This is a genomic window from Cellulosimicrobium sp. RS (genome assembly GCF_046159675.1).
Taxonomy (GTDB): Bacteria; Actinomycetota; Actinomycetes; order Actinomycetales; family Cellulomonadaceae; genus Cellulosimicrobium; species Cellulosimicrobium funkei.
On sequence record NZ_JBJXVU010000009.1, the window covers coordinates 1 to 220,010 of the forward strand.

Consider the following 220,010-nt stretch of genomic DNA (forward strand, 5'->3'; position numbering starts at 1 on the left):
CGGGCGGGCGGGCGGTGGAGTGTGGTCGGCGGGGGGCCGGTGGGTCGTCGGTGGGTGCGGCGGTGCGGGTGGGTGGTGCGGAGGGGTGGCGCGGACGCGTGGGTGGCCGCTGGTAGAACGGACGCAGACCGACGGACGGTCGGCGGCGACGGCCGTCGGCGGCCGTCCCGAACCGGAGGTGTGCGTGTTCCTCGTCGACGAGCCGGTGCTGCGGGCCGCGACCGTGGCCGACCGGGCCGGTGCCGGCGCGGCGCCACCCCGCGAGCAGGCGCTCGTGCTGTCCGCGAGCGACCTCGTCGTCGCCGCGGACTGCGAGTACCGGCTCCTGTGCTGGCTCGACGAGCAGCTCGGGCGGACGCCCCGCCGCGACGAGGGCGACGACGCGATGCTCGCCCGCACGGCCGAGCTCGGCGCCCGGCACGAGCGCGCGGTGCTCGCGGGCTACGAGGCCGAGCACGGCCCGTTCGACCCGGCGACCGGCCGCGGCGTCGTGCACGTCGAGCCGCCGCGCGGCACCTCGTGGGACGAGCTCGTCGCCGCGCAGGCGCGCACGCTCGCCGCGGTCGAGGCGGGGGCGGACGTCGTGCACCAGGCCGCCTTCTTCGACGGCGCGTTCCACGGCCGGGCCGACTTCCTCGTGCGCACCGGCACGGACGACGCGGGCGCGGCGCGCTACGCCGTCGTGGACGCCAAGCTCGCGCGCCGGGCCAAGGTCCCCGCCCTGCTCCAGCTCGCGGCCTACGGCGACCAGCTCCTCGCCGCGGGCGTCCCCGTGGACCCGGACGTCTCGCTCGTCCTCGGCACGCGCGAGCGCACGTCGCACCGCCTGGCCGACCTGCTGCCCGTCTACCGGGACCGGCGCGAGCGGCTCGTGCGCCTGACGACCGAGCACGTCGCGCGCGAGGGGCGTGCCCCCTGGGACGACCCGGCGGTCCGCGCGTGCGGGCGCTGCGCCGACTGCCGCGCCCAGGTGGAGGCGCGCCGGGACGTGCTCCTCGTCGGTGGCGTGTACGAGTCGCAGCGCGCGGCCCTGCACGCGGCGGGGATCCGGACGATCGACGAGCTCGCCGCCGCGACCGACGAGACGCCGGTCCCGGCCGGGATGAGTCGGTCGACCTTCGCGCGCGTGCGGCGCCAGGCCGGGCTCCAGCTCGGCACCGGCCCGTCCGACGGCACGGTCGTGTGGGCCGACGCGTCCGGGCCCCGCGAGCTGTCGTGGCGCATCGACGACCCGGCGCCCGTGCTCGCCCTGCCGGAGCCGAGCCCGGGCGACCTCTTCTTCGACTTCGAGGGCGACCCGCTGTGGACGGACGCCGGCGGCACGAGCTGGGGGATCGACTACCTGTTCGGGTGGGTCGAGCGCCCGGCGACGCCCGAGGACCGGCCGCCGTTCCACGCCCTGTGGGCGCACGACCTCGCGGCGGAGCGGGACGCGCTCGTCGCGTTCGTCGACCACGTCAACGCGCGCCGCCGCGTCCACCCCGACCTGCACGTCTACCACTACGCCGACTACGAGCGCGCGCACCTGCTCGCGATCGCCGCGCGGCACGGCGTCTACGAGGAGGAGGTCGACGACCTCCTGCGCGACGGCGTCCTCGTCGACCTGTACGCCGTCGTGCGGCAGGCGCTGCACGTGTCCGACCGCTCGCGGTCCATCAAGAAGCTCGAGCCGCTCTACATGGGCGACGAGCTGCGCACCGGCGACGTGACCACGGGCGCCGCGTCCGTCGTCGCGTACGCCGAGTACACCGCCCTGCGCGACGCGGGCCGCAGCGAGGAGGCGGCCGAGCTCCTGCAGGGGATCGCGGACTACAACCGGTACGACTGCGTGTCGACGCTGCGCCTCGCCGCGTGGCTGCGCGAGGCGGCCGCGGCGGTCGCCGGGACCGCGGGTCGCGACGCCGATGCCGCGGCCACGACGGCTGGCACGGCCACGACGACCGGCGTGGCGGCGGGCCCGGGCGCCGCGAGCGCCGCGGCTGCCACGACCGGTGCGCTCGCCGAGACCGAGACCGAGACCGAGACCGGGGCCGGGGAGCGCGAGCGGTCCTCCGCGGTGCTGCTGGAGGAGGAGATCCGGCAGGCCGTCGGCGAGGACCGCGCGCGGCGCACGGCGGACGAGCAGGCTCTCGCGATGTACGGGGCGGCGGCCGGGTACCACCGGCGCGAGGCCAAGCCGTTCTGGCACGAGCACTACTCCCGCCTCGCGCTCCCGCCCGACGAGTGGCTGGGGCGGCGGAACGCGTTCCTCGTCGAGCAGGCCGAGGTCGTCTCGGGGTGGGAGGTCGAGCCGGGGCGGCGCACGTGGTCCCGGCGCCTCGCGCTCGTCGGACGGCTGCCCGAGGGCAGCGACCTGCGCGTGGGCGTCGCCCCGTTCGTGCTCTACGACCCGCCCCTGCCGCCGTGCGCCCGCACGGCCGTCGACGGCGTGCGGGGCTGGCTCACCGGCGGGGTGATCCTCGACGCCGGGCGCCGCGCGACGCCGGCGGGCGAGCGCGACGTGCTGGTGGTGCGCGAGCAGCTCCCGACGAGCGCGGAACCGTTCGACGCGACCCCGGTCGCGCTCACCCCGTCGCCGGGGCTGGGCACGAAGCCGCTCGAGGCCGCGACCGAGGAGGCCGCGCGCCGCGCCCTCGCCACGTGGCGGGCCACGGGCTCGCTCCCGCAGGACGCCGCGACCGACCTGCTGCTGCGCCGGCCGCCGCGCCTCGTGCCCGCCGGTCCGGCCGCACCCGACGTCGCCCCGGGCGGAGCCGCCGCAGCCGACGGCGTCGGCAGCGTGACGGGCGGCGCGCTGCCGCCCGTCGCGGACGACGTCGTCGACGCGGTCACGGCGGCCGTCGAGCGGCTCGACGACTCGTACCTCGCGGTGCAGGGCCCGCCCGGGACGGGCAAGACGTACGTCGGTGCGCGGGTCGTGGCGCGGCTCGTCGCGCAGGGGTGGCGCGTCGGCGTCGTCGCGCAGTCCCACGCCGTGGTCGAGAACCTGCTGCGCGCGGTCGTGCTCGGCGCGGGGGTGCCGCGCGAGCTCGTCGCGAAGAAGCTCGCGACGGACGGGCCGTCGCCGCGCGCCGTGTACGCCGAGCTCGACGGCGCCCACCTCGCCGCGTTCGCGACCGAGCCGGGGCCGCGGGTCGTCGGCGGCACCGCGTGGGACTTCGCCGCCGAACGGCTGCCCGCGGGCACGCTCGACCTGCTCGTCGTCGACGAGGCGGGCCAGTTCTCGCTCGCGAGCACGGTCGCGGTCGCGCGGGCGGCCCGCCGCCTGCTCCTGCTCGGCGACCCGCAGCAGCTCCCGCAGGTCAGCAAGGGCCGCCACCCCGAGCCCGTCGACCGCTCGGCGCTCGCCTGGCTCGCCGACGGCCACGGCGTGCTGCCCCCCGAGCGCGGCTACTTCCTCGCCACCACGTGGCGCCTGCACCCGGACCTCGCCGCGGCGGTCTCGACGCTCTCCTACGAGGACCGGCTGCGCGCGCACCCGCTCGCCGCGGCCCGCCGCCTCGACGGCGTCGCGCCCGGCGTGCGGCAGGTGCTCGTGGAGCACGCGGGCAGCACCGTGCGCTCGACGGAGGAGGCGGCCGAGGTCGTGCGCCAGGTCGCGGACGTCCTCGGCCGGTCCTGGACGACGACGGTCGACGGCGTCGCGCACGAGCGTCCGCTCGGGCAGGGCGACGTGCTCGTCGTCGCCCCGTACAACGCGCAGGTGTGGGCGGTGCGTGGTGCCCTGCGCGACGCGGGCTACCCGGACGTCGAGGTCGGGACGGTCGACCGGTTCCAGGGCAAGGAGGCTCCGGTCGTCATCCTCACGCTCGCGGCGTCGTCCGGGCACGAGGCGTCGCGCGGGCTCGGGTTCCTGCTGTCCCGGAACCGCCTCAACGTCGCGGTGTCGCGCGCCCAGTGGAGCGCGGTCGTCGTGCGCTCGCCCGGGCTCACCGACACGCTGCCCCGCTCGGCCCGCGGTCTGGAGGAGCTCGGCGCCTTCCTGGCCCTCACGTCCTGACGGGCGGCGGTGCCCGGCCGCGGGGCCACCGGAACCGTGCACACCGGAAGCCCTCGCCGGAGCATCCGGCCGGAACCGTGCACACCGGAAGCACCCGCCGGAGCCTCCGGCCGGAACCGTCCGCACCGGAAGCACCCGCCGGAACCACGGGCCGGTGCGCGTCGTTGGTCGGGGAGTGAGCCGTACCCGGCCACGACCCCGGCGCGAGCGCACCGCTCGGCGCCCCCACCCCCGGAGGACGACCCATGGGATTCCTGGACCGGCTCCTCGGCCGCGAGCCGCGAGACGACGGCGGCGCGCCGCAGCACACGGGCCCCTACGGCGCCCAGCCCCCGACGCAGCCCGCGAACCCCTACCCGACGCAGTACCCGGCCCAGCAGCCCGCGTACGGCAGCGCCCCGCAGGACGCTCGGCCCGCGGCCGGGCAGCGTACGCCGGACCAGGTGGCGATCGACCGCTACCGCTACCTGCTGCGCACCGCCCCGCCGGACGCCGTCGAGCAGGCGCACGCCGAGGCCTTCGCGCGGCTCACGCCGGAGCAGCGCCGGCAGGTGCTCGCCGAGCTCGGTGAGCAGGTCCCGGCGGGCGAGCGGGCGACGTCGGACGCCCCGCAGGACCTCGCACGCATGGCGACGCGGGCCGAGATGCGGCAGCCCGGGACGCTGGAGCGCACGTTCGCGGGCCGGGGCCAGACGGGCCCCGGGTTCGGCGCGATGGTCGGGTCCAGCCTGCTGGGCACGATCGCGGGCGTCGTCATCGGGTCCGCCGTCGCGAACGCCCTGTTCGGGCCCGCGTTCGCCGACCCGAGCCAGCCCGTGGCCGAGGACGCGGCCGCCGGCGAGGACCCGGGCGCCGGCGAAGACCCGGGCGCCGCCGAGGGTGGCGCTGACGGCGGCGCCGTCGAGGCGTCGGGCGGGGACCCCGCGGGCGGTACCGACGGCGGCTTCGACGGCGGCGGCTTCGACGACTTCGGCGGCTTCGGCGAGTTCTGAGGCCCCCCGCCTCGCTGCCCGGAACGCACGAGTGCCCCCGACCGGAGGGTCGGGGGCACTCGAGGAACGATCGATCGGTGCGGCGAGCCGCTACCGAGGAGATCGGGTCAGACGGGGCGGATGTTCTCCGCCTGCGGGCCCTTCGGGCCCTGCGTCACGTCGAACTCGACGCGCTGGTTCTCCTCCAGCGTGCGGAAGCCCTGCGACTGGATCGCGGAGTAGTGCGCGAACACGTCGGCCGAGCCGTCCTCGGGGGCGATGAAGCCGTAGCCCTTCTCGCTGTTGAACCACTTCACGGTTCCGGTAGCCATTGTTACTCCTTCAAGAGTGTGGAAACACCCCCCGCGGGCGCAGGGGAGTACATCACGGTGTTCGTCGTCAACTCTTGGGTAACAAGGTCCGCCGGGCACCCGCCGGGTGGCGGTCACGTCGACGCGAGGACAAGCGAGGCACTGCAATCTCGGAGACAACCGTACATGGTAGGCCCCCTCTTGGCCATGGGTTGCCGCGAGCTGTTGTGCCGACCCCCGCGGCGTCCGCGGTGGCGGGTGCCGGGAGCGCGCGGGGAGGCGCCCGGAAGGTCCCCGGGCGCTCCCCGTGAGGTGCCCGGAGAGCGTCGCCGGGGAGCGCGTCGAGGGCTCAGAACGGGACGTTCGTACCGTTCACGGAACGAAACGAGACCCTTGCGTTACGAGTCGGTAACAACTCCCTGCGTCCCACGAAACCCGATCCGCCTACGTTCGCGTCACCCAGGAACGCGGAGGCGCCCCCTCCCGCGGATTCGTGGGTCCGGAGCCCTCCGAGATGCCGCGGAGGGCTCCGGACGGCGCGACCGCGGGGAGGTTTCGTCCCCGGGTGACCTGTGTCACTATTCAGCACGCAATTCAGTGTTGAATTCAGCGATCGACCGCGGAGAGAGGCGGCTTGGCTGCCTCCGCGGGGATCAGGACCACGGAGGTTGGCATGCATCGCACAGCACGACGGGCGAGCGGGGGTGCCGCCCTGCTCCTCGCGGCCACCCTCGTCCTCACCGCCTGCGGTCCCCAGTCCCAGGGCGGCGGCGACGAGACGACCGGGACGTCGACCGAGACCGACGACGGCGGCGGCTCGGCCGACCTGAGCATCGTCCCGTCGGTCCAGATCGACATCGACGGCGCCGAGGTCGAGGCCACCGCGGCCGGCAACCCGGCGGACCCCGCCGGTGACGGCAGCGCCGAGTGCGCCGAGGGCACCTCGATCGCGGTCGCCGGAGCTCTGACGGGCCCGAACGCCGCGCTCGGCCTCAACATCCAGTACGGCGCCCAGGTCGCCGTGGACGCGTTCAACGAGGCGAACCCGGGCTGCCAGGTCACGCTCAAGCCGTTCGACACCGAGGGCGACCCGCAGAAGGCGACCCAGGTCGCGCCGCAGATCGTCGGCGACGCGAGCGTGCTCGGTCTGCTCGGCCCCGCGTTCTCGGGCGAGACGGCCGCCACGGGCGACGTGTTCAACCAGGCGGGCCTGCTGTCGCTCACGGCGTCGGCGACCAACCCCGACCTCACGACGAACGGCTGGACGAACTTCTTCCGCGGTCTCGCCAACGACGCCGTCCAGGGCCCGTCGGTCGCGAAGTACCTCGTCAACACGAAGGACTTCGGCAGCGTCTGCGTCGTCTCCGACAACTCGGACTACGGCATCGGCCTCGCCCAGCAGATCACCGAGGGCCTGGGCGACGCCGCGAACGAGGACTGCGCCGCCGAGGTGAAGACCGGCGACAAGGACTTCTCGGCCGCCGTCCAGATCATCTCCGGCGCCGACGCGGACGCCGTCTTCTACGCCGGCTACTACGCGGAGGCCGCGCCGTTCGTGCAGGGCCTGCGCGACGGCGGCGTCGACATCCCGTTCGTCTCGGCGGACGGCACGAACGACCCGCAGTTCGTCTCGCAGGCGGGTGCCGCGTCGAAGGGCGCGATCCTCTCCTGCCCGTGCGGCCCGGCCCCGGAGGACTTCGCGGCCACCTACGAGGAGACGAACGGCCAGGCGCCGGGCGTGTACTCGGTCGAGGGCTACGACCTCGCGACGATCATGCTCACGGGCATCGCCTCGGGCGTGACCGACCGTGCGGGCCTGATCGACTACGTGGCGAACTACTCCGGTGAGGGCCTGGCCCGCGCCTACGAGTGGGACGACACGGGCGAGCTCGCCTCGGCGCTCATCTGGATCTACGAGGTCCAGTAGTCCGACGACGACGGGCGCCCCGCCCCGACGTCCCCGCCCCGCGCGGGGACCGGTCGGCGGGGCGCCCGTCGTGGACCACGACCTCGTACCCCAGAGAACGAACCAGGGAGCGTCATGCCCGCTCTTGCTGACGCGCTGATGCACAGCGCGACCGCCGGCCCCCTCGTCCACCAGTCCCTCATCGACTTCAACATCGCGGGCCTCGCCCGGAACTTCTGGGGCCTCACCATCGAAGGCCTCACCTACGGCGCGATCTACGCGCTCGTCGCCGTCGGCTACACGCTCGTCTACGGCGTGCTGCGGCTCATCAACTTCGCCCACTCCGAGGTCTTCATGCTCGGCATGTTCGGGCAGTACGCGACGCTCATGCTGCTCGGCTTCTACCCGAGCGGGAACGCGTACGACAAGGGCATCGCCCTGACGGTGCTCTACCTCGGCATCGCGATGCTCGGCGGGATGCTCGTCGCGGGCGGTGCCGCCGTCGGGCTGGAACGCGTGGCGTACCGGCCGCTGCGACGGCGCGGCGCACCGGCGCTCGTCTTCCTCATCACCGCGATCGGGATGTCGTTCATCATCCAGGAGTTCGTGCACTTCGTGCTGCCGAAGCTCACGGGCGGCACGCTCGGCGGCGTCAACGCGCAGCAGCCGATCCGGCTCGTCCAGCCCGAGGTGCAGTTCACGATCGGCGGCGCGCCGGTCACGAACATCACGCTCGTCATCATCCTGTCGGCGCTGGTCCTCGCGCTCGCGACGGACATGTTCATCAACCGGACGAAGTTCGGCCGCGGCATCCGCGCCGTCGCGCAGGACCCGGTGACCGCGACCCTAATGGGCGTCTCGCGCGAGCGCGTCATCATGCTGACGTTCCTCATCGGCGGCATCCTCGCCGGTGCGGCCGCGCTGCTCTACACGCTGCGCGTGCCGAACGGGATCATCTACTCCGGCGGCTTCATCCTCGGCATCAAGGCGTTCTGCGCCGCGGTGCTCGGCGGCATCGGCAACCTGCGCGGCGCGCTGCTCGGTGGCCTGCTGCTCGGCGTCATGGAGAACTACGGCCAGGTCGTGTTCGGCACGGAGTGGCGCGACGTGGTCGCGTTCGCGCTCCTCATCATCGTCCTGATGTTCCGCCCGACGGGCATCCTCGGGGAGTCGCTGGGGAGGGCCCGCGCATGAGCACCTCGACACCTGCACCCGGCCCCGCGCCCGACGGCGGTCGCCCCACCGCGATGCCGCCCGCCGGCCGCGTCGCGACGAAGGACCGGCCGCACAGCGGCGTCGGCGACCGGCTGCGCCTGTGGTGGGACGCCCAGGCCCGGCCCACGCAGTGGGCGATCGGCGTCCCGTTCCTGATCTTCCTGGCGCTCGTGCCGATCCTCAACATCCCGGTGCTCACCACGGTGGGCACCAACTTCGGCGGGGTGATGGCGCAGTTCGGCATGATCGCGCTCATCGCCATCGGCCTCAACGTCGTGGTGGGCCAGGCCGGCCTGCTCGACCTCGGCTACGTCGGCTTCTACGCCATCGGCGCGTACACGGTCGCGATCCTCACGAGCCCCGACAGCCCGTGGAACCAGACCGACGAGTGGCTGTCGAAGGACTGGGCGTGGCTCGCGGCGCTGCCGATCGCGGTCGCGATCACGTCGTTGTCCGGGCTGATCCTCGGCTCGCCGACGCTGCGCCTGCGCGGCGACTACCTCGCCATCGTCACGCTCGGCTTCGGCGAGATCGTCCGCCTCCTCGCAGACAACCTCGACGAGCTGACGGGCGGCGGCCAGGGCCTGCGCGGCGTCGCCTACCCCCGGGTGGGCGTCACGGAGGAGCTGCCCAACGGCGTCTTCTCCGCGGGGAACGCCGCGGGCACGCTCAACTCGGGCGTGTGGTGGTACTGGCTGAGCCTCGTGTTCATCGTCATCTCGCTGCTGCTCGTGGGGAACCTGGAGCGCTCGCGCGTCGGGCGCGCCTGGGTCGCGATCCGCGAGGACGAGGACGCGGCCGAGATCATGGGCGTCCCCACGTTCCGCTTCAAGCTGTGGGCGTTCGTCATCGGTGCGTCGATCGGCGGTGTCGCGGGCGCGCTCTACGCCGGGCAGGTCCAGTTCGTCATCCCGACGAACTTCAACGTCATCAACTCCGTGCTCTTCCTGTGCGCCGTCGTGCTCGGCGGCCAGGGGAACAAGCTCGGGGTGATCCTCGGCGCGTTCATCATCGTGTACCTGCCGAACTTCTTCCTCGGCCGCACGGAGCTGTTCGGCATCCCGATCAACGGCAACGAGATCGCGAGCTACCGGTACCTGTTCTTCGGGATCGCGCTGGTCGTGCTCATGATCTTCCGTCCGCAAGGGCTCCTCCCCGTCCGGCAGAAGCTCCTCGCCTACGGGCGCGAGCTCTACGTCGCCGCGCGACGCGCGGCGCAGGCCGTCACGCGGGGCGGGTCCGACGACGGCGCCCGCCCGGGCTCCCCGGCGGTCGCCACGGCGTCGGGCGGCTCCCGCGCGTCGCGCGCGACGGGCACGACGACCGGGACCGGCGCAGACGGCACCACGACCGGGGAGGAGACCCGATGAGCACCCACGACCCCGGCGGCATCGGCGCGGGCGGCGAGCACGGCGACGAGCACCTCGCGTCGTCGGGCCGCGCCGACTCCTCGCGTGCCGACCTGTACATGCCCGGAGCCGTCCTCGAGGAGCCGGCGGTCGTCGACGTCGCAGACGTGCGCCCCGAGCTCGCCAACCCCGAGCTCGTCGACGCGATGGTCGCGCCCGACCGCACGGTCCACGCGCGCGTCGGCGAGCCGCTGCTCCAGATGCAGAACGTCACGGTCCAGTTCGGCGGCCTCGTCGCGCTCGACGACGTGACGTTCGACATCCGGCGCGGCGAGATCCTCGGGCTCATCGGCCCGAACGGCGCGGGCAAGACGACCGCGTTCAACGCGATGACGGGCGTCTACCGGCCCACCCAGGGGCAGGTCGTCTTCGACGGCTCCCCGGTGGGCAAGCTCAAGCGCTACCGGATCACGCAGCGCGGCATCGCCCGCACGTTCCAGAACATCCGCCTGTTCAACGAGATGACGGCGCTGGAGAACGTCGTCGTCGGGTCGGACGCGCGGCACCGCACGTCGGTCCCCGGCGCGCTGCTGCGCACGCCGCGGCACCGGCGCGAGGAGCGGGACGCGATCGACCGGGCGCTCGCGCTGCTCGAGTTCGTGGGCGTCGGCGGGCGGGCGACGGAGAAGGCGCGCAACCTCTCGTACGGCGACCAGCGTCGGCTCGAGATCGCGCGGGCGCTGGCGACCGAGCCGAAGCTGCTGTGCCTCGACGAGCCGGCGGCCGGCTTCAACCCGGCGGAGAAGGAGTCCCTCATGGACCTCATCCGCCACATCCGCGACGACGGGTACACCGTGCTGCTCATCGAGCACGACATGCGCCTCGTGCGCGGGGTGACCGACCGGATCGTCGTGCTCGAGTTCGGGCGCGTCATCGCGGACGGCACGCCGGACGAGGTCACGAACGACCCCAAGGTCGTCGCGGCGTACCTCGGCGTGCCCGACGAGGAGCTGGCCGGCCCGGACGGCGTCGGGCCCGCGGCCCCCACCACCGAAGGAGGCAGCGGCCATGCCCCTGCTTGAGCTGCAGGACATGACGGTCGCCTACGGGCGCATCGAGGCCGTGCGCGGCATCTCGATCACCGTCGAGGAGGGCGAGCTCGTCACCCTCATCGGGGCCAACGGCGCCGGGAAGACCACGACGATGCGCGCCATCTCGGGCATCCGCCCGGTGGCGCGCGGCAAGGTGCTCTTCGACGGCAAGGACATCACGAAGATGAAGGCGCACCTGCGCGTGCTCGAGGGCATCGTGCAGGCGCCCGAGGGCCGCGGCATCTTCCCCGGGATGACGGTCGTCGAGAACCTGGAGATGGGCGCGTACGCGCGCACGTTCGCGTCGAAGGCCGAGCACGACGAGACGGTCGAGCGCGTCTTCGACCTCTTCCCCCGGCTCGCGGAGCGCAAGGAGCAGGTGGGCGGCACCATGTCGGGCGGCGAGCAGCAGATGCTCGCGATCGGGCGCGCGCTCATGGCCCGGCCGCGGCTGCTGCTCCTCGACGAGCCGTCGATGGGGCTCGCGCCCATGGTCATCCAGCAGATCTTCCGCATCGTGTCGGAGATCAACGCGCAGGGGACGACGGTGCTGCTCGTCGAGCAGAACGCGCAGCAGGCGCTGTCGCGCTCGCACCGCGCGTACGTGCTCGAGACGGGTGAGGTCGTGCGCAGCGGCGGCGGGCGCGAGCTGCTCGCGGACTCGAGCATCAAGGAGGCGTACCTCGGCGTCGCGTGACGGGCACGCCGTCCCGGCCGGACGCGCCTCCGGGCGGGTCCGCCCGGGTCGGGCGCGGCCGGGGGCGGTCCGGCCTGGTTAGGCGCGCCCAGGGGCGGGCCCGGCCGGGGGCGGGTCCGCCGCCGGGCGCGCTGCCCTAGGCTGGCCGCGTGCCGCTCCGACGACGTGACGCCCGGGACCGACTGACCTTCGAGCTGGTCGAGTCCGACGACGTCGACGCGGACGACGACGCCCTCGGCGGCCCGGGCCTGGCCTCGCCGGGCGGGCCGCGCGGCGTGCCGTCCGGCGCGACGGGGGGCACGACCTGGACGCCGGGCGCGACGGCGGGCGTCCGTGCCGCCCTCGGGGCGACGGACGGTCCCGCGGGACCCGACGGCCCGCCCGGGCGTGCGTCGGTCGACGACGACCCGGCCGAGAACGACCCGGCAGAGCGCGACCCGGCGGAGAGCGACCCGGCGGAGAGCGACCCGGCCGAGGGTGGACCGGCCGAGGGTGGACCGCCCCGGCGGGGACGGCTTGCGGCGGTCGTCGCGGGGGTCGCGGCGGGGGTTGCGCTCGTGCTCGGCGGCATGCTCGCGGTCGACGCGTGGCAGGGCCGTGCCGACGTGGAGCGGCTGCGGGCCGCGCCCGGCGGCCTGGAGCCGCTGCCCGACGCGCCCGTCGAGCGCTGGACGGCCGACGTCGAGGTCTCCAGCGGGCTCGCGCTCCTGCCCGGGGCGGTCGTGACGGTCGAGGACGGGACCGCCGTCGCCCGCTCGCTCGACGACGGGGGGGAGCGCTGGCGCGTCGACGTCGGCGCGTACGCGTCCTGCGGGGGACTGTTCTTCTGGTCGCTGCCCTTCGGCGAGCCAGCCTCGACGCTCGCCTGCGTGGCGCCGGTGTCGGACGCCGTCGGCCTCGGCGGCGAGACCGACCTGCAGTTCGATCCCGCGACCGGCCGCGTCCTCGCGTCGGACTGGGCGGTCACGGTGCTCGCCGCGGACGGCGAGGTGCTCGGGCGCCGCGACACGACGTCCGACGGCGGCACGCCCGCACCCGGGCCCGGCGGCACGATCCTCCGGGCCGAGCGCGTCGGCGAGGTGCCGGCGGGCGACGGCGCGGTCGTCGAGCAGGACCCGACCACCGGGGAGGTCGCCGACCTCCCGACCGGACGACCCGCCGTCGTCCGCGTCGAGGACGCGCTCACGGGTGACGTCCGGTGGGAGGCCGATGTGCCGTTCGTCGCGGGGGCCGGGCAGTGCGTCGAGTGGGCCGAGACCGAGGGCACGGAGACGGTCCGTGCGCAGCTCGAGAACCTGTGGGCGGCGTCCGAGACCCACCTCGTCCGTGTGGAGGGCTGCGGCGTCACGGCCTGGTTCACGCCCGGTGGCGAACGGCTCGACGAGGTCGGTGACCCGCTCGACGGTGTCGTGGCGCTCGCCGACGGCACGTACTACCGCGACCCGAGAGGCAACGGGAACGGCTGGGGCTTCACATCAGCGGGCGATCCGGGTGGTGCGAGGCACGCGATCCTCGGGGCGGACGGAGCCGTGCGCTGGGAGCCGCCCGGCCCGCTCCTCGTACCGCGCTCGACCGACGGCTCGGACGCCCCGCTGCTCGCCCGGTACGAGGGGGAGCTCGTCGCGTTCGACGGTGACGGCAGCGAGCTGTGGCGCTCGTCGGAGGTGGTGGCGCCCGAGGCGGTGCTCGTCGCCACGCACGACACGGTCGTCGTGTCCGGGGGTTCCAGCACGGGCTGGATGACCGGGCTCGACGCGACCTCGGGGACGGTGCGCTGGTCCCTCGACCGCGAGACGGTCGAGGCCGCGGCCGGCGGGAGCGTCAGCTGGATGGACACCGCCTACACGGACGGGCGGCGCGCGATCCTGCTCGCCTACCAGGACGACGGGCGGACGGAGCTCCTCGCGATCGACCTCGCCGACGGTCACGTCGCGTGGTCCGGTGGTGTCGGGCCGGAGGAGGGCTCCTGGCCCGTTCCCCTCCAGGGCCGGCTCCTGCGGATCGGGCAGTCGGAGATCGCCCGGCTCGGTTGACGACCGGCCTACGCTGAGGGGGTGCCGCTCCGACGGGGAGACGGCGGCGACGGCCGCCGGACGTTCGAGCTCGTCGACACGGCCGGGGTCGACGACGACCTCGACCTCCTCGACGCGCCGCACCCGGTGCTGCTCGGCGGACCGCACGCCGTGCCGCGCGGCACGACCCTTCCACCGCCTCCCGGAGCGTCGGCGCCCGAGGCGTCGGGTCCGGGGGCGCTTCCGCCAGGGGCTCCGCCCGGACCGCCAGGGGCGCCGCGCGTGCCCGGCCGCCGCCGCCGGGTCGTGGCCGCGGCGGTCGCGACCGGGGTGGTCGTGCTCGTCGTCGGCGGGATGCTCGTCGTCGACGCCGCGACGAGCCGGGACGCGCAGGAGCGGCTGGAGACGGCGCGCGGCGCGGTCCGCGCGCTCGACACCGCCCCGACGGAGCAGTGGCGCGCCCCCGCCGCGGCGGACCGCGGGACGGCCTTCCTCCCGGGCCTGCTCGTCACCGTGAACGGCGACGAGGCGGTCGCGCTCGACCTCGACACGGGCGCCGAGGCGTGGCGCGTGCCGGTCGGCGGCGACGAGGCCGTGTGCGGGTCGTGGAGCCCGTGGGAGCGGTCGGCCGTGCCGTCGCGCACGGTGGTGTGCGTCGCCGGGTCGGGGGTCGCGCCGTCCTGGTACGACGTCAGCCCGCCGCCCCGGCCGGGGGAGGGCACCGCGACCGTGACGGTGCTCGACGCCCGGGGGCGGGTCGTGGGGCAGCGGCAGGCGCAGACGGCGGGGGCGCTGCTGGTCCCCGGCCCGGACGGTGGCCTCGTGCGGGCCGAGCGCGTCGGCGAGCCGGGCGAGCCGAGCGGTGCCCCTGTCGCCGTCGACCCCGGTGCGGGCGAGTCCGTCGACGGCGTCGCGGGGCGGGACGTCGTCGTGACGCTCGAGGACGCCGCCACGGGCGCGGTGCGCTGGCGGCGCGAGCTGCCGTTCCAGGACGTCCCGTGGTCGTGCACGTCGTGGGACGCCGAGACCGGCGGGGAGGACGTCGACCCGGAGCGGCTGCTGCTCGTCGCGACGGAGACCCTGGTCGACGTGGGCGGGTGCGGCGTCGCGGCGTCGTTCCTGCCGGACGGCGAGCGGCTCGACGACCCGGACGCCCCGACCGACGGCGCGGTCCCGCTCGCGGGCGGGCGGTTCCTCGTCGACGCGGACCGGCAGGGGTCGGACGGCGCGCTGCGCGCCGACCGCGTGCTCGACCCGGACGGGACGCCGCTCCTCGACGTGCCGGGCGAGGTGCTGGACCCGCAGGCGACCGACGATCCCGCTCCGGGCGTGCTCCTCGTGCGCGACGGCATCGCCCTGCGCGCCTTCGACGAGCGGGGCGCGCGCCTGTGGACGTTCGACGGCGCCCGCGTGCCCGAGGCCGTGTACGTCGTCGCGGAGGGCACGGCCGTCGTCGGGACGGCGAGCACGGTCCTGGGGCTGGACGCGCTGTCGGGCGAGCAGACGTGGTCGCGGTTCGTCGACGACCTCGCGGGCGAGCGCGGTCACGGCGCCGTGGTGACGCAGGCGTTCACCGACGGGCGGTGCGCCTTCCTCGTGCTCGTCGACCCCGCGACGGGGGCGAGCTCGCGCGTCGTGGCCCTCGAGCTGTCGTCGGGGTCGGTCGTCTGGTCGGAGGACCTCGACGGCGGCTGGGGCGGGCTCCTCCCGGTGCAGGGACGGCTCCTGCGCTGGGACGGGCAGACGGTCGCCCTCCTCGGCTGAGGTGCACCGACGCTCACGCGCTGATGTCGTCGGGCTGCGGCACTACCCTGGCGAGATGCCCGACGACCTCACGCAGCCCGCCACGCCGTCTCCTCCCGAGCCCGAGGTGGCCGAGGCGCCCGAGACGCCGCAGGCGCCCGTCGCCCCCCGTCGTCCCGCACCGCGCACGCACCACGGCGAGACGGTCGACGACGACTACGAGTGGCTTCGGGACAAGGAGTCGCCCGAGGTCGTCGCGCACCTCGAGGCCGAGAACGCGTACACCGAGGCGCGCCTCGCGCACCTCGAGCCGCTGCGCGAGCGGATCTTCGAGGAGATCAAGGCCCGCACGCTCGAGACGGACATGTCCGTCCCGGTGCGCCAGGGCGCGCACTGGTACTACGCGCGCACGGTCGAGGGGTCGCAGTACCCGATCCGGGCCCGCGCCCCGATCGACGCGAGCCTCGGCAGCGACGCGCCGTCGGCCTGGGTGCCGCCCGTGCTGGAGCCGGGCGTGCCCGTGCCGGGCGAGCAGGTGCTCCTCGACGACAACGTCGAGGCCGAGGGCCACGAGTTCTTCTCGCTCGGGTCGTTCGACGTCTCGGCCGACGGGACGCGGCTCGCGTACGCGGTCGACGTCGTGGGCGACGAGCGCTACACGCTGCGGATCCGCGACCTGGAGTCGGGCACCGACCTCGTGGACGAGGTCCCGGGCACGTTCCCCGGCGCCGTCTTCTCCCCGGACGGGCGGTACGTGTTCTACCCGACGGTCGACGACGCGTGGCGGCCCTGGCGCGTGTGGCGCCACGAGGTGGGCACGCCCGCGACGCAGGACGTCGTCGTCTTCGAGGAGCCCGACGAGCGGTTCTGGGTCGGGGTGGGCGTCTCGCGCTCGCAGCGGTTCGTGCAGATCGACGTGGGCTCGAAGATCACGTCCGAGACGTGGCTGATCGACGCCGACGACCCGACGGGCGAGGCGCGAGTGGTCTGGCCGCGTCGCGAGGGCGTCGAGTACACGGTCGAGCACGCCGTCCTGCCGAGCACGTGGTTCCCGACCGCCGAGCACGCGGTCGGCGACCGTCCTGACGAGAATCCGGTCGCCGACCCCGTGCTCGGCGGGGCGGGGGAGCGGCGCGCGGGGGAGCGGCGCGCGGGGGAGGGGCGCGACGTGCTGCTCGTCCTGCACAACGACGGCGCGGAGAACTTCGAGCTCGTCGTCACCGGTGCCGCCGACGTCTCGGCCGGGCCGGGCGACGCGACCGTCGTCGTGCCGCACGACCCCGCGACCCGGCTCGAGGCCGTGGACGCGTTCGCCGGGCACCTCGTCGTCTCCTACCGGCGCGACGCGCTGTCGAGGGTCGGCGTGATCGACCTCGCGAGCCCCGAGCCGCCGCGGCCCGCGGGCCTGCCCACCCCGATCCGCACGGGCGACACCCCGGCGCCCGCGACCGACCTCTGGCACGTGCACGAGGTCGCGTTCGACGAGCCGCTGTACACCGCGGCGCTCGGTGCGAACCCCGAGTGGGACCAGCCGAACGTCCGGCTGAGCTACACGAGCTTCGTCACGCCGTCGACCGTGTACGACCTGCGGGTCGAGACCGACGAGCTCACGCTCCTCAAGCAGCAGCCCGTGCTCGGCGGCTACGACGCCGCGGACTACGTGCAGCGCCGCGAGTGGGCCACGGCCGAGGACGGCACGCAGGTGCCGGTGTCGCTCGTGTGGCGGCGCGACGCCGTCGGGCTGGACGCGACGGGCACGGGCGCCGAGCCGGCGCCGCTCCTGCTGTACGGCTACGGGTCGTACGAGATCAGCATCGACCCGGGGTTCTCGATCTCGCGGCTGTCGCTGCTCGACCGCGGGGTCGTGTTCGCCGTCGCGCACGTGCGGGGTGGCGGCGAGATGGGGCGCCGCTGGTACGACGAGGGCAAGACGCTCGCCAAGCGCACCACGTTCACGGACTTCGTCGCGGTCGCGCGGCACCTCGTCGACGCCGGCTGGACGAGCCCCGAGCGGCTCGTCGCGCAGGGCGGCTCGGCGGGCGGCCTGCTCATGGGCGCGGTGACGAACCTCGCGCCCGAGCTCTTCGCGGGCGTGCTCGCGCAGGTGCCGTTCGTCGACGCGCTCACCTCGATCCTCGACCCGTCGCTCCCGCTCACCGTCGTCGAGTGGGACGAGTGGGGCGACCCGCTGCACGACCCCGACGTCTACCGGTACATGCGCACGTACACGCCCTACGAGAACGTGCCCGACGACGCGTCGCACTACCCGCGGATCCTCGCCGTGACGTCGTTCCACGACACGCGCGTGCTGTACGTCGAGCCCGCGAAGTGGGTCGCGCGCCTGCGCGCCGCGGGGGCGCCCGCGCTGCTGAAGATCGAGATGCACGCCGGGCACGGCGGGGTCTCGGGCCGCTACGAGGGCTGGCGCGAGGTCGCGTACGAGGACGCGTGGGTGCTCGACGTGCTCGGGCTGGCCGACCGGTGACGTGCCCGCGGGCGTGAGGCCGCAGGCGGAGGGGGAGCGATGACCGACGAGACCGTGACGCCCGACCCGCGGACGGCGCGCGACGCGACGCCGCCCGGGAGGTCCGTGCTGCTCCTGCGCCCGGTCGGGTACCTCGCCGTCGGGCTCGTGGGGACGGCCGTCGGGCTCGCCCTCCTGGGCCTGTACCTCGCGCCCGCGGCGTACGGGCTGCTCGCGCCGCCGGCGGACCAGGAGCCCTGGGCCGAGCTCGTCGCGTCGCCCGGTGCCGTGCTCGGGCGGCTCGCGGTCGTCGCGCCGGTCGCCGTGGTGCTCGCCGGCCCGGTCGCGTGGTTCCTGGCGTGCGCCGTCTGGCCGCTCGCCGCGCTGGCGTCCGTGCACGCCGGGCGGGCGCTGCGGCCGTCCTCCCAGGGCGACCGGCTGTCGTTCACGAGCCGGGTCGCGCCCGGCACGACGCTCGGGCCGCCCGTGCCCGGGCCGCTCCCCGTGCCCCTCCAGCCGCAGCGGCGCTCGCCGCTCACGGACACCCTCGTGCGCTTCGCCGTCTGCGGCTGGCACCCCGACCGCCGCGAGGCCGGGGCCGCGGTCCCGGCCGGTGTCGCGTGGGTGCTCGCGAGCGCGGGGGCGTCGACGGCGCTGCCGCCCGGCTGGCGGGTCGCGCTGCTGGTTGCCGCGGTGCCGTTCGCCGCGTGGTCCGTGGTGGCCCTGCGGCGCCGATGGGACTGGCGGTTCCACCGCGAGCGCGTGCGCGCGGCGCGGCGCGAGCGGTGGCTCGAGCGGCACGCCGACGGGTACGTGATGCGCGACGGCCCGCGCGTCGTCCGGTCTCGCCCGCAGTCGGCCGAGCACCGGGCGCGCGTCGAGGCGGAGCGCGCCGAGGCGCGCGCCGCGCAGGACCGCCTCACGAGCCTGACGAGCGACGCGATCGGCGAGCGCCGCGAGGCGGTGCTCCGCGCCCGCCGCCGGCGCGAGCAAGACCAGAACGACCCCCGACACGGAGACTGACCCCGTACCAGGCCGCGAGCATGGGGTGACTGCCCGTCCGAGGTCCCGGACGGGCGGTGGCCGCATGCTCGGCGGCTGGGGGTCAGACGGTCTGGGGGCTGCCGCACTCCGCGCAGAAGCGCGCGCCCGCGGCGTTCGAGGTGCCGCACTCGCGGCACGCGGTGACCTGCGCCAGGCGCTCGCCGCACTCGGGGCAGAACTTGCCGCCGTCGACCTTCGCGGCGCACGACGGGCACCGCGTCACGGCGGCCGTCCGGAGGTCCGCGCCGCCGACGAGGTCGGTCGTGCGGAGCTGCTCCTGGACCTGGTACCGGCGGGCCTCGGCCTGGAGCTGGGCGAGCTCCTCCACCTGCTTGGGCGAGCAACGCACGCACTGCCCCACGGCCTCATTCCAGCAGACCTCGTGGCACATCCAGTCGCCGCACCCGTGGCACTGGCGGAACGCGTCGCGCACCTCGCCGACGGCGGCGTCGAGCGCCTTGTCCTTCGCCGACGAGTTGGTCTGGCGGTCCGCGGCCCACGACCCCGCCGCGTAGGAGAGGTCGGCGACCTTGCCCCCGAAGAACCGGCCCGCCGCCTGGACGAGGCTGCTGCCCTTCGCGACGACGTCCGTCCGGTAGGCGGAGCGGTAGCCGTTGCCGCAGCGCTCGCACCGGAACTCGAACTGGTAGCCCCCGGCGTTCGACAGGTCGCGGACGTTGTCGGTGAAGGCGATGGGCGTGCTCATGGCGGGACCTCGGTGGGCTCGTGGGGTCGGCGTCCCCGCAGGCCAGCCCGCGGGAGGGGGGAGTCATGGGGATCCCGTGACCGCTGCGATGCTACCCACCGACCCTCGCCGTCCCGACGGATCACCCGGGTGAAATCGGGTCGACCGGCGGGCGCCTCGGCCGGGGGTCAGGGGCGGACGAGGCGGAGCGGGGCGTCGGCGGTGCGGACCGTCACGGTCTGGCCCCACGAGGCGACGAGGCGGTCGTCCTCCACGCCGTCGCCGAACACGACGAGCCGGTCCGAGGCGACGGTGAGCGCGACGTCGGCCCCCTCCTCGACGACGCCCTCGGTGAGCGAGACACCCGTCGCGGGTGACGGCCACGCCTCGCGGACGAACCAGCCGAGCCGGTGCTCGGTGCGCCCCGGGGCACGCCGCCCGCCGCGGTCGTGCGCGAGCGACGCCCACCAGCCCGTCGCGCCCGTGCCCGTCGCGACGAGCACGCCCGACGACGACTGGCGCTCCTCGCCCGCCCCGCAGCGCAGCGTGTAGCGCGCGCTCTGGTGGCTGGGGTGCCCGACGAACACCTCGTTGAGCGCGGTGAGGTGCTGGCCGTCGTCGAGGTCGGCGCGGACCATGGTCAGGGCGTCGACGGGCAGCACCGCCACCCGGTCGGGCGCGCCGCCCGGCGCCTCGGCGTCGCTCCCGAGCCCGCGCAGGAGGGTCGTCGCCGCCGCGACCTGGTGCCGCACGAGCACGCCCGCGTTCACGCCGGGCTCCGGGTCGACGCCGAGGACCGGCTGGCCGTGCAGGTACTTCGCGACGTTCGCGACGAGGCCGTCCTGCCCCACGACCACCACCACGTCCTCGGGCGCGACGAGGAACCGCGACAGGTCCGCGCGCTCGACGTCGGCGCGCGCCCAGCCTGCGGGCAGCGCGGCCACGACGGCGTCGCGCGCGGCGGTGAGGGCGTCGTGCCGCGCCTGCACCTCGGCCAGCGACCGGCCGCGCGACCGGAGGAAGAACTCCGCCTGGCCGCGCGTCCCGTGCCGGTCCAGCAGGTCGTCGAGCTCGGTGCGCCGGTGCACGACGACGGCACGTCGCCGGAGCATCGTCAGGCCGCCTTCCCGGGCGCCGCGGCGGGCGACCCGCCGTCGGGGCCGAGCCCGCGGGCCAGGGTCGACAGCACCCCGGTGAGCAGGTCGGGCGTGATGGTGAGGTTCTGCACGTCGGGCAACGACCCGGCTGCCTCGCGCAGCGCGAGCGCGAGGAGCGTGCCCTGCCCGGCGCTCGCGTACACGTCCATGCGAGCCTGCTCGGCGGCGGCCTCGGCCGCGCCGACGACGCGCACCTGCTCCGCCTTGGCGTCGGTCGCGAGCTGGGCGCGCTCGGCGGTCGCCCGGGCGTCGACGAGGGCCGCAGCCGCCTTCTCCTCGGCCTCGCGCCGCGCGTTCGCGCCCTCCTGGGCGACGAGGCGCTCGCGCCGGGTCGCGAGCTCGATCTTGCTCGCGAGCTCGTTCTCCGCGATCGCCCGCTCGCGCTCGACGGCGAGGGCCCGGCGCTCGTAGGTCGCGCGGTCGGCCTCGGCCTGCACGTGCTCGCGCGCGGGCGTCTGGAGCGCGCGCTCGACGTCCTTCTCCGGCCGCACGGCGAGCACCTGGACGCCGATGACGACGATGCCCGTCGTGGTGAGGCGCGGATCGGTGGTCAGCGCCTCGGCGAGGACGTCGCGCACGCGCGGCACGCCGATCGTCAGGGCGTCGGCGAGGGGCATCGCGGCGAGCGCGTCGGTGGCCCGGCTCTGCGCGAGGCGCCCGACGATGCTCGTCACCTGGTCGCGCCCGGCGGTGCTCGTCTCGCCGCTGCCCGGGTCGACCGCGAAGTCGAGGCGCTGCGAGACGGTCACCGGGTCGGCGAACCGGTATGTCACGCCGGCCTGCACCGTGACGTCCTGGTGGTCGGCGGTCACGGCATGGAAGAAGACGGGGAGCTCCTGGTCGTCGACGGGGACCTCGGAGAGGACCGACGTCGTGGGTCGGAACCAGAACGCCTGGCCGACGCCCTCGTGGGCGACGCGCCCACGGCGCAGGTGCACGACGTGCCCGGTGGGGCTCCCGAGGAAGTGCCGCGTCCAGGGGTAGGTGCGGATGGTGGCCATGGTCGTCTCCGATCTATTTTCGTCAACCTGACGAAAACGAGCGTAGGCGCGCGTGCGGGTTCTCGTCAACCTGACCCGAATATGCGACGATGGGCCCATGGCCCCTCCCGCTGCCCAAGCACCGGACGTCCCGCCCGGCGCGGCCCTGCTGCCCGTCACGGTCGATGTCGTCGCGCTCACCGTGCGCGACGACGCGCTGCACGTGCTCCTCGTCGAGCGCGGCGTCGAGCCGTACCGCGGCGCGCTCGCGCTCCCCGGCGGGTTCGTGCTGCCGGGCGAGCGGCTCGCCCGCGCGGCGCGCCGCGAGCTCGCCGAGGAGACGGGCGTCCGGCCGCCCGGGCACCTGGAGCAGCTCCGTACCTACGGCCCGCTCGACCGCGACCCGCGCGGCCCGGTCCTCTCGGTCGCGTACCTCCTGCTCGCGCCCGAGTTCGGCGTCGTGCACGCCGGGTCCGACGCCGGGGGAGCGGCCTGGCACCCCGTCGAGCCCCTGCTCGGGGACGGGCCGGGGGCCGGCCTCGCGTTCGACCACGCGCGGATCCTCGCCGACGGCGTCGAGCGGGCCCGCGCCAAGCTCGAGTACTCCGCGCTCGCGACGGCGTTCTGCCCGCCCGAGTTCACCGTCGCCGACCTGCGGCGCGTCTACGAGGCCGTCTGGGGCGTGCGGCTGGACCCGCGGAACTTCTCCCGCAAGGCCACGACGACCGCGGGCTTCCTCGAGGACACGGGCCGCACGACGTCGGGCGGGGCCGGGCGGCCCGCGGCGCTCTACCGGGCCGCGCGCCCGGCGCCGGGCCCGCAGCCGGGCGCCGGACCCGACGCCGCCGCGGTCGACGCCGCCGCGGTCGACGTCGCGGCATCCGACGCCGCCGCGGTCGACCCGGACGACGCCCCCGCGAGCGTGCCGGCGGTGCTCGACCCGCCCCTCATGCGCCCGCGCCGCTGACCGCGCGGCCGGGCCCCGGCCTCCGCGCCCCGCACCGACGGCCCACGCCAGGGGAGTTCTCCCCCTCGACAGCGCCGCGCCGCTGAGTACGCTCGCGCGCATGTCGACGTACAGCTCCTGGCGCAGCGACCAGGGCAACATGCGGGCCCTGTCCGACGAGCTCGCCGCCCAGGCCGCGATGGCGCGGTCCCGCGAGGCGTCGCTCCACCGCCGCCTGCGGTCGCTCGAGGGCGACCTGTCGAGCCGCGTCGAGGTGCTGACGCGCCTCGTCAACGCGCTCATCGAGCTCGGCGAGGTCCGTGAGGAGCTCGCGCTCTTCACGCCCGCGCGCCGCGCCCGCGACGCGGCGCGCGCCCTCACGCGGGCCGTCGTCACGGGGGAAGGCGACGTGTCCCACCTGCGGAGCTCCCCGGACCTCGTGGACGTGCCCGGCTACTGGCTCGTGCCCGCCGCGCTCGCGGTCGCCGAGCTCCCCGCCGGGCGGCTCGACCGGGAGGCCGCCGAGGAGGCCCTGCTGCGCGACCGCCGTCGTGCCGCGACGTACCTCGTCGCGGTGTGCGCGCTCGTCGGGCAGCCCGGTCTCGCGCGCGAGTGGGTGCCGGGGGTGCTCGACGCGCCCGTCCTGCCCGCCGCGCGCTGGGGGAGCGCCGACGGCGCCCCCGAGCCGTCGCCGGGCGCGGGCGAGGGGCCCGACGAGGTGGGCGTCACCGGGGCCGAGCGCGCGCTGTGGGTCGCGGCCGCGGCCGGTCACCTCGGCGGCGACGGGGTCGAGGTCGTGCGCCGCGCGCTCGCGGAGCGGGTCGCGCTGCTCGACGACGACGCGCGCGCCCGCTGGCGGGCCCGGCTCCTGGAGGCGGCGCCGTCGCTGCCCGAGCCGCCCGCCGACGGCGCGGCCTGGGGCAGCCCCGAGGCCGCAGGGAACGCGGCCGGGGCGCGCCGTCGGGCCGCCGCCCCCGACGCGCTCCCGCTCCTGCGGTCGTGGACGGCGTGGTCGCGCGCGCTCGTGGCGGGGGAGGTCGCGGTGCTCGCGCCGGCCCCCGGACCCCTCCCGACCGGCGCGCCGACGCCCGCCGTCGCACCCGTCGCTGTCGGCCCCGGTGCGTCCGCCGCCGGTGCGGCGGACTCGCCGGCCGTCGGGGGCGCCGACGACCCGGCCGGGACCCCCGGGGCGCCCGGCGCGGCGCTGCTCCACGTCGTCGCGTCGCTCGTGGACGAGGGGGCGCCCGTGGAGCGCGGGCTCCTGGACCGGGCGGCGCTGCTCGACGAGCGCGTCGGGCGAGCACCACGGGAGGACGGGCCCGGGTGGGACGCCCCGGCGGGGACGCTCGTCGACCTGCTCGTCGAGGATGCCCGCGGGACCGACCCCGGGCGCGCGGCGCTCGCGGGCCCGCTCGTCGCCGAGGAGCTCCGGGCCGCGACCCACGCGCGGGCCGCGGAGCTCGCGGCGGCGCCCGCGCCGTCGCGCGAGCTGCGCCTCGGGGGCCGCACCGTGACGGTCACGCCGACCGAGGACGGCGCCGCACCGGCCGCGACGGCCCGCGCGGAGCTCCTCGCGCAACCGGTGGACGGCGTGTCGTGGGGGGCCGTCGGCGGGACCGCCGCGGTCGCGGTGCTCGGCGTCGTGCTCGGCCTCGCCGCCTCGCCGGCGTGGTTCACGGTGGCCGTCGTCGCGGCCGGCCTCGCCGCGTGGCAGTGGTTCGCAGGGGAGCGCCGCGCGCGCGACCAGCGCGCCGAGGCGCAGGCCCGCGCGGACCGGTTCGACGCCGACCTCGCCGAGGCGCGCACCGCCGTGGCCGCGTCCGCGGAGCGCGCGCGGACCCAGCGCGAGGCCGTCGCGACCGTCGTCGCGGACCTCGACGACACCCTCGCCGAGCTCGCCGCCCGAACCCCGGCCTGACGCGGGCGGACGGCCGCGCCGGGCCCGCCCGATGCGGCCGCGCCAGGGGCCGTCCGCCCCCGCTCCCGGGCCGTCCGGCCCGGGAGCGGACGGGCCCCTCCGGCGTTCGAACGAGGGCTTCGAACGCCGGATGAACTGTCGGTGAACAGTGGCGGAAGAATCCACAGGATGGTCGAGCGCGCGGCGGTCGTGACCGCACCATGGACGACGTGACCGAGACGCTCCTGCTGGTGCTCGTCGTCGTGACCGCACTGGCCTTCGACTTCACCAACGGCTTCCACGACACGGGCAACGCGATGGCCACGTCCATCGCCACCAAGGCCCTCAAGCCCAAGACCGCCGTCGCCCTCTCCGCCGTCCTCAACATGGTCGGGGCGTTCCTCTCCCTGGCCGTCGCGGCGACCATCGCGAAGGGTCTGGTCGACGCCGACGTCATCACCCTCGAGGTCGTCCTCGCGGGACTCGTGGGCGGCATCACCTGGAACCTCCTGACCTGGTTGCTCGGCATCCCGTCGAGCTCGTCGCACGCCCTCATCGGCGGCGTCGTGGGCTCCGTGCTCGCGGCCGTCGGCACGCAGGGCGTCATCTGGAGCGGCGTCGCCGCCAAGGTGCTCATCCCCGCGCTGCTCGCCCCGCTCATCGCGGTCGGCGTCGCGAGCGTCGGCACGTGGGCCGTGGCCCGCCTCACGCGCGACGTCCCCGAGGACGTCTCCACGCGGGCGTTCCGCTGGGGCCAGGTCGGCTCCGCGTCGCTCGTCTCGCTCGCGCACGGCACCAACGACGCGCAGAAGTCGATGGGCATCATCCTGCTCGCGCTCATCGCGGCGGGCGCCGTCCCGGCCGACTCGAGCGTGCCGTTCTGGGTCATCCTGTCCTGCGCGTTCTTCATGGCCCTCGGCACGTACCTGGGCGGCTGGCGGATCATCCGCACGCTCGGCAAGGGTCTCGTCGAGATCGACACCCGCCAGGGCATGGCGGCCGAGACGTCGTCCGCCGCGGTCATCCTCATGTCGGGCCTGTTCGGCTACTCGCTCTCGACGACGCACGTCGCCACCGGCTCGATCCTCGGCTCGGGCGTCGGGATGCCCGGCGCGAAGGTCCGCTGGGGCGTCGCGGGCCGCATGCTCGCCGCGTGGGGCCTCACGCTCCCGGCCGCCGGCCTCGTCGGCGCGGCCTGCTACGGCATCCAGCACGGCATCGGGGGCGCCGCCGGGACCGTCGTCGTGTTCGCGATCCTCGTCGGGTCCTCGCTGGCCATCTGGATCGCCTCGCGCCGCAAGCCCGTCGACCACACGAACGTCAACGACGCCTGGGAGGAGGGCGCGGTGGACGCCGGGCTCGAGTCCGAGGTCGTCGAGGCGCGCGAGGCCGCGCTCGAGCGTCGCCTCGACGTCGCCGACCCGTTCACCGACGCCGCGCCAACCCCGGCGCCCGCCACCCCGACCACGCCCGCCTCGCGCCAGCGCGCGGGCGTCTGACCGGCAGCCCGGAGGAGAGAACCGTGTTCGTCGAGATCGACTCGCTGCTCAAGGTCGTCGTCGCCGGCCTCGTCGTCGGCGCGGGCCTGCCCGCCCTGTTCGCCCTGGGGGTCCGGCTCGCCGCCGGGCGTGCCATGCCCGTCGAGGTCGGCACCCCGGACGGCCGCTTCACGTCCGACGGCCGCACCGTGCGCGTCGAGCGCGCGACCCGCCCGCGCCAGGTCGGCGCGATCGTGTGCTTCGCCGTCGTGGTCGTCGCGATCGCGGCCGGCATCGCGTTCGTCGCGGGCGGAGGCCACTGACCCGGGACGACACGCTCCCGCTGAGTGCAGGAAAGAGTCGCGGTCGGACGTCCCGACCGCGACTTTTTCCTGCACTCAGCGGGTGGGGGTCAGGCGGAGTCGCGGACCACGAGGTGCGGCTCGAACAGGACCGAGCGCGCGTCGGTGTCCGGGTCGTCGATCGCGGCGAGCAGGAGCCGCGCCATCTCGGCCGCCATCTCCTCGACCGGCTGCCGGACCGTCGTGAGCGGCGGGTGCGCCTGGCGCGCGACCGTCGAGTCGTCGAAGCCGACGACGGCCACGTCCTGCGGGACGTGGCGGCCCGCCTCCTGCAGGACGAGGGACGCGCCGTCGGCCATGAGGTCGCTCGCGCCGAACACGCCGTCGACGTCCGGTCGCGCGGCGAGCAGCTCGCGCGCCGCGGCCTCCCCGCCCGCGCGCGTGAAGTCGCCCTCCACGACGAACGGCTCCGCGAGCCCGGCGGCCCGCACCGCCTCGAGGAAGCCGTCGCGGCGTCCCCGCGCGAACGGCACGTCCGACGGCCCGGCGACGGTCGCGAGGCGCGTGCGGCCGTCCGCGATCAGACGCTCGGCGGCGATCCGGCCGCCGGCGGCCTGGTCGAGGTCCACCCAGCTCACGCCGGCCGCCTCGTCGACCCCGTCGAGGTGCGTCGACAGCACGACCGGGACCGTGAGCGCGGCGAACCGTGCCGGCAGCGGGTCGCTCGCGCTCGACGTGATGAGCAGGACGCCGTCGACGTGCCCCTGCCGCACGTAGCGCACGACCTGGTCGTGCGCGGGCGGGTCCGCGGGCAGGATCGCGAGGTGGATGTCGCGCGGGCGCAGCACCAGCTGCGCGCCCGCCGTCACGCGCCCGATGTACGGGTCGGTGAACAGCCGCTCGAGGAACGGGCTCGGGGAGCGCTGCTCCGACGGCTCGGACACGACGAGCGCGACCGACCCCGTGCGCCGGGTCACGAGCGTCCGGGCGGCGAGGTTGGGGACGTAGCCCGTCTCGTCGATCGCCTGCTCGACGACCGCCACGATCGCCGGGTCCACCGTCGGCACGCCGTTGATCACGCGGGACACCGTGGCGCGGGAGACGCCTGCGACGGCCGCGACGGCCTCGAGCGTCGGGCGGGGAGCGGGGCGACGGGCAGCCATGCGGTCAGTTATACCGCCGGGCCGTGCGCTCAGCGCAGCCGCTCCTTCGCCGCGAGCACGCGCAGCACGGCCGCGTCGACCTGCGCGGCGAACGCGTCGTCGCTCGACGCCCGCTCGACGACGGCCGCCACCATGGGCTCGACGACGCTCGGGTCCGCGGACGCCAGCACCATGTCGCCGCCCGCGGCGATCGTCAGGACGGCGCGGTCCGCGGGCGACCAGGCCTGCACCTGCTGCGCGGCGGACACGTCGTCGGTGAGGACGACGCCGTCGAACCCCAGGTCGCCCCGCAGCATCCCGTCCACGACGACGGGCGAGAAGGCCGCGGGGAGCGTCCCGTCGATCTGCGGGTAGACGGCCGTGGAGGTCATGACGAACGCCGCGCCGGCCTCGATGCCCGACGCGAAGACGGCGACCGACGCGTCGTCGCGCGTCGTCACGTCGTCGGTGACCCCGGCGTCGGTGTCGGTGTTCTCGGTGACGCGGCCGAGCCCGGGGAAGTGCTTGATCGTCACGTCCACGCCCGACGCCTCCATCCCGGCGCTGAACGCGTTCGCGTGCGACGTGACCGAGTCCGGCGTGAACCCGTAGCTGCGCTGGAAGGCCCCGATCGGCGGGTTCTGCGCGGCCGTCCCCTCGGGCACGAGGTCCATCACGGGCGCGAGGTTGAGGTTCACGCCCGCCGCGGCGAGCTCGGCGCCCCACGTGGTCGCGTCGGCCTGGAGCGTCGCCGGGTCGAGGCGGGCCTGGTCGGTCGCCGCCGGGATCTGCGAGAACCCGGGCCCGCGCAGCACCTGGACCTTCCCGCCCTCCTGGTCGGTCGCGACGAACAGCGGGGTGCCGTTCGTCGTCTCCGGGGAGACGAGCGCCGTGAAGCCCGCGACGAGGTCCGCCGTCGGGCCGGTCCCGGCCTGCGAGCGGCCCGCGAGGAACACGTTGCCCACGTGCAGCCGCGAGACGGCGTCGTAGCTCACCTGCTGCGGGTCCCGCACGTCGACCCCGACCATGAAGAGCTGCCCCACCTTCTGCTCGAGCGTCCACCCGGCCAGGGGGTCCTCGGGCGGGGTGGACGGCGTCGGTGACGTGCCCGACGGCGTCGGGTCGGCCGGGGCGGACGGCGTGCCCGACGGCGGGGCCTGCGGCGCGGGGGCGGGCCGCGTGAGGTACCAGGCGACGGCCGCCACGGCGGCGAGCGCGGTCACGACGGCGACGACGATCCAGGTGGTCCGGGCACGAGCGGTCACAGGCGACACCTCCGACGCCACGGTAGCCCGACGGCCGCAGAGGGGGCCGTCCAGGACGATCCCGCCACCCCGGGGGGGTATGACCGGCGTCACCACCGGGTTCGCGTCATGATCGGCGTCCCGGCGCGTCTCCTGGGTGACATGGCGTCCTGGCCTCGCGGCCGCGGGGCGCACCCCCCGAACCTGGAGCCCGGCATGACCCCTCGCCCACCCTCCCTCCGCGTCGCACCCGGACGCCTGCGCAGAGCGGTCGCGGCGCTCGTCGCCGCCGTGCTCGCCCTGGCCGGCGCCGTCGTCCTCGTCTCGGGGCCGCAGGCGCGCCCGGCGTCCGCCGCGGTCGGGTCCTGCCCCGCGCCGGGGGACATGCCGAACGTCGGCCAGACGCCGCCGCTGTTCACGGACACGAACGTCACGGTGTGGACCGGGGGCGACTACCTCGCCACGGCGAGCGCCGCGGAGTCGGAGGGGCTGCTCGTCGTCACGGGGGAGGCGACGATCGACGCCCCCGGGAACTTCAGCATCGGCGCGGTCGGCGCGGGGTCGCAGATCACGCCGCCGGACGGCGCGGTGATGCTCGCCGTCGGGGGAGGCCTGGACATCGGGGCGGAGACGAGCGTCACCGTCGGCTCGACGCTGCCGACCGGCGGCGCGGTGGACGTGGGCGCCGCGGTCACGGGCGGCGGGTCGCTCTCGACCGCCGGGACGACGCCGGGCGCGGACGCCCCGGTCACGCAGGGCATGGGCGCGGCCGCTCTCGGCGAGTGGGCCGGCTACGGCGACGTCGTCGCGGAGGCGTCGGCGACGATCGCCGGGTGGCCGGCGACCGCGGCGGGCGTCGTCGCGGGGAACCGGGTGACCTTCACCGGCGTCGGCACCGCCGACCCGCAGGTGTTCACCGTCGACGCCGCGCAGCTCGCGGGCGTCAAGGAGATCGTCTTCGCGAACGTGCCGGACGACGTCGCGATCGCGATCAACGTGACCGGCGACGCCCCGGTGAGCCTGAGCCCCAACTACTGGGAGGGCAACGGCTCGCCGTTCATCAACGACTTCAACTCGAACCCCGGCTTCGGGAACTGGGCCGCGCGCACCCTGTGGAACTTCGCGTCCACGCCCGAGCTCTCGCTCGGCCGGGCCGACCAGTTCCTCGGCACGATCGTGGCGCCGGTCGCGGACGCGACGATCACGACGAGCACGAACGGCCGCGTCCTCGTGGGCGGCAACCTCACTTTCGGCGACCCGAGCGTGACCGGCGGGCTCGAGATGCACAGCTACCCGTGGATCGGGCCCGGGCCGTTCGACTGCACCGGGGGCGCGAGCTTCGCCGTGCAGAAGACCGTGACGGGCGAGGCGGCCGCGGACGTGCCCGCGGGCACGACGTTCCAGGTGGAGTACACCTACGAGCAGCCCGACGGCGTCACCGGGGGCGACACGCTCACGGTCCCGATCAGCGGGGCTCTGCTGAACGGGCCGACCCTGCCGGAGGGCACGGTCGTCACGGTCCGCGAGACGAACCTGCCGTCGGTGGCGGGGGTCGAGTGGGGCACGCCGGTGGTCCGCGTGGACGGCGAGCCGCTCGGTGACCCGGCGCAGTTCACCGTCGTCGCGGGCCGGACGGTCACGGTCACCGTGGTGAACACCGCGAACGCCGGTGGCGGGACCACCGCCGTGGGCGGCTTCACGGTGGCGAAGGTCCTCGCCGGGGACGCCCTCGGCCTCGTCCCGGCGGACACCGCGTTCCTCGTCGACTGGGAGGCCACGCTGCCGCAGGGCACGACGTACGACGGCGCGCTCACCGGCACCCTGACCGTGCGCGCGGACGGCGCCGTGGTGGCCGGGCCCGCCGACCTCCCGGTCGGCACGACGGTGACGTTCACCGAGCGGCTGCCGCTCCCGGTGGTCGACGGCGTCGCGTGGGGCGACCCGGCCGTGAGCCCGGCCGGGCCGGTGACGGTCGTCGAGGGCGCGACGGGTGTCGCGGTGACGGTCACCAACGTCGCGGACCCCGTCGTCGGCGGGTTCGCGGTCCGCAAGGCCGTCGAGGGCTCCGCCGCGGGCGACGTCCCGGCGAGCACCGCGTTCCTCGTCGACTGGCGCGCGACGGTCCCCGCGGGCATCGCCTACGACGGCCCGACCTCCGGCACGCTCACCGTGCGCGCCGACGGCACGCTCGCGAGCGGCCCCGCGGACCTCCCGGTCGGCACGGTCGTGACGCTCGCGGAGCAGCAGCCGCTGCCCGCGATCGAGGGCGTCGTGTGGGGCGTCCCGTCGTTCGACCCGGGGCCGTCGGTGACGGTGACCGAGGGTGCGGCCGTCGAGGTCACGCTGACGAACGCCGCGGAGGCGGTGCAGGAGGTCGGCGGGTTCGCCGTCCAGAAGACCGTCGCGGGCGGCGCGGCCGGCGCCGTCCCCGGCGGCACGGAGTTCCTCGTCGACTGGACGGCGGAGCTCCCCGAGGGCGCCGAGTACGCGGGGGACACGCAGGGCACGCTCACCGTCCGCGCCGACGGCACGGTCGACGCGGGGCCGCAGGACCTCCCGGCGGGCACCGTCGTGCGCTTCGCCGAGCGGCAGCCGCTGCCGACGGTCCCCGGGGTCGCGTGGGGCGAGCCGGTGTTCTCGCCCGCGACGGTGACCATCGGCGACGGCGACGCCGTCGCGGGCGTCGCGCTGACCAACCAGGCCGACGCGCTCGTCGGGGGCTTCTCCGTCGCGAAGACCGTCACGGGCGACCTCGCCGGGAGCGTGCCCCCGGGCACGGAGTTCTCGGTCGCGTGGTCCGCGGCGCTGCCCGCCGGGTTCACCCACGACGGCCCGCTCGCCGGGACGCTCACGGTGCGCGCCGACGGCACGGCCGTCGACGGCCCGCAGGACCTCCCGGTCGGGACGGTCGTGACGTTCACGGAGACCGACCTGCCCGAGGTGGGCGACGTCGTCTGGGGCGCGCCGGTGTTCTCGCCCGCGTCCGTCACGGTCGGTGACGGCGAGGACACGCTCGTCACGCTGACCAACACGACCCAGGACGTGGCCGCGGTCGGCGGGTTCTCCGTCGCGAAGGAGGTCGTGGGCGACCGCGCGGACCTCGTCCCCGCGGGGACGACGTTCACGGTCACGTACGCGTACGAGCTCGAGGGCACGCCCGTGGGCGGTTCCGTCGAGGTCCCGGCCGACGGCACGGTCGTCGCCGGGCCGCAGAACCTCCCGGCCGGGACGGTCGTGACGTTCGGCGAGACGGACCTGCCCGCGGTCGACGGCGTCGTGTGGGGCACGCCCGTGTTCAGCCCGCCGACGCTCGTCGTCGGCGAGGGGACGGACCCGCTGGTCACGGTGACGAACACGGCCGACCAGGCCGTGGGCGGGTTCTCCGTCGTGAAGGAGGTCGTGGGGGCCGCGGCGGGCTCCGTGCCGGCGAGCACCGAGTTCACCGTCCGCTACGCGTTCGACCGCGACGGCGAGCCCGTCACCGGCACGCTCACGGTGCGGGCCGACGGGCAGGTCGTCGACGGGCCGCAGGACCTTCCCGTGGGGACCGTCGTGCGCCTCACCGAGACCGACCTGCCGACGGTCCGCGGCGTCGACTGGGGCACGCCGGTGCTCACCGTCGGTGACGAGCGGGTGCCCGGGGTGACGGTCGGCGCGGGCGCGCCGGTCGTCGTGACGGTGACGAACACCGCGTCGTCGGCCGGTGGCCTCGCGATCACGGGTGCGGACGCCGTCGTCGTGACGACGCTCGCGCTGCTGCTCGTCGGGACGGGCGCCGCGCTCCTCGTGGTCCGCGCGCGCCGCCGCCGCACCGCCTGACGCGCGGGGCGTCGTCGGGCCGGTGCCGGACGGCCGACGGGCCGGTCACCTCCTCGCGGGGGTGACCGGCCCGTCGTCGTGCGGGGCGGTACGCGTCAGTCGTGGCCCGCGAGCGTCGCGAGCGCCTTCGTCCACAGGGCGTGCGCGCGCTCGGCGCGCTCGGCCGTCTCGATGTTGCGCTCGACGACGCGCACGAGCGTGCCCGAGTCGTCGGGCTCGAGCGTGATCGCGATGTCGTGGTAGCTCTCCGGCACGTCGGGCAGGCCCATGGTGGGCGAGAAGTGCGTGAAATGCAGCAGGCGCGGGCGCTCGACGGCCACGACGGTGCCCCAGTCCGCGAACTCGCGGCCCATGTAGTGGCCCTCGAACGTCACAGGGCTCCCGGGGCGGAAGTCGGTCTCGATGTTCATGCCCAGCATCCAGCGGGCGCTCGGGTGCATGAGCTCGGCCCAGACGACCTGCGGGGGTCGGGCGACGTGGGTCTCGACGGTCGTGCTGTGCTCGGTCAGGGTGCGGTCGTTCACGGGGGACTCCGGGGGGTGGGGGCTGGCTCCTGGGCCCGACGGTAGACCCTCCGGGCGGCACCGGCAGCCGGTAGGTTCGGCGCGTGACCCGACTCGTGCTCGTCCACGGCCGCGACAACCAGGGGCTCGACGCCGAGCAGCTCGACCGCACGTGGACCGAGGTCCTCGACGCGGGCCTCGCGGCGGCGGGCTCGGGCGTCGTCGTGCGCGACGCGGACACGGCGTTCGTCTACTACGGCGACACGCTCGCCGCCCTCGTCGGGGGTGCCACGACGCCGCCGCCGGTCACCGTGCACGCGGTCGGTGCGGCGCGCGACGGGGTCACAGCGGCGTCCGCGGCCGAGGCCACGGAAGAGGCCGCGGAGGAGGCCGCGTTCGTGGCGGCCGTCGCCGAGGAGGTGCTGCGCGCCGCGGGCGTGACGGTGCCGGCGCGCCCGGAGGGCGCCGGGCCGGGCGTCGTCGGGGGCGACGTCGGCGCGTGGCTCAACCTGCTGCTGTCCGCGCTCGACCGGTCCGTGCCGGGCCTGAGCGGCGCCGTCGTCGCGCTGCTCGCGCGCGACGTCTGGGCGTACCTGCACGACGACGCCGTCCGCACGACGATCGACGACGCGCTCGCCGCCGCGATCCCCACGGACGGGCCCGCCGTCGTCGTCGCGCACTCGCTCGGGTCGGTCCTCGCCTACGCCGTGCTGCGCGAGCACCCCGACGCCGCGCGCTGGGACGTGCCGCTCCTGCTCACGCTCGGGTCCCCGCTCGCCGTCCGCGCGATCCGGGACGTCCTCGCCGCGCGCGCCCCGCTGCGCGTGCCGGCCCCCGTGCGGCGGTGGGTCGCGGCGCGCGACCCCCGGGACGCGCTCGCGCTGCACGGCCTCGGGCCCGCGGCGTTCCCGCTCGACCCGGCGTCGCCGGAGATCGAGGAGCTCGTCGTCGCGAACGCCGCGCCGGGCCACCACGCGGCGGCCGTCCTGCTCGACGGCGGCCGGCCCGCCGGGTACCTGGCCGTCCCGGAGGTCGCGCGCACCGTCGCGCACGCGCTCGACGCCTGAGAGCGTCGTCCCGCGGGCGGGAGCGGCCCGGGTGCACGACGCCGGGCGGGCGGGCCCCGGTCAGGAGACGCCGTGCAGACGCGCGTGCAGCGCGCGGACCTCCACCTCGAGCTCGTACGCGGGACCGCGCACGGCGACGCCGGGCGCGACGTCGCCGATCGCGAGCGGGCGCACCGGGCCCGGCGCGACGCCCCACTCCTCCAGCCACCCGACGAGCTGCGTCGTGCTCGCGGCGTAGACGACCGGGCCGAGGCCGACCCACGCGTGCGCCGCGCTGCACATCGCGCAGTGCTCGCCGGACGTGTAGACGGTCGCGTCGCGCCGCTCCTCGGGCGTGAGGTGCGCGGCGGCCCAGCGGGCGATCTCGAGCTCGGGGTGCCGGGTCGCGTCGCCGTCCTTGACGCGGTTGCGGTCCTCGAACCGCACGACCCCGTCGCGGTCGACGAGGAGCGAGCCGAACGGCTCGTCGCCGTCGTCGAGCGCCTCGCGCGCCAGCTCGACGCAGCGGCGCAGGTGCACGAGGTCGTCGGCGGTCGGCAGGGGCATGCTCTGGTCGCTCATGGCGTCATCCTCGCCCGCTCACGGCGCGACCGCGAGGGCGGCCCGCACGTCCGCGACGAACCCGTCCACGTCGCCCGGGGTCGTGTCCCACGCGCACATCCACCGCACCTCGACGCGGTCGGGCGTCTCGCCCGACCCCCAGTCGTAGAACCGGTGCCGCTCGCGCAGGCGCGCGACCGCCGTGCGCGGGAGCGTCGCGAACACCGCGTTGACGAGCGTGGGCTGGGTGAAGGCGAGGCCCGACGCCGGGCCCGGGGCGGCGCCGTCGGGCCCGACGACGGCCGACACGACGGCGTCCGCGAGCCCCGCGCGCAGCCGCGCGGCCATCGCGTTCGCGTGCCGGGCGTTGCGCAGCCACAGCTCGTCGGCGTCGGCGACCTCGTCGACCTCGGCCACGACGTCGCCGACCGGCTCGAAGAGCGCGAGGAGCTGCGCGGAGACGTAGCGCATCTTCGACGCGAGCTGCATCGTCGACTTGCGCACGAACTCCACGCCGTCGACGGCGGACGGGTCGAGCACGACGACCGCCTCGCCGAGCGCGAGCCCGTTCTTGGTGCCGCCGAACGACAGCACGTCCACGCCCGCGTCGGTCGTCAGGGCGCGGAGCGGGACGCCGAGCGCCGCGGCGGCGTTCGCGAGGCGCGACCCGTCGAGGTGCACCCGCATGCCGCGCGCGTGCGCGGCGTCGGCCACGGCGCGGATCTCGTCCGCCGTGTAGAGCGTGCCGAGCTCGGTGGACTGCGTGAGCGACACGACGAGCGGCTGCGCGCGGTGCGGGTCGCCGAGGTCGCCCGCGAACCGCTCGACGGCGTCGGGCGTGAGCTTCCCGTCGGGCGCGGGCACCGTGAGCACCTTGACCCCGCCCACCCGCTCGGGGGCGCCGTTCTCGTCCGTGTTGAGGTGCGCGTGCTCCGACGCCACGACGGCCCCCCAGCGGGGGAGCGTCGCCATGAGCGCGACGACGTTCGCGCCCGTCCCCGTGAGCACGGGGTACGCGGTGGCGTCGGGCCCGAACCGCGCGCGCACCGCGTCCTGGAGGCGCGCGGTCCACGGGTCCTCGCCGTACGAGATCTCGTGCCCGGCGCTCGCGGCGGCGAGCGCGGCGAGGACGTCGGGGTGAGCGGGGGAGTAGTTGTCCGAGGCGAACGAGGTCACGTGCCCAGCGTAGGTCGGCGGGGCGGCCCGGCCGCGCGCGAGCGGGCCGGGGCGCGCCTAGCGTCGAGGGTGGACGCGGTGCGCGTCCTCAGGACCGCGCGCAGCGCGCGAAGCACGGAGGTGCAGCCATGACCACGAACCCCGACCAGCCCGGCACGGGTCCGGGCTCCCCGGCGGAGCCGACGGTGGAGCCGCCCAAGTCGCCCGGTCCGCCGCCCGACCCCTCGGAGCCGCCGCACGACCCGAGCCACGACGACCCGGTCCCCGGCGGGCCGGCCGACCCGTCGCCCGACGTCCCCGACCGGCCGTCGTCCCCGGGTCGGCCCGTCGGACCCGACGAGCCGACCCACGGCTGACGCTCCGGGTCCACGCCGGTCGGGTGCCGGTCGGCACCCGCCCCGCCCCGCGCACGCCCGGCCGCGCCGGCTCAGAGGAGCCGGCGCGACCCGGGCGGCGTGACGCGCAGCCAGCGGAACCCGTAGCCGTCGAGGCGCACCTCGGCGCTGCCGTCGGGCGCCGGCTCGACGTCGTCCGCGTCGAGGACGTCGACGAGCCGCGCCTCGTCGGGGAGGTCCCCCAGCGGCACCCGCACGACGACCGGGTCCGGCGACAGGTTGTGCAGCGTCACCATGGAGGCGTCCTGCCAGGTGGTGCGCAGCGCCAGCACGGACGGCTCGGGGGAGTCGAGCACCTGCGCGTCGCCCCAGCCCAGCTCGGGGCACTCGCGGTAGCGGTGCGCGAGCATCCGCACGAACGTGAGCAGCGACTCCGGGTCGCGGCGCTGGTCGGCGACGTTGACGTGATCGGGTGCGTAGCCGTCGCCCGGCAGCGGCGCCGCGAGCCGACGCGCCGGGGCACGGGAGAACCCGCCGTTCGGCCCGGACGTCCACTGCATGGGCGTCCGCACGGCGAGGCGCCCCGGCACGTCGAGGTTCTCGCCCATGCCGATCTCCTCGCCGTAGAACAGCACCGGCGTCCCCGGCAGCGAGAAGAGCAGCGAGTACACCATCCGCAGGTGACGTGGGTCGCCACCCAGCATCGGGGGCAGCCGCCGTCGCAGCCCGCGCCCGTAGAGCTGCATGTCCTCCTCGGGACCGAACGCCGCGAACACCTCGGCGCGCTCGTCGTCCGTGAGCTTGTCGAGCGTGAGCTCGTCGTGGTTGCGCACGAACGTGGCCCACTGGGTGTCGCGGGGGATGGGCGGGCGCGCGGCGAGCGACCCGGCGAGCGGGCGGGCGTCGTGCCGGGCGAGCGACAGGTACAGCGCCTGCATCGCGTTGAAGTCGAACTGCAGCGTCAGCTCGTTGCTCGTCACCCCGCCGGGGTCGCCGTCGGTCGGGTCGCCGTCCCCGAAGTACCGCGCCTGCTCCTCGTACGGCAGGTTGACCTCGCCCATGAGGATCGCGTCGCCCGACCGCCGCCCCACGAACGCGCGCAGCACGCGCAGCAGGTCGTGGGGGTCGTCGATCTCGTCGCCCGGGTTCGCGGCCACGTCGGTCAGCGCGTAGGGGACGGCATCGACGCGGAAGCCCGAGATGCCGAGCTCAAGCCAGAACCCGATCGTCTTGGCGATCGCGTCCCGCACGTGCGGGTTCGCGGTGTTGAGGTCGGGCTGGTGCCGGTAGAACCGGTGCCGGTACCACTCGCCCGAGGCCTCGTCGAGCGTCCAGATGCCCTCCTCCTGGTCGGGGAACACGACCTGGTCCTTGGTCGACGGCGGCTCGTCGGACCGCCACACGTAGTAGTCCCGGAACGGGGACGACGTCGACCGCCGCGCCGAGCGGAACCACGGGTGGCGGTCGGACGTGTGGTTGACGACGAGGTCCACGATCACGCGGATGCCCCGGTCGCGCGCGGTCCGCACGAGCTCGACCACGTCGCCCAGGTCGCCCAGGCGCGGGTCGACGCCGAGGAAGTCGGTGATGTCGTAGCCGTCGTCGCGGTCGGCCGTCGGGTAGAACGGCATGAGCCACAGGCACGTCACCCCGAGGTCGGCCAGGTGGTCGATCCGCTGGACCAGGCCGGGGAAGTCGCCGATCCCGTCGTCGTCCCAGTCCATGAAGGTCTCGACGTCGAGGCAGTAGACGACCGCGTTCTTCCACCACAGGTCACCGGTGTCGCGGATCCTCACGCCGCACCCCCGTCCGGCGTGGCGGCGGCGCACGCCTCGCGCAGCCGGGGCAGGAGGGTCTCGCCGGCCGCGTCGAGGAACGCGTCCTGCTGCTGCCCCACGTGGTGCAGGTACACCTCGTCGAACCCGCACGCGACCATCTCGGCGACGCGGTCCGCGAGCCGCTGGGGGTCGTGCTCGACGAGCACCGTGCCGCGCACCTCCTCCGGGCGCACGAGCTCCGCCACCGCGTCGTACTGCTCCGGGGTCTCGAGGTGCCAGTTGACGCTGGGCGGCAGGAGGTTCGACCGCCACTGGTCGTGCGCGACGGCGAACGCCGCCTCGTCGTCCGTGCCCCACGCGACGTGCACCTGGAGCGCGAGCGGCCCGCGGCCCCCGGCGTCGCGGTACTCGCCGACGACCTGGCGCAGCGACTCGACGGGCTGGTTCACGGTGACGAGGCCGTCGGCCCAGTCGGCGTGGCGGCGCGCCGTGGCGGGGGTGACGGCCGGACCGACGAGCCGCGGCGCGACGTCGGGCAGCGACCACACGCGTGCCCGGTCCACCGTGACGTGCCCATGGTGCGTGACCTCCTCGCCCGCGAGGAGGGCCCGGATGACGTCGACGCACTCGCGCAGCCGGGCGTCGCGCTCGGCCTTCGTGGGCCAGCGGTCGCCCGTGACGTGCTCGTTCATCGCCTCGCCCGAGCCGAGCGCGGCCCAGAACCGGCCCGGGAACATCGCGCCGAGCGTCGCGATCGCCTGCGCGACGATCGCCGGGTGGTAGCGCTGGCCGGGGGCGGTGACGACGCCGAACGGCAGCGCGGTCGTCGCGAGCGCGGCGCCGAGCCACGACCACGCGAACCCGGACTCGCCCTGGCGCTCGCTCCAGGGGGCCAGGTGGTCGGAGCACATGGCGGCGTCGAAGCCGACCTGCTCGGCGCGGCGGGCCGCGGCGAGGAGGGGGCCGGGCGGGATCTGCTCGTGGGAGGCGTGGAAGCCGACGGTGACCATGGCGCCCAGTGAACCGACCCTCGCCGTGCCACGCTCGGCGAGGAGGGGGAACGGTGGAGGCTCCGTGGCCGCGCCGCGGGGCCCGGCGCGCCCGGGACTCGCGCCCGTACGCTGACGGGATGCGCCTGCTGACCTGGACGTTCGCCGTCTATCTCGCCGCCGTCCTGGTCGTGACGCTCTGGCCGTCGCCGCAGTCCACCGACGCGCCCGGCTGGGCGACGTCCACGCTCGGCTTCCTCCAGGGCCTCGGGATCCCGATCACGCTGCCGGTGCTCGAGGCGCTCGCCAACGTCGTGATGTTCGGGCCGTTCGGCGTGCTCGGCGTGCCCCTCCTGCGGGGCGCGGCCGCCCGCCGGGGTCGCGCCGTCCCGGGCGTGTGGCGCGCCGTCGGGCTCGTGACGCTCGCGGGCTGCGCCCTCTCGGTCGCGATCGAGCTCACCCAGAACCTCCTGCCCGGCCGCGTCCCGACGGTCCAGGACGTCGTCCTGAACACGGCCGGCGCGCTCCTGGGCGCCGTGCTCGTGGCCGCGGTGCTCGCGGTCGGGGCGGCGCGCCGCACGGCCGCGCCCCGCCGCTGAGCGCTCCCGAGCACTCCTGTGCGCCGCGGCGGCGCCGTCAGGCGATCGTGCCGTCGACGTAGGACCAGCGGTCGCCCTCCCGGACGAACCGGCTGACCTCGTGGAGCCGGCCGCGGTCGGCCGGGTCGGTGCGCGAGCGGTGGTGCGCGACGAACTCGACGACCCCGGTCGTGTCGAACGGGCCGCCCGCCTCGGTGCGCACGACGTCGAGGCGACGCCACTCGACGTCGTCGTCGAGGTCGAGGTCGAGGTCGGCGGGCCGGGTGGAGGGGTGCCAGGTCGCGCGCAGGTAGTCGGCGTCGCCGACGGCGAACGCGCTGTAGCGCGAGCGCATGAGCGCCTCGGCGGTCGGTGCGTGCGGGCCCGGGGCGGCGCCGTCCGGGCCGGGGCGCAGCCCGGCGTGGTACCGGCCGCAGCACGACCCGTAGGTGTCGCCGGAGAGGCACGGGCAGCGTGCGTCGTCGTCGAGGGGGTTCCCGGTCATGCGGCCGCATCCTACGGGCGGGACGTGCGGAGGCGGGCCGCGCACGACGGCGCCCGCCCACCGACCGGTGAGCGGGCGCCGTCGTGCGCGTCAGTCCTGCGGGTCCCAGGGGCCCCAGCGGTCGCCGGGCGCCTGGTTCCGGGTCCACCACTTCGCGGTGTACGTCGTGCCCTCGTACGTCACGCTGTCGCCCTTGACGTAGACGCGGCTCGGCTTCCACGCGCCGACCCCGGCGGAGTCGACCCCCGCGATCTCCTCCCACGGGCCCCACGCGTCGGCACCGGGCGTCTGGCCCTTCGTCCACCACTGCGCGCGCCACACGGCGCCGCCGTAGGTGACCGTGGTGCCGCCCGCGTACGCGGTGCCCTTCGACCAGGCCGGCGGCTCGGTGTACGTCGGCTGGGCCTGCGGGTTGAACTCGTCCGTCACGACCGACTTCGCGGCGTTCGTCACCGGGTCGTCGAGCAGCAGGACGTCGAGGCCCTGCTGGATGTCGTTCGAGATGATCGCGCCGTTGTACCAGTACGCCGACCACGAGCCGCCGAGGATCAGCCGCTCCGCGGACAGCGGGCCACGGTCGAACCACGCGATCTCGACGGGGTTCGCCGAGTCCGTGAAGTCCCACACCGAGATGCCGCCCTGGTACCAGGCCTGGACCATGATGTCGCGGCCCGGGACGGGGATGAGCGAGCCGTTGTGCGCGACGCAGTTCTCCGTCGCGGCCTGCTCCCGCTCGATCTTGTAGTAGCTCTTGAACACGAGCTCGCCGCCCACGATGTCGTAGATGGCGTCCGCGCCCTTCTCCGGCCCGACGGTCGGGTTGCACGTCGGCGCCCCGCCGCCGCCCAGCTCGTCCGTGAAGACGACCTTCGTGCCGGCGTTGTTGAACGTCGCGGAGTGCCAGAACGCGAAGTTCGTCGTGTCCCGGACGACCTCGGTCACCACCGGGTGCGCGCGGTCGGAGATGTCGAGCAGGATGCCGTCGCCCATGCACGCGCCCGCCGCGAGGTCCTTCGACGGGTAGGTCGTGATGTCGTGGCAGCCCGACGTCGTGCTCGAGCCGTTGCCGCCCGGGTTGCCGCCGTCGGGGAAGAGGAGGGGCGTCGAGACGAGCTCCGCCGCGGCGGGGTCGTCGAGCGGGATCTGCACGACCGAGATGAGGTCGTGCGGGGGCTGGCAGTCGGGGAACGCCGCGTTCGGGCTGTACGACGAGACGTAGACGAACAGCTCCTCGCCGTCCTGCGACGGCGCGAGGGAGTGCGTGTGGGAGCCGCACTGCGTCTCGACGGACGCCACGTACTCGGGCGCCGTCGGCTCGGAGATGTCGAAGACCTTGATGCCCTCCCACGACTCCTTGATCGCGGCGCTCTGGGCGACGTTCTCGCACGAGTCGTTGCTGCGCGAGGAGTCGGTGCTGAGGACGAGCAGGTCGCCGTAGACGGAGATGTCGTTCTGGGACCCGGGGCAGACGACCTGGGCGACCTGCTGCGGGGCGGTCGGGTTCGCGACGTCGTACACGGTGAAGCCGCCGTAGTTCCCGGCGAACGCGTACCGGCCCTGGAACGCGAGGTCGGTGCTGTACTGGCCCTCGGGCGCGAAGCCGCCGTTCTTCGGGATGTTGGCGACGTGCGCGAGGTTGGGGCTGCCGGCCGTCTCCCCGGGCGCCAGGACGTCGGTGGCCTGGGCGAGGGGGGCGAGGCGCTGTGCGGGGAGGTCTGCGAGCGAGGCGGCGGCCTGGTCGGTGAGCGCCGCCACCGCCTCGGGGGAGCCGTCGGACGGCTCCGCGGCGGCGGTCGTGGCGACCGCGAGGGTCGAGACGGCGAGGGTCGCCGCCAGGGACGAGGCGAGCAGGACCCGGCTCCGGTGCCGGTGCGTCTGCCGGTGCGTTCTTCGATGCACGAGGGAAACACCTCCTTGGTAGGGTGCTGCAAATTCTGGCGGGCAAATGTGATCTGGACCACTCAAACCGGGCGGTTCGCGACGATCTTTTACACGGAGGGAACAGCGCGGGTGCAGATTTTTCCCAGCCGTAACACAGCGCGGCGCAGCGCCGCGCGTGCCCTGACCTGCGGCGTCACCGCGACCGGCCTCGCGCTCGGCGCCGCGCTCGGTCTCGCCGCGTGCACGCCCGACCCGCAGCCGACGTCGACGCCGTCGAGCGTCGTCGTGCAGCCCGGGCGGCCGGGGGAGGACGCGACGACCGTCGCCCCCGACGACTACGCGGGGGCGCCCGACGAGGGCTCGTGGAACCAGGCGGACGCCGCGTTCGTCACGGGCATGATCGAGCACCACCTCCAGGCGCTCGAGATCGCCGCGCTCGCACCCGACCGCGCCGGGTCCGACGCCGTGCGGTCGTTCGCGGAGCGCGTTACCGCCGCGCAGGGCCCCGAGGTGCACGCGCTCGCGTCGTGGCTGCGGGCCCGCGACCTCGCCGTGCCCGAGGGCGCGCAGGACGCGGGCGGGACCGGCCCGCGCGCGCCCGACGGTGGCCACGACCACGGCGACGGCACCGCCGGGATGCTCTCGGACGAGCAGCTCGCGGCGCTCGAGGCCGCGAGCGGGCCGGAGTTCGACCGCCTGTTCCTCGAGGGGATGATCCAGCACCACGAGGGCGCGCTCGCGATGGTCGACGTCGTGCTCGTCGAGGGGGAGGACCTCTTCGCGAACGAGATGGCGGCCGAGACGGCAGCCGGCCAGGGCGGCGAGATCGACCGCATGCGGGACCTCCTCGCCGCGCTCTGACCGCGGGCGCCCGGGTCGCGGCCCCCGAGCCGCCGCCGTACGGTCGGGACGTACGCGTGCTGCCACCCGACGGCGAGGAGGCCCCGTGGAGCGCTCCGACGGCACGACGGCGCCCGGAGAGAGCCCCGAGCGGAAGCAGTCACCGGCCCGTCCACGGGGCAGCCCGATGCTCATCGTGCTCATGATCATCGTGGTCCTCCCGTCGGTCCTCCTGGCCGACTCGTGGGGGGCGGGGGCGGTCGGGATCATCGGCGGCCTGACCGGGCTGTTCTCGCTCGTCGCGTTCATGGGCGGTCCGCTCCGGGCCGACCTGCGGGTCGTCGCCGTGCTGGGACCGCTGCTCGTGGTCGCCGCGGCGGTCCCGCGGCTCCTGGCGGAGACGTCGCGCCCCGCGGCGGTCGCGCTCGTCGTCGTGCTCGGGTTCGTGGCCGCGCTGTTCCCCCTGCTCGGCGAGCGCTACGCGACCGTCGGCCTCGGCCTGGGCATGACCACCGTCTTCGGCTACGGTTACGCCCCCCAGGGCGGGGCCGACCACCGGCAGGTCGTGCTGGCGGCCGTCGCCGGCGTGGTCGTGGCGGTGCTGCTGCGGGTCGTCATGGGCCTGCCCGACCCGTCGAAGACCACGCGGGAGCAGGTCGCCGCGGTGCTCGACGCCGCGGACCCCACCGCCGCGACGGCGACCGCGTTCCGCACCTGGCTCGGCGACGGTCGCAAGCGCTGGCTCGCCGGCGTGCTCGACGGGGCCTCGCGCTACCGGCTGGCGCGGCACACCGCCCGGCTGACCGGGGACGCGTCCCCGGACGACCTCGCCGCCCTGGAGCGGCGCGCCGAGGACCTGGCCGCGCGCGTGCGCGCCCGGCCGCGGCGCGCCGCGGGCCCGGCGCCTTCGCCGGCACCCGACCCCGCGTCGTCGACCGCCGTCGGCCCCGCCGGCGACGCGGCCCGTGCCCTGGACGCGGTCGAGCAGGCGCTGACACGCCACGACACGTCCGCGGTCCGGCTGGGGCGCGGCCCGCGCCACCAGTTCCTCGACGCCGTCCAGCACCCGTCCGGGCGGCTGCGGTCCGTGCAGGTCCGGCACGCGTTCCGCACCGCGCTCGCGCTGCTGGTGATGCTCCTCGTCACGTCCGGCCTGGAGCGGGGGGACCCGCTCGTCTCCACCGTGCTGCTGACCACCTTCAGCATCGTCCAGGCGAGCTGGCGCGACACCGTCACCAAGGCGCGGAACAAGATCCTCGGCCTCGTCTCGGGCTCGATCGGCGTCGCGGTGGTGCTGCTCGTCGTGCCGCAGCGGTACCTCACGCTCGTCGCCGTCGTCGCGCTGTGCCTGGGCCTGTGGTTCATCGCCGCGCGCCCGGCCCTGGGGGCCGCCTTCATGGTGGTCGTCAGCGTCGGCTTCAACTCCGTCACGCGCGATCTCGACCCGGTCGCCCTGCTCGCGCAGTACGTCGGCCTCACGGTGTGCGCGGTCGTGGTCGGGGTCGTCCTCGGGTTCGTCGTGGTCCCGAGCTTCCGCCCACCACCGTTGCGGCAGCGGGTCGAGACCGCGACGGCGGCCACCGCCGCCGCCCTCCGCGCCGGGGCGGTCGGCGTGGGGCCGGCGCCGCGTGCGGAGGACGTCGCGCTCGTCCGGGAGGCCGTGTACGAGCAGGACGAGCTGGTCCCCGACCGCGAGCACCTCGACGACCGGCAGGCCGAGGAGCTCGACGACCTGCGCGCCGCGCTGCGTGACGTGATCGTCCTCGCGAACGCGACGCAGATCGACGACGACGAGCGCGCCGCGGTCCTGCGGACGCTGAGCCCGGACGGGGCGACGCCGTCGGACGACGGCCCGACCCGGGGCGCGCCGAGCGCGGGGGACGGGCCCGACGCGGGGGAGGCGCCCGGTGCGGGGGCCTCGACACTGCTGGACCTCGCCCGCCGCGCGGCGTCGGCCGAGCGCTACCTGCTGACGACCCTCCCCGCCCCGTCCTGAGCGGTACCCACGACCCGCGAGCCGCTCCCCGGACGCGCGACGGCGGCCCGACCCCGGGAGGGGCGGGCCGCCGTCGGGCGTGCGGGACGGGTCAGCAGGACAGGTTGTTGCCCGTCGTCGTGCCGAGGATCTGGGCGAACCGCTGGAACGCGGCGATGCGCGACTGCACCTGCGCCGGGTTCCCGCCGTTGCACTCCATCGTGCCGTTGATCGAGCGGATGGACTCGCCGAAGCCGGCGCCCGACACGATCGCCTGGTGCCCGGACATCGAACCCGCGCCCGACTGCGTGTTCCAGAACCACAGGCCGGTCTTCCACGCGACGGCGGAGTTCTGCTCGACGAGGTACGGGTTGTTGAGCAGGTCGATGCCGAGCGCGTCGCCCGCGGCCTTGTAGTTGTAGTTCCAGCTCAGCTGGATCGGGCCCTTGCCGTAGTAGGCGGACTGGCCCGCCGGGCAGCCGTACGGCTTCGAGGTGTCGCAGTAGTGCGGGTAGTTCGCGGTGTTGATCTCCTTGACGTACACGAGGCCGCCGGTCTCGTGGTTGACGTTGGCGAGGAACGCCGCGGCCTCGCGCTTGGCGACCTCGGCGCCGCCCGTCGTCGCGAAGCCCGGGTAGGCGGACAGCGCGTCGACGAGGCCCTGGTACGTGTAGAACGGGTTCCGGTTGGGGAACATCTGGTTGAACTGCGCCTCGGAGACGACGAACCCGGTCGGGTTGCCGGGGTTCCCGGGGTTCCCGGGGTTGCCGGGGTTCGTGCCGCCGCCGCAGGCGCCCTGGCTGCGCCAGACGCCCCACTCGCCGGTGGTGCCGGGCGTGTCGCCCTGGGTCCACCAGCCGGCCTTCCAGTTCTGGCCGCCGTGGGAGACGACGGCGCCGCCCGTGTAGACGGCGCTCGCGCTCCAGGGGGCGGCGCACGTCGCGGCGTGCGCCTGCTGCGCCGGGCCTGCGACGGACCACGAGAGCGCTCCCGCGAGCGCGAGGACGAGGCTGAGGAGCAGGGCGAGAGGGCGGGAGGTCGGCCGGGCGGCGGCCGTCGTGGGCGCCGCGGGGGAGGACGACGCCGGGGCTCGCGTGTGCATCGGTGCACCTTTCGTCGGTGGTCGGGTCGCTTCGAGCCTGACCGCCGCGCGGCGTCGTGGACAACCCCCCTACGCGGAACCCCGTACCCGTGGGAGCCCGAGGTAGAGCCCCGGTCTGCCGAGGTAGAGCCGAGGTCCGGACCACGGCTCTACCTCGGCGGACCGGGGCTCTACCTCGCGGGACCAGGGCTCTACCTCGTGGTGGGGGACGAGCGTCGCGGGGGCGGCGGGGTTGACGTCCGGGTGGGGCGGGTGCGAGAGTGTCCGCCAACCCGGAAACGTTTCCAGGACTGTCGAGGTCGTCAGTCTGGAAACGTTTCCAGAACGACGGTCCTTCGACGACGAGGTGGACGACAGTGACGTCATCACGCGCCACGCTGATCCAGGTGGCACAGCGGGCCGGGGTCTCCCTGGCCTCGACCTCCCGTGCGCTGCACGGGACGGGCGCGAGCCCCGCGATGGTCGAGCGCGTGCGCGCCGCGGCCACCGAGCTGGGGTACAGCCCGGACGCCATCGGGCGCTCGCTGCGCCTCAAGAAGACGTTCCAGGTGGCGTTCGCCGTCGCGGACATCGGCAACCCCGTCTACGTCGAGATGATGACGGCGATCCACGAGGTGCTCGCTCCGCACGGCTACCGCGTCGTCGTCATGACGACGGGGGACACCACGCGGTCCACCGTCGAGCTCGTGCGCAGCCTGTCGAGCGGCTTCGTCGACGCCATGATCCTCAGCCCGCTGCGCACCGACGACGAGCTCGTCGAGGAGATCCGCGAGGCGCCGGTGCCCGTCGTCGTCATCGGCCGCACGCTCGCGGACCGCGGCATCGACTCGGTGTCCACGGACTCGGCAGGCGGGATCGGCGAGGCGGTGCGGCACCTGCTCGGCCTCGGCCGCCGCCGGATCGCGTTCCTCAACGGCCCCCTCGACACGACCCCCGGTGAGGCGCGCCAGCGCGGCTTCGACGCCGCGACGCGCGCCGCCGACTTCGACGCCGAGCGGGTCGAGGTCGCGCCCGCCCTCGACTTCACCGTCGCCGCGGGCCTCGCGACGACGCGCGCGCTGCTCGACGCCACGGACGACGACGCCCGCCCGGACGCGATCGTCGCGGCCAACGACCTCCTCGCCATCGGCGCCATCCGGGCCGTGCGCGAGCGCGGGCTCTCGGTCCCCGAGGACGTCGCGGTGACCGGCATGGACGACACGGAGATCGGCCGCGTGTTCCAGCCCTCCCTGACGAGCGTCTCGCTCGGCTCGACGGAGCGTGGGCGCGTCGCCGCGCAGCTCGTCGTGGACCTCGTCGACGGCGACGCGGAGCCCGGGCGGCACACCGCCGTCGGGCCGCGCCTCGTCGTGCGCGAGTCGACCGCCCCCGGGGGTGGTTCCCGGTGAGCGCACCGACCCTCGCGGGCGACCCCCGTCGCTCGGCCCTGCGCCCCGACCGCGGCCCGGTGCGCCGGACCGGCGGCATGGCCCGCGCCAAGCGGCGCGAGGCGATCGCGCTCGTCATGCCGTCGCTCCTGCCGATCCTCGTGCTCAGCGTCGCGCCGCTCGTCATGGGCGTCGCCCTCGCGTTCACCGACGCGCGGCTCGTGCGCCAGCCGGACTACCAGTTCGTCGGCGTCGACAACTTCGTGCGCCTCGCGGACAACTCGTTCTTCTGGGACTCGTTCCGCATCGGCATGATCTGGGCCGTCTCGGTGACGCTGCTCCAGCTCGTCGCGGCGATGGGCCTCGCGCTCCTGCTCAACTCGGGGCTCCGGCTCCAGGGCCTGACGCGCGTGCTCGCACTCATCCCGTGGGCCATGCCGCCGGTCGTCGTGGCGATCATGTGGCAGATGATCTACTCGCCCAACGCGGGGCCGCTCAACGCGTTCCTCGGCGCCCTGGGCCTGCCGGACGACATCAACTGGCTCGCGGACTTCTCGACCGCCCTGCCCGCGGTGATCGTCGTCGGGGTGTGGGTCGGCATGCCGCAGACCACCGTGACGCTGCTCGCGGGGCTCCAGCAGATCCCGGACGAGCTCCACGAGGCCGCCGCGATGGACGGCGCAGGCGCGTGGCGCCGCTTCACCGCGGTGACGCTCCCGAGCCTGCGCCCGATCATCACCTCGATCACGTCGCTGAACTTCATCTGGAACTTCAACTCGTTCTCGCTGGTCTACGTGCTCACCGAGGGCGGGCCGGGCGGCCGGACCATGCTCCCGATGCTCTTCACGTACCTCGAGGCGTTCAAGAACCGCAACATCGGCTACGCCGCCGCGATGGGCGTCGTCCTCGTCGTCGTGGTCGTCCTCCTGCTCGCGATCTACCTGCGGTCGCAGTTCCGCTCCGAGAAGGAGAGCTGACCCGTGCGCGCACTCGTCCGCCCCGCCCAGTACGCGGCCCTGGGGTTCTACATCCTGTTCCTCGGCTTCCCGCTGCTCTGGCTGATCTCCGCCTCGCTCAAGTCCTCGGGCGAGCTCAACTCGCTCACCGTGAGCCTGATCCCGCAGGACTGGCACTGGGAGAACTACTCCCAGGCGCTGGCGCGGCAGGGCCTCGTCCGCTCGGCCTGGAACAGCGCGATCGTCGCGGTCGTGTCCACGCTGCTCGTCATCGTCATCGCGCTGCCGGCGTCGTATGTGCTCGCCCGGCTGCGGGGCAAGATCCGCGCGGCGGGCGTCGGCTGGATCCTCGTGAGCCAGGTGTTCCCGGTGATCCTCATCATCCTGCCGCTGTTCCTCATCCTGCGGACCATCGGGCTCACGGACTCGCTCGTCGGCCTCACGCTCGTGCACACCACGTACACGCTGCCGTTCGCGCTGTGGATGATGCAGGGCTACGTCAGCGCCATCCCCGTGGACCTCGAGGAGGCGGGCTCCATGGACGGCGCGAGCCGGCTCACGGTCCTGCGCACCATCGTCTTCCCGCTGCTCATGCCCGGGATCGTCGCGACCGCGATGTTCAGCTTCGTGTCCTCGTGGAACGAGTTCTTCTTCGCGCTCGTGCTGCTGCAGTCGCCCGAGAACTACACGCTGCCCATCACGCTGAAGATGTTCATCGGCGGCGAGGGCAAGGTGGCGCTCGGCCCCCTCGCCGCGGGCTCCGTGCTCGCGGCCATCCCCAGCATCGTCTTCTTCTCGATCATGCAGAAGAAGCTCACCGGCGGCCTGCTCTCGGGCGCGGTGAAGGGCTGACCGTGACCCCCTCCGCGCCCGGTCCCGCCCCCAGGCTCTCCCGACCCCACCCCCACCCGAAAGGTAGAACCATGAAGACTCGTGGTGCGTCCATCGCCGCATGCCTCACGATCACGACCCTGCTCGTCGCGTCCTGCTCCAGCGGGGGCGGCAGCGGGGACGACGGCGCCGACGGCGGCACGGTGACGCTGAAGTTCCAGTCGCTGTCCGACCAGCCCGCCGCGATCGAGGCGACCGAGAAGATCGTCGCCGACTGGAACGAGGCGAACCCCGACGTCCAGGTCGAGATCGTGCCCGCCGGCTGGGACGGCATCTACGACAAGCTCATCACCCAGTTCAACGGCGGCGCCGCGCCGGACATCATCCACTACGAGGCCGCGAGCATCGTGCCGTTCGCGGTCGACGGGTACCTCGCGGACCTCTCGGAGTACATGTCCGACGAGCGCCGGGACGACATCCCCGAAGGCATCCTCGACGCCGTGACGGTCGACGACCAGGTCATCGCGTACCCGACCGAGCTGCAGTCCTACATGGTCTTCGCCAACAAGACGATGCTCGACGCGGCCGGCGTCGAGATCCCCACGGGCGAGACGATGACGTGGGACGAGCTGCGGCAGATCGCGCAGGCCACGACGAAGGACGGCGCGTACGGGCTCGGGTGGGGGCTCGCGAGCCCGACGGCCGCGTTCATGGCGATGGCCCCCGGCTTCGGCGGCGAGTACTTCGAGGGCACCGGCGCGGACGCGAGCATCACCATCGGCGAGGGCGAGATGGCCCTGCCGGAGCTCGTGGACACGATGGCGCACACCGACAGCACGGTGCTGCCGGTGACCCTCACGCAGTCCGGGTCGGAGACGCTCGCGTCGTTCTACGCCGGCGACGTCGCGATGACCATCCAGGGCTCGTTCCAGGCGGCGAACATCGCGAACGACGTGCCCGAGGGCTTCGACTGGGTCGTGCTGCCCCCGCTCGAGGGCCCCGACGGCGCCGAGCAGGCCGCGAACCCGCAGACGCTCTCGGTGAACATCGACTCCGAGCACGTCGAGGAGTCCGCGGAGTTCATCGAGTTCTTCACGCAGACGGAGAACCTCGCCGCGCTCAACGAGGCGGACGCGCTCATCCCCGCGACGACGTCGGCCCAGGAGGCCATGGCGGAGTCGCTCGGCGACGAGAACGGCTGGTCGACGATCCTCTCCTCCGGCCAGCACCTCACCTCGGCGCCGTACCTGTTCGTCGACGCGTACGCGCAGTGGAAGGACACCGTCGCGACGCCCGCGTACCAGAAGTTCCTCGCCCAGGAGATCGACGCCGACCAGCTCGCGACCGAGCTCGAGTCGGGCTGGGCCGAGATCACCAAGTAGCACTCTCGGTCGCTCGCCGCGGCACCGCGTCACGGGTCGCGGCGAGCACCGAGCAGCAGCGGCCGGGCGGCCGCGCACGCGACCGCCCAGCCGGGAACCGCGACCCGCACGGGTCGCACCGGCGCGAGGCGCCGAGACGGATCGACAGGGAGTGGATCGTGACCTGGCTGGACGACCGAGCGGTGGCAGTGATCACCGGAGCGGCGGTGGGGGACGCGCTGGGAGGCGCCACGGAGGGCTGGACGCCCGAGCAGATCGAGGAGCGCCACGGCGGCCGCGTGACGGGGATCGTGGAGCCCTGGTACCCGAACTGGCAGGACGCGCGTCCGATCGCGCCCTACCACAAGGGTGACGGGCACATCACGGACGACACCCTCATGACGCGCGCGCTCGTGGAGGTGTACGCGAAGCGCCGCGAGCACCTCGACGCGTACGCGATGGCCGAGGACCTCGTTCCCCTCATGATCGGCGAGCCGCGCTGGATCCCCGAGCTCGAGTCCACGGCCCTGCTGCTCCAGCGCGTGTTCCTCGCGGAGAAGTGGATCGTCGCGCGCCTGCACTACGGGCACGTCGACCCGCGCGAGGCCGGGGTGGGGAACGTCGTCAACTGCGGCGCCGCGATGTACGTCGCGCCCGTCGGGCTCGCGAACGCGGGCGACCCGCGCGGCGCGTACGCCGAGGCGATCGACCTGACCGGCGCGCACCAGTCGAGCTACGGCCGCGAGGCGGCGGGCGTGTTCGCGGCCATGGTCGCCGCGTCCGTCGCGCCGGGGGCCACGGTCGACGACGTCGTGCACGCCGCGCTCGACGTCGCGCACGACGGCACGGCCGCCGCGCTCCAGGCCGTCGTCGAGGCGTTCGACGGCTGGACGACGGCGCCCACCACCGACGAGGAGGAGCGCGCCCTCGCGCGGCTGATCCGCGACACGGTCGCGCCGTTCGACTCGGTCGGGCCCGCGTACCGGCAGATGTCGATGGACGCGCGGCGCCCGTCGCGCACCAAGTCCATCGAGGAGCTGCCCGCGGCGCTCGGCTTCGTGCTCGGGCACCGCGGCGACTTCCGCGGCGCGGTCCTCGGCGCCGTGAACTACGGCCGCGACGCCGACTCGATCGCCGTGATGGCCGGCGCGGTGTGCGCGGGCCTCGGCGGGACCGCCGTCGTGCCGGACGAGTGGCTCGACGCGATCGAGGAGGCGAGCCGCATGGACGTCCGGGAGACCGGGCGGCTCATGGCGTCCGCCGCGCAGGACATCCTGCGGGCCGACCGCGAGCGCGCGACCGCCCGCCTGCGCGCGCTCGCCGAGCTCGGCAACGCGCCCGTCGACGGCGGGGCCCTCGCCGCGCGGGCGGGTGACCCGGCGTGAGGCTGACCTGGGCCCAGCCCGAGGACCTGCTCGCGCACGAGCTCGTCCAGGCCGCGGCGGAGGGCAAGGACCCCGCGGCGCTCGCGGACGTGCGCGAGCGCTGGGCCGCCGCGGGCGGGGACCCCGTCCCCGCGGTGAGCGGGGCCGGTCCCGTCCCCGCGACCCCGGATCTGCGCGCGCTCGCGCGCGACCTGCTCGTGGAGCTCGACGCGCTGCCCGCGGCGCCCGCGCCGCACGAGCCCGACGACTGGGACGCGATCCTCACCACGCTCCCGGCGGCGCCCGGCCTGCCCACCCGCCCGGGCGCCGTCGGGTCCTCCGCCGGCACGGGGACCGGCGCCGCCGACGCCGCGTACGCGGACCGCGTGCTCGGCGCGTGGACCGGGCGCGCGGCGGGCTGCCTGCTCGGCAAGCCCGTGGAGAAGATCCCGCGCGCCGGGATCGAGGAGATCCTGCGCGCCACGGGCCGGTGGCCGCTGGACCGCTGGTTCACCGCCGTCGGGCTGCCCGACGACGTCGCCGCGCGCTGGCCGTGGAACCGGCGCAGCGCCCCGACGTCGCTCGAGGAGAACATCGACGGGATGCCCGAGGACGACGACCTCAACTACCCGATCCTCGCGCTCGCCCTGCTGGAGCGGCACGGTCGCGGCTTCACGACGGACGACGTCGCGCAGCTCTGGCTCGACGCGCTGCCCGCAGGCCGCGTGTTCACGGCCGAGCGCGCCGCGTACCGCAACATCCTGGACGCGCGGCCGGTGCCGGAGACGGCGACGCACCACAACCCGTTCCGGGAGTGGATCGGCGCGCTCATCCGCACGGACGTGCTCGGCTGGGTCTCGCCCGGCGACGTGCGCGAGGCCGCGCGCCTCGCGTGGACGGACGCGCGCCTGAGCCACACGCGCAACGGCGTGTACGGCGCGATGTGGGCGGCCGCGCTCGCGTCGGCGGCGATGGTCTGCGAGACGGTGGACGAGGTGCTCGACGCGGCGGACGCCGTCGTGCCGCCAGGCAGCCGCCTGGCCGCGGCGATCCGGCTCGGGCGGGACGCGGGCCGCGACGGCGACGCGTCCGAGGCGGGCGTGCGCGCCGGGCTCGACACGATCCACGCGGAGTACGGCGACCTGCACTGGGTGCACGTGCTCAACAACGCCGCGGTGATCGCCTACGCGCTCACCGCGGGTCGCGGCGCGGACGGCCGCGGCGACTTCGGCGCGAGCGTCGCGATCGCCGTCACCGCGGGCTGGGACACCGATTCCGCGGGGGCGACGGTCGGCGGCGTGGTGGGTGCGCTGCAGGGCGTCGAGGGCATCGGCCAGCGGTGGACGCGCCCGCTCGACGGCCACATCGCGACCTCGCTGCCCGGCGGGGAGCAGAGGATCGTGGACCTCGCGGCGCGGACGGTCGCGCTCGCGACGGTCCCGGTCGTGGTGGCCGGGGGAGCCGTGCAGGGTCCCACGGAGGAGGCGCAGGCATGAGCACGACGGCGGACGGGGAGCAGGGCGCCACGGTCCCGGGCGGGTCGGGACGGGTCGTGGTGGTGGGGTCGGCGAACGTCGACCTCGTCGTCGACGTGCCGCGGCACCCCGGCGGTGGTGAGACCATCCTCGGCGGCGAGCTGCGGCGCAACCCGGGCGGCAAGGGCGCGAACCAGGCGGTCGGCGCGGCGCGCGCGGGCGGTGCCGACACGACGTTCGTCGGCGCGCTCGGGCACGACGACGCGGCCGACCTGCTGCTCGCGTCGCTCGACCGCGGCGGCGTGCGGACCGACCTCGTCGAGCGCGTGGACGCCGCGACGGGCACCGCGCTCATCACCGTCTCGCCCGACGGCGAGAACGCGATCGTCGTCGCGCCCGGCGCGAACTCGCACGTGACGGTCGGCGCGGCGCAGGCCGAGCGGATCGCCGCGGCGGACGTCGTGCTCGCGCAGCTCGAGATCCCGCTCGACGTCGTGCGCGCCGCCGCCGCGGCGCGCCGCCCGGGCGCGCTGCTGGTCCTCAACGCGGCGCCGTCGCGCGAGCTGCCCGACGACGTGTGGGCCGCGCTCGACGTGCTCGTCGTCAACGAGCACGAGGCGGCGGACCTGGCGGGCGCCTCCGGCGACGCCGAACCGAGCGCGCTCGCGGGGCTGCTGCTGGAGCGCGTGCCGGCCGTCGTCGTGACGCTGGGCGGCCGGGGAAGCCTCGTGCTCGAACGCCTGCCCGGCGGCAAGCTGCTGACCCTCGTGCCTGCGGTCCCCGTCGAGGCGGTGGACACGACCGGCGCGGGCGACACGTTCTGCGGCGTCCTCGCCGCGGCGCTCGCGCGCGGCGCCGACCTGCCCGACGCCGCGCGGCTCGCCGCCGCCGCGGGCGCGCTCGCCGTGACCCGGCCCGGCGCGCAGGACGCCGTGCCCGACGCGGCGGACGTCGTCGCGCTCGCCGAGCGCGCCGCGAACCCCGACCGACCGACCTGAGCCCGTCCGCAGCACGTCCGAGCGCGGGCCCGGCCCGCCGAGGGAAAGGCACCATGACCTACACGTTCGACCCGCTGGTCCCGCGCCCGATCGACCTGCCGACCGAGGTCGCGCTCGACGGGCCGCTCACGCCCGAGCAGTCCCTCGCGCTCGACGAGGCGAAGATCTTCGTCGGCCCGGCCGACCCCGCCGACCGCCCGGCCTGGCGCGAGCGCCTCGCCGCGTGGCGCGACGACGCGCGCCGTCGCCACGGGTACACGGGCGCCGCGTACGACCGCCCGGACGCGGCGTGGGCCGCGGGGTGCTCGACGGTCGCGCAGGTGTGGCTCTGGGACGAGCTGCTGTACTCGTTCGAGGAGCACCGGTTCACGCCGGAGCGGTTCCTCGCCGACGCGCGCGAGCGGTTCGGCGGCCTCGACGCCGTGGTGCTGTGGCACGCGTACCCCGTCATCGGGATCGACGACCGCAACCAGTGGGACTTCTACCGCGACGTCCCGGGGATCGTCGACCTCGTACAGACGTTCCACGACGCGGGCCTGCACGTGTTCGTCGACTACAACCCGTGGGACGTCGGCACGCGCCGCGGCGACGACGACCTCACCGAGCTCGCCGCCGTCGTGCGCGAGCTCGGCGCCGACGGCGTCTTCCTCGACACGCTGAAGAAGGCCGAGCCGGAGCTCGTCGCGCGGCTCGAGGCCGCGCGCCCGGGCATCGTCCTGGAGGGCGAGTCCAAGCTCCCGGTCGAGCGCATCGAGGACCACTCGTCCTCGTGGGCGCAGTTCTTCGCAGACTCGCCCGTGCCCGGCGTGCTGCGCGCGCACTGGTACGAGCGCCGGCACATGCAGCACCACGTGCGCCGCTGGCACCGCGACCACTCCGAGGAGCTCCAGTCCGCGTGGCTCAACGGCGTGGGCGTCATGGTGTGGGAGGTCGTGTTCGGCGTGTGGGTCGGCTGGTCGCGGCGCGACGCCGCGACCGTGACGCGCCTGGTCACGGTCCAGCGCGCCGCGCGTCCGCTGCTGCTCGACGGCGAGTGGACGCCGCTGGCCGAGCTCGCGCCCGAGGCCGAGGCCGCCGGGGTGTACGCGTCGCGCTGGGAGCTCGACGGCGTGACCCTGTGGACGCTCGTCAACCGCGGCGAGACGGACCACGACGGCCCGCTGCTCCCGGACGGCACGCCCGGGCGCGTGCCCGGCCGCGGCATCGCCGTGGTGCTGCACGTGGCCGACGGCGCCGCCGAGCCCGCGTGGCTGCCGCACCTGCGCGACGTGGTCGCCTCGCTCGACGAGACCGCGCCGCACGACCCCGACGCGCGGTTCCCGCACCGGCTCGCGCGGCGCCTCGACGCCTCTGTCCCCACGTCCGCTCCGACCGGGGGGACGGACCCGGCCGGGCCGGGGGCCGTCGTCGGGCAGGACGCCGCCCGGGCGTCGGGCGCGCCCGGGGCGGGGGCCGTCGTCGTGCCTGCGGGGCCGTACGTGCTGACCATCCGGTACCGCGCGCGCGAGACCGGGATGTACCAGGGCGCGCCGTACGTGGACGAGTGGAAGCCGCTCCCGCCGCGCCTGCACGACGCGCGGACCCTCCAGCGCGACGGCGAGCTCGCCGCCCCGGTGGCGGTGGGCCGCGACGTGACGAACGCGGAGTTCGCGGAGTTCCTCACGGCCACCGGGTACGTGCCCGCCGTCGCGCACCGCTTCCTCGCGCACTGGGGCGACGGCCGTCCCGTGCCCGGCACGGAGGACGAGCCCGTGACGTTCGTCGATCTCGACGACGCGCGCGCGTTCTGCGCGTGGCGCGGCGGGCGCCTGCCTACCGAGGACGAGTGGCAGCTCGCGGCAGAGCAGCCCGGCTGGACGCGCGGCGAGCCCGCCGTGTGGAGCTGGACGGGCTCCGAGCACTCGGACGGCCGCACGCGGTTCGTCATGCTCAAGGGCGGCAGCGACCACCGCGCCGAGGGCTCCGACTGGTACGTCGAGGGCGGGCGCCACGCGGCCGACTACGCGGTCAAGCTCCTCGTCCCCGGCCTGGGGCTCGCGCGCGGCGCGACCGTCGGGTTCCGCTGCGCGTGGGACCTCGCCGACGACGCGACGGGGGTGACGGCATGACGGACGCACCGCGCGTCTCGCGCGACCCGGCCGCGGGCGCGCTCGCGGGCCTGCGCGTCGTCGACGCGTCGACGCTGTTCGCCGGGCCCATGGCGGCGATGCACCTCGGCGACCTGGGCGCCGACGTCGTCAAGGTCGAGCACCCCACGAAGCCCGACCCGTCGCGGACGCACGGCGCCGCGAAGGACGGCGTGAACCTGTGGTGGAAGACGCTCGGGCGCAACAAGCGCACCGTCACCGCGAACCTCGGGAGCGACGGCGGCCGCGAGGTGTTCCTCGCTCTCGCCGCCGAGGCGGACGTCGTCGTCGAGAACTTCCGGCCCGGCACGCTCGAGCGCTGGGGCCTCGGCTACGACGAGCTGTCCGCGCGCAACCCGCGGCTCGTGCTCGCGCGCGTGAGCGGGTTCGGGCAGGTCGGGCCGTACCGCACCCGCCCCGGGTTCGGCACGCTCGCCGAGGCGATGAGCGGGTTCGCCGCGATGACCGGCGAGCCCGACGGCCCGCCGACCCTCCCGCCGTTCGGGCTCGCCGACGGCGTCGCGTCGCTCGCGACCGCGTTCGCCGTCATGGTCGCGCTGTCCACGCGCGAGCGCACCGGGCACGGGCAGGTCGTCGACACGGCGATCATCGAGCCCATCCTCGCGATGCTCGGGCCGCAGATCACGCGCTGGGACCAGCTCCGCACCGTGCAGCCGCGCACCGGCAACCGGTCCGCGAACAACGCGCCGCGCAACACCTATCGCACGCGCGACGGGCAGTGGGTCGCGGTGTCGACGTCGGCGCAGTCCATCGCCGAGCGCGTCCTGCGCCTCGTCGGGCGCCCCGAGATCGTCGACGAGCCGTGGTTCGCGAGCGGCGTCGAGCGCGCGCAGCACGCCGACCTGCTCGACGAGGCCGTCGGCGGCTGGATCGCGCAGCGCACGCGCGACGAGGTCGTCGCCGCGTTCGAGGAGGCGCAGGCCGCCGTCGCGCCGATCTACGACGCCCAGGACATCGTCGACGACCCGCAGTTCCGCGCGCTCGGCACGATCCACGAGATCGAGGACCCCGAGCTCGGCCCGATGCTCATGCAGGGACCGCTGTTCCGGATGTCCGAGAACGACGGCGTCATCCGCTTCACCGGCCGCGCGCACGGGGCCGACACCGACGCCGTGCTCGGCGAGCTGGGCTTCTCGCCCGAGCGCGTCACCGAGCTCCGGGCCGAGGGGGCGGTGTGACGGGCCGGGGCGACCGGCCGGGCGCCGGGCCGCCGCTGACGCTGCTGTACGTGCCCGCGGACCGGCCCGACCGGGTGGCCAAGGCGCTCGGGTCCACGGCCGACGTCGTGCTCGTCGACCTCGAGGACGCCGTCGCGCCGGCGCGCAAGGACGAGGCGCGGGCGCACGCCGTCGCGCTGCTCGACGACGCGGCCGCCGCGCGCGGCGTCCAGGTGCGGATCAACCACCCCGCGACGCCGTGGCACGCCGCCGACGTCGCGGCCCTCGCGGGCATGCCGCTCGCCGTCGGGGCGCGCGCGCCGAAGGTCGAGTCCGCCGACGAGGTGCGCGCGCTCGCGGCGGCGCTCCCCGGGCGGGCGCTGCACCTGCTGGTCGAGTCGGCCCTCGGCGTCGAGCGTGCGTTCGAGCTCGCGACGGCGTCGCCGCAGGTCGCGTCCCTCGGGCTCGGCGAGGCCGACCTGCGCTCCGACCTGCGGGTCGACGACGAGGCCGGGCTCGCGTGGGCACGCAGCCGGGTCGTCGTCGCGGCCCGGGCGGCGGGGCTGCCGTCGCCCGCGATGTCCGCGTTCACGCACGTGCGCGACCTCGACGGGCTCGCGGCGTCGTGCCGCGCCGGGCGGTCCCTCGGGTTCTGCGGCCGCACCGCGATCCACCCCGCGCAGCTCGACACCATCCGCGACGCGTTCCTCCCGACCCCGGCCGAGGTGGACCGCGCGCGCGAGGTCGTCGAGCGCGTCGGCGACGCCGCGGCGTCGGGCACGGGCGTCGTGGCGCTCGCGGACGGCACGTTCCTCGACGTCGCGATGGTCGAGCGCGCGCGCACCGTGCTGGCCCTGGCGGACCGCCGCCCGCCCGGCTAACGCGACCGAGAACGACCCTCCTCCCGGTCGAGCACGACGTTGCTGTCGTCATCGGCGCGGTCACGACAGCAACGTCGTGCTCGGCGGGACGAGGGAGGGGGAGGGGGGAGGGGGCAGTCATCACCGGATCTCGACGAGGAGACACCATGGACGCAGCACGACGGCCCCACCGGCGGCCCGGGACGACGGCCGCGCTCGCCGCGCTGGCGGTGAGCGCGACGATCGGCGGGGCGGCGCTCGCGCTGCCCGCGACCGCCGCGGAGCAGGGCACGGTCGAGTCGGGACGGGTCGCGGACTCCGCGGCCGGCCCGATCGACTACACGGTCTACCTGCCGCCCGGCTACGACGACGCCGCGCAGGAGTACCCGACGCTCTACCTGCTGCACGGCCGCGGCGACACGCAGGCCGCGTGGCAGCAGGTCACGGGCGACCTCGACGAGCTCATCGGGGCGGGTGAGATCCAGCCGATGGTCGTCGTCATGCCCGACGCGCCGTGGAACGACCGCGGCTCCTGGTACACGGACTCCCTGTACACCGGGGACGCGACGGGCGCCGGGGCCGGCACCGCCGTCGAGACGGCGTTCACGCGCGACCTCGTCGCGCACGTCGACGCGACGTACCGCACGGTCGAGGACCGCGAGGCGCGCGCCGTCGGCGGCTACTCCATGGGGGGCGCGGGCGCGCTGCGGTTCACGCTCGCCCACCAGGACACGTTCTCCGCGGGCATCGTGCTGAGCCCCGCCGTCTACGTGCCGCAGCCGCCGGCCGACTCCTCGGCCCGCGACCACGGCGGCTACGGCGTCGGGACCGCGCCGTTCGACGCCGACCGGTACACGGAGCTGTCCTACCCGACGGCGCTCGCGGCGCTCGACCCGGCGCTCCCGGTGCACCTGTTCGTCGCCGTCGGCGACGACGAGTGGGCCAACCCCGACCCCGCCGAGGCCACGCACGACATCGACTTCGAGTCCGCGCGCCTCTACAACCAGGCGCGCCGCGTCCCGGGCGTGACGGCCGAGCTGCGCGTGCTCGACGGCGGCCACGACTGGGACGTCTGGCGGCCCGCGTTCCGCGAGGGGGTCGTCGACGTCTCGGCGCGCCTGCGCACCACGCCCGCCGCGCCGTGGGACGCCGAGCTCCTCGGCTCCGCGGGCGACGACCGCGCGGGCGGGGTCGCGGCCCTGCCCGACGGCGGGATCGCCGTCGCGCTGAACCTCGCCGGCGCGTGGGACGGGTACGAGCCCGCGGGCGGGCTCGACACGGTCGTCGTGCGGCGCGACGCCGACGGCGCCGAGGTCTGGCGGCACGCGGTCGCGACGGCCGCGGACGACCGCGCGTACGGCGTCGTGCCGGGCGCGGACGGCGGCGTGCTCGTCGCCGGGTACACGAAGGGGGACCTCGACGGCGCCCACGCGGGCACGACGCGCGACGACGGGTTCGTCGCGGCCGTCACCGCCGACGGCGAGCGCGCCTGGACGCTGCAGACCGGCGACCCCGGCGCGGCCGACCGCTTCTACGCCGTCGCGCCCGACGGCGCGGGCGGCGCCTACGTCGCCGGGTACACGAGCGGTGCCGTGGGCGACGCGCCGAGCGCCGGGGACAAGGACGCGCTGGTCGGGCGGGTCTCCGCGGCGGGCGAGCTGCTGTGGCTGCGCCAGGTGGGCGGGCCCGGCGAGGACAAGGCGCTCGCGGTGGCGGCCTCGCCCGACGGCGCGGTGTACGTGGGCGGGGTGTCGGGCGGCGGGATGCCCGGGGCCGAGCGTGCGGGCGCGAACGACGGCTGGGTCGCGCGCTACGGCGCGGACGGCGAGCAGGAGTGGCTGCGCGCCGTCGCGACGAGCGAGAACGACCAGGTCAACGGCCTCGTGGCGCGCTCGGACGGGTCGGTCGTCGCCGTCGGGCACACGCGCGGGGCGCTCGGTGACGGCGGCAACCTCGGGGACAACGACGTCGTCGTGCGTGCCCTCGACACCGCGGGCGAGGTCCTGTGGACGACGCAGGTCGGGACGTCGACCGACGACCGCGGCGTGATGGGCGTGCTCGGCGCCGACGACGCGGTGCTCGTCGTCGGCACGACGTACGGCGCGCTGGGCACGGCCGTCGGCGGGGTCGACGTCGTGACGTTCCCCGTCGCGGCCGACGGCACCCCGGGCGAGGCGACGCAGACCGGGTCGCGCGAGCGCGACGGCGCCGACGAGTGGGACGACGCGAACCTGTTCGCGGCCCCCGCACCCGCCGCCGACGGCCGCGACGGCGCCGCGCTGCTCACCGGGCTCACGTACGGCGCCCCCGCGGGCACGACGAACGCGGGCGCCGCCGACGTGTTCGTGGCCCGGACGCCGTGGGACGCCGTCGTGCCCGACGCCGGGGCCACCGGCCCGGCGCTCGACGTCACCGCCGAGGCGCGGTGCCTCGCGGGCAAGGCCTACGTCGCCGTGCGCGCGACGAGCACCGGCGACGCGCCTGTCGACGTCGAGCTCGCGACGCCGTACGGCACGCACGTCGTCGCGGACGTCGCCCCGGGCGCGTCGGCCTACCGGTCGTTCGCCGTCCGCGCCACGACCGTCCCCGCGGGCGAGGCGACCGCGACGGTGGACGGCCGCGCCGTCGTCGTCCCGTACGCCGCCCTCACCTGCCCCTGACCCCGACCCTTACGCTGCCGCCGCCCCCCGCACGCAGCCGAGCACGGGGTCGGCGACCGTTTCTTCGGGATTTCGGTCGTTGACCCCGTGCTCGGCGGGCGGTGGTGTCGGGGAGGCGCGGTCAGCAGGTGAGGTGGTCGCCCGTGGTCGTGCCGACGATCTCGACGTAGTGCCGGAAGAGGCGGACGCGGTTGTTCATCTGGCGGGGGTTGCCGCCCTCGCACTCGAGCGGGCCGTTGATCGAGCGGATGGTCTCGGCGAAGCCGTGCTCGCCGACGATCGCGTCGTGGCACGTCATCGAGGCCGTGCCGGGCTGGGTGTTCCAGTACCAGAGCGCCGTCTGCCACGCGACGGTCGGGTCCTGCTCGACGAGCCACGGGTCGGCGAGGAGGTCGATCCCCAGAGCCTCCCCGGCCGCCCGGTAGTTGAAGTTCCAGCTCAGCTGGAGCGGGCCGCGGCCGTAGTAGGCGTCCTGCCCGGCGGGGCACCCGTACGGCTGCGCGGGGTCGCAGTAGTGCGGGTAGTTCGCGGTGTTGACCTCGACGACGTGCTCCAGCCCGTGCGTCTCGTGGCTCACCTGCGCGAGGAACGCCGCGGCCTCGCGCCGGGCCACACGGTCGCCGCCCGACGTCGCGAACGCGGGGTACGCGACCGTCGCCGCGACGAGCCCGGCGTACGTGTAGAACGGGTTCCGCTCCGGGAACATCGCGTCGAACTGCTGCTCGGTCACCACGAACGTCGTCGGTGCGGTGGTGGTCGTCGGGTCGGTCACGGGGTCCCCCTTCGTCGGCGGCGGCCGCGACGCCGCGACCGCGCCCACCCTACGGGATTCGTGAGGACACCTGCGTAACCGGTGAACCAGCCCCTCGATCAAGCCACCGGGTCGCCCACCGAGACCCCCACGACGCTGCCGAGCACGGGGTCGGCGACCGGATGGGTGCGGATCCGGTCGCCGTCCCCGTGCTCGACGGGTGGGGGTCAGGGGATGTCAGCGGCAGGTCGTCTCCGGGTAGGCGGCGGTCGTCTCCGTCTGCACGGCCCGCCCGTCGACGTCCTTCGTCGCGACGAGCGTGATCTCGCCCGCGTCGAGCGTCTTGGCCTTCACGGCGAGCGTCTTCTCGGCCGACTCCCCGGCGGGGACCGCCGAGAAGGTGTGCTCGCCCGCGGGGGTCTGCACGGACACGTCGATCGGCACCGTGTCCTCGTTCGTCACGGACGCCGTCAGCCAGAGCTGCTTGCCCGCTGCCTTGCACGACGGCGTCGCGGTGCCGGAGAAGCGGACCGTCGTCGAGCCCGGCTCGGCGCCGACCGTGGCCGCCGTCGCGGACTGGTCGAACGACGCGTTGCCGAAGGTCGTGAACCAGCCCTGGGCGGTCGCGAAGTCGTCGGTGAAGGCCCGCGACAGGAGCAGCAGGAGCCGCGCCTTGACGGCCGTGAGGTCGCCGCCGGCGATGATGCCGTTGCCGCCCCCGTACGACGACCCCGACCCGGTGCGCGTCGTCGAGACGAACCAGACGCCCTTGTCGCGGACGGCGGCGGTGCGGGCCTGGCTCATCGCGGACGAGATGCCCCCCGCACCCGTCCCCGCGGTGACGATGCCCTGGACGCCCGCGTTCGCGAACGCCGTCACGGCCTCGCCGCCGGCCTGCTGGTAGGACATGAGGATCTCGACGCGCGGGAGCGTCTTCGCGTCGACCTTCGCGAGGTCGAACGGCGTGAACCACTCCTCGGTGTCGCACGCGAGCACGCGCGCCGGGGCGCGGCCGAGCGTGACGTTGTCGCCGTCGATCCAGCCGAGCACGCCGTACTCGCGCGTCTGGAACGTGTCGGTGCGGTACGAGTTCGACTTCGTGACCTCGCGGGCCGCCTGGATCTCGTCGTTGAGCATCAGCACCGTGCCGAAGCAGAACGTCTGCTGGGACGCGGCGACCTTGATCGCGTTGTAGAGGTTCGCGGGCGCGTCCGTGCCGAACACGAGGCTCGAGTCCGGCCCGGCGCCCGACCCCCACGGGCGCATCGAGCCGGACGTGACGACGGGCTTGCGCGACCGCACGGTGAGGTCGAGCCAGTACGCGAACTCCTCCTGCGTGTCCGTGCCGGTCGTGACGACGACGGCGTCCGCCGTCTCGAGCTGCTTCTCCACCTCGAGCGTGAGCGCGTGGAACTGCTCCATCGAGTAGCCGGACGAGCCGGCGTTGCCGAACTGGACGGCGGTGACGTCGGCGACCGCGTCGAGCTCGGGCCGCAGCGTGTTCAGCATGTCCTCCATGCGGTACGTGCCGGCGCGGTAGCTCGTGAACGTGTCGCGGCCGGTCGCCTTGCCGGCCATCGTGCCGCCGGTCGCGACGACGACGACCTTCGGCTTCTCCGCCGCGGCGGTCGCCGTCGCGGTCGCGTACTGCGCGGACGTGATGCCGAGCGGGTTGGCCGGTGCGGTACCGGCCGCGAGCACCGGTGCCGCGGCACCCTCGGCGCGCGCGGCGGCGGCCGACGCCCGGGAGTCGGCGACGGTGTACGCGACCGTCGCGGCGAGGGCGGCGCACGCGAGCACGAGCGCGACGACGGCCGCGACGGCGCGGCCGGACAGGGTCAGGGTGAACGTTCTCAACAGGGGGCCTTCCGTCGGGGGGAACATCTGGCCCGCCCGACGCTAGGGACCGCGTGTTGCCTGGGGATTGCCTGGGCGTAAGAAGTACGGACGTGCCGGTTGCCGCCGGAGCGGTTGACCCGCGCTCCCCACGGGTCCAGCCTGGCGGGAGGGCCGGCGTCGGTCCGGCCCGGTCAGGAGCGGTCATGGACGATCGCGACGCCGCCCTCCTACGGGCGCACGAGCACGCCGCCGCGTGGCTCGACTCCCTCGCGACGCGCCCGGTCCCGCCCCGGGCGGGCGTCGCCGACGTCGTCGCCGCGCTCGGCACGGACCTGCCGGACGGTCCCAGCCCGGCGGCCGACGTCGTCGACCTGCTCGCCACGGCGTGCGGGCCGGGCCTCACCGCGATGCCGTCGGGCCGCTTCTACGGCATGGTCATCGGCGGCAGCCACCCGGCGGCGCTCGCGGCCGACTGGCTCACGAGCGCGTGGGACCAGAACTCCGCGCTGCGCACGGTCACCCCGGCCCACACGGCCGTCGAGGACGTGACGAGCGCGTGGCTGCTCGAGCTGCTGGGCCTGCCCGCGTCGGGCGCGGTCGGGTTCGTCACCGGCGCCACGACCGCGAACTTCACGGCGCTCGCCGCCGCGCGCGGCGAGGTGCTGCGCCGCGCGGGGTGGGACGTGCGGCGCGACGGCCTCACGGGTGCGCCGCGCGTGCGCGTGCTCGTCGGTGCCGAGCGGCACGAGTCGGTCGACCTCGCGCTGTCGTACCTCGGGCTCGGGGCGCCCGAGGTCGTCGCCGCGGACGACCAGGGCCGGGTCTCGGTCGCCGCGCTCGAGGAGGCGCTGGCCGACCCGGCCTCTCCCTCGGACGACCGGGGCTCTACCTCGCGGGACCAGAGCTCTACCTCGCGGGACCTGGCCTCTACCTCGGGGGACCGTGGCTCTACGTCGGCGCCCACGATCGTGGTGCTGCAGGCGGGCAACGTGCACTCCGGGGCGTTCGACCCGTTCGGCCCGGCGGTCGAGGTCGCGCACCGGCACGGCGCGTGGGTGCACGTCGACGGCGCGTTCGGGCTCTTCGCCGCCGCGTCGCCGACGTACCGCCACCTCGTCGCGGGGTACGAGAGCGCCGACTCGTGGGCGACCGACGCGCACAAGACGCTCAACGTCCCGTACGACTGCGGGCTCGCGATCGTCGCGGACCCGGCGCCGCTGCGCGCCGCGATGGGCATGCACGGCGACTACCTCATCCAGAGCGAGGCGGGCGACCCGCTCGACAAGGTGCCCGAGCTCTCGCGTCGCGGTCGCGCGTTCCCCGTCTGGGCGGTGCTGCGGGCGCTCGGCCGCTCGGGCGTCGCCGACCTCGTGGACGGGTTCTGCCGCCACGCGGCGACGTTCGCCGACGCGGTGCGCGCGCTCGACGGCGAGGTGCTGCACGACGTCGTGTTCACCCAGGTGTGCGCGGCGTTCGGCGACGACGCGCGGACGCAGGACGTCGTGCGGCGCGTGCTCGACGACGGGACCGCGTGGATGTCCGGCTCGCGCTGGCACGACCGCGCCGTGCTCCGCGTCTCCGTGAGCTCCTGGGCGACGACGGACGCCGACGTCGCGGTGAGCGTCGACGCGCTCGGCCGGGCGGTCGCCGCGACCCGCGCCTGACGACCGGCCCCGGGCGTCGGTGCGACGCCCGGGGTCGGTGGTGCGTCAGCGCCCGCCGTGCCGGCCGAGGTCGATGCGCACGAGGTGCCCGTCGGGCGGCGTCGTCTCGTCCGCCGGGAGGGCGTTCGTCGTCGCGAGCAGGCCCTTGCCGTCCCACTCGAGGCCCGCGGGGAGCGGGACCTCGACGAGGGTGCTCGACCCGCGCTTGCCGACCTGCGAGATCTTCCCGCCGAACAGCTCGGCGACGTAGACCGTGCCGTCGCCGGACACGGCGAGGTTGGTCGCACCGAGGAACCCGGAGGAGAGCGGGCGCACCGAGCCGCGCCACGGGTCCACCGTGTAGACCGCCCCGCGCGCACCGAGGCTCGCGTCCTCGGGCCCGCCGGGGAGCGTCGTCACGTAGAGCACGCCGCGCGGCCCCACCTCGACGTCCGTGGGGACGGGCTCGAACCAGTACGTCTGCCCGACGACGCACGCGGGCCACCCGAGGCCCGCCGCCGCCTCGGCGGTGACGACCGCGGGCTGCGCGGGCAGCACGGCCACCGTCCGGACCCGGCCGCGGTCGCTCACCGACAGGATCGCGTTGGCGCCCGCGTCGGCGACGTACGTGGTGCCGTGGGACGACGTCGTCGCGTACGGGTGGGAGTCCGCGATCCCCGTGTACCGGGGCGGGACGGGCGACGCGGGGACCTGGGCGACGCACGCCGGGTCGGTGTCGCGCAGGCCGTACGTCACGCCGCCGTCGGGGTTGTTCGCCTGCTCGTACGCGAAGGTGTCCGCGAGCACGACGGGCGCGCCCGTCGGGTTGCCCCGCCGGTCGGTCCGCAGCGTCGACACCTCCGACGCGACCGGACCCTCCTCGCCGAGCTGCGTCTCGGTGAAGGTGATCCGACGGCCGTCGTAGGAGACGCCGCCCACCTCGCCGCCGTCGGGCGACGCGTAGAGGACGGTCGGGGTGCCGTCGCGGCCGACGGCCGTGAGCAGCCCGGGGAAGTTCTGGGTGACGTAGGTGGTGCCGCGCGGTCCGACCGCGAGGCTGAGCGGCGTGACGAGGCCGGTCGCGACGTCGGTCACGGTCGGCGGGCGCGGCGAGGGCTTGCCGCCGTGCGCGACGGCGGGCCCGGCGACGAGCACGAGGGCGGCGGTCGCGGCGGCGACGGCGGCGGGCAGGGCGGTGCGGAGTCTTCTCATGGGTGCTCCTGGTCCGGCGGTCCCGCGGGGGCGAGGGGAGCCGGCGCGCGCTGCTGTCGGCGCGGGCGTCGCCCCGGGGACGAGGGTGAGGTGGTCGTCGGGCCGGACGACGTGGCGCGCCGGGGGCGTGCCGTGCGACCGGCGAGGCGCCGGCCGGGAGTCTGCTGTGCGTCGGCGGTGAGCACAGACCTCCGAGTGTGCACCCGCGGGCGGCGCCGGTCCACCATCGTCGCCCCGGGCGACGAGCACCCGGGGCGACGTCGGACCGAGGGGTCAGTCGCGGACGGCCAGGTCCACCCAGACGAGCCGGTGGTCGCTGCTCGGGAACGGGAAGACGCCGGTGAGGCGCGAGAGCGGGTCGGCCTGGACGGGCCAGAACACGCCCGCGTCGCGGACCCGCAGGTCGCGCGACGGCAGGACGTAGTCCGCGCGCAGGTTCCCCGGAGAGGTGTCGGCGAAGTCGGCGGTGTCGAGCGCGGGGTCGCCCCGGTGGGTCACGTTCGCCCCGCCCTGGAGCGTGGCGGCCTCGACCGCGCCGGCGGACCGGGGCGCCGGGTCCTGGACGCGCCGGTGGTCGAGGAGCTGGTCGATCGCGGCGTCCACGGAGTCGCCGTCGAGCGGGTCGGCGTTCTGGTCGCCCAGGACGACGAAGCTCGCGCCCGGGCGCAGCCCGCCGCGCCGGCCCGCGTCGTCGTACACGTAGCGGGACGTCTTGCCGGGCGTCACGTAGTCCGCCCAGAACCGGATCTCGTCGTGGTTGCGGCGGCCGTTGCGGTCCTCGGGGCCGTCGAACGTGGGCGGGGTCGGGTGCGATGCGAGCACGTGGACGGTCTGCCGCCCCACGTGGACCGGGACGTCCCAGTGCGACTTGCTCGACAGCCGCACGACGTCGAGCTCCTCGGGCGTGAACCAGTCCGCGGGCGCGGGCGTCGCGGGGTCGTCCGGGAGGAGCGCTCCCGGCATGTCCTTCCACAGGAAGTGCTGGAACGTGCGGACGCCGCGCGTGTCGATCGGGTACCGCGACAGCACGACCATGCCGTACTGCCCCTCGAACGCGCCGAAGCCGAACGCGTCGTCCCCGCCGCCGACCACGCCGTCGTCGTTCAGGTCGAACCCGCTGGGCACTCCGGTGTTCGACGGCGCGACGTACGCGTAGCGGTACTCGATCGGCTCGGCGCCGCCCTGCGGGACCTCGAGGTAGTGGTCGCGGAACAGGTCGACGGCGCGCCCGCCGGGCACGAAGTCGAACTCGTTGAGCAGCACGACGTCGGGCCGCGTGCGCTGGAGCACCTCGGCGATAGTCGCGGCCTGCGGGTCGTCGGGGGTCGAGAGGTCGGCCTCGAGCTCGCCCGCGGCGGCGCGGTTGAGGCTCGCGTTGTACGTCGCGACGCGGAGCGTCCCGCGGTCGTGGCCGTGGCGGTCGCCGTGCGCGGCGGCGGGCGCGACGACGGCGCCGGCGCCCGCGACGGCGAGGGCCGCGGCGGACGCGAGGGCGGGGACGAGCGCGGGGCGCGGTCGGGTGCGGCGCTCGGTCGGGGTGGACGGTCTCGTGGACACGGTGGCTCCTCGTCGTCGGGGGGACGGTGGTCGTCGAGAGGTTCCCCGCCACCGTACGCACGGGTGCCCACGCCCGGAAGGTCGGGAAGGTGTCGCGCGGGCGAACACCCGGCGCCGGGCCGGGGCGACGATGTGGGTGCCCGGTGGGACCGTGAGACATGGACACCTCGCCGTCCCGACCCGTCCGCACCTACCCGCACGGCGTGCCCTGCTGGGTGGACACCGAGCAGCCCGACGTCGACGCCGCCCTCGCCTTCTACGGCGCCCTCTTCGGGTGGCAGTTCGAGGACCGGCTCCCGCCCGGCGCGGGGGAGCGGTACGTCGTCGCCTCGCTCGGCGGGCAGGACGTCGCGGCCGTCGCGACGGGCCGCGGCGAGCCCGGGTGGATCACGTACGTCGCGGTCGACGACGTGGACGCCTCCGCGCGCGGCGTCCCGGACCTCGGGGGCGAGGTCCTCGACGGCCCGACGACGGTCGGCCCGCCGGGGCGCATGGCGACCGTCCGCGACCCGCAGGGCGCGACGTTCCGGCTGTGGGAGCCCGGCGCGCGGCTCGGCGCGCAGCGCGTCAACGAGCCGGGCACGTGGAACTTCAGCGTGCTGCGCACGCCCGACGTCGCGCGGGCCCTGCACTTCTACGGCCCGCTGCTCGGCTGGGAGGTGAGCCCGGACCTCGGAGCCGGGATGGCGCGCGTCGAGGGCTACGGCGACCACCTCGCGCGGACCGTCAACCCGGAGATCGACGCGAACCAGGCGGGCGCGCCGCCCGGCTTCCGGGACGTCGTGGCGGGCGTCCTGGAGGAGCCCGGACCCGCACGCCACACCGTGACGTTCGCCGTCGCGGACCGGGACGCCGCGGCCGCGGCGGCCGAGCGCGCCGGTGCGGTGGTGCTGTCCTCGGCCGACACGGGGTGGACGCGCGAGGCGGAGGTCCGCGACCCGCAGGCTGCGGTGCTCACGCTCTCGCAGTTCACGCCGCCCGAGGGCTTCTGACCGGACGCTGACCGCCGGGTGGAGGCGGGTGCGGCATCATGACGCCGTGAACGTCGTCACGCGCAGCCCGCACGCCCAGGTCGTCGACCGTCTCCGCGCCGCGGACCTCGAGTACGGGCGCGTCGGCCCGACGGACGAGCGCGGCTGGACCTTCGCCGAGGTCGACACCGAGAACGGCACGGCGACCGACGCGGCGGACGCCCCGACGTCGGCTGCGGAGGCCCTCGCGCAGGTCGACGCGCTCGTGCCGGTCCCGTGGGTCGTGCAACTCGACGCGGGCTCGGACCTCCTGCCCGAGGGCGTGAGCGCGATCCTCGCCGCCCGCACGGACGCCGTCGCGCCGCCGGTCGTCGTCACCTGGGCCCCCGCGCAGCCCGGCTCGACGACCGACCACACGATGCGCCTCGACGGCGACCCGGGCGCCGTGCTCGCGGCCGTCGGCGCGCTCGTCGGGCTGCGGGACGCGACGACCGCCGCGGACCGGCTGCGCGCGCTCGAGCACCCCGACGACCTTCTCGAGGCGTTCGCGGCGGTCGCGGACCTGCCCGCGACGGACTCTGCGGCGCCCGACGCCGTCGTGCAGCTCGTCCGCGCCGACGCTGCGTTCGTCCGCGCCGCCGTGCGCCGGGCGGGCGCGGCGTGGGTGCGCGCGACCGACGAGCGCACCGTCGTCTGGACCGCCGCACGCCCCGAGGCGCCGAGGTTCGGTGCGTCGGACGAGGCGGAGCAGGAGGCGTTCCGGTCGGCCCTCTCGGGCGAGTTCCGCGCCCGGTCCACGATCGAGCGCGGCCTGCGCGCCGGGGAGGTCGTCGTCAGCCTGGAGCGGACCGGCGGCGGCGTCGCCTGGACGCTCAGCACGCCGGGGCGCCCGTGGATCTTCGGAAGCTGGAACGACACCTGGACGGACCTCTCGACGTCCGGTCCCGAGGGTGCGTACGAGGCCCTGGTCGAGGCGTTCGGCGCCCCGCGCGACCCGGGCCGGCTGCGCGCCCTGCTCGCCGCGTCGACCTGGCCCGGCGACCCGGTCGCCGACCTCGCCTACCTCCTCGGGCTGCCCGCCGCGCTCGTCGAGGCCGTCGAGGACCCGGCGCGGTTCCGGCACGGCGCCGAGCGCGTCCAGCCCCTCGGCCCGACGGCGCCGCTCACCGCGACCGAGAAGGCAGCTCTCGTCGCCCGCGCGCCCCGGCGCGGCGCGGGGAGCGCGGCGTGGGACGTCGTCCTGCTGGTGCTGGGCCTCGTGCTGCTCGGCCTCGGGGCGGCGATCCTCGCGACGGACGGCGCCGTCGTCGGGTCGGACGGACCGCCCGGGTGGGACGTCGTCCCGTGGGTCGCGGGCGGCGCCCTCGTCCTCACCGGCTGGGCGCGGGCCGGGTCCGCCCGCGGGGAGCGGCGGCGCTTCCTCGCCGACGCGTGAGCGCCCGTCCCCGGTCGGCTCCGACCGGGGACGGGCGACGTACCGGGCCGCTGCGCGCAGCAGCCCGGTCGATGTCAGGCGCCCCGTCAGGCTGCCCGGTCAGCGGCCGTCGAGGTGGTCGACCTCCTCGAGCAGACGCTCGCGCGTGGCCGTGTCGCGCACGAACTTCTTCACGACCTTCCGCACCGACGCCCACCGCCCGGCCTCGACGGCGTCGAGCGCCTTCGTCAGCTGGCCGGGCGGGAGGTCGAGCGCCGCGAGGCGCGAGCGCAGGCCCTCCGGCGTGACGGTCACGACGACGGTCGCCTCCGCGGTCGCCTCGCCGCCCGCGCCCCGCGCGGTCGCGGTCACCGTGTGCTCGCCGAGCGCGAGGTCCGCAGCCGGGACGACCGCCCCGTTGTCCATGGGCTCGCCGTCGAGCGTCACGACCACCTCGTCCGCGTCCGTTGTGCTCGCCGCGACGACGAGCGTGCCGCCCCGCTCGACCTCGGTGCCCTCAGCGGGGCTGACGATCGTGACCGTCGGCGCTCCGGGCGCGGGCGCCTCCTGCTCGCGCGCCTGCTTCCACCCGACGAACGCCCCCGCGCGGTCGGTGATGATGCCGTCGACCCCGATCTCGGTGAGGCGCGCCCAGTCGGCCGCGGAGTTCACCGTGTACGGCATGACGGCGACGCCCGCCGCGTTGAGGTCGGCGACGACGCCCGGACGCGCGAGCAGCGCGCTCGCCGACGGGTTGTACATGACCGCGCCGAGGTCCTGCGCCACGGCGACCGGGTCGGCGTCGAGCGCGCCGCGGAGCAGCCCGCGCGGGATCTGCGGGGCGTGCTCGCGCGCGGCGCGCAGCGCGTCGACGTCGAACGACTGGAGCACCACGCGGTCCTCGAGCCCGGCCTCGACGACCATGTCGACGACGCGCTCGACCTCCGCGGACGTCTCGGGCCCCTTGATCTCCAGGAGCAGCGTCGACGACCCGGTCTCCAGCAGGTCGAGCAGCTGCGCGAACGACGGCAGCCGCTGCCCGGCGAACGCGGGCGAGAACCAGGACCCGGCGTCGAGCGCGGTGACCTGCTCGCCCGCCAGGACGGCGACGTCGCCCGTGCCGTCGGTCGTGCGGTCGACCGTCTGGTCGTGCAGCACGACGGGGACGCCGTCGGCCGTGGTGTGCACGTCGACCTCGACGTACTCCGCCCCCGTGCGCATCCCGGCCGCGACGGCGGCGAGCGTGTTCTCGGGTGCCACCGAGGAGTAGCCGCGGTGCGCGACGGTGACGGGCAGCTCGCCGTCGCCGCCGACGTACGACGCGGGCTCGATCTCCGTGACGGTCACGTCGTCGACGCTCACGGTCGCCCCGGCGGTGACGAAGCCGAGCGCGCCGTCGCGGGACCGGTCGATCCGCCCCTCCAGCACGGTCCGCCCGTCGAGCGCGTACGTGACGGCCGCGCCCTGCACCTCGACGGACAGGTGCACGTCGCGCCCGGTCGCGGCGTCGGTCGGCGCCGAGCCGGTGTACGGGACGTTCCAGGCGTCCGCGGCGGTGCGCTGGGCGATCTCGACGCCGTTGGGCGCCGTCGTCGTGGTGCGCAGGACCGCCTGCCACCACGGGGTGGTGCCGTCGGGCGCGACGTCGAGGATCGCGCCCGCCCAGCGCGACGCGTTGTCCACGCTCTCGAACCGGAGCGTCGCGTCGAGCCGGTAGTTCTCCGCGGCGCGGCCGAACACGATCCGCGCGGGCGACGACCCGTCGGGTGCGTCGCCGACGAGCCGGCCGTCGCGCACCTGCCAGTCGCCGAGCACGGGCGTCCAGCCCTCGGGGAGGTCGTCGCCGTCGAACGACTCGGCGAGCAGCACGTCGCCGGGTGCGGCGGCGGCCGGGGCCGCGAACGGCGCGGTCGCGGTCGTGGCCGTGGCGGCGACGAGCGTCGTCGCGAGCAGGGTCCCCGCCAGTGCGGCGGCGGTGCCGCGCACGGCGCGGCGTCGGGTGGTCGTCATCGGGTCCTCCGAGCGTCGGGTCGGTTGCCCCGGCGACCCTAGGAACGCGGCGTTGCGCTCCGGTGGACGCCGGGCGACGCCTCGGGGACGGTCAGGTGTCGGGACGCCGCCGCCCCCTCGGCATCCCCCCGAGCCTCACCCGGACGGCTCCGTCGCGCCCGTCAGGAGCCGTGCGACGTCGGACCCCGCGGCGAGCAGCGCGGCGGTGCGGCGCGCGATCACGTCGAGCCGGGCGTCGAGGGCCGCGAGGGTCGGGGCGACGTCGTCGAGCCGGCGCAGCGCCGCGATCGTCTCGCGGACCGCCGGGACCGGGTAGCCGGCCGACCGCAGCGCCGCGGTGATCCGCGCCTCCCGGACGGCGGCGGGCGGGTAGGCGCGCGCGCCGTGGGTCCCGGCGCGCGTCGCGACGCGCTCGGGGGCGACGAGCCCCTCGCGCTCCCAGTGGCGCAGCGTCGAGGCCCGCACGCCGAGCGCCGCGGCGAGCCCGGTGATGGTGAGGACGTCGTCCTCGTCGCCGTCCGCGCCCGCGGGCGGGCCGCCCTCGTCGGGTCCGGCCTCGCCCGGGCCGACGGCGGGCTCACCCTCCGCGCGGATCGCGAGCAGCGCGCGGCGGGCGACGAGCGCCTCGTCCCGCTCGCGCGCGAGCGTCACGTGCAGCGCCCCCACGCGCGCTGCGGCGTCGGGCAGGGGGAGCGTGCGGATCTCGCGCAGCACCGCGCGCGCGACGACCGGGCCGACCGCCGTCGCCAGCCCCCGGTACGCGCGGAGCGCCAGCACGTGCTCGTCGCCGAACGTGCGGTAGCCGTTCGGCGACCGGCCCGCGGGCGGCAGGACGCCGAGCGCCTCGAGGTCGCGCACCTGCTGGACGGACCAGCCGGTCGCGCGCGCGACGTCGGACGTGCGCAGCACCCGGGGCGTGTCGGGACCGCCGCCCGCCCCCCGCGCTCGTGCACCCACGTCGCCCAACCCTCCGGAAGCACGTCAACCTCACACTGGAACCATGAGTATGGAGCAGATCCTCGCCACGGTCCGGTCGCTCGACGGCGCCCTCGTGCTCTCCCCGGGGCCGGGCAGCGCGTTCCCCGAGCTCGCGTGGGGCGACCACTTCTTCTACCACGCCCCCGACGGCGTCGTCCCGCCCGGGCAGCCGTACGGCACCGTCGTCACGAAGAACTACCCCGACGACACCGCGTCGCGCCTCGGTGCGGAGGGGCGCTGGAGGGTCAACGTGCACGTCGGGCGCGACCGGTTCCGGACGCTCCTCGGCACCGACCCGCGCGACGGCGCGGCGTCGGAGGTGGCGGAGACCGACGTCGTCGTGCCGCACCCGGTCTACGGCGCGCTCGGCTGGGTGGCGGTCGTGGTCCCGGGCGAGCGCACGACCGCGCTCGTCCTCGACCTGCTGCGCGCGGCCCACGACGACGCCCGCGCCCGCACCGCCCGCCGCACCACCCGATAGCGGGCCCGCCGTCGACCACGGGGTTGGTCCCCGCCGAGCACGGGGTTGGCGGCGTCTTTCGCCGGAAGAGCGACCACAACCCCGTGTTCGGCGGAGGTCTCTCTGCCGGGGGGGGGGGCACGCGGGATGGTGGTCAGGCGGGGAGTCGGAGTCGGGTGCTCGCGCGAGCGGGGGCGGGCGCGGGGCGCGCGGCGACGTGGCCGTGGCCGGCGACGTCGACCCCGACCGCCAGGAGGCGGGGGACGCCGTCGGTCACCTCGACGGTCGAGACGGACGCGTTGGGCAGTGCGACGAGGCCGGTGGGGGCGAGCGTCGCGAGCCACGCGCCGAGCGTGAGGCCGTGCCCGACGACGAGCACGTGCCGGTCGCGCGTCGCGCCCGGGCGGGACGCGTCGTCGTGCGCGGCGACGACGCGCGTGAACACCGCGCGCACGCGTGCCATGAAGTCCCGGCCCGGCTCGCCGCCGCCGACGCCCGGGTGGGTGCCCGCGAGCATGCGGGGCACGAGCTCGGCCCACGGCTCGACGGCGTCGAGCTGCGACTCCGGCCGTCGCTCGTAGGAGCCGAACGACAGCTCGCGCAGGTCGGGGTCGACCGTGAGCGGGAGGTCGGGGTGGTGCCGCAGGATCTCCATCGCCGTGAGGACCGCGCGGCCCTGCGGCGAGGAGTACGCGGCCGCGAAGTCGTGCCGCGCGAGGTGCTGCGCCGTGACGCGTACGCCCGCGCGTCCCGTGCGGGTGAGGGGGGAGTCGCACGCCCCCTGCAGGTGGCGTCGTGCGTTGAGGTAGGTCTGCCCGTGGCGTACGAGCGTGATCGTCAGGGTCATCGTCGCTGTGCCCTCTCCGGTGCGTCCCGGTCTGCTGGTCACGGCCGACGCTAGGGGAGCGGGGTGTCGGGACGACGACCGCCGGGTGACGCCGGGGTGGCGGGTGCCGGAACGCCGTCCCTCAGGAGCGCGCGGTGACCTCGTCGAGGTGCCGGGCGTCGTCGGGCCCGCGAGCGTCGTCGGCGTCGCGCGGACCCGTCTGCTCGGCGTCGGGCGCCCCCGCCTCCTCGGCGGCGCGGGCCTCCGGCTGCTCGGGCACGCGCTCCTCGGGCTGCTCGGGAGCGACGGGTGCGGGCCACGGCTCGTCGGCGACGGCCGACCCCGCGTGCGGTCGCGCGCCCGCGTGCCGGTGCACGACCACCGCGAGCGGCGCCACGAGCACCCCGCAGACCATCCCCCAGGAGAGGCCCGCCTCGAGCACGGGGAGGGTGCGGCCGGCGTCGGGCAGCACACCGCCCGCGGCGAGCGTGGAGGCGACGACGGGCACCGCCGCCGCGAGGGCCGCACCTCCGGCGCACGCGAGCCACACCGCGAGCAGCAGCGCCGCGCGGCCCTCGACCGGCGGCAGGCGTCGCGCGGCGAGCGCCGTGAGCAGCCCGACCGCGAGCCCGACGCCGACGGGCAGCAGCAGGTGCACGGGGTCGGCGAGGAGCGCCGCGCGGTCGACGGCGATCCGGGCGGAGGGCAGCAGCACGACGTCGCGCGCCACGCCCCACGGCGACTGCGGGTCCGCGGCGCCGGGGAGCGTCGTGCGCCCGACGCCCGCGGCCGCCCACAGCACGCCCGTCGCCGTGCCCGCGGCGAGCGCGGCGGGCCACGCGCGCACGCGCGTCGGCGTCCGGGTGTGCCGGGTGCCGGCGGGGTCGTCGTGGCGGTCGGTGAGGGCGCGCGCGACGGCGACCGTCACGGCGACGAGCGGGCCGTTGACGAACCCCCACCAGCCGCCGAGCGCGGTCGCGACGAACCGGGTGATCGTGTCCGCGCGCCAGGCGAGCGTGACGCCCGCGAACCAGGCCGCCGTCGCGGCGAGCGCGGACGCGAGCACGGCCGCGCCCCACACGGCGAGGAACGCGGCCCAGCGACCCTCTCCCGCGGGCAGGCGCCGCAGCACGAGGTGCGTGCCGAGGGCGACGAGCCCGCCCGCGAGGGCGGCCGTGAGCACGGTGCTGCCCGAGACCTGCTGACCGCCCGTGACGACGCCGGTCGGGTGGGGCAGGAGCGTCCGGACGAGCCCGGCGGGCAGGGCGTGCGCCGCCCCGGCGAGCCAGTCCGCGACCCGCCCGGTGACGACCCAGAGCACCGCGGTGAGCGTCCCCGCGGCGACGACGGCGGGCACGGTCCTCGATGACGGCATCCTGCGAGGGTAGTGGCAACGCGGGGCCGCGCGGACCGCTCAGTTCCGGCGACGGGTGCCGTCTCTACGCACGGGACCTGCCGCGACGCGCGGCGGGACGACGACACGGAGGACGCCATGAGCGAGACCACGACCCGCACCACGAGCCACACCCTGGACGTGCCGGGAGCCGTCCTGGCCTACGACGTCCGGACCCCCGCGGCACCGGGCGACCTGCCGCCGCTCGTCGTCATGGGGTCGCCCATGGCGGCGTCGGGGTTCGGGCAGCTCGTGGACCTGATCGACGACCGCGTGGTCGTCACGTACGACCCGCGCGGTACGGAGCGCAGCACGCTCGCCGCCGACGGCGAGGTGTCGGTCGAGCGGCACGCGGACGACCTGCACGAGGTCGTGGCCGCGCTCGGGCTCGGGCCGGTGGACGTGTTCGGGTCGAGCGGGGGCGGCGTCGTCGGGCTCTCGTGGATCGAGCGGCACCCGGAGGACGTGCGGACGTTCGTCGCGCACGAGCCGCCGATCACGCCGCTGCTGGAGGACGCCGAGACCGCGACCGCGGTGCAGGCGGACGTCGTGGAGACGTACCGGCGCGAGGGCTTCGGGCCCGCGATGGCGAAGTTCGTCGCGCTCGTCAGCCACGTGGGGCCGCTGCCCGCGGACTACCTCGACCGCCCGGCGCCCGACCCGGCGATGTTCGGCTTCCCGACGGAGGACGACGGGTCGCGCGACGACCTGCTCCTCGGCCGGAACCTGGCCACCATGCCGTCGTGGGCGCCCGACGGCGACGCCCTGCGCGCGGCGGCGACCCGCATCGTCCCCGCGGTGAGCGCCCAGGGCGAGGGCACGCTCGCGTGGCGCGGCGGTGCCGCCCTCGCCGCCCTCCTGGGCGTCGAGCCGGTGACGTTCCCGGGCGACCACGGCGGCTTCATGGTCAACGAGTGGTCGCCCGCGAACGACCCGGCGGCGTTCGCGACGACCCTGCGCGAGGCGCTCGCGGGCTGACGGCGCGTCCCGGACGCGCCCCGCGTCTCAGCGGAGGGCGGCGAGGGCGAGGCAGCCCAGGCCGAGAACGACGTCGAAGTACAGGCACGCCTCCGCCATCGGCCGGGGGACGACCTCGCCGCGCCGGTGGTGGACGACGTCCCACGCGGCGTGGCCGGCCAGGGTCAGCCCTGCCACGACGAGACCGATGCCCGGGTCGACGGCGAGCGCCACCACAGCGAGGGAACCGTAGCCGAGAAGTGCGGCCGCCTGGGGGAGCGTCGGTCGTGCTGCGCCGCGCGCGACGCCGATCCCGAGCAGCACGAGCGCGGTGAGCCCGATGCCGGCCCACCAGGGGATGCCCGCCACCTCGCTCGCGACCACGACGAGCGAGGCGCCGAGGATGCTCACCCAGGCGACCCAGGGGCGTCCGAGCGCTGCTGCGGCCACGTAGCAGAGCGCGGCCGCGCTCACGCCGATCGCCAGGGTGGTGCGGTCGGCCACGCCGATCGCGAGCAGCAGGACGGCGACGCCGAGGCCGAGCGCGGCGGGCCAGCGGGCCACGACGGCCCGGGCGGTGCTCGTCCCGGTGCTCGTCCCGGTGCTCGTCCCCGTGCTCGTCTGGGTGCTCGTCCCCCGCGCGGTTCCGGAGCGCGGTCCGGTGGTCTGCCGGGCGGTGCGTGGAGTGCTCATGACGTCCTCGTCTCTCGTGGCGGTCGCGGTCGGGCGACCGCGCTCTCCTGGGAGGAACAGTCTCACCCTGGGCCGCGGTACTCCCCGGGGGTATCGTGGACGGTGTCCGGATCTGTGGACCGGACGTCGGGAACCCGGGGGTGACGGCTCATGGCGGAGCGGTTGGTGGCGGTCGTCGGCTACGCCGGCGCGGAGCTCCTGGACATCGCGTGCGTGACCTCGACCCTCGTCCTCGCGAACCGTGTGGGCGCCGCGCCCCCCTACCGGGTGGTGCTGCTGACCCCGGGCGGGCGACCCGTCGCGTGCGACTCGGGCCTCACGCTCGCGAGCCACGGCTCCCTCCAGCGGTGGGTCGAGCCGGTCGACACGGTCGTCGTGACCGGAGGGCTCGGCCACGAGGAGGCCGGTGCCGACCCGCTCGTCGTCGCGCACGTGCGCCGGGTGGCCGCCCTGAGCCGCAGGGTCGCGTCGGTCTGCACGGGCGCGACCGTCCTCGCGGCGACGGGTCTCCTCGACGGGCGTCGTGCCACCACGCACTGGCGCTACGCCGACCGGCTCGCGCAGGAGTACCCCGCCGTCCGCGTCGACCCGGCGCCCATCTACGTGCGCGACGACAACGTCTACACGTCGGCGGGCGTGACGAGCGCGCTCGACCTCACGCTCGCGCTGGTCGAGGAGGACAACGGTCCGGAGCTCGCCCGCAGGGTGGCCCGCGCGCTCGTGACGTACCTCCAGCGTCCGGGGAACCAGGCCCAGATGAGCGTCTTCACGGCGGCCCCTCAGGTGCGGGACGCATGCGTCCGGGCCGTGGTCGACCTCGTCGCCGCGCGGCTCGACGGAGACCTCTCGCTCCCCGCCCTCGCCGCCCACGCCGGCGTGAGCCAGCGCCAGCTCACGCGCCTGTTCGTCCGGCACCTCGGCCGCACGCCGGCGCGGTACGTCCGGCGAGCCCGGACCGAGGCGGCGGCCCATCTGCTCGCGTCGACCGACCGCCCGGTCACCACCGTCGCCCGCGAGTGCGGGCTGAGGTCCGCGGAGGCGCTGCGGCAGGCGTTCGCCGCGGAGTACGGCCTCGCGCCCTCGCAGTACCGGGCCGCGCACCGGCGTGCCGGGCGCCTCGCCCCGCCTGGCGGGACCGGTCCGGGAGCCGCCGGGCTCCGCGGCGCGCGCGGCGAGCAGGAGCGGCTGCCGACGTAGGGGACCCGCGCACGGCCCACCGGGCCCGTCGCGGGTACGTCCACCTACGAGGTGGCGAAGAGCGGCGCGCGGCCGGGCGGCTGCGCGGGCGGCGGGTCCTGGATCCCGGCGAGCAGGGGCCGCTCGAAGACCGCGTGCTCGGGCGTGAGCTCGAACGGCTCGTCGCCGTGCACGACCCGCAGCCGGTCGCCGGACTCGAGGCGGTACGTGACGCCGTCGGCCCGGACCTCGACGCGCGCCCGGGCGCCGCCGTGGTGGACGGCGAGCGCGAGCCGCGTGAGCCGGGACGGGAGCCGGGGGGCGAGGCGGAGCCCGTCGTCGTCGTGCCGCAGCCCCACGATGCCCGTGACGACGGCGGTCCAGGCCCCCGCGAGCGACGCGACGTGCAGCCCGCCGTCGGTCGAGCCGCGCAGGTCGCACAGGTCGAGGAGCGCGCACTCGCGCGCGTAGTCGTACGCGAGGTCGACGTAGCCGATCTCCGCGGCGACGACCGCCTGCACGGGCGCCGAGAGCGACGAGTCGCGGACGGTCAGCGGCTCGTAGTAGTCGAAGTCGCGGCGCCGCTGCTCGGGCGTGAACTCCTCGGGCGCGGCGTGCAGGGCGAGCACGAGGTCGGCCTGCTTGACGACCTGCCGCCGGTACAGCTCGACGTAGTGCACGTGGTCGTCGAGCGGGAACCGCGCGGTGCCCCGCGACTCGAAGTCCCAGGGGGCGTGCCGCGTGAAGTCCTGCGACTGCTCCGTGACGCCGAGCTCCGCGTCGTACGGGACGACCATCCGGTCGGCCGCGCGCCGCCACCCCGCGCGCTCGTCGGCGGTGACGTCCAGCCGCGCCGCCTGCTCCGGGAACCGCTCGCACAGCTCGTCCGCCGCGCGCAGGTTCTTGCGGGCCATGAGGTTGGTGTACGTGTTGTTGTCGACGACGGCGGTGTACTCGTCGGGCCCGGTCACGCCGTCGATGCGGAAGCCGGAGGCCGTGTGGTGGCCGCGCCCGGCCCACAGCCGCGCGGTCTGCACCACGAGGTCGACGACGACGTCCCGGGCGAGCTCGTCGTCGTGCGTGGCGGCGACGTGCCGCACGGCGGCGAGCGCGACGGCCGACGAGACGTGGAACGCGGCGGTGCTCGCGGGCCAGTAGCCCGACGACTCCCGACCGCTGATCGTGCGCCACGGGAACGCCGCGCCGGGCAGGCCCAGCTCGGCGGCCCGCTCGCACGCGTGGGGGAGGGTGGCGTGTCGCCAGCGCAGGTGCGCGGCCGCGGCGTCGGGCAGCACGTGGTCCAGCACGGGGAGCACGAACGTGTCCGAGTCCCAGAAGGCGTGGCCCGCGTAGCCGGTGCCCGTGAGGCCCTTGGCGCGCACGCCCACGCCCTCGACGCGCGCCGACGCCTGGACCACCTGGAACAGGGCGTGCCGCAGCGCCTGCTGCATCTCGTCGTCCCCGTCGAGCTCGACGTCGCCCCGCTCCCAGACCACGGCGAGGGCGTCGGCCTGCTCGCGCTCGAGCGCGTCCCAGCCCGCGTCGACGGCCGCGGCGAGCACGGAGTGCGCGTGCGCGGGGAGCGCGTCGGCGTCGGCGCCGCCCGCGTAGGCGGCGAGGACGACGACCTCCAGCCACTCGTCGGTGCGCAGGTCGACGGTGAGGACGGCGGCGCCGCCGCGGTGGTGCCAGCGCGGGCGGACGCCGTCCGCCGCGTCGACGAGGTGCGCGGTCTCGACGGCGACGCCGCGCTCCGAGCGCACGGTGCGCTGCCGCACGGACGACCCCTCGGCGTCGTGCCGGCACGAGACGGTGACCAGCCCGGGCGCCTCGCGGCCGGGGTCCTGCCCGCCGTGGGCGCAGCCGGGCACCGGGCGCAGGGTGACGGTGACGTCGCCGTGCGCGTGCACGCGCCAGCGCGACGCGACGACCTCGCGCCGGGTGAGCGGGACGAGCCGCTCGTTGTGCAGGGTGACGCTCCCGCCCGACGGCGCGGTCCAGCGCAGCTCGCGCCGCAGCACGCCCCGGCGCAGGTCGAGCACGCGCTCGTGCGCCTCGACCGTCCCGTCGGGACCGGCGGGGTCGTCGGTCCGGACGTCGACCGGCTCGCCGTCGACGGACCAGCCGACCCGCCACGCGTCGACGACCGGCACGAGGCGCTCCTCGACCTCGGGGTAGGCGTACGCGCGTTCCGCGTACGTCTGCTCGAACTCCTCGTGCACGGAGGCGACGAGGGTCGAGGGGTCGTCGTCGGGGTCCGCCTCGTCGAGCGTGCCGCGGACGCCGACGTACCCGTTGGCGAGGGACAGGAGGGACGCGGCCGTGGCCGGGTCGTCGACGTCGAGGGCCGACTCCCGGACGGACCACGCGGGGAGGTCGCGAGTCACGCGGTCACTCCACCACGACGCCGTGTCGCACACCCGTCCGGGGCGTGCTCGAGCCCCGTCCAGGGCCGCTCCGGAGACAAGTGTCGATCGGCCGTGGACTTTTGCTTGTTGTCGACACAACTTTCGCCTACCTGTTGACATCCATGCACTGACTGCGGTGTCATGAACCTCGTTGCCCCTGGAACCGACCAGGGGGCCGGACGTCGGCGCAGGGGAGCCCGTCGTCCGGACCGACAGCCGAGCGGTACGCACCGACGCGCACCCCGGCGGGGCCACGACGGCCCCGGACCTCGCCCACGGCCGGTCTCCCACCGGCCCGGGTCGAGCCCCGCACGACCGAGCACCCTCTCGACCCTCTGCGACCGCGGGACACCCCCGCACCACCCAGTCCTGCTGCTCAGAGTCCCCCCGCACCACCTCGGGGAACCTCCGCGCGCCCGAGCGCGCCGGCACGCGGGGCGGCGACCGCCGTCCCGCCGGTCCGGCGCGCCACGGACCGCCCGGACGACCCCGTACGCCCGGAAGGAGTCCCCCATGCCCGACCCGACGACCGAGACGGCGCCGAGGCCGCTCTCGAGGCGGGCCCTGCTCGCCGGGGCCGGCGTCGTCGCTGCCAGCCCCGCCGCCGCGCTCCTGCTCGGAGCCGGCGGCAGCGTCGCCGCGGCGCCCCCCGCCGCCGCCGCGACGACCGTCACCGCAGCCACCGGCGTCCGCAAGATCACCATGTACGCCGAGCGGATCTCCGACACCCTCGTCGGCTACGGGCTCGAGCGCGGCAAGGCGACCGTCCCCGGGCCCATCCTCGAGATGTGGGAGGGCGAGACCCTCGAGATCACGCTCGTCAACACGACGGACAAGCGCCTGTCGATCCACCCGCACGGCGTGAACTACGACGTCAACAGCGACGGCAGCACGTTCAACAACTCGTTCAACGAGCCGGGCGAGACGCGGACATACACGTGGTCGACGGTCAAGATGGCGCGCGACCGCGGCATCTGGATGCCCGGCAGCGCGGGCTACTGGCACTACCACGACCACGCGTGGGGCGAGCACGGCACGCAGGGCCTCGCGGCGGGCCTCTACGGCGCGCTCGTCGTGCGCCGGGTCGGCGACGTGCTGCCGCAGAAGCAGTTCACGATGGTCTTCAACGACATGACCATCAACAACAAGGTCGCGCCGGACACGCCGATGTTCGAGGCGAAGCTCGGCGAGCGCGTCGAGTTCATCTGCATCGGCCACGGCAACCAGCTCCACACCTTCCACCTCCACGCGCACCGCTGGGCGAACAACCGCACCGGCCTGCTCGCGGACCAGTACGACCCGAGCCAGGTCGTCGACAACCGGGACCTCAACCCGGGCGACGCGTTCGGGTTCCAGGTCGTCGCCGGGCTCGGTGTCGGACCCGGTGCGTGGATGTACCACTGCCACGTCCAGTTCCACTCCGACGGCGGCATGGCGGGCATCTTCCTCGTGCGCAACGCCGACGGCTCGATGCCGCCGGGCGCCCAGGAGTCGATCGACCGCTTCCAGGGTCACGGCAGCCACACCATGTCGGCCCCGTCCGGGGCCGCGCCGTCCGGCGCCGCCGCGACGACGAGCGCCCCGGCCACCGCCCCCGGCGGTCCGGCCGCCGGTGGCTCCGGGCCGGCCGTCGTCGACCTCACGGGCCACGCCGGCCACTGACCGTCCGCCGGCGAGGTGGGGCGGGCCGCCGGCCCGTCCCGCACCCGGCAGGACCCGCTCCCGGCCCGTCCGGGAGCGTCGCACCGATGACGAAGGAGTTGGAGAGTGCTTTCCAGACGATCGACACCCCCCACGAGGGGGCGCTCCCGACCGGGGGCACTACGGGCCCTGACCGTCGGCCTGACGGGCGTCGCGCTCGTCGCGAGCGCCGCCGTCCTCCCGGCGGCGGCCCAGACCGGCGCCACCGCACCGACCACCGCGGTCAGCGCGGGCGGGTCCCTCGCGGCGGGGTCCGTCGCCGCCGCGCCGGCCGCCGCGGCCGCGCCCGTGCGCGTGCTCGTGTTCCACGGCGCGCCCGACGAGCAGACCGACCCCGTCGTCGACGCGACGGCGGCGCTCACCGAGATCGGGGCCGCCAACGGCTTCGAGGTCGAGGCGACGTCCGACCCGGAGATGATCAGCGCGGCGACGCTCGGCGAGTACCGCGGCGTCGTCATGCTCTCCGCGGAGGGCATCGAGCTGAGCGGCGAGCAGGAGGCCGCCCTCCAGGCGTACATCAACGGCGGCGGCGGCTTCCTCGGCGTGCGCGACGCCGCGCGCTCGCAGGAGGCCTCGAAGTGGTTCGAGGGCCTCGTCGGCGCCCGGATCAAGGGCGCCACGATGACGGCGGAGAAGGTCGCCGAGGCGACCGGCACCGGCCGCAGCCCGGCCGCAGAGACGCCGGCCAAGGCCGTCGACGGCGACCCCAACACCAAGTGGCTGACGTTCGCCCGCACGGGCCAGCTCACGCTGCGCATGGAGCAGCCCGTCGCGGTGGTGAAGTACGGCATCACGTCGGCGAACGACTCCGCGGGCCGCGACCCGAAGAACTGGAAGCTCCAGGGCTCGACCGACGGGCAGACGTGGGTCGACCTCGACACGCGCGCCGACGAGGACTTCCCGCAGCGCTTCCAGCCGCGCACGTTCGACGTCGCGAACGAGACCGCGTACGGCTGGTACCGGCTGGACGTCACCGCGAACTCCGGCGACGCCGAGGTCCAGCTCGCGGAGCTCTCGATCTACGGCCCCGACTCCGTCGAGCAGCCCGACCCGGAGATCCCGCTCGAGGAGCGCACGGTCGACCTGGTCGACCGCCAGCACCCCGCGACGGCGGACCTCCCGCTCACGTGGGACCGCGAGGACCGGTGGCTCGACTGGGCCGACGACCCGACCGGTGACGTGCACACGGTCGCGACGCTCGAGCCCGGCGCCGACGCCGGCCCGACGACCAACCCGTTCCAGCCCGTCTCGTGGTGCCGCGACTACGACGGCGGCCGGTCGTTCTTCACCGGCATGGGCGGCACGCCCGAGAGCTGGGCGGACGCGACGTTCCGCGAGCACCTGCTCGGTGCGCTCCAGTGGACGACGGGCGTGGTGCGCGGCGACTGCCAGGCGACCATCGCGTCGAACTACAAGGCCGAGCGCCTGTCCCAGGTGAACACGGCCGGCACGCTCGACCAGAACGGCGAGCAGCACGGTCTGACGATCGCGCCCGACGGCACGGTCTTCTACATCGGCCGCGGCGCCTGCCCGACCGGCCCGATCGTCCCGTGGAGCGACCCGAACGTGGGCCTCGGCTGCGGCACGATCCACCAGTGGGACCCGGAGACGGGTGAGGCGAAGCTGCTCACGACGCTCGACGTCATGGGCAACCGCGGCAGCGGCGACGAGCTGGTGAAGAACGAGGAGGGGCTGCTCGGCATCGTGCCCGACCCCGACTTCGCGACCAACCACTGGCTCTACGTGTACTGGATGCCGCACGAGAACATCGACCGCGAGCGTCGCGTCGGCTACCGGACCGTCTCGCGGTTCACCTACGACCCCGAGACGCCGACGATCGACCAGAGCACGCGCGTCGACCTGCTCGAGTGGGAGACGCAGATCCACAGCTGCTGCCACGCGGGCGGCGGCATGGCGTTCGACAGCGAGGGCAACCTCTACATCGGCTCGGGCGACAACAACTCGTCTGGCGGGTCGAACGGGTACTCCGGCAACAACTGGACGCAGGAGTTCGCGGGCATCAGCTTCCAGGACGCGCGCCGCACGTCGGGCAACACGAACGACCTCAACGGCAAGATCCTGCGGATCCACCCCGAGGACGACGGCACGTACACGATCCCCGACGACAACCTGTTCCCGGTGGGCGAGTACCCCGCGGACAAGACGCGCCCGGAGATCTACGTCATGGGCGTGCGCAACATCTCGCGCCTCCAGATCGACCCCGACACCGACTGGCTGACGGCGGCCTGGGTGGGCCCGGACGCCGGCAGCCCGAGCCCCGAGCTCGGCCCGGCGAAGTACGAGACCGCGACGATCATCACGTCCGCGGGCAACCAGGGCTGGCCCTACTGCATGGGCAACAAGCAGCCGTACCGCGACCGGAGCAACGAGGACGCGAGCGTCCTCACCGGCTGGTACGACTGCGACAACCCGAAGAACACGTCGCCCCGCAACACGGGCCTCGTGGACCTCCCGCCGGTACGGAACAACATGATCTGGTACTCGCCCTCGGGCGGCGGGCCGGTCTTCCCGGACCGCGGCAACGGCATCCCGACGTACGAGGACGACGAGGCGACCTACACCATCCCGTGGCTGCGGGGCGGCGGCCAGGCCGTCATGTCCGGTCCGACGTACCGCCAGTCGCAGGTCGACCCCGAGTCCGACGTCGCGTGGCCGTCGTACTGGGAGGGCAAGTGGTTCATCGGCGACCAGTCGAACTCGAACAACCGCGTCGCGGTGACGGTCGACCCGGAGAACCTGGACGCCCCCGTGTTCATGGAGGACCTCCGCCAGATCATCCCGGGCGGTCGTGGTGACGGGCTGCTCCAGAGCTGGATGGACGCGAAGTTCGGTCCGGACGGCGCGCTGTACCTGGTCGACTACGCGGGCGGCTTCTTCAGCCTCGACCCGAACCAGAAGCTCATGCGGATCACGTACCAGGGCGGGGCCCCGACCCCGGCCCCGGCCGCGTCCGCGACGAGCATCCAGGGCGACCCGCTCACGGTGCAGTTCACGGGTGCGCGGTCCGGCGGCGTCTCCTACCTGTGGGAGTTCGGCGACGGCAAGACCTCGCGCCAGGCCAACCCGAAGCACAAGTACCCCCGCATCGGGACCTACGAGGCCAAGCTCACCGTCACGTACGCGGACGGCTCGACGGCCACCGTCACGACCGACGGCTCGCCGTCGTGCACCCTGCCCGACGAGCGCGAGACCGTGTTCTTCGGCGACGTCGACTCCACGGTCGAGAACCTCGACCTCGGCGCCTGCACGATGAACGACCTGTTCCAGGACGAGAAGGAGTGGCGCACCCACGCCCGGTTCCTGGCGCACGTCGAGTCGGTCGCGAAGAGCCTGTACGACGACAGCCGCATCGACGAGCGCGAGCGTGCTCGCCTCGTCGACGCCGCGGCGCGGTCCCAGATCGGCGTGGACCCGGGCGGGTACCGCACGATCTTCGACGGCACGCAGGAGTCGCTGTACGACTGGTTCCAGGCACCGAGCGGCAAGTTCACGCTCGAGCCGGGCGGTTCGCTGAAGTCGAGCGGCGGTCTCGGGATGCTCTGGTACGCGGGCGAGGAGCTCGGGGACTTCTCCGTGAAGCTCCTGTACCGCGACGTCTCCGCGGGTGACCACCACGCCAACACGGGCGTGTTCACCCGGTTCCCGAACCCGAACGACCCGGGCGACGTGCCGTGCGCGGCCAACCAGTCGCCCGCGTGGGTCGCGATCTCGTGCGGTCACGAGATCCAGATCTACGACGGTCCGACGGGCGAGCCGCAGAAGACCGGCTCGGTCTACAACTTCGACCCGCTCGGCCTGAACACCGGCGGCGAGAAGCCGAAGGGCGAGTGGAACGAGTACGAGATCCGGGTGGTCGGCCAGCAGTACACGATCATCCGCAACGGCGTCGTCATCAACGAGTGGGAGAACACCCCGGGACAGCAGTCGTCCCGTGCCGGTGACCCGCCGACCGACCTGCGCCAGTTCGACAGCGGGTTCATCGGGCTCCAGAACCACGGGAACGCGGACCTCATCGAGTTCCGCGACATCCGGGTCGCGGACCTGTAGCACCGCCGGGCGGGGGCGGCCGGCCAGGCCGTCCCCGCCCGTACCCGCAGTCCGACCGAGCCCCCAGAACCACCCCCAGAACCTTCCCGAGACACCCCCCGAGGAGTGCACCCTCATGGAACGACGTACCAGTCCCGGCGGCGTCCGCCGCCGCGGCGCGCGGCGGTTCCTCGCCGCCACGGTCGCCGGGCTCACCGCGACGACGGTCCTCACCGTCGCCCCGGCGTCCGCGTCCCCCGCAGGGACGGCAGCGCCGTCGTCCGTCTTCTCCGTCGCCGACGCCACCGTCGCGGCCGAGCAGGTCCTCACGTGGACCGCGGACAACAGCGTGACCGACTACAAGGCCTTCCCCGCCACGGCCGAGGCGGGCCCCGCCACGATCGTGTTCGAGAACAGCATGGCGACCGGCAGCACGTTCGGCATGAGCCACACGCTCACGTTCGACACGTCGTCGCCCGGCTACAACCACGACGTGAACCTCAACATCCTCGCGAGCCCGTTCGACGCGAACGGCGGGCGGCACGAGGCGCAGGTCACCTTCACCCCGGGCAAGTACCGCTACTTCTGCGCCATCCCCGGGCACGGCGAGATGTGGGGCGAGCTCGTCGTCACCGACGGCGGCACCGGCGGCGAGGACACCACGGCCCCGTCCGTGACCGCGCTCGTCACCGGCGAGCAGGACGGCGACGGCGCCTACGTGGGCGGCGCGACCGTGACGCTCGAGGCGACCGACGACGACTCCGGCGTGGCCGGGGTCGAGTACGACCTCGACGGCGCGGGCTGGCAGGCCTACACGGAGCCGTTCGTCGTCGACGCCGTCGGCGCGCACACGCTCCAGTTCCGCGCGACCGACGCCGCGGGCAACACGTCCGAGGCGCAGACCGCGAGCTTCACCGTCGTCGAGGGCGACGTCGAGGAGGACACGACCGCCCCGGTCGTCGAGCCCATGGTCATGGGCCAGCAGGACGAGTCCGGTGCCTACGTCGGCACCGCCGCGTTCATGCTCCACGCCACGGACGAGGGCTCGGGTGTCGCGTCCGTCGAGTACCAGGTCGACGGCGGCGCGTGGCTCCCGTACACGACCACGGTGCCGTTCACCGAGGTCGGCGAGCACACCGTGTCCTTCCGGGCGACCGACGTCGCGGGCAACGTGTCCGAGGTCGGCTCCGTGACGTTCACCGTCGTCGCCGGCGGCGAGGACGACACGACCGCCCCGACCGTCACCGCCGAGGTCACCGGCACGCAGGACGGCAACGGCGCGTTCGTCGGGTCCGCCACGGCGACGCTCACCGCGACGGACGACGCGTCCGGCGTGGAGAGCGTCGAGTACGACCTCGACGGTGCCGGCTGGCAGCCGTACACCGAGCCGCTCGTCGTCGACGAGCCCGGCGAGCACACGCTCGTCTACCGGGCCACCGACGTCGCGGGCAACGTCTCCGAGGAGACCGTCACCGAGTTCGTCGTCGTCGCGGAGGCCGAGGAGGACACCACGGCCCCCGTCGTCGCGACCGAGCTCAGCGGCCAGCAGGACGAGGACGGCGCCTACGTCGGCTCCGCGTCCGTGCTGCTCACCGCCACGGACGACGGCTCGGGCGTCGCGACCGTCGAGTACGACCTCGACGGCGCGGGCTGGACCGAGTACACCGGGGCCGTCGTCGTCGACGAGCCCGGCCGCCACACGCTCGCCTACCGCGCGACCGACGTCGCGGGGAACGTCAGCGAGCCGGCGACCGTCACGTTCGACGTCGTCGCGGGCCAGGGCGGCGACACCGTCGCCCCGACCGTCGACCACCGCGTCATGGGCGGCGACAAGAACGAGGCCGGCGAGTACCTCGACAACGTGTTCGTGCGTCTCCTCGCGAAGGACGCCGACTCCGGCGTCGCGTCGGTCGAGTACCAGCTCGACGGCGGCGAGTGGACCCCGTACGCCAAGCAGATCTCCGTGCGGACCCCCGGGTCGCACACGGTGACCTACCGCGCGACGGACGTCGCGGGCAACGTGTCCGCCCCGAAGACGGTCACGTTCGTCATCGCGGGCGGCGAGGAGCCCGGCGGCGACACCGACGGCCCCGTCGTCACGGCGGGCGTCAGCGGCAGCCGCACGCGCGACGGCGACTTCGTCGCGAGCGCGCGCGTCACGCTCACAGCGGTCGACGAGGAATCGGGCGTGGACCGCATCGAGTTCCAGGCCAACGACGGCGCGTGGCAGCGCTACGCGGCCCCGGTCGCGTTCGCGGCCGACGGCCAGCACGTGGTCCGCTACCGCGCGGTCGACGGCGTCGGGAACGTCACGAGCGGCGAGGTGACCTTCACGGTCCTCAAGCTCGTGCGGGACCGCTGCGTCGGCTCGGACATCCGCCCGACGGTCATCATCGACGGCCACGACAGCACGGTGCAGAACTACGACGACGGCACCGGCTGCACGGTCAACGACCACGTCGCCGAGAACGACGAGTACGCGACGCACCGCGAGTTCGTCGACCACGTGAGCCTCGTGACCGAGGACCTCGTCCTCGACGGCGTCCTCGACGACGCCGAGCGGGACCTCGTCATCACGGCGGCGCAGCTGTCCGACATCGGTCGCCGCTGACAGCACCCGTCCCACCAGCAGTCCGACCGGCGAAGGTCCGGGCCCGCTCCCTCCAGGAGCGGGCCCGGGCCGTCGTCGTCCCGCGGGCGGTTCCCAGGCAGGGATCGCGGCGACCCTGTCGCCCGACGCCGCGCGGACCGGTCAGGCCGGCGGCTCGCCGTACACCGGGCGGACGAAGGCCAGGACGATCCCGAGCCCGCCGCGCTGGGCGAGGCGCGCGCGGTCCTCCGGGTGGTCGAGCAGGTGCCGCAGGACGCGCGCGACCGCCTCGGGATCCGTCACGACCACGGGGTCGGGGTCCGGTCCGTGCGCGGGCCGGCCCCGGAGCAGGTCCTCGCCCTCCGCGTGGCGCGCCCGCGCGCCGTCGTGCAGCTCGACCCGGAGCGACGGGCGTCCCTCGCCCGGGACGACGTGGACGCGCGCGACGTCGTCCCACCGCACGATGACCCGGACGACCTCCGCGCGGCCCACCGGCAGCTCGACCTCGTGCGGCCGCAGCACGACCGCGTGCTTCGACGGCCCGCGCACGTACGCCAGCAGCCCGCCGCCGAAGGCGAGGGCGACGATGCCGATCAGGGCGGCCGCGAACCCCTCGTCGCTCCGCAGGAGCCACACCGCGAACGCCACCGCGCCACCGCACAGCGCGAGCAGGATCAGCAGCACCGCGAGGTAGTCGACGACGGGCGTCAGGCGCTCGCGACCACGGACACCGCCGCGCACCGCGGTCCACACCATCGTCGGCCGGTACGGCTGCCGGGGTCGGCGGCTGCTGCTCACGGGGGACAGTCTGCCGGGTCGGCGCCGAGCACGACGTTGCTGTCGTTCTCACGGCGATACCGCCAGCAACCTCGTGCTCGGGGGCTCGGGGGCTCGGGGCTCGGGGGCTCCGGGGCTCGTCGGTTCAGGAGCCGCCGAGGAGCATCCGCTTGGCGGCGGTGAACTCGTCGTCGGTGAGGGAGCCGGCGGCGTGCAGGCTCGCGAGCTCGGCGAGCGCCGCGGTGACGCCGTGCTGCACGGTCACCTCGGGGGCGCCCGCGCCGCGGGTCATGCGGGTCGTCGTGTACGTCGTGGTGGTCGAGGACGACGAGCTCGTGGGCGAGCCCCACGCGGGGGCGTCCGCGTCGGTCGTCGGGTCGTCGGCGACCGGTGCGTCGGCGACGGCCGCGCCCGCGGCCCGGGCGGCGTCGTGCAGCGCGCGCGTGCGGTCGCGGCGGGCCTGCACCACGACCCGCTCCCCGGGCAGGCGCCAGACGACCACGGGGTCGCCGGGCTGCGGGACCTCCGACGGGAGCAGGTTCGTGACCGGGGCGAGGCGCGTGACCGTCGTCGTCAGCGCCCCGTGCCGCACGCGCACGGCGCAGTGCGCGACGCCGCCCGACTCCGTCCGGTCCGTGACCGACGCCGTGACGACCCCGGCCTCGCGCGTCGCCGCCAGGCGGTCGCGGTGGTACTGCGCGTAGAGCGGGGCGTCGTCGCGCGACCGGCGCAGCGACCGCGCGTAGCCCGCCCACATCGGGCCGAGGAAGACCCACGGGAAGATCGTCCACACGACGTTCCAGAACCACGGGAAGAAGCCGTCGTGGTCCCACGCGTTGACCGTCACGAGCCAGACGAACCCGCCCGACAGCAGCGCGAGCAGCACCCCGTTGCGAATCTTCGTCCCGACGCCCGACGGCGGCTCCATGAGCCCCTCGGGCGTGCGCGGCAGGTCGTCGACGGACTCGTCGTTGCCCACCAGCCGCAGGATGGCCTTCGGGTCCGCGGTCTTGCGCGCGAGCGCGGCGGACGGAGGCAGGGGCGATTCGTCATGAGGGGCGGACGGCGCCCCCGTCGTGTGGTCAGACATCACCCCGATCCTACGATCGCCCTGCCCCGCCGGAACCACCCGCCCGCCCCCCCGGTTGCCCACCCCTCTCCAGGCGAACACGGGGATGGCGACCTCTTGCGGCTGTTTCTGGTCGGCAACCCCGTGGTCGACGGGCGGTGGAGCCGTGTTGGTCAGCGGTTGGTGGTCACCGTCGTGCCGGTGGCGCGGGTCGCGGCCAGCAGTGAGTGGAGGCCGAACGCCTGGACCGGGCCTAGCGCTCCCGTCCCGTTCGTCTCGCCGGCCGCTGCTCGGGTCGCGCCCCACGCGAGGTAGCGGGCCGTGAGGTCGTACGCGTCGGGGCCGTCGAGTCGGGCCCGACGCAGCACCTCGCCCCCGGCGTCGCGTGCGACCGCGAGGACGTGCGTGCGCGACGCCGCGCGGGCTGCCTCGTCCGGCCCGCCGCTCGACCCGCTGCGCGACCGGGCGAGCCGCCGCAGGCCGTCGCCCAGCCCGGGGATGCGCAGCGCCGCCGTCGCGACCGCCGTCGCCACCGGCGCGAGCCGCACCGCGGGACCGGACACGCCCAGCGCCACCTCGATGTCGCGCAGCCCCGGCGCGAGGCCGGGGAGCGTGAACGGCTCGGTGCCGCCCGCGGTGACGCCCCGCACGCGTCGGCCGGGGCCGACGTCGAACGTGACGGCGCGCGCCGCGACACGCTCGGTCCGGAGACCGCCGTCGCGCCACGCGTACGACGGCTCGAGCGCCGTCTCCAGCGCGCTCACGCGCGTGCCGCCGCTCACGCCGCCGCCGGTGGGGAAGTAGCCGATCTCCAGGCGCACCGCGTCGGCGCCCTCGTCCTGGAGCGCGAGCGCCCCCGCGAGGTTGCCGGGCACCCAGTCGTGGCCGAACGCCGTGAGCAGCGCCGCACCCGTGCGCCGGGCGCGCGGGCCGAGCTCGTCGAACACGCGCCGGATGAACGCCGGCTCGCCCGTCGAGTCGAGGTACACCGCGCCCGCGTCGATCGCGGCCTCGACCGCCGGGTCGCCGTGCCGCCCGAACGGGCCGACCGTCGAGATCAGCACGTCGCCCGGCCCGACCAGCGCACGCACGGTCCGCGCGTCGTCGACGTCCGCGACCGCGGTCTCGAGCGGCGTGCGCGCCGAGGTGCCCGACGGCGGGCTCCCGGCCTCGGGCGAGCCCGCGGGCTCGGCGCGGTGGCGGGGCGCTGTGGATGGTGCCGTTGCGGACGGTGCCGCCGCGGTCCGTGCCGTCGCGGCGAGGTCCGCGGCGAGCGCGTCCAGGCGGTCCTGGGACCGACCCGCGAGCACGGGCCGAGCGCCGCGCGCCACGAGCTCGTGCGCGACGAGCGTGCCCGTGTAGCCCGTCGCGCCGAGGAGCACGATGCGGCCCGTCGCCGGGGGAGGGGTCGGGGCGTCGGTCATGAGGTCACCTTTCGCCGGAACCAGGGATCCCGCGAGACTACGGAGCGGTGCCGGGGCTCGCGCGTCGGCGGGGTCGCGACCGCTGCCTGCCGTGCTCACCCGAGATCGGCGTGGTGTCCTGGCGGTATGGACCGACAGCCCGACGACCCGCGGCGCGAGGACAGGCCGCCCGACGACGGTGGACGGCCCGACGGGCCCCGGCCTGGGCTCGTCGGGGTGCTGTGGTGCGTCGTCGTCATCGTGGCGGTGCTGGTGATCGGCGTCGCGATGGGACTGCTCGACGGTCGCTGACCGTACCGGCCCGCAGTGCCTCACGGCGTGCCCTCGGTGGGGTTCGCCGCGCGCTGGGTGGACGGCGGCGCGGGGTGGCTCGCGCCCGGAGGTCAGCAGCGCCCCGCCCCGCCGACGTCGATATCGACGTCACCCTCCATGACTTCGATACTGACGTCGTCTAGGATGACTTCACTATCGACGTCATCGGAGGCGGTATGGCGGTCCGCATCGAGATCACGAGTCCCGAGCTGCTCGGCTTCGCCTTGCAGCAGGGCCGGCTGCTGCGCGGGACGAGCCAGCGGCAGCTGGCCGACCAGCTCGGCATCGGGCAGAAGTGGGTCTGGGAGATGGAGAACGGCAAGCCCGGTCTTCTCATGGAGCGCCTCTTCGCCATGCTCGACGCGACGGGCGTCCGGCTGTGGGCGGAGATCGACGAACCGGTCGGCGACGACCTCTCCGGGGCAGGCGGGGACGACGTGGAGAAGCTCGATGGCTGACCTCCGCGTCGAGCTGTACGGCCGGCTCGTCGGTCATCTGGTGGGGACGAGCTCGCGCACGTTCGACTTCAGGACGGACCGGTCCGTGCTCGAGCACTGGGCACCGGGCAGCACCGTGCTGTCGGAGTCGGTACCGCTGAGTCTCGTGGAGAACCGCGCCCGCGCGGCTCGGCGACGCAACTACTTCGCCGAGCTCCTCCCGGAAGGCCGCGTCCTGAGCGACCTCGCCGCGCGGGCGCGGCTCAGGGAGGCCGATGTCGTCGGACTGCTGGCGCGCTACGGGCGCGACGTCGCGGGCGCCGTCGAGCTCTACGACCCGGACGCGCCGGGCGAGCCACGGACGCCGCGCGCGACGCCGCTCACCGACGAGCAGGTCGGCGCGCTCCTCCGTGACACCCGTGGCATGCCGCTCGGCAACTCCCCGTACTCCGGGAAGTCCTCCCTCGCCGGGGTGCAGGACAAGATCGTGCTCGCCCTCGTCGACGACGTGTGGCACCAGGTGCACGACGGATACCCGTCGACCCACATCCTCAAGCCTCACTCCACGGCGAACCCGACGATCGTCTACGACGAGGAGTACGCGACACGGATCGCCGCACGCCTGGGCCTCACGCACGGGACGCCACGGCTGCACGAGTTCGACGGCCGGACGGCGCTCGTCATCGAGCGCTTCGACCGGTCTCCCGACGCCCCGCGCGGACGCCTCCACCAGGAGGACATGAATCAGGCGCTCGGAGCACGCGGCGACGAGAAGTACCAGGAGATCGGCGGGAAGGTCAGCCTCGTCCGTATCGCGCAGGTCCTGCGGCGAGCCGCAGGTCCGACGGCGGTCGACCAGCTCCTGCGGTACGTCACCCTGGCCGTCGCGGTGGGCAACCTCGACATGCACGCGAAGAACGTCTCGATGCTCCACCTCCCGGACGGCTCGGCGCGGGTGGCGCCGATGTACGACGTCGTGCCGCTGCGGCACCAGCCGACCGACGGTCGGCTGGCTCTTGCGGTGAACGGCGTCTACGTCCACAGCGCCGTCACGGCCAGGGACCTCGTCAGCGAGGGCGAGGCATGGGGATCGAGAGCGGCGAGCGACGTCGTCCGCTCGACGCTCGACGACGTCGCCTCGGTCGTCGCGAGCGAGACGCCGGACTCGCGGGCGCAGCCAGGCTTGCGCGACGAGATCCTCGGCTTCACGCGGAATCTCCTGGCGGGGCGCCCGACGGGATAGGCGGATCAGGACAGCGAGAAGATCACGCGCTCCACCGTGGCGCGGGAGAGCGTGCCCGCAGGACGCACGGCCCAGGCGTCGAGCAGCTGGAGGTACTGGTGATACGCCCATGTCTTGTCGAGCCGGAGCTGGACGCCGGCGTTGGTCGCGATCCAGTCCCGTACGCGCATGTCGAGCACGGGTGCGGCGTCGTCGCTGTCCGGTCCTGCTGTGGCCGTCGTGAAGTACAACCACTTCGTGAAGAACGCCGGCCCGAGGTACGCCACGCGACCGGGCAGGTTCCTCATCGCGTAGAAGCCGGAGAGGGCGCCCTGTGTGCGAGCGGTCCGAGCCGCTGAGCGCAGACGCTCCAGGACCGTCGGGTCGACCGCGTCGGAACCACCCGTGAGGACGCGGGCCGTGCGGTAAGGACCATAGCCGGATGACCCGTAGCCCCAGATCATCGTGGCGACGAACGCCAGATCGGTACGGTCCGCAGCCTCAGACTTCCGCACGCTCTCGAGGACGGTGGCACGGTCAACTTGCCCAGGGAGCGAGGCGAGAAGGTCGTCGACGTCTGGCACGACCGACAGCCGGCGTGCCCACCGTTCGCGGTTCCACGGCATCCCCTTCTGTAGCGGTGGGGGTGCGGACCCGTCTCCGAGGGCCTCGGCCAGATTCTCTGGCGGGGTTGGGACGTCGTCGAGAGGGCGGAGAAGTGCGGCGTAGGGCGTCGTCGCCTCGGCGGACCTGTCGATCACCACGGGGTCACCGTAGAGGTGGTCGGTGACATCGCTCACCGAGCAGGGGGCGCCGCGCGTCGCGGACGCCGGATGCACTACGGCGAAAGGTCGATGTGCGCCCACGACAGGTCGGCGTCGCCGGCGAGCCGGAGCAGGTCCTCTTGCCGCGCCTGACCGATGACGCTGCGGTACGCCCTGACCGTCCGGCGCAGGCGTCGGTAGCGCGACACCTCCTTCGACAGGGGCAGCGCGGGGACGTAGCGCTCGATCGTGGCGCCCCCGGGCGCGGCGCACACCCACGAGGGGAAGATCTCCGTCGCTCCATCGGGGCGGTCCTGCGCGGCAGCCGCGAAGGCAGCGGCCCACGGGTCGACCTCGCCCGACGTGAACGCGGCGTCGCCATACCGTTGTGCGACGTTCTTGCGCACCGCGTGCCCCTTGTACCGGTGGACTCGTCCCTCGCGTTGCTCGAGGTCGACGGGGTTGCCGGGGAGATTCCAGTGCACGACGGCATGCGAGTACGTGTGGAAGTCCAGCCCTTCCTGGCCGACGGACGTGGACGCCAGCACGAACGGCCAGAACGGTGAGTTGAAGGCCGTGCGGACGTGCTCCTCACGGATCTCCGCGCCCTCGTCCGTGGTGCCGCGTCCGAACCGCGCGGCGAAGTGCGTGCGCACCCGCCGTTCCTCGACGTGGACCTGTCCGTCGACGACGCGGATGTCGTCGACGGACGATGTCGGCGTCCGCAGCTGCAATGCGCCGCGCAACACCTCCCCGATCCGTGCGGCGCGCTCGTACACCGTCTTGTCCACGAGGCCCTCGGATTCCACGAGGGTGTGGGCGTACTCGTCGAGCACGGCCTGGAGTCCACCGTCCGCGCAGTATTCCAGCACGGAGCGCCAGTACGCGGTGTCGTCGCGGGTGGCGTCGGCCCGTTCTGCGTCCACGAGCGCCTGCGTCTCGGGGCGGTTGAAGAGGGAACGGAACCCGCCCCCCACCCCGAAGGCGATCTCCCGAACGTCCGCGTCCGACGCCCACCAGCCGGCGGGGGTGGCATCCGAGGCGGAACCGACCGCCCGCCCGAGCGCGCGCAGCGCGCAGGTCCCAGGGGCGGCGAGCGCGGCGACGGTGAGCACGTCGACGAGGTCGTGGGGTCGCGCCCCGAGCTCGTCCGCACGGATCTCGCGGGCGGCCGCGACGTGCCGCTCGAACGTCCGTGCGTGCCCGGCGCCGTCCGGCTCATCAGCGTCCTCGTCGTGGCCGAGAACGTCGAAGAAGCCGTCCTGCTCGGCCCCGTCTGCGGCGTCGAGCAGGAGCGGCGCCGCCCAGTACCAGCGCTGATCGGCGCCGGGACGCAGCGAGGGGTCGCCGGGTGGCAGGATCGCGAGCATCGACTCCACCTCGGCGCGCACGGCCGCGTCGACCTCACCACGGGTCAGGCGACGTCCTGCGGCTCGCGCGTGCCGCAACGGGTCGCCCGCATCGGCGAGCGCGACGGACGGGTAGGAGAGGAGGAACGTCGGCATGCCGTCGAGCCGGCCCTCGGAGATCCGGTACTGCAGGCGCGGCGTGGGCGCCGGGTCGCCGTACCGGCGCCGGCCGCCGCTCGCCGCAGTGGTCGCACGACGCTCCGCCTCGTAGCTCACGACGACGGAGATCGCCTTGGGCGCGACGTTCCATGCCGAGAACGCGAGCCGCTTGGTGAAGCGCGCGAGCCCCGGGTCGGCGAACGGGCCCGCGGGCTCGTAGTAGGGGAGCGACGCCGGGAGCCAGGCCAGCCGCCATGCTTCGCGGTCGAGCACGTCGGTGACCAGGCCGCGCATCTTGGCGTTGCCCGGGTCGAGGCGCTCGTACGCGTCCACGACGTCGTACGGCAGCAGCCCGCGTGCGCTCGCGAGCGCCGAGGTGACGGCCGGCGCGTGTGCGGCGACGGCGTCGTCGAACAGCGTCTTCACCTTGTACGTGCGTCGGTCCATGAGGTTGAGCGTGTAAGGGGTCGAGCGCCAGAACTCGAGCATGTCCTGGCGCTGCGCGCCCGACGCCGCGTGCACGGTTCGGGCGACGTCGTCGAGCGACGCGTGGTCCAGGAGGTCGCCCGCGGTGATCTCGACCCCGGGGAGCACGACCTCGCGAAGCATCCCGTCCTTCTCGCGCGTCGCGGCGAGGCGTTCCGTCCTGCAGATCACGCGCCGCAGCTCGCGCTCGACGGTGTCCCGCGCAGCGACCGCCCGAGCGACGGCGGACTCGTCGGTCGAGGCGAGCATCCCCTCACGCATCGTCGCGAGCCCTGTCCGGACCGTCGCCGCGCGGTCGGCACCCGCGAGGAACTCGACCGTGCTGACGAAGTCGCGGTAGTGGTCCTCACCGTCGGGCTCGTCGGGCAGCGTGTACATCTTGTAGGGCGTCGCGGACAGCAGGAGGGTGCGCACGGCGGTGCCGTCCGCACCGGCGTAGCTGACAAGAGCATGCAGCAGCTCTGCCGCCTCGCTCTGGGCGTCGGCCCGCATGAGCTCGCTGAAGCGCTGGAACTCGTCCATGACCACGAGGTCGGGCTCGAGCCGCTCGATGGCGAGCCGTGCGACGGTGGCGCGCATCGCGCCGATGATCCTCGACCGTCGGCGCGAGAGGTCCTTCGCAGGGTTCCCGCGCAGGTAGTTGAACTCCTGGACGCACTCGACCAGCTCGTCGAGGAGCTTCCCGCCGCGCGGCCCCCGGTCGCGCGAGAGCTGCTTGGCGAACTCGGCAGCGAAGTCCAGGTCGAGCTCGTGCATCCGGTGGCGTCGGAAGCGCTCGACGTCCGCGGTGAAGTTCTTGAGGCTGGAGGAGTCGCGGAAGAACTGGAGCCAGCGTCGGGGCCGCACGTCGAGGTCCTGCGACCCGCGCGCGAGCATCCAGTACATGACGACGCGCTCGAGGGCTCGCCCGCCGCCGCTCGTCACCTGGAGCGACGTCCCGGGGGTGAACGAGACGAAATTGAGCTTCTTACCGGCGAGCTCGCCCGTGACGAGCGGCATGAGGGTGAGGCGCTCCGCGTGGAGCGGCTCGTGCCCGCGGAGGGTGAGGCGGGCGAGGTTCTGGCGGGCGATCTGCTGGTTGGAGCAGATGTACACGACGTCGATCCGGTCGACGGTGTCCCACAGCTGGTCGACGGCCTTGGCGATCACGCCCTTCGCAACCAGTGTCTTGCCGAGCCCCACCTCGTCGGCGACGAGAAAGCGGTGGCTCGGGTCGGCGTCGTCCCACAGTCGCGCGTGCACGTGGTCGACGGTGCGCCGCTGGAAGTCCTTGAGATGGCGCAGGACGTCGTCGACGTCGGGCCGCTCCTGCGGGTGGGGGTCAGCGGGCACGACGCGCCTCCTCGACGACGGTCCACAGCTCGGCGAATCCCTCGGGGACCAGGTCGTCGCCGTCGGGCATCTCTGCCAGCCGGTCGACGAGCTGTGCGACGCGGTCCAAAGCCTCGTCGCCGTGCGCGACCGCGCGCACGAGCGGCTCGAACAGGTCCGGCGTCGTGCTTCCCGACATGGCCCACGACGCCCCGGTCGAGTCGCCCGCAGGACTGGCCGCGAACACTGAGGCCGCCGCAGGGTCGGCGAGGAGCAGCGCGAGGTAGCGCGCGACGTCGTCCCGGCTCCGCAGTGCGTCCCGGACCGCGGCGTGCCGGCGCTCGGCGACGTCGCCGTCCAGTCTGAGCACAAGGACGCAGCGCCGGGTCGCACGCGCATCTCCCGTCCCGGCTGTCGTCTCCACGGCGAGGAACGGCGTGACGGCACGGAGGCTCAGGCTGTCCCACGCGACGTCGGAACCTTCGTGAAGCCCGCGTGCGTGCAGGTCGGAGGGCACAGTCACCGGCCACGCGACCGTGGTGGCGCCGAGGACCGGGTCGGGCAGGCCCTGCGTCCCGACGACGAGGCGTGCCGTGGGGTCTCCGCCGCCACGGTCCGAGTCATCGACGTCCACGGCCAGGGTGGCGCGCAGCCCGGATGCCGCGAGACGCCGGTGGAAGTCGTCGATGTCGAGGACGGTGGACTCGGCGGGGTCGACGACCGGCTCAGGCGAGCGCGGCGCGAACGCAGCCAGCACCTTTTCCAGGCCGGGGACGTCCTTCGTACCGTCGAGCGTCGTGCGCACGCCGACGTCGGCGGTGCGGCCGTGCAACGCGACCGCGAGCTCGACGTTCCCGCCCCACGCCGCCGTGGTGAGGTTCGCGCTCCCGGTGACCGTCGTGCTGTCGCGACCGGAGTCCACGACGACCGTCTTGGCATGCAGACCGTCGCGAATGCGATCCGTCTCACGGACAGGACCGGCGGTCGAACGAGGGTCGCCCGGAGAGTCGTCATTCTCGTCGGAGGACGGGTCCCGCTCGGCCGCTGACGAGAGGGTCCGGGTCGCCCAGCGGTCGAGCGGAACCGTGCCCAGGCGGTCGAACGTCTCCGCGCGGGAGACGAGCGTGCGGTCGTCCGCGTCGGGGAGCCTGCGGAGCAGCCCGGCGTCGAGGAAAGGGCTCACCGCGAGGACGCGGTCCGCGGCGTCGGGGAACGGCCAGGGCGCCGTGACGCCGTCGAGCCCGAGCGGCAGGACCTCGGCGGTCCGGAACGGTCCGGGCGGGGCGAGCCGCGCGTCCGCGACCGACGCGGCGACGGACTCCACCTGCGCGGCGCGGCCTTCGTCGAGCGGGGACGTCGCCAGCTGGGGCAGAGCGCGCAGGAAAGAGCTGATCGGGGCGGGGTCGACCGGCTCGGCGACCGACTCGTCCTCGTCCAGGACGAGCACGGTGTCCCAGGACAGGTCGAACGTCAGGTTGCGGCTGAGCACGACGAACCGGTGGCGGTACGCGCCGTCGTCGTCGACGAACCGCAAGGTCCACGACTTGGGATGGAACAACCGACCCCGTGCCGGGGCCATGACCTGGTGCACGGCCCCCTCGACGAAGGTGAGCACCGAGCGGTACGACGCCGGCACGCTGATCCCGCCGGCCTGGCAGAAGACCGTCGTGAGCTCGCTGTAGCGCTGGACGGCCTCGAGCAGACCGATCGGGTCCGTCGCGGTGAGGTCGTCGCCGTCGACCTGGGCGGTCGTGTCGAGCATCGCGAAGGTCACGGGAGCCAGGAGCAGGGCGGTGAGGTCGAGCGAGAACGTCGTGGCGATCGCCGCGTCGACGCGCAGGCCCGCGGGCGGGCGGAGCGCGTCGGTGAGCAGGACGCGGGTGTCCGGAGTGAGCATCAGGCGGTGGTCCTTGCAGTGAGGAGCGCGTCGGTCGGCTGCCCACGTCGAATGGTGCTCGGAGGGTCGGGCAGGGCGGACAGGAGGTCGTCGAGGAGCCGCCGTGTCACTATCCACCGATAGTCGAGCCGACCGGTTCCAGACTCGCCCTTCCACGCCTCGCGGGCCGATCTGTTCGTAAGGCGTGCGCGTTCGCCCTTGAGACGACGCTCCCGCTGGGTGACAAGGTCGCGTGCTCGCGACGAGTCCTCGACGCGGTCGCAGTCGAGCAGGAGGTCGAGCCACCCGTCGGTGAACAGGCGGGTCGGCAGAGGGATCTTGTCGTTGCGCGAGGTGAGGACGCTCCACAGCTCGCCGCGGTCCCAGCCGTCGAGGGTGCGCGTCTCGACGAGCTCCTCGTGCCAGTCGTCGAGGCGCTCGCGGTAGTGGTCGACGACGTCCGGGATGGCTGCCGCCTCGGCGACGAGCAGGTTGTAGAGGAGCGCGGCACCGTGCATCGCGAGGCTGAACCGCGTCGCGTGGTCGACGACCGTTCGAAGGCCGCGCGGCGCGCCGACCAGCGAGAGCTCCACGGCCGAGGCGGCGTCGAGATCGACGGCGTCACGGTGCTCGAGGAGCCATCCGAGCAGCGAGCCGCGGGTCGTCGTGCGCAGCCGTTCGAGGAGGACCTCGGCCTCCTCGGGGCGCAGGTCGAAGGTCGTCGACCGCAGTAGGTCCTCGGGAGGTTCGAGGCCGGCGAGGTCGAAGCCGGTGTCCCGCGACCCGTCACGGGCGCCGGGGTCATCCGCCTCGGTCCGGCCGTGGCTGGCGCTACGCAGGGCGGAGCCGCGGCGCAGGTGCCCGGCGATGCTCGTGTCCCACGTACGCAGCTGCCAGCGGCCGAGCGGTCCCCAGTAGACCTCGCTCGGCATGCGCTTCAGCTTCGCGCGGGCGGTCCGACCGAGGATGCCCTGGTTTCGGCCACGCCCCTCGTCGCGGTAGCCCGCGAGCAGCGACTCGATGAGCCGCACCTCGTCGGCGCGCAGGCGACGCACCGCGTCGTCCGCGGTCGAGGTGCTGCGGACGGCACGATCCACGAGCCACGGGACGAACAGCACGTACCGCAGTCGCGTGAGCAACGTCGACGTCCCGGGGAACAGCGCGTCGGAGAACGTGTCCCGGATCGAACCGATCCCCAGCTCGTCGACCGTGCCCTGCTCCTTGAACAGGTCGACGACCTCGAGCATGCGGCGGCGCTGCGCGTGGTCGGTGTCGAGCCAACCGAACGATGACGCCACGGTCTCCTCCATCTGATCTGCTCCTGGAAGGTTATGAACGGCGCGGTTCTTTCCCTAGGGCGGCTGCGGGTGAAGTTCGAGGCTGCGAGCTCACTGTGGGAGCATCGGGCCATGATCGACTTCGGCGTCGCCGCAGAAATCGTTGCCGCTGCGGCGACCGCAGCCGCAGCAGGGTTTGCCGGCTACCAGATCTGGGAACTGCGCCGAGATCGGCGTCAGGCCCGCCAGCTAGAGACCGACGGAGTTTCGCTCGCGTGGCGCAACCTGGAGGCGCCGAGCCAGGCGCAGGTAGAACCTCGTGTATGGAAGATCGAGTTTCTCCTGACGAATCCGGGAGCGATGCCCATCAGTGACGTCCGATGCGAAGTCCACTTCGGTGACCCAGTGCGCCGTCACTGTTACGACCGCTCGATCGAACTCCCTACGAAGACCATCGTGCTTCGCGCTGACGTCCTCCCGGGCGGAGGAACGAGAGCGTGGAATCGTCGACTTGAACCCGCCCCGGGAGGTGCGCCCCCCGACAGGTGCTGGGCGACCGTGTCCTTCGTCGGTGCAGATGGAGTTGCTCACCGCAACGTCTGGCCGATCTCTCACCGCGGAGAAGGCGTCACAGTGTGAGGCGAGCTGAGACACGTCTCTGATACCCGAATCGCACCTGGGCGGTCGCGCTGACCCCGTACGATGCGAGCGACCAGCGGTAGTCGACGAGCTTCCTCAAGTGGACATGCTCCCCGCCGCACGAATCCTCGTGCTGCCCAGGAGTTTGTCGTGTCCGGACCCGTCAGATACTCAGCCCGCATGCTGGCAGAGCTCGCCGCTTCCGATGTCTCTCTCGTGGAGAAGCATCTCGAAGAGCACTTCGTGCTTCAGGGACTCGGAGTTCCGAGCGAGTCCGAGCGGCGCTCGTGGCGTCGTTCGCTGCCGGTGCTGGCACGTGACCTAGCGGACGCCGGTCTTCAAGACGTCGAAGTGATCCTCGAGTACCGCCTCCCGCTCTCATCGAAGCGCGCGGACGTGGTGCTGGCAGGAACCGATCCACAAACCGGCGACGAGTCGTACGTGGTCGTGGAGCTCAAGCAGTGGTCAACCGCGCGACTCGATGACGACATCGAGTCGCTCGTCCGAGTCGAGGGTTCACCCCGCAAGCATCACCTGCACCCCAGCGTGCAGGTCGGAGGATACGTAGAGTTTCTTCGGGACTTCACAGCTGTTCTTCATGACGATCCGCGCCGGCTATCCGGGGCTGCGTACCTGCACAACGCTCAGGACGTGCGCGTCGCGGACCTGGCCGACGCTGCGGTGACGGCGACGTACCCGCTGTTCACCGCGTCCTCGCGGGGAGCCTGGCTTGACTATCTGGTGCGCAAGCTGGCCCCCTCGAGCGGGGCCGAGGCGGCGGACCGGCTCCTTGCGTCAACCGTCCGGCCGTCGAGGCAGCTGCTCAAGGTTGCGGCAGCCGAGATCCGCGAGCGAGAGCAGTTCACACTGATCGCCGAGCAGCGAGTCGCCTACGACCTCGTGATGAAGGCGGTTCAACGCGCCGCGCGAGACAACACGAAGACCGCTGTCGTGGTCTCGGGTGGACCGGGATCGGGGAAGAGCGTCATCGCGTTGTCCGTCATGGGGGAGCTGGCGCGTCGCGGCAAGACCGTCCTGCACGCCACGGGCTCGCAGAGCTTCACACAGACTTTGCGAAAGGTCGCCGGTAGGGGGTCGGCGGCCACGCAACGCATGTTCATGTACTTCAACAGCTTCATGGCCGCGGAGCAGAACAGTCTGGACGCACTGATCCTGGACGAGGCGCATCGGATCCGGGAGAAGTCCGTGAACCGCTATACGCCGAAGGCGATTCGCGAGCAGGCGCGCCCTCAGATCGACGAGCTGCTCGACGTGGCGCGCGTGCCGGTCTTCTTGCTGGACGAGCATCAAGTGGTGCGGCCTGGCGAGAGCGGTACGGTCGAGATCATCCGGCGTGCGGCCGAGGCGCGCGGTATCGGTGTCGAGTACGTCGACCTCTCCGACCAGTTCCGCGCTGGAGGGAGCCAGCTCTACGTCGAGTGGGTGCTCCGTCTGCTCGGCCTCATCGAAGGCGGGCCGATCCCATGGACGGGTGACGACCACTTCGAGCTGAGGACCGCGGGCTCGCCACGCGAGCTCGAAGTTGCTCTCGACGTACGTCGGGCACAGGGCCTCGGTGCGCGGATGACGGCAGGCTACGCCTGGCGGTGGAGCGACCCGACGGAGGACGGACGCCTGGTCCCCGACGTAGTCATCGGTGAGTGGTCGAAGCCATGGAACGTGAAGGGCGACAGAGCGGTCGGGGAAGCTCCTCCGGCGCCGCTGTGGGCGACGTCCCCTGGTGGTTTCGACCAGGTCGGCTGCGTCTATACCGCACAGGGTTTCGAGTACGACTGGAACGGAGTGATCCTGGGACCAGACCTCGTCTGGAGAAGGGACAGGTGGGTCGCGCGGAGAGACGAGAACCGGGACCCTGCCTTCCGTTCACGCGCGCAGGTGTCCGACGCCCAGTTCGACGAGCTCGTCCGCAACGTCTACAAGGTCCTGCTGACCCGCGGGATGGTGGGGACGATCATCTACTCGACCGACCCTGAGACCCAGGAGCTCCTGGAGCGGTTGGTCTCGGGGCACGATCGACGGTGACCATACGTCGCCCCGGAGGACGAGCAGTGCGCGCCCCTCGCTGCTGTTCCATCACTCTGCGAGTGCTTGGCGGATGCGACAATCGCGACGGTATCCAGGGACATGAGGGGCGGTGTGGGCGTGCGCTCGGTCAGGGCGATGACGTGCGATATCGGAGATGCCTCGATGATCGTCACGACGCTCACTCTCGGCACCGGGGTCACCCTGACCCCCAGCGGAAGATTCTCCTCAAGGACGAAGCGATGCGTGCGGTCGTAGAGCGCTTCCTCGACGCGCGGCACGACGAGTTCGAGGACCTCCGCCGCTTGACGGACGGCGACCCCGACCCGGGCTAACTGTGGGAGATGAGCCTGCTCGGCTCATCCGCGGTCCTTCGCCGGTGCGTATCAGTCTGTAGCCGTCGACGGGTCGATCCCGGGTTCGCCGGAGCCGATTCCCAACGGTGACGCGACTGGGCTTTTTCCGGAGCGCACGAGCAGGGCTCCGGGCTCGAAGACCCAGGAATTGAAGCAGCTCGTCGGAGAGGTCACGCGGTGGGCGCGGCGTGCTGAGGTGTTTTCTCGCTAAAGACGTGCCGCGGGCCGGCCGGTGCCCTCCATGCCGACCCTTTCAATCGGACGCACTTCACACGAGCTGGACGCTGCCCTGGTACTCGAAGTGGGTGCTCACCTGATCGGAGACGTCCACGTTCACGAGCTTGTGCGACGCGGGGGAGAACCCGGTCAGGCCGGCTGCGGTCTGGCCCGCCTGGGCTACCCTGTAGACGTACTTCAAGACGGCGTCGTTCGTCGAGTGGTAGCCGTACACGGCGTCTTCGACCGCGGCGGTCAGGGGGCCCCAGTTGCTCTTCGCACCGATGGCCGCGCCGAGCAGGTGCACTGCCTGGATGCGCGGCGGGCCGGATCGCGTGCCGAGCGTCTCGGTGGCCACGGCCATCACCCGGGCGCCGAGGCTGTGGCCGATGAGCACGTAGGCGTCCGCGTCGGTGCGGGCGAGGAGGTCGGCAACGATGACGCCGGTCTTGTCGGCGCGGTTCTTCGCGACGTGCCACGGATTCTTGGCGAGGTCGGAGGCGATGAACGCCGGGGTGAACGTGCTGCCGAAGAGCTTGGCTCCTGCCTTGTTGGCAGCGGCAGCGGCACCGCGCACTGCGGTGGAAGCACCGGCCCTCCCCGCGAGTCCGATACCCATCGCACCGAAGTCCTTGAGCTCCTTGGCTCCCCAGCGCACCCGGTACACGGGGGAGTCGGGATACCGGTCGTCGACGATCTTCTTCCAGCCGCCCCACTTCTCCTGATCGCCCTCGGTGAGGAACCCGTTGGCCACAAGGACCGGTACGCCTCCCTTGCCGGGGCGCAGGAGCTCGATGCGGAACGACTTGTCCTCGCGAACGTAGGCGTTCGACACGGACGCACCCAGGGTGCCCCCGACCGCGGCACCGACCGCAGTGACGACGGCGGTGCCGCCGGCCATGCCGAGTCCGCCGGCGGCCAGGGTGCCTCCGCCGAGAAGGGCCAAGCCGTGCGACGTCGCAGCGGCGCCCGAAAGTCCGCCGAACATGCCGAGCGAGCCGATGGCCCCGCCGATGGCCGGCGCCGCGAGGAGCGCCATCGGGGCGGCTGCGGCGACGCCGACAACGCTGACGGCAGCGATCTTGGAGGCCTTGCCCAGGTCGGGCTTCTCGTACTTCAGGAAGTCCTCGTAGTCGTGCAGCTCACCGAAGCTGCCTTGTGCCTTCTCGAAACCGGGGATGTCGTGCCGGTGCTCGGCGCAGTACTGGGGGACGCGGATCGCGCCACGCTCGCGGACGGCCATGTTCTCGCAGCCCGGCGCGACGCACGGTAGGGTCGGCGCCCCGCAGGACTGGCAGACGTACACGGGCATCTGGCCGTTGGGACGGTTCGACTTCCGGTGCTCGGTCTTCGTGAAGCAGGAAGAGCACCAGCCGAGCTTCGGCTGGTAGGGAGAGACGTCGTCGGCGACGTCGGCGATCCACTGCGCGACCTTCGCGTAGGCGTCGGCTCGCTTCTGCGCGGTCTTCTTGTTCTCCTCGGCCTGCTTGTGCGCGGCCTTCTGGCTCTCGCGATCGGGCGCGGCGAGCGCATCGGCGTATGACGTGGTGCGCGCCTCGTACCAGGATTTCGCGAAGGCCCACAGGTTGCTCACCAGTGCGGGGTTGTCCGCGAGGACGCCGCCGCTGTCGACCGTCGGCTCGACGTCGACGACGTCGCCCTCGAGCACAAGCCGCGCGCCCTGGTCTGAGACCACCTCAACCTTGAGGCGAGTTCCTCCGACGACGTGCGCGTGAATCGATCCTGGCATGGCCGGATGATGTCACGGCCGAACCCTGCGCAGAGGTCCCGAGCGGGTGAAATCGCCAGTGCAAGCGTCGACGATACGGTGAGTGCATCTGGGGATTACCGCGTCGTACATGGCGCGGCCGACGCCGACCGCGCTGGCTAGGAGGAGGTCGAGAGATTCGACCGCGGTGCGGTCGGGCCGCCGTCGACGGACTGCGACACCAGCACCGCGAGCTGCACGCGGTTCGTGACCCCGAGCTTCGCGCTCGCCGCGGAGAGGTGGGTCTTCACCGTCGCTTCGCTGACGTACAGCCGCTGCGCGATCTCGGGGTTGGACAGGCCCTGCGCGACGAGCCGTGCGACGTCGAGCTCGCGCTCGGTGAGGGTCGCGACCCGCTCGGCGGCCTCCCTGCGCCCCGCCGCGCCGGGCGCGGCGGTGACCTGCGCCATGACGACGCGTGCCGCACGGGGCGACAGCGCGCCGTCGCCGGCTGCGACGGCGCGGACGGCGGAGACGATCTCGTCGGGTGACGCGTCCTTGGCGAGGAACCCGGACGCCCCGGCGTGGACGGCGTCGAGGATGCTGGACTCGGTGTCGAACGAGGTCATGGCGATGACGCCGGGCGGGTCGGGGAGCGCCCGCACGGCGCGTGTCGCCGTCACGCCGTCGACGCGGGGCATGCGCAGGTCCAGGAGCACGACGTCGGGGTGGTGTGCTTGGACGGCCGTCACGACCTCGTCGCCGTCGGCGGCCTCGGCGACGACCTCGATGTCGTCGGGCCGCAGGATGGTCCGCAGCAGCCGTCGCACCATCGGGTCGTCGTCGACCACGAGCACCTTGATCACGCCCCGACCCTAGCGGCGCGCGCCCACGGCGCGTCCGCGGTGACCGCCGTCCTCGGCGCCGGGCGCAACGGCCGTGCCGCCCGTCGCGACCGCCGCACCGCCCGTCGCCGCGACCGCCGTCAGGCCGGCGCGCCGTCCTGGTGGCGCACCCACGTCTCGCGGACCTCGGTGAGGTGGTCGAGCATCGCGGCGCGGGCGCCGTCGGCGCGGTGCGCGTCGAGGTTGTCGACGATCGCGCGGTGCGCGCGCGTGACGACGTCGATGCGGCGCGGGTCGTAGGAGAACGTGGCGACGCGCGTCTCCATGAGGCCTTCGCCGAGCACGTCGTAGAGCATGACGAAGAAGTCGTTGCCGGTCGCGACGGCGAGCCCGCGGTGGAAGGCGTAGTCGTTCTTGGACGCGGCGACGATGTCGTCGGCGTGCCCGGGGAGCTGGTCGACGAGGTCGGCGAGGCCGGTGAGCGCGGCGTCGTCGATGCGTTCGGCGGCGATGCCGGCGACGGCGACCTCGAGCGTCGCGCGGACCTCGTGGAGCTGGAGGTAGGGCACGTTCGGGCCGTGGTGGAGGAACATCTGGAGCATCTGGCCGACGTCGTCGATGCTGGTGCGCCCGACGCTCAGGCCGGAGCCGGGCGTGGCGGTGACGATGCCCTTGGCGGTGAGGGCGCGCACGGCCTCGCGCACGACGGTGCGGGAGACGCCGTAGGACTCGCAGAGCTCGCGCTCGGAGGGCAGCCGGTCGCCGGGCTGGAGCTCGCGCGCGAGGATGTCGTCGCGGATCGCGTCGGCGACCTGGTCGGACAGTCGGCGCTGTCGCACGATGCCGCTCGTCGGCAGCGTCGCATCGGGCTCGGGCACCGTTCCTCCTCGGGGTGACGACCGCGCCATTCTGCCTCACGGGGGCCGCGACCTGCCCGGACGCGGTCCCTGCTCATGGTCGTGAGACGGGGTTGGCTCAACTGGTATGACAGGATACAGTCACTCAACCTGCTGAGCCGAGCGTCCGACGTCGGGCACCCGTTCCGGCAGGTCTCCCCTCACCCGCACGCAGAGCAACGCGGCTTCCCAGTCGCGGGGAAAGAGCTGTTCCACGATGCGCGCCATCAGATTCGAGACGTCCGGGACCGCCCACGTGGTCGACATCCCGCGCCCGGTCCCCGGCCCCGGCGAGGTCCTCCTCGCCGTCACCTCCACGGGGGTGTGCGGCTCCGACCTGGCCGCCCTCCGCGGCACCCACCCGTTCCGCGTCCCGCCGCTGATCTCCGGCCACGAGGCCGGTGGCCGCGTCGCCGAGGTCGGCCCGGACGTCGCCGACGTGGCCGTCGGCGACCGCGTCGTCGTCGACCCGCAGCGCCCGTGCGGCACGTGCGACCTGTGCACGACGGGCGGCTACCACCTGTGCGCGAGCAAGCAGATGCTCGGCGTCGCCGAGTGGGACGGCTCGTTCGCCGAGCACGTCGTCGTGCCCGCGTACACGCTGGTCCCCGCGCCCGACGGCGTCGCGGACGAGCACCTCGCGCTCGCCGAGCCGGTCGCGGTCGCGGCCCACGCCGTCGCGCAGCTGGGGGAGCGGCGCCGCGGGCGCGCGCTCGTGCTCGGCGGCGGCACGATCGGCGCGCTCGTCGCACGCGTCCTCGCCGACGGCGGCAGCACCGTGGTCGACGTCGTCGAGCCGCGGGAGCACGTCCACGAGGTGCTGCGCGCGGTCGGCGCGACGGGCGTCCACCTGCCCGACGCCGCGCTCGAGCCCGGCTCGTACGACGCCGTCTTCGTCGCCGCGGGCGTGCCCGCGCTCGTCGAGCGCGCGTTCGAGGCCGTCGCGCCCGGTGGGGCGATCGTCCAGGTCGCGGTGTTCAGCCAGCCCGTGCCGGTCCCGGTGGGACAGCTCCAGGTGCGCGAGATCGCCCTGCTCGGCACGGCCATGTACACGAAGGACGACTTCCGCACCGCGCTCGACGTCCTCGCGCGCCACCCCGGGCTCGCCGACGTGCTCGTGTCCCGCACGACCTCCCTGGAGGAGGGCGCCGCGATCACCACGACCATGGCCGCCGAGGGGCCCGGCGACATCGTCAAGCTGGTGATGGTCCCGTGAGCGCGGCCCGCGCCGTCCGCGGCGTCCTGTCCGGCGCCGAGCGGGCGCTGTTCGTGGTCTCGGGCGTCGCGATCGCGCTCGTGAGCGCCGTCCTCGTGCTCCAGGTCTTCATGCGGTACGTGCTCAACAGCCCGACCGTGTGGTCCGAGGAGTTCGCGACGCTCGCGTTCGTCTGGTGCGTCATGACGGCGATCCCCGTCGCGGTGCGCCGCAGCGAGCACATCGCGGTGACGCTGCTCCTCGACCGCCTACGCGGGAAGGTGCGCCGCGCGTTCGTCGCGCTCGGCTACGCGCTCTCCGCGGGCCTGTTCGGCCTCGTCGCCGTCTACGCCGCGATGATGCTGCCGACGGGCGCGCGCCAGCTCATGACCGGCCTGACCATCGCGACGGGCACGGACATCACGCTGCTCGCCATGTACGTCGTCGTGCCGATCGGCATGGGCTTCTCCTGCGTCTACGCGGTCGAGAAGCTCGTCGAGGCGCTCCGCGGCGACTTCGACACCCCCGACGACGCCGTGGAGGCGAACATCGCCGAGGCGGAGCAGCTCGTCGCGCCCACCTCCCAGGACAAGGACGTCTGACCCATGCCCCTCATCCTCGGAGGGCTCCTCCTCCTCATCCTCGTCATCGGCGCCCCGGTGGGCGTCGCCGTCGGCCTCGCCTCGTTCGCGAGCCTCGCCGCCGAGGGCGTGCCGCCCGAGGTCGGCGCCCAGCGGTTCGTCGCCGGGATGCGCTCCTTCCCGCTCCTCGCGATCCCGCTCTTCGTGCTCGCCGGCTCGCTCATGAACGCGGGCGGCGTGACCCAGCGCCTCATCGACTTCGCCTACGCGATCGTCGGCCGCATCCGCGGCGGGCTCTCGGCCGTCAACGTGCTCACCAACATCACGTTCGGCGGCATGTCCGGCTCGGCGGTCGCGGACGCGTCGTCGGTCGGCCGCCTCCTCATCCCGCAGATGCTGCGCCGCGGCTACGCGCCCGGCGACGCGGCGTCGGTCACCGCGACGGCGTCGATCGTCGCGCTCGTGCTCCCGCCGAGCATCACGATGATCATCTACGGCGTCGCCGCCGAGGTCTCGATCAGCGCGCTGTTCTTCCACGGCCTCTACATCGGCCTCGGGTTCGGCCTCGTGTACCTGGTCACGGGCTGGCTCGTCGCCCGCAAGAAGGGCTACCCCGCCGAGCGCGGCGTGGGCGCGCGCGAGCTCGTGCGCACCGCCGCCAAGGCGCTCCCGGCCCTGCTCATCCCGGTCGTCGTGCTGGGCGGCATCCGGCTCGGCGTCTTCACCGCGACGGAGGGCGGCGCGGTCGCGGTCCTCATCGCGGTGATCCTCGGCGTCCTCGTCTACCGCGAGCTGTCCTGGCAGCGGGTCGTCAAGGCGATGCGCGAGACGACGATGCTCGTCGCCGCGATCATGCTCATCATCGCGATGGCGCAGGCCTACTCGTGGGCGCTCGTAACCGGCGGCACGCCGCAGATCGTCGCCGACGCCGTGCTCGGGCTCACGGACAACGTGCTGCTCATCCTCTTCGTCGCCAACGTGATCCTGCTGCTCATCGGCACGGTCGTCGAGGGCAACGCGGCGATCATCATCTTCACGCCGATCCTCCTGCCGATCGTCACCGCCGCCGGCGTCGACCCGGTCCACTTCGGGCTGATCGTCGTCATCAACCTCGCGATCGGGCTCATCACGCCGCCCGTCGGGATCAACCTGCTCATCACGAGCCGGATCGCCGGGATCTCGGCGGAACGGGCGCTGCGCGACATGCTCCCGTGGCTCGGCGTCTCGGTCGCCCTGCTGTTCCTCGTCACGTACGTCCCCGTCCTCACCGGCATGTACTAGCCGGCGCGACGGTCGACACCCGCCACCGGCACCAGCACCCCGGCGGGCGAGGGCGCCCCTCGCCCTCGCCCGCCCCGCACACGAAGGAGCTTCCCGTGGGGAAGAGAACCACCGCGCCGCACCGTCGCGTCGCCGCCCTGGTCGTCGCGAGCGCGCTCGCCCTCGGCGGCTGCGCGGCCACGACGACGGACCCCGAGCCCGACCTGCTGCTCCGCCTCGGCCACTCGTACGGCGCCGGGAGCCTGCAGGACCGCGCCGCGAACCGGCTGTCCGAGCAGGTCGCCGACGCCTCCGACGGCCGCGTGACGATCGAGGTCTACCCCGCCTCCCAGCTCGGGAGCTGGGAGGACATGCAGGAGGGCCTGGAGTTCGGGGCCGTGGACATCGTCGTCGAGTCCGTCGGCTCGCTCGAGCGCTACACCGACCTCGCCGCGATCGAGGGCGTGCCGTTCCTCTACGAGGACGAGGACCAGTTCCTCGAGGTCTGGGACGGCCCGCTCGGCGACGAGATCATCGACGCCATCCGGGAGGACTCCGGGTTCCTGCTGCTCGGCCAGATGTACCGCGGCGGGCGCGTGCTCAACACGCAGCGTCCCGTCACCGAGCTCGCCGACGCGCGCGGCCTCAAGCTGCGCGTCCCGACCCAGCAGACCTACCTCGACACGTGGCACGCGCTCGGCGCGAGCCCCATGCCGCTCGCGCTCAGCGAGGTCTTCCCCGCGATCGAGCAGGGCGCGGTCGAGGGCCAGGAGAACCCGATCGACGTCGTGCGGTTCAACTCGTTCTACGAGGTCGCGCCGCACGTCACGCTCACCGAGCACGTGTTCGGCAACTTCCACTTCCAGGTCTGGGCCGACGCCTACGAGGGCTGGCCCGACGACCTCCGCGCGATCGTCGACGCCGAGATCGACGACGTCTCCTCCTGGTACCGCGAGACGTCGATCGCCGAGCGGCAGGAGAACGTCGACTTCCTGGTCGAGCGCGGCGTCGAGCTGCACGAGATCGACCGCGCCGAGTGGGCCGAGGCCTCGTCCGAGGTGCTCGACCACGTCGACCCCCAGGTCGTGGAGTGGGCCGAGCGCATCCGCTCGGGCGACGCGTGACGCCGTACCGCGGCCCCGAGCCGCGTCGGCGCGTCGACCGCGTCGACCGCGCCGGCCGCGCCGGCCGCGCCGCCCGCGACGACCGACGACCCGACCGACCAGAGGAGACACCGATGCGCGGCGCGATCGCCGACGACTTCACCGGGGCCACCGACCTCGCCGGCAACTGGAGGGCCCGTGGTCTGCGGACCGCCGTCGTGCTGGGCGTCCCGGGCCCGGACGACCTCGCGGACCTCGCCGACCACGATGCCGTCGTGGTCGCGCTGAAGATCCGCTCCGTGCCCGCACCCCAGGCCGTGGAGCAGGCGCGCGCGGCCTACCGCGCGCTCGCCGCGCTCGGCGTCACGCAGGTCTACGACAAGTACTGCTCGACGTTCGACTCCACGCCCGAGGGCAACATCGGGCCCGTCGCGGACGCGCTGCTGGAGGAGACCGGCGCGCGCAGCGCCGTCGTCGTCCCGGGCTTCCCGGACGCGGGCCGCACCGTGTTCCGCGGCCACCTGTTCGTGGGGGACGAGCCGCTCGACCGCAGCCCCATGAAGGACCACCCGCTCAACCCCATGTGGGACTCGCGCGTCGCGAACCTCCTCGCGGCGCAGACCGCGCACCCGGTCGCCGAGGTGCCGGTCGGCGTCGTGCGCGCCGGCGAGCAGGCGCTGCGGGGCGCGATCGTCGCGGCCGAGGCGCAGGGCGCGCGGTACGTCGTCGTCGACAGCATCGACAACGACGACCTCGCCGTCATCGCCCGCGCGACGTCCGACGCCCCGCTCGTCACGGGCGGCTCCGGGCTCGCGCTCGGCCTCGACCCGACGGGCGCGCCTCTCGGCGACATTGCCGCCGTCCCGGGCCGACGCGCGGTGCTCGCGGGCAGCGCGTCGCGCGCCACCCAGGCGCAGGTCCGGGCGGCCCTGCCGCACCTGCCGCACCAGAAGGTCGACGTCGCGGCGGCGCTCGCGGACCCGGGCGCGGAGGTCGAGCGGCTCCTCGCGTGGGCGCGCGAGCGCTGGGCGGAGCAGCCCGACCGGCCGGTGCTCGTGTACTCCGTGGGCGAGCCCGACGACGTCGCGCGCGGGCGTGCGGTGACCGCCGACGCCCCCGCCGTGGTCGAGCGGCTGTTCTCCGCGCTCGCGCCGCGGCTCGCGGAAGCGGGCGCGACGCAGCTCGTCGTCGCGGGCGGCGAGACGTCGGGGAGCGTCGTCCAGGGGCTCGGGGTGCACGTGCTCGAGGTCGGGCAGCTCCTGAGCCCGGGCGTGTCCTGGCTGCGCGGTCGCCGCCGCGGGGCCGACGACGTCAACCTCGTCCTCAAGTCGGGCAACTTCGGCACCGAGGACCTCTTCGTCACCGCGTGGGAGGAGCTCGCATGAGCGACCTGGTCGAGGAGCTGCTCGCCGCCGGGCGGGGTCTCGCCGCGAGCGGGATGTCGCCCGGGACGTCGGGCAACGTGTCCGTGCGCGTCGGCGACGAGGTGCGCATGAGCGCGAGCGGCACGTCCCTCGCGACCCTCACCGCCGAGCAGATGGCCCGCACGACGCTCGACGGCACCCCCGTCACCGAGGGCGACGGCCCGACGCCGCGCCCCACCAAGGAGTGGCCGCTGCACCTCGCGATGTACGCGCGCGACCCGGAGTACCGCTGCGTCGTGCACCTCCACTCGCCGAGCGCCGTCGCGGCGTCGTGCCTCGCTCCATGGCGCGAGCACACGGCGTTCGCGCCGGTCACGCCGTACGTCGTCATGCGCGTGGGCAACGTGCCCCTCGTGCGGTACGCCGCGCCGGGCGACCCGGCGCAGGCCGAGCGCGTCCGGGGCAGCGCGCTGCGCTTCCACGGCGCCCTGCTCCAGAACCACGGGTCGATCGCTGCCGGGCGCACGGTCGCGGAGGCCGTCGACCGCGCGGTCGAGATCGAGGAGGCGGCGCGCGTCCGGCTGCTGCTCGGGGACCGGCTCGACGCGCGGCTCCTCACCGACGACGAGGTGCGCGAGCTCGTCGAGGCGTACGGGCAGCCCTGGGGCTGACGTCCGGGCGAGGATGGTCCGGTGCCGACCGACCCGCCGTACGCGCGCCCGACCGCCGACGACCTCGCCGCCGCGCGCGGCCGTGAGATCGAGGACTGGCTGCGGCCGGGCCTCGACGTGCTGTTCTGCGGGATCAACCCCGGGCTGTACTCGGCGGCGGTCGGGCTGCCCTTCGCGAACCCGGGCACGCGGTTCTGGAAGGCGATGCACGAGGCGGGCTTCACGGACCGCGTGCTCGGGCCGTGGGAGCGCGACGCGTTCCTCGACGCCGGGCTGGGGATGACGAACGTCGTGCGACGGGCGACCGCGCGGGCGGACGAGCTGACGCCGGACGAGATCGTCGCGGGCGGACGCCGCCTCGTCGAGACGGCGGAGACGTACCGGCCGCGGTGGGTCGCGGTGCTCGGTCTCGGCGCGTACCGCACGGCCTTCGCGGACCGTCGCGCCGCGACCGGCCCGCTGGAGCGGCGCGTCGGCCCCGCGCGGGCGTGGCTGCTCCCGAACCCGAGCGGCCTCAACGCGCACCACACGGTCGCGACGCTCGGCGCGGCGTACGCGGAGCTGCGCGTCGCCGCGGGGCTGCCGGACCGCCGTCGGGCGTGAGCGCCGCGCAGGGCGAGCCGAGCTGTCGCCGCCCCCGCGTGCCTCGGCCGCGACATCTGCTTGTTGACTCTTGCGAGAAGTTGTTGACTTGTGTGAATCGGCCCGGGAGACTCGAGGTCCCGAGGTCGACGCCGTCCCGGGTTCTTGCCCCCTCACCGTCGAGGAGACACCCCATGAAGCTCTCCCTGTCCCGGGTGCGCACGCGTGCCACCGCTGTCACGGGTGCGCTCGTCGCGCTCGGGCTGGTGGTCTCGGGCGCCGCCGCCGCGACCGCCGTCCCGTCGGCGGCACCCGCTGCACCCGCTGCACCCGCCGCAGCCTCTGCCGCCGTCGCCCCGACGATCGCCCCGGTCGTCGACGCCAACTTCCCCGACCCGGACATCCTGCTCGTCGACGGCGTCTACCACGCCTACGCGACGAACGACCAGGGCCGGAACGTGCAGCACCGCACCTCGACGGACCTGGTCACGTGGAGCGCCCCGAACGACGTCGCCCCCGACCTGGGCGCCTGGGTCAGCGAGGCGTGCACCTTCTCGCCGGGCGGGGCCACCGACCGCTGCGTGTGGGCGCCCGAGGTCGCCGCGGTCGAGGGCGGGTACGCCCTCTACTACACGGCGCGCGACGCGACGTCGCCGCGCCAGTGCATCGGCCTCTCGCTCTCCGACTCGCCCGAGGGGCCGTTCGAGCCCGCCGGCGACGACCCGTTCGTCTGCCCCAACGGCGAGGACGGCACCGAGGACCTCGGGGGAGCGATCGACGCCGGGACGTTCGTCGACGGCGACCAGCTCTACCTGCTGTGGAAGGCCGACGGGAACTGCTGCACCGGCAAGACGGCGATCATCTTCGCCCAGCCGCTGTCGCCCGACGGCACCACCCTCACCGGGCCGGCCACCGAGCTGATCCGCGTCGACACGGCGTACGAGGGCCGCGTCGTCGAGGCGCCGACGGTCGTCGAGCGCGACGGCACCTACTACCTCTTCTACTCCGCGAACGACTTCTACGGCGGTGCCTACCGCACGTCGTACGCGACGGCGCCGAGCCTGGCCGGCCCGTGGACCAAGGCGACGACGGAGCTCATGACGAGCGACCGCTTCCAGGGCGACGTGCGCGGCCCGGGCGGCCAGGACGTCGTCACCGCGCCGGACGGCTCGGACGCGATCGTCTTCCACGGCTGGAACGCGGCGTTCACGTACCGCGCCATGTACGTCGCGGACCTCGAGTGGTCGGCCGACGGCGTCCCGTCCGTCCCGCAGGCGTCCGACCGCTACCAGGCCGAGGACGGCGTCGTGACGAACGCGCGCGTCGTGGCCGACGGCGGGGCGTCGGGCGGGGCGAAGGTCGGCGGCCTGGACTTCGCGGACTCCTCCGTGACGGTCGAGGTGCACGCCGACGCGGCGGGGCCGGCGCTGCTCGGCATCCGGTTCGCGAACGGCTCGCAGGACGGCTCGACGCGCGTCCCCTCCACCGGGACGCTCGCCGTGAACGGCGAGGTGACGGAGACCGTCGTCTTCCCGCACACCACGTGGGGCAACTGGCAGACGTCCGAGCACCTCGTCGACCTCGTCGCCGGCACCAACACGATCACGCTGACGCGCGCGACGTTCTTCACCGAGCTCGACGCGTTCGACGTCTACCCCGCGACGCGCGACCCGCGCCCGTCGGCGCCGCCCGTCATCCCGTCCGACGCGACGCGGTACGAGTTCGAGGACGGCGTCATCACGCGCGGCTCCGTCGGGAGCGCCGCCGGGGCGTCGGGCGGGCAGAAGGTCGGCGGGCTCGACTTCCTCGACAGCTCCGTCGCCCTCCAGGTCCACGCCGACGAGGCCGGGCCATACACGCTCGGCGTGCGGTTCGCGAACGGCTCCGAGCGCGGCGGGTACACGCTCGCCTCGACGAGCACCGTCACGGTGAACGGCGCCGACGCCGGGGTCGTCACCTTCCCGCACACCACGTGGGGCAACTGGCAGTCCGTCACGCACCAGGTCGAGCTCCAGCAGGGGTGGAACACCGTCACCCTGACCAAGCTCACCTGGTACACCGAGCTCGACGCGCTCGACGTCTTCCCGGCCGAGGTGCCGCCCGTCGACCCGCAGGTCACCGTCACTGCGCAGCCCCGCTGCCTCGGCGGCACGCCCTATCTCGCCGTCCGCGCCACGAACGACGGCGACGAGACCGTCGCCGTCGCCCTCACCACCCCGCACGGCGAGCGGGCGTTCGCCCAGGTGGCCCCGGGCAAGAGCGCGTACCAGTCGTTCAAGGTGCGCGGCGGGGCGCTCGAGGCGGGCGAGGCGCTCGTCGCGGTCACCGACGTCGCCGGCACGACGACGGAGGTGACGGCCGCGTACGACGCGCTCACCTGCGCGTAGCCGCCTCCTGACCCGCAGACCGCGGTGCCGCCCGGCCGATGGGCGGCACCGCGGTCGTGCGTCCGGGCCGGAGCGACAGGTCCGTGCGCCCAGGGCTGCGCCACAGGCCGAGGCGGGGGATCGTGCGGCGGTCAGGCGCGGGGGCGGTCCCACGGCAGGTGGGCCCGGACGACGAACCGGCCGTCCTCGACGCCCGCCGAGAACGTCCCGGCGAGCGCCTCGCAGCGCTCGCGCATCCCGACGATCCCAGTGCCGCTGCCGGGGACGCCCAGGGCGTCCGCGGTGAGCGCGTTGCGGACCGTGAGGTCGACGCCGTCGCCGGGCCGGGCGCGCACGTCGACGTCCGCGCGGGCGCCCGGGGCGTGCTTCATCACGTTCGTCAGCGCCTCCTGCACCACCCGGTACACCGCGCGCGTGAGCGCCGGCGGCGCGGAGTCCGCGTCCGTGACGAACACCGTCGCGGCGAGGTCGACGCCCGACGAGCGCGCCTCGTCGAGCAGCGCGGCGAGGTCGCCGAGCGCCGGGGCGGAGCCCGTGTACTGCTCCGCGCCGTCGCGCAGCGACGTGATGAGCGCCCGCATCTCCTCGAGCGCGCGGTGGGCGGACGAGCGCATGGTCCGGGCGGCGTCGGCCACCTCCGGGTCCTCGGTCGTCACCTCGAGCGCCGACGCCTGCAACGACATGACCGACAGGTTGTGCGCGACGGTGTCGTGCATCTCGCGCGCGATGAGCTCGCGCTCGTCCTGCCGCGACAGCTCGGTGCGCAGGTGGTCGGTCTGGCTGCGCAGGTCCTCCGCGTGCGTGCGCAGCGTCTCGGCGCGACGGGTCTCCACAGCGGCGGTCTGCTGGGCGACATGCGCCCGGCCCGCGTAGCGGCGGACCAGTCCCGCGCCCACCGAGAGCGCGACGAGCAACACCCCGATGACGACGTAGCCGGCAGGGGGAAGGTAGGTGGTCTCCCCGCCGGTGGCAGGCGTGAAGGAGAAGATCACCGAGTCGCCAGGTCGTGCGGCGTCGCGCCAGAACGACGCGGCCACGGCCGCCGCGGCGGCCGCCACCGACCCGAGGAGCGCCGGACGCCGGTCCTCGCGTGCGAGGACGAACGGCAGCGCGAGGAGCGGGGCGAGAGCGCCGACGGGTGTGAGGATGCCTGCCGCGGCGGTCCCGAGACAGACGGCGACGGGGTGGCGGATACGCCAGATCACAGCGGCGGAGACGCACGCGGCGAGGACAAGCCACAGGATCGAGAGCCCGAGCTGGCCCCCGCTCAGCTCCTGGCCGTGGCGTGCCGAGTCGAACGACAGGCCGACGATGCCGACGAAGAACGTCGCGGCGACCGCCACCGTGGTTCCTGCGCCGGACCAGAACCGCCGCGCCCGCCCGGGGGCGGGGGCCGCCGTCGGGCGCGCGCCGCCGACGGTGTGCGGCGGCAGGTGGCCGATGGGGGTGCCCGCGGCGGCCGGTCCGGTCGGCGCCGGCGGCCAGGTGGGCCCGGGATACCCGGGTGGCGGGGCACCCGGGTGGCCGGGCGCCGGGTAGCCCGGTGGAGGCGCGGCGCCCGGCGGCACCGCGGGGCCGCCCGGCTGCTGCGGCGGGGGGTACATGCGGCGAGCATACGCACGGGCGCCGACGCCCGGCCTCCGCCGACCGGCTCGCGCGACCGGCCCGGATCTCCTCCGGTCGGCCGGCCCGGACGAGCCGGTCGGGCGATCCGCCGGACGGTGCCGCGCGGCCACGATCGTCCTCGAACGCAGCGACCACGACGCACCGAGGAGACCACGATGTCCGCACCCCACGAGGGCCAGCGCCCCGACCAGCCGGGCGCGTACCCGGCCCAGCCTGGCCCGACGCCGCCCCCGGGCCAGCCCTACTCGTCGCCCCTGGGGCCGGGCGCCCCCGGAGGAGCCGGCCCGACGCCGCACGCCGCCCACCCCGGTCAGGCGGGCTGGGCCGGTCAGCCGGGTCAGCCGGGTCAGCCGGGTCAGCCAGGCATCCCCGGGCAGCCGGGCTTTCCGGGGCAGCCGGCGCAGCCGGGTGCGGCCGCGTTCGCGGGGCAGGCGCCGGGCGTCCCGCCGCGCAAGAGCTGGTTCGCGCGGCACAAGATCCTCACGGGCCTCGGGGTGGTCGTGATCCTCGCCGTGATCGGGGCCGCGCTCGGCGGCGGGGGAGGGGACGAGCCCGAGGCACCGGCCCCGGTCGCGGGGTCGAGCGCCCCGCAGGACCCCGCCGAACCCGCCCCCGAGGCGCCGGACGAGCCTGCCGAGGAGCCCGCTCCGGAACCCGCGGCGGCCGCGGTCGGCACGCCGGTGCGCGACGGCAAGTTCGAGTTCACCGTGACGTCCGTGGAGACGGGGGTCCCCACCGTCGGGGACGAGTTCCTCAACGCGCAGGCGCAGGGCCAGTTCGTGCTCGTGCACGTGACGGTGACGAACATCGGTGACCAGGCGCAGATGTTCGACGGCAGCAGCCAGAAGCTCGTCGATACCGCCGGGCGCGAGCACTCCGCCGACACCAGCGCGGCGATCTACCTCGGCGACGCGAACTCGTTCCTCACCGACATCAACCCGGGCAACAGCGTCGAGGGCACCGTCGTGTTCGACGTCCCCGCCGACGCAGTCCCCGCGAGCGTCACGCTGCACGACTCCTTCTTCTCCGGTGGGGTCGAGGTATCGCTCGGCTGAGCGCAAGGCGCCCCTGCCGGGCCGTCGCGACGTGCCGGAGCCACGGACGGACACGGTCCCGCGCTCGCTGCACTGCCGCGCACCCCGCACCCGGACTCCGGGGGCAGGTGCGCGGCGGTGCGCGTCAACCGCCCGCGAGGTCGTCGGTGACCAGGCGCGATCTGGCCTCGTAGACCTGGAGCGGGTCGGCTGCGGTCGTCGTCGTCGCGGTGCCCGTGACGTCGGTCCAGTCGGGAGTGCCGGTGATCCGGAACTGCCCGGACCACGTCGTGGTCAGCGTGATCGTCACCCGGTCCGCCGGCTGGCCGTACGTGTGCGCGACGGTGTGGTGCGGGTACGCGGCGCCCGGGTCGGTCGTCGTCACCGGACCGCTCCCGTCGCCGTAGTCCCAGGTGAACGACCGCGGGGTTGCCCGGATCTGGACAGGGATACCGAGCAACGTCGTGTCGAGCACCTGCTCCGCGGGCTCCGTGTAGGTGATCGTCGGCACGTTGACCACGGTCCAGCCGTCCGGCGGCTGCACGACGACGGGCGGCGGCGCGATGGTGAGCTGGCGGAACGCCGCCTCCGCCTCGGCGGCGAGATCTGCCGCGCCGACGCACGACCCGTCGTCGACGAACTCCCAGCCCGACACCGCGGTGCGTGACCCGTCCGCGGTGTTCGTCCACGTCTGGCGGAAGAGCGGGTCCATCGCGAACTCCTCCGGCGCACACTCCTGGGTGTGGTCGACCGGGGTCTGTCCGCCCGGGCACGCCTGCACCAGCCCCGGAAACGTCGTCGCGGTGTCGCCGTCGAAGCAGCGGTAGGCCGGACCTCGCCGAAACGCCTCTGTAGACGGGCTGTCGTCAGCGGAGCCAGGGGCGCGCTCTCCACTGTCTAGCGTGACATCGCGGCGCCCGTCCACCAGCACGTTGTCCTTCTGCGCATTACCGCGGAGCGTTGTTTCGCTTTCTTCGACCGCGCTTGCCGCCGCGGTGGCCGCGAACTGAGCGACTCCGAGGACGGCCAAGGTAGCGAGGATGCGCCTAGACCATCTCGCGCCCACCTTCAGTCCTCAACCGTCAGTGACAGGACCCGCCAACCTGCACCGTCATGCAGCATGTCGATTTGTAGTCGGCCGTCGCTCGGACCACTCTTCTCGACGATCGTTCCGGCACTATCGGTCCGGACGAGCGCGTCTTGCTTGAACTCGGCCGTGACCGGGTATCCGCCGATCAGTGTGTCGAGTTCGCCGACGTTGACGTTGCTGAGCGCGATTGCTGATCCTGCGTAGTCGTCTCCAGACGACGCGATCTCTGCTGCGTCAGCCGAGACGTTTGTGCAGAACTCGCATGTCTCGGTCCAGGACATCGAATCCCATTCGGTGGTGTCGCCAGTCATCAAGACGTCGTCGTAGAGCTCGAGGAAGTACTCCGCCGCCGCAGCAGCACCCTCGGCGTCGTCGCGCTCCATGGCTGCGGGTCGTTCGGGCTTCGGCGGGCCGGTCGTGGTCGGCTCGGGTTCGGGTGTCTCCGTGACAGACGGCTCGGCCGACGTCTCGACCGGAGGTGACGGTGCGGGTTCACCCCCGCCGGTGCAGCCGGCGACCAGGCACCCGGCCGTCACGACGACGCCCAGGGCGAGCGCTCGCCGTCGGGCGTTGCTCCTCGACCGGAGCGCTCGGGCGCTCCCCACCGTTCCTGCCGGTCGTCCTCCGACCGGCGCATGACGCGTACGACTCACCAGACCCCCTGCCCGCGAACCGGGCGGCGCGGCCCGGACCGGGCGGCACCGCACGAACGCCACGAACCTATCGAAACGTCGCGCGGCGCGGAACCGTCCGTCCCGCCCTGTGGACGACGCGTCACGAGGTGTCCACCACGTGACCGCTCCACAGGTGCGGGTGGCGTGGCGGGCACGGCTCGGTGAACGTTGCCCGACGCCCGTCCCCGCACCCACCCATTCCTGGGCAAAACCGGCGCCTTCGCTTCCTATGCTCCGAGTGGCCGCCCACCCGCAGGACGGGTGCCGCGCCGGCCGTGACCTGCACCCTCGGACGAGCGGACCTGTGCTGTGACCACCGTTCTCACCCCGGAGTCCCCGGGCTCCTCGGGCGCGCCCCGCGGCGCCGCGCCGGGCCCCACCTCCCCGGCCACCGGGCCGGGCACGACCCGCCCGGGCGCGCCGGGATCGCCTGCCGGCCCGACGTCGTCGGGCACCGACCGCGAGGTCCAGACGCTGCACCGCAGTCGCCTGGGCGCGCGCCGCCGTCGGCGGAACCTGCTGTGGGCGCTCCTGCTCGCGGGCCCGAACGTCCTGCTGCTGCTGGTGTTCGTCTACCGGCCGCTGCTCCAGAGCTTCTACCTCTCGACGCTCCAGTGGAACCTCGGGTCGCCGGTCGCGCGGCCGGTCGGGCTGGGCAACTACGTCGAGTGGTTCACCGCCCCGACGACGGGCCGCATCGTCACGACGACGCTCGTCTTCACGCTCGCGACCGTCGGCGGCGCGATGGTCCTCGGCCTCGGCTTGGCGCTGCTGCTCAACCGCCGCCTCAGGGGCCGCGGCGTCGCCCGGACCGTCGCGTTCGCGCCCTACGTGCTGTCGGGCTTCGCGGTCGGGATCCTGTGGCTGTTCATGTTCGACCCGCGCTACGGGCTGGTCCAGGAGCTGCTCGGCTGGGTCGGCGTCGCGTCGCCGCAGTGGTACACGCAGCGCCCGTGGCCGCTCGTGATGATCGTCGTCGTCTACCTGTGGAAGAACCTCGGGTACGTCGCCCTCATCTACCTGGCGGGCCTCCAGTCGGTGCCGCAGGACCTCAAGGACGCGGCCGCGCTCGACGGCGCGTCGTCGGCCCGGACGCTGCGCTCGATCGTCCTGCCGCTCCTCACCCCGACGACGTTCTTCCTCGTCGTGACGATGCTCCTCGCGTCGCTCCAGTCCTTCGACATCATCAAGGCGATGACGCAGGGCGGCCCGCTCGGCTCGACGACGACGCTCATGTACTCGATCTACGAGGAGAGCTTCGTCAACGGGCGCGCCGGGTACGCGTCGGCGGTCGCCACGGTCCTGTTCCTCGTGCTGCTCGCGGTGACCGCGGTGCAGATGCGGTTCGTCCAGCGGAAGGTCCACTACGCATGAGCGCCGTCGCGCCCGCCCGTCCCGAGACGGCGCCCGCCACGCCGGCCGCCCTCGCGCCCCGCCCGTCGGGCGCACCCCGTGCCCGACGCCGGGCCCTCCAGCCGGGCGGGTACCTCGCCCTGGTCCTCGCGACCGTCGTGCTCGGCGCGCCGCTGGTCTGGATGGTGCTCGCGAGCATGAAGACGCCCGCCGAGCTGTACACCGTCCCGCTGCAGTGGCTCCCGGGCAGCGTGAACCTCGACAACTACGCGCAGGCCGCGGACTCGATCCCGCTGGGGCGCCTGCTGCTCAACAGCGTCGGGATCACGGTCGTGGGCGCGGGCCTCAAGGTCGCGCTGGGCCTCACGTGCGCGTACGCGCTCGTGTTCCTCGACTTCCCGTTCAAGAAGGTCGTGTTCGGGCTCGTCATCGCGACGCTCATGATCCCGCCGCAGATCACGATCATCCCCAACTACACGCTCGTCGCGAGCCTCGGGTGGCTCAACACCTACCAGGGCATCCTCGTGCCGGGCCTGGCGAGCGCGTTCGGGACGTTCCTGTTCCGGCAGCACTTCCTCACGCTGCCGCGCTCGATCCTCGAGGCCGCCGAGCTCGACGGCGCGGGGCACTGGCGCAAGCTCTGGCGGTTCGTCGTGCCGATGAGCACACCGACGCTCGCGGCGGTCGCGCTCGTGTCCGTCGTGACGGAGTGGAACGACTACCTGTGGCCGTTCCTCGTCATCGACCGCCCGGACAAGATGACGCTCCCCGTCGGCCTCACGCTGCTGCAGAACACCGACGGCATGACGAACTGGGGCGTCCTGCTCGCCGCGACCGTGGTCGTGACGCTGCCGATCCTCGTCGTCTTCCTCGTCCTGCAGCGTCGCCTCGTCGCGGGCCTCACCGCGGGCGCCGTCACCGGCTGACGCGCACCCGTCCGACCACCGGACTCCCCGGCCCGCCCACAGCGGTCCGGGTTCCCCGAAGCGCACCGACACCCGGTGCACGACCTGAAGGAGCACCTGTGTCCCACCGCACCGCACCCGGCCGGCCCGCGCGCCGCCGTCGGGCCCGCGCCGCCGCCACCGCCCTCACGGCGGTCACCGCCCTCGCGCTCACCGCGTGCGCCGGCCCGAGCGTGGCCGGGGCCGACGGCGCCGGCACCGCGGGCGACGACGCGGCGGCCGAGGCCGTCGACTGGTCCGCCGTCGAGCCCGCGTCCGAGATCACGTGGTGGAGCAACCACCCCGGCACGTCCCAGGAGATCGAGCAGGAGCTCATCGACCGGTTCGAGGAGGAGTCCGGCATCACGGTCAACCTCGTGACCGCGGGCGCCAACTACGACGAGGTCGCGCAGCGCTTCCAGGCCGCCGCGCAGACCGACGAGCTGCCCGACGTCGTCATCGCGTCCGACGTGTGGTGGTTCCGCTACCACCTCAACGACCAGATCCTGCCGCTCGACGACGTGCTCGAGTTCGTCGACGCCGACGCGGACGACTTCCAGCCCGCGCTCTACGCGGACTACGAGTACGACGACCAGCACTGGGCCGTGCCCTACGCGCGCTCGACGCCGCTCTTCTACTACAACAAGGACCTGTGGACGGCGGCCGGTCTGCCCGACCGCGGGCCGGAGACCTGGGCGGAGCTCGAGGAGTGGGACGCGTCGCTCAAGCCGCTCGTCCCGTCGGGCGGCTCGACGCTCGGCCTGTCCACCGGGCCGTCGTGGGGCGCGTGGTGGTTCGAGAACATGATCTGGGGCCAGGGCGGCGCGTACTCCGACGGGTTCGACCTCACGCTCGACTCCGAGGAGTCGGTCGCGGGCGGCCAGTTCCTGCACGACCTCTTCCACGAGAAGGGCGTCGCGACGCTCTCCGCGGACGACGCGATGGTCGACTTCTCGTCGGGTCTCATCGCCTCGACCATCGGCTCGACGGGCTCGCTCAAGGGCGCGCTCGACGCGGCGTCGTTCGAGGTCGGCACGGCGTACCTGCCCGACGGCCCGGACGGCGGTGGCACCCCGACCGGCGGCACCGGGCTCGCCATCCCGGCGTCGAAGTCGCCCGAGCAGCAGCTCGCCGCGGCGATGTTCCTCGCGTTCCTCACGGACACGGAGAACACCGCGTACTTCTCGCAGAACACGGGCTACATGCCGGTGCGCACGTCGGCCGTCGAGTCCGACACCATGAAGGCCATCTACGAGGCGACGCCGCAGTTCCGCACGGCCGTCGACCAGCTCGCCGACAAGGCGCGCCCGCAGGACGACGCGCGCGTCTTCATCCCGGGCGCCGACGCGCTGCTCAACGAGGCGATCGAGCAGATCGTCATCGAGGGCGCCGACCCGGCGGCCGCGTTCGAGTCCGTCGCGCCGCGCATCGAGACGGCGTACAGCGAGAACGTGGAGCCGTACCTGTGACGGCGACCGCCCTCGCGCCCACGGGCGCGGTGCCGGAGCGGGCCGCGCGCCCGCGCGTGATCGCGCACCGCGGCAACAGCTCCGTCGCCCCGCAGAACACGCTCGCCGCGTTCGAGGCGGCGTGGCGGGCCGGCGCGCACAGCATCGAGATCGACGTGCAGCTCACGGCCGACGGCGAGCCCGTCGTCATCCACGACGACACCGTGGACGCGACGACGTCCGGCAGCGGCACGGTCGCACGGCTCGACCGCGCAGCGATCCGGGCGCTCGACGCCGGGTCGTGGTTCTCCCCGGCGTTCGGCGGCCAGCGCGTGCCGACGTTCGCCGAGGTCGTCGACCTCCTCGTGCGGCGGCCGGGCACCGACCTGCTGCTCGAGCTCAAGGGGTCGTGGACGGTCGAGCAGGTGCGGCGCGTCACCGGGCCGATCCGCTTCGCGGGCCTCGCCGACCGGGTCGTGGCGCAGAGCTTCTGGCCCGAGACGGTCGCGGCGCTGCGCGACGCCGACCCGGGCCTGCGCCGCGGGCTGCTCGTCGTGGCGCTCGACGACGACGTGCTCGCGCGGTGCGCCGAGCTCGACGTCGTGACGTGCAACCCCATGGGGGCGCTCCTCCTGGAGGACCCGGGCCTGGTGCAGCGCCTGCACGACGCCGGTCTCGAGGTCGCGGTCTGGACGCTCAACGAGCCCGCACACTGGGCCGCCGCGGTCGACCTCGGGGTGGACGCGATCATCACCGACCGTCCCGACCGGCTCGCAGGCTGGCTCGCGGCCCGCGGGGTCTGAGGCCCGGACCGGTCGCACCGGGGTCGCGCGCCGGACGCTCGTCGTCCGGCGCGCGGCCCCGGTCTCGCGTCCCGCCGCGGACGCCTCCCGGGGTCAGCGCACGACGATGGTCGTGACGACGTCGGTCACGCTCGGCCGGGGCGGGGTCGACCCGAAGCCGAACCGGACCGGCGGGACGACGTCGTGCAGGTCGCCCAGCGACGTCCCGTCCCAGCGCGTCTGCGCGGCGACGAGCGCGCGGACGTCGGTCGCGCCGTAGTGCTCCGTGCGCCCCGGCCCCGCGCTGCCCCGCGTCCGGACCCCGCGCAGCAGCGCGCGCGCGACGGGGTCGGTGAGCACGGTCGCGTGCCGCGACGTCGCGACGCGGTGCGGCACCGCGCGCAGCACATGACCCAGGACGGTGCGCGGCCCGACGGCGAGCCGCGCCTCGAGCGGCCCGGCCACCACGTGCCAGCCCGGCAGACGGCCGCGGCCCGGGCGCGCACGCGCCGCGTGGCCGCGCGCGGCAGCGGGCACGGGGTGGGCCGGCTCGTCCGTGACGACGACCGGCACCAGGACGACCCGGTCGAAGCGGTAGGTCGACGCGACGAGCTCCGCGACGGGGCGCGACGGCGCGAGGAGGAGGCGCTCGCCGTCGGGCCGCTCGACCATGACGTCGGCGAACGCGCCGAACGGCGACGCGTCCCAGCGCCCGACGACGACCCGCGTCCCCGACGCCGTGCCCCAGCCCGCGATGCGGCCGCGGAACCGCAGGACGCTCGACATCCCGGCAGCGTAGGCCGCGCCCGGCGCGCCCGCCCCCGTTCGGCGCGCGAGCCGTCGCCCGGGGCGGGACGCTCGGGGGAGGCGGCGACCGCCGTCGGGCAGCAGGAGGTGACCCGTGCCGAAGACGACGCGCGACGGCGACGCGAAGCAGTCCGAGATCCCCAGCACGCTGCAGCGCTCGGACGAGAAGGCGCAGCGCACGTTCGCGAAGGCCTACGACGCCGCGAGGGAGCAGTACGGCTCGGATGAGCGTGCGCGGCGCGTGGCGTTCGCCGCGCTCAAGCACACGCACGAGAAGATCGGCGACCACTGGGAGCCGAAGGACGAGCCCGGCCCGTCCGACGAGCGCGCCGAGGAGGGCGGGCTCGACTCGACCACGGACACCGCCGGGGGCGTCGACGCGAACGCGACCAAGGAGCACCTGCTCGACGTCGCCCGCCGGCTCGACGTCGACGGCCGGTCGACCATGACCAAGGACGAGCTCGTCGAGGCGATCCAGCGCGCCAACGACCGCGCGACCCGCCGCGCCCGCGGCGACTGACCCCCACCCCGCGCGACCACACCTCTACCTCGCGCGACCACGCCTCTACCTCGGCCTGCCACGCCTCTACCTGGGCCTACTCCGCCTCTACCTCGCCGAGGTAGAGCCCTGGTTCCGCGAGGTAGAGCTCCGGTTCCGCGGGGTAGAGCCCCAGTTCCGCGAGGTAGAGCCGTGGTCCTCGGGCGATCGGCTCGTCGGGGTCAGGCGGGCCGACGGCGGTGGGGGACCCGCACGCGGTCGAGGTCCTGCGCGACGGTGAGCTCGCCGTCGAACACCTCGCGGGCCTCGCGCCAGAACTCCGTCGGGTCGGGGTACCGCTGGGAGAAGTGCGTGAGGACGAGCGAGCGGACCCCCGCCTCGGCCGCGACCGTCGCGGCCTGCCGGGCCGTGAGGTGGCCCCAGCGCTCGGCCTGCTCACGGTCGCGGTCGAGGAACGTCGACTCGATGACGAGCAGGTCGACGCCGTCCGCGAGCCGGTGCACGGCGTCGCACAGGCGCGTGTCCATGACGAACGCGAACGACTGGCCGGGCCGGGGGCCGCTCACGTCGTCGAGGGTCACGGTCCGGCCGTCGGGCGTCGTGACGCGGCCCGCGCGCTGCAGCTCGCCCACGACCGGCCCCGCGAGCCCGTGGCGGGCGAGGAGCGCGGGGTCGAGCGAGCGGCCGTCGGGCTCGTCGAGGCGGTAGCCCACGGCCTCGATCGTGTGGTCGAGGCGCTCGGCGCGGAGCGTGAAGCCCGGCTCGGGGCGGCCGGGGACGGGCGGGACCACGCCGTCCGTCGTGACCGGCTGGAGCTCCAGGTGGCCACGGCGGTAGTGGGCGCTCGCGTCGAGCAGGTGGTTCACCCACCGCTGGCCCGACGCCGGGTAGGTCACCCCGATCGTGTGCCGCACCCCGTCGCCGCTGATGCGCTGGGAGACGCCCGCGAGCCCGAGGCTGTGGTCGCCGTGCAGGTGCGTGATCGCGATGCGGGTGAGGTCGGTCGCCGACACCCCGGCGAACGTCATCTGCCGCTGGGTGCCCTCGCCGGGGTCGAAGAGGATCGCCTCGTCGTCCCAGAGCAGGACGTACCCGTTGTGGTTGCGCGTGCGGGTCGGGACCATGCTGGCCGTCCCCAGGACGACGAGCTCGCGGCGGGACATGCGCCCAGCGTGCCACGCCGCGCTCGCTGCCGGGCTCGTAGGGTGGCAGGAGACCCCGCACCCGAGAACCGGAGAACCATGCGCCTGCTGCTCGTCCGTCACGGACAGACCCCGTCCAACGTCGCCGGCCTGCTCGACACCGCCCTGCCCGGGCCGGGCCTCACCGCCCTCGGGGCGCGCCAGGCGGCGGCGGTCCCGGACGCGCTCTCGGGCCGCGTGGTCGACGGCGTCGCGGTGTCCACGCTCGTGCGCACGCACCTCACCGCGGCCCCGCTCGTCGAGCGCCACGGTCTGGAGCCGCTCGAGCTCGACGGCCTGCGCGAGGTCGACGCGGGCGACCTGGAGATGTCCGCCGACCACGACGACCACGCCCTCTACCTCGAGACGGTCTTCGCGTGGGGCCGCGGCGAGCCCGACCGGCGGGTGCCCGGCGGCCCCGACGGCACCGAGTTCCTCGACCGGTACGACGACGCCCTCGCCGCCGTCGCGCGGATCGGGTGGGAGACCGCCGTCGTCGTGTCGCACGGTGCGGCGATCCGCGCGTGGGCGTGCGCCCGCGCCGCGGGCGTCGACGTCGACCGGCTCGCGTGGACCCCGCTCGCGAACACCGGGCTCGTCGAGGTCGAGGGGGACCCGGCGTCGGGCTGGCGGTTCGTCGGGGTGAGCGACGGGCCGCTGGGCGGCGCGTTCCTCGACGACCTCGTCGCGGAGGACCCGACGGGCGAGTCCGTCGACGAGGAGGAGCGCCGCGCCGCAGCGGACGACTGACCCCTACCACTCGGTCGGAATGACGCAATGATCAGATCATTGCGTCATTTCCTATGCATCGCACGGACCTGGCGGTCGTCACGTTCGTGACATACGCTCGACGGATGGCCGACGCACCGCTGCCCGCGCCGAACGAGCGCGCGCTCGAGTCCGACATCGTCACGGACCTGCGCGAGCAGATGACCTACGGGTCGTACCTGCACCTCGACACGCTGCTCGCCTCGCAGGAGCCCGTGAGCGACCCGGAGCACCACGACGAGATGCTGTTCATCGTGCAGCACCAGACGACGGAGCTCTGGCTCAAGCTCGTGCTGCACGAGCTGCTCTCCGCGCGCGACCTGCTCGCCGCCGACGAGCTGGGCGCCGCGCTCAAGCGCATCGCGCGCGTCAAGCACGTGCAACGGACGCTCACCGAGCAGTGGTCCGTCCTCGCGACGCTCACGCCGAGCGAGTACGCGCAGTTCCGCGGGTTCCTCGGGCACGCGTCCGGCTTCCAGTCGTGGCAGTACCGCGCGGTCGAGTTCCTGCTGGGCAACAAGAACGCGCGGATGCTCGACGTGTTCGACGCCGAGCCGGACGCGCGCGCCGAGCTCGCCCGCCTGCTCGCCGAGCCGAGCGTCTACGACGAGTTCCTGCGCCACCTCGCGCGGCACGGCCACGACGTCCCGCAGCGCGTCCTGGACCGCGACGTCACGGTCGCGCACACGCTCGACGACGACCTCGTCGAGGTCTTCCGGCGCATCTACGACGACCCGGAGACGTACTGGTCGGCGTACGAGACGTGCGAGGAGCTCGTCGACCTGGAGGACAACTTCCAGCTCTGGCGGTTCCGCCACATGAAGACGGTGCTGCGCATCATCGGCACCAAGCGCGGAACGGGCGGGTCGAGCGGCGTCGGCTTCCTCCAGCGCGCCCTCGACCTCACGTTCTTCCCCGAGCTGTTCGCCGTCCGCACCGAGATCGGGCGGTCGTGAGCCTCGGCCGGGCGGGCGACGGCGGCACCTGGCTCCCGCCGCTCGCGGACGCGCACGTGCACCTCGGCCTGGTCGACCCGGTCGCGGTGCGGCGCGGCGGGATCGCGGTCGTCCACGACCTCGGGTGGGTGCCCGACGCCGCGCGCACGTGGCCCGGGCGTCCCGGCTTCCCGGCGGTCGCGTTCGCGGGCGCGTTCCTCACCGCCCCCGGCGGCTACCCGTCGGACCGGTCGTGGGCGCCCGCCGCGTCCGTCGAGGAGGTCGGCTCGCCCGAGGCGGCCGTCGCCGCCGTCGACAGCCAGGTCGCCGCGGGCGCGTCGTTCCTCAAGGTCGCCCTGCACGCCGACGCCGGCCCCGTGCCCGACGACGCCACGCTCGCCGCGCTCGTCGGCCACGCCCACGCGCGGGGACGGGACGTCGTCGCGCACGTGGAGGGGCGCGGGATGGCGGCCCGCGCGTTCGAGGCGGGCGTCGACCGGCTGGCGCACGCCCCGTTCAGCGAGCGCCTGCCCGACGACCTCCTGGCGGCGATGGCCCGCCCCCGCTCCGCCGACCACGACCCTCCACGCGCTCGAGCACGGGGTGACGGGCGAGATGAGCCGGATGGCGACCGTAACCTCGTGCTCGGCGGAGCGGGGGTGAGCCGGGTGAGCTGGGTGAGCACGCTCGACGTGCACGGGTGGGGGAGCCCGACGGCCGAGCAGGACGTCGCGATCGACAACGTGCGGCGGTTCGTCGCGCTCGGCGGGACGGTCGTCTACGGCACCGACCTCGGCAACGGCCCGCTCCCGCCCGGCGTCAACGCCCGCGAGCTGCGGGCGCTCGCGGAGGCCGGCCTCGACGCGCGCGCCCTCCTGGGCGCGATCGCGCACGACGGCGCCGCGCCCGACCCGGACGGCGTCGCGACCTGGGTCCCCGGCGACCCGCCCGACCTCGACGACCCCGACGACGTGGCCGCGTGGTTCGCGCGCGCCGTCGTCGTGGCGCGACCCGAGCCCCACGGTGCGCCGCGCGCACCCCGCACCCCGGAGGACACGCGATGACCGACCGCACCGACGGCACGACCACCGACCACGCCGCGCGGTCGGCCGAGCTCGACGCGGCGGACCCGCTCGCGCGGTTCCGCGACGCGTTCGTCGCGTCCGACGAGGTGACCGCCTACCTCGACGGGAACTCGCTCGGCCGGCCGACGCGCGCGTCGGCGGAACGGCTCGCGCGGTTCGCGACCGACGTCTGGGGAGCGCGGCTCATCCGCGGCTGGGACGAGGAGTGGTACGAGCTCCCGCTGACGCTGGGCGATCGGATCGGCGCGGTGACGCTCGCCGCGGCGGCGGGTCAGACGTTCGTCGGGGACTCGACGACGGTGATCCTCTACAAGCTCGTGCGCGCCGCGCTCTCGGCGCCGCAGGTCGCGGGTCGCGACGAGATCGTGCTCGACGCCGGGAACTTCCCGACGGACCGGTACGTGCTGGAGGGCGTCGCGCGCGAGCACGGCGCGACGCTGCGGTGGATCACGCCCGACCACGACGGCGGCGTGACCCCGGAGCAGGTGGCGGAGGTCCTCTCCGACCGCACCGCGCTCCTGCTGCTCAGCCACGTGGCGTACCGGTCGGGGTACGTGAGCGACGCCGCCGCGATCACGACCCTCGCGCACGACGCCGGGGCGCTCGTCCTGTGGGACCTGTGCCACTCCGCGGGCGCGGTGCCGGTCGAGCTCGACGCGTGGGGCGTCGACCTCGCGGCGGGCTGCACGTACAAGTACCTCAACGGGGGTCCCGGCGCGCCCGCGTTCGGCTACGTGCGCGCCGACCTCCAGGGCGCGCTCACGCAGCCGATCCAGGGCTGGATGGGGAGCGCGGCGCCGTTCGAGATGGGTCCGGCGTACGCGCCGCACGACGGCGTCCGGCGCTTCCTCTCGGGGACGCCCGCGATCGTCGGGATGCTCGCGATGCAGGACATGCTCGACCTCGTCGACGCGGCCGGGATGGCGGCGGTCCGCGCCAAGTCCGTCGCCCTCACCGAGCACGCGACCGCCCTCGTGGACGACCTGCTGCTCCCGCTCGGCGCCCGGTACGCGTCGCCGCGCGATCCCGAGCGCCGAGGTAGCCACGTGACCGTCGACCACGACGCGTTCGAGGCGACGCTCCCGCTGCTCTGGGAGCGCGGCGTGATCCCCGACTTCCGCCGCCCGAACGGACTGCGCCTCGGCCTGTCCCCGCTCTCGACGAGCTTCGACGAGGTGCGCGTCGGCGTCGAGGCGGTGCGCGACGCCCTGGCCGAGGTCCTCGGCGGCCGGCCGAGCGGGCCGACGGTGCCGGGCGCGGCCGGGCCCGCGTGATCCTCGACGACCTCGACTCCCGGCCCGGGAGCACGACGTCGTTGCTGCGCACCGTCGTCGGGCTGTACGTCCGGGACCTGGGCGGTGCGGTCGCGGTGGCGGACCTGGTCGACCTGCTCGGCGCGCTCGGCGTGCCGCCCGCGGGGGCGCGCAGCGCGATCTCGCGCGTCAAGGCCAAGGGCCTGCTCGTGCCCGAGACGCTCGACGACGGCCGCGCGGGGTACCGGCTCGCGCCCGACGCCGGGCCGATGCTCGCGCGCGGCGACCGGCGCATCTTCGGCTACCGGCAGCAGAGCGACGACGACCCGTGGTGCCTCGTGTCGTACTCGTTGCCCGAGGAGCGGCGCGACGCGCGACACCAGCTGCGCCGGCACCTCGCGTGGATCGGTGCGGGGAGCGTCGCGGACGGGCTGTGGATCACGCCCGGTCACCTCGTGGACGAGGTCGAGGAGATCCTCGTGGCGCTGGAGGTCCGGGACGCCGCGACGGTGTTCCTCGCGGGGGCGCCGCGCGTCGCGGGGTCGTTCGCGGACGCGGCGGCGCGCTGGTGGGACCTCGACCGGGTCGCGGCGCTGCACCGCGCGTTCCTCGCCCGGCACGACGACGCGGGAGCCGACGGCGCCCCGTCCGCGCGAGCGGACGAGCCGCGCGACGCGTTCGCGCGCTGGGTGCGGGCGGTGGACGACTGGCGGCCGATCCCGTACGCCGACCCCGGGCTGCCGTCGGCCGCGCTGCCCGCAGACTGGCCCGGGACGGCGAGCGTCGCGCTCTTCGGCCGGCTCGGGCACGGGCTCGCGGACGCCGCGTCGCACCACGTCCGGGTCGTCGTCGGGCACCGAGGGGAGCACGGTGAGGGGATGAGCGACGTGACGCACGACCTTCCGGCCGCGGTGCGGACCCTCGTCGAGGCGACGAACGCAGGGACACCGCCCGGTTCCTGACCGCGTTCACCGAGGACGCCGTCCTCGACGACGGGGGCCGCCGCTTCCGCGGCCGCACCGAGCTCGCGAGCTGGGACCGGACGGACAACATCGGCAAGCGCTCGCACTTCGAGGTCTCCGGGCTGCGGCCGGGGGCGACACCCGACGAGGTGCTGCTCGACCTCACGGTCTCGGGGACGGGTACGACGGGCCGGGCACGTTCACCGTCCGCCTGCGCGACGGGCTGATCGCGAGCCTCGTCATCTCCTGACCTGGGGCCGTGCGCACGCGCAGCCTCTCGCGGATGGTTGGCAGCCCGACATGACCGACAGGTCCGGCCGCTCGTGCGCACGGTGAGGTGGGGTCGATCACACCGGAGCGACTTCACCCGCCACGCGTTCTGGACGCCCGTCCAGTCCGGCCTACGGTGAGAGGGACGGGCCGGTCCCGGTCCGTCGGGACCGACCCGTACCCCACCCGATGGAGCTGTCCGCTCGATGCTGCCCTCACGTCTGTTGCCGCAGTCAACCACTCGTTCCGGCCGACGCCGCACCGCTGCCGCAGCCGTCGTCGCGCTGGCCGGCGCCGCGCTCGTGCTGCCCGCGTCGGGCGCCGTCGCCGCCGACGCACCGGTGAACCCCTTCGACCTGGCCGGGGGGTTCAGCGTCTACGCCCGCGAGGACGCCCACCTCGGCAACCACGAGACGGAGGGCTCGGTCGCGGTCGGCGGCGAGCTGTCCGTCCGTGCAGACGGGGGCATGTACGCGATCCTCCACCAGGCGGCCGGGACTGCCGACTACACGATCCCCACCGTCGACGGCGACCCCACCCGTCTCCTCGTCGGTGGCTACGCGCCGACGTCGGGGACGGTCCAGATCACGAACGGCGGGGCGCCCGCGGACCGGGGTGCAGCGCTCCGGGGCTACCTCAAGGTCGTGGGTGACGACCCGGCGTTCGGCACGTACCAGCGCGCCGACTGGGTGCGGTACCGCACGTCGCTCGACGACTCGCCCGCCGTCGACGCCACGAACCAGAAGTGGCCCGACGGCGCCGCGACGGTGGCGACGGAGCGCGGCTCCGTGGCGGCGTACGTCGAGACGGGTGCCACGGGGGCCGCCGAGGTCCGCCGGTGCCTCGCCGACCTCGTGCCGAGCGGCGCAGCGCACGTGCTCTCCGTGACGGAGGACGTCGGCGACCGCGTCGTCCTCTCGGCGCTCGAGGCCGGGCGGCCGAACGTCGTCGACTACGCGGCGATCGCGGACGCGTACACCGTGCAGTTCGCCGACGGCGTGCTCCCGTCGGCCGACGCCCCGCTCATCGTCTCCGTCCCCGCCGGGACGACCGACCTGAAGGGCTCCGTGTTCGGCGAGGCAGGCAAGGCGGCCTCGTTCGTGATGTGGGACCTGTCGCGGCTCGACGGCCCGGTCACGCTCGGCGCCGGCGGGACGCGGCTGGACGGGTCGGTGTACGCGCCGACCGCCGACCTCACGGTCGAGGCGTCCCCGCTCGACGGGCAGGTCGTGGCGCGGGACCTCACCCTGCTCGGCGGGGAGGCGCACGCCTACCTGTTCGCCGGGTCGATCCCGTGCGGCACCGTGCCCGCCGAGAGCGGCAGCCTCACGGTGACCAAGCGGGTGCTGGGCGACGCCGCCCCGGTCGTCCCCGCGGGCACCGCGTTCACCGTCGCGTACTCCGTCGACGGGTCGGCGGGCGAGCTCACGCTCCCCGTGGACGGTACGGCGACCCTCGACGACCTCCCGCTCGGGGCCGAGGTGGTGCTGGGCGAGCCCGACTTCCCCACGGTCGAGGGCGTGGAGTGGGGCGCGCCGACGTGGCAGGTCGACGGTGGCACGGTCGAGCCGGGCGACGACGGCACGGTGCGGGTGGAGGTCGCCGCGGCCGCGGACGTCGCCGTGACGCTGACCAACACCGCCGACCGGCCGCTCGAGCCCACGCCCGCGCCGACTCCGACGACTCCGACGACCCCGACCGACCCCACGGACCCGACCGTGCCCACGGCGCCCGACGTGCCGGGCGCGCCCGACGCGCCGGGAGCACCGGCCGACGGTGGCACGGGTGGTCTCGCGACGACCGGCGTGCAGGCCGCCGGTGTCGCGATCGCCGCGCTCCTGCTCGTCGCGCTCGGCACGGGCGTCCTCGTCCTCCGGCGGCGCCGGGGCGCCTGAGCCGCCTTCCCCTCGTCGCAGGCCTCGACGCCGCGTCCCTTCCGGGGGGGGGGGGGGGGCGTCGTGCGTCTCCCGGGCCGGGCGGAGGACGGCCATCTGGCCGCCGCCGCGCGTTCACCGCGACGACGCGTGGGAGCCATCCCCGCTCCCTACTGTGACAGCGCTTCCCACCACGGGTCCGACGCCGCCACGGTGGTCCGACGGTCGTCGCCGCGCGGACCCCTGACCTGCGAAGGAATCCATGAACCCGCACGCCTCCCGGCTGCCCGGCGCGCTCGCGCGCGCGGCGGCGTCGGCGCTCGCCGTCTCGCTCGTCGGCACGGCGCTCGTCGCCGCGACCGCGACCTCGACGGCCGCCGCCGACGAGTCCCTGCTCTCGACGTCCGGCACGACCTGGCGCTACCTCGACGACAACACGAACCCGGCGGGATCCGCCGCGGACCAGCGCGTGTGGACGACCACCGCCTTCGACGACTCCGCGTGGAAGTCCGCGACGGGCGCGTTCGGCGCGAAGCGCGGCGCAGCGACGGGTATCGGCGCCGCCTTCCCGATCACGACGCTCCTCACCCAGTACATCGAGGGCACGACGACGGACGTCCCCACGTTCTTCTTCCGCACCGACGTGGAGCTCACCGCGGCCGACCTCGACGGCGTCCCGGCGTTCGAGGGCGAGATCGTCTACGACGACGCCGCGATCGTCTACGTGAACGGCGAGGAGGTCGTGCGCCTCGGCGACGACGACCGGAAGATCACCGAGAACCTCCAGTACCACGGCAACGGCCGCACGGACCCGGTGACGGGCACGTTCGTCGTCCCGGCCGACGCGTTCGAGCCCGGCGAGAACACGATCTCCGTCGCGCTCTACCAGGACGCGCCGACGAGCTCGGACATCTACCTCGACGTCCGCTCGCTCGTCCCGACGCACGGCGAGGTCCGCGACGTCGCCTTGAACGTCGGCGCGGACGAGACGCAGGCCAACGTCGCGTGGTTCTCGACGCTGCCCGGCGCGGGCGAGGTGCAGTGGGCCCGAGCCGACGAGACGGGCGGCGAGGTCGACTGGCGGACGGCCCCGACGTCGTCGTCCCGGAGTGGTGCGGCCGCGGACGGCGCGACGTACCACCACGCCACGATCACCGGGCTCGAGGAGGACGCGGCGTACGTGTACCGCGTGGGCAGCGCGGCGACCGGCTGGTCCGCGCCGTCGACCTTCACGACGGGCACGTTCGGGGACGAGTTCTCCGCGCTGTTCGTCGGCGACGCCCAGATCGGGGCGAGCGGCAACGCCGCGAACGACGCGGCGCGCTGGGCCGCCAACCTCGACACCATGACCGAGCGACACCCGGACACGGCGTTCCTCATCTCCGCGGGCGACCAGGTGGAGAACGCGGGCAGCAGCCAGCAGTACGCGGGCTTCCTCGCGCCGCGCCAGATGCGCGAGCTGCGCTTCGCCGTCCAGGACGGCAACCACGACACCGCGTCGGCGCTCTACGACCAGCACTACGCGATGCCGAACCTCTCGGCCGAGCAGCGCCGCGACTACTGGTACGCGTACAACAACGTGCTCGTCGTCGCGATCGACTCGAACGACTCGTCCACGACGCAGATCGCCGGCCACGAGGCGTTCCTGCGCGACGTGGTCGGCACGCACGGCGACGCGTACGACTGGGTCGTCGTGACGTTCCACCACTCGCTCTACAGCCAGGCGTTCCACTCGCGCGACACCGACGTGGTGCGCATGCGCGAGGCCCTGTCGCCCGTCTTCAGCGACCTGGGCGTCGACCTCGTCCTCGCGGGCCACGACCACATCTACACCCGCTCGTACCTCATGGAGGGCGCGACGCCGGTCGTCCCGGCCGCGGCGCCGGCCGAGGGCGACGTGCTCACCCCGGAGGAGGACCAGGTCCTCTACCTCACGGGCAACTCGTCGTCGGGCTCGAAGTTCTACGACTTCGACGGCGCCAAGCCGTGGACGGCGCGCTGGGAGCAGTCGCGCGAGGCCAGCTACTCCGACCTCGACGTCACGCCCACGTCGCTCACCGTCACCACGTACGCGACCGGGTCGCAGCGCGTGGTCGACCGGGTGACGCTCCAGCGCGAGGACGAGGCGGGCCCCGCGCTCGCCGTCGAGACCAGCGCCCGCTGCCTCGCGGGCACGGCGTACGTCGCGGTCCGCGCGACGAACACCGGTGACATCCCGGCCGACGTCACCCTCGCGACGCCGTTCGGCACGCGCACGGTCGCGGCGGTCGCGCCCGGCAAGGCCGCGTACCAGTCGTTCTCGACGCGGGCGGTCGCGGCCGACGCCGGGTCCGTCACCGTCACGGGCACCCTGCCCGACGGCGGCGCCTCCTCCGCCCAGGACGTCGCCTTCCCGGCGGTCTCCTGCGGCTGAGGCCGCTCGTCCTTCCGGTGGCGCGAACGCGCTGCCGGCTCAGGCGGGGTCGTCGAGCGGCTGCACGACGACCCCGCCGAACCGCGCCTCCTGCGCGCGGAGCGCGACGCCGTCGATCCAGACCCGCCCCGCGAGCACGTCGGCCGACGCGGGCGATCCGTCCGGGCGCTGCGCGGTGTACCCGCCCGTGATGGTCGCGTTCGCCAGCACGACGGGACGGCCCTCCTCGTCGGTGACGTCCTGCGCGCACCACCCGCACACGTGCCGCGGGTAGCGCGGGTTCTCGCGGAGCAGCGTCCCGCACAGCGGGCAGTGCTGCACGGGGCGCGCGTCGCCGTCGGGCAGGACGAGCGCCTCGGAGCGCACGAGGCCGTCCTGGGCGGTGCGGCGCGCCAGCGCCGTGAGCACGCGGCGGTCGATCCCGGGCCAGCCGTGGACGGCGGTCGCCCACTCGTCGGGCACCGCGCGGGCGCCGTACCGCGCGCCGAGCAGGCTCCCGGCGATCGCCGCGACGGTGTCGGTGTCGCCGCCGACGGCGACCGCGGCCTGGAGCGCCGCCGCCAGGTGGTCCCGGCCCGCGAACCGCGAGCGCTCGGGCGGGGACGTCGTCGCGATCGCGCGCCACGCCGCCTGGAGCGCGGTCACCGTGAAACCGTTCTGCCGGAGGTCGGCCTCGGGCCGGGCGGACTCCGCGTCCGCGATCCGCGCCGACCAGCGCGCCGCGGACTCCGGGTCGAGCAGGTCGAGACCGGCCCGCACGTCGAGCCGCTGCTCCGTCACCGCGACGCGTACCGCCTCGGACCACAGCACGCACGACTCGGCGGCGAGCGGGTCGGTGTGCGTGAGCGACGCGACGGCGCGCGCCGCGCGGGCGGTCGCGTCCCGGTCGCCGAGCGCGACGAGACCGACGACGCCCGTCCGCATCAGCGCGCCGTTCCCCGCCGTGCGGCCGGTCGCCGCGTGCAGCGCCGCGGACGCCTCGCGCAGCCGTGCGGCGGCGGGACCCCGGCGGGCGGCGGCGTCGCGCAGGACCGCGGCCGTCTGCGTCCCGACGTCGGACGCGCCCCCGGTGCGCCACGCCTCGAACGCGGCGGCGACGTCGTCGAGCGGCGTCGCCCCGAACGCGTCGGGCACGGGGGAGAGGACGTCGTGCGCCGCCGTCACGCGCGCGACGCACACCGACATCTGCGTGTCGTCGCTCCACTCGCCCGGCGCGTACGGTCCGAGCCCGCCCCCGCGCATGACCGCGACCTCGTCCCGGTGCCCGGGCCCGGGCGGCTGCGCGAACTCGTACGGCACACCGAGCGCGTCGCCCGCCGCCTGCGCGAGCAGCACGCCCGACGCGCGGTCGAGCAGGCCGTGGTCGAGCGGGTCGAGGGGTGCCGGGCGGGGAACGGGCGTCGTCGTCACGTCGCGATCGTGCCACGATGACCGCATGACGACGCCCGACGACCTCGCCGCCCTCGTCGCCTCCGTCGAGGCGGACGAGCGCGACCTCGTGCTCCGCACGTTCACGCACGACGACGCGTGGCGGCTCGGCTGCCTCCTCGTCGAACTCGCCGACGAGCGCGACCTGCCCGTGACGATCGACGTCCGCAAGGGGCCGCAGCAGGTGTTCCACGCCGCACGCGCGGGCACGACACCCGACAACGACACCTGGGTCGAGCGCAAGGTGCGGGTCGTCGAGCGGTTCGGGGCGTCGTCGTATCTCGTGGGCCTGCGGGCCCGGGCGACGGGGACGTCGTTCAACGAGAAGCACGACCTCCCGCTCCAGGAGTACGCCGCGCACGGCGGCGCGTTCCCCGTCCGCGTGGAGGGCGTCGGGATCGTCGGCGTCGTCACCGTGTCCGGGCTCGCCCAGGGCGACGACCACGCGCTCGTCACCGAGGCCCTGCGGTCGTTCCTCGGCCGCGCGGGCGCGGCCGAGGGTTGACCACCTACTCGCAGGCCACGCCGTCGCCGTCGCGGTCGAGCTTGGGGGCGTAGCCCGGCTCGCCGCGGAGCAGCGGGGCCGCGCCGGCGGCCCGCACCGCGTCGCAGTTCTGGTAGTACGTGGACGTGCTGCCGCCGGTGTCGGCGACGCCCGCCGGTGCGCTGGGACGGGTCTGCTGGGCCGAGCGGGCCGCCGCGGCGGTCGCCTCCGCCTGGGCGACAGCGGCCTCACGACCCTCGACGTCGGTCACCCGGGTCGCCAGCTCGGCCTCGACGGTCGCGACCGCGCCCTCGCGCGCCGTGACCTCGGCCTCCGACGACTGGAGCGCCGTCGCCCGCTCGTCCAGCTCGGCCTGGGTCGCCTGCGCGGCGACGGTCTGCTCCTCGAGCGCGGTCCGCTCGGCGTCCAGCTCGGCGCGCTCGCCCTCGACCGCGTCCTGGTCGTCCGCCGCTTGCGCGACGAGGGTCCTCGCCTCGTCGAGCGCCCGGCCGGAGTTGCCCTGCCCGACCAGCAGCCCGACGACGAACAGAGCGACGCCCGCTGCGGTCAGCAGGGCCGCCCGGCGCCCGCGTCGAGGCCGCGTGGCCCCGGACGACGGTGCGGTGGTGGTGTCCTCGACCCAGAACGTCCATCCCTCCGGCGCGGACGGCCAGGCAGGGTCCGGGGCCCAGCCCGGCTCGGGGCGCCAGTCTCCGGGGGCCACGGGCCAGCCGGGAGGGGCGTTGAATCTCAGGGCCATGCGTCGTCCTCGTCTCGCGGTCACCGCGTCGACGTCGACGGGCAGGACCGAACCCCGGGGGGCGTGAGGTGAACGCTAACGTGGTGTCAGCCGCCTCGGGGAGGGCCTGACGGGGTGAAAGGGACGTCAGTCCCAGCGGATCGGGACGTCCTCGAACGTCGGCCACGTCGGGACGACGTTCACGTACAGCGACTCGAGCGACGCGTCGAGCGGGCGCGGCAGGTACACCTCGTAGCCCACCGTGCGTCCGACGCTCGTCCGCGCGAACAGCGGCTCGGTCTCGAGCTCGCGTGCCCCGCTGCCGCGGACCGGTGCGTACGAGACCAGCGCGCGGGGGTCGACGGCCGACGGGTGCAGCTCTCCTGCACCCGTCATGGCGTACACGCTGATGCGTTCCTCGTCACCGTCCACAGGGCCGAGCGGCGTGAGCTGGAGGCGCAGGCGCATGAGAGATCCGCGGACCACGATCGGCTCGATGCCGACGCGGACCTCCTCCTGGCGGCCGTCCTCGTTCGGGACGACGACCGTCTTCTCGACGACGGGCTCGGTGTCCGTCACGGGCTCCACGCGCGGGCGGTCGCCCGGCACGAGCTCCGCGGTGACGGGATCGAGCTCGTGCTCCTCGACCTCGAGGCCGCGCTCGCCCGGGGTCGTCCCGGAGTAGCGGAGCTCGACACGGCGGTTCTGGGCACGGTCGTCCGCGACGTCGTCACCGCCCTCCTCGACCTTGAGGCGCGTCTCCCCGTACCCCTGCGCCTCGAACGTGACGTCGGGTCGTACCGTCGCGGCAGCGTCGACGACGGCCTGCGCGCGCCGCTGCGAGAGGTCCATGTTGTCCGCCTCCTCGCCCACCGAGTCGGTGTGCCCGGCGACGCTCGCCGTCACACCGTCGGGCAGCTCGGCGGCGATCTCCTGCACGCGCTCGACGGCGGCCTGGGAGAGCTCGGCCGAGCCGACGTCGAACAGGACGTCGGTCTCGAGCGTGACGACCACCTCGTCCGCCTCGACCTCGACGTACTCGAGCGACGTGACGGCACCGGCGAGCTCGAACGTCGTCGCGACCCCCGGGTCGAACCGGGTCGTCGCACGGTCGAGGTCCTCCCGGGCGGGCGCGCCGCCGAGGTCGTCGAGGGTGAGCGGGTCGACGCCCGGGTCGAAGCCCTGCTCGTCCTCGCTCGCCGCGGCCGGGGTGCCGGACAGCGGACCCAGCACGAGCGCGACCGCCAGGGCACCGGCCGCCGTCGCGTGACGGCGCCTCACTCCTCGCTCTCCCAGGTCACGGGCACGTCCTCGAAGGCGGGCCAGGCGTCGTGGAGACGGACGTCCACGGTGCGGGGCTCTCCCTCCGGGCGGGGGAACCATGCCTGGTAGAGCAGCGGCCTGCCGTTGACGGTGTCCGCGGTGACGGGGTCCGTCGAGAGCTTCTGCCCGGACGCGGAGACGACGTCGTACTGCGTCAGCGCACCGACGTCGACGATCCGCGGGTTGTGGTCCTTGCCGAGCATGTCGTACACCGAGTACGTCTCGGCGGAGTCGTCGCCCGCGAAGTGCGGGGTCATGAGGACGCGGAGCTCCACCGTCGAGCCGTCCGCGACGAGGGACACGAGGCCGAGCGTGACCTCGTCCTCCGCCGACCCCGGGACCGGCAGGCGCGTCTCGAGGATCGGCTCGTACTCGGCGGCACCCACCACGACAGGAGTCGGCCCGTCCTCGGCCTCTCCCGTGCACGCGCCCAGGCTGAGGGCGGCGGTGAGGCCGAGGGCGCCGACGAGGGCGCGGCGTCGCAGCGTCGACCACCGCGTGCGAGGCAGGGTCGAGCGCGGTCTCCGGAGGCTCGTCATGGCACGGAGGTTAGCCGAACACGCGGCTCCCGTCGGCCACCGGACAGGGGGAGAGGTCCCCATCCGGAGGTCGGACGGGGCCGGCACCACGAGGGTGCCGGCCCCGCCGTCCGACCGCGCAGGGGCGTGCGCGGCCGGGTAGGAGGGCCGGCGCGACGCCGGGCGTCGCGCCGGCGGTGCGGCGTCAGGCCGCGCGGGTGACCTCGATGCGCTGAGGAGCGCGGCCGGCGAACACGCCGGCGACAGTCACGGTGAGCACGCCCGCGTCGTAGGACGCGCGGACGGCGTCGGCCTCCGCCGTCTTCGGCAGGGTGACGGTGCGGCGGAACTCGCCGAACCGGACCTCGCGGACGCGGCGCGCGGCCGGGGCGACCTCGGCCGCCTCGTCGGTGCTCGTCGCGGGCTGCTCGCCCTCGGCCTGCTCGGCGTCGTCGGCCGCCTCGTCCGCCGGGGCCTCGACGACGCGCTGGTCACGACGCTCGCCGCGGACGACGAGCCGGCGACCCTCGAGCTCGACGGTGACGTCGCGCTCCGGGTCGACGCCCGGCAGGTCGAAGCGGGCGACGAGGTCGTCACCCTCGCGGTACACGTCGGCGGCGGGCGCGAAGCCCGTCGGGGCGACGCCCGCGCCGGACGGGCGCGTCCAGAGCTGGCGCACGAGCCGCTCGGTGGGGAGCGGACGGAACGGCGCCACGGTGTAGGTGCTGATCATGGTGGTCCTCCAGGTCGGTCGTGCCACGGGGGCCGTGGCGTCTGACCTGTGCAACCTTGAGCGTGCCCCGCTCAGTCCCGAGTTCGCGCACGACGAACGGGCTCAGCGGCGGCGCGCCGCCCGGCGGGCCTTGCGCGCGGACGCGGCGCGCTCCTCGGCGGCGTCGAGCCGCTCGTCGACCGCGCCGAGCGCCTCCCGCGCGGCGGACTCCGCGTCCCGCGCGTCGCTCAGGCGGGCGCGCAGCGCCTCGCGCTCGTCGGCGAGCCGCGCGAGCTCGTCCTCGACGCGGGCGAGCTCGTCCTCCACCTGCCCGACGGCGTCCCCCGCCTCGCGCGCGCGGGCGTCGGCGTCGTCGCGCTCGGCCTCCAGCCGGTCGACCTCGGCCGCGCTCTCCTCGACCTCGCGCTCGGCCGCGGCCTCGGCGTCCTCCTCGGCGCCGGCCGGGGGCTCCTCGTCGCCGTCGGTCGTCCCGCCGCTGTCCGCGTGCGCGCCCGTGCGCGCGCGCAGCTCGACGACGTCGGCCGGCTCGCCGCCCTCGTCGACGATCCCGAACCCGACGTGCTGGAGCGCCTGCGACAACCGGCCCGCCCGGACGAGCGCGCCCGCGTCCGGGTCCATGACCGCTGCCGTGAGGGTCTCCGCGAGCCGGTCGACCGCCGTCCCGGACACCGCCCGGCCCGCGATCTCGCCCGCGTCGCGGACCTCCCCGACGACGCGCTCCACCCGCTCGCGCCGCAGCCGGTCGAGCGTGCGCAGGCGGGTGCGGTCGCGGTCGGCCGTCGCGTCGCGCAGCTCGTCCCCGAGGCTCACGAGCGCGGCGACGTCGTCCGGCCGCTCGCGCGCCACCTGGTTCACGACCCACGCCGCCACCGTCGGCTTCGTGAGCCGGCCGACGCGCTCCGCACCGACCGCGTCGCCCGACGCCTTGATCCGCTTCGCGGCGGCCGTGCGCGCCACGACGAACTGCTCGAGCGGCAGCGCGAAGAGGTCGTCGACGAGCGCGTCGACGTCGACCGCGTCCTGGCCGGCCTCCTCGGTCGCGGCGCTCGTCGTCCTGCGCGTGCTCATGACGCCCAGCGTCGCACCCCGGGCTCGGGCGTGCGCCCGCTCGCGCCCTCGTGCGCGGCGAGCAGGCGCGCGAACGCCGCCTCGGTGACGACCGGGACGCCGTAGCGGCGCGCGGTGCGCGCCTTCGTCGAGAGGGAGTCGGGGTCGGCGGCGACGAGGAGCCGCGTGCGGCGTGTGACGTAGGGCCAGGGGGAGAGGCCCGCGGCGCGGACGTCGCGCTCCCAGGCCTCGCGCGTCCGCGACATGGAGCCGGTGAGCACGACCTCGTCGCCCGCGTCGAGCACGAACGCGGGCCGGGTCGGGACCGTGGCGCCCAGGACGGCGGCGCCCGGTGCTGCGGCACCCGGGGCCCCGACGTCCGCGACCGCGTCGACCAGGCGCGTCCCGAGCGCCGCCTCGACCGCTCCCGCGACGTCGTCGGCGTCGAGGCCGAGCTGCCCCGCGACCTCGTGCAGCGCCGGGTCGCCGCGCATCGCCGCGCCGTCGTCCCGGTCGCCCGCGGCGGTCGTCCCGTCGAGCGCGTCGAGCTCGGCGCGGGCCAGCGCGGCCAGGTAGTCGCGGTGCAGGGTCTCGATCGTCGCGCGGTCGAGCCCGGCGTGCCGGGCCTCCGCGAGCAGCGCGGCCCGCTCGGCGTGCGAGACGTAGCGGTCGAGGAGCGCGTCGTCGAGCAGGCGCAGGTACGTGCTCACGTCGCGCCGCGCCTCCGCTCCCGGGGCGCCGGGCGGGGACGGGTCCGGAAGGGCGGGACGGTCCGCGAGCGCCGCGAGCCAGTGCCCGCGGGCGCGGCTCGCGCCGCGCAGCACCGGCTCCGCGCCGGGCAGGGCGGCGGGCAGCGACCAGCGGACGCCGTCCGCCGCGGCGCGCGCGACGGCCCAGCACTCGTCGTCGGCCGCGACGTCGAGGTAGTACCCGAGCAGCCCCGCGGTCGCGCGCGCGTCGCCCAGGGCCGAGTGGACGCCGTCGTGCACGACGCCCACGGCCGCGCAGCACGCGGCCAGCGCCCGCGAGCCCGTGAGGTAGCGGCTCGCGAGCTGCTGCGTGCACAGGCACGCGACGGGGTCGATGGCCGCGGCGATCCCGGCGCGCCCGATCTCGGCGCGCAGGAAGCGCGTGTCGAACGCCGCGTTGTGGGCGACGAGCACGCGCCCGGAGAGCAGGCGCAGGAGCGCGGGCGCGACGCGGTCGAACGTCGGGGCGAGCGCGACGTCCGCCGCGGCGATCCCGTGCACGTGCTGCGGCCCGAGGTCCCGCTCGGGGTTGACCAGGGTGGACCACTCGTCCTCGACGCGACCGGTGTCGTCCACGAGGACGACCGCGACCTCGGCGACGCGGTCGCCGAGGCGGGGGGAGAACCCCGTGGTCTCGAGGTCGACGACGGCGAATCCGGGCACGGGCACAGTCTGCCCGACGTCGCCCACGGCCTGCCCCGGCGCCACGGCCGTTACGGTCGTGTGAACTCCTGACGCTCGTGCCGCCCGGGGGTTCCGCGCACGGCCCGGGAGGCATACGCTCGCGAGCACACGAGCCTCCGCAGCGTCGCGTCTCGTGTGCGACTCGGCCGCACCCCGACACGACCGGGGGTGGTCCGCGGGGGCCACTGTCGAGGAGGATGCGTGAGACCACGAACGATCGTCCCGTCCGCAGCGGTAGCGGGCCTCGTGCTCGCGGCGCTGACCGCAGTTCCCGTCGGCGCCGAGCCTCTCGGCGCCGCGTCCGGCACGGCCGCCGGCAGCCTGCGGGCCGCCGCGGCCCCGCCCCCGCTCGAGGACCTCGTCACCGGCGACGCGGTCATGCAGAGGCTCCAGGACCTCCAGGACATCGCGGACGCCAACGGCGGCAACCGCGCGCTGGAGACGCCCGGCTACGAGGCGAGCGCCGTCTACGTCGAGGACGCCCTGCGGGCCGCGGGCTACGAGCCCGAGCGCCAGTACTTCACGTTCGAGGACCTGGAGACCGACGAGCTGTCCCTCACGGCGGCCGGCGTCGAGGTGACGTCGGACGTCTACCCGGCCGAGTTCGCGCCCGACACCCCGGACGACGGCGTCACGGGCCCGATCGTGCAGCCCGCCGACGCGCTCGTCCAGGGCTGCACCCCGGACACGTGGGACGGGGTCGCCGTGAGCGGCGCGGTCGCGCTGATCAGCCGCGGCTCGTGCCCGTTCGCCGACAAGGCGCTGTACGCGGCGCAGGCCGGTGCGGCGGCCGTGATCCTGTACAACAACACCGACGGCGCGCTGAGCCCGACCCTCGGTGCCGAGAACGACGCCTGGGTCCCGACGGTGGGCATCACGCAGGCCGCGGGCCAGCAGATCCTCGCCGCGATCGCGGGCGGCGCGGAGCCGGTCGCGACCTACGACCTGCAGACCCACGTCGAGGAGTTCGAGACGTTCAACGTGCTCGCCCAGACCCCGGGCGGACGTGACCACAACGTCGTCATGGTCGGCGCGCACCTCGACGGCGTCGAGGACGGCCCGGGCATCAACGACAACGGCTCCGGCTCCGCCGCGATCCTCGAGGTCGCGGTCCAGCTCGCGGCCGCGACCGACGGTGGCCAGGACGTCGAGAACGCGGTCCGGTTCGCGTGGTGGGGCGCCGAGGAGGTCGGCCTGCGCGGCTCGACCCACTACGTGAGCGACCTCGCCGCGAACGACCCGGCGGCGCTCGACGACATCGCGACGTACCTCAACTTCGACATGGTCGGCTCGCCGAACTACATCATCGGGGTGTACGACGCGAACGAGTCGACCTACCCGGCCCCGGTCGAGGTCCCGCCGGGCTCGGCCGAGACGGAGGCGGTGTTCACCGACTACTTCGACGGCATCGACCAGCCGTGGGTCGACACCGAGTTCTCGGGCCGCTCCGACTACCAGGCGTTCATCGAGAACGGGGTCCCGGCGTCGGGCCTGTTCACCGGCGCGGACGGCTCGAAGACGGCCGAGGAGGTCGCGATGTTCGGCGGCACCGAGGGCATCTTCTACGACCCGAACTACCACTCGCCGGCGGACACGATCGACAACGTCGACGCGACCGCGCTCGACATCATGTCGCGCGCCATCGGGCACGCCGTCGCGGCGCTGTCCGAGGACACGTTCGCGATCAACGGCGTGGGCAACCCGCGCGTCGACGCCGTCGAGGCGGAGGCGCGGTGCCTCAACGGCACGGCGTACGTCGCCGTGCGCGGCGCCAACGGCGAGGACGCCCCCGCGGACGTCCGGCTCGTCACGCCGTTCGGCGAGAAGAAGTTCAGCGCCCTCGCGCCGGACAAGAACGCGTACCAGTCGTTCAGCACGCGTGCGTCGTCGGTCGCGGCGGGCACCGCGACGGTCGCGGCCTACCAGTGGCGCGGCGGCGACCCGGTGTACCAGCGGTACGACGTGTCGTACGACGCGATCGACTGCGGCTGACGCGCGGCACGCTGCGGCCGGCGCCCTGACCGGCCGGTGCACCCACGGGGCCGGGACCGTCCTCCTGCGAGGGCGGTCCCGGCCCCGTCGTGCGCGGTGCGCGGGCGGTCGGTCAGCGCTCGAGCGCCTCGAGCACCGGGGTGTCGCCCGCGGTGAAGCGGATGAACCGGCCCACGGTCGAGGGCGTGCGCAGCGCCTGGGCGACCACCATCGCGACGTCCGCGCGCGAGACGCGGGAGGCCGCGCCGTCGGGCACGTCGTCCGCGCCGTCGAGGCCGTCCGGGCCGTCGCCGACGACGCGGATCGCCCCGGTCGGGTCGTCGTCGGTGAGCGTGCCCGGCCCGAGGACGGTCCAGTCGAGGTCGGTGCCGCGCAGGTGGTCGTCGGCGGCGAGCTTCGCGTCGGCGTAGGCGAAGAAGCTCGAGTCGGGGTCGACGCCGTGGTCGGGCACCGACCCGATCCACGACACCATGACGTAGCGCGGCACCCCGGCCGCGACGGCCGCGTCCATGGTGCGACTGGCGGCGTCGCGGTCGACGGCGTAGGTGCGCTCCGGGTTCCCGCCGCCCGCCCCGGCGGACCATACGACGGCGTCGAACCCGTCGAGCGCGGCGGCGATCTCCTCGGTCGAGGCGTGCTCGACGTCGAGCAGGAGCGGCTCGCCGCCCAGCCGGCGGACGAGCGGGAGCTGTTCCTCGGCGCGCACGATCCCCGTGACGGTCGCGTCGTGGTCGACGAGGATCGGGACGAGCAGCCGGCCCACCTTGCCGTGGGCACCGACGAGGGCGATCTTCATGCGGCGGACTCCTGTCTGTGGAGAGTGGGAGTCCACCGTCCTCCGCCGCCGTCCGCGCCGCCACCCGGGGCGGCCCGGGCCCGGGTGCGCCGGGTCTCGGTCAGGAGCGCGTCACGGGCACTGCTTCGCGTTCGGGGCGGCGTTGAGCGTCACGGTCTGCGACGCGCGCACGAGGTCCCCGCCCTCCGGGTCCTGCGCGCACACCGTCCAGCCGTTGGCCGCACCGGGCAGGGCGCCGGCCCGTGCGTCGCGCGCGTCGACGACGACGACCGTCACCGCCCCGCGCTTCTCCAGGTCGGCACGCGCCTGCTTGAGCCGCGTCTCGACGAGGTTGGGCATGGAGAACGCCGGCTCGATCTCGACCGAGACCTCGACCCCGTCCGAGCTGCCCGGCTCACCGGGGCCGCCCGTCGGCTCCCCGGTCGGGTCCGGCGTCGGCTCGACGGTCGGCTCGGAGGTGGGGGTCGTCGTCGGCTGCGACGTGGGCGACGGCGACGGGCTCCCCGGGCCGCCCGGCAGCCCGTCCACGCGGCACCCGGCGAGCGCGGTCACGGCCACGACGGCGAGCACGACCGCCCGTGCGCGTCGCGGTGCTCCCACGACCCGCGGCCGCGCGGCGTCGCGCGTCCCGTCGTCGTGCTTCCTGGTGCTCGTCCGGTCCGTCATCGCCGACGGGTCCGTCATACGTCCTGCCACTGCACCGCCCCCGGTTGCCCCCTGAAACTGCTTGCGTGATCGAGGGTACGCGACGGGTGCCCGGTTGGCCCGCGCGCGGGCTGCCGTCGGGCGTCAGGGGCGCCCGGTGCCGGTGCGCTTCGGCGGCCGGACGGTCGGCACGTCGCCGACGATCGGGATGGGCCGACGGTGGAACGGGAAGCCGTAGCGCGTGACCAGACCGGCGAGCGTCGTGAGGCGGTTGCGCGGCCCGATGAGCCCCATGATGTGGACGAACAGCCACGCGAGCCACGCGACGCCGCGCGTGAGCCGCAGCCTCCCCACGACCTCGGCGATCGCCGCGCGCCGGCCGATGACCGCCATCGTGCCCTTGTCGAAGTACCGCAGGGACGTCGTCGGGCGCCCGGCGAGGAGCGCCTCGATGTTCCGCGCGACCTGCTCGCCCGACTGGATCGCGGGCTGCGCGAGCTGCGGCAGCCCGGCGGGCGAGATCGCGATGTCACCCGCCGCGAACACGCCCGGCAGGCCCTCGACCTGGAGGTCGTCGCCGACGACGACGCGCCCGCCCTCGCCGCGCGGCAGGCCCCAGTCGTCGACCTCCTCGTGGGGGTGGACCCCCGCCGACCACACCGTGAGGTCGGAGCGGATGCGCGTGCCGTCGGTGAGGACGACGGCGTCGGGCAGCACCTCCGCGACCCCGGCACCCAGGTGCAGGCCGACGCCGCGACGGCGCAGCTCCTCCGCCGCGTACCGGCGCAGCTTCGGGTGGAACGACTTGAGCACCTCGCCGCCGCGCTGGACGATCTTCACCTCGAACGCGTCGCCGTGGATCTCCGGGTAGGCGGGTCGCAGGCCCGCGGTGCGGAGCTCCGCGAGCGCCCCCGCGACCTCGACGCCCGTCGCGCCGCCGCCGACGACGACGACCCGCAGCCCCTCGTCCTTGCCGGGGTTCGCCGCGGCCTTCTCGAGGCGGATGAAGAGCGTGTCCCGGATCTTCATGGCCTGGGACCGCGAGTACATGGGGAACGAGTTCTCCTTGGCGCCCGGGGTGCCGAAGAAGTTGGCCGTGACGCCGTTGGCGACGACGAGGTAGTCGTAGTCGACCCACTCGTCGTTGAGGAGGCGGATGCGGCGCGCCTCGTGGTCGATGCCGACGAGGTGCTCGTGCACGACCCGCACGTTCTTCTGCTTGAGCCGCAGCCCGCGCAGGAAGTAGGTGACGTCGCCCGGGTTCAGGCCGCCCGTCGCGACCTGGTAGAGCAGCGGCTGGAACGTGTTGTAGACGCGGCGGTCCACGAGCGTCACGCGCACGGGCGCCTTCGCGAGCCCCTTGACGACGGCGAGCCCGGCGAACCCGGCGCCGACCACCACGACGTGCGGCAGGGGGGCGGCGGCTGCCGGTGCGGGGGCAGCGGTGACGGGCTCGGGCACGTGGCCTCCTCGGGGCGACGGGGTGGGAGAGCGCCGGTGCCCGCCCGACTGCGTCGCGGACGTCGCCGACGACGTGTGCCAGGTTACGGCGAACCCCGCCCCCACGCCGAACAGGCGCCCGGCCCCCGAGGGCGAGCCCCGGTCCCGCGAGGTAGACCCCTGGTCGCGCGAGGTAGAGGCGTGGTCGCGACCATGCCTCTACCTCGGCGGACCGGGGCTCTACCTCGCGCGTTCGGCGTGCGGGTGTGCGTCGCGGTCAGGAGCGGTGGTGCTCGACGTCGTCGCGGCCCAGGAGGTCCTCGCGGACGACACGGCGCAGCACCTTGCCGATCTGCGAGCGCGGCAGCTCCGGCACGACGGCGAGCGTGCGGGGCAGGGCGTAGCGGGCGAGGCGCTTCTCGCCCCACTCGCGCACGGCGGCGAGGTCGACGCGCGGGGGCGAGGCGGCGTCGTCCGCGTCGTCGAGCACGACGACGGCGGCGACGTGCTCGTCGGAGCCGGAGCCCGGCACGCCCACGACGGCGACGTCCCGCACGCCGGGCATCCCGCGCAGGTGCTCCTCGACCTGCGACGGGTACACCTTGAACCCGCCGGTGACGATCATCTCCTTGATGCGGTCGACGAGCGTGACGAGGCCGGCGTCGGGGCCGTCGAGGGCCACGCGCACGACGTCGCCCGTGCGCAGCCACCCGTCGTCGAGCAGCTGGTGGGCGGTCTCCTCGGGCCGGTTCCAGTAGCCGCGGAACACCTGCGGGCCGCGCACGAGCAGCTCGCCGCGCACGGTGCGGACGCCGTCGTCGGACGGCTCGGACGGCTCGGCGTCGCGCAGGTCGCCGACGTCGAGCGCGTCGGCGTCGACGACGCGGATCTCGGTGCTGGGGAACGGGAGCCCGAGGGTGCCGGGGCGACGGTCGTCGGAGCACGGGTTGCCGAGCGAGATCGGCGAGGTCTCGGTCATGCCGTAGCCCTCGATGAGCAGGCCGCCCGTCGCGTCCTCCCAGCGCTGCGCCGTCTCCGCGGTGATGGGCATCGCGCCGGCGAAGGCCAGGCGGATCGAGGTGAGGTCGGAGCCCGCGCCCGGGGCGTCGGCCGCGGCGGTGACGACGCGGTCGAACATGGGCGCGACGCCGGGCAGGAACGTCGCGGGCCGCCGTGCCTGGGCGGCGACGAACGCCTGCGGGTCGAACTTGGGGAACGCGACGAGGGTCGCGCCGACGCGCGCGGGCAGGGTGAGGCAGAACGTCAGGCCGAACGCGTGGAAGAAGGGCAGCACGCCGTAGACGGTCTCGGCGCCCTCCTCGAACGACGCCCACGCCTGGCCCTGGACCACGTTGGCGACGAGGTTGCGGTGCGTGAGGACCGCGCCCTTCGGGGTGCCGGTCGTGCCGCCCGTGTACTGCAGGAGGGCGACGTCGTCGGCGGCGGGGTGGGGCAGCGCCGGGGGGAGGGCCCGCGCGCGCCGGACGAGGTCGTGCCAGTCGGGCACGCCGGCCGGGAGCGGCGAACGCAGGGCCTCGCGCTGCGCGCGGGCCCGGGCGACGGGCAGGCGCAGCGCGAGACGGCTACCGCGCGGCAGGTCGCGCGCGATGTCGAGCCCGACGACGCGCCGCAGCCCGGGCACGTGGGCGCGCGCCTCGAGCACGGCCGGGACCGTCTTGGTCCACACGACCGCGACGCTCGCGCCGGAGTCGGCGAGCTGGTGGGCGAGCTCGTCGGCCGTGTACGTCGGGTTGTGCTCGACCACGACGCCGCCCAGCCGCTCGACGGCGTAGAACGCGACGACGTGCGACGTCGCGTTGGGCAGCACGAGCGCGACGCGGTCGCCGTGCCGGACGCCGAGGTCGTGCAGGGCGCTCGCGGCGCGCTCGACCTGCGCCACGAGCTGCGCGTACGTGGTGGTCGCGCCGAAGAAGTCGACCGCGACGCGGTCCGGCCAGCGCTCGGCCGCGCGGTAGAGGGCGGCCGTGACCGGCTCGTCGGGGACCTCGACGTCCGTCGGGACGCCGGGGGCGTAACGGTCGGTCCACGGCCTCGTCGCCAGAGTGTTCACTACGCCACCGTAACCTACGGTTGCGTAGGTTGTGTGCGGCAGCGGTGTTGTCATCGGTCCTTCGCGTAGGCGAACAGGTCTTTCTCGTGCGTCGTCGCCAGGGCGACGGCGACGCCTGTCGCGCTACCTGCCAGCACGGACAGGACCACGCGCGCACCGAGGACCGTGCCGACCAGCAGGTCACCGTCCCGGCCGAACCACGTGAGCGAGAACGCCGTCCCGACCGCTACCGCCGGAGCGGCCCACAGAGCCGACTCCAGCAGCACGATCGTCCACAGGTCACGTCGTCGCATCCCGTCGTGAAGGGCCGTGGCGAGCTCCACTCGGCGAGCGCGCACGGCGACGAAGGCGACGACGACGGCGACCAGCCCGACGAGGAGCCCGCCGAACCGGGTGGCGCGCTCGTGGAACAGCCCAAAGCCGTCGAGCCCCGAACCCAGCGTGGAGTTGAGCTGCTGCACCTGGGGGACGTCGTCGACGCCACCACCCGGCCGGAGCACGGTGAAGAGCAGCGGGTTCAGGTCCGTGGTCATCGGCCACGCCTCGACCCAGCACTCGTCGAACGGTGCGCGGTACCCGGTGACGCTCACCGCCAGATAGCCGTACCCGTCCCGCCGGCCGTCGCGGGGGTAGGTGTAGGTGCCCGCGAGGCGAGACGACCCGGTCGTCGCGGAGAGCCGGTCGCCGAGCCCGAGGCCGAGCGTCGCGGCGGCGTCGTCGGTCAGGATCAGACCCGGCCCCCCGTCGGTCGTGGCACCGACGACGGCAGGGAACCCCGGGCTCGCGTCCGCGGCAGGCATGGGGGCGCCGGTAAGGGCGACGGCGGCGACGGACTCGTCCGGTCGGACGGTGAGCGCACCCGCCGTGTGCACTCCGGGCAGATCGCGCAACGACTCGCACCGCGCGGCGTCGACCCGGCCCGGTGCCGAGATCGTGAGAATCGACGCACCAGCGGCGCGGAACTCCGTGGCCTGCCTCTCGGCCGCGGCCACGGTCGAGATCTCAGCTCCCAGCGTGGTGAGGACCAGGACCATCAGCACCAGTGCCAGCGTGCCGCAGCGTGCCGTACCTGTGGAAGCGTTGCGCCACGCCTCGCGGAGGACCGAGCGCAGTCTCATGCGGCGGCGTGCAGCGTCAGGTCGACGTGATTCGAGCACGCGTCACGGGTCGCGGCGTCGTGCGTCGCGACGACGATGATCGTCCCGGGTGAGCGCAGCGCATCGAGCGACTCGTTGACGGTGCGGGCGGTCGGCAGGTCGAGCTGGGCGGTCGGCTCGTCCACGAGGAGGAGTCCTGGTTCCGATGCGATCGCTCGCGCCAGCATCAGGCGCTGCGCCTCCCCACCCGAGAGGCGTCGGAACTGCTGCTGCGAGACACCACCGAGCCCGAACCTGCCGAGGAGGTCAGCGGCTCGCCGATCCGCCTCCCGGGGGTGCAGCCCCCGCACGAGCAGCGGGAGCGCGACGTGGTCGTGTGCTGAGCGCCGCGGCGTCCCGTGCGGGTTCTGGAACACCCACCCGGTGCGCCCGACGCCCTCTCGCGCGACAACGCCCTCGCTGGGCGCCTCCCACCCGGCGAGCAGGCCGAGGAGGGTGCTCTTGCCCGACCCCGACGGGCCGGTCAGCGCGTAGGCGTGTCCCGGCCGCAGGTCGAGGTCGAGCCCGCGGAATAGCCACGGTCGCCCGGGGAAGCGGTGCCCGAGGCCGGAGACGGTCACGCGCACGGGGTGTCCTGTCGGGGCGACGTCTCGACGACGGTCGGCGGGATGCCGTCGAACAGCACGAACGTCTGGCCGAGCTCGGATCCCACGACCCGCACCGCGTGCGGGACGGCGCCTGTGGTCACGCAGCTGGTCCCGTCCGGTGCGGTGATCACCGCTGACGGTGGGACGACCGACACGTCCACCGGTTCTGACAACCGCAGTTGGCCGACCGGGGCCTCGTCGCCCGTACCTCCTTGCTGGAGCGAGGGCGCAGCGTCGAGCCGTGCGAGCAGCGATGGGTCGGTGACGGGGGCCTGCGGCTCGACCGCGACGTCGATCCCGTCCACGCGGAGCGTGCGCGCGCCGGCGACGAGGTCGGACGGCGCACCGTCGCGCAGCGTGACTTCGGCCAGCGTGCCGGGCGTGACGGCGAGCTCTGCTCCGGCTTCGAGTCGGCTCCCTATCGTGGCCGAGCACTCCGAGAGGGTGACCGACGGTCCGGGGATCCACAGGATGCGGGATCGCGGGACGGAGGTGAGTGCCGAGGGGGCACCGAGGTCCTCGAGGAGCGTGTTGACCGCCCGGAGCGTCTTCCTGCCGAGCGTCCCGGTGATCTCCACGGGGTGCCCCAGGCGCGTCAGCTCCTCCTGCAGCGCCCGCACGTCGTTGCCCTCGGCGCCGACCGGAAGGTCCCGCCAGAGGGGGAGCGTCGTCGCGAGCGCGACGATCGGCGCGTCGTCGAGCCAGAGCGGCGCGGTCCCGGACTCGATGGCCGAGCCGGGACGGCAGTCGAAGCGTGTGACGAGACCGCTACCGGGCGATACCAGCCCTGAATCCTCGCCGCGGGCGACGGCGAGCCGCACGGAGCGGACGTCGTCGAACGTGGCTGCCTGGACGGTGAAGGTGGTGAGGGGAGCGGGCGGTCGCAGGGCCGAAGGGACGGCCGGGGAGGCCCACGCGGCACCGAGGGCGATCCCGACGGCGACGAGAGTCAGCCCCCCGAGCACCCACAGTCCGGCCTTCGCAGGGCTGCGCTCAGCCACCGGCCAGGCCCAGGGGGTCGTCCGAGCACGTCATCAGGGCGTCCCGGAGCTCGGTCGTGAGAGCAGCGAGGTCGGAGAAGCGGCCCTCCGTGTCCGTGACATAGTCGTCTGCGGAGTAGGCGGCAGGGACGACCCCCTTGCCGACGAGGCACTCCGCCATGATGGTCGGGACGTCGAGGTTGGCCGGGTTCGACGCCATGATGTCGTGCAGCGCCCCGACCGTGTCTGCCCCCGACTCGCGCTCGCACACCTTCACCACCTCGTAGGGATCGCCTCCGCCCGGCAGGTGTGAGGCCTCATACGAGCCGTCGGGCTCGAAGCCCGAGAACGTCACGCCCTCGCCGTCGAGGCACGTACGGAACTTCTCCTCCATCTCGGCGTACTCGGCGTCGGTGATCTCCTCGTCGGCGATCGCCTGGCGGGCGAACTCGGACTCAGCGTCGGCGTAGAACGCGGCGAACTCGGCGGCGTAGGGCCCGTCGAACAGGGGGACCTCCGCCCCCGCACCCTCGGCCGCGCTCGACCCCGCGGACTGCGAGGTGCCGCACGCGACGAGGAGGGGCGAGAACGCGGCGAGTGCTGCCGCGGCGAAGAGCCGCGGCGCCTTGCATCGAGACATGATTCTCCGGTGGCTGGGCGTTCGTCGGGATCGAGCGGACCCGCGCTCCGCCGGTCGTCGCGTCAGCGTGACGACCGGCAGCGCGCGAGCTGTTCTACTTGACGTCGTAGTACGCCTTGTTCCCGAACAAGCGGACCGCGTCCCACTGTCTCGCCCACAGTCCCGCGGCAACCCAGCCGCTGCTCCGGAGGCCGTTGTCCCCGTACGTCGAGGCCTTGTGGACCCTGGAGCCGTGGTGGTAGAGCGACCAGACGTCCTTGGCGTCGGCGCCGTGGTCCCACGTGCCGCCCACGGACGGGTAGCTGATCGCCGCGCTGGCAGGGCCAGCGGCTCCGAGCGCGACACCAGCGACGAGCGTGGCGGTGATGACCGCCGTCATGATCTTTCGCACGAGATTCCCCCTTGAAGCGATAACCGTCCGAGGAAGTATCGTGCGGATGGCAGGAGTGGTGAGATATGTCCGTTATATGGACGAGCCGAGGTGGTCACCACGGGAGGTCGCCATCTTGCCGAGCGTGCGGCGCGGCTCGCTCCGACCGAAGCCCTGTCACCTCCGGTGACGCGTCAGCCCGCCAGGACGCGGTCGAGCGCCGCGCGCCCCACGGGACCCCAGTGGGCCTTGCCGCCGGGCAGTCCGCGGTCGCCGTTCTGCCCCATGAGCAGGAGGAAGAAGGCTTTCAGCGCGGCCAGACCGCGGGCACGCCGGACCGTCGCGTCGTCGGCCGGCGCGTAGGCCTCGAAGAACCGCGCCGCGGTGCCGGCGGGCAGCAGCACCCAGGCGGCGGCGAGGTCCCAGGCCGGGTCGCCCGCGAACAGGTCGCCGAAGTCGACGACGCCCGCGAGCGTCCCGGCCGCGACGACGACGTTCGCGGGGTGCAGGTCCCCGTGCACCCACACGGGCGGACCCTCCCACGCAGGGGCCGCGACGGCGTCGGCCCAGACGGACCGGACGGCGGCGGAGTCCGCGGGGGCGACGGCGCGCAGAAACCCCTCGAAGCCGTCCGTGACGTCGCGGGGGTGAGCGCCCCGGTCCGTGGACGACGGCGCGTCGGCGGGTGCTGCGACGTGCAGCGCCCGGAGGAATCCCGCCAGCGCGTCGGCGGCGTGCTCGCCCCGGGTGATCGTCCCGTGGTCCAGCGGCTCGCCGGGGACCCAGGTCATGACCGTCCAGTGCCGCGGGAGACGCGCGGACGGCTCGCCGTGCCGCACCGGCGTCGGCACGGGGAGCGGCAGACGCGGCGCGAGCACGGGCAGCCACCGCCGTTCCTTGAGCTGGAGCTCCGGCGTCGGGTCCATGCGCTGCACCCGCACGGCCAGGTCGTCGCCGAGCCGCCACATCTGGTTCCCCCAGCCGCCCGCGACCTCGCGGAGCGACAGCCCGGCGAGGTCGGGGTGCTGCTCCGCGAGGGCCTCGCGGACGAGGTCGGCGGTGATCGCGGTCTCGGGGGCGCTCATGCGCGCCCACGGTACCGACGCGCCGTCGGCCGCTGCTCAGGCGGGGTGCCAGCGCGCTCCCCAGCGGCGGGTCAGGCGTCCGCCCGACGTCGCCGCGTGGGCCCGCACGCCCGCCTCCACGGCGTCCGCGACACCGTGCGCGGACGCGTCCGTGTCGGCGAGGAAGCGCACGGTGACGCGCGCCTCACCGCGGACGACGCCGACGTCGTACGCCTCGACGGTCGTGAGGGCGCGCGCCGCGGCGGCGGCCGCGGGCAGCACGGCCTCGGGGTCGGCGCCCGGGTGCAGGAGTCCGACGGCGAGGGTCACGCGGTAGGACGGCACGGCTCAGGCCACGCCCGGCCGGGGCGCCGCGTCGCTGAGCACGGCGACGAGGAAGTCGGCGTCCGGGGTCCAGGGGCGCAGGTCCCACGTGGCGAGCGCGAGGTCGAGGTGCAGGCCTGCCTCCGTGGCGTCAGCGAGGAACTGCTCGGGCGGGTACCCGCGACCGGTGCCGAAGCCCACGACGGCGCGGCCGCCGGGCGCGAGGTGGGCGCGGAAGCGGCGCAGCACCTCCACCTCGGTGCCCGGCGCGAGGAACGTCACGACGTTGCCCGCGCACACGATCAGGTCGAACGGCTCGGTGACGCCCTCTGCGGGCAGGTCGAGCTCCGCGAGGTCGCCCACGCGCCAGTCGGGGCCTGGGTGGTCGGTGCGCGCGGCGTCGATCAGGACGGGGTCCACGTCGACGCCCACGACGGCGTGCCCGCGCGCGAACAGCTCGGCGCCCACGCGCCCCGGCCCGCAGCCCGCGTCGAGGACCCGGGAGCCGCGCGGCAGCATGGCGTCGACCAGGCGGGCCTCGCCCGCGAGGTCGGCGCCCCGGGCGGCCATGGCCCGGAAGCGTTCGACGTACCAGGTGGAGTGCGAGGGGTCGGCGGCGGTCTTCTGCTCCCAGCGCGAGGGACGGGTGGCGCTCATGCCGCCGACGCTACCCGGGCGTGGGAGAGTCGGTCCCGTGACCTTGGTCCCCACCACCCTCGGCACCACCCTCGGCATCGACCTCGGGACGAGCGGGCTCAAGCTCGTCCTCCTCGGCCGGGACGGGTCGGTCGTCGCGGAGGCCGAGGCGGCGTACGACGTCGAGCACCCGCGCCCCGGCCGCTCCGAGTCGGCCCCGGCGACCTGGACGACGGCGCTCGGCACCGCCCTCGACGACCTCGCCGCCCGCGCGGCCGGGCTCGGCGAGGTCGCGGTGCGCGCGGTCGGCGTCGCCGGCCAGATGCACGCCGCGGTGCTCGTGGACGCGGCGGGGGACGCCGTCGTGCCGGCCGTCCTGTGGACGGACGCGCGCGCTGCCGACCGGCTCGACCGCTGGCGCGCGCTGCCCGACGCCGTGCGAGCCCCGCTCGCCAACCCCCTCGTGCCCGGGATGACCGGGCCCGTGCTCGACTGGTTCGCCGCGCACGACCCCGCGACGCTCGACCGCGCGGCGCACGTGCTGCTGCCCAAGGACGTCGTTCGCGCGTGGCTCGTCGACGACCCCGTCCTCCCCGTCGCCACGACCGACCGGTCCGACGCCGCGGGCACGCTCCTGTGGGACGTGCCCCGCGACGCCTGGGCGGCCGACGTCGTCGCGCACCTCGACCTGCCGGCCCGGCTCCTGCCGGGCGTGGCGCCGTCGGACGCCGTGGCCGGGACGACCGCCCGGCTCGCGCGGTGGTTCCCGGCGAGCGGGAGCGCGGTGCCCGTCGTGGTGGGCGGCGGGGACACCCCGGCCGCGCGGCTCGCCGTCGGGGCGCCCGGGCTGCACGTCAACCTCGGCACGGGGGCGCAGGTCATGGCCGCGCTCGACCGGCCCGAGCCCGTGCTCGACCCCCTCGTGCACACCTTCGCGGACGCCGGCGCCGGCCCCGCCGCGCGGTGGTACCGCCTCGCGGCGGTGCAGAACGCGGGTCTCGCGCTCGGCTGGGCGCTGCGGGTCCTCGGGCTGGGGTGGTCCGACGGCCTCGCGCTCGCGCGGACCGTGCCCGACGGCGCGGGCGGCGTGACGTTCCTGCCGTTCCTCACCGGGGAGCGCGGCGGGGTCGCCGGTCCCGGCGCACGCGGGGCGTGGACCGGGCTGCGCGAGGACACGGGGCGGCCCGAGCTCGTGCGCGCCGCCGTCGAGGGCATGGTGTTCGCGGTCGCGGCGGCGGTCGACCTGCTCGACCCGGCGCCCGCGGCCTCGGCCGTGGCGCCCGTCGCGGGACCGCCCGTGAGCCGTCCGGAGGGCGAGCCGGGTGCGGTGGTCGTGACGGGCGGCGGGTCGCGCGACCCGCTCGTGCGCCGGCTCCTCGCCGACGCGCTCGGCCGGCCCGTCCACCGCGTCGGGCTCCGCAGCGCGACCGCGGTCGGCGCGGCGCTGCTCGCCGCGCGCGGCACGGGCGACCCGGTCGAGCCGGTCGTCGCCGCGGACGAGCCGGAGCTCCCGGGCCCGGGCCGGGCGGACGTCGTCGACCACCTCGCGCGCTGGCGGGAGGCCGCCGCGGCCCTCGCGTGACGCACCCGGGGCCGACCCTGCGAGAATCGAGGGATGTCCACCGCAGCCGCCGTGACCACCGGGACCGCACCCGTCACGGACCTCGCCTCCAGCGCCCCCACGGGCGAGATCCTCGCGGTGTGCCGCGTGCACGCCCTGCTGCCGGACGCGGGGCCCGTCGGCGTCACGGCGATCGACAAGCGCCCCGTCACCGGACCGGTGAAGGTGCGCCGGCTCGGGCTCTACGCGGACCTGCAGGCGGACCGCGCGAACCACGGCGGCGAGGAGCAGGCGGTGTACGCGTACGGGCAGGACGACGCGGACTGGTGGGCCGGCGAGCTCGGTCGCGACGTCCCGCCGGGCCTGTTCGGCGAGAACCTGCGCGTGGAGGGCATCCCGGTCACGGAGGCCGTCGTCGGCGAGCGCTGGGCCGTGGGCACCGCGCTCCTCGAGGTCACCCAGCCGCGCACGCCCTGCTCGACGTTCGCGCGCCGCCTCGGCGAGGACCGGTGGGTCAAGCGGTTCACGGTCGCGAACCGCACCGGCGCGTACCTGCGCGTCGTGCAGCACGGCGAGCTGCGCGCGGGCGACGCGGTGACGGTCTGCTACCGGCCCGAGCACGGGGTGACGCTCGCCGACTGGTTCGGCGCCTGGAACGGGCGCGGCGCGGACCCCGAGCGCGCGGCCGGGCTCGCGCGCCGCCTCCTCGCCGCCCACCTCGAGGGCGACGTCACGCTCACGGACGAGCTGCGCGCCCGCGCCGAGATCGCGGCCGGACGCCGGATCGAGGACTGAGCGTCAGCGCTCCGCGCGGGGGATGCGCGGGCCGCGCCGGCCGCGGGGCGGCTCGTTCGGCGGCCACTCGCCGTCGTCGGAGCCGTCGTCGGCGGTGAAGAGCAGGTCGTGCAGGCGCACCTGGACGTTCTCGACGTCCGGCACGTCGTGGAGGTTCAGCCCGGGCTTGTCGGTCGCGTCCGAGATGACGAGGGTGCCGCAGCCGAAGATCCGGTCGATCGGACCCTTCTCGTAGTTGACGTCGTTGATCCGGTAGAGCGGGATGTCGCGGCCGGTGCGCGTGATGATCCCCGAGCGCATGGCGATGCGCTTGTTCGTCACCGTGTACTCCGTGGTGCGCCAGCGCAGCCACGGCACGAACACCCAGACCACCGCCGCGACCAGCGCGAGACCCGCCACGACCCACCGGACGACGTCGTTCGGGACGAGCAGGACCGTGACCACGACGGCGGCGACCAGCACGAGCAGCAGCACGAACGGCCAGAACAGCGCCTTGGCGTGCTCCTTGAGCTCCATGACGACGTGCTCGCCCTCGGTGAGGTGCTTCTCGCTCAGTCCCATGGGCAGCATCGTGCCACCCGCGCTACCCCTGCGCGGCCAGGTTCCAGCCCTCGACCGTGCGCAGCCCGTGCCCGTAGCCGAGGAGGCAGATCGCCGCGGTACCGAGCTCGAACCGCGCACCCAGGGTCGGGTCGAGCCCCAGCCAGACCGTCGCGAGGACGCGGAGCAGATGGCCGTGCGCGAACAGCACCACGTCGTCGCCGTCCTGGAGCGTCGGCTCGACGCGCCCGAGCACCCGGGCGGCCCGCGCCGCCACCTGGTCGAGCTCCTCGCCGCGGTGCCCGTCCGGCGCCGCGAGGACGTTCACGCCGTCGCGGAAGAGCAGCCACTCGCGCCCGAGCTGCTCGCCGACCGCGACCGACGTGCGCCCCTCGACGGGCCCGTAGTCCCACTCGGCGAGGTCGTCGTCGGTCGTGGCGGCGGGGAAGCCCGCGAGGTCGGCGGTCCGGCGCGCCCGCTCCCGGGGGCTCGTGAGCACGACGGCGGGCCGTCGCCCCCGGCGGTCGGCCCACCCCTGGAGCCACACGCCGGCCGCGACCGCCTGCTGCTCGCCGGCGACGGTGAGCGGGACGTCCGAGCGGCCCGTGTGGCGCCCGCTCGCGCTCCACTCCGTCTCGCCGTGGCGGACGAGGACGAGCTGCGGGTCGGGGGAGGGGGCGGTCGGGGTCACGGGGCGGCCTTCCTGCGCGGGGTTCCTCAGCAGGATCACCCCGGCGCGCGGACGGCGCGCGGCGACGGCCCTGCCGGGTGGTGCCGGGACCTCGGTCGACGGGCGCGGCCGGGGTCAGCCGGGGATGCCGTCGAGGCCGTTGACGGCGAGGAAGACGACGAGAGCGCCGAGCAGGACGACGGCGAACCCGGTCGCGACGAGCAGGACGGTACGGGGGCGGACGCGCACGAGGACTCCGGGCCTGGGGGACGGGCGGGCCTCCCCATTCTCGCGCAGCGCCGCGGCGGTGCGGTCCGTGGGTGCTGCGTGCCGGGGTGCGCCGGGGTGCGGCCGGCCGGGGTGGGCCAGGGTGCGGCCGTCGGGGTGCGGCCCGCGTTGACACGCCCCGCGAGGCCCGGCAGGGTGGCCGGACGCGTGGTCGGAAAGACCGCGCGGACGAGGACGTCGGCGACCGCGCCGCGGCGGGACGCCGACGTGCCGGTCCGGGGGAGGAACCGCGATGGTGCACGAGACGGCGGACGGGCAGACCGCGTACGGCAGCCCGGAGTTCGACTGGTCCATCCTCACGGTGCCGACGGCGCTCGCCGTCGTGCGGGGGCAGCTCGGCTTCTCGTGGCTCGAGCTGAGCGACCGGCTCGCGACGCTGACGCAGGCGGAGCTCGAGTGGGAGCCGGGCCCGGACGCGCTGCGGGTCGTGCGGCGGGGGTCGGAGCGCACGCCGCGCACGCTCGGCGCGGGCGAGTGGGTGATGGAGTGGCCGGAGGGCCCGGACTCGCCGCAGCCGCGCACGGTGGCGTGGCTCGTCGCGCACCTCACCGAGGCGTTCTTCGAGCGCTGGGAGTGGACGTTCGGGCCGCACGAGCGGCGCCGGGACGCGGTGACCTTCTCGGGGGAGGTCGGGCCCGCCGTCGACGGGCTGCGGCACGAGGTCGAGCGGTGGCGCGCGGGCGTCGACGGCCTGCCCGAGGACGGAGCATTCACGGTCGGGCTCAGCCAGGCGACGGAGATCGACGCGCAGGCGCCGTTCGCCCACCTCGTCGCGCACATGAACCGCGAGCTCGTGCACCACGGCGCCGAGATCATGGTGCTCCAGGACCTGTACCGCGCGGCGCACGGCACCCACTGACCGCCCGCCGCGGGAATCGCGCGGCCGCCCAGATGGTTGAAGCGTCACATGACCACGAACAGCCCGGCGCCGACGGACGCCGCCGCCCCTACGGTGAAGATCGACATCTGGTCCGGCGTCGCGTGCCCCTGGTGCTACGTCGGCAAGCGACGCCTCGAGACGGCGCTCGGCCGCCTCGCGGAGTCGGGTGACGGGCCGCAGGTCGACATCGAGTACCACTCGTTCGAGCTCGCGCCCGACACGCCCGTCGACTTCGACGGCACCGAGGTGGACTTCCTCGCCGGGCACAAGGGGATGCCGCGCGCTCAGGTCGAGCAGATGCTCGGGCAGATGACGCAGCTCGCCGCGGCCGAGGGGCTGCGCTACGACTTCGACGCGCTCCAGCACACCAAGACGCTCACGGCCCACGAGCTGCTGCACCACGCGAAGGCGCACGGCAAGCAGGTCGAGATGAAGGAGCGGCTGCTCAAGGCGTACTTCGAGGAGGGCCGTCACGTCGGCCGGGTCGCGGAGCTCGCGGACCTCGCGGCGGAGGTCGGGCTCGACCGCGCGGAGGTCGTCGCGGCGCTCGAGGACGGGCGCTGGGCCGACGACGTCCAGGCCGACATCGACCAGGCGCGCGCCTACGGGATCAACGGCGTGCCGTTCTTCGTGGTCGACGGGCGGTACGGCGTCTCGGGTGCGCAGGACCCGGCCGTGTTCGTCCAGGTGCTGCAGCAGGCCGTCGCGGAGCGTGACGCGGCCTGAGCCGCGGCGTCCCGGACGACATCGGGATGCGGCGTGGAAGCGACGCATCTCACACCCGGTGCGGTGGAACTGCGACTCGGTATCACCCAGACTGGACGCAGCCCGCACCGACGCCGGCCCACACGTGCACCGGCGCCCGTGAATCCCACGAGGAGGCCTCAGATGACGGACACGACCACGAACCTCTACCACTCGATCGCGAACCCGCGCCGCACGACGCTCATGACCGTGAGCGCCGCGGACGCCGCCGCCCCGCACCGTGAGCCCGCGCCGGGCCTCACGCTCGTGGGCGCCGACGACGCCGCGGTGTGCGTCGACGGGTCGTGCGCGCTCCCCGAGTAACCGTGAGTGCCTGAGAGAGCCGCCGGAACGCCTCGTTCCGGCGGCTCTTTCCTGCGCCCGGCGGGGGGCGGGGGCCGGTCAGTTGCGGCGGTGGTCCTGGATCGACAGGCGCGGGCCGCGCCGCGGGGCCTGCGCCCGGCCGGAGACCTCGAGGAGCCGCACCACGCGGTAGCGGTGCGGCGCGTACGGCGCGAGCAGCTCGAGCATGCGCTCGTCGTCGACGCGCTCGCCCACGAGCGCCCACCCGACCGCCTTGGCCAGGTGGTAGTCGCCCACGGACACGGCGTCCGGGTCGCCCAGCGCCCGCTGCGCGACCTCGGCCGCCGTCCACACGCCCACGCCGGGCACGGCCTGCAGCCGCGCCTGCGCGGCCGGCGCGCCCTGGACGTCGCGCAGGCGGTCGCACTCCTCGAGGCGCCGGGCGACGCGCGCCGCCGCGACGACCGTCCTCGCGCGGCCCGGGTCGACGTTCGCGCGGTGCCAGTCCCAGGTGGGGACGCGCGCCCAGGTGGCCGCGTCGGGCACGACGAGCATCCCGGCGTCGCCCGCGGGCCCCGGGGCGCGCTCGCCGTGCCGACGCAGGAGCCAGCTCCACGAGCGCCACGCCGCGACGGACTGCACGCGCTGCTCGAGGATCGCCGGCACGAGCGCCTCCAGCACGCGCCCCGTGCGCGGGATCCGCAGGCCGGGGCTGCGGCGGTGGGCGTCGCGCAGCACGGCGGGCGGGGCGAAGCCCGTGTCGTCGTCGTCCTCGCCGAGCAGGCGGGGCAGGCCGTCGAGCACCTCCGCGGCGCCCGGCCCCCACGCGTGCCCGACGACGTCGCACGGCCCGGTCTGCACCAGCCGGTAGGCGGCGGGCCCGCTCTCCGCGCGGGTCGTGCGCCACACGTCGCCGGACGGCGTGCGGCGGAACGTCGGGTCGTAGGGGCCCCGCGCGAGCCGGTCGAGCGTGAGGTGCAGGTCGAGCGGCCGCCCCGACCGGAAGCGACGCGCGAGCGGCGCGCCGGGCTGCGCCGTCGGCCCGGGCTGCGCGAGGTCGCCGACCGTGCGCTCGGCGGGCGGGCGGCCCGTGCTCGGCAGGACGGTCACCCGTCCATGGTCGCACCCGCCGCCGACGCCCCGACCCCGCCGCCCTCACCGCTCCTCACCGCCCGGCCGTCGAGCACGACGTTGCTGGCGGTATCGGCCCGTTCGCGACAGCAGGGTCGTGCTCGAACCGGAGCAGGATCGTGCTCGGCGGGAGGGGTCAGTCGAAGAGGGTGTCCATGTCCCACGCCGGCTCGGGCGCGGCCTGCCGGGCCGCGGGTGCACCCCGGTCGGCGGCGGCCGGTGCGGGCACGCGGCCCGGCGACCGGGTCGGGTCGCCGAGCTCGGGCACGAGCGTGCCGTCGAGGTCCCCGCGGCCCGCGGCCCAGTCCTGGGCGGCGAGGCCCGCGAGCTGGTCCGCGCGCTCGTTGAACGGGTCGCCCACGTGGCCGCGCACCCAGCGGAACCGGACGGGCCCCGCGCGCTCGGCGATGACCCGGTCGATCGCCTGGACGAGCTCGAGATTCTTCACGGGCTGGCCGCCCGCCGTCCGCCACCCCTTGCGCTTCCAGGCGACCACCCACTCGGACGCGCACTTGATCGCGTACTGCGAGTCGGACTCGATGAGCAGCGGCTCCGCGCCCGGGTGGGCGCGCACCGCCTGGAGCAGCGCGGTGAGCTCGGCGACCTGGTTGGTCCCGCTCACGGCGCCGCCGGAGTCGAACGTGCCGTCGTGGTTGATCCACGCCCACCCGATGGCTCCGCCCGGGTTGCTCAGGCACGAGCCGTCGGTGCTGACAGTGATCACAGCGCTCCTCGATCACGGACGATCCCGCCCGCCGGCTGCGGCGCGGGGAGGCGAATGCGTCGGCGCCATTGTCCCCCGCCCGGGAGGGTCGTGGTGCACGTGTCCGACGACGCCCCTCCGGGAGGCGCGCGGCCCACCCCCCGCGGGCCGTTCCGGGGCGTCCCGGGACGACGTCCGGGAACCCCGGCGGTCCCTGTCCTTCGTCGTCGCTCGGGGTCGCCTCAGGGGAGAACCGGGGGGATACCCCATGGTGCGGCGGGGCGGCGCCGTCGAGGCTGGGACGCATGGTCGCGTGGGTCGTGGAGCTGTGGGGACAGGTCGAGTCGTGGCTGCTCGCGCTCGTGGACTCGGCGTGGGCGCTCCCCGTGCTCTTCGCGACGACCGCCGGCGACGGGTTCTTCCCGCCGATCCCGGGCGAGACGGTGATCGTCATGCTCGCCGTCGCGGCCCAGTCGGGCGGCGGGGTCGCGTGGGGGATCGTGCTCGTGGTCGCCGCGCTCGGCGCCTGGTGCGGCGACCAGCTCGCCTACGCCCTGGGGCGCGCGCTCGGCACCCGTGCCCTGCCCGCCCTGCGGGGCGCGCGTGGGCGGCGCGCGGTCGAGTGGGCCACGCGGTCCCTCGACCGGCGTGGCGCGTCCGTCGTGCTCGGGGCGCGGTTCGTCCCCGTCGGGCGCACGGCCGTCAACGTGACCGCCGGCGCGGTCGGGTTCTCGCGGCGGCGGTTCATGGCGCTCTCCGCCGTCGCCTCTGCGACGTGGGCGACGTACTCCGTGGTCATCGGGACGCTCGCCGCCGCGTGGGTCGGCGACAGCCCGCTGCTCGCCGTCGTGGTGGGCGTCGTCGGGGGCATCCTGCTGGGCGTCCTCGTCGACACCGTCGTCCGGCTCCGCGCGGCGCGGCGCGAGCGGGCCCTCGCCCCGGCGACGGGACCGGTCCCCGTCCCGGCAGCCGTCGCGGCGCTCGCGGTGCCGGGCGGCGCGCCCGAGGAGACGGACCCCGCCCTCGTCCCGTGCCCCGGCGCCGGGAGCTAGGGCCCGCCAGACCCGCCCCGGGACGGCCGGGACGCACGAGGGCCCCGGCCGACGGCCGGGGCCCCCCGCTCGCTCTTGGACGCGTCGGTCAGGACACGCCGAGCAGGTCGATGACGAAGATCAGCGTCTTGCCGGACAGGCGGTGCCCGCCGCCCGCCGGGCCGTACGCGAGCTCCGGCGGCACGACGAGCTTGCGGCGCCCGCCGACCTTCATGCCCGGGATGCCCTGCTGCCAGCCCGCGATGAGGCTGCGCAGCGGGAAGTTGATCGACTCGCCGCGGTTCCACGACGCGTCGAACTCCTCGCCCGTCTCGTACTCGACGCCGAGGTAGTGCACGTTCACGGTCGCGCCGGGCGTGGCCTCGGGGCCGTCGCCCACGGTGATGTCCTCGACGACGAGCTCGGTGGGCGCGGGACCCTCCGGGGCGTCGACCTCGGGACGGGACAGTCCGTTCTCTCCAGTGGTCATGCTCCGATCCAACCACGGCGGCGGGCGCCCGGTCCGGCGTGCGGAGCCGGACGGCGCTCCGGCGCGGGGTCGAGGTTGGGGTCGTCCGCAACCCCGGTCGGGGGCGCCCCGCACGTCCCGTTCGGCGACGCGCAACACCGCGAGCCCGAAAATCGCCATCATGGAGGCATGCCCACCACACCTGAGCCGCCCTCCGGCGTGCCCGCCGACCCCGCGCGCCCGGGCGCACCCGAGGTGCCGCCGACGGCGGTGCCGCCGACCGCCGTCGGGCACCGGCCCTCCCCGCAGGAGGTGCGGCGGTGGCGCCGCTTCCTGGCCGACGAGCGCGCCGAGGCCGCGGTGTACCGGGACCTCGCGAGCCGCCGGACGGGCGAGGAGCGGGACATCCTGCTGGCGCTCGCGGAGGCGGAGCGCCGTCACGAGCAGCACTGGCTCGACCTGCTCGGCGAGGACACGGGACGGCCGCTGCGCGGCGACTGGCGCACCCGCACGCTCGGGTGGCTCGCGCGGCGCTTCGGCGGCGTGTTCGTGCTCGCGCTCGCCCAGCGGGCCGAGGCGCGCTCGACGTACGCGACCGACGCCGACGCGACGCCCCGGATGGCCGCCGACGAGCGGATCCACGAGGAGGTCGTGCGCGGCCTCGCGACGCGCGGGCGCAACCGCATGTCCGGGACGTTCCGCGCGGCGGTGTTCGGCGCGAACGACGGCCTCGTGTCGAACCTCGCGCTGATCCTCGGCATCGGCGCCTCGGGTGCGTCGAACAGCACGGTGCTGCTCTCGGGCCTCGCGGGCCTGCTCGCGGGGGCCCTCTCGATGGGCGCGGGGGAGTACGTGTCCGTGCGCTCGCAGCGCGAGCTCCTCGACGCGTCGACGCCGAGCCCGCAGGCGTCGGCGGCGCTGCCCGACCTCGACGTGGACGCGAACGAGCTCGCGCTCGTCTACCGGGCGCGCGGCATGGCCCCCGCCGAGGCCGAGGAGCACGCGGCCGACGTCCTCGCCACCTACACCCAGCAGACGGTGATCGCGCCGCCGCCCGGCATCGACGAGCACGAGACGCACGGGACCGCGATGGGGGCGGCGGTCTCGTCGTTCCTCTTCTTCGCGTCGGGTGCGCTCATCCCGGTCGTGCCGTACCTCCTCGGGATGACGGGCTTCCTCGCGGTCGGGGTCGCGGCGCTCCTCGTCGGGATCGCGCTGCTCGCGACCGGCGCGACCGTGGGCCTGCTCTCGGGGACGTCCCCGCTCACGCGGGCCCTGCGCCAGATCGCCATCGGGTTCGGCGCGGCCGCGGCCACGTACGCACTCGGCCTGGTGTTCGGGGCAACCGTCGGGTGAAATCCGGCGCGTCGAGTGGTGAGCCTCACACTCCCGTGCCTACCGTGACCTCGGACGGGCCCCACGGCCCGCCCCTTCGCTGCACCGACGACCCACGGGGCACACGATGGACGCGACTCACGACGCGCAGGGCAGGCGCGCACCGGCCGCCCGTCGCTGGCTCGTGCGCGCGCTCGTCGCCGGTGGCGGTCTCGGTGCCGGCCTCGCGTTCGCCGTCGCGACCGCGGGCGGCGCGTCCGCCGCGGACGACCCGCTCGGACTCGGCAAGGCCCTCTCGCCCGTGACGTCCACGGTGCAGACCGTCGTCGACCCGGTCGTCCAGGACGTGGTCAAGCCCGTCGTGCGCGACGTCGTCGCCCCCGTGGTCCAGCCCGTCGCCCCGGTCGTGGAGAAGGTCGTCACCCCCGCCGCCCCGGTGGTCGAGGAGGTCGCGCGGCCCGTCGCGCCGGTGGTCGAGCAGGTCGTCCAGCCGGTCGCCCCCGTGGTCGAGCAGGTCGTGGAGCCGGTGGCGCCCGTCGTGCAGCCGGTGACCGACGCCGTCGCGCCCGTGACGACGCCGGTGCTCGACGCCGTCGTGCCGGCCGCGACGCCCGTCGTCGAGGCGGTCGCCCCCGTGGTGAACCCCGTGCTCGAGACGGTCTCGCCCGCGCTCGACCCGGTGACCCCGGTCCTGGAGGCGCTGACGCCGGTCCTCGACGTCCTGGCCCCCGTGACCGACCCGGTGCTCGGCCCGATCACGAGCCCGCTCGCTCCGCTGGACCCGCTGACGCCGCTGCTCCCCGGGACCCCTGGCACGGGCACCCCCGGCGCGGACGACCCGCCGGTCGGCGTCCCGTCGACGCCGGGCACGGTCGACCCGGGCGGCGCCGTGGCCGCGCCGTCGGTGACCGCCGTCCCCTCGCTCCCGCCCGCCGCACCGGCGGCCGCCGAGCCCAGCGCCACCACGACGGGCCGCGACGGCCCCGAGGATGTCGCCGCGAGGGACGCGCGCGCCCGGACGGCGGCGGTCGACGTCGCACCGAACGGCGCGCCGCCGGGCGCGGCGCTGCCCTCCGACGGGCCGGCCGGCCCCGGGGGCGTCCCCTCCGACGGCGGCCCCGGCACCACTCCCTCGCCCTCCGGCAGCGCGCAGCGCGCCGGGGCGGGCGGCGAGCTCGCGGCGGTCGCCAGCGGTGCCGACGCCCCCGCGCTCTCCTCCTGGACCGCCGTCGTGGACGACGCGCGGTCGAAGCACCCCTCGACCTTCTTCGAGGTCCCCGTCTCTCCTGCCTGACGTGGCTCGCGTCGCGCCCCGAGCGCGGCAGACGCGACCCGGCGCCGTCGTGCGCCAGCCACTTCTGAGCAGGAAAGAGAAACGATCATGCACACCTTCGTCCGGCGCGCGCTGCGCACAGCGCTCGTCACAGGCGGCCTCGTGGTCGTCGGGGCCGGAGCGGCCCACGCAGCCGAGGGCGACCTCCTCGGCGATCTCGGACTGGACGTGTCGGTCGAGGCTCCGCTGAGCCAGGTGACCGAGGTCCTGCCCGACGTCGCGGTCGACGTGCCCGTGCACGTCCCCGTGACCGTGTCCGACGTCGCGGTGGGCGCCCTGGGCGACGCCGCCGTCACGTCCGCGCCGGAGCCCGCTCCGGCTCCCGCGCCCGCGCCCACGAGGGAGCCCGCCCCGGCGGCTCCCGCGGACGTGGACGTGGACGTACCCGTGACGATCCCGGTGGACGTGTCGGGTGTCGCTGCCGGTGTCCTCGGTGACGCCGCGGTGACCCAGGCACCGGCCGAGCCGGCGCCCGCGCCGGAGCCTGCTCCTGCCACGGGGGCGGACCCGGCGGACGTCGACCTCGACGTGCCGGTGACGGTTCCGGTGAACGTGTCGGGGGTCGCTGCCGGTGTCCTGGGGGACGCCACGGTGGCCCCGGCTCCGGCGGCGCAGCCGTCGGCTCCGGCGACCGGTGGTGGGGCCGAGGGCTCCACCGGCGAGGAGGCGTCCGGGGTGGACGTCGACGTGCCGGTGGCGGTCCCGGTGAACGTGTCGGGGGTCGCTGCCGGTGTCCTGGGCGACGCGGAGGTGACGCCGGCTCCGGCGCAGCCGTCGGCTCCCGCGGCCGGTGGTGGCGCCGACGGCTCGACCGGCGAGGAGGCGTCCGGCGTGGACCTCGACGTGCCGGTGACCGTCCCGGTGGACGTGTCGGGTGTCGCCGTCGGTGTGGGCGGTGACGCCACGGTCGGCGGCGGGACGGCCGGCGAGGGTTCGGGCGACGGGACCGGCTCGACCGGCACCGACGGCTCGGGCCTGCTCGACGGCGTCCTCGGCAAGGACGGCCTCGTCGACGACCTGCTGGGCGACGGGCTCCTCGGGGGCGGTCTGCTCGGTGAGGGCGACGACCTGCTGGACGGCGTGCTCGGCGAGGACGGTCTCGTGGACGACCTGCTCGGCGGCTCGTCGGGCGACGGTCTGCTCGACGGCGTGCTGGGCGAGGACGGGCTGCTGGGCGACGGCGGCGTGCTGGACGGCGTGCTCGGTGAGGACGGCGTCCTCGGGGCGCTGCCCGACCTGGACGTCGACCTGCCGGTGACCGTGCCCGTGACGGTCTGCGGCGTGGGTGTGGGCCTCCTGGGCGACGCCTCGGCGGGGTGCCCGACGTCCGCCGTCGTGCCGACGGACCCGACCGACCCGACGGACCCCACGGACCCGACCGACCCGACGGACCCCACGGACCCGACCGACCCGACGGACCCCACCGACCCCACCGACCCCACCGACCCCACGGGCCCCACGGGCCCGACCGGCCCGGCGGACCCGGGGACGACCGGCGGTTCGGTGACCCGGGTGCTCAACCCGGTGAGCACGGGGACGGGCACCTCGGCCGGTGCCGCGACCGGTGCGGTGACCGCCGCGTCCGGTGCCGTCACGGCGTCGGGCCCGACCGCCCTCGCCACGACGGGCGCGGGCGGTGACCTGGGTCTGCTCGTCATGGCCGGGCTGCTGACGCTGCTCGGTCTGTCGCTCCAGCGCTTCCGCCGGAAGTCCTGGGTCGCGGACCCGGACGCCTACACCCCGGTCTTCACCGACCGGAGCTGACGTCCAGAGACGGCAGGACCGCCCGGGCAGCTGCCCGGGCGGTCCTGGCCGCGCTCGTCGCGCGCTACGCGACGGCGAAGACGAGGGCCGCGATGGCGAACCCCATGACGCCGATGGCCGTCTCCATCACCGTCCACGTGCGGAGGGTCGTCTTGACGTCCATGTCGAAGAACCGGCCCACGAGCCAGAACCCGGAGTCGTTCACATGACTGAGCACCACCGAGCCCGCTGCGACGGCCACGACGACCGCGGCGAGCTCGATCGCGTTGAACCCGCCGGCCTCCACCGCCGGGGCGATGAGCCCTGCCGCGGTGGTCAGCGCGACGGTCGCGGAACCCTGCGCCACGCGGAGGATCGCCGCGATGAGGAACCCGGCCACGATGACGGGCAGGCCGAGGTCGCCGAGCACGTCGGCGAGCGCGTCGCCGATCCCGGTCGCGCGCAGGACGCCACCGAACATGCCGCCCGCGCCGGTGATGAGGATGACCGAGCACACCGGGCCGAGCGCCGAGTCGAGGGTCTTCTCCAGCACCGTCCCGGAGACGCCGCGGCGGCGACCCAGGACCCAGGCGGCGACGAGCACGGTGATGAGCAGCGCGACGGGCGTCGCGCCGATGGCGCGCAGCGTCTGCACGGCGGGGTTGTCCCCGTCGACGGCTCCGGCCGCGCGCAGCGCGTCGAGGCCCGTGTTGGCGAAGATGAGCACGAGCGGGAGCAGGAGGATCGCGACGACGGTGCCGAACTTCGGCGGGTTCTCGAGCTGGTCCTCGTCGGCCTCGCCGAGGATCGCGGGGATGGGTAGCTCGATGCGGCGTCCGGCGAAGCGGCCGAACAGGTAGCTCGTGACGTACCACGTCGGGATGGCGACGACGAGGCCGAGCAGGATGACGATGCCGATGTTCGCGCCGAGGAACTCGGTCGCGGCGACGGGGCCGGGGTGCGGCGGCACGTAGATGTGCATGACGGAGAACGCACCCGCGACGGGCAGGCCGTAGAGGAGGAGCGAGCCGCCCAGCCGACGCCCGACGGAGAAGACGATCGGCAGCATGACGACGAGACCGGCGTCGAAGAAGATGGGGAAGCCGAAGATGAGGGAGGCGAGGCCGAGCGCGAACGGTGCCCGCTTCTCCCCGAACTTCTCGATGAGGAAGTCGGCCATGACCTTGGCGCCGCCGCTCGTCTCGACGAGCCTGCCGAGCATGGCGCCGAGCCCGACGAGGAGCGCGACGGTCGCGAGCGTCGAGCCGAACCCGGCGGTGAGCACCGCGACGATCGACCCCGTCGGGATGCCGGCGATCACCGCGGTGAGCAGGCTGACGAGGATGAGCGCCACGAAGGCGTGCAGCTTGAGCTTGATGATGAGGAACAGCAGGATCGCGATCGCGCCGGCGGCGATGGCGAGCAGCGGTCCGGCGGTCAGGGTCTGTGTCCAGTCCTCGGGGGGCATGGTGTCTCCGTCGACGGTCGGGTCGGGTGCGTGGTGCGTGGTGCGTGGTGCAGGGGTGAGGGTCAGGGAGGGCGGCGCGGCTCAGCGCTCGCCCGAGGCGTCGCTCAGCGCGTGCCCGAGGCGTCGCTCAGGCGGGTCCGGGCGAGGATCTCCTCCACGACCTGCTCGGGCGTGGCGGAGACGTCGAGCGTGAAGCCGGGCTCGTCGTCGGCCAGGGGCTCGAGCGTGGCGAGCTGCGACGGCAGGAGCGACGTGGGCATGAAGTGTCCGCTGCGGTGCTGCATGCGCTCGGCGAGGAGCTCGGGGGTGCCGTCGAGGTGGACGAAGCACACCTCGCCGCGGGCCGTGCGCAGCAGGTCGCGGTAGGTGCGCTTGAGCGCGGAGCACGTGACGACGCCGGACCGGCCGGCCTCCGCCTCGCTGCTCAGCCAGTCGCGGATCGCCTCGAGCCAGGGCCACCGGTCGTCGTCGGTGAGCGGCGTCCCGGCGCTCATCTTGTCGATGTTGGCCTGCGGGTGGAAGCGGTCGGCCTCCGCGTACTCGGTGCCGAGGCGCTGCGCGAGCAGCGTCGCGACGGTGGTCTTGCCCGAGCCGGCGACGCCCATGACGACGAGGTGCTGGGGCAGGGGGCGGTGCCCGGTGTCGTCGGGCCGGTCGGTGGAGCTGACGTCGGTGTCCATGTGTCGACTTCCGTGTCGGGTGGGGGCGTCCGGTCGGGTCGGTGCCTGGGGCCCGGCCGTCCCGGTGGCGACCGTCGTGGTCGTCCTCGGCCTCTACTGTGGGCTATTGGTAGCACCTTTGGCAAGTGATTGATAGCACCATTTGCCGCCACTAGGCTGCGAGGCATGGCGACGACGGTCCTGCACACCACCGTGCTCGACTCCCTCGGACGTCGCATCACCAGCGGCGACGTCCCGGCGGGCACGCCGCTGACCCTGGAGTCGATCGGCTCCGAGTTCGGGGTGTCGCGCACCGTCGCGCGCGAGGTCATGCGGCTCCTCGAAGGGCTCGGCCTCGTCCGGTCGAGGCGCCGGGTCGGGATCGTCGTGCTCGGCATCGAGGACTGGAACGTGCTCGACCCGCGCGTCATCCGCTGGCGGCTCGAGGGCCCCGGCCGCGACCCGCAGCTCCGCACGCTCACCGAGCTGCGGCACGCCGTCGAGCCGCTCGCCGCCGCCGGGGCCGCGCTCCACGCCACGCCCGACGAGCGGGCCGAGCTCGTCGCCGCCGCCGGGCGCATGCGCCTGCTCGGGGAGGCGGGCGACCTCGAGGAGTTCCTCGCGCTCGACGTCCGGTTCCACGAGATCCTGCTCCGCGCGAGCGGCAACGAGATGTTCGGCGCGCTCGCGGGCGTGGTCGCGGCCGTCCTCAGCGGTCGGACGCACCTCGGCCTCATGCCCGCCTCGCCCGTCCCCGAGGCACTCGACCAGCACGAGGCCGTCGCGCGCGCCGTGGCGGACGGCGACCCGGAGGCCGCCGAGGCCGCGATGGCCGCGATCGTGGGCGAGGTCCGCACCGCGCTCGGCGGTGTCCCGCCCGCTCCCGCCTGAGCGGCACGCCCCCGGTCCCGTCGAGGGCTGGCGGGTCCCGCGGGCTCAGCGGGCGTGCACGCGGACCTCGGCCGCCTTGACGACGAACCAGACGCGCTCGCCCGGCACCAGGCCGAGCTCGGCGACCGCGCGCGGCGTGAGATCGGCGGCGAGGCGCGTCGCGTCGTGCCCGACGGCGGTCGTCGCCCCCGCGGTCGGGTCGCCCGGGTCGTCGTCCAGCGCGCGTCCCCACACGCGCAGGAGCGGCCCGTGCGGCTCGACGCTCGTCACGACGACCCGGTACGCGTTGCGCGGGCTGCCCTCGGGCGTCGTGCGGTGCACGGCGACCGCGCGCGGCTCGAACACCGCCACGGCGCCGCCCCCGACCGCGAGCGGCTCGTCCGCCGTCCCGTGCACGCGGACCTCCGCGCCGTCGACGGCGACGGTCACCTCGCGCGCGATGGTCTCCGCGCCCGGGGCGTCCGCTGCGACCTCGACCAGGTCCGTCCCGTCCGCGGTCCCGCCCGCTGTCTCCGACGCACCACCGCCCGCCGTCCGCGCCGGCTCCGGGACGGCGACGTGCGCGACGCTCCCCGCGAGCAGGTTGACGCCCGCGAGGCGCGCGGCGAACCGGGACCGCGGCCGTGTGAGCACCGCGTCGACCGGGCCGTCCTCGACGACGCGGCCGCCCCCCAGCACGACGACGCGGTCCGCGAGGAGCAGCACGTCGAGCAGATCGTGGGTCACGAGCAGGGTCGTGCGCGGGTGCTCGCGCTGCGCGTGGTGCAGCACGGTCCTGACGCGCTGCGCGACGCCGACGTCGAGCGACGCGAGCGGCTCGTCCAGCAGGAGCACGCGCGGGTCGGTCACGAGCGCCCGGGCGATCGCGACGCGCTGCGCCTGCCCGCCCGAGAGGTCGGTCGAGCGGCGCCGCGCGAGGTCCGCCGCGCCGACGCGCGCGAGCGCGTCGCGGGCCTCCCCGCGGGCACGGGCGCGGGGCACGCCCCGGGACCGAAGGCCGAACGCGACGTCGTCCTCGACCGACAGGTGCTCGAACAGCAGCGGGCGCTGGCTCAGCCACGCGAGGTGACGACGGCGCGGCGGGAGGCGCGAGACGTCGTCGTGCCCGACGGCGACGCGCGCACCCGGGGCCTCGCCGGGCGTGAGCAGGCCCGCGACGACCTGCACGAGCGTGGACTTGCCCGCCCCGTTCTCGCCGAGCACCGCCACGACCTCGCCCGGCGCGACGGTGAGGTCCACGTCGAGCCCGCGCTCCGGCACGACGGCGCGCACGGTCAGCGCGGCCGGGGGCGTCGGGGCCGCAGGCCCGGCGGGTGCCGGGGCCCGGTTGCCCGGCGGGTCGGCCTGAAGGCCAGGGGAGACGACGGCGCGGGGGCGCGGGCCGCCGTCGGGCAGGGAGCCCCGGACGCCTCGCCGCGGGCGCGGGGCCCCGAGCGCGCGCGGCCCGTGGACGACCGCGGTGATGAGGACCGCGACCACGACGAGCACGAACGACAGCGCGACCGCGCTGTCCGGGTCCGCGCTGCGCTGGAGGTAGATCTCGAGCGGCAGGGTCTGCGTGACGCCCTGGAGCGCGCCCGCGAACGTCAGGGTCGCCCCGAACTCACCGAGGGCGCGCGCGAACGCGAGCACGGCGCCGGACAGCAGCCCCGGCAGGACGCGGGGGAGCGTGACCCGGCGCAGGACGGTCGTGGGCCGCGCGCCGAGCGTCGCGGCGACGTCCTCGAGGCGCGTGTTCTGGCTGCGCAGCGCACCCTCCAGGCTGAGCACGAGGAACGGCAGCGCGACGAAGGTCTGCGCCAGCACGACGGCCGTCGTCGTGAACGCGACCTCGATCCCCAGCACCTCGAGGTGCCGGCCGATCAGGCCCCGCCGCCCGAACGTGTGCAGCAGCGCGATGCCGCCGACGACGGGCGGCAGCACGAGCGGCAGGAGCACGAGGGCGCGTGCGACGCGCTGCCCCGGGAACGTGGTGCGCGCGAGGACGAGAGCCATGGGCGCGCCGAGCACCACGCAGCACGCCGTCGCGGCGAGCGCCGTGCGCAGCGACAGGCCGAGCGCGTCGAGAGCCGCCGGAGAGGTCACGAGCGCCCAGAAGCCGCCGGTCCCGTCCGGCCCCGGCGTGAGCTCCACGCGCCCGACCATCGCCACCACGGGCACGACGACGAACAGCGCGCCCAGCAGCGCGGGGACGAGGACCCAGCGGGGCAGGCCGCGCATCAGGAGCCGCCGGGAGGCACGGGGGTCACGGTGCGTCGGGCGTGCCGAAGCCCGCGGCGGCGAGCGCGGCCTGCCCGGCGTCGCCGGTCACGAGGTCCACCCACGCCTGCGCGAGCGCGACCTGCTCCGGGCCGGCGTCCTCGGCCGCCGCGACGAGCGCGATCGGGTAGACGTTGAGCGCGGCGCTCGTCTCGGGCACGTCCACGACCTCGACGTCGTCGCCCGCGAGCGTCGCGTCGGTGACGTAGACGAGCCCCGCGTCGGCCTCGCCCGCCGTCACCTTGCCGAGCACGTCGGTGACGCTGGCCTCCTCGCTCACGCGGTGGAGGGTCACGCCCGCGGCCTCGGCGACGGTGTCGGTCGCGCTGCCGCACGGCACCTGCGGCGCGCACACGACGACCTTGACGTCGTCCCCCGCGAGGTCGGCGAACGTCTCGACACCCGCGGGGTTGCCGGGCGGCGTGACGATCGTCAGCGTGTTCGTCGCGAACGCGACGGGGTCGGCGGCGTCCCCCGCGTCCACGACGCGCGTCATGGAGCGCTCGTCCGCGGACGCGAAGACGTCGGCCGGCGCGCCGGCGAGGATCTGGTCGCCCAGGTCGGACGACCCGGCGAACGACAGGGCGACGGTCACGCCGTCGTGCTCGTCCTCGAAGTCCGTCGCGAGGTCGGTGAACACGTCGCGCAGCGAGGCCGCGGCGAGCACGGTGAGGGTGCGGTCCGCGGCCGTCGTGCGCGCGGCGTCCGGGGCGGCGCCGTCGTCGGTCCCCGCGTCCGTGGCGCACGCGGCGAGGCCGGCGACCAGGGCCGCCGCCCCGAGCGCCGCGAGAGGGCCCCCGGTGGCGCGGCGGGTGGTCGTGCGGGCGGGCGCGCTCACGCGGCTCCTCCGGGGGTCTCGACGATGACGGTCGTCGCCTTGACCACCGCGACGGCCAGGCTGCCGGGCTCGAGCCGCAGCTCGCGCACGGCCTCCGTGCTCATGAGGGACACGACGCGCTGGCCGCCGCAGAGCATCTCGACCTGGGACATGACGGTGTCGCTCACGACGTCCGTCACGATCCCCACGAACCGGTTGCGGGCCGAGCGGGCGACGCCCGACGGGTCGGGCGTCGGGTGCGACTGCGCGACGGCGAAGCGCGCGAGCTCCGCGCCGTCGACGACCTTGCGCCCGGCGTCGTCGGCGCTCGCGGCGAGGTCCCCGGCGTCGACCCAGCGGCGGACGGTGTCGTCGCTGACCCCGAGCAGGTTCGCGGCCTCGCGGATCCGAAAGTGCGGCATGAATGCAACCGTAGGCCCGCATCTGCGGACTGTCACCGGCGGGGATGCGCTGGGCTTCGCGGCCCGGCTGGCGAAGTGCAGTCTTCCCGCTTCCCCGAGCACGCCCCTGGCGTGCGGCTAGGCGACGTGCAGCTGGCACTCGGGGCACACGAGTACGGCCGAGGCCGCTTCGTCGCGAGTGATCGAGCAATGATGCGGGCACAGGATGCTGACTCGGTGCGGGACGCGGGAGCCGGGGATCGAGCCCCAGGCGATGATGTGCAGGACGCGGGCACGGGCTGGGCCACCGCAGCCCGGACAGTCCACGGCGATCCACTTCTCGATGACGCTCATGGCGGCTCACGTTCTCGGCGCAGTCTTCGCGACCCTGATGGTTGCAGTACGCCGTCGTGGCCCGGGAGGTCCGCCGGCAGCGGGCTGCTTCACGACCGGCATTCCCCGCGACACGTGGACGCGTCTCTCACGATGCGCCCTCCGTGGCCCGCTCGCCACACCGGGGCCAGAGCAGACGGGCGAGTCATCAGGTGCGCCAGGTGGGGTCGAAGTCCGGGTGCTCGGCGTAGGGCGTGGCGAGTGCTCGCAGGATGCGGTCACCGACGAAGGCGATGCCGCTCTGGGCGCGCTCGTCGGTGTCGCGCTCCAGGTCGGCGGTCATGTCGTACCCCGTGGCCTCGTAGGCGAGGGTGATGATGCGTCGTTTCATCGCGCACTCCGTCAGGATGCGTGAGCATGACCACGGCGCTGGAGGTCCTGGCCCGTCCTCGAGGGTCGCGCACGCTGCTTCGTCCTCGTCGATCCGAGCGAGGAGGAACTCCGTCAAGGCCATCTGCTCATCCTCCCACCGACGGCTGGACAGTCTCTCGTGGACACAGCGAGCAACCCGTCCAGGTGTAGTGTCGAAGTGTGGTTGATCGCCGGATCGGCCCACGCGACGCCGATCGAGAAGGCTCTCGGACGCCGGGCGAGATGGATGCCCCGGACGAGGACACCTCGGGCGCGCGGTGGGACGACGACGGGGGTTATGAACCCGACCTGGAGGACGCACCGATCTCCTTGAGTGGGGCGCCTGACGCCTCACCGACTGCCGCGACGGCAGCGGATGCGAGCCGGCCCGCCGGTTCCGAGCATCGGACGTCACCATGAGCACCACCACCCCTACTGCCACGTCCTTCGGCCGGGTGCAGGACACCGCACTGCAGCTGCGGGGCGTCCTGGACACTGCGCTGCCGCGCGAGCTCGGCACCGACGCGGAGCCCCCCCTCTACACCGTGACCGCCGTGTTCTCCCGCCGCGTGTCGGGCCCGGAGCAAGCGTTGCTCGAGCTGCCCGCCGTCACGACGTTGCTCGCCGATCACGGCTATGCGGGGGTCAGGCTGCGGGTGGAGGACCGGCGCCTGCTCATCGAGAACACGAACCTCGCCATGCTCTCCGGCGGGCTCGCCCACGAGATCGCGACGGTGATCCGGGACACCCAGGAGGCGATCGCGACGGAACGGACCAGGCGGGCGGACGAGCTCGAGGCCTGGCGCGCGGCCGAGGCCGTGCGTGCCGCGAGCGTGAAGGCCGAGGCCGACCGTGTCCGCTTCGAGTGAGACACCGCAGCCCCTGGCGTTGGCGGGCCGCGGGCTGCCTGCGGCGCGGGCGACGGCTCGGGACTACTCGGTGCTGGCGAAGATCGTGCGCGAGTCGGGGCTGCTGCGTCGGCGGTACGGCTACTACTGGACCCGGCTCGTCGTGACGGTCGCCGCGTTCGGTGCCGTCTGGGCCGGGATCGTCCTCGTGGGTGACTCCTGGTGGCAGCTCCTGCTGGCCGTGGTGCTCGCACTCGTTCTCGCCCAGCTCGCGTTCCTGGGCCACGACAGCTCCCACCGGCAGGTGTTCCGGTCGCGGGCCTGGAACGACTGGACCGCTCGCATCCTCGCGAACGCGCTCGTCGGGCTCAGCCACGCCTGGTGGACGATGAAGCACGACGCCCACCACGCAGCCCCGAACCAGGAGGGCCACGACCCTGACATCTCACCGGGCGTGATCGCGTTCACGCCCGCCGTCATCGCGAGCCGTCACGGCTGGCGAGGGTGGCTGGCACGTCGGCAGGGCTGGTACTTCTTCCCCCTGCTCGCCCTGGAGGGCCTCAACCTGCACGTCGCGAGCGTGCGCCGGGTGCTCGGCCGTCGGCCCGTGCCGCACCGTGGCGTGGAGGTCCCGGTCCTGCTCCTACGGCTCGCGCTCTACCTGGTGGTGCTCGGCTTCCTGCTTCCCCCGACCCTCGCGGCGGCGTTCCTCGCCGTGCAGCTCGCGGTCTTCGGCATCCTGCTCGGCGGCGCGTTCGCACCGAACCATAAGGGCATGCCGATCGTCCCGGCGACTGCGGACGTCGACTTCCTGCGCCGCCAGGTCCTCATGTCCCGCAACATCCGCGGCGGCCCGGTCGTCGACTTCTTCATGGGCGGCCTCAACCGCCAGGTGGAGCACCACCTGTTCCCGAGCATGCCCCGCCCGAACCTCAAGCGTGTCCAGACCCTCGTGCGCGAGTACTGCTCCCAGCTCGGCGTGACCTACACCGAGGTCGGGTTCTTTACCTCCTACCGGATCGTCGTCCAGTACCTCAACGACGTCCCCGGACGCGCCCGCGATCCGTTCTCCTGCCCCCTGGCCGCCAGCCTCGGCCGCTAGGGACACCGGGCCGCGCGTACAGCCGCTCCCAGGTTCGTTCCCAGGTTGAGGGCGTAGGGTCGGGCTATCCGCGGCGAACGTGCCCCATATGAGGTGCGCGGGCCCGGAACCGCAAGGAGGCCACCATGGCCACCACCCCGCTCAGCTCCGCGACGAACGGACAGCCCACCGCCGCCGTGTCAGGCAGCCGTCCCGACTCACGCGTGTCCCGCACGTCGGGCAACCCGACAAGAACTCCCCGAACCCGCACCGGAGCCACCTGGGTCGGCCTGTGCGTCGCCGCCCTCGTCCTGGTCGCACTCATCGTGTTCATGCTCCAGAACACCCAGCTCGTGATCGTCTCCTTCCTCGGCTGGCAAGGTTCCGTCCCGCTCGCCCTGGCCCTGCTCATCGCAGGCATCGGCGTCGGGATCGTCGCCCTCGTCGTCGGTACCCTGCGCATCCACCAGCTCCGCCGACGCCTCGCACGCCAGGTCTAGCACCGCGGTGTGCCGATGACCGACGACCGAGAGACCTCGATCCACCGACCCGTCGACCTCGTGGGCGAGATCGACGCCTCCCAGCGCGAGATGGAAGACGTCATCTCGGTCGTCGACCAGGGGGCGCCCGTCGAGCTCGTCCTCTACGTCGCCGCACGCGCGCGCCTCGACACGGCCGTCGCCGCATGGAACCAGCGCGTGGGAGCCACCCAGCCACCATCTCGGTGACCGCGAGCCTGACGCACCGCCTGGTGCTCGAGCTCCAGGTGGAGCACGTCGGTCGCGAAGGCGACAACCGGGGGAGCGCGCCCGACCGTCGGTCCTCGCAGCGCTGGGCGGTGCAGCGTGGGTGAGACCGCCGTCGTTCCTCGCGGTATCGAGCAGCGGGTCGTCGGGCGAAGGGCGATCACGGGACGTGCCGTCGTCAGGACTCACGGCTGGGCGACGCTGGTCGGGCGTGGCATGGTCGATCGGCTACGCGGAGGGTCGCGTGGTGCTCCACACGAAGAGGTCCGACGCTCCTGCGAGCTCGAGCACGTCTCGGGCGTAGTCGCTGCAGCCCAGGATGATCGGCCGCAGAGGGGCGCTGGCGGCGAGCAGGAGGAGGCTGACACCGGCGGAGTCCAGGAACGTGACGCGCGAGGCATCGATGTGCAGCGCCCCATGGGCCGGGCTCGGGCGAGGTTGCGCGGACTCGACGACGGCGTAGTCGATCTCGCCCCACAGCTCCCACGAGTCGGGGCTGGATCGCAGGCCTCCGTGCAACGGGACGGGGGGATAGGTGGCCGGGTCGCTCTCGTGAGCCATGCGGGTGCCTTTTTCCGTTGAGGCCGGCCGACGCGGGAACACTGTCGGCTTCCAACCTCTCACACTCGCCGCTTCGGCGGTGGTCGGTCACCAGGTCCAGCAGCCGTCGTCAGTGCGCGCCTCGGTTGCCCGATCGTGTTCCGACTCGAGGCACCGTGGCGGTGCGGGTACGCCCGACCCCATCGACGACGGCGAGCCCTCGAACGCCCGCGCCGCCGCCTCACGACGCGCGGCCCATGATCGCAGACGGCTCGCCAGCCACCACGAACCCGTCTCCCGCTCCGACGCCGCCCACGGCGCCCGACCCGGACGCGCGGAACGTCTCCTGCGCCGGGTGTGGCACGCTCGGCGCGTGAGCGAGACGACCACCCGGGACGACGTCCGCGTCGTCGTGGAGGACCCGACGACCCCCGACGTGCTGGCGCTGCTCCAGGAGCACCTGGACGACATGCACGCGACGTCGCCGCCCGAGAGCGTGCACGCGCTCGACGTCGAGCGCCTGCGTGCACCGGACATCACGTTCGTCACCGCGCGGTCCGCGGACGGCGGCCTCCTCGGGTGCGGCGCGCTCAAGCAGCACGACGCGACGCTCGGTGAGCTCAAGTCCATGCGCACGACGGCGGCCGCGCGAGGCCGGGGCGTCGCCGCCACGGTCCTCGCGCACCTGCTCGACGCCGCACGCGACCGCGGCCTGGACCGCGTGAGCCTGGAGACGGGCACCGAGGACTACTTCGCGGCGGCGCGACGGCTCTACGCGCGCCACGGGTTCGTGCCGTGCGAGCCGTTCGCCGACTACACCGACGACCCGAACAGCACCTACCTGACGCTCTCGCTCGCCTGACGCGGCCGCCCTGCACCGGGGTAGAACCTCCGATCGCGAGGTAGAGCCCGCCGCGCTCTACGTCACGACCGGGGGCTCTACCTCGCGACCGTGCGGTGGCGGGGGAGCGCCACGCCTCAAGCCTCGAGGCGCAGGCGCGCCCCGAGCGCGACGGCGGCGACGACGGCCGCGCCGGCCACGAGGACGAGGTCCTTGAGCACGTACTGGCCCATGAGGGTCATGCCGTGGCCGAACAGCTCGCCCGCGAACAGCACGATCGGCGAGAGGATCCCGGCCATCGCGACGGCGAGCGCGAGCAGCCCCGCGCGGAGCAGCCGACCGGTGAGGAGCGTCAGGCCGATGAACGTCTCCAGGACCGCGGTGAGCACCACGGCCGTGGTCCCGCCCACGAGGCCGAGCGTGAGCGTCTCGACGGTCCGGGCGGCGATCGTCTCCGCCGGGCTCGCGCCGGGGAAGAACTTGAGGACGCCGAAGCCGAGGAACACGAGGCCGAGGGCGACGCGCAGGGCGGGCACGGACCAGCGGGTGAGGACGCGCGCGGTCGCGGCGACGGCGGCGTCCGCCCGGCCCGCGAGACGTGCGGGCACGAGGGCGGCGCGACGGCGGCGGGCGGGCGTGGCGTCCGCCGCCGACGGCGCGGACGGGCGGGTGGCGCGGGGACGACCGGCGGTCGTCGGGGCGGTGGTGGACATGCGGGAACCTCTTCCGGAGACGGTCGCGGTCGGGGTGACCGCCCCGGGAGGGAGGGCGTCGCAGGGGGTCCTGGGGACGGCGTCGGGCCGAATTCACCCGCCGACGGGCGCCGACCCGGGCCAGCCGGACCGGCCGAACGGGACCCCGAAGGTCAGCGCGAGCGCGGGCGCTCCGAGGGGTCCCAGCCCGGGCGCGGGGCGCGCGCGGCGACCGACGCGTCGCGCGAGCGGTACACGACGTACGGGCGGAACAGGTACGGCACCGGGGCGGAGAACGCGTGCACGAGCCGCGTAAACGGCCAGAGGACGAACAGCAGGTTCGCCGCGACGATGTGGAGCTGGAACGCCGCCGGGACGCCCGCCATGAGCTCGGGCTGCGGCTGGAGGTACCAGAGCGAGCGGAACCACGGCGAGATGGTCTGGCGGTAGTCGTACCCGAGCCCGTCGGCGAGGAGCTGCGTCTGCACCGTGGCCCACGACCCGAGCAGGATCGACGCCGCGAGGAACACGTACATCGTCTTGTCCATGCGCGTCGTCGCGCGGAAGACGGGCCCGGACGTGCGGCGGCGGTAGATGAGGATGAGCAGGCCCGCGACGAGCACGACGGCCGCGACCGACCCCATGTACGTCGCGACGAAGTGGTACGCGACCTCCTGGATCCCCACCGCCTCCGTCCACGACTCCGGGACCACGAGCCCCATCAGGTGCCCGAGGATCACGAACAGCAGGCCGAAGTGGAAGAGCGGCGAGCCGAGGCGCAGCAGCCGCTTCTCGTAGAGCTCGCTCGATCGCGTCGTCCACCCGAACTTGTCGTACCGGTACCGCCAGACCGAGCCCACGACGAACACCGCGAACGTCACGTACGGGAACACGACCCACAGCAGGACCTCTCCGGTGCTCACCCCGCTCATCGCACCGCACCTCCCGTCCGGTCGGGCGCGCCCGTGCCGTACGGCTCGAGCGCGAAGGGCTCCATGCCCACGAGCTCGGCGGGCGGCCCCGCCGTCACGAGCTCGACGTACCGCTGCTGCGTGCGCTCGTCGAGCGGCGGCAGCGTGAGGCACACGGCCTCGACGACCCCGGTCCAAGGGCTGCGCGCGCTCTCGAGCGCCGTGCGCAGCACCTCGATGCCGTCGCGGTGGGACGCGAGCAGACCGGCCGCGATCGTCGCGTCGTCGCCCGTGGTCCGGGCCGAGAACTCGAGCACCGTCGGCAGGTAGTCGGGGAGCTCCGATCCCGTGACCTCCCACCCGGCCGCGCGGTACGCCTCGACGAACGCGACGAGCGCCGTCCCGCGCCGGCGGGTGTCGCCCGCCGCGTAGTACGAGAGGTACATCGAGCACTTCCGCTTGAGGTCGAACGTCGCGACGTACCGCGCCTGGAGCTCGCGCAGGCCCGGCCCGCCCGGCGTCGTGAGCACGTCGCAGAAGTCCTCCAGGCGCTCGCGGACGGGGCTGGGCAGGCTCGGGGCGGACGCGCGGACGGCGTCGACCGCGGCGAGCACGTCCTCGTCCGGGTAGGCCAGCAGCAGCGACGCGGCCATGTGGGCGGTGCGGCGCTGGGCGGCCGACGTCGCGACCGGGGCCAGGTGGTCGGGCTGCGGCCCCCGAGGTCGTGCCCCGGGCCGCAGCGCGGGGGTCGGGAGCAGGGAGCGCGCCCTCATCGGGTGCCCCCGTCAGGCTCGACGCCGGGACCACCCGCCGGACCACCCGCCCGACCGCCCGGCGCAGGTCCACCGGGCGGCGGGGGACCGGGGATCGTGTCGTGCCGCGCGTCCTGGCGCCCGCCCGGCAGCGAGCCCGGGCCGCCCGGCGTGACGCCGCCGGGTGCGCCCGACACGTCGCCCGGCTCGGGCCCCTCGCCCGGCGGGAAGAGGCCGGGCGGTCGGCCGTTCCCGTCCCAGTTGAGGAGGTTGACGCGGCCGGGGGTCGACGGCCCGTAGGGCGAGTCCGCCGTCTGCCGCGCCTGGAGCACGTGGAAGTTCTCGACCGCGACCGGCACCGGGCTCCCCGACGTCTCGCCGAACGGGCCGCCGCCCGTGAGGCCCATGCCGCCCATGCCGGGGCCGCCGTCGTAGTCGAGGGAACAGGACAGCTCGTCGAGCTCGCGCGCGATCTCGGTGTGCGCGGTCGGGATGACGTACCGGTCCTCGTACTTCGCGACGGCGAGCAGGCGGTACATCTCCTCGACCTGGGCACCGGTCATGCCGACCGCGGCCGCGGTCCGCTCGTCGGCCTCGCGGCCGAGGTTGATGTCGCGCATGTACGACCGCATGGCGGCCAGACGGCGCAGCACGCGCTCCACCGGGGCGGTGTCGCCCGCCGTGAACAGTCCGGCGAGGTACTCGAGCGGGATGCGCATCTTCGAGATCGCGGCGAACAGCGTGCGCCCGTCCTCGCCGTCGTTCCCGGAGGCGGCGACGACGTCGACGACGGGGGACAGCGGCGGGATGTACCAGACCATCGGCAGCGTGCGGTACTCGGGGTGCAGGGGCAGCGCGACCTCGTAGCGCGAGATGAGGTCCCAGATCGGCGAGCGCTGGGCGGCCGTGATCCAGTCGTCGGGGATGCCCTCGGCACGCGCGGCGGCCACGACCTCGGGGTCGTTCGGGTCGAGGAAGACGGCGCGCTGCGAGGCGAGGAGCTCGTGCTCGTCCTCGACGCTCGCGGCCTCGGTGACCTTGTCGGCGTCGTAGAGGACGAGGCCGAGGTAGCGCAGGCGTCCGACGCAGGTCTCGGAGCACACGGTCGGCAGGCCGACCTCGATGCGCGGGTAGCAGAGCGTGCACTTCTCGGCCTTGCCGGTCTTGTGGTTGAAGTAGACCTTCTTGTACGGGCACCCGGTGACGCACATGCGCCAGCCCCGGCACTGGTCCTGGTCGACCAGCACGATGCCGTCCTCGGCCCGCTTGTACATGGCGCCCGAGGGGCACGAGGCGACGCACGCCGGGTTGAGGCAGTGCTCGCAGATGCGCGGCAGGTAGAACATGAACGTCTTGTCGAGCTCGGTGGCGACGTGCTCCGACATGTGCTGGAGCACGGGGTCGTCCTGCATGGTCGCGGTCGAGCCGCCGAGGTCGTCGTCCCAGTTCGCGGACCACGAGATGTTGATGTCACCGCCCGTGAGCAGCGACTTCGGCCGGGCGACGGGCGTGTGCTGCCCCTGCGGCGACGAGAGCAGCATGTCGTACTCGTAGGTCCACGGCTCGTAGTAGTCGTGGATCGAGGGGAGCTTCGGGTTGGAGAAGATCGTCGCGAGCTTCTTCAGGCGGCCGCCGGCGCGGAGCTTGAGCCGGCCCTTCTTCGTCCGCACCCAGCCGCCCTGCCAGCGCTCCTGGTCCTGGTAGGTGCGCGGGTACCCGAGCCCGGGACGCGTCTCGACGTTGTTGAACCACACGTACTCCACGCCCGTGCGGTTCGTCCACGCCTGCTTGCACGTCACCGAGCACGTGTGGCACCCGATGCACTTGTCGAGGTTCATGACCATCGACATCTGCGCCATCACCCGCACGACGTCACCCCCTCCCGGCCGGCCGGCCCGAGGCCGCCTGCTGCGTCCGTCCGCGTCACGAGTACCGCACCTCCTGGCTCCGGCGCCGGACGACCGTCATCTCGTCGCGCTGGTTCCCGGTCGGCCCGAGGTAGTTGAACGCGTACGACAGCTGGGCGTACCCGCCCGCGAGGTGCGTCGGCTTGAGCAGGATGCGAGTGAGCGAGTTGTGGATCCCGCCGCGCAGGCCCGACGTCTCGGCGAGCGGGACGTCGATCGTGCGGTCGGTCGCGTGGAACATGTAGACCGTGCCCTCGGGCATCCGGTGGCTGACGATCGCGCGCGCCACCACGACGCCGTTGCGGTTGTAGGCCTCGATCCACTCGTTGTCCACGACGCCGATCTTGGCCGCGTCGGCCGGGCTCATCCAGATGCCCGGCCCGCCGCGCGAGAGCGACAGCATGAAGAGGTTGTCCTGGTACTCCGAGTGGATCGCCCACTTGTTGTGCGGGGTCAGGTACCGCACCGCGACCTCCGCGTGCCCGGCGGACCCCGGGTAGCCCGACGGCGAGGTGTCGCCCACGACGGGCGAGTCGCCGAACAGCCGGTGCATGTCGAGCGGCGGCCGGAAGACCGGCAGGTGCTCGCCGAGCTCGATCATCCAGTCGTGGTCGAGGTAGAAGTGCTGCCGACCCGTGAGGGTGTGCCACGGCTTGAGCCGCTCCACGTTGACGACGAACGCCGAGTACCGGCGCCCGCCGTGCTCCGAGCCCGACCACTCGGGCGAGGTGATGACCGGCGTCGGGCGGGACTGGACGTCCGGGAACGTCACGCGCTTGCCCTGCTCGCCCCGGGCGAGGTCCGCCAGGGGCGTTCCCGTGCGGCGCTCGACGTGCTCGAAGCCCTGCACGGCGAGGCGACCGTTCGTCGTGCCCGAGAGGGCGAGGATCATCTCGCACGCGTGCGTGTCGCGGTCGAGGCGCGGACGTCCGGCGGCGGGGCCGTCGGGCACGAGGCCGTTGCGCCGGCCGAGGTCCGCGACCTCCGGCCCGGGCGAGAACTGCACGCCCTTGGTCGCCATGCCCGCCTTCTCGGTGAGGGGGCCGAGCGCGGCCATGCGCGCGGCGAACGCCGGGTAGTCGCGCTCGACGACCACGAGCTTCGGCATCGTCACGCCCGGCACGAGCTCGCGCTCGGTCACGGGCTGCCCCGAGTCGGTGAGCGCGCCGTGCGGGACGGCCATCTCGTCCGGGGTGTCGTGCGCGAGCGGGGCGGCGACGAGGTCCTCCCGCACCCCGAGGTGCGTCACCGCGAGCTCGGAGACCTTCGCCGCGACGGTGTGGAAGATGTCGAAGTCCGTGCGCGTCTGCCACGGCGGGTCGATCGCCGGGTTGAACGAGTGCACGAACGGGTGCATGTCCGTCGAGGACAGGTCGTGCTTCTCGTACCAGGTCGCGGCGGGGAGCACGACGTCCGAGAACAGCGTCGTCGACGTCATCCGGAAGTCGAGCGTGACGAGCAGGTCGAGCTTGCCGCGCGGCGCCTCCTCGCGCCACGTCATCGACCGCGGGCGCCGCTCGGGGCCGGACTCCGCGGCGTTGACCGCGGCGTCCGTCCCCAGGAGGTGCTGGAGGAAGTACTCGTTGCCCTTGCCCGACGACCCGAGGATGTTCGCGCGCCACACCGTGACGACGCGCGGGAAGTTCGCCGGGTCGTCGGGGTCCTCGCACGCGAACCGGAGGTTCCCGGCCTTGAGCTCGTCGACGACGTGCTGCGCCGGCTCCTTGCCCGCCGCGCGGGCCTCGTCCACGAGGTCGAGCGGGTTGCGGTCGAACGTCGGGTAGCTCGGCATCCAGCCGCGCTGCGCGGACTCGACGAGCGTGTCCGCCGTCGTGCGCCCGGAGAACTGGCCCTGCGCGAGCGGCGACGCGAGCGCGTCCGCGGGCAGGCCGTCGTAGCGCCACTGGTCCGTCGCGAGGTACCAGAACGCGGTGCCGATCATCTGGCGCGGCGGTCGTGACCAGTCGAGGCCGCCCGCGTACTGGGCCCACCCCGTGACGGGACGGCACTTCTCCTGCCCCACGTAGTGCGCCCACCCGCCCCCGTTCACGCCCTGGCAGCCCGTGAGGGTGGTCAGCGCGAGCATCGCGCGGTAGATCGTGTCGGAGTGGAACCAGTGGTTGGTGCCCGCGCCCATGATGATCATCGAGCGCCCGCCCGAGTCGAGCGCGTTCTGCGCGAACTCCCGCCCGATGCGCGCGGCGGCCGCGGCCGGGACGCCCGTGAACCGTTCCTGCCACGCCGGGGTGGCGGGCGTCGCGTCGTCGTCGTAGCCGGCGGGCCACTCGCCCGGCAGGCCGAGCTCCGGCCGGTTCACGCCGTACTGCGCGAGCAGCAGGTCGAGCACCGTCGTGACGAGCCGCCCGCCGACGCGCCGCGCCGGCACGCCGCGCACGACGACGCCCGCACCGCCCAGGTGCGCGCCCGCGTCGTCGCCCGGGGCCGGGTCGAGGTCGAACCGCGGCAGCCCGACGGCGACCGTCTCGTACGAGAGCCCGACCGGGGTAGAGCCCTGGTCCGCCGGGGTAGAGCCCTGGTCTGCCGGGGTAGAGCCGCGGTCCGCCGGGGTAGAGCCCTGGTCGGGCGACAGCGGGCGCTCGGGGACGGTGTCGCGGCTGGGAGGCGTCTGGGGGGAGCCCCAGAAGACGCCGTGCGGGTCGGCGACCGAGAGCAGCGGGTCGATGTCGCCGAGGTCGAGGTTCCACCGCCCGGCGTCGGCCTCGCCGTAGCGGTGGCCGAGGCTGCCGTGCGGGACGCGCGGGGTGCCGTCCGCGTCGAGCACGACGGTCTTGAAGCGCGCGTTCGCCGAACCGGCGTCGTCGTCGCCGGGGCGCCCGACGCCGTCGGGCAGGTCCGCCGCGGTGAGGAACTTCCCGGGCACGTACGTCGTGCCCGAGCCGTCGTCGTGCTCCTCGAGCACGACGAGGTGGGGGAGGTCCGTGAAGCGGGCCGCGTACTGCGCGAACTGCGGGGTGCGGCGCTGCGCGTAGTGCTCCGTGAGGATCACGTGGCCCATGGCCTGGGCGAGCGCGCCGTCGGTGCCCGGGTGCGGGGCGAGCCACTCGTCGGCGAACTTCGTGTTGTCCGCGTAGTCGGGCGACACGACGATCACCTTCTGACCGCGGTAGCGCGCCTCGGTCATGAAGTGGGCGTCGGGCGTGCGGGTCACGGGGACGTTCGAGCCCCACATGATGCAGTACGTCGAGTTCCACCAGTCCGCGGACTCCGGGACGTCGGTCTGGTCGCCGAACACCTGCGGGGACGCGACGGGCAGGTCGGCGTACCAGTCGTAGAACGACAGCATGGTGCCGCCGAGCAGCTGGACGAACCGCGCACCGACCCCGTGGGAGACCATCGACATGGCCGGGATCGGCGAGAACCCCGCGATGCGGTCGGGCCCGTACGCCGCGATGGTGTGCACGTGCGCGGCGGCGACGATCTCCGCCGCCTCGTCCCACGTGGCGCGCACGAGGCCGCCCTTGCCGCGCGCCGCCTTGTAGGCGCGGGCGGTCTCCGGGTCGGTCGTGACCTTGCGCCACGCGAGCACCGGGTCGCCCGTCGCGGCCCGGGCCGCGCGGTAGGCGTCGAGCAGCGCGCCGCGCACGTAGGGGTAGCGCACGCGCGTGGGGGAGTAGGTGTACCAGGAGAACGCGGCGCCGCGCGGGCAGCCGCGCGGCTCGTACTCGGGCGAGTCCGGCCCCACGGAGGGGTAGTCGGTCTGCTGCGTCTCCCACGTGATGATGCCGTCCTTGACGTACACCTTCCACGAGCACGACCCGGTGCAGTTCACGCCGTGCGTCGAGCGCACGACCTTGTCGTGGGACCAGCGGTCGCGGTAGAACACGTCGCCCTGGCGACCGCCCGTGAGGAACACCTGCCGCAGGTCGTCGGACACCGTCCCGCGCTTGAGGTGCTTGCCGAGCCGCAGCAGCGCGTCCTCGACCGGTCCCTCCGACGTCGTCGTCATGCGGCGCTCCCGTCGCTCGGAGCGGCAGCGACCACCGGGCGCCACCCGGGGCGGCGCGCCGGCAGCGACGACGGCACGGACAGGTACGACATGAGGCCTCCTGGGCGAACAGGTGCGGCGGTCGGTCCACAGCCACTATGCCCAGACCGTCCGGATCGCGCGCGGCGAGCGCACGCCGCGGTCCCGCCCCGCCCGGCTCGCTACCGTGGCGCCATGACCGCACCCACCGGACGGCCCGCGGACGTGACCGTCGCCGTCGTCACCGTGTCCGACCGCTGCTCGCGCGGCGAGGCGGAGGACCGCTCGGGACCGCTCCTCGCGGGGCTGCTCGCGGCGGCAGGCTGGGCGGTCGTCACCGACCTCGTGCCCGACGGCGTCGCCCCCGTCCGCGACGCGGTCGCCCGGGCGGTCGCCGGGGGAGCGCGCGTCGTGCTCACGACCGGGGGGACCGGCGTCGGGCCGCGCGACCTCACGCCCGAGGGCACCCGCGAGGTGCTGGCGCAGGAGGTCCCGGGCATCGCGGAGGAGCTGCGCCGCCGGGGCGCGGAGCACGTCCCCGCGGCGGTGCTGTCGCGCGGCGTCGCGGGGGTCGCGCCCGGCCCGCACGGGCGCGCGCTCGTGGTCAACCTCCCCGGTTCCACGGGCGGGGTGCGCGACGGCTGGGCCGTCCTGGAGCCGCTCCTGCCGCACGTCCTCGCCCAGCTCGACGGCGGCGACCACTGACGACCAGGCCCTCCCGGCGGGCCGACCAGGCGGTCGTGGCGGGTCCTGGGGCCCTGACGAGCCAGGATCGCCTGCTCGGCACGGGGCGGGGCAGCGGGGTGGGTCAGTCAGCCGCCGGCGAATGGGGGGAGGACGTCGACCGTCTCGTCCTCGGCGATCCGGGTGTCGTCGTCCGCCGCGCGGACGCCTCCCACGAGGAGCGAGCAGCGCGGGAGCACGTCGGCGAGCGCCGCGTGCCGGGCGACGACTGCGGCGTGCAGCTCGCCGACCGTCGTCGCGTCGACGGTCTCGGACTCGGTGCCGGCGGCGTCGCGCGCGCCGGCGAAGTAGCGGACGGTGGCCATCTCTCAGTCCTGCGTCTCGGCCGGGGCCGCGGTGCCGGGCAGCTCGGGCTCGGGCGTCCACGCGAGCGCGAGCTCGGTCGCCCGGTCGAGCACGTCCTGCACGCTGCGGCCCGACCCGTCGTGCGCGGCGAGCCCGGCGACGTAGCCCGCGACGAACGTGGTGAGGGGCGCCGCGGGGCGCTCGATGCCGTGCGCGGCGTCGCGCGCGAGGTCGAGGACCGCGCCGATGTCGACGACCTCCGGGTCGAGGTCGAGGTCCTGCGCGAGCGCGTCGACCCAGCGTTCGAGGTTCGTCATCGTGGCCTCCGGCCGTCGTCGGGGGTGCCGGCGGGCGGGGCGCCGGGCACCGCGGGCGCGCCTGCGGCCAGGCGGCGCTCCTGCTCGCGGGCATCCTCCCACGTGTCCACGTCGTCGGTGGCACCCGTGTCGTCGGGGACGCCGATCGCGGGCAGGCCGGCGAGCAGGCGCCGCACCGACGCGCCGTGCACGGTCGGCAGCGCGGCGAGCGCGGCGTCGAGCGCCGCGCGCTCGTACAGGCCGACGAGCCACTGCTCCCGTCCGTCGCGCACCGCGTGCACGGCGACCTCGCCGCTCCGGCGGCGGGCGGCGGCGAGCAGCGCGGGCACCGCCTCCGCGGCCCGCGGGACGTCGCACGCGAGCACGAGCACCCAGGGGGCGCGGCCGTCGTCGGGTAGGGCGGCGAGCCCGGCCGCGATCCCGGCGACGGGTCCCCCGAACGGCGGGTCCTCGCGCGTGCGGACGTAGCGCCCCGGGGCGGCGAGCTCGTCCGGCCCGACGACGACCGTCCGCCCCGCGCCCGCCGTCGCCGCGAGCGCATGCTCCAGCAGCGGCCGACCCCCGACGACGAGCCCGGGCTTGGGCGTCCCGAGCCGCTCCGCCCGGCCCCCGGCCAGCACGACGGCGTCGAACGCGAGGGACGGTTCGGCACCCTGTGCGGGGATCGGCAGCTCGAGGTGCCGACCCGGCCCGTCGGGTGCCGACCCGTCGTCGGGGTGGGCCGTCACGGCTCGCGGTGCCAGTCGCCGGACTTGCCTCCGGTCTTGGCGACGAGGCGGACGTCCGTGAGCTCGACGGACTTGTCGAGGCCCTTGACCATGTCGACGACCGCGAGGCTCGCGACGGCGACGGCCGTCAGGGCCTCCATCTCGACGCCCGTGCGGTCCGCGGTCCGGACGGTCGCGGTGACGTCGACGCCGTGGTCGTCCACCACGAGGTCGACGACCGCCCCGTGGACCCCGATGACGTGCGCGAGCGGCAGGAGCTCGGCCGTCCGCTTGGCGGCCGCGATCCCGGCGACGCGCGCGACGGCGAGCACGTCGCCCTTGGGGACGGTCCCGTCGCGCAGCGCGGCGACGATGTCGGAGGAGCACCGCACGGTCCCGGTCGCCGTCGCGGAGCGGACGGTCGGCTGCTTGGCGGTGACGTCGACCATGCGCGCGTGCCCGCGCTCGTCGAGGTGCGTGAAACTCATGCCGCCACTCTCGCACGCGCCGCAGCGCGCGGTGCCGCACGCGGGGTCGGTCGCGGGCTCGGGTGCGCTCGCGGCCCGCGACCGCGAGGATCGACCCATGCGCAGCTCACTCCTCGACCACGCCGAGCGCTCCGTCGAGCCCGGCAGCTTCCAGCTCCAGAACGACCGCATGCTCAAGGTCGACCTCCGCGGCACGGGCGGGTTCTTCTTCGCGAAGCAGGGCTCGATGGTCGCCTACCAGGGCGACGTCGACTTCGCGTACGAGGGCAGCGGCGGGCTCGGCAAGATGTTCATGAAGGCGTTCACGGGCGAGGGCATGTCGCTCATGAAGGTCTCGGGCAGCGGCGACGTGTTCCTCGCGCAGGACGCGGACCAGGTCTTCGTGCTCCACCTGGAGGACGAGGGCGTGACGGTCAACGGCGCGAACGTGCTCGCGTTCGAGAGCTCGCTCGCGTGGGACATCAACCGGGTCGAGGGCGCGTCGATGCTCAGCGGCGGCCTGTTCAACACGACGTTCACCGGGACCGGGGCGCTGGCCGTCACCGCGTTCGGCACGCCCGTCGTGCTCGACGTCGACGTCCCCACCTTCGTCGACATGCAGGCCGCGGTGCTGTGGTCGACGTCGCTGCAGTCCTCGATCCGCAAGACGGCGAAGCTCGGGGCCGCGATCGGGCGCGGGTCCGGCGAGGCGTACCAGCTCGCGCTCTCGGGGCGCGGGTTCGTCGTCGTGCAGGCGTCGGAGGGCCACCCGCCGCCCCCGGCGAAGTGACCGAGGCCGGCCCGGGTTCAGAGCAGCAGCACCTGCACGGGGTCGCCCGGCGCCACGGCCGTGACGTCGGCCCCGACGACGGCGAGCGCGTCGGCGTGCGCGAGCGCGCTCAGGCGGTGCGAGCCGGAGCCGCGCGCCGTCGCGTCCTCCTCGGGGCGACGGCCCGTGGGGACGACGCGCGCGCCGTCGGGCTCGGTGTGGCGCACGAGGACGAGCTGCTCGCGCCCGGCCGGCGAGGACCACCCCGCGGCGGCGACACGCCGGACGAGCGCGCGACCCGGCCCGGGTACGCCGCGCAGCCGGTCGACCACCGGCCGCACGAACAGCTCGAACGACACGTACGCGCTCACCGGGTTCCCCGGGAGCGCGAGCCACGGCACGCCTCGCCAGCGCGCAAGGCCCTGCGGGCGGCCGGGCTGCATGCCGACCGCGACGAGCCGGGCGTCGGTGACCGCGTCCTGCCACGGCGTGCCCGCGCGCGTCGCCGGGTCGAGCACCTCGCGCACGACGTCGAACGCGCCCGCGCTCACCCCGCCGGTGCTGACGAGCAGGTCGGGCGGGGCGCCGTCGAACGCGTCGAGGAGCCCGTCCAACGTCGCGACGAGCGCGGCCGCGGAGTCGCCCACGGCCCCGCGCCGGACCACGCGCGCGCCCGCGGCCCGCGCGGACGCGGCGAGCAGGACCGAGTTGGAGTCCGGGATCCGCCCCGGCCCCGGCGTGGTGCCGGGGGCCACGAGCTCGCTGCCCGTGGAGAGCACCGCCACGCGCGGCGCGCGGTGCACGCGCACGGCCGCGTGCCCGGCGGACGCCGCGACCGAGACGTGCCGCGCGGTGAGCACGGTGCCCGCCGCGACGACGACGTCGCCTTGGCGCACGTCCTCCCCGCGGGGCCGCACGTGGGTGCGCGACGCGTCGTGGACCGCGACCGTCGTCGGCCCGCTCCCGGCCGCGCCCGGCGTGAAGCGACCGGTCGACGTGCGCTCGACGGGCACGACGGAGTCCGCCCCCGGCGGCACGGGCGCGCCCGTCATGATCCGGACCGCCTCGCCCGGTCCCAGGCCGGCGTCGAGCCCGGCCGGACCCGCGTCCCCGGCCGCGACGTCGCCCACGACGCGCAGCACCACGGGGGCCGACGGCGTCGCCCCCGCCACGTCCTGCGCGCGCACCGCGTACCCGTCCATCGCGGACGCGTCGAACGCGGGGGCGTCCAGGACGGACACGACGTCGGCGGCCAGGACGGCGCCCACGGCGTCCTCGAGCGGGGTGTCCGCAGGCGGCGTCGGGCGGACGAGCGCGAGCGCCTCCGCGGTGTGCTGGACGATCGTCCGACTCGGGTCGCGCGTCATGCCCGCACCGTAGCCGAGCCCGGGTGCCGACCTCGGGAGGGTGGGCTACGTTGGGCACCGGAGTCATGAAGCGGCCCGAAGCCCCCCGAACCTTGGGAGGACGACATGGCCTCGATCCCCGTGACCACCCTCAGCCCCGACCAGACGGCGCCCGTGCGCCCCGCAGCGCTTGCGGAGGTGCTCGCCGTGGGCACGCACCTCCTCGTGGGGCAGTACCGCGTCGAGCTCGGCACCGGGACGTGGTGGTGGTCGGACGAGGTGTACACCATGCACGGCTGGGCGCCGGGGGACGTCCAGCCCAGCCTCGACGCGCTGCGTTCGCGCAAGCACCCGGACGACCGCGCCCGTGTGGTGCGCGCCGCCACGGAGGCGATCCGTTCCGGTCGCCCGTTCTCGTGCGCCCACCGGATCGTCGACGGGCACGGCAAGGCCCGGTCCGTCGTCGTGACGGGACAGGGCCGACGGGACGCGCGCGGTCGCGTCGTCGAGATCGCGGGGTACGTCGTCGACGTCACCCCGACGCACAAGGAGGCGCTGGAGCGTGAGTCGCAGCGCGCCGTCACGCGCGCGTTCGTCGCGCAGGCCGCCGTCGAGCAGGTCAAGGGCGTGCTCATGGCCGTGCACGGCGTCGACGACGTCGCGGCGGGCCAGCTCCTCGCGGAGGCGGCCGGCGAGGCCGGCGTCCCCGTCCAGGAGACCGCCTCGCAGGTCATGCGCGCGCTGAGCAAGGCCGGCGGGGTCGGCCCGACGGCCGAGGCCACGGTCGCGGGCGCGTTCGCCGCCGTCCGTCCGGTCGCGCGACCCCGCGCCCACGAGGCGCAGCTCGCGCGTCGTCGGGAGCCGGCCCGCTCCTGAGCCGGACGGCCCCGCGCACGACGAGAACCCCACACGAGAAGGAGGAACGACATGACCGACGAGACCACCTTCCCGGCCCAGCAGCAGGAACCCCCGGGCCTCACCGGACGCATGGAACCGGTGCCCGACCACGGCGAGCAGTCCTACCGCGGCACCGGGCGGCTCGAGGGCCGTCGGGCGCTGATCACGGGCGGTGACTCGGGCATCGGTCGCGCCGTCGCCATCGCGTTCGCGCGCGAGGGCGCCGACGTCGCCATCGGCTACCTGCCCCAGGAGCAGGAGGACGCCGAGGAGACGGCGCGCTGGGTCCGCGAGGCGGGCCGCACGTGCGCCCTCCTGCCCGGCGACGTCACCGACGAGGCGACGGCACGGGCCCTGCCCGGACGCGCCGCGGACGAGCTCGGCGGGCTCGACGTGCTCGTCAACAACGCCGGCTTCCAGATGGCGCGGCGCGAGTCGATCGAGGACGTCACCACCGACGAGATCGACCGGGTGCTCAAGACGAACCTCTACGCGCTGCTGTGGATCACGCAGTCGGCGCTCGAGCACCTGGGCGAGGGCGCGGCGATCGTCAACAACTCGTCCATCCAGGCCTTCCAGCCGTCGACGTCCCTGCTCGACTACGCGTCGACGAAGGCGGCGATCAACAACCTCACGGTGAACCTCGCGGCCGAGCTCGGCCCGCGCGGCATCCGCGTGAACGCCGTCGCGCCGGGACCGATCTGGACGCCGCTCCAGCCGGCCACCCAGCCCGAGGAGAAGATCGAGCAGTTCGGGAAGGACACCCCGCTGGGGCGCGCGGGCCAGCCCGCGGAGGTCGCGCCGGCGTTCGTCTTCCTCGCCTCCCCGACGGACGCGAGCTACGTGTCCGGCACCGTCCTCGGTGTCACGGGAGGCAAGCCCGTGTTCTGACGGGCCCCTCCTCGCCGGGGGAGCCGCGGACGGTGAGACCGCGGCTCGCCCGGGAGGGTCGGAGGGTGGGCGTCCGCGCCCGCCCGGGGGCGGGACCGCCGCGAGAGCGACGGCGCCCGTGAGAGGGTCACAGCCGCCACGCCTTGTGCGGGCGAGACGGCCGCCGCCCCCGCCCCGCCCCGGTGACGCCCGGGCGGGGCCTCCGACGCCGTACGTGCTCCGGCTCGCCGCGACGTAGGCTTGCGGCGGAGACAAGGAGAGCACCATGAGCACCGATCGCGGAACGAGCGGCGAGCCGACCCCGGGAGGGTCCGGAGCACCGCTGACCGAGGTCCCCGTCGTCGACCTGATGGCGGAGGAGGCGACGGTGGCGGGCCTCGTGGCGGACGCCGCCCGCGCGCTCGCCGACGAGCCCACCCTCCAGCAGACGCTCGACCGGGTGGTCGAGCTCGCGGTGGCGATGGTCGACGGCTGCGACGAGGCCGGCATCTCGCTCGTGACCCGCCGCCGCATCGAGAGCGCGGCCGTGTCGGACCCGGTCGTGGCGCGCGGGGACGCGCTCCAGTACGAGCTCGACGAGGGCCCGTGCCTCGATGCCATCCGCGAGCACGCGCTCGTGGAGTCCGGGGACGTCGCTGCGGACCCGCGCTGGCCGCGGTGGGCGCCGCGCGCGGCGGGCGAGCTCGGCGTCGGCTCCATGCTGTGCGTCCAGCTCTACACGTCCGAGAACGCGCACGGCGCGCTCAACATGTACTCCGGCTCGCGCGACGCGTTCGGCCCGGACTCCCACCACCTCGCCTCGACGTTCGCGGCCGTCGCCGCCGCGGCCATCTCGGCCGCGCGGACCGAGGAGCAGCTGCAGTCCGCCGTCCAGACCCGCACGCTCATCGGGCAGGCGCAGGGCATCATCATGGAGCGGTACTCCCTGACGCCCGGCCGCGCGTTCGCCGTGATGAGCCGCGTGTCCCAGGACGCGAACATCAAGCTCGTCGACGTCGCCCGCGAGATCGTCGAGACCCGCCGCATCCCCGGCGTCGGCGCGCCCGCGGGGGACTGAGCCCCGGCGCTCAGCCGCCGGTGGCCGGCTCGTCGGCGCACGGCGCCTCGAGCAGCGCGTCGACCCGGCGTCGGACCGACTCGTCGAGCAGCGGCCCGGCCGGCTCGGCGCCGCCGACCACGCCCTCCACGAGGCGACGGGCGAGCTCGCGGACGGGGACGTTCACGTCGTTCGAGCGCCGGCGCAGCACCTCGAACGCGTCGTCGGGTCCCGTGCGCAGCGCCGCCATGAGCACGCCCTTCGCCTGCTCGATCACCGAGCGCGACGCGTCCGCGGCCCGGATCGACGCGGTCGCCTCGCGCCGCGCGGCCTCGGCGTGCGCCGTCGTCAGGTCGACGAAGTAGCCCACCACGTGCGCCCAGGGCAGCTCCGCGCCCGGGTTCTTCCCCTGCGCCGCGACGGCGAGCGTGCGAGTAGCGCCCGTCGCGTCCACGATGCGGTGCATGGACCCGAACGGCTCCCCGGTCCGCGCGGCCTGCGCGAGCTCGCTCGCGACGCGCTCGCGGTCCTCGGGGTGCTTGTGCGACAGGACGAGGGCGGTCGTCGGCACGACCTCGCCCGGCGCGAAACCGTGCATCTCGTACACCTCGTCGGACCACCACCACGAGTCGGTCGCGATGTCCACGCGGAAGCGGCCGACCGGCTGGGGGTCACCCGGGCCGAGGGCGGCGAGGAGGTCGGCGAGAGCGGGCGGGACGACGTCGTCGGGCTCGGTGGCGTCGGAGGGCAGGGCAGCGTCCATCGATGGGGGTCCCCGGAGATCGAGCAGGACGGAGCCGATTCCTGACCCCAGCAGACTGAAGATTATCCCAGCGTCGGCGCGAGGGAGGAAACCGTGACCACCCAGGTCAGCGACGGGCGGGACGAGTCGGCCGAGGAACGGTCCGACCGGAACTGGGCAGAGCTGCTCCAGGAGCTGCGCGTCATGCAGATGGGCGTGCAGATCCTCACGGGGTTCCTCCTCACGCTGCCGTTCCAGCAGCGCTTCGGGGACCTCGACACCTTCCAGACCGACGTCTACCTCGCGCTCGTCGCGCTGGCCGTGCTGTCGACCGGCCTGTTCGTGACGCCCGTGAGCCTCCACCGGACGCTCTTCCGCCGGCACCGCAAGACGACGCTCGTGACCCTGAGCGACCGGATCGCACGGTTCGGCGTGCTCGTCCTCGCGTTCGTCGTCACGGGGACCGTGCTGCTCGTGGTCGACGTCGTCGTGAACCGCACCGCCGCCCTGTGGTCGAGCGGCAGCGCGCTCGTGCTGCTCGTCGGCCTCTGGTTCGTCCTCCCGCGCCTCGTCGCCCGCGGCACCGCGGCGTCGGACTGACCTCGCGATCAAGACCTCTCGCCACACGAGGTAGCGAGGTAGAGCCGTGGTCACGCGAGGTAGAGCCGTGGTCATGCGAGGTAGAGCCGTGGCTCGCCGAGGTAGAGCTGTGGTCACGCGAAGTAGAGCCGTGGTCAATGGCGAAGACCATGGTGGAACCAGGCACCACCCTCCCCGGCCGCCCCGCGCCGGGCCGGAGGGTCGAGCGACACCCCCTGTCCACCATAGGCCGCGGCCTCCGGCGAGCAGGTGATTGTGGCCCGTCAGCCGACCACGACGAGCCCAGATCACCTGCTCGCCGCCGAGTTCCGGCGCGACCGCGGTGACCCGGTGGGCGGTGCGGTGCGAGCGCACCTGACCCCGCAGGCAGTCGCTCGGGCAGGGGAGACCCAGAGGTGAGACGACGCCGGGCGGGGTGAGTGGTGGTGCCGCGTCGTGGCGGGCCTGGCGGGAGCCGCGAGGAACGAGCGGCGGATGGTAGACGCGGCACCACCACCCACCCGCCCACCCAGGGCGACCACGCGCCGTCGGGCATGACCACGGCTCTACCTCGCGTGACCCCGGCTCTACCTCGCGTGACCACGGCTCTACCTCGCGAGCGCGGGGCTTCTCCCGGGAGGCTCAGGAGGACGCGGCGGCGCGGGCCTGGACACCGCGGCGGACGGGACCGAGGGTGAACAGCAGGGTCAGCAGGGCGGTGAGGGCGAGCAGGCCGAAGCCCAGGCCGTAGGTGCCCTCGAGCTGGTAGACGGCGCCCATGAGCAGCGGCGGTATGAACCCGCCGAGGCCGCCCGCCGCGCCGACGAGGCCCGTGACCGCGCCGACCTTCTCGACCGGCGCGACCTTCGAGACGAGGGCGAACGTGGCGCCCGACGACGCACCGAGCGCGGCGGCGAGGCCGAGGAACGCGATCGTCCCGACCGGCACGAGCGACGGCTGGAACGCGACGACGGCGGCGAGCGCCGTCACGACGGCGAAGCATGCGACGGACACGGGCACGCCGCCGAACCGGTCGGACAGCGCGCCGCCGACAGGCCGCATGACGACGGCGAGCACGACGAACCCGGCGGTGCGGGCCGCGGCGTCGGACGCGGTGAGGTCGTAGGCGTTGACGAGGAACGTCGGCAGGTAGACGGAGAACGCGACGAACCCGCCGAACCCGACGGCGTACAGCCAGGAGAGCTGCAGGGTGGCGGGGAGACGGAACGTCGCCCAGGTGCGGGACCAGAACCCACCGGCGGGGGCGGTCACCCGGCCGGGCGGGACGCGCAGCAGCAGCCACGACACGACGGCGAACACCGCGAGGACGGCGGCGACGAGGAGGAACGGGGCGGCGTCGCCCCACGCGTCGCGGATGCGGACGGTGGTGAACGCGGAGATCGCGGTGCCGCCCATGCCCATGCCGAAGATCCCGACGGCGGTGCCGCGCCGCGCGGGCGGGTACCACGCGTTGACGAACGGAACCCCGACGGCGAACGCGGTGCCGCCGAGACCGAGGAAGAACCCGCCGACGATCAGCCAGGCGAAGCTGTCCGCGACGAGCCCGACGAACAGCACGGGCAGGATCGTCAGCGCGCTGACCAGGGGGAACATGATGCGGGCGCCGTACCGGTCCGTGAGTGCCCCTACCGGGATGCGGCCGAGCGACCCGACGACGACCGGGACGGCCACCAGCACGGACACCTGCACGTCGGTGAGGTCGTACTGCTGCCCGTACGCCGCGCCGAGCGGGCTGATGAGCGCCCAAGCCCAGAAGTTCACCGCGAACCCGATGGTCGCGAGGACGAGCATGAGGGTCGGGGAGGTGGACGTCGTCGTCGTCGTCGCGGCGGGCCCGGCGGCCCTGCCCGCGTCCTGCTGCGCCATGGCGACTCCTGGGGGGAGGTGCCCGTCGTCGGGCACGGGGGGAGATCGTTGCGTCGAGCACCTCCACGCTAACGACGCTCCCCGCGCCGCGCGCGGGGAACCCCCCGTACCGTGGGGTCGTGCTCGACTGGCTCTTCGGGGGCGTGGCCCTGCTCAACGTGTACGCGCTCGCCCTCGTGGTGCTGCGCGCGCCGCTGTACCGCACGCGCGTGTACCGGCCGATGCTCCTCAACATCGGGCTCTCGATAGCGCCGGTGATCGTGCTCGGGCTCGTCGTCCTCGTCGACGCCGTGCTCATCGCGGGCGGCGCCCCGTCGTGGGCGGTCGTGACGTGCGCCGTCGTCGGGTTCGGCGTCTGGCTGCTGCTCCTGCCGAACGCGGGCTACCTCGTCACCGAGCTGAACTACAGCCACCGGCAGGAGGGCGAGGAGGTCCCGCTCTGGTACGACATCGTGGCCGTGCTCACGCTCGCCCTGTCCGGGGTGATGAACACGCTCGTCAACGTGTTCCTCGCGCAGGCGCTGCTCGCGATCGTGCTCTACCCGGACGACGACGCCCCGTTCCGCCGTCCCGTGTCGTGGGTCGTGGTGCTCGTCGTGCTGGCGCTCGTCTCCGTCGGGATCTACCTCGGCCGGTACGTGCGGTTCAACAGCTGGGACCTCGCCCACCCGGTCCAGTTCGTGCGCAAGCTCGTGCGCCACTTCCGGGCGCGCGGCGCCGTGCTGGACGCGCTGCTCTTCGTGCTCCTGCACACGCTGTTCTTCGCGGTCATGTACGCGATCGTCATGGGGCCGGTCACGACGCTCCTCGTGCGCGGGGCGTGACGGCCCGTGAGGTTCCGGCGACGGCCCGTGACGGCCCCGTAGGATGCGCGCCGTGACGTCGACCGCGCCGAAGGCCGCCCGGGGCGTGCCGCTGCTCCGCGCCGTCGTGGGCACGTGGCCGCGCCGCGTGGCGCTCGCCGTCGTCCTGGGGGCCGTCGTCGGCACGACGGCGGCCGGCGGCCTCGCCCGGCACGACGCCGCCGACGCGGGGCCGGCCCGGGCCGCCGCGGGGGAGCCGGTCGCCACGGGACCCTTCGACCTCACCGTGCGCTCGTGGTCCGTGACGGACGCCGTGCAGGTCTCGGCGCTCGAGGACTCCGGGGCGGACGCGTGGCTCGTCGTGGTCGTCGGCGCGCTCGACACGGACCGCGAGTCGCGCCGGCTCGACCGCACCGCGGTGACGCTCCCCGACGAGCTGCCCGGCGGCCTGGCGCTCGCGGGCGACGCGGAGCCGGACCGCCCGGACCCCACGCTCCTCGTGCGCGACGCGTCGTCGTACCCCGTGCTCTCGCCGGGCCTCGCCGACGACGTCGCGCTCCTGTGGCCCGTGTCGGTACCGGGGGAGGGCGGCGCGGTGAGCACCCCCGACGAGCCGCTGACCGTGACCGTCCCGACGTTCCGGTACCGCGACATGACGGTCGGCGGTGGCCGGCGGTGGGCCGAGACGGGCGCGGTCACGCTCGTGGACGTCCCGGCGGGGGCCGTCCCGCCCGAGATCGTCGACCCGCCCGAGACGGAGGACGGCTGGTGACCGAGGAAGCGACCGCCGTGGCGCCGGACGGGCCCGAGGCGCCGGACGGGCGCCCGCGGCGGACCGGCCGGGCCGTGACCGTGGTGCTGCTCGTCCTCGCCGTGGGGGCGGGGGCCGCGGTGTCGCGCGTCGACACGTGGTGGCCCACGCTCACGCCGACGACGTCGCGCGGCACCGTGGGCGAGGTCGTGACCGCCGGCCCGGTGCGCGTGCGGGTCGACGACGTCCGCACCGGAACGACGCTCGACGACGGGTCCGGCCCGCTGACGACCGACGGCGTCTGGGTCGTCGTGGACCTCGCGGTGTCCGGGACGACGGGCGAGGCGAGCGTCGAGGTGGTCGAGCTGCGCGACGCCGCCGGGCGGGACCACGAGGCGTCGCGCCGCGTGGGCAACCAGGTCCTCAGCACGTTCGCGGACCCGGACGTCCCGGAGGCGGGGACCGTCGCCGTCGAGGTGCCCGCGCGGGCGCTGGAGGGCGACCTCGTGCTGCGCGTGCTCACGGAGCACCAGGACGCGGACCTCGACCGTCCCCAGGCGATCGCCGAGGTCGACCTCGGCCGCGTCGCGCCGCCCGCCGCGGGGGACTCCCTGGAGACGGTGCGGCCCGCGCTCGTCCCGGGCGGGTGGGACGCGTGAGCGCCGGCTGGTGGCGGACCAACCGCTGGTGGCTGCCCGTGCTGGTCGTGGCGCTCGGCGCCCTGGGCTGGCTGACCTGGCGGTCGGACGACGTGCAGGCCTGGTGGTCGGGCGAACCGCGCGTCGCGCACGCGCCGGACGCCGACGGCTGGGCCCAGGTCGGTGACGTGCGGGCCCGGCTGCTGGGCGTCGAAGCGGTCGACGGGCTCGACGACGGGTACGGCGGCCGGATCGAGGTGCCCGACGGCTACACGCTCTGGGCGGCCGACGTGTCGTTCCGCTCCGACGCGCCGCCCGCCCCGGAGGGCGCGGAGAAGACCTTCTCGTCGTGCGCGGTGCTGCTCCGGGACACGGCCGGGCGGGAGTACGCGGCGGGGGCCTCGGCGCTCCCCGGGACGCCGTACCCCGAGGCGCCGGTCTGCACGGGCGCCGTCTCCAGCCGGAGCACGCAGCACTTCCTGACCCCGGACGACGCCGAGCCCGCCGAGGTGCGTCTCGTCGAGCCGAGCCTCCTGCCGGCGTACTGGTCGCTCCCCGTCGCGGACGTCGGCTGACCGCCGCCGTCTGCCTGCCGGTTGACATCTGGTCGTTTAATGAACATAGTTCATGATCAATAAACTTCGACGGAGGTGGTCGCCGTGGGCGTGGTGTCGTGGATGCTGGGGAACCCGTTGCCGTTGCCGGTCGCGCTCGGGGTGGACCTCGCCCTGCTCGCGCTCGTCGTCGCGGTGGGGCTGGTGTGGTCCGACGGCCGTCGGGCGGTGGTCACCGGCTCGGCGGGGCGTCGTGCCGTGCGGCACGCCGCCCTCACGAGCGCCGGCGCGGGTCTGGTCGTCGCCGCGGGGCTCCTGCTGCCCCCGGCCTACCTCGTGCTGGGCGTCGCGACGCTCGGCGCGCGCGGGACGGCGGTGCTGCCCCTCGTCGCGCTCCTCGGCGCCCTGGCCGTCCACGCGGTGGGCGAGCTGACGTGGCCTCGTCCACGGCACCGGCAGCGCGAGGCGCGCCTCGCCGTCCGGTCGGTCGCGGACGTCGCTCCCACCGTCACGCGCCGCCTCGCCTGGGCGTGGACGGCGCTGCTCGTGGTCGCCGCGGTCGCGTTCGGGCTCGTGGCGTCGGGGCCGCGCGCGGTCTCGCGCGTCGTCGGGCCGGCCGAGGCGTACACCGTCACCCCGTTCCCCGGCTGGCTGTGGACGGGGCCCGTGCTCGTCGTGGCCGCGGTGGCCCTGGTCGCTTCCGAAGCGGTGCTGCGCCTCGTCCGCTCGCGTCCCGCGGTGGAGGACGTCGGCGAGGAGTGGGACATGTGGCTGCGGCGGCGGGTCGCCCGCCGTGTCGAGCGTGCGACCCAGCTCGTGCTGGGTCTCACGCTGGGAGGGCTCGTCGCGTTCGCGGGCCTCTCGCTGCGCTGGCTCGGCCTGGGGAACGGGGACGGCGCCCGGCTCGGGCCCGGGCCGAGCGCAGGGGAGATCGTCGCCGGGAACGTCCTCCTCGCCGTCGCGGCGTGCCTCGTCCTCGTCGTCCTCGTGGCGTCGGTGTGGCCCGCGCGCGACCCGGCACCCGCCGCGCGGGCGCCGTTCGCTCCCGAGGCGGTCGCCGCGTGAGCCTCGCCGTCCGGATCGACCTCGACTCCACGACCCCGCACTACGAACAGCTCCGCGCGCAGCTCGCCGCGCTCGTCACGGCGGGCGACCTCGTGGACGGGCAGCGGCTCCCGACCGTCCGCGCGCTCGCCAACGACCTCGGCATCGCGCCGGGCACGGTCGCGCGCACCTACCGCGACCTCGAGGCCGCGGGCCTGGTCACCACCCGCCGCCGCGTCGGGACGCTCGTCACGGCGCCGCCTGCGACGCTCGACCGGGCCGCCGTCACGGAGGCGGCCGCGCGCTTCGTCCGGCTGGCGCGGGACCACGCGCTCACGGACGGGGAGATCCGCGACGTCGTCGCGGCAGCGCTGCTGGGGGACCGGCGCGAGGAGAAGGCGGGCGACGCCACCGCTCGGACCGAGGTCGAGCACCCCGTCACGTCAGGGAGCTGAGGCCGCGCCGACCGTGGTCGGCGTGCTCGGCGCCCCGGTGCCGGCGCCGGTGTCCGGCTCCCCGGCCCGCCGCGCCGCACGCCGCGTGCGCAGCGCGGACGGCAGGCCCAGGCTCGCGAGCAGCGCGTCGGCCGCGGCGGCGAGCAGGACGGTCGTGAGCACCTGCACGACGACGGTCGCGACCGTCTCCAGCGGGCCGACGATCGCACGCCACGCGACGATCCCCGGCTGGCCGACGACCGCCTGCGCGGCGGTGAGCACGACCTGCTCGGCGAGCGTGAGGAGCGCGAACGCGACGCAGAAGAGCAGCACCGCGCCCCAGCGACTGCGCCACAGCATCCCGAGGGCGCCGACGAGGCCGCCGAACCGCCGGCCCGGGTCGAGCATCAGCGCCCACGCCCGCTGGGCGCCGCTCTCGCCGAGCGTCCGGTTGAACCGGTCGACGGCGCGGGCTGTCCGGCCGGTCGCGCCGCCGTCGCCCGGCACCGCGTGGGCGGGGTCGACGACGTCGATCGCCTCCACGCCGTACACGATCGTCCCGAGCGTGAGCCACGCGAGCGGCACCACGAGCCCGGTGACGACGCCCGCGACGAGGAGGGACGTCGTCGGGCCCACGGCGTCGACGAGCGGCTTGAGCGCGTCCACGCGCGCGACCACGCCGTCCCACCAGGTCGTCACCTCGACGACGACGACGCGCGTCGACCACCACTCGCGCACGCGCCCGACGAGGGCCGTGACGGTGAACGCGCCGACGACGATCCAGACGACCTCGCAGTAGCCCGCGGCGATGCGCACCGCGGCGGAGCGGGCGCTGCGCCGGGCGTCGTCGTCGCGCGCGGAGGCGCTGCGGTCGAGGCGCCGCGCGAGGCGTTCCAGCAGGGTGCGGGCGAGCAGCGCGCCCGCGACGACGAGCACGACGGTGAGCCCGAAGCCCTCGGGGACGGGGTTGGCGGTCTCGAACCCCGCCCCCGCCGCGAACGCGTGGTCGAGCGCGGCGGAGTCGATGTACGCCTGCCAGTCGGACGACAGCCCGCCGTAGAACTCGTAGATGACGAGGTAGGGGACGAGGACCGAGGCGATCGAGCCGAGCAGCGCCCGGACCTCGAGCCGGTCCCGCTCCGTGCGCGGCTCCCGGCGCAGGACGTGCAGCATGACGACGATGCCGACGACCGTCGCGAGCGGCGAGAAGCACAGCACCAGCAGGCCGAGCACCCCGGACGACGGCGCGACGGCGAGCGCGGCCCGCAGGGCGAGCTCGTGCAGCACCTGCGCGAGGACGGCGACCGCGACGAGCGCGGGCCAGTGCCGGGCCAGGAGCCGGCCGGCGTCGGCGAGGACGCGCAGGCCGGCGCGCAGCATCGGGTCCTGAGGGGGCGTCGGGCTCGCCGGCGGGGCGGTCACGCGCGCCAGGCTACCGGGCGGTCCGACCTCCCTCGCGCGGAGGGAGGCCGGGCCGGGCGTCAGGCACGCGAGGCGAGGCGGGCGACGACGCGCTTCGCCTCCTTGCCCGCGAAGCGGCGGGCGAGGACGCCGACGCCCGCGGCGACGGCGGCGAAGGTCACGGCCTGGACGACACCGACCTCCTCGTCGTCGAGGTCCTTCGGGGCGTCGTGCCCGGTGACCTTGGCCCAGACGAACGTCACGAGCTTCTGCGCGGCCCAGCCCGCGGCGAAGGTCAGGGCGACGGTCCCGACCTTGAGGGCCAGGGTCTGCTCGTTCTCGTTCGTGTCGGCCACGAGGGGTTCCTCCGTCGGTCGGGGCGCCGGGCGGCGCCGGGCGTGCTCGCACGACCACCGTAGTGCGAAGTCGCCGCCCACGCGTCGCCCGGCGCGCGCACCCGGCTCAGTCGTGGCTCACCGCGTCCAGGACGGGCAGGCGCGCGGCGCGCACCGCGGGCCACACCGCGGCGACGACGCCCACGACGCCGGCGAGCACGAGCATGGCGCCGAGCTGGGCCCACGGCACGGCGAGGGTCGTGAAGCCCTGGTCCGCGAGCACCGACGGGAGCGCGGCGGCGAGGCCGGTCCCCACGGCGAGCCCGACGGCCGTGCCGAACACCGCGACGAGCACGGACTCGATGACGATCGTCGTCGCGAGCTGGGCCCGCCCGAGCCCGACGGCCCGCAGCAGCCCGATCTCGCGCGTCCGCTCCGCGACGGACAGCGCGAGCGTGTTGACGATGCCCAGCACGGCGACGAGGACGGAGAGCCCCAGCAGGGCGTAGACGATCGCGAGGACCGACTCGACCTGGCCGGCGACGTCCGCGGCGAACTCGTCGGCGTCGAGCACGGACGCCACGACGTACGGCGCGACGGCGTCGGTCACGCCCGCGCGGACGGCCGCGAGGTCCGCGCCGGGCTCGGTGTCGAGGAACAGCATCTCCGTCGTCGTCGCGCCGACCGCGGCCGCCACGTCGGGCGGCAGGAGCAGGTCGACGGAGAACGCGTGCGAGTCGACCACCGCGCCGATGCGCACCTCCCGGGCCGGGAGGTCGGGCCGTGCCGGGTCGGCGAGCGTCAGGACGTCGCCCAGGGCCCAGCCGTGCTCGTCGAGCGCGTCCGCCATGACGGCGGCCTCGCCCCGCGCGTACGCGTCGAGGTCGCCCTCGGTCGCGGTCGTGCGCACGGAGCGGCCGAAGCCCTCGGCGGGGAACCCGACGACGAGCTGCGGCTCGCCGTCGACGACGACCTGCCCGTACGTCGTGACGTCGACCGCCGCGACGCCGGGCACGGCGCGGACGTCGCCCGCGACCCCGTCGGGCAGGTACGGCATCGCCGAGCGGACGACGAGGTCGGCCGCGGTCTCCTGGTCGACGATGTCCTGCACGGAGACGCGGGTGGACAGCGCGAGGACGGACGTCGTCGAGACGAGCGCCATCCCGACGACGAGCGCGCCCGCGGTGGCCGCGGTCCGCCGCGGCTGGCGCGTGACGTTGCCGCGCGCGAGGCCGCCGAGCGGGCGGACCAGCGCGACGAACGGTGCGGCGAGGACGGTCAGCACCGGGCCGACCGCGAGCGGCGCGAGGAGGAGCACCCCCGCGACGACGCCGGCCGCGCCGAGGCCGAGGAGGGGCGCGCCCCCGCTGCCGACCGCGGCCGCCGCGACGACGAGCCCCACGCCCGCGAGCAGCGCGACGGTCCCGGCGACGGCACGGGCCCGCCCGGCTCCGGTGGGCCGGACGACGTCGGCGCGCATGGTCTCCACCGGGCGCACGAGCGCGGCGTGCCGCGCGGGCAGGGCGGCGGCGAGCACCGACACGACGACGCCGACCACGAGCGGGACGGCGACCCCCGTGGCCGTGACGGGCAGCGAGCCGGAGAGCTCCATGCCGACGGCGCCGAGCCCGCTGCGGGCGAGCTCCGCGAGGCCGAACCCGGCCCCGACGCCGAGCAGCGCGCCCACGGCCCCGACGACCGCCGCCTGCCCCACCACCGAGCCGAACACCTGCCCGGGCGACGCGCCCACCGCGCGCAGGAGCGCGAGCTCGCGCGTGCGGCGTCGGACGTGCATCGAGAACGTGGTGGTGATGATGAACGTGCCGACGAACAGCGCGAGCGCGGCGAACACCAGCAGGAACGTCGAGACGAACCCGAGCTGGTCGGTGATCGCCTCGCTCGTCTCGGCGCGCAGCTCCGCGCCCGTCAGCGCCTCGGCGCCCGCGGGGAGCGCGGTCGCGACGGCGTCCCGCAGCGCCTCGGGGGAGACGCCGTCGGCCGCGTACAGCGCGACCGACGGGACGAGGCCGTCGGGCGCGTACGTCGCGGCGGCGGTCCCGGCGTCGAGCAGGACGATCGTCGCGCCCGCCATCGGCGCGGACAGCGAGACCTCGCCGACCACGCGCACGGGCCGCACGGCGTCGCCCAGCACGACGTCGGTCGTGCCGCCCACCGCGAGGCCCGACGCCGCGAGCGTCGCCGACTCGAGCGCGACCTCGCCGCCGTCGCGGGGTGCGCGGCCGTCGACCACCTGGGGACCGGGGTCGCGGGGGTCGTAGGCGACGCCGATGCTCGGCGCCTGGCTGCCGAGGACCGCGGTCCCGTCCGCGCCCACGAGCACCGCGGGACCGCTCACCTCCGGGAGCGCGAGCGCGACGTCGTCGCGCGCGCCGAGGTCGCGCGCCAGGTCCGCCGGGACGAGGCTGCGCGCACCGCCCACCTGGGCCGACGTCGACATCAGCGCGTCCCCGGCCGACGACGCGCCGCGCACGTACGCGTCCGCCTGGACCGACGAGGCGACGATGCCGTCGAACGTGGTCGCGAGCATCGCGCGCAGCGCGAACGTGCCGGTCACGAACGCGACGCCGATCGTCACGGCGAGGACCGAGAGGACGAGCTGCGCGCCGTGCGCGCGCACGCCGCGCAGCGCGATCCGGCCCATCATCGGGCGGCCGCCGTCGTCGGTGCCGGGGTGGCGTGCGCCGGGGACGGCCCGGCGGGCGTGAGGGAGCCCAGCGTGTCGAGGACCGCCTGCGGCGTGGGGTCGTGGAGCTCGGTCACGAGGCGGCCGTCCGCGAGGAAGAGCACCCGGTGGGCGTACGACGCCGCGGTCGGGTCGTGCGTGACCATCGCGACGGACTGGCCGAGGTCGTCCACGGACGCGCGCAGGAAGCCCAGGACCTCCGCGGCGGCGCGCGAGTCGAGGTTCCCCGTCGGCTCGTCCGCGAGCACGATCGCGGGTCGCGACACCAGCGCCCGCGCGCACGCGACGCGCTGCTGCTGCCCGCCCGACAGCTCGGCGGGTCGGTGCCCCAGCCGAGGGCGCAGGCCCACGGCGTCGACCACGCGGTCGAACCACTCCCGGTCGACGGGCCGCCGGGCGATCGCGAGCGGCAGCACGATGTTCTCCTCCGCCGTGAGCGTCGGCACGAGGTTGAACGACTGGAAGACGAACCCCAGGCGCGTCCGCCGCAGGCGCGTCAGGCGCCGCTCGCTCATCGCGGAGACGGTCTCTCCGTCGACGACGACGGTCCCCGCCGTGGGGGAGTCGAGCCCCGCGAGGCAGTGCAGGAGCGTGGACTTCCCGGACCCGGACGGGCCCATGATCGCCGTCAGCCGACCCGTCTCGACGTCCACGTCCACGCCGTCGAGCGCACGCACCGCGGCCTCGCCGCGCCCGTACGTCTTCACCAGCCCGCGCGCGGTCGCGATCGCGGGTCGCGCAGCGCCCTGAGCGCCCTCAGTGCCCTCAGTGGGCGGGCCCTCGCGCGGGGTGCTCCGCCGTGCCGCACCTGTCGTCGTCACGTCCTCGTCCGTCCTCTCGTCGTGCCGCTGCGCGGGAGCGTCGTGGCTCGCCGGGCGGCGTCGTCCTGTGGTGGCCGCCGGGGCTCCCGGCGGCCGTACCGACCCTCCCGCGGCGCGCCTGCCCGAGGCATCGGGGGCGGGCCCCGAACCGTCCCTGGTCCGCGGCCGCCGGTGCTCAGGGTTCTCTCAGGGGACTCTCCGGGTGAGGGGCCGGTGTAGGCTCGCGGTGAACGACAGGGGAGCTCCTGGAGGAGCTGAGAGTGCGGACCACCGCAGACCCTCGAACCTGATCCGGTTAGCACCGGTGGAGGAAGTCGGGAATCTCGATCACCTGCTCGCGCGGTCCGTCGCGCCCACCCGGCGCACGGCTCGTCGGGCCGGTGGACCCCTCCTGAACGTCCAGGGAGGACACATGCAGCACACGACCACCGTCGCCCGCCGCGGCCGGGCCCTCGCGACCGGCGTGGGCGCGACGCTCGCGCTCCTCGCCCTCGCGGCCTGCTCGGGTGGTGACGGCGCCGGGGGCGACGACGCGTCGTCGGGCAGCGGGGGCACGGTCACCCTGGTGACCCACGACTCCTTCGCGGTGAGCGACGACGTGCTCGCCGCGTTCGAGGAGGAGAGCGGGCTCACCGTCGAGCAGGTCGCGCCCGGCGACGGCGGCGCGCTGGTCAACCAGCTGATCCTCACGAAGGACTCGCCCCTCGGCGACGTCGTGTTCGGGATCGACAACACCTTCGCGTCGCGCGCGATCGACGAGGGCGTCCTCGAGCCGTACACGCCCGCCGACGTCGCGGAGTCCGCCGCGTCGTACGCGGTCGGCGACGGCGGCGAGCTCACCGCCGTCGACCTCGGTGACGTGTGCGTCAACGTGGACCACGCGTGGTTCGCCGACGCGGGGATCCCCGAGCCCGTGACGCTCGAGGACCTGGCGAAGCCGGAGTACCGGGACCTCCTCGTCGTGACCAACCCCGCGACGTCGTCGCCGGGCCTCGCGTTCCTCCTCGCGACCGTCGGGGCGTTCGGTGAGGACGGCTGGGAGGACTACTGGGCGGACCTGCGCGCCAACGGCGTGAAGGTCGTCGACGGCTGGTCCGACGCGTACTACGTCGACTTCTCCGGCTCGGAGGGCGCGGGGCCGCGCCCGCTCGTGCTGTCGTACTCGACGTCGCCCGCGTTCACGCTCACCGAGGACGGCTCCGCGTCGACCACGGGCGCGCTGCTCGACACGTGCTTCCGCCAGGTCGAGTACGCGGGCGTGCTCGCGAACGCGAAGAACCCCGAGGGCGCGCAGCAGCTCCTCGACTTCCTCGTGAGCGAGACGTTCCAGGCCGACGTCGCCGACCAGATGTACATGTACCCCGCCGACGACTCCGTCACGCTGCCCGACGGCTGGGCCGAGTTCGCGCCGCTCGCCGACGAGCCCTTCGAGGTCGCGCCCGCCGACGTCGCGGCGCACCGCGACGAGTGGATCAAGGCATGGACGGCGACGGTCGTCGACTGACCCCCGGTCCCCGAGCGACCACGGCTCTCCCTCGCGGGGTAGAGCCGTGGTCGCGCGGGGGAGAGCCGTGGTGAGGGGTCGGGAGGTCCGGCGGGGCGGCGTCGGGCGCGGGGTGCTGTGGGGTCTGGCGGCGGCGGTGCCGCTCGCGTTCCTCGGGGTGTTCTTCGCGTGGCCGGTCGTCACGCTCGTGGCGCGCGGGTTCGTCGGGGACGACGGCGGCCTCGACCTCTCGGGGTTCGCGGAGGTCTTCTCCGAGCCCCGCACGTGGCGGATCGTCGGCCTCACGCTCTGGCAGGCCGTGCTCGGCACGGCGCTGTCGCTGCTGCTCGGCGTGCCCGGCGCGTACGTGCTGTACCGGTGCCGGTTCCCCGGGCGGCGGGTCGTGCGCGCGCTCGTCACGGTGCCGTTCGTGCTCCCGACCGTCGTCGTCGGCGTCGCGTTCCGGTCGCTGCTCGTGCAGGGCGGCCCGCTCGGGTTCCTGCGGCTCGACGAGACGTTCGCGGCGATCGTCGTCGCGCTCGTGTTCTTCAACTACTCCGTGGTGGTGCGCACGGTCGGCGGGCTCTGGGAGCACCTCGACCCGCGCGCCGAGCAGGCCGCGCGCGCCCTCGGCGCGACGCCGTGGCGCGCGTTCCGCACCGTGACGCTCCCGGCGCTCACGCCCGCGATCACGAGCGCCGCGTCGATCGTCTTCCTCTTCTGCGCGACGGCGTTCGGCGTCGTGCTCGTGCTCGGCGGCATCCGCTACGGGACGATCGAGACGGAGATCTGGATCCAAACGACCCAGTTCCTCGACCTGCGCACCGCGGCGGTGCTGTCGGTCGTGCAGCTCGTGGTCGTCGCGGCGGCGCTCTCGGTCGCGAACCGCACGCGGGCCCGGCGCGAGCGTGCCCTGAACCTGTCGTCCTCGGCGTCGTCCGCGCACCCCCTGCGCCTGTGGCGCGACGGCCGCCCGACGGGCGACCTCGCGCCCGCCGCGCTCACCGCGGCCGTGGTCGTCGTGCTCGTCGGGCTCCCGCTCGGCACGCTCGTGGTGCGCTCGTTCCGCGTCCCGGGCGGCGGCTGGGGTCTCGACAACTACGCGAACCTCGGCACCACGGGCGGGCGCAACGCCCTGTCCGTCACCGTGTGGGAGGCGGCGGGCAACTCGCTGCGCACCGCCGCGCTCGCGACCGTGCTCGCCGTCGTGATCGGCGGACTCGTGGCGCTCGTCGTGTCCCGGCGCCCGCGCTCGCGCGCGGGTCGGCGCGCGATCTCGGTGCTCGACTCGGTGTTCATGCTCCCGCTCGGGGTCTCCGCCGTGACGGTCGGGTTCGGGTTCCTCGTCACGCTCGACAGGCCGCTCGGCCTCGACGTCGACCTGCGCACGTCGGGGCTGCTGGTGCCGATCGCGCAGGCGGTCGTCGCGACGCCGCTCGTCGTGCGCACGGTCCTGCCGACGCTGCGCGCCATCGACCCGCGCCTGCGCGAGGCCGCCGCGACCCTCGGCGCCGCGCCCGGGCGCGTGTTCCGCACGGTCGACGGCCCGATCGCCGCCCGGTCGCTCGGGCTGGCGGTCGGGTTCGCGTTCGCCGTCTCGCTCGGGGAGTTCGGTGCGACGTCGTTCCTCGCCCGCCCGGACAGCGCGACCCTGCCGGTCGTGATCTTCCGCCTCATCGGGCGCCCGGGCGCCGAGAACTACGGCATGGCGCTCGCGGCGAGCGTCGTGCTCGCGCTGCTCACCGCGACCGTGATGCTGCTCGCCGAGCGGTTGCGCGGCGACCGACCCGGAGGAGAGTTCTGATGGTGCAGACCGACCCCGCCCCCGCGCGCGCGGGCACGCCGGAGCCGTCGCGCCCCGGTCCGGGGGAGGCCGCCGGGCTCACGGTGCGCGACGTCGTCGTGCGGTACGGCGGGCGCGTCGCCGGGGGAGCGCGCACGGACCCCGGCACGACGGCGGTCGCGGGCGTCACGCTCGACGTCGCGCCCGGCGAGGTGCTCGCCCTGCTCGGGCCGAGCGGCTGCGGCAAGTCGAGCCTGCTGCGCGCCGTCGCGGGGCTCGAGCCGGTCGCCGCGGGCTCCGTGGCGTGGGACGGCCGCGACCTCACGGGCGTCCCCGTGCACCGCCGCGGGTTCGGGCTCATGTTCCAGGAGGGCCAGCTCTTCCCGCACCGCGACGTCGCGGGCAACGTCGCCTACGGGATCGCGGGGCTGCCGCGCGCCGAGCGCGACGCGCGCGTGGCCGAGCTGCTCGACGTCGTCGGGCTCGCCGGGTACGAGCGGCGCGCGGTCGCGACGCTCAGCGGGGGCGAGCGCCAGCGCGTCGCGCTCGCGCGGTCGCTCGCGCCGCGCCCCCGCCTGCTCCTGCTCGACGAGCCCCTCTCCGCGCTCGACCGGGGGCTGCGCGAGCGCCTCGCGCTCGACCTGCGCGAGGCCCTGCGCGCCACCGGCACGACGGCCGTCTTCGTCACCCACGACCACGACGAGGCGTTCACCGTCGCCGACCGCGTCGCCGTCATGGACGCGGGCCGGCTCCTCCAGGTCGCGCCGCCCGAGGATCTCTGGCGCGCGCCCGGGTCGCGCCGCGTCGCGGAGTTCCTCGGCTACCAGGCGTTCGTCCCGCACAAGCCCGGGAAACTGCTCGCGGTCGGTCCGCGCGGCCTGCGGCTCACGACCGAGGGCGTGCCGACGTCGGACGATGCGTGGGGCGCCACCGTCGTCGGGAGCGTGTTCCGCCGCGGCGCGGTCGAGGTGACCGTCGACGTCGACCTGCCCGGACGCTCCGGCGGTGCGCCCGCACGGCTCGTCGCGCTCGCGGGCGCCCCGGTGGTCGTCGAGCCGGGCGACCGGGTGCGGGTCGTCGTCGACCCGGCCGGGTGCGCCGTCGTGCCGGCTTGACGTCCCGGGGTCGCCCCGGGCCGTGCGACGAGCGAGAGCGCCGCAGCCGACCTAGCGTCGGGGGATGGACGACGTGACGACCGGTGACCACCCCCCGGAGAAGAACGGCAGCAAGTCCGCGAAGATCCTGTACCGCCCCGTCGGCATCGTCAGCTCCGTCGTGGGCGGGCTCGTCGCCGGGCAGGTGTTCAAGCAGATCTACAAGCGGGTCTCGCCCGGCCACCGCAAGGACGCCCCGACACCCCTGCAGTCGGAGTACCCGCTCAAGGAGATCGTGCTCGCGGCACTCCTGCAGGGTGCGGTCTACGCGGTGGTGAAGGCGCTCATCGACCGCGGCGGGGCACGCGCGTTCGAGCGCTGGACGGGGGAGTGGCCCGGCGACTGACGGTCAGTCGAGGCCCGCGGCGTGGACGAGCAGCGCGACCTGCGTGCGGTTCTCCAGCCCGAGCTTGAGCAGCACGCTCGACACGTGGGCCTTGACCGTCGGGACGCTGAGGAACAGGCGCGCGGCGATGTCCGCGTTCGTCGCGCCGCGGCCGAGCTCGACCGCGACGTCGCGCTCGCGCCCGGTGAGCGCGTCGAGCGCGGCCCGGGCCCGCTCGCGCTGGCCGCCCGCGTCGGCGACCGACGTCATGAGACGCCGCGCGATCTCCGGTGACAGCACGGGCTCGCCCGTCGCGGCCGCGCGCACGGCGGCGACGATCCGCTCCGGCGGCATGTCCTTGAGCAGGTAGCCGGACGCGCCGGCGTGCAGGGCGCCGACGACCTCCTCGTCCGTGTCGAACGTCGTGAGCACGACGACGGCCGGCGCGTCCGGTCGCGCCCGCACGCGCCGCGTGGCCTCGATCCCGTCGACGCGCGGCATGCGCAGGTCCATGAGCACGACGTCGGTCGGGTGGGCGTCGAGCACGGCCGCCACCTCCGCGCCGTCGGCGGCCTCGCCGACGACCTCGATGCCGTGCGCGCCGTCGAGCATGAGGCGCAGCCCGGCGCGGACCAGCGCGTCGTCGTCGACGATCACCAGGCGGGTGCGCGCGGTGCCCGGGGCGACCGCTCCGGCGTCGTGGTGGTCGCTCCCGCGCGGGGCGTCCCCGCGCCCACCCTGCTCCGTCACGCGTCCCACGGTAGCCGGACGTCGAGGACGAACCCTGCGTCCCGCGCCCCGGCGTCGAGGGTCCCGCCGAGCAGGTCGACGCGCTCCCGGAGCCCGACCAGCCCGGTGCCGGTGCCGCCGCCCCCGCGGTCACCGACGCCGCCTCCCGGGCCGATACCGCCGGCACCGCCCGCGCCGACGGGGACGCGGCGCGGGCCGCCGTCGGACACCGTGACCCGGACCTCGCCCGCCCGGGCGACGACCCGGAGCGTCACCGGGCCGCCCGAGGCGTGCCGCCGGGCGTTCGTCAGCCCCTCCTGCGCGACGCGGAAGGCCGCGACCGCGACCGTCGGCGGGACGTCGGCGGACCCCGTCCGCTCGTAGGTCACGTCGCCGCCCGCGTCGCGCGCCTCCACGACGAGCCGCTCGACGTCGTCGAGCGTCGGCTGCGGCGACAGCGCGTCGGCCCCGCCGAGCCCGGGCTCGGCGCGCAGCACCCGCACGACGTCGCGCAGGTCGTCGAGCGCCGAGCTCACCCCGGCGCGCACCAGGCCCGCGGCGCGGGCGAGCCGCTCCGGGTCGGCGTCCGGCCGGTACTCGAGCGCGCCCGCCGTGGCGGCGAGGAGCGAGAGCCGGTGCGCGAGGGTGTCGTGCATCTCGCGCGCGATCCGGGTGCGCTCCGCGACGCGCGCCTCGGCGACACGGCGCTCCTGCTCGCGCTCGGCGCGGCGCGCGCGGTCCCGCAGCGACCACAGCAGCTGGTCGCGCGCCTGCGCGTACTGGCCCCAGCCGAGCAGGGCGGCGTGCACGGCGAGGTCGCACAGGAGCCACCAGCCGAGCGGCAGGGCCTGCGGCCGCCACAGCGCCTGCACGGCGTGGCCGAGGAACCCGGCGACCGCGACCGGGAGCGCGGTGCGCAGCGGGTACCAGCGCGCGACCTGCAGGGTCGCGACGGTCGAGGCCGGGGTCGCGGCACCCGAGTACGCCGCGAGCGAGGCGAGGACCAGCGCGCCGACCACCGGGGCGTCGCGCGGGGTCCGCGACCACAGCAGGGGCAGCGCCGCGAGGGCGAGGACCGCGACGGCGACGTCGAGCCACGGGGCCGCGCCGGCGTCGTTCTGCGCGACGACCCCGACGGTCGCGAGCGCCGTGAGCACCGCGACGGCGAGCCAGGCCAGCGCGACCACCCACCCGGGGACGAGCGGGCGCGTGCCGGCGCGGCGCGCGGCGGCCGTCGCGAGGACGGGGCGCCCGGCGAGGGGAGGGCAGTCGGTGGTGGTCATGCTCCGGACGCTAGGCGGCCGGTGCGCGCCCGACCACCGACCAAGGTCGGGGGTCGCCGTCCGGCAGGAGGGTCGAGGCCCGACGCCGGTCGGCCGGGCCGCCGCCCTCCGGCCGACGCGAGGCAGGCGCTCGGGCCGCGAGCGTGGGGACGTCGGCACCCGCCGGCCGCGGCCCAGGCCGCGCGAGAGCCGCGGCACCGCGCCGCGCGACGGAGGAGGAACGTCATGTCCACGACGCGGAGCACCTCGGACGGCACCTCGGACGCCACGCCGGACGGCACCCCGCACGTCCCGTACCGTCGCCGCACGTCGGCGCCCGACGGCGGGCGCGGCCCTGCGGCACGGGTCCACCAGCCCGAGGTCGGGGTTCGTGCTCGTCGCCGCGTCCCGGGGGTCGGGTCGGCGCCGCGTGTTCCGCGCTGGCTCGTCCCACCCGTCGCGGCGGTGCTCGCCGCCGTCGTGCTGCTCGTCGGGACGGCTCTCGGCGTCGACCCCGCGGTGCGCACCGCGACCGGGACGCAGACGGTCGGCGTCGTGGCGGCGGTCGTCGTGACGCTCGTCGTCGGGTACGCCGGGTGGGGCGTGCGCGCGCTGCTCGGCCGCCTGTCCTCGGGCGGCCGACGGCCCTGGCTCGTGACGTGCGGCGTCGTGCTGCTCGTCTCCCTGCTCGGCCCGCTCGGTGCGGTGACGCCCGGTGCGGTGGCCCTGCTCGTCGTCGAGCACCTGACGGTGGGCGCGACCCTGGCCCTGGGCCTGCGCCGCTGACCCCCGCCCCCACCTCGCCGCAGATCGGAA

At 75.0% G+C, this 220,010-nt stretch carries 191 protein-coding genes and 1 riboswitch; of the genes, 102 read left to right on the forward strand and 89 right to left on the reverse strand.

Annotation, left to right across the window (positions count from 1 at the left end; translation table 11 throughout):
* Positions 1-184: 184 nt before the first annotated feature.
* Together ACI769_RS14180 and ACI769_RS14185 are read left to right on the forward strand one after the other, a co-directional pair.
* Complete coding sequence (locus ACI769_RS14180; protein ID WP_409141777.1) at positions 185-4,000, forward strand: TM0106 family RecB-like putative nuclease; 3,816 nt, start codon at positions 185-187, stop codon at positions 3,998-4,000.
* A gap of 245 nt (positions 4,001-4,245) precedes the next feature.
* A complete protein-coding gene (locus ACI769_RS14185; RefSeq protein WP_085387112.1) occupies positions 4,246-4,992 on the forward strand; it encodes a hypothetical protein in 747 nt (248 codons plus the stop codon).
* Between the two features lie 107 nt (positions 4,993-5,099).
* Here the strand turns inward: ACI769_RS14185 and ACI769_RS14190 are convergent, their stop codons facing one another.
* Positions 5,100-5,303: a cold-shock protein gene (locus ACI769_RS14190; RefSeq protein ID WP_009861351.1), complete on the reverse strand. Its 204-nt coding sequence runs from the start codon at positions 5,301-5,303 to the stop codon at positions 5,100-5,102.
* 652 nt (positions 5,304-5,955) lie between these two features.
* Between ACI769_RS14190 and ACI769_RS14195 the strand changes: the two genes are divergently transcribed.
* The 9 genes from ACI769_RS14195 (at position 5,956) to ACI769_RS14235 (ending at position 18,782) form a co-directional block, all read left to right on the forward strand.
* Entirely contained in the window at positions 5,956-7,209 is a 1,254-nt protein-coding gene (locus tag ACI769_RS14195; RefSeq protein ID WP_043657227.1) for a branched-chain amino acid ABC transporter substrate-binding protein, read from the forward strand.
* Between the two features lie 114 nt (positions 7,210-7,323).
* Positions 7,324-8,382: a branched-chain amino acid ABC transporter permease gene (locus tag ACI769_RS14200; RefSeq protein WP_043657230.1), complete on the forward strand. Its 1,059-nt coding sequence runs from the start codon at positions 7,324-7,326 to the stop codon at positions 8,380-8,382.
* The gene (locus tag ACI769_RS14205; RefSeq protein ID WP_232322680.1) at positions 8,379-9,773 is read left to right on the forward strand and encodes a branched-chain amino acid ABC transporter permease; all 1,395 of its coding nucleotides are present in this window, start codon (positions 8,379-8,381) and stop codon (positions 9,771-9,773) included. The genes ACI769_RS14200 and ACI769_RS14205 overlap by 4 nt, the downstream gene beginning before the upstream one ends.
* A complete protein-coding gene (locus tag ACI769_RS14210) occupies positions 9,770-10,834 on the forward strand; it encodes an ABC transporter ATP-binding protein (protein ID WP_021483128.1) in 1,065 nt (354 codons plus the stop codon). Before ACI769_RS14205 ends, ACI769_RS14210 begins: the two co-directional genes overlap by 4 nt.
* A complete protein-coding gene (locus tag ACI769_RS14215) occupies positions 10,821-11,540 on the forward strand; it encodes an ABC transporter ATP-binding protein (RefSeq protein WP_021483127.1) in 720 nt (239 codons plus the stop codon). The genes ACI769_RS14210 and ACI769_RS14215 overlap by 14 nt, the downstream gene beginning before the upstream one ends.
* A 149-nt stretch (positions 11,541-11,689) precedes the next feature.
* Positions 11,690-13,573 carry a hypothetical protein gene (locus ACI769_RS14220; RefSeq protein WP_409141778.1) on the forward strand — a complete coding sequence of 628 codons (1,884 nt, stop codon included), beginning with the start codon at positions 11,690-11,692 and terminating at the stop codon, positions 13,571-13,573.
* A 21-nt stretch (positions 13,574-13,594) separates the two neighbouring features.
* Positions 13,595-15,316 (forward strand): PQQ-binding-like beta-propeller repeat protein, encoded by a 1,722-nt coding sequence (locus tag ACI769_RS14225; RefSeq protein WP_409141779.1) that lies wholly within the window; start codon positions 13,595-13,597, stop codon positions 15,314-15,316.
* A 55-nt stretch (positions 15,317-15,371) separates the two neighbouring features.
* Entirely contained in the window at positions 15,372-17,780 is a 2,409-nt protein-coding gene (locus ACI769_RS14230; RefSeq protein ID WP_409141780.1) for a S9 family peptidase, read from the forward strand.
* Positions 17,781-17,819: 39 nt separating this feature from the next.
* Positions 17,820-18,782 (forward strand): hypothetical protein, encoded by a 963-nt coding sequence (locus tag ACI769_RS14235; protein ID WP_409141781.1) that lies wholly within the window; start codon positions 17,820-17,822, stop codon positions 18,780-18,782.
* Positions 18,783-18,864: 82 nt separating this feature from the next.
* Here ACI769_RS14235 and ACI769_RS14240 read toward each other — a convergent pair whose 3' ends face one another.
* The 3 genes from ACI769_RS14240 to ACI769_RS14250 form a co-directional block, all read right to left on the reverse strand.
* Positions 18,865-19,509, reverse strand: a complete 645-nt coding sequence (locus tag ACI769_RS14240; protein ID WP_409141782.1) for a zinc ribbon domain-containing protein — start codon at positions 19,507-19,509, stop codon at positions 18,865-18,867.
* A gap of 167 nt (positions 19,510-19,676) precedes the next feature.
* Entirely contained in the window at positions 19,677-20,600 is a 924-nt protein-coding gene (locus tag ACI769_RS14245) for a hypothetical protein (protein ID WP_137280915.1), read from the reverse strand.
* 2 nt (positions 20,601-20,602) lie between these two features.
* The gene (locus ACI769_RS14250) at positions 20,603-21,646 is read right to left on the reverse strand and encodes an SPFH domain-containing protein (RefSeq protein ID WP_409141783.1); all 1,044 of its coding nucleotides are present in this window, start codon (positions 21,644-21,646) and stop codon (positions 20,603-20,605) included.
* Positions 21,647-21,743: 97 nt separating this feature from the next.
* Here ACI769_RS14250 and ACI769_RS14255 point away from each other — a divergent pair, with 97 nt between their 5' ends.
* From ACI769_RS14255 to ACI769_RS14270, 4 genes are all read left to right on the forward strand, one after another.
* Positions 21,744-22,592, forward strand: coding sequence for an NUDIX hydrolase (locus ACI769_RS14255; RefSeq protein WP_409141784.1), 849 nt, complete (start codon positions 21,744-21,746; stop codon positions 22,590-22,592).
* 100 nt (positions 22,593-22,692) lie between these two features.
* Complete coding sequence (locus tag ACI769_RS14260; protein ID WP_409141785.1) at positions 22,693-24,489, forward strand: hypothetical protein; 1,797 nt, start codon at positions 22,693-22,695, stop codon at positions 24,487-24,489.
* Between the two features lie 200 nt (positions 24,490-24,689).
* The gene (locus ACI769_RS14265; RefSeq protein WP_409141786.1) at positions 24,690-25,967 is read left to right on the forward strand and encodes an anion permease; all 1,278 of its coding nucleotides are present in this window, start codon (positions 24,690-24,692) and stop codon (positions 25,965-25,967) included.
* 23 nt (positions 25,968-25,990) lie between these two features.
* The gene (locus ACI769_RS14270; RefSeq protein WP_137280912.1) at positions 25,991-26,269 is read left to right on the forward strand and encodes a hypothetical protein; all 279 of its coding nucleotides are present in this window, start codon (positions 25,991-25,993) and stop codon (positions 26,267-26,269) included.
* A gap of 89 nt (positions 26,270-26,358) precedes the next feature.
* Here ACI769_RS14270 and ACI769_RS14275 read toward each other — a convergent pair whose 3' ends face one another.
* Together ACI769_RS14275 and ACI769_RS14280 are read right to left on the reverse strand one after the other, a co-directional pair.
* Positions 26,359-27,411, reverse strand: a complete 1,053-nt coding sequence (locus ACI769_RS14275; protein WP_114553285.1) for a LacI family DNA-binding transcriptional regulator — start codon at positions 27,409-27,411, stop codon at positions 26,359-26,361.
* A 29-nt stretch (positions 27,412-27,440) separates the two neighbouring features.
* Complete coding sequence (locus ACI769_RS14280) at positions 27,441-28,655, reverse strand: glycoside hydrolase family 3 N-terminal domain-containing protein (protein ID WP_369824940.1); 1,215 nt, start codon at positions 28,653-28,655, stop codon at positions 27,441-27,443.
* A 195-nt stretch (positions 28,656-28,850) separates the two neighbouring features.
* On the opposite strand from ACI769_RS14280, the gene ACI769_RS14285 reads away from it, so the two are divergent.
* Entirely contained in the window at positions 28,851-32,453 is a 3,603-nt protein-coding gene (locus ACI769_RS14285) for a DUF5979 domain-containing protein (protein WP_409141787.1), read from the forward strand.
* Between the two features lie 95 nt (positions 32,454-32,548).
* Here ACI769_RS14285 and ACI769_RS14290 read toward each other — a convergent pair whose 3' ends face one another.
* Positions 32,549-32,977, reverse strand: coding sequence for an SRPBCC domain-containing protein (locus ACI769_RS14290; protein ID WP_228485119.1), 429 nt, complete (start codon positions 32,975-32,977; stop codon positions 32,549-32,551).
* 83 nt (positions 32,978-33,060) lie between these two features.
* On the opposite strand from ACI769_RS14290, the gene ACI769_RS14295 reads away from it, so the two are divergent.
* Positions 33,061-34,023: a hypothetical protein gene (locus ACI769_RS14295; RefSeq protein WP_409141788.1), complete on the forward strand. Its 963-nt coding sequence runs from the start codon at positions 33,061-33,063 to the stop codon at positions 34,021-34,023.
* Positions 34,024-34,083: 60 nt separating this feature from the next.
* Here ACI769_RS14295 and ACI769_RS14300 read toward each other — a convergent pair whose 3' ends face one another.
* The gene (locus ACI769_RS14300; protein ID WP_043659420.1) at positions 34,084-34,584 is read right to left on the reverse strand and encodes a nucleoside deaminase; all 501 of its coding nucleotides are present in this window, start codon (positions 34,582-34,584) and stop codon (positions 34,084-34,086) included.
* An 18-nt stretch (positions 34,585-34,602) separates the two neighbouring features.
* On the reverse strand, positions 34,603-35,739 hold the full coding sequence (locus tag ACI769_RS14305; protein WP_144722193.1) for a low specificity L-threonine aldolase: 1,137 nt from the start codon (positions 35,737-35,739) through the stop codon (positions 34,603-34,605).
* A 128-nt stretch (positions 35,740-35,867) separates the two neighbouring features.
* Here ACI769_RS14305 and ACI769_RS14310 point away from each other — a divergent pair, with 128 nt between their 5' ends.
* Entirely contained in the window at positions 35,868-36,095 is a 228-nt protein-coding gene (locus ACI769_RS14310) for a hypothetical protein (RefSeq protein WP_144722192.1), read from the forward strand.
* 71 nt (positions 36,096-36,166) lie between these two features.
* Here the strand turns inward: ACI769_RS14310 and ACI769_RS14315 are convergent, their stop codons facing one another.
* Both ACI769_RS14315 and ACI769_RS14320 read right to left on the reverse strand, forming a co-directional pair.
* Complete coding sequence (locus ACI769_RS14315) at positions 36,167-37,870, reverse strand: alpha-amylase family protein (protein WP_409141789.1); 1,704 nt, start codon at positions 37,868-37,870, stop codon at positions 36,167-36,169.
* A complete protein-coding gene (locus ACI769_RS14320) occupies positions 37,867-38,862 on the reverse strand; it encodes a TIGR03885 family FMN-dependent LLM class oxidoreductase (RefSeq protein WP_409141790.1) in 996 nt (331 codons plus the stop codon). The genes ACI769_RS14315 and ACI769_RS14320 overlap by 4 nt, the downstream gene beginning before the upstream one ends.
* 119 nt (positions 38,863-38,981) lie before the next feature.
* Here ACI769_RS14320 and ACI769_RS14325 point away from each other — a divergent pair, with 119 nt between their 5' ends.
* The gene (locus ACI769_RS14325) at positions 38,982-39,440 is read left to right on the forward strand and encodes a VanZ family protein (protein WP_051876684.1); all 459 of its coding nucleotides are present in this window, start codon (positions 38,982-38,984) and stop codon (positions 39,438-39,440) included.
* A 37-nt stretch (positions 39,441-39,477) separates the two neighbouring features.
* Here the strand turns inward: ACI769_RS14325 and ACI769_RS14330 are convergent, their stop codons facing one another.
* Positions 39,478-39,924, reverse strand: coding sequence for a YchJ family protein (locus ACI769_RS14330; protein ID WP_034653287.1), 447 nt, complete (start codon positions 39,922-39,924; stop codon positions 39,478-39,480).
* A 90-nt stretch (positions 39,925-40,014) separates the two neighbouring features.
* Entirely contained in the window at positions 40,015-41,823 is a 1,809-nt protein-coding gene (locus ACI769_RS14335; protein WP_409141791.1) for a carbohydrate-binding protein, read from the reverse strand.
* Positions 41,824-41,934: 111 nt separating this feature from the next.
* Here ACI769_RS14335 and ACI769_RS14340 point away from each other — a divergent pair, with 111 nt between their 5' ends.
* Positions 41,935-42,666: a DUF305 domain-containing protein gene (locus ACI769_RS14340; protein WP_409141792.1), complete on the forward strand. Its 732-nt coding sequence runs from the start codon at positions 41,935-41,937 to the stop codon at positions 42,664-42,666.
* An 85-nt stretch (positions 42,667-42,751) separates the two neighbouring features.
* A complete protein-coding gene (locus tag ACI769_RS14345; protein WP_137280904.1) occupies positions 42,752-44,641 on the forward strand; it encodes an FUSC family protein in 1,890 nt (629 codons plus the stop codon).
* Between the two features lie 91 nt (positions 44,642-44,732).
* Here the strand turns inward: ACI769_RS14345 and ACI769_RS14350 are convergent, their stop codons facing one another.
* Positions 44,733-45,722: a glycoside hydrolase family 19 protein gene (locus ACI769_RS14350; protein WP_144722186.1), complete on the reverse strand. Its 990-nt coding sequence runs from the start codon at positions 45,720-45,722 to the stop codon at positions 44,733-44,735.
* A 356-nt stretch (positions 45,723-46,078) separates the two neighbouring features.
* On the opposite strand from ACI769_RS14350, the gene ACI769_RS14355 reads away from it, so the two are divergent.
* From ACI769_RS14355 to ACI769_RS14405, 11 genes are all read left to right on the forward strand, one after another.
* A complete protein-coding gene (locus ACI769_RS14355; protein WP_021481797.1) occupies positions 46,079-47,110 on the forward strand; it encodes a LacI family DNA-binding transcriptional regulator in 1,032 nt (343 codons plus the stop codon).
* Positions 47,107-48,066: a carbohydrate ABC transporter permease gene (locus ACI769_RS14360; RefSeq protein ID WP_021481798.1), complete on the forward strand. Its 960-nt coding sequence runs from the start codon at positions 47,107-47,109 to the stop codon at positions 48,064-48,066. Before ACI769_RS14355 ends, ACI769_RS14360 begins: the two co-directional genes overlap by 4 nt.
* A gap of 3 nt (positions 48,067-48,069) precedes the next feature.
* On the forward strand, positions 48,070-48,897 hold the full coding sequence (locus ACI769_RS14365) for a carbohydrate ABC transporter permease (protein ID WP_021481799.1): 828 nt from the start codon (positions 48,070-48,072) through the stop codon (positions 48,895-48,897).
* A gap of 71 nt (positions 48,898-48,968) precedes the next feature.
* Positions 48,969-50,258 (forward strand): ABC transporter substrate-binding protein, encoded by a 1,290-nt coding sequence (locus tag ACI769_RS14370; protein WP_409141793.1) that lies wholly within the window; start codon positions 48,969-48,971, stop codon positions 50,256-50,258.
* A gap of 158 nt (positions 50,259-50,416) precedes the next feature.
* Positions 50,417-51,622 (forward strand): ADP-ribosylglycohydrolase family protein, encoded by a 1,206-nt coding sequence (locus ACI769_RS14375; RefSeq protein ID WP_085387131.1) that lies wholly within the window; start codon positions 50,417-50,419, stop codon positions 51,620-51,622.
* Positions 51,619-53,097, forward strand: coding sequence for an ADP-ribosylglycohydrolase family protein (locus tag ACI769_RS14380; protein ID WP_409141794.1), 1,479 nt, complete (start codon positions 51,619-51,621; stop codon positions 53,095-53,097). Before ACI769_RS14375 ends, ACI769_RS14380 begins: the two co-directional genes overlap by 4 nt.
* The gene (locus ACI769_RS14385) at positions 53,094-54,074 is read left to right on the forward strand and encodes a ribokinase (RefSeq protein ID WP_409141795.1); all 981 of its coding nucleotides are present in this window, start codon (positions 53,094-53,096) and stop codon (positions 54,072-54,074) included. Before ACI769_RS14380 ends, ACI769_RS14385 begins: the two co-directional genes overlap by 4 nt.
* A 53-nt stretch (positions 54,075-54,127) precedes the next feature.
* Positions 54,128-56,182, forward strand: coding sequence for an SUMF1/EgtB/PvdO family nonheme iron enzyme (locus ACI769_RS14390; RefSeq protein ID WP_409141796.1), 2,055 nt, complete (start codon positions 54,128-54,130; stop codon positions 56,180-56,182).
* Positions 56,179-57,399: a CaiB/BaiF CoA transferase family protein gene (locus tag ACI769_RS14395; protein WP_409141797.1), complete on the forward strand. Its 1,221-nt coding sequence runs from the start codon at positions 56,179-56,181 to the stop codon at positions 57,397-57,399. Before ACI769_RS14390 ends, ACI769_RS14395 begins: the two co-directional genes overlap by 4 nt.
* The gene (locus ACI769_RS14400) at positions 57,396-58,259 is read left to right on the forward strand and encodes an HpcH/HpaI aldolase/citrate lyase family protein (RefSeq protein ID WP_409141798.1); all 864 of its coding nucleotides are present in this window, start codon (positions 57,396-57,398) and stop codon (positions 58,257-58,259) included. Before ACI769_RS14395 ends, ACI769_RS14400 begins: the two co-directional genes overlap by 4 nt.
* 146 nt (positions 58,260-58,405) lie before the next feature.
* Positions 58,406-60,898 (forward strand): alpha/beta hydrolase-fold protein, encoded by a 2,493-nt coding sequence (locus ACI769_RS14405; protein ID WP_409141799.1) that lies wholly within the window; start codon positions 58,406-58,408, stop codon positions 60,896-60,898.
* Positions 60,899-61,019: 121 nt separating this feature from the next.
* Here ACI769_RS14405 and ACI769_RS14410 read toward each other — a convergent pair whose 3' ends face one another.
* Complete coding sequence (locus ACI769_RS14410; protein ID WP_232322685.1) at positions 61,020-61,670, reverse strand: chitinase; 651 nt, start codon at positions 61,668-61,670, stop codon at positions 61,020-61,022.
* Positions 61,671-61,886: 216 nt separating this feature from the next.
* Positions 61,887-63,506 carry an asparaginase gene (locus tag ACI769_RS14415; protein WP_232322686.1) on the reverse strand — a complete coding sequence of 540 codons (1,620 nt, stop codon included), beginning with the start codon at positions 63,504-63,506 and terminating at the stop codon, positions 61,887-61,889.
* Positions 63,507-63,691: 185 nt separating this feature from the next.
* On the opposite strand from ACI769_RS14415, the gene ACI769_RS14420 reads away from it, so the two are divergent.
* On the forward strand, positions 63,692-65,152 hold the full coding sequence (locus ACI769_RS14420) for a pyridoxal phosphate-dependent decarboxylase family protein (RefSeq protein ID WP_409141800.1): 1,461 nt from the start codon (positions 63,692-63,694) through the stop codon (positions 65,150-65,152).
* Positions 65,153-65,197: 45 nt separating this feature from the next.
* Here ACI769_RS14420 and ACI769_RS14425 read toward each other — a convergent pair whose 3' ends face one another.
* Positions 65,198-66,343: a ScyD/ScyE family protein gene (locus tag ACI769_RS14425; protein WP_409141801.1), complete on the reverse strand. Its 1,146-nt coding sequence runs from the start codon at positions 66,341-66,343 to the stop codon at positions 65,198-65,200.
* 273 nt (positions 66,344-66,616) lie between these two features.
* Positions 66,617-67,900 (reverse strand): endonuclease/exonuclease/phosphatase family protein, encoded by a 1,284-nt coding sequence (locus ACI769_RS14430; protein WP_409141802.1) that lies wholly within the window; start codon positions 67,898-67,900, stop codon positions 66,617-66,619.
* Positions 67,901-68,058: 158 nt separating this feature from the next.
* Between ACI769_RS14430 and ACI769_RS14435 the strand changes: the two genes are divergently transcribed.
* Together ACI769_RS14435 and ACI769_RS14440 are read left to right on the forward strand one after the other, a co-directional pair.
* Positions 68,059-68,892 (forward strand): VOC family protein, encoded by an 834-nt coding sequence (locus ACI769_RS14435; protein WP_409141803.1) that lies wholly within the window; start codon positions 68,059-68,061, stop codon positions 68,890-68,892.
* Between the two features lie 46 nt (positions 68,893-68,938).
* On the forward strand, positions 68,939-70,306 hold the full coding sequence (locus ACI769_RS14440; protein ID WP_409141804.1) for a hypothetical protein: 1,368 nt from the start codon (positions 68,939-68,941) through the stop codon (positions 70,304-70,306).
* 99 nt (positions 70,307-70,405) lie between these two features.
* Here ACI769_RS14440 and ACI769_RS14445 read toward each other — a convergent pair whose 3' ends face one another.
* Together ACI769_RS14445 and ACI769_RS14450 are read right to left on the reverse strand one after the other, a co-directional pair.
* On the reverse strand, positions 70,406-72,295 hold the full coding sequence (locus tag ACI769_RS14445) for a glycerophosphodiester phosphodiesterase family protein (protein ID WP_409141805.1): 1,890 nt from the start codon (positions 72,293-72,295) through the stop codon (positions 70,406-70,408).
* 135 nt (positions 72,296-72,430) lie between these two features.
* Positions 72,431-73,204 carry a MerR family transcriptional regulator gene (locus tag ACI769_RS14450; protein ID WP_409141806.1) on the reverse strand — a complete coding sequence of 258 codons (774 nt, stop codon included), beginning with the start codon at positions 73,202-73,204 and terminating at the stop codon, positions 72,431-72,433.
* 91 nt (positions 73,205-73,295) lie between these two features.
* Between ACI769_RS14450 and ACI769_RS14455 the strand changes: the two genes are divergently transcribed.
* The gene (locus ACI769_RS14455; protein WP_409141807.1) at positions 73,296-73,754 is read left to right on the forward strand and encodes a DUF6194 family protein; all 459 of its coding nucleotides are present in this window, start codon (positions 73,296-73,298) and stop codon (positions 73,752-73,754) included.
* Between the two features lie 133 nt (positions 73,755-73,887).
* Here the strand turns inward: ACI769_RS14455 and ACI769_RS14460 are convergent, their stop codons facing one another.
* Positions 73,888-74,580 carry a histidine phosphatase family protein gene (locus tag ACI769_RS14460; RefSeq protein ID WP_409141808.1) on the reverse strand — a complete coding sequence of 231 codons (693 nt, stop codon included), beginning with the start codon at positions 74,578-74,580 and terminating at the stop codon, positions 73,888-73,890.
* A gap of 121 nt (positions 74,581-74,701) precedes the next feature.
* Positions 74,702-75,934 (reverse strand): hypothetical protein, encoded by a 1,233-nt coding sequence (locus tag ACI769_RS14465; RefSeq protein ID WP_409141809.1) that lies wholly within the window; start codon positions 75,932-75,934, stop codon positions 74,702-74,704.
* Between the two features lie 117 nt (positions 75,935-76,051).
* Here ACI769_RS14465 and ACI769_RS14470 point away from each other — a divergent pair, with 117 nt between their 5' ends.
* Positions 76,052-76,930, forward strand: coding sequence for an alpha/beta fold hydrolase (locus ACI769_RS14470; RefSeq protein ID WP_409141810.1), 879 nt, complete (start codon positions 76,052-76,054; stop codon positions 76,928-76,930).
* 27 nt (positions 76,931-76,957) lie between these two features.
* On the opposite strand, the gene ACI769_RS14475 is transcribed toward ACI769_RS14470, so the two are convergent.
* Positions 76,958-77,602 carry a hypothetical protein gene (locus ACI769_RS14475; protein WP_409141811.1) on the reverse strand — a complete coding sequence of 215 codons (645 nt, stop codon included), beginning with the start codon at positions 77,600-77,602 and terminating at the stop codon, positions 76,958-76,960.
* A gap of 150 nt (positions 77,603-77,752) precedes the next feature.
* On the opposite strand from ACI769_RS14475, the gene ACI769_RS14480 reads away from it, so the two are divergent.
* Entirely contained in the window at positions 77,753-78,799 is a 1,047-nt protein-coding gene (locus ACI769_RS14480) for a GlxA family transcriptional regulator (RefSeq protein ID WP_163188806.1), read from the forward strand.
* Positions 78,800-78,843: 44 nt separating this feature from the next.
* Here ACI769_RS14480 and ACI769_RS14485 read toward each other — a convergent pair whose 3' ends face one another.
* Complete coding sequence (locus tag ACI769_RS14485) at positions 78,844-81,165, reverse strand: glycoside hydrolase family 65 protein (RefSeq protein ID WP_409141812.1); 2,322 nt, start codon at positions 81,163-81,165, stop codon at positions 78,844-78,846.
* A 534-nt stretch (positions 81,166-81,699) separates the two neighbouring features.
* Here ACI769_RS14485 and ACI769_RS14490 point away from each other — a divergent pair.
* The 3 genes from ACI769_RS14490 (at position 81,700) to ACI769_RS14500 (ending at position 89,545) form a co-directional block, all read left to right on the forward strand.
* On the forward strand, positions 81,700-82,848 hold the full coding sequence (locus tag ACI769_RS14490; protein ID WP_081896028.1) for a multicopper oxidase domain-containing protein: 1,149 nt from the start codon (positions 81,700-81,702) through the stop codon (positions 82,846-82,848).
* A gap of 105 nt (positions 82,849-82,953) precedes the next feature.
* Positions 82,954-86,955, forward strand: coding sequence for a ThuA domain-containing protein (locus ACI769_RS14495; protein WP_249355936.1), 4,002 nt, complete (start codon positions 82,954-82,956; stop codon positions 86,953-86,955).
* Between the two features lie 115 nt (positions 86,956-87,070).
* Complete coding sequence (locus ACI769_RS14500) at positions 87,071-89,545, forward strand: OmpL47-type beta-barrel domain-containing protein (RefSeq protein WP_409141813.1); 2,475 nt, start codon at positions 87,071-87,073, stop codon at positions 89,543-89,545.
* Between the two features lie 141 nt (positions 89,546-89,686).
* On the opposite strand, the gene ACI769_RS14505 is transcribed toward ACI769_RS14500, so the two are convergent.
* From ACI769_RS14505 to ACI769_RS14515, 3 genes are all read right to left on the reverse strand, one after another.
* A complete protein-coding gene (locus ACI769_RS14505) occupies positions 89,687-90,322 on the reverse strand; it encodes a glycosyltransferase (protein WP_409141814.1) in 636 nt (211 codons plus the stop codon).
* Positions 90,323-90,446: 124 nt separating this feature from the next.
* The gene (locus ACI769_RS14510; RefSeq protein WP_409141815.1) at positions 90,447-91,391 is read right to left on the reverse strand and encodes a hypothetical protein; all 945 of its coding nucleotides are present in this window, start codon (positions 91,389-91,391) and stop codon (positions 90,447-90,449) included.
* A 152-nt stretch (positions 91,392-91,543) separates the two neighbouring features.
* Positions 91,544-92,794: a saccharopine dehydrogenase family protein gene (locus ACI769_RS14515; RefSeq protein WP_409141816.1), complete on the reverse strand. Its 1,251-nt coding sequence runs from the start codon at positions 92,792-92,794 to the stop codon at positions 91,544-91,546.
* Positions 92,795-92,920: 126 nt separating this feature from the next.
* On the opposite strand from ACI769_RS14515, the gene ACI769_RS14520 reads away from it, so the two are divergent.
* The 3 genes from ACI769_RS14520 (at position 92,921) to ACI769_RS14530 (ending at position 94,786) form a co-directional block, all read left to right on the forward strand.
* Positions 92,921-93,085 carry a hypothetical protein gene (locus ACI769_RS14520; protein WP_171468496.1) on the forward strand — a complete coding sequence of 55 codons (165 nt, stop codon included), beginning with the start codon at positions 92,921-92,923 and terminating at the stop codon, positions 93,083-93,085.
* A gap of 197 nt (positions 93,086-93,282) precedes the next feature.
* Positions 93,283-93,564, forward strand: coding sequence for a helix-turn-helix domain-containing protein (locus ACI769_RS14525; RefSeq protein WP_021481977.1), 282 nt, complete (start codon positions 93,283-93,285; stop codon positions 93,562-93,564).
* On the forward strand, positions 93,557-94,786 hold the full coding sequence (locus ACI769_RS14530) for a type II toxin-antitoxin system HipA family toxin (protein WP_409141817.1): 1,230 nt from the start codon (positions 93,557-93,559) through the stop codon (positions 94,784-94,786). Before ACI769_RS14525 ends, ACI769_RS14530 begins: the two co-directional genes overlap by 8 nt.
* A gap of 5 nt (positions 94,787-94,791) precedes the next feature.
* On the opposite strand, the gene ACI769_RS14535 is transcribed toward ACI769_RS14530, so the two are convergent.
* The 4 genes from ACI769_RS14535 to ACI769_RS14550 are packed head-to-tail and all read right to left on the reverse strand — an operon-like array spanning position 94,792 to position 102,008.
* Entirely contained in the window at positions 94,792-95,565 is a 774-nt protein-coding gene (locus ACI769_RS14535) for a hypothetical protein (RefSeq protein WP_409141818.1), read from the reverse strand.
* A gap of 38 nt (positions 95,566-95,603) precedes the next feature.
* Positions 95,604-98,855, reverse strand: coding sequence for a helicase-related protein (locus ACI769_RS14540; RefSeq protein ID WP_409141819.1), 3,252 nt, complete (start codon positions 98,853-98,855; stop codon positions 95,604-95,606).
* Positions 98,845-100,731, reverse strand: a complete 1,887-nt coding sequence (locus ACI769_RS14545; RefSeq protein ID WP_409141820.1) for a phospholipase D-like domain-containing protein — start codon at positions 100,729-100,731, stop codon at positions 98,845-98,847. Before ACI769_RS14545 ends, ACI769_RS14540 begins: the two co-directional genes overlap by 11 nt.
* A complete protein-coding gene (locus ACI769_RS14550) occupies positions 100,731-102,008 on the reverse strand; it encodes a DUF6361 family protein (RefSeq protein WP_409141821.1) in 1,278 nt (425 codons plus the stop codon). The genes ACI769_RS14545 and ACI769_RS14550 overlap by 1 nt, the downstream gene beginning before the upstream one ends.
* A 111-nt stretch (positions 102,009-102,119) precedes the next feature.
* Here ACI769_RS14550 and ACI769_RS14555 point away from each other — a divergent pair, with 111 nt between their 5' ends.
* Complete coding sequence (locus ACI769_RS14555; protein ID WP_409141822.1) at positions 102,120-102,626, forward strand: hypothetical protein; 507 nt, start codon at positions 102,120-102,122, stop codon at positions 102,624-102,626.
* Positions 102,627-102,806: 180 nt separating this feature from the next.
* Positions 102,807-104,669, forward strand: coding sequence for a DNA/RNA helicase domain-containing protein (locus ACI769_RS14560; RefSeq protein ID WP_409141823.1), 1,863 nt, complete (start codon positions 102,807-102,809; stop codon positions 104,667-104,669).
* A 624-nt stretch (positions 104,670-105,293) separates the two neighbouring features.
* Here ACI769_RS14560 and ACI769_RS14565 read toward each other — a convergent pair.
* The 3 genes from ACI769_RS14565 to ACI769_RS14575 all read right to left on the reverse strand — a co-directional run bounded on the left by ACI769_RS14565 (position 105,294) and on the right by ACI769_RS14575 (position 108,672).
* Complete coding sequence (locus ACI769_RS14565) at positions 105,294-106,991, reverse strand: DUF726 domain-containing protein (protein ID WP_409141824.1); 1,698 nt, start codon at positions 106,989-106,991, stop codon at positions 105,294-105,296.
* A 137-nt stretch (positions 106,992-107,128) separates the two neighbouring features.
* Complete coding sequence (locus tag ACI769_RS14570; protein ID WP_409141825.1) at positions 107,129-107,815, reverse strand: response regulator; 687 nt, start codon at positions 107,813-107,815, stop codon at positions 107,129-107,131.
* 119 nt (positions 107,816-107,934) lie between these two features.
* Positions 107,935-108,672: a FadR/GntR family transcriptional regulator gene (locus tag ACI769_RS14575; RefSeq protein ID WP_051027509.1), complete on the reverse strand. Its 738-nt coding sequence runs from the start codon at positions 108,670-108,672 to the stop codon at positions 107,935-107,937.
* Positions 108,673-108,907: 235 nt separating this feature from the next.
* On the opposite strand from ACI769_RS14575, the gene ACI769_RS14580 reads away from it, so the two are divergent.
* From ACI769_RS14580 to ACI769_RS14615, 8 genes are all read left to right on the forward strand, one after another.
* A complete protein-coding gene (locus tag ACI769_RS14580) occupies positions 108,908-109,906 on the forward strand; it encodes a zinc-binding dehydrogenase (RefSeq protein WP_409141826.1) in 999 nt (332 codons plus the stop codon).
* A complete protein-coding gene (locus tag ACI769_RS14585) occupies positions 109,903-110,487 on the forward strand; it encodes a TRAP transporter small permease (protein ID WP_409141827.1) in 585 nt (194 codons plus the stop codon). The genes ACI769_RS14580 and ACI769_RS14585 overlap by 4 nt, the downstream gene beginning before the upstream one ends.
* Positions 110,488-110,490: 3 nt before the next feature.
* Positions 110,491-111,747, forward strand: coding sequence for a TRAP transporter large permease (locus ACI769_RS14590; protein WP_409141828.1), 1,257 nt, complete (start codon positions 110,491-110,493; stop codon positions 111,745-111,747).
* 95 nt (positions 111,748-111,842) lie between these two features.
* Complete coding sequence (locus tag ACI769_RS14595; RefSeq protein WP_194521374.1) at positions 111,843-112,850, forward strand: TRAP transporter substrate-binding protein; 1,008 nt, start codon at positions 111,843-111,845, stop codon at positions 112,848-112,850.
* 113 nt (positions 112,851-112,963) lie between these two features.
* Positions 112,964-114,214 carry a 3-oxo-tetronate kinase gene (gene otnK, locus ACI769_RS14600; RefSeq protein WP_409141829.1) on the forward strand — a complete coding sequence of 417 codons (1,251 nt, stop codon included), beginning with the start codon at positions 112,964-112,966 and terminating at the stop codon, positions 114,212-114,214.
* Positions 114,211-114,864 (forward strand): class II aldolase/adducin family protein, encoded by a 654-nt coding sequence (locus ACI769_RS14605; protein WP_251176666.1) that lies wholly within the window; start codon positions 114,211-114,213, stop codon positions 114,862-114,864. The genes otnK and ACI769_RS14605 overlap by 4 nt, the downstream gene beginning before the upstream one ends.
* 21 nt (positions 114,865-114,885) lie before the next feature.
* Positions 114,886-115,467 carry a G/U mismatch-specific DNA glycosylase gene (gene mug, locus ACI769_RS14610; RefSeq protein WP_409141830.1) on the forward strand — a complete coding sequence of 194 codons (582 nt, stop codon included), beginning with the start codon at positions 114,886-114,888 and terminating at the stop codon, positions 115,465-115,467.
* Between the two features lie 173 nt (positions 115,468-115,640).
* Positions 115,641-117,833 carry a family 43 glycosylhydrolase gene (locus tag ACI769_RS14615; RefSeq protein ID WP_409141831.1) on the forward strand — a complete coding sequence of 731 codons (2,193 nt, stop codon included), beginning with the start codon at positions 115,641-115,643 and terminating at the stop codon, positions 117,831-117,833.
* 131 nt (positions 117,834-117,964) lie between these two features.
* Here the strand turns inward: ACI769_RS14615 and ACI769_RS14620 are convergent, their stop codons facing one another.
* On the reverse strand, positions 117,965-119,437 hold the full coding sequence (locus ACI769_RS14620) for a sensor histidine kinase (RefSeq protein ID WP_409141832.1): 1,473 nt from the start codon (positions 119,435-119,437) through the stop codon (positions 117,965-117,967).
* Between the two features lie 177 nt (positions 119,438-119,614).
* On the opposite strand from ACI769_RS14620, the gene ACI769_RS14625 reads away from it, so the two are divergent.
* Positions 119,615-120,514, forward strand: coding sequence for a DUF4352 domain-containing protein (locus tag ACI769_RS14625; protein ID WP_409141833.1), 900 nt, complete (start codon positions 119,615-119,617; stop codon positions 120,512-120,514).
* Positions 120,515-120,638: 124 nt separating this feature from the next.
* On the opposite strand, the gene ACI769_RS14630 is transcribed toward ACI769_RS14625, so the two are convergent.
* Both ACI769_RS14630 and ACI769_RS14635 read right to left on the reverse strand, forming a co-directional pair.
* Positions 120,639-121,205 carry a hypothetical protein gene (locus ACI769_RS14630; RefSeq protein WP_409141834.1) on the reverse strand — a complete coding sequence of 189 codons (567 nt, stop codon included), beginning with the start codon at positions 121,203-121,205 and terminating at the stop codon, positions 120,639-120,641.
* Positions 121,206-121,561: 356 nt separating this feature from the next.
* Positions 121,562-122,737 (reverse strand): DUF6318 family protein, encoded by a 1,176-nt coding sequence (locus tag ACI769_RS14635; RefSeq protein WP_409141835.1) that lies wholly within the window; start codon positions 122,735-122,737, stop codon positions 121,562-121,564.
* Here ACI769_RS14635 and ACI769_RS14640 point away from each other — a divergent pair.
* The 4 genes from ACI769_RS14640 to ACI769_RS14655 all read left to right on the forward strand — a co-directional run bounded on the left by ACI769_RS14640 (position 122,732) and on the right by ACI769_RS14655 (position 126,805).
* Positions 122,732-123,631 carry a carbohydrate ABC transporter permease gene (locus ACI769_RS14640; RefSeq protein WP_168944606.1) on the forward strand — a complete coding sequence of 300 codons (900 nt, stop codon included), beginning with the start codon at positions 122,732-122,734 and terminating at the stop codon, positions 123,629-123,631. The two genes, ACI769_RS14635 and ACI769_RS14640, sit on opposite strands and share 6 nt — an antisense overlap.
* Positions 123,628-124,536, forward strand: a complete 909-nt coding sequence (locus tag ACI769_RS14645; RefSeq protein WP_053370565.1) for a carbohydrate ABC transporter permease — start codon at positions 123,628-123,630, stop codon at positions 124,534-124,536. Before ACI769_RS14640 ends, ACI769_RS14645 begins: the two co-directional genes overlap by 4 nt.
* A 98-nt stretch (positions 124,537-124,634) precedes the next feature.
* Positions 124,635-126,023: an ABC transporter substrate-binding protein gene (locus ACI769_RS14650; protein ID WP_409141836.1), complete on the forward strand. Its 1,389-nt coding sequence runs from the start codon at positions 124,635-124,637 to the stop codon at positions 126,021-126,023.
* Positions 126,020-126,805, forward strand: coding sequence for a glycerophosphodiester phosphodiesterase (locus tag ACI769_RS14655; RefSeq protein ID WP_409141837.1), 786 nt, complete (start codon positions 126,020-126,022; stop codon positions 126,803-126,805). Before ACI769_RS14650 ends, ACI769_RS14655 begins: the two co-directional genes overlap by 4 nt.
* A gap of 93 nt (positions 126,806-126,898) precedes the next feature.
* Here ACI769_RS14655 and ACI769_RS14660 read toward each other — a convergent pair whose 3' ends face one another.
* Positions 126,899-127,570, reverse strand: coding sequence for a hypothetical protein (locus tag ACI769_RS14660; protein WP_409141838.1), 672 nt, complete (start codon positions 127,568-127,570; stop codon positions 126,899-126,901).
* A 115-nt stretch (positions 127,571-127,685) separates the two neighbouring features.
* Here ACI769_RS14660 and ACI769_RS14665 point away from each other — a divergent pair, with 115 nt between their 5' ends.
* Positions 127,686-128,111, forward strand: coding sequence for a ChaB family protein (locus ACI769_RS14665; protein ID WP_354804643.1), 426 nt, complete (start codon positions 127,686-127,688; stop codon positions 128,109-128,111).
* A 200-nt stretch (positions 128,112-128,311) separates the two neighbouring features.
* Here ACI769_RS14665 and ACI769_RS14670 read toward each other — a convergent pair whose 3' ends face one another.
* A complete protein-coding gene (locus tag ACI769_RS14670; RefSeq protein ID WP_034650392.1) occupies positions 128,312-129,253 on the reverse strand; it encodes a ribonuclease Z in 942 nt (313 codons plus the stop codon).
* Between the two features lie 78 nt (positions 129,254-129,331).
* On the opposite strand from ACI769_RS14670, the gene ACI769_RS14675 reads away from it, so the two are divergent.
* The 7 genes from ACI769_RS14675 (at position 129,332) to ACI769_RS14705 (ending at position 138,831) form a co-directional block, all read left to right on the forward strand.
* On the forward strand, positions 129,332-130,021 hold the full coding sequence (locus ACI769_RS14675) for a histidine phosphatase family protein (protein WP_409141839.1): 690 nt from the start codon (positions 129,332-129,334) through the stop codon (positions 130,019-130,021).
* A 104-nt stretch (positions 130,022-130,125) separates the two neighbouring features.
* Positions 130,126-130,995: a tryptophan 2,3-dioxygenase gene (locus tag ACI769_RS14680; RefSeq protein WP_409141840.1), complete on the forward strand. Its 870-nt coding sequence runs from the start codon at positions 130,126-130,128 to the stop codon at positions 130,993-130,995.
* Positions 130,992-132,038: an amidohydrolase gene (locus tag ACI769_RS14685; RefSeq protein ID WP_409141841.1), complete on the forward strand. Its 1,047-nt coding sequence runs from the start codon at positions 130,992-130,994 to the stop codon at positions 132,036-132,038. Before ACI769_RS14680 ends, ACI769_RS14685 begins: the two co-directional genes overlap by 4 nt.
* Positions 132,035-133,333 carry a kynureninase gene (gene kynU, locus ACI769_RS14690; protein ID WP_409141842.1) on the forward strand — a complete coding sequence of 433 codons (1,299 nt, stop codon included), beginning with the start codon at positions 132,035-132,037 and terminating at the stop codon, positions 133,331-133,333. Before ACI769_RS14685 ends, kynU begins: the two co-directional genes overlap by 4 nt.
* Complete coding sequence (locus ACI769_RS14695; protein WP_409141843.1) at positions 133,330-134,274, forward strand: PaaX family transcriptional regulator C-terminal domain-containing protein; 945 nt, start codon at positions 133,330-133,332, stop codon at positions 134,272-134,274. Before kynU ends, ACI769_RS14695 begins: the two co-directional genes overlap by 4 nt.
* 476 nt (positions 134,275-134,750) lie before the next feature.
* A complete protein-coding gene (locus tag ACI769_RS14700) occupies positions 134,751-136,439 on the forward strand; it encodes a collagen-binding domain-containing protein (protein WP_409141844.1) in 1,689 nt (562 codons plus the stop codon).
* 241 nt (positions 136,440-136,680) lie between these two features.
* A complete protein-coding gene (locus ACI769_RS14705) occupies positions 136,681-138,831 on the forward strand; it encodes a fibronectin type III domain-containing protein (protein ID WP_409141845.1) in 2,151 nt (716 codons plus the stop codon).
* 39 nt (positions 138,832-138,870) lie between these two features.
* Here ACI769_RS14705 and ACI769_RS14710 read toward each other — a convergent pair whose 3' ends face one another.
* Positions 138,871-140,241 (reverse strand): ADP-ribosylglycohydrolase family protein, encoded by a 1,371-nt coding sequence (locus ACI769_RS14710; RefSeq protein ID WP_232322689.1) that lies wholly within the window; start codon positions 140,239-140,241, stop codon positions 138,871-138,873.
* A 25-nt stretch (positions 140,242-140,266) separates the two neighbouring features.
* Between ACI769_RS14710 and ACI769_RS14715 the strand changes: the two genes are divergently transcribed.
* A complete protein-coding gene (locus ACI769_RS14715) occupies positions 140,267-140,764 on the forward strand; it encodes a heme-degrading domain-containing protein (protein WP_074803454.1) in 498 nt (165 codons plus the stop codon).
* Positions 140,765-140,768: 4 nt separating this feature from the next.
* On the opposite strand, the gene ACI769_RS14720 is transcribed toward ACI769_RS14715, so the two are convergent.
* The 6 genes from ACI769_RS14720 to ACI769_RS14745 form a co-directional block, all read right to left on the reverse strand.
* On the reverse strand, positions 140,769-141,503 hold the full coding sequence (locus ACI769_RS14720; protein WP_409141846.1) for an excalibur calcium-binding domain-containing protein: 735 nt from the start codon (positions 141,501-141,503) through the stop codon (positions 140,769-140,771).
* A gap of 126 nt (positions 141,504-141,629) precedes the next feature.
* Positions 141,630-142,763 (reverse strand): OmpA family protein, encoded by a 1,134-nt coding sequence (locus ACI769_RS14725; RefSeq protein ID WP_061267846.1) that lies wholly within the window; start codon positions 142,761-142,763, stop codon positions 141,630-141,632.
* Complete coding sequence (locus ACI769_RS14730; protein WP_061267845.1) at positions 142,760-143,344, reverse strand: hypothetical protein; 585 nt, start codon at positions 143,342-143,344, stop codon at positions 142,760-142,762. Before ACI769_RS14730 ends, ACI769_RS14725 begins: the two co-directional genes overlap by 4 nt.
* A 184-nt stretch (positions 143,345-143,528) precedes the next feature.
* Complete coding sequence (locus tag ACI769_RS14735; protein WP_085387202.1) at positions 143,529-144,056, reverse strand: Hsp20/alpha crystallin family protein; 528 nt, start codon at positions 144,054-144,056, stop codon at positions 143,529-143,531.
* A gap of 102 nt (positions 144,057-144,158) precedes the next feature.
* A complete protein-coding gene (locus ACI769_RS14740; protein ID WP_409141847.1) occupies positions 144,159-145,124 on the reverse strand; it encodes a hypothetical protein in 966 nt (321 codons plus the stop codon).
* Complete coding sequence (locus ACI769_RS14745; protein WP_409141848.1) at positions 145,121-146,515, reverse strand: exonuclease domain-containing protein; 1,395 nt, start codon at positions 146,513-146,515, stop codon at positions 145,121-145,123. The genes ACI769_RS14740 and ACI769_RS14745 overlap by 4 nt, the downstream gene beginning before the upstream one ends.
* 222 nt (positions 146,516-146,737) lie before the next feature.
* Between ACI769_RS14745 and ACI769_RS14750 the strand changes: the two genes are divergently transcribed.
* The gene (locus tag ACI769_RS14750; protein WP_409141849.1) at positions 146,738-148,528 is read left to right on the forward strand and encodes a M28 family peptidase; all 1,791 of its coding nucleotides are present in this window, start codon (positions 146,738-146,740) and stop codon (positions 148,526-148,528) included.
* Positions 148,529-148,640: 112 nt separating this feature from the next.
* Here the strand turns inward: ACI769_RS14750 and ACI769_RS14755 are convergent, their stop codons facing one another.
* The 12 genes from ACI769_RS14755 to ACI769_RS14810 all read right to left on the reverse strand — a co-directional run bounded on the left by ACI769_RS14755 (position 148,641) and on the right by ACI769_RS14810 (position 159,259).
* The gene (locus ACI769_RS14755; protein ID WP_085387206.1) at positions 148,641-149,324 is read right to left on the reverse strand and encodes an SDR family oxidoreductase; all 684 of its coding nucleotides are present in this window, start codon (positions 149,322-149,324) and stop codon (positions 148,641-148,643) included.
* 111 nt (positions 149,325-149,435) lie between these two features.
* Positions 149,436-149,990, reverse strand: a complete 555-nt coding sequence (locus tag ACI769_RS14760; protein WP_157446583.1) for a PASTA domain-containing protein — start codon at positions 149,988-149,990, stop codon at positions 149,436-149,438.
* A 123-nt stretch (positions 149,991-150,113) separates the two neighbouring features.
* A complete protein-coding gene (locus ACI769_RS14765; RefSeq protein WP_228485103.1) occupies positions 150,114-151,430 on the reverse strand; it encodes an NAD(P)/FAD-dependent oxidoreductase in 1,317 nt (438 codons plus the stop codon).
* 256 nt (positions 151,431-151,686) lie between these two features.
* Complete coding sequence (locus tag ACI769_RS14770; protein ID WP_409141850.1) at positions 151,687-153,534, reverse strand: AMP-binding protein; 1,848 nt, start codon at positions 153,532-153,534, stop codon at positions 151,687-151,689.
* A complete protein-coding gene (locus tag ACI769_RS14775) occupies positions 153,531-154,520 on the reverse strand; it encodes a hypothetical protein (RefSeq protein ID WP_144722122.1) in 990 nt (329 codons plus the stop codon). The genes ACI769_RS14770 and ACI769_RS14775 overlap by 4 nt, the downstream gene beginning before the upstream one ends.
* A gap of 74 nt (positions 154,521-154,594) precedes the next feature.
* A complete protein-coding gene (locus tag ACI769_RS14780; RefSeq protein ID WP_409141851.1) occupies positions 154,595-155,197 on the reverse strand; it encodes an ATP-binding cassette domain-containing protein in 603 nt (200 codons plus the stop codon).
* Positions 155,194-156,225, reverse strand: a complete 1,032-nt coding sequence (locus ACI769_RS14785) for a peptidoglycan-binding domain-containing protein (RefSeq protein ID WP_409141852.1) — start codon at positions 156,223-156,225, stop codon at positions 155,194-155,196. The genes ACI769_RS14780 and ACI769_RS14785 overlap by 4 nt, the downstream gene beginning before the upstream one ends.
* On the reverse strand, positions 156,218-156,844 hold the full coding sequence (locus ACI769_RS14790; protein ID WP_409141853.1) for a hypothetical protein: 627 nt from the start codon (positions 156,842-156,844) through the stop codon (positions 156,218-156,220). Before ACI769_RS14790 ends, ACI769_RS14785 begins: the two co-directional genes overlap by 8 nt.
* Before the next feature lie 94 nt (positions 156,845-156,938).
* Complete coding sequence (locus tag ACI769_RS14795) at positions 156,939-157,235, reverse strand: lactococcin 972 family bacteriocin (RefSeq protein ID WP_085387211.1); 297 nt, start codon at positions 157,233-157,235, stop codon at positions 156,939-156,941.
* 173 nt (positions 157,236-157,408) lie between these two features.
* Complete coding sequence (locus ACI769_RS14800; RefSeq protein WP_409141854.1) at positions 157,409-158,299, reverse strand: aminoglycoside phosphotransferase family protein; 891 nt, start codon at positions 158,297-158,299, stop codon at positions 157,409-157,411.
* A 36-nt stretch (positions 158,300-158,335) separates the two neighbouring features.
* The gene (locus ACI769_RS14805) at positions 158,336-158,623 is read right to left on the reverse strand and encodes a hypothetical protein (protein ID WP_009863765.1); all 288 of its coding nucleotides are present in this window, start codon (positions 158,621-158,623) and stop codon (positions 158,336-158,338) included.
* 3 nt (positions 158,624-158,626) lie between these two features.
* Positions 158,627-159,259 (reverse strand): bifunctional 2-polyprenyl-6-hydroxyphenol methylase/3-demethylubiquinol 3-O-methyltransferase UbiG, encoded by a 633-nt coding sequence (locus ACI769_RS14810; RefSeq protein WP_114554392.1) that lies wholly within the window; start codon positions 159,257-159,259, stop codon positions 158,627-158,629.
* 37 nt (positions 159,260-159,296) lie between these two features.
* Here ACI769_RS14810 and ACI769_RS14815 point away from each other — a divergent pair, with 37 nt between their 5' ends.
* Together ACI769_RS14815 and ACI769_RS14820 are read left to right on the forward strand one after the other, a co-directional pair.
* A complete protein-coding gene (locus ACI769_RS14815; protein WP_409141855.1) occupies positions 159,297-160,820 on the forward strand; it encodes an FGGY family carbohydrate kinase in 1,524 nt (507 codons plus the stop codon).
* Positions 160,821-160,853: 33 nt separating this feature from the next.
* A complete protein-coding gene (locus ACI769_RS14820; RefSeq protein WP_081600313.1) occupies positions 160,854-161,594 on the forward strand; it encodes an MOSC domain-containing protein in 741 nt (246 codons plus the stop codon).
* A 3-nt stretch (positions 161,595-161,597) separates the two neighbouring features.
* Here ACI769_RS14820 and ACI769_RS14825 read toward each other — a convergent pair whose 3' ends face one another.
* Together ACI769_RS14825 and ACI769_RS14830 are read right to left on the reverse strand one after the other, a co-directional pair.
* Positions 161,598-162,155, reverse strand: a complete 558-nt coding sequence (locus tag ACI769_RS14825) for a PH domain-containing protein (protein ID WP_043659328.1) — start codon at positions 162,153-162,155, stop codon at positions 161,598-161,600.
* Between the two features lie 22 nt (positions 162,156-162,177).
* Positions 162,178-162,825, reverse strand: coding sequence for a histidine phosphatase family protein (locus tag ACI769_RS14830; RefSeq protein WP_085387214.1), 648 nt, complete (start codon positions 162,823-162,825; stop codon positions 162,178-162,180).
* A gap of 499 nt (positions 162,826-163,324) precedes the next feature.
* On the opposite strand from ACI769_RS14830, the gene ACI769_RS14835 reads away from it, so the two are divergent.
* The 3 genes from ACI769_RS14835 (at position 163,325) to ACI769_RS14845 (ending at position 165,040) form a co-directional block, all read left to right on the forward strand.
* On the forward strand, positions 163,325-163,951 hold the full coding sequence (locus ACI769_RS14835; protein ID WP_085387215.1) for a DinB family protein: 627 nt from the start codon (positions 163,325-163,327) through the stop codon (positions 163,949-163,951).
* Positions 163,952-163,999: 48 nt separating this feature from the next.
* Positions 164,000-164,698 (forward strand): DsbA family protein, encoded by a 699-nt coding sequence (locus ACI769_RS14840; RefSeq protein WP_409141856.1) that lies wholly within the window; start codon positions 164,000-164,002, stop codon positions 164,696-164,698.
* Between the two features lie 162 nt (positions 164,699-164,860).
* On the forward strand, positions 164,861-165,040 hold the full coding sequence (locus ACI769_RS14845; protein ID WP_021483013.1) for a hypothetical protein: 180 nt from the start codon (positions 164,861-164,863) through the stop codon (positions 165,038-165,040).
* Between the two features lie 78 nt (positions 165,041-165,118).
* Here the strand turns inward: ACI769_RS14845 and ACI769_RS14850 are convergent, their stop codons facing one another.
* On the reverse strand, positions 165,119-166,129 hold the full coding sequence (locus ACI769_RS14850) for a DNA-3-methyladenine glycosylase family protein (RefSeq protein ID WP_409141857.1): 1,011 nt from the start codon (positions 166,127-166,129) through the stop codon (positions 165,119-165,121).
* 157 nt (positions 166,130-166,286) lie between these two features.
* On the reverse strand, positions 166,287-166,874 hold the full coding sequence (locus tag ACI769_RS14855) for a ribonuclease H (RefSeq protein WP_085387217.1): 588 nt from the start codon (positions 166,872-166,874) through the stop codon (positions 166,287-166,289).
* A gap of 284 nt (positions 166,875-167,158) precedes the next feature.
* Between ACI769_RS14855 and ACI769_RS14860 the strand changes: the two genes are divergently transcribed.
* A complete protein-coding gene (locus ACI769_RS14860; protein ID WP_144722106.1) occupies positions 167,159-167,905 on the forward strand; it encodes a DedA family protein in 747 nt (248 codons plus the stop codon).
* An 88-nt stretch (positions 167,906-167,993) separates the two neighbouring features.
* Here the strand turns inward: ACI769_RS14860 and ACI769_RS14865 are convergent, their stop codons facing one another.
* Positions 167,994-168,374 carry an FKBP-type peptidyl-prolyl cis-trans isomerase gene (locus ACI769_RS14865; RefSeq protein WP_043659735.1) on the reverse strand — a complete coding sequence of 127 codons (381 nt, stop codon included), beginning with the start codon at positions 168,372-168,374 and terminating at the stop codon, positions 167,994-167,996.
* Positions 168,375-168,542: 168 nt separating this feature from the next.
* On the opposite strand from ACI769_RS14865, the gene ACI769_RS14870 reads away from it, so the two are divergent.
* From ACI769_RS14870 to ACI769_RS14880, 3 genes are all read left to right on the forward strand, one after another.
* On the forward strand, positions 168,543-169,709 hold the full coding sequence (locus ACI769_RS14870; RefSeq protein WP_085387219.1) for a VIT1/CCC1 family protein: 1,167 nt from the start codon (positions 168,543-168,545) through the stop codon (positions 169,707-169,709).
* A gap of 106 nt (positions 169,710-169,815) precedes the next feature.
* Positions 169,816-170,982: a hypothetical protein gene (locus tag ACI769_RS14875; protein WP_409141858.1), complete on the forward strand. Its 1,167-nt coding sequence runs from the start codon at positions 169,816-169,818 to the stop codon at positions 170,980-170,982.
* 87 nt (positions 170,983-171,069) lie between these two features.
* Positions 171,070-172,785 (forward strand): hypothetical protein, encoded by a 1,716-nt coding sequence (locus tag ACI769_RS14880; RefSeq protein ID WP_409141859.1) that lies wholly within the window; start codon positions 171,070-171,072, stop codon positions 172,783-172,785.
* Positions 172,786-172,849: 64 nt separating this feature from the next.
* On the opposite strand, the gene ACI769_RS14885 is transcribed toward ACI769_RS14880, so the two are convergent.
* Together ACI769_RS14885 and ACI769_RS14890 are read right to left on the reverse strand one after the other, a co-directional pair.
* Entirely contained in the window at positions 172,850-174,232 is a 1,383-nt protein-coding gene (locus tag ACI769_RS14885) for a GntP family permease (RefSeq protein WP_409141860.1), read from the reverse strand.
* Between the two features lie 104 nt (positions 174,233-174,336).
* Positions 174,337-174,912 (reverse strand): gluconokinase, encoded by a 576-nt coding sequence (locus ACI769_RS14890; protein WP_409141861.1) that lies wholly within the window; start codon positions 174,910-174,912, stop codon positions 174,337-174,339.
* 165 nt (positions 174,913-175,077) lie between these two features.
* Between ACI769_RS14890 and ACI769_RS14895 the strand changes: the two genes are divergently transcribed.
* Positions 175,078-175,782: an FCD domain-containing protein gene (locus tag ACI769_RS14895; protein WP_354051061.1), complete on the forward strand. Its 705-nt coding sequence runs from the start codon at positions 175,078-175,080 to the stop codon at positions 175,780-175,782.
* Between the two features lie 45 nt (positions 175,783-175,827).
* On the opposite strand, the gene ACI769_RS14900 is transcribed toward ACI769_RS14895, so the two are convergent.
* The 5 genes from ACI769_RS14900 to ACI769_RS14920 all read right to left on the reverse strand — a co-directional run bounded on the left by ACI769_RS14900 (position 175,828) and on the right by ACI769_RS14920 (position 180,421).
* Positions 175,828-178,002: an ABC transporter permease gene (locus tag ACI769_RS14900; RefSeq protein ID WP_409141862.1), complete on the reverse strand. Its 2,175-nt coding sequence runs from the start codon at positions 178,000-178,002 to the stop codon at positions 175,828-175,830.
* Between the two features lie 25 nt (positions 178,003-178,027).
* Positions 178,028-178,879 carry a molybdate ABC transporter substrate-binding protein gene (gene modA, locus ACI769_RS14905; RefSeq protein ID WP_085387224.1) on the reverse strand — a complete coding sequence of 284 codons (852 nt, stop codon included), beginning with the start codon at positions 178,877-178,879 and terminating at the stop codon, positions 178,028-178,030.
* Positions 178,876-179,280, reverse strand: coding sequence for a molybdopterin-binding protein (locus ACI769_RS14910; protein ID WP_085387225.1), 405 nt, complete (start codon positions 179,278-179,280; stop codon positions 178,876-178,878). Before ACI769_RS14910 ends, modA begins: the two co-directional genes overlap by 4 nt.
* 117 nt (positions 179,281-179,397) lie before the next feature.
* Positions 179,398-179,613: a hypothetical protein gene (locus ACI769_RS14915; RefSeq protein ID WP_085387226.1), complete on the reverse strand. Its 216-nt coding sequence runs from the start codon at positions 179,611-179,613 to the stop codon at positions 179,398-179,400.
* A 187-nt stretch (positions 179,614-179,800) separates the two neighbouring features.
* Positions 179,801-180,421, reverse strand: coding sequence for a DUF6221 family protein (locus ACI769_RS14920; RefSeq protein ID WP_349497163.1), 621 nt, complete (start codon positions 180,419-180,421; stop codon positions 179,801-179,803).
* Here ACI769_RS14920 and ACI769_RS14925 point away from each other — a divergent pair.
* The 5 genes from ACI769_RS14925 to ACI769_RS14945 all read left to right on the forward strand — a co-directional run bounded on the left by ACI769_RS14925 (position 180,420) and on the right by ACI769_RS14945 (position 182,785).
* Positions 180,420-180,872: a hypothetical protein gene (locus ACI769_RS14925; protein ID WP_085387227.1), complete on the forward strand. Its 453-nt coding sequence runs from the start codon at positions 180,420-180,422 to the stop codon at positions 180,870-180,872. The genes ACI769_RS14920 and ACI769_RS14925 overlap by 2 nt on opposite strands.
* 70 nt (positions 180,873-180,942) lie before the next feature.
* Positions 180,943-181,953, forward strand: a complete 1,011-nt coding sequence (locus ACI769_RS14930; RefSeq protein ID WP_232322692.1) for an acyl-CoA desaturase — start codon at positions 180,943-180,945, stop codon at positions 181,951-181,953.
* Between the two features lie 125 nt (positions 181,954-182,078).
* Positions 182,079-182,432 carry a lipopolysaccharide assembly LapA domain-containing protein gene (locus ACI769_RS14935; protein WP_081599829.1) on the forward strand — a complete coding sequence of 118 codons (354 nt, stop codon included), beginning with the start codon at positions 182,079-182,081 and terminating at the stop codon, positions 182,430-182,432.
* Between the two features lie 15 nt (positions 182,433-182,447).
* Positions 182,448-182,660, forward strand: a complete 213-nt coding sequence (locus tag ACI769_RS14940; RefSeq protein ID WP_043652486.1) for a hypothetical protein — start codon at positions 182,448-182,450, stop codon at positions 182,658-182,660.
* Positions 182,657-182,785: a hypothetical protein gene (locus tag ACI769_RS14945; RefSeq protein ID WP_255376430.1), complete on the forward strand. Its 129-nt coding sequence runs from the start codon at positions 182,657-182,659 to the stop codon at positions 182,783-182,785. The genes ACI769_RS14940 and ACI769_RS14945 overlap by 4 nt, the downstream gene beginning before the upstream one ends.
* A 121-nt stretch (positions 182,786-182,906) precedes the next feature.
* Here ACI769_RS14945 and ACI769_RS14950 read toward each other — a convergent pair whose 3' ends face one another.
* Positions 182,907-183,239, reverse strand: coding sequence for a hypothetical protein (locus ACI769_RS14950; RefSeq protein ID WP_043652484.1), 333 nt, complete (start codon positions 183,237-183,239; stop codon positions 182,907-182,909).
* A 352-nt stretch (positions 183,240-183,591) separates the two neighbouring features.
* Between ACI769_RS14950 and ACI769_RS14955 the strand changes: the two genes are divergently transcribed.
* Positions 183,592-184,080: a GNAT family N-acetyltransferase gene (locus ACI769_RS14955; RefSeq protein ID WP_043652481.1), complete on the forward strand. Its 489-nt coding sequence runs from the start codon at positions 183,592-183,594 to the stop codon at positions 184,078-184,080.
* 116 nt (positions 184,081-184,196) lie between these two features.
* Here the strand turns inward: ACI769_RS14955 and ACI769_RS14960 are convergent, their stop codons facing one another.
* From ACI769_RS14960 to ACI769_RS14980, 5 genes are all read right to left on the reverse strand, one after another.
* Entirely contained in the window at positions 184,197-184,772 is a 576-nt protein-coding gene (locus ACI769_RS14960; RefSeq protein ID WP_198163168.1) for a DoxX family membrane protein, read from the reverse strand.
* Between the two features lie 152 nt (positions 184,773-184,924).
* Positions 184,925-185,683 (reverse strand): respiratory nitrate reductase subunit gamma, encoded by a 759-nt coding sequence (gene narI, locus ACI769_RS14965; protein ID WP_085951293.1) that lies wholly within the window; start codon positions 185,681-185,683, stop codon positions 184,925-184,927.
* Entirely contained in the window at positions 185,680-186,435 is a 756-nt protein-coding gene (gene narJ / locus ACI769_RS14970) for a nitrate reductase molybdenum cofactor assembly chaperone (protein ID WP_081599828.1), read from the reverse strand. Before narJ ends, narI begins: the two co-directional genes overlap by 4 nt.
* Positions 186,432-188,282, reverse strand: coding sequence for a nitrate reductase subunit beta (gene narH, locus ACI769_RS14975; protein WP_081599827.1), 1,851 nt, complete (start codon positions 188,280-188,282; stop codon positions 186,432-186,434). Before narH ends, narJ begins: the two co-directional genes overlap by 4 nt.
* A 55-nt stretch (positions 188,283-188,337) precedes the next feature.
* A complete protein-coding gene (locus ACI769_RS14980; RefSeq protein ID WP_232322693.1) occupies positions 188,338-192,288 on the reverse strand; it encodes a nitrate reductase subunit alpha in 3,951 nt (1,316 codons plus the stop codon).
* Between the two features lie 213 nt (positions 192,289-192,501).
* On the opposite strand from ACI769_RS14980, the gene ACI769_RS14985 reads away from it, so the two are divergent.
* Positions 192,502-193,011 carry a molybdenum cofactor biosynthesis protein B gene (locus tag ACI769_RS14985; protein ID WP_163188754.1) on the forward strand — a complete coding sequence of 170 codons (510 nt, stop codon included), beginning with the start codon at positions 192,502-192,504 and terminating at the stop codon, positions 193,009-193,011.
* Positions 193,012-193,118: 107 nt separating this feature from the next.
* On the opposite strand, the gene ACI769_RS14990 is transcribed toward ACI769_RS14985, so the two are convergent.
* The 4 genes from ACI769_RS14990 to moaC are packed head-to-tail and all read right to left on the reverse strand — an operon-like array spanning position 193,119 to position 194,847.
* Positions 193,119-193,355 (reverse strand): MoaD/ThiS family protein, encoded by a 237-nt coding sequence (locus ACI769_RS14990; RefSeq protein WP_085387228.1) that lies wholly within the window; start codon positions 193,353-193,355, stop codon positions 193,119-193,121.
* Between the two features lie 3 nt (positions 193,356-193,358).
* On the reverse strand, positions 193,359-193,652 hold the full coding sequence (locus ACI769_RS14995; RefSeq protein WP_157446587.1) for a DUF6457 domain-containing protein: 294 nt from the start codon (positions 193,650-193,652) through the stop codon (positions 193,359-193,361).
* The gene (locus ACI769_RS15000) at positions 193,649-194,380 is read right to left on the reverse strand and encodes a molybdenum cofactor guanylyltransferase (protein ID WP_409141863.1); all 732 of its coding nucleotides are present in this window, start codon (positions 194,378-194,380) and stop codon (positions 193,649-193,651) included. The genes ACI769_RS14995 and ACI769_RS15000 overlap by 4 nt, the downstream gene beginning before the upstream one ends.
* On the reverse strand, positions 194,377-194,847 hold the full coding sequence (gene moaC, locus ACI769_RS15005; RefSeq protein WP_409141864.1) for a cyclic pyranopterin monophosphate synthase MoaC: 471 nt from the start codon (positions 194,845-194,847) through the stop codon (positions 194,377-194,379). The genes ACI769_RS15000 and moaC overlap by 4 nt, the downstream gene beginning before the upstream one ends.
* Before the next feature lie 97 nt (positions 194,848-194,944).
* On the opposite strand from moaC, the gene ACI769_RS15010 reads away from it, so the two are divergent.
* Positions 194,945-195,616 (forward strand): AIM24 family protein, encoded by a 672-nt coding sequence (locus ACI769_RS15010; protein ID WP_409141865.1) that lies wholly within the window; start codon positions 194,945-194,947, stop codon positions 195,614-195,616.
* Between the two features lie 17 nt (positions 195,617-195,633).
* Here the strand turns inward: ACI769_RS15010 and glp are convergent, their stop codons facing one another.
* A complete protein-coding gene (gene glp / locus ACI769_RS15015; protein ID WP_409141866.1) occupies positions 195,634-196,962 on the reverse strand; it encodes a gephyrin-like molybdotransferase Glp in 1,329 nt (442 codons plus the stop codon).
* A 105-nt stretch (positions 196,963-197,067) separates the two neighbouring features.
* On the opposite strand from glp, the gene ACI769_RS15020 reads away from it, so the two are divergent.
* The 3 genes from ACI769_RS15020 to ACI769_RS15030 all read left to right on the forward strand — a co-directional run bounded on the left by ACI769_RS15020 (position 197,068) and on the right by ACI769_RS15030 (position 199,786).
* On the forward strand, positions 197,068-197,817 hold the full coding sequence (locus ACI769_RS15020) for a PAS and ANTAR domain-containing protein (RefSeq protein WP_034653310.1): 750 nt from the start codon (positions 197,068-197,070) through the stop codon (positions 197,815-197,817).
* Positions 197,818-197,868: 51 nt separating this feature from the next.
* Positions 197,869-198,729 (forward strand): SDR family oxidoreductase, encoded by an 861-nt coding sequence (locus tag ACI769_RS15025; RefSeq protein ID WP_085387231.1) that lies wholly within the window; start codon positions 197,869-197,871, stop codon positions 198,727-198,729.
* A 265-nt stretch (positions 198,730-198,994) separates the two neighbouring features.
* Positions 198,995-199,786 (forward strand): GAF and ANTAR domain-containing protein, encoded by a 792-nt coding sequence (locus ACI769_RS15030; RefSeq protein ID WP_228074952.1) that lies wholly within the window; start codon positions 198,995-198,997, stop codon positions 199,784-199,786.
* A gap of 10 nt (positions 199,787-199,796) precedes the next feature.
* On the opposite strand, the gene ACI769_RS15035 is transcribed toward ACI769_RS15030, so the two are convergent.
* Entirely contained in the window at positions 199,797-200,528 is a 732-nt protein-coding gene (locus tag ACI769_RS15035) for a PAS and ANTAR domain-containing protein (RefSeq protein ID WP_085387232.1), read from the reverse strand.
* 93 nt (positions 200,529-200,621) lie between these two features.
* On the opposite strand from ACI769_RS15035, the gene ACI769_RS15040 reads away from it, so the two are divergent.
* Entirely contained in the window at positions 200,622-201,107 is a 486-nt protein-coding gene (locus tag ACI769_RS15040) for a DUF6328 family protein (RefSeq protein ID WP_085387233.1), read from the forward strand.
* 621 nt (positions 201,108-201,728) lie between these two features.
* Here the strand turns inward: ACI769_RS15040 and ACI769_RS15045 are convergent.
* Positions 201,729-202,973, reverse strand: a complete 1,245-nt coding sequence (locus ACI769_RS15045; RefSeq protein ID WP_409141867.1) for an MFS transporter — start codon at positions 202,971-202,973, stop codon at positions 201,729-201,731.
* A gap of 119 nt (positions 202,974-203,092) precedes the next feature.
* On the opposite strand from ACI769_RS15045, the gene ACI769_RS15050 reads away from it, so the two are divergent.
* The 6 genes from ACI769_RS15050 (at position 203,093) to ACI769_RS15075 (ending at position 207,218) form a co-directional block, all read left to right on the forward strand.
* The gene (locus ACI769_RS15050) at positions 203,093-203,797 is read left to right on the forward strand and encodes a DUF1361 domain-containing protein (RefSeq protein ID WP_021482839.1); all 705 of its coding nucleotides are present in this window, start codon (positions 203,093-203,095) and stop codon (positions 203,795-203,797) included.
* Between the two features lie 52 nt (positions 203,798-203,849).
* Complete coding sequence (locus ACI769_RS15055) at positions 203,850-204,548, forward strand: hypothetical protein (protein WP_211932780.1); 699 nt, start codon at positions 203,850-203,852, stop codon at positions 204,546-204,548.
* Entirely contained in the window at positions 204,545-205,186 is a 642-nt protein-coding gene (locus ACI769_RS15060) for a hypothetical protein (RefSeq protein ID WP_043659136.1), read from the forward strand. Before ACI769_RS15055 ends, ACI769_RS15060 begins: the two co-directional genes overlap by 4 nt.
* On the forward strand, positions 205,183-205,740 hold the full coding sequence (locus ACI769_RS15065; RefSeq protein ID WP_170963703.1) for a hypothetical protein: 558 nt from the start codon (positions 205,183-205,185) through the stop codon (positions 205,738-205,740). Before ACI769_RS15060 ends, ACI769_RS15065 begins: the two co-directional genes overlap by 4 nt.
* A gap of 84 nt (positions 205,741-205,824) precedes the next feature.
* Positions 205,825-206,784: a hypothetical protein gene (locus tag ACI769_RS15070; protein ID WP_170963702.1), complete on the forward strand. Its 960-nt coding sequence runs from the start codon at positions 205,825-205,827 to the stop codon at positions 206,782-206,784.
* Positions 206,781-207,218, forward strand: coding sequence for a GntR family transcriptional regulator (locus ACI769_RS15075; protein WP_144722084.1), 438 nt, complete (start codon positions 206,781-206,783; stop codon positions 207,216-207,218). Before ACI769_RS15070 ends, ACI769_RS15075 begins: the two co-directional genes overlap by 4 nt.
* Here the strand turns inward: ACI769_RS15075 and ACI769_RS15080 are convergent.
* The 4 genes from ACI769_RS15080 to ACI769_RS15095 form a co-directional block, all read right to left on the reverse strand.
* Entirely contained in the window at positions 207,207-208,619 is a 1,413-nt protein-coding gene (locus ACI769_RS15080; protein WP_409141868.1) for a hypothetical protein, read from the reverse strand. The two genes, ACI769_RS15075 and ACI769_RS15080, sit on opposite strands and share 12 nt — an antisense overlap.
* 59 nt (positions 208,620-208,678) lie before the next feature.
* The gene (locus tag ACI769_RS15085; RefSeq protein ID WP_009861813.1) at positions 208,679-208,954 is read right to left on the reverse strand and encodes a DUF4235 domain-containing protein; all 276 of its coding nucleotides are present in this window, start codon (positions 208,952-208,954) and stop codon (positions 208,679-208,681) included.
* Positions 208,955-209,060: 106 nt separating this feature from the next.
* Entirely contained in the window at positions 209,061-211,598 is a 2,538-nt protein-coding gene (locus ACI769_RS15090) for an ABC transporter permease (RefSeq protein ID WP_409141869.1), read from the reverse strand.
* On the reverse strand, positions 211,595-212,365 hold the full coding sequence (locus tag ACI769_RS15095; RefSeq protein ID WP_409141874.1) for an ABC transporter ATP-binding protein: 771 nt from the start codon (positions 212,363-212,365) through the stop codon (positions 211,595-211,597). The genes ACI769_RS15090 and ACI769_RS15095 overlap by 4 nt, the downstream gene beginning before the upstream one ends.
* A gap of 318 nt (positions 212,366-212,683) precedes the next feature.
* Positions 212,684-212,788, forward strand: a riboswitch (TPP riboswitch).
* Positions 212,789-212,870: 82 nt separating this feature from the next.
* Here ACI769_RS15095 and ACI769_RS15100 point away from each other — a divergent pair.
* The 4 genes from ACI769_RS15100 (at position 212,871) to ACI769_RS15115 (ending at position 217,224) form a co-directional block, all read left to right on the forward strand.
* The gene (locus ACI769_RS15100; protein ID WP_043659443.1) at positions 212,871-213,962 is read left to right on the forward strand and encodes a thiamine ABC transporter substrate binding subunit; all 1,092 of its coding nucleotides are present in this window, start codon (positions 212,871-212,873) and stop codon (positions 213,960-213,962) included.
* Between the two features lie 67 nt (positions 213,963-214,029).
* Positions 214,030-215,745 (forward strand): ABC transporter permease, encoded by a 1,716-nt coding sequence (locus tag ACI769_RS15105; protein WP_409141870.1) that lies wholly within the window; start codon positions 214,030-214,032, stop codon positions 215,743-215,745.
* Complete coding sequence (locus tag ACI769_RS15110) at positions 215,745-216,839, forward strand: ABC transporter ATP-binding protein (protein ID WP_409141871.1); 1,095 nt, start codon at positions 215,745-215,747, stop codon at positions 216,837-216,839. The genes ACI769_RS15105 and ACI769_RS15110 overlap by 1 nt, the downstream gene beginning before the upstream one ends.
* 64 nt (positions 216,840-216,903) lie before the next feature.
* The gene (locus ACI769_RS15115; protein WP_061267789.1) at positions 216,904-217,224 is read left to right on the forward strand and encodes a DUF4235 domain-containing protein; all 321 of its coding nucleotides are present in this window, start codon (positions 216,904-216,906) and stop codon (positions 217,222-217,224) included.
* A gap of 3 nt (positions 217,225-217,227) precedes the next feature.
* Here the strand turns inward: ACI769_RS15115 and ACI769_RS15120 are convergent, their stop codons facing one another.
* Positions 217,228-217,860 carry a response regulator transcription factor gene (locus tag ACI769_RS15120; protein ID WP_211435841.1) on the reverse strand — a complete coding sequence of 211 codons (633 nt, stop codon included), beginning with the start codon at positions 217,858-217,860 and terminating at the stop codon, positions 217,228-217,230.
* 89 nt (positions 217,861-217,949) lie between these two features.
* The gene (locus ACI769_RS15125; RefSeq protein ID WP_409141872.1) at positions 217,950-219,215 is read right to left on the reverse strand and encodes a sensor histidine kinase; all 1,266 of its coding nucleotides are present in this window, start codon (positions 219,213-219,215) and stop codon (positions 217,950-217,952) included.
* 225 nt (positions 219,216-219,440) lie between these two features.
* Between ACI769_RS15125 and ACI769_RS15130 the strand changes: the two genes are divergently transcribed.
* Positions 219,441-219,980 carry a DUF6069 family protein gene (locus tag ACI769_RS15130; RefSeq protein ID WP_409141873.1) on the forward strand — a complete coding sequence of 180 codons (540 nt, stop codon included), beginning with the start codon at positions 219,441-219,443 and terminating at the stop codon, positions 219,978-219,980.
* Positions 219,981-220,010 lie beyond the last annotated feature (30 nt).

Bases quoted from the DNA above. Each gene is read 5' to 3' on its own strand.
- ACI769_RS14320 (WP_409141790.1), bottom strand. From the start codon at position 38,862: ATGGTCACCGTCGGCTTCCACGCCTCCCACGAGCAGATCCCGCCCGGC.
- ACI769_RS14670 (WP_034650392.1), bottom strand. From the start codon at position 129,253: ATGTCCCGCCGCGAGCTCGTCGTCCTGGGGACGGCCAGCATGGTCCCG.
- ACI769_RS14205 (WP_232322680.1), top strand. From the start codon at position 8,379: ATGAGCACCTCGACACCTGCACCCGGCCCCGCGCCCGACGGCGGTCGC.
- ACI769_RS14235 (WP_409141781.1), top strand. From the start codon at position 17,820: ATGACCGACGAGACCGTGACGCCCGACCCGCGGACGGCGCGCGACGCG.
- ACI769_RS14200 (WP_043657230.1), top strand. From the start codon at position 7,324: ATGCCCGCTCTTGCTGACGCGCTGATGCACAGCGCGACCGCCGGCCCC.
- ACI769_RS14420 (WP_409141800.1), top strand. From the start codon at position 63,692: ATGGACGATCGCGACGCCGCCCTCCTACGGGCGCACGAGCACGCCGCC.
- ACI769_RS14275 (WP_114553285.1), bottom strand. From the start codon at position 27,411: ATGGCTGCCCGTCGCCCCGCTCCCCGCCCGACGCTCGAGGCCGTCGCG.
- ACI769_RS14230 (WP_409141780.1), top strand. From the start codon at position 15,372: ATGCCCGACGACCTCACGCAGCCCGCCACGCCGTCTCCTCCCGAGCCC.
- ACI769_RS14460 (WP_409141808.1), bottom strand. From the start codon at position 74,580: ATGACCCTGACGATCACGCTCGTACGCCACGGGCAGACCTACCTCAAC.
- ACI769_RS14700 (WP_409141844.1), top strand. From the start codon at position 134,751: ATGCTGCCCTCACGTCTGTTGCCGCAGTCAACCACTCGTTCCGGCCGA.
- ACI769_RS14885 (WP_409141860.1), bottom strand. From the start codon at position 174,232: ATGCCCCCCGAGGACTGGACACAGACCCTGACCGCCGGACCGCTGCTC.
- ACI769_RS14915 (WP_085387226.1), bottom strand. From the start codon at position 179,613: ATGAGCGTCATCGAGAAGTGGATCGCCGTGGACTGTCCGGGCTGCGGT.
- ACI769_RS14260 (WP_409141785.1), top strand. From the start codon at position 22,693: ATGTCGACGTACAGCTCCTGGCGCAGCGACCAGGGCAACATGCGGGCC.
- ACI769_RS15045 (WP_409141867.1), bottom strand. From the start codon at position 202,973: ATGGCGCAGCAGGACGCGGGCAGGGCCGCCGGGCCCGCCGCGACGACG.
- ACI769_RS14960 (WP_198163168.1), bottom strand. From the start codon at position 184,772: ATGTCCACCACCGCCCCGACGACCGCCGGTCGTCCCCGCGCCACCCGC.
- ACI769_RS15030 (WP_228074952.1), top strand. From the start codon at position 198,995: ATGAGCACCGATCGCGGAACGAGCGGCGAGCCGACCCCGGGAGGGTCC.
- ACI769_RS14860 (WP_144722106.1), top strand. From the start codon at position 167,159: ATGGTCGCGTGGGTCGTGGAGCTGTGGGGACAGGTCGAGTCGTGGCTG.
- ACI769_RS14370 (WP_409141793.1), top strand. From the start codon at position 48,969: ATGAAGACTCGTGGTGCGTCCATCGCCGCATGCCTCACGATCACGACC.
- ACI769_RS14515 (WP_409141816.1), bottom strand. From the start codon at position 92,794: ATGACCGACGCCCCGACCCCTCCCCCGGCGACGGGCCGCATCGTGCTC.
- ACI769_RS14880 (WP_409141859.1), top strand. From the start codon at position 171,070: ATGCACACCTTCGTCCGGCGCGCGCTGCGCACAGCGCTCGTCACAGGC.
- ACI769_RS14660 (WP_409141838.1), bottom strand. From the start codon at position 127,570: ATGTCGAGCGTCCTGCGGTTCCGCGGCCGCATCGCGGGCTGGGGCACG.
- ACI769_RS15130 (WP_409141873.1), top strand. From the start codon at position 219,441: ATGTCCACGACGCGGAGCACCTCGGACGGCACCTCGGACGCCACGCCG.
- ACI769_RS14465 (WP_409141809.1), bottom strand. From the start codon at position 75,934: ATGCCGTCATCGAGGACCGTGCCCGCCGTCGTCGCCGCGGGGACGCTC.
- otnK (WP_409141829.1), top strand. From the start codon at position 112,964: ATGCGCGGCGCGATCGCCGACGACTTCACCGGGGCCACCGACCTCGCC.
- ACI769_RS14285 (WP_409141787.1), top strand. From the start codon at position 28,851: ATGACCCCTCGCCCACCCTCCCTCCGCGTCGCACCCGGACGCCTGCGC.
- ACI769_RS14350 (WP_144722186.1), bottom strand. From the start codon at position 45,722: ATGCACACGCGAGCCCCGGCGTCGTCCTCCCCCGCGGCGCCCACGACG.
- ACI769_RS14995 (WP_157446587.1), bottom strand. From the start codon at position 193,652: ATGACGAACCTCGAACGCTGGGTCGACGCGCTCGCGCAGGACCTCGAC.
- ACI769_RS14625 (WP_409141833.1), top strand. From the start codon at position 119,615: ATGTCCGCACCCCACGAGGGCCAGCGCCCCGACCAGCCGGGCGCGTAC.
- ACI769_RS14210 (WP_021483128.1), top strand. From the start codon at position 9,770: ATGAGCACCCACGACCCCGGCGGCATCGGCGCGGGCGGCGAGCACGGC.
- ACI769_RS14240 (WP_409141782.1), bottom strand. From the start codon at position 19,509: ATGAGCACGCCCATCGCCTTCACCGACAACGTCCGCGACCTGTCGAAC.
- narI (WP_085951293.1), bottom strand. From the start codon at position 185,683: ATGAGCGGGGTGAGCACCGGAGAGGTCCTGCTGTGGGTCGTGTTCCCG.
- ACI769_RS14845 (WP_021483013.1), top strand. From the start codon at position 164,861: ATGACGGACACGACCACGAACCTCTACCACTCGATCGCGAACCCGCGC.
- ACI769_RS14990 (WP_085387228.1), bottom strand. From the start codon at position 193,355: ATGGCCACCGTCCGCTACTTCGCCGGCGCGCGCGACGCCGCCGGCACC.
- ACI769_RS15090 (WP_409141869.1), bottom strand. From the start codon at position 211,598: ATGATGGGCCGGATCGCGCTGCGCGGCGTGCGCGCGCACGGCGCGCAG.
- ACI769_RS14500 (WP_409141813.1), top strand. From the start codon at position 87,071: ATGGAACGACGTACCAGTCCCGGCGGCGTCCGCCGCCGCGGCGCGCGG.
- ACI769_RS14530 (WP_409141817.1), top strand. From the start codon at position 93,557: ATGGCTGACCTCCGCGTCGAGCTGTACGGCCGGCTCGTCGGTCATCTG.
- ACI769_RS14190 (WP_009861351.1), bottom strand. From the start codon at position 5,303: ATGGCTACCGGAACCGTGAAGTGGTTCAACAGCGAGAAGGGCTACGGC.
- ACI769_RS14735 (WP_085387202.1), bottom strand. From the start codon at position 144,056: ATGATCAGCACCTACACCGTGGCGCCGTTCCGTCCGCTCCCCACCGAG.
- ACI769_RS14520 (WP_171468496.1), top strand. From the start codon at position 92,921: ATGGACCGACAGCCCGACGACCCGCGGCGCGAGGACAGGCCGCCCGAC.
- ACI769_RS14330 (WP_034653287.1), bottom strand. From the start codon at position 39,924: ATGACCGGGAACCCCCTCGACGACGACGCACGCTGCCCGTGCCTCTCC.
- ACI769_RS14895 (WP_354051061.1), top strand. From the start codon at position 175,078: ATGGCGACGACGGTCCTGCACACCACCGTGCTCGACTCCCTCGGACGT.
- ACI769_RS14760 (WP_157446583.1), bottom strand. From the start codon at position 149,990: ATGACGGACCGGACGAGCACCAGGAAGCACGACGACGGGACGCGCGAC.
- ACI769_RS14385 (WP_409141795.1), top strand. From the start codon at position 53,094: ATGAGCACGACGGCGGACGGGGAGCAGGGCGCCACGGTCCCGGGCGGG.
- ACI769_RS14890 (WP_409141861.1), bottom strand. From the start codon at position 174,912: ATGGACACCGACGTCAGCTCCACCGACCGGCCCGACGACACCGGGCAC.
- ACI769_RS14825 (WP_043659328.1), bottom strand. From the start codon at position 162,155: ATGGGACTGAGCGAGAAGCACCTCACCGAGGGCGAGCACGTCGTCATG.
- ACI769_RS14250 (WP_409141783.1), bottom strand. From the start codon at position 21,646: ATGGCCACCATCCGCACCTACCCCTGGACGCGGCACTTCCTCGGGAGC.
- ACI769_RS14475 (WP_409141811.1), bottom strand. From the start codon at position 77,602: ATGAGCACTCCACGCACCGCCCGGCAGACCACCGGACCGCGCTCCGGA.
- ACI769_RS14790 (WP_409141853.1), bottom strand. From the start codon at position 156,844: ATGTCTCGATGCAAGGCGCCGCGGCTCTTCGCCGCGGCAGCACTCGCC.
- ACI769_RS14910 (WP_085387225.1), bottom strand. From the start codon at position 179,280: ATGCCGCACTTTCGGATCCGCGAGGCCGCGAACCTGCTCGGGGTCAGC.
- ACI769_RS14950 (WP_043652484.1), bottom strand. From the start codon at position 183,239: ATGGCTCACGAGAGCGACCCGGCCACCTATCCCCCCGTCCCGTTGCAC.
- ACI769_RS14185 (WP_085387112.1), top strand. From the start codon at position 4,246: ATGGGATTCCTGGACCGGCTCCTCGGCCGCGAGCCGCGAGACGACGGC.
- ACI769_RS14770 (WP_409141850.1), bottom strand. From the start codon at position 153,534: ATGACAACACCGCTGCCGCACACAACCTACGCAACCGTAGGTTACGGT.
- ACI769_RS14325 (WP_051876684.1), top strand. From the start codon at position 38,982: ATGCGCCTGCTGACCTGGACGTTCGCCGTCTATCTCGCCGCCGTCCTG.
- ACI769_RS14940 (WP_043652486.1), top strand. From the start codon at position 182,448: ATGACCGACGACCGAGAGACCTCGATCCACCGACCCGTCGACCTCGTG.
- ACI769_RS14870 (WP_085387219.1), top strand. From the start codon at position 168,543: ATGCCCACCACACCTGAGCCGCCCTCCGGCGTGCCCGCCGACCCCGCG.
- ACI769_RS14255 (WP_409141784.1), top strand. From the start codon at position 21,744: ATGGCCCCTCCCGCTGCCCAAGCACCGGACGTCCCGCCCGGCGCGGCC.
- ACI769_RS14445 (WP_409141805.1), bottom strand. From the start codon at position 72,295: ATGACGACCACCCGACGCCGCGCCGTGCGCGGCACCGCCGCCGCACTG.
- ACI769_RS14680 (WP_409141840.1), top strand. From the start codon at position 130,126: ATGGCCGACGCACCGCTGCCCGCGCCGAACGAGCGCGCGCTCGAGTCC.
- ACI769_RS15010 (WP_409141865.1), top strand. From the start codon at position 194,945: ATGCGCAGCTCACTCCTCGACCACGCCGAGCGCTCCGTCGAGCCCGGC.
- ACI769_RS14980 (WP_232322693.1), bottom strand. From the start codon at position 192,288: ATGACGACGACGTCGGAGGGACCGGTCGAGGACGCGCTGCTGCGGCTC.
- ACI769_RS14395 (WP_409141797.1), top strand. From the start codon at position 56,179: ATGACGGACGCACCGCGCGTCTCGCGCGACCCGGCCGCGGGCGCGCTC.
- ACI769_RS14615 (WP_409141831.1), top strand. From the start codon at position 115,641: ATGAAGCTCTCCCTGTCCCGGGTGCGCACGCGTGCCACCGCTGTCACG.
- ACI769_RS14920 (WP_349497163.1), bottom strand. From the start codon at position 180,421: ATGGTGACGTCCGATGCTCGGAACCGGCGGGCCGGCTCGCATCCGCTG.
- ACI769_RS14435 (WP_409141803.1), top strand. From the start codon at position 68,059: ATGGACACCTCGCCGTCCCGACCCGTCCGCACCTACCCGCACGGCGTG.
- ACI769_RS14925 (WP_085387227.1), top strand. From the start codon at position 180,420: ATGAGCACCACCACCCCTACTGCCACGTCCTTCGGCCGGGTGCAGGAC.
- ACI769_RS14840 (WP_409141856.1), top strand. From the start codon at position 164,000: ATGACCACGAACAGCCCGGCGCCGACGGACGCCGCCGCCCCTACGGTG.
- ACI769_RS14755 (WP_085387206.1), bottom strand. From the start codon at position 149,324: ATGAAGATCGCCCTCGTCGGTGCCCACGGCAAGGTGGGCCGGCTGCTC.
- moaC (WP_409141864.1), bottom strand. From the start codon at position 194,847: ATGAGTTTCACGCACCTCGACGAGCGCGGGCACGCGCGCATGGTCGAC.
- ACI769_RS14820 (WP_081600313.1), top strand. From the start codon at position 160,854: ATGTCCACCGCAGCCGCCGTGACCACCGGGACCGCACCCGTCACGGAC.
- ACI769_RS15100 (WP_043659443.1), top strand. From the start codon at position 212,871: ATGCAGCACACGACCACCGTCGCCCGCCGCGGCCGGGCCCTCGCGACC.
- ACI769_RS14565 (WP_409141824.1), bottom strand. From the start codon at position 106,991: ATGCCAGGATCGATTCACGCGCACGTCGTCGGAGGAACTCGCCTCAAG.
- ACI769_RS14390 (WP_409141796.1), top strand. From the start codon at position 54,128: ATGACCTACACGTTCGACCCGCTGGTCCCGCGCCCGATCGACCTGCCG.
- ACI769_RS14525 (WP_021481977.1), top strand. From the start codon at position 93,283: ATGGCGGTCCGCATCGAGATCACGAGTCCCGAGCTGCTCGGCTTCGCC.
- ACI769_RS15025 (WP_085387231.1), top strand. From the start codon at position 197,869: ATGACCGACGAGACCACCTTCCCGGCCCAGCAGCAGGAACCCCCGGGC.
- ACI769_RS14835 (WP_085387215.1), top strand. From the start codon at position 163,325: ATGGTGCACGAGACGGCGGACGGGCAGACCGCGTACGGCAGCCCGGAG.
- ACI769_RS15020 (WP_034653310.1), top strand. From the start codon at position 197,068: ATGGCCTCGATCCCCGTGACCACCCTCAGCCCCGACCAGACGGCGCCC.
- ACI769_RS14630 (WP_409141834.1), bottom strand. From the start codon at position 121,205: ATGGACCCGCTCTTCCGCCAGACGTGGACGAACACCGCGGACGGGTCA.
- ACI769_RS14560 (WP_409141823.1), top strand. From the start codon at position 102,807: ATGCTGGCAGAGCTCGCCGCTTCCGATGTCTCTCTCGTGGAGAAGCAT.
- ACI769_RS14935 (WP_081599829.1), top strand. From the start codon at position 182,079: ATGGCCACCACCCCGCTCAGCTCCGCGACGAACGGACAGCCCACCGCC.
- ACI769_RS14545 (WP_409141820.1), bottom strand. From the start codon at position 100,731: ATGCTCACTCCGGACACCCGCGTCCTGCTCACCGACGCGCTCCGCCCG.
- ACI769_RS14310 (WP_144722192.1), top strand. From the start codon at position 35,868: ATGACCACGAACCCCGACCAGCCCGGCACGGGTCCGGGCTCCCCGGCG.
- ACI769_RS14675 (WP_409141839.1), top strand. From the start codon at position 129,332: ATGCGCCTGCTGCTCGTCCGTCACGGACAGACCCCGTCCAACGTCGCC.
- ACI769_RS14800 (WP_409141854.1), bottom strand. From the start codon at position 158,299: ATGAGCGCCCCCGAGACCGCGATCACCGCCGACCTCGTCCGCGAGGCC.
- ACI769_RS14620 (WP_409141832.1), bottom strand. From the start codon at position 119,437: ATGTACCCCCCGCCGCAGCAGCCGGGCGGCCCCGCGGTGCCGCCGGGC.
- ACI769_RS14705 (WP_409141845.1), top strand. From the start codon at position 136,681: ATGAACCCGCACGCCTCCCGGCTGCCCGGCGCGCTCGCGCGCGCGGCG.
- ACI769_RS14195 (WP_043657227.1), top strand. From the start codon at position 5,956: ATGCATCGCACAGCACGACGGGCGAGCGGGGGTGCCGCCCTGCTCCTC.
- ACI769_RS14985 (WP_163188754.1), top strand. From the start codon at position 192,502: ATGACCGCACCCACCGGACGGCCCGCGGACGTGACCGTCGCCGTCGTC.
- ACI769_RS14215 (WP_021483127.1), top strand. From the start codon at position 10,821: ATGCCCCTGCTTGAGCTGCAGGACATGACGGTCGCCTACGGGCGCATC.
- ACI769_RS15125 (WP_409141872.1), bottom strand. From the start codon at position 219,215: ATGACCACCACCGACTGCCCTCCCCTCGCCGGGCGCCCCGTCCTCGCG.
- ACI769_RS14245 (WP_137280915.1), bottom strand. From the start codon at position 20,600: ATGCTCCGGCGACGTGCCGTCGTCGTGCACCGGCGCACCGAGCTCGAC.
- ACI769_RS14720 (WP_409141846.1), bottom strand. From the start codon at position 141,503: ATGGCCCTGAGATTCAACGCCCCTCCCGGCTGGCCCGTGGCCCCCGGA.
- ACI769_RS15115 (WP_061267789.1), top strand. From the start codon at position 216,904: ATGGACGACGTGACGACCGGTGACCACCCCCCGGAGAAGAACGGCAGC.
- ACI769_RS14605 (WP_251176666.1), top strand. From the start codon at position 114,211: ATGAGCGACCTGGTCGAGGAGCTGCTCGCCGCCGGGCGGGGTCTCGCC.
- ACI769_RS14715 (WP_074803454.1), top strand. From the start codon at position 140,267: ATGACGACGCCCGACGACCTCGCCGCCCTCGTCGCCTCCGTCGAGGCG.
- ACI769_RS14580 (WP_409141826.1), top strand. From the start codon at position 108,908: ATGCGCGCCATCAGATTCGAGACGTCCGGGACCGCCCACGTGGTCGAC.
- ACI769_RS14555 (WP_409141822.1), top strand. From the start codon at position 102,120: ATGATCGACTTCGGCGTCGCCGCAGAAATCGTTGCCGCTGCGGCGACC.
- glp (WP_409141866.1), bottom strand. From the start codon at position 196,962: ATGACGCGCGACCCGAGTCGGACGATCGTCCAGCACACCGCGGAGGCG.
- ACI769_RS14455 (WP_409141807.1), top strand. From the start codon at position 73,296: ATGAGTATGGAGCAGATCCTCGCCACGGTCCGGTCGCTCGACGGCGCC.
- ACI769_RS14490 (WP_081896028.1), top strand. From the start codon at position 81,700: ATGCCCGACCCGACGACCGAGACGGCGCCGAGGCCGCTCTCGAGGCGG.
- ACI769_RS14470 (WP_409141810.1), top strand. From the start codon at position 76,052: ATGAGCGAGACCACGACCCGCACCACGAGCCACACCCTGGACGTGCCG.
- ACI769_RS14425 (WP_409141801.1), bottom strand. From the start codon at position 66,343: ATGAGAAGACTCCGCACCGCCCTGCCCGCCGCCGTCGCCGCCGCGACC.
- ACI769_RS14875 (WP_409141858.1), top strand. From the start codon at position 169,816: ATGGACGCGACTCACGACGCGCAGGGCAGGCGCGCACCGGCCGCCCGT.
- ACI769_RS14900 (WP_409141862.1), bottom strand. From the start codon at position 178,002: ATGCGCGGCCTGCCCCGCTGGGTCCTCGTCCCCGCGCTGCTGGGCGCG.
- narJ (WP_081599828.1), bottom strand. From the start codon at position 186,435: ATGAGGGCGCGCTCCCTGCTCCCGACCCCCGCGCTGCGGCCCGGGGCA.
- ACI769_RS14590 (WP_409141828.1), top strand. From the start codon at position 110,491: ATGCCCCTCATCCTCGGAGGGCTCCTCCTCCTCATCCTCGTCATCGGC.
- ACI769_RS15110 (WP_409141871.1), top strand. From the start codon at position 215,745: ATGGTGCAGACCGACCCCGCCCCCGCGCGCGCGGGCACGCCGGAGCCG.
- ACI769_RS14810 (WP_114554392.1), bottom strand. From the start codon at position 159,259: ATGAGCGCCACCCGTCCCTCGCGCTGGGAGCAGAAGACCGCCGCCGAC.
- ACI769_RS14645 (WP_053370565.1), top strand. From the start codon at position 123,628: ATGAGCGCCGTCGCGCCCGCCCGTCCCGAGACGGCGCCCGCCACGCCG.
- ACI769_RS14265 (WP_409141786.1), top strand. From the start codon at position 24,690: ATGGACGACGTGACCGAGACGCTCCTGCTGGTGCTCGTCGTCGTGACC.
- ACI769_RS14405 (WP_409141799.1), top strand. From the start codon at position 58,406: ATGGACGCAGCACGACGGCCCCACCGGCGGCCCGGGACGACGGCCGCG.
- ACI769_RS14865 (WP_043659735.1), bottom strand. From the start codon at position 168,374: ATGACCACTGGAGAGAACGGACTGTCCCGTCCCGAGGTCGACGCCCCG.
- ACI769_RS14740 (WP_409141847.1), bottom strand. From the start codon at position 145,124: ATGAGCACGCGCAGGACGACGAGCGCCGCGACCGAGGAGGCCGGCCAG.
- ACI769_RS14300 (WP_043659420.1), bottom strand. From the start codon at position 34,584: ATGAGCGACCAGAGCATGCCCCTGCCGACCGCCGACGACCTCGTGCAC.
- kynU (WP_409141842.1), top strand. From the start codon at position 132,035: ATGACCGACCGCACCGACGGCACGACCACCGACCACGCCGCGCGGTCG.
- ACI769_RS14730 (WP_061267845.1), bottom strand. From the start codon at position 143,344: ATGACGAGCCTCCGGAGACCGCGCTCGACCCTGCCTCGCACGCGGTGG.
- ACI769_RS14480 (WP_163188806.1), top strand. From the start codon at position 77,753: ATGGCGGAGCGGTTGGTGGCGGTCGTCGGCTACGCCGGCGCGGAGCTC.
- ACI769_RS14510 (WP_409141815.1), bottom strand. From the start codon at position 91,391: ATGTCTGACCACACGACGGGGGCGCCGTCCGCCCCTCATGACGAATCG.
- ACI769_RS15035 (WP_085387232.1), bottom strand. From the start codon at position 200,528: ATGGACGCTGCCCTGCCCTCCGACGCCACCGAGCCCGACGACGTCGTC.